The organism is Paenibacillus sp. JMULE4 (assembly GCF_013337105.1).
GTDB lineage: Bacteria > Bacillota > Bacilli > Paenibacillales > NBRC-103111 > Paenibacillus_G > Paenibacillus_G naphthalenovorans.
Map to the genome: position 1 here is coordinate 57,672 of NZ_SGWF01000020.1, position 230,686 is coordinate 288,357.

The following is a 230,686-nucleotide window of genomic DNA, read 5'->3' on the forward strand; positions in this document are numbered from 1 at the left end:
GCCGGCGCAATCGATTATGCAGAATAAATGAATTTTTATTCAATGCGTTCTCACGTTGGCTTTGTTATCTCTTCTTGCAGCGACATGAACAAAGCCTTGATCTCAGTACGAACCGACTTTTAACTACCAGGGAGGTGACGGTCAGCCTGCTGACCACGAGAATGAACGAAGTTATGCGTAATGAAGGCCGCTTTCAGAATCTGTTGGCCACCGAACATGATAGCTGCGGCATCATTTGTATTGTAGAGAAAGATGGGTTTCCTTCCCGCGACAACATCCAAAAAACGATCGATGCCCTTGTTAAAATGGAGCATCGTTCAGGTTTTATTAACGGCGAAGGGGACGGCTGCGGTATTTTGACGGATATCCCCAGGGCACTGTGGGAGAAAAAACTGACGGAGGCCGGACTGGACGGCAAGCTCGCTTACGATGAGCGCTTTTCCATAGCCCATATTTTTGTTCCCCGCAAGCTGGACATTTCGGTTGCCGAGATGCAAAAGGGCATTCGGGAATTGTTTTCCCAGTTCCAGGTCAACATTCTTCTCGAACAAGAAAACGAGGTCGACAGCAGCGTGCTTGGTCCTAACGGCCGCAATGACGAGCCGACCTTCTGGCAAATCGCAGCGCTGTGCGAGAAGCAGGAAGTGAAAGTAGCCGATCACTTGTTCGAGCTTCATGTCGCCATTGAGTCCAAATACAACGTGCATGTGGCTACGCTGAGCAATGTAACCGCAGCTTACAAGGTTATGGGCGCAGCAAGCATTCTGCCTAAATATTTTAACGATACTCGCGACCCTCTGTTTGCGGCACAAGTGACCATTGGTCACAACCGCTACTCCACCAATACACAATCAAGCTTTTTCCGCGTCCAACCGTTCTCATTGCTCGGCCACAACGGCGAGATCAATACAGTCAAGAAATTGCGTCTGGAAGCCGATATGGTCGGCGTACCGCTCGTAGACGGCGGCAGTGACTCTCAGGATATGAACCGGACGATCGAAACGTTCATCCACCGCTTCGGGCTCAGCCTGTTTGAGGCGATGGAAGTCGTATTCCCGCCGATTCTCAACGAAATGAAGCTGTACCGTCCGGAGCTCCAGGATCTCTATGTCTATTACCGCCAAACTTGGGGCCATTACGCGCAAGGCCCGGCCGGGATCGTATCCCGCTACGGCAATGAATGTATTTTCAGCGTAGATGCCCTTGGTCTTCGTCCAGTCTGGATGGTAGAAAGCGAAACATCCCTTTATTTCTCCTCCGAACAAGGCGTGATCACGGTAGGCGAGATGGTAGCCGATCCCAAGCCGATCGCTCCGGGCGAAAAAATCGGGGTCATCCTGACACCGGGAGAGCATGTGCAGGTCATTCCGTATCATCAGGTACAAAATATTGTGCTGAGCCGCGCTCAAGCCCGTATCGGCTTCGAAGGACTGCGCAAGCACCTGCATAATGAATTGCCGCCGGTAGAAGCCGCTCCTTCGGCAGATATTACGCCGACAGACGCGCTCTACAGCTCTTTTGGCTGGGATCGCGACGGTATCCAGATGATCGAATCCACGGCACAGACCGGTGCGGAGCCGATCCGTTCCCTCGGTCATGACAGCCCGCATGCCGCTCTGAACCCGGAACGTGTGAACATTCCGGACTTCATTAAAGAAAGCGTAGCCGTCGTTACGAATCCGGCGATCGACCGCGACCGTGAAATGGAGCACTTCTCCACCCGTGTCGTAGTAGGTCCGCGCCCCAGCCTGTACGGCCAGCCGGATGACCGTCTTCGCATCGAATTGCTTTATCCGGTTGTGCTTGAAGGCAGCAACGGCATTGACTCTTTAACGGAGCTGAACCAGCCAAGCTTCGAACAGCTCGTAGCTCTGTTCGGCGCTCATAACGGTGATGCCGTCGCAACGCTTTCCACAACGTTTGCCCGCGGAACCTCGCTTAAAGAAGCGCTGGAGAAGCTGGCTGCCGACGCGGTCCAAGCGGTCCGTAACGGAGCCATGCTGCTGATTCTGGATGACAGTGAGGCGCATCAGAACGACCGCCTGTGGATGGATCCGCATCTTGCGGTATCCAAGGTCGATATTGCCTTGAGAGCCGAGAAACTCGGACACGGCGATAACCTGCGCCGCCAAACAACGCTCGTTTTGCGCAGCGCTTCGATCCGCAACCTGCACGATATCGCAGTAGCCTGTGGTTTGGGTGCGGATGTGCTGTCTCCTTACCTCTTGTTTGCAACGGCATCGTCCAAAGACGGCGCACTTGCGGCACGCAAAGTGTTCACCGCCTTGATGAAAGGCTTGGAGAAAGTCATCTCCACCATCGGTACGCACGAGCTTCGCGGCTACACCCGCTTCTTCTCGTCCATTGGATTGAAGCCGGAGCTGGCTGAAGTGCTCGATATCGTCAATTACCTGGGCAGCGACAACGCGGGCACCGGTTTTGCCGAGCTTGAAGCGGATGCGGAAGCCCGTTACAACGACTTTACCAATCCAAAGGCCAAAGCGGCGCGGAACTTCCGGTTCTTCCAACGGATGTGGAAAGCCCTCGGCGATGCGGCTTCCGGTGCGGCACCTTATTCGGATTACCGCGACAAGCTGCGCGAAGAGGAAAAGAAAAATCCGATTTCCATCCGTCACGTTGCCGACTTCAACTTTGAGAAAGCTTACGCTGAAGGCCGTAAACCGCTGGACCCGTCACAAGTGAATATCGGTATCGGCGATCACGATCTGCCTATGCTCATTTCTTCCATGTCCTTCGGTTCGCAGAACGAAACGGCATTCCGCGCTTATGCGGAAGCCGGCGAGCGACTGAATATGGTAACCATGAACGGCGAAGGCGGCGAGATCAAAGACATGCTGGGCCGCTATAAGCGGACCCGCGGCGCGCAAGTGGCGTCCGGACGTTTCGGCGTGAACGTAGAACTGGCCAACGCCGTAGCGTTCCTTGAGATCAAAATCGGCCAAGGCGCTAAGCCGGGCGAGGGCGGCCATTTGCCGGGTTCGAAGGTTACGGCTAAAATCGCGGCCGCACGGAATGCTACCGTTGGTTCCGATTTGATTTCGCCATCCAATAACCATGATATTTATTCGATTGAGGACTTGGCGCAAATTATTTCCGAGCTGAAGGAAGCAAGCGGACGCAAAGCGAAAATCATCGTTAAAATTCCGGTTGTGCCGGGTATCGGCACGATTGCTGTCGGCGTTGCCAAAGCAGGCGCGGACGTTATCACGCTTTCCGGCTTTGACGGCGGTACAGGAGCGGCACGGATCCACTCCATCACGCATGTGGGACTTCCGACGGAAATCGGTACGAAGCTTGCTCACCTCGCCTTGATCGACGCCGGTCTGCGTCATAAGGTTGAGCTTTGGTCCGACGGCGGAATGAAATCAGGTGCGGACGTCGTCAAAATGTTTATGCTCGGCGCCAACCGTGTCGGCTTCGGTTCCATCGCTATGCAAGCGATCGGTTGTACGACCTGTCGCGGATGCCACTTGGATACTTGCCACGTAGGTATCGCAACGCAAATCGATTCGATGGAAGAAGCTGAAGAGAAAGGTTTGCGCCGCTTCGTACCTCGCGTATACGATACGGCTGTTGAATCGCTTGTCCGCTTGTTCAGCGGTATCGGTGAAGAGATTCGCGAGATCGTCGCTCAATTGGGCTTCAAGAATGCGCAAGAGCTCGTAGGACGTTCCGACCTGCTGCAGCAAACGAGCCATCTGGAGAGCATCGACCTTTCCGATCTGCTTCGTCCGGCTCCGATTTCCTTCGCTGCGGCCAAAGATGCCGAGCGTGAAGTTGCCGCCGCGGTATCCTCGGATATCCGTATTGCAGCTGGCGCGGAAGGCCAGGAATTCTTCCCGGATGCCGTATCCTTCGCAGCTCCGGTAGAGCGCACGTGGAGCAAAGTAGACGCGGAATCCCGTATCTTGGGCAGCCGCTATGCCAGCCATCGGGTAAGAGACCGTTTCGACGGCAGCTACGACGAGCTTCCTCCGGTCAACATTACGATGACCGACGGTTCCGTACCGGGCAACGGACTCGCTGCCTTTAACGCCCGCGGCGTGGAAATTACGGTTCACGGCGGTGCGGAAGACGGCGTCGGCAAAATGTCGCTCGGCGGTAAGGTCTCTATCCTGAAAGCACCTAGCAAGCACAAGCAATTCATTAACGGCTCCGTAGGTAAATCTTTCGGCTACGGCGCTCAAAAAGGCTTGTTCCTGATCCAAGGCAATGCCGATACTCGCGCATGTATCCGTTTCTCGGGCGCAGATGTCGTGTTCGGCGGCGAGATCACTTCCCCGCTTCGGGATGAGCTGGGCGGTCTGGCAGCCCGTGCGAACCTCAAAGGCTTCGCGTTCGAGTATATGACCAACGGACGCGCCGTCGTTCTAGGCGACCCGGGTCCATGGATCTGCGCCGGGATGACCGGAGGCGTGATCTACCAGCGTCTTGTTCCTGAGATGGGACTGGATCAAGCAGCGATCGAACGCCGCATAGCCAAAGGCGCGAAGGTAAAAATCGAAGCAGTCGGTCCACAAAGCATCAAGGATCTGAATGAACTGCTCGGCGCATACCGCGATGCGCTTGCTTCTTCCGGCCAACCGGAAGCCGCGGCTAAAATTGAAGACCTGCTGAATAATTTGCAGGCAAACTTCGTACGCATCGCACCGGTAGGTCTGCAAGCCGATCAATCGGTAGCAACGGAATAATGTAGTCATCCCCCCAGGGCTGTCAGCTCTGGGGGATTTGTTTTATCGAGGTTCATTTTGGAGCAAGAAAATCGTTAACCTCGCTAAAACCTTATCACATTAAGTAAATAAACTTTTTCAACCGCAGCCTATGTCCTTGTCTGGACCCTCACTTCATGTAAGCTATATCTTAAGCAAAGCAGGCCCTTCTCTTTCATGCCGGAGCATGGAAAGAGAAGGGCCTGCTTTGTTTTTAGCTCAACCTTTGGCCGCGCGGTAAGCTTCGATATACTGTGCCGCTTTTTTAGCCACCAGACTGTAGTCTCCTGTTTTCACGGCATCCGTAGTCAAGTCGGAGCCGATACCGACCGCTACGGCGCCGGCTTTGATCCATTCGCCCAGATTGCCAAGAGACACGCCCCCCGTCGGCATCACGTTTGCCTGCGGCAGCGGTCCTTTGATTGCTTTGATCATCGCAGGCGAATACAGATTGCCCGGGAACAGCTTCACCACGTCAACTCCCAGCTCCAGCGCCCGCTGAATCTCCTGGATCGTCATCACTCCAGGCATGACAGGCACCCGGTAACGGTTGCACAGCGTGACCGTATCCGGATTCAGCGACGGCCCTACGACGAATTCGGAGCCGCTCAGAATAGCCGCTCGCGCGGTTTCCGGGTCTAGCACCGTACCTACGCCGATAATTGCGTATTTACCCGGATCCTGCGCCGTACTGGAATACTTCTTCGCAAGCTTCTCAATCGCTTGTAATGCGAACGGTACGGTCATTGTCACCTCAATGACCTTAATACCGCCTGCAATGGCCTGCTCCGCCATCTCTACCACTTCATCAGGCGTATCTCCGCGAAGCACTGCGACAACGCCTTCATTCACTAACTGCTGCATCAGCTGAATTTTCTTCATCCTGCCCTCTCATCCCTTTCTTTCTACCGCTCCACATGCTTTTCATTATTCAAGAATGCTTCAACCTGCTCCCATGTCGGAGCTCCTTCCCAGTCGCCTTCCACCTGCACGATCATACAGCCGATGAGATTGCCGAGACGTACCGCTTCCGTCAAGCTGTAGTTTTTAAGCAAACCGACGATAAAGCCGGCACAAAAGCCGTCTCCCGCTCCCACCGTGTCAACTACACGCTCGGCTTTGAAATACGGCACCGAACTGACTTGTCCTTGCTCGACGATGAGCGTTTCGTTATTGCCGCCTTTGACGATCGAAACCGCCCTGAGCTTGCTCAGATGAGCGACGATTTCGTCAAAGCTCTCCGTTTCGTAAAGCAGCTTCAGCTCGTCCAATCCCGGCAGGAAATAATCCGCATCCTTCGCGAGCTCCAACAGCACCTCGCGCGCCTCATCAAGCGACCAGAGCTTCAGCCTAAGGTTCGGGTCAAAACATACCTTAACCTCATGCCTGCGGGCAATCCGGATCGCTTCCTTGACGGCTTCGCGGCAGCTTGAGCTGAGTGCCGCCGTAATCCCCGTAACATGTAAATACTTCGCCTGCTTGATGTATTCCTCGTCCAGGTGCTCCGGCCCCAAAGTACTGGCCGCCGAGCCTTTGCGGTAATAGTACACCGACGGCTTTCCTGATACGTCTTCACGCAGCATCAATCCGGTTGGCGCTTCCGGAGTCAGCTCCACACGAGAGACGTCTACGCCTTCACCGCGGATTCTCTTCAGGATCATTCGTCCGAACGGGTCCTTCCCCAGACGGCTGAACCACCCGGCACGGTGACCTAACCGGGAGATGCCGATCGCCAGATTTCCCTCCGCCCCGCCAAACATCCCCTGAAAATGCTGGGCATATTCGATTCCTTTGGGGTTCTCCGGAATCATCAGCGCCATCGACTCTCCAAAAGTGATGACTTCAGGTTGAAACATCTGCCAAGCTCCTGTTTGTCTGTTCGTCGCCATTATCTCGTCATCCACCCTCCGTCTACGCATAACACATGACCACTCATATAATCGGAAGCCTGCGAGGCCAAGAAAACCACAGGGCCTTGCAGGTCTTCCGGCGTACCCCAGCGCGCCGCCGGAATACGTCCCAAAATTTGCGCGTTGCGCTCCTCATCCGCACGAAGCGGAGCCGTATTGTCCGTAGACATATACCCCGGAGCGATAGCGTTTACTTGAATGCCATATTTTGCCCACTCATTGGCAAGCGCTTTCGTAATGCCTGCGACGGCATGCTTGGAAGCCGTATATCCCGGAACATGAATCCCGCCTTGAAAAGAAAGCATGGAAGCGATATTGATGATTTTACCCGATCCCTGCTTAATCATTTCGAGGCCAACAAGCTGCGACAGGAAAAAGACCGCATTCAAATTCAAATTCAACACATCATGCCAGTCTTGAGCGGAATGATCTGCGGCCGGCGTACGGCGAATAATGCCCGAGTTGTTGACCAAAATGTCGATTTTACCGAAAACGGACAGTGTCTCGTCCACAACGCTTTTGAGCACGCTTTCATCCATCAGATTGGCTACAATCGTATGCGCTTCCCGCCCCATAGCCTGGATTTGCTGCTCAACCTTGCGCGAGCGGTCGTTGCTGGTGACGATCACGACATCGGCTCCCGCATGGGCCAGCCCTAAGGAAATACCTCCGCCCAAACCGACCGCACCACCGGTAACAATAGCCACTTTTCCGGTTAAATCAAACAGATTCATCTTTACACCCCATTCAAACGTTTTAAGCGCTTTCGGTTTTAACGATCAGCGGGTTGACCTGACCTATTTATTATAAGGCAATCATCGGCAAATCGCTATACTGTGGTACAAAAAGAAGCCTTCCCGACGCTGGATTATTCGGCGCCGAAAAGGCCGTAAAGCAGATGGTATGTCGCACGAATCCCTCCGTTGTTCACTGCAAACCGTTCCGTATACTTTTTCTCCATTTCCGCAAAAAGACGCCGTCCCGCACGTTGTGTCTCCCTGGAATCCGAATTGGCGTTGCCTGCGCCTACCCGCTTCACACTGTACAAGAAGCTCCTGACATCCGCGAACGTCTGCACATCCATATCCTCCAGGCCGGTAAAAGCAAAACTTTGCTTCAGCCCGCCGGAACTCTGGACCAATAATCGCTCCCACTCCGCCAGACTTAAAAAGTCTTGTCCATGAGACATCTTCGAAAGCCCCAGCTCGCGCTCCGCGGCTCTAAAAGCTTCATGCAGCTCTACAAAGGTTTGCGGCCCGAACGTGGCAAACGCGAGCAGACCGTCCGGCTTGAGCCGCCCAAGCCAAGCCTTCATGGTTCGTCCCGGCTCGTCAAACCATTGAAACGTTGCGCTCGATATGATCACATCGGCTTGTCCGTACTCCGTCAGCGCCCATTTCTCGTCATCGTTTCCCGGCGGCTCCGCATCACCGACAAACGTCTCCAGACGTCCGGCGGCCATATCCCCATAGCGCTGCCGCGTGCGCTCTGCCATTTGCGGGGATAAATCGATGGCCAACACACTCGCTTCCGGATAAGCCTCAAGCAGCTTGCCGGTAAGCAGTCCCGTACCGCAGCCGATTTCGATAATGCGGCTTACATTCTTCGGCGCTTTCCGCTTCAAAACCAGCTGCAGCAGACGATCCGCCATCGTCCGCTGCACAACCGCGTATTGATCATAGCTTCCGGCGTGCCGGTCAAAATGCCGCCGTACCTTGCTCTTATCGATCCTTGTCGTCATCAAGAAAACCCCTCAGATGTTCGTAAAAAGCAGCCTGTCTCGTCAAGAACGGAACATGCCCCGTATCCTCGAGAACCACGCTCCGCACCCCTTCCGTTTCATCCGGCATCGCCCCAACCGGGCAGATCGCATCACCGCTCCCATGAATCCACAGAATCCGGCCTCCTGCCGAAGTGAAGACGGGAACCAGGGTCTTGGACCAGGCTTCGGTCACATCGGTTTCGATTAAATACTGCAGCCCGGCCTTCAGGCCTTCCAAAGAGAAATCCGGTTCACAGGCTGCCACGATCTTCCCTTCGGCCCGCTCATTCGCAGATACCATCGAATCCGCAAACTGCTGCAGCACATGCTCCCGATCCGTTTCCAGCTTGCCGAGCATTCGCTCTACAATCCGCCTCGGCCAGCCCTGCTTCCGGTCGGCACTGACAAAACAGAGCGTCGAACCAATCACAACAAGCCGCTTGATCCCTAACGACCCGAATGCCGTTCCCATCTCGCCGGCCAATTGCGCCAGCCTGTCTACAGCCAGCATACCGCCCATAGACCAGCCGACGACCGTTTCGGGCTTTACTTCCCGAAGCACCCGGTCGAAGGCTTCATAGAACGCTTCGATCGAATGGCAGTCCGCATATGAAAAAAAATGATGCCCGATCCCTTGGCCTGTCCATTGCTCGCGAACGGACGACTCCCATATCCATGGTGACATTCCCCAGCCGTGAATCCATAAGATGCGTCTTGTTACGTCTACCATCTCTCTCACCGACTTCCATACCAAAAATAGGCTCGAGCCTAAGCTAATTCGCGTCCTGCCCTGTCAATTTGCTCGACCGCCCATTGCAAATCCTCGTCCCGGTGGGTAGCCATCAGCGTAAAACGTATTCTAGCCGTTCCCTCCGGCACGGTCGGGGGACGAATCGCTACAGCGGCGATTCCTGCCTGCTGCAGCTTCTCGCTAAATCGCACCGTCCGCTCATTGCTTCCCAACAGCAGCGGCACAATATGGCTCTCGCTTTCGCCCGTATCGAATCCGCGCTGCCGCAGCGCCTCGCGGAACCAGACGGCCTTTCGCGAAAGCTCCTTGCGCCGCCACTCCTCTTTCCGGGCCTGAAGCCAGTTAAGCCTCACGGACTCGATGACAGCAGGCGGCAGCGCCGTCGTATAAATGAAGCTGCGCGCCTTGTTGACAAGATACTGCTTAAGTACCTCATCCCCCGCAATATAGGCACCATATCCGCCGTAGGCTTTGCTGAACGTGCCCATTTGGATTTCGACCCGTTCGGTTAACCCAAGCTCATGTACCAGTCCTTGCCCCTGCTCTCCATACAGCCCGCCGCTGTGCGCTTCGTCGACCATCAGCATCGCTCCATAGCGGTCCTTGAGCTCCACCAGTTCACGTAAAGGGGCTATGCTTCCGTCCATACTGAAGATCGAATCAGTAACGATCAATTTTTTGCTGCCGGTATCCGCTTTGCGGAGCAGTGTTTCCAAATGATCCAAATCCCGATGGCGGTACCGGACATGCTCCGCGCGGCTAAGCACAATGCCGTCGACAATGCTTGCGTGATTCAGCCGATCGCTGAACACGACGTCGTGGCGTCCCATTAAAGACGGGATGACGCCGACATTGGCCATGTATCCGCTGCTGAACAGCAGGCAGCTTTCCGTGCCTTTAAACCGGGCAAATTCCTCTTCAAACCGTCGATACACCGGGTTATTGCCGACAATCAACCGCGAAGCGGCAGCTCCCATCCATGCATCAGCGATTCCGCTCCGCTGCTGCAGCCCCAAATAATCGTTCGAGGCCAGATTGAGCATCCTCCGTCCGTCCCGCAGCAGCCAGCCTTGTCCCTGCGGCTCCGAGTCCACTAAAGAACGGAACTGGGCCCGCTCCTTCAGCGATTCCAGTTCCGTATGCATCCACTGCCAAGCCGATTTCCTCATTTCCAAACGCCACCTTACAGAGCGCACAGCTCGATCTCGAACCCAAGGTCCTCAATCATCTTGTGGTCAGCCGTCGCCTCTTGGCCTTCCGTAGTCAAATAATCGCCGACAAACACGGAATTCGCCGCATATAGTCCCAGCGCCTGCAGCGACCTCAGATTCACTTCGCGCCCTCCTGCTATCCGAATCTCTTTGGTCGGGCAAATGAACCTCATCAAAGCAAGGACCTTCAAGCATTTGCGCGGATTCAGCTCACGGTTGTTTTCCAGCGGCGTTCCCGGGATCGAATTCAGGAAATTGACCGGGATCGAATCCGCATCCAACTCCCGTAAAGCATAGGCCATCTCTACAATTTCCTCATTCGTCTCACCCATGCCGATAATACAGCCCGAACAAGGAGACATACCTGCCGCTTTTGCTTTTTCCACCGTATCTACCCGGTCGTCATATGTATGAGTAGTTGTTATGTTGGAGAAATTTTGCTTGCTCGTATTCAAATTATGATTATACCTGTCTACCCCGGCTTCTTTCAGCTTAACGGCCTGTGCCTCGCTCAAAATCCCAAGGCAAGCGCAAATTTTCATCGGCATCGTCGACTTAATTTCTTTCACGGCCTCTACAACCTGATCCAGCTCTTTATTCGTCGGACCGCGGCCGCTGGCCACGATACAGTACGTCCCAACCTTGAGCTCCATCGCTTTGCGGGCGCCGTCTACCAGCGTTTCCTTCTCCAACAGCGGATATTTTTGAATCGCCGCCTTCGATACGATCGATTGCGAGCAGTAGCCGCAGTCCTCCGGGCAAAGCCCGCTTTTGGCGTTGATGATCAGATTCAGCTTCACTTTTTTCCCGTAATAATGCTTTCTCACTTTAAACGCCGCCTGCATAAGGGCAAGGACTTCGTCATCATCGGCTTCAAGCACCGACAACCCTTCCTCCAAAGTAAGCAATTCGCCGCGAATGGATTTATCCGCCAGCTCGTTCCAATTGGTCTGCAATGTCAACATCCGAATTGTCCTCCCGCATGAATGAACTATTTTTGTCCGCTAAAAGTATTCCATAACCGCTTGCATGTCGATCCGGTGCTCTACAGTCTCCACCCAAAGCTCACGCCAAGCTGACCACCCTGCATCGGTTTGCGGACTTTCTCCGTTCCAAGGCAGCATGCCCCATACCCGAACCTGACCGAATGTTTCAATCATGCGCCGGTTTTCTGCCAGGCCTGGGTCGTGTTCATCCTCATAGCCGTTCATAATGACGCCGGCCACCTGCAGCCCTCTCTGCCTTGCATACTCTACGGTCAGCAGCGTATGGTTCACTGTTCCCAGCTTAGGGCGGGCTATGATCAGCACCGGCAGGCCCAAAGCTGCGGCCAAATCAGCAACCAAATGCCGTTCGGTCAAAGGCACGATCAGTCCGCCGGCTCCTTCGATCAGAAGCGGACCGTCGGCTTGCAGCCTTCGGTGTCCTTCCTGAACCAGAGCTTTCCAGTCAATCGTCTTCCCTTCCCGCTTCGCCGCCATCCACGGAGCCAGCGGCGCTTCAAGCGTTATCGTCACCGTGTCCGACTCCTGCTGTCCAACGCCGCTGCCCTGTACAAGCCGATAACTATCCGCTTGGGCTTCACCCATTCGAACTCCGGACTGCACAGGTTTCCAAAGACGCAGCGTTTGTTGTTTTACGCCTCGCAATCTGCGGTTGATCGCAGCAGCAAGCGCACTTGTCACCCAAGTTTTCCCCACATCCGTATCCGTACCGGTAACGAACAATCCTTTACTCATAGGTCATCCCTCTATACTTAAACCGTTTTATTGTTAACCTCATTTTATATATTAGGTTAACAATTCAACTAGAACGTATTTTACTACACACCCGTGCAGCAGACAAGTTATTTCTATTATTCAACTCGGCTGAGCGATCTAACCCCTTTACGAAATAGGGCTATCCCCAAGTTCCGACTTATGGGATAGCCCTGCATAATCGAGTAGGAGGGGGCGGCTAACCCCCGTCCTCTCACCTATGAAAACATGCAAGTCCCTTGTTCAAAAAATATGTATTATGAGGGAATGCTCATCTGAAAATTCCTCTAAATTTTCAATCATGCTGAATAGCTCATCCATGGAAGCATCGTACTCTGCGGCTTGCTTTTGCATCTTCTTAAGCTTTCTCTCCAGGAAGTCCTTCCGCAGATCCCTATATTCCTCTTGCCTAACCAACACAGCCCATATGATGTGCAGTAACTTGCGAGCCGTTGCTACAATCGCAATCTTATGCCCTTTCTTCTCCTTCAACCCTAAGTAAAAAGCACGTAATTTCCCCTTGCTCTGAATGGCTCGCTGCACGCATTGTACCAGAATCCATCGCAGTGTTGCTCGTCCCTCTTTCGTTATATTCCCCGTATAACGCGTTTTTCCGGATTGATGAACGGATGGCACAAGTCCGGCATAGCATGCTAGCTTCTTTGGAGAAAGAAATCTTGTCACATCCCCAATTTCTGCAAGGATGGTTAAAGCACTCAACACCGATATGCCCGGTATACCCATAAGTAAGGGTACATTAGGTTTTTTCTTGGCCCTTGCAAACCAATCTGCTTCTAATGCGTTCATTTCTTGTTGGACAAAATCCAATAACTTCAGTGATGAACATAAAACGATTTGTTCCATTGCCGGCAGCGTAACCTTCTCTAAATACTTCCGTCAGGTATTCTTCTTTATTAGGCACCCAACTCTCTGGAATAAAGTCAGCCGCGAGCAACTGAGCTAGAATTTGAGCATCAAGGGCATCTGTCTTTACACGCGCTTCCGCAATGGCGCGGGTTTTCAGAGGATTAGCAACAACAACTTGTTTTCGCGTATTCCGCAGGCCTCCCCAGATAAGAACGTCATCTGTCTGCCCGCGACCACTGGAGTCTACAGGGTTAGCCCTCGGCGGCTTTGGATTTCATTGTGTTTGGGCAACTCATCCGACTGGACTCTCACCCTAAAGATGACGCCCATGCTGGGCGTACCAAAAAAAACTACGGCGGCATGAATAACTAACAGGATCTTCCTAACGGTTTGTCGAAGTAATTACGGTCAAAATTTCCAAAGGAGTTGACCCGCATTGCTTTCCAAAAACCGTCTGCGTCCACAACGGAGAATATACTTTAGACCTGAACATAAGAATTGTCCTCACTGCCAACAGAAATTACGTCGTTCACATACAGCATGGAATAAGAAAATCGCCACATTGAAAGAAGTCGTTCACGTTTGGAGCATGGCCTACCATTGCGAAAATCCAGATTGCCCGAAGCCAGGTGTATACTACAAATCGGCGGAAGCAGAAGCAATAAGCATGAAGCATTCTCCTTACGGCTTCGACGTTGTTTGCCTAGTTGGTGAACTTCGCTTCAAACGGCATATGACCCGCAAGGAGATTGCGGATGAATTGAACGCGAGAGGTGTTCAGACATCCGAACGGAGCGCACAAAATCTGTATGAACGGTATCAAACATTGCTTGCTGCTAGTCTTACTGAACATACGAAGAAAGTGCTGGCTGAAGTCACAGAACAAAACGGCGGTATTATCTTGTCTATGGATGGCGTCCAGCCAGAGAAAGGCAATGAGACACTTTATGTAATTCGTGAAGTATTCAGCGGTACTGTCTTAATAGCAAAAAACATGAAAAGTGGTTCATCTGCCGAGTTACAAACGCTCATCCAACCGATCATCGAGCAAGGCTATCCGATCGTCGGTATTGTTAGTGATGGACAGCAATCCATTCGTCTAGCGATGGAGACGCTTTTGCCCGATGTGCCTTATCAATATTGCCAGTACCATTATTTAAAAGACATCGCGAAACCGGTTGTTGATGTCGATCGAAAGTTAAAGACCGAGCTCAAGAAAAGCATGCGCGGCATTCGTGAAGTCGAGCGGAAAATCGAACAGTCGGATTCACAAGAAGCAAGCATCGCGAAGGGTTACGTTGCTGCCGTACGTGCATTGCTCTTGGAAGACGGAAATCCTCCATTAGATTTACCCGGTATGCGTATCTATGAACAGGCCCAAGCCATTCAAGCGTCCCTTCAAAAATGCTTGGATAAAAAAGGGGGCCACCCTACTTCAAAACGTTTTCAGAATATTTAGTAAAGTCGATTCCCTTCAGCAACAATACGAGAAAGTCGCTCGCTGGATGAAGCCAATCCGTCACATTGCAGAAATCCTTGAACCCAGCATGGATAAGACAAGCAAGACAGTTGAATGGGAAATGACAAAGCTGTTGGATTGGGTTCGGCTTTCCTATACCGAAGAGAATGATCTGGAAATGGTTAACAATCTCCTTAGTTACAGCAAGGGATTCTGGAAGGGACTCTTCACTTGCTACGATCATTATCATGTGCCAAGAACGAACAACGATCTGGAACGCTTCTTCCGAGCTACGAAGACACGACACCGTCGGATGACCGGGCTACGCAACTGGAACGAATACATCTTACGGAATGGTGAGATGGTTGTGCTCGTTGATGATGGACTTAAACAGGAAAACCTAATCGCCCGTTTAAGGATGGTCGACTACACAAGCTACAAGAAACAGAAAGAAAAATGGAATAACCGGTTGAGCGATAGTGTTATGCGCAAACGGTTTAAACGCGATCCACAAAATTATCTTAAAAATTTAGAAAACCAATGGCTCAAATAACATGTATGTTATTCATGCCGCCGTAGAAAAAAAACAACCCCTCGCATTTGCGAGAGGCTGTTTTACGTCCCAGGAGGGATTCGAACCCCCGACCGACGGCTTAGAAGGCCGTTGCTCTATCCAGCTGAGCTACTGGAACATGATATGGAGCGGGTGATGGGAATCGAACCCACGCTACCAGCTTGGAAGGCTGGAGTTCTACCATTGAACTACACCCGCATTAAATTTAAAGTGGTCGGGACGACACGATTCGAACATGCGACCCCCTGGTCCCAAACCAGGTGCTCTACCAAGCTGAGCTACGTCCCGTTATTCAATGCCGGTAGAGGGACTTGAACCCCCACGGTTTCCCTCACGATTTTGAGTCGCGCGCGTCTGCCAATTCCGCCATACCGGCATGATGAGTTAAATTCACTCATGATGGAGCGGAAGACGGGATTCGAACCCGCGACCCTCGCCTTGGCAAGGCGATGCTCTACCCCTGAGCCACTTCCGCTTACTAAATATCAAACCAGACTCCATTAACTATATTCGACCGAGACCAGTCAGGTTCCTCTTCACCATATTCCTATGCGCTAGGAGATGGGATACTCTCCGTTACGCTCCAAGACTGTGAAGCGGTCCTAACGAAGCTTACGCTTCGGCAAACCCTTTGAGTTCTCGCTCTGATTCATGAATGGAGCGGAAGACGGGATTCGAACCCGCGACCCTCGCCTTGGCAAGGCGATGCTCTACCCCTGAGCCACTTCCGCGTTTCCGTTAGAAACAATGGTGAGCCATGTAGGACTCGAACCTACGACACCCTGATTAAAAGTCAGGTGCTCTACCAACTGAGCTAATGGCTCCCTTTATCGTAATCTGAAAAAACTGGGGATCTAGGATTCGAACCTAGGCATGACGGAGTCAAAGTCCGTTGCCTTACCGCTTGGCTAATCCCCAATGCTGATAAGATAATGGGGCGATCGAAGGGAATTGAACCCTCGAATGTCGGAGCCACAATCCGATGCGTTAGCCACTTCGCCACGACCGCCGTAATCATTGAACCAGGCGAATGGGTAATGGTGCCGTCGAGAGGAGTCGAACCTCCGACCTACGCATTACGAGTGCGTTGCTCTGCCTCTGAGCTACGACGGCATAGTCTTTAAATTAAAAACGTCGGACAATCGGATAATCATCTCCGTATTATTCCGATGTTTAAATTGTGCTTCATTTAGTTGAAAATCATGGCGGAGCCGACGGGATTCGAACCCGCGGTCTCCTGCGTGACAGGCAGGCATGTTAGGCCTCTACACCACGGCTCCACATATTTTTTCGAATGCTTTGCTTCGAAATTGGTTGCGGGGGCAGGATTTGAACCTGCGGCCTTCGGGTTATGAGCCCGACGAGCTACCGGGCTGCTCCACCCCGCGTCAGTATAAGTAATCTATGGTGGAGGCTGACGGGATCGAACCGCCGACCCTCTGCTTGTAAGGCAGATGCTCTCCCAGCTGAGCTAAGCCTCCATGGGATGACCCGTAGGGGATTCGAACCCCTGTTACCTCCGTGAAAGGGAGGTGTCTTAACCCCTTGACCAACGGGCCTTGCTATAATGTACTACGGAGAGAGAGGGATTCGAACCCTCGAGACGCTTGTGACGCCTACACGATTTCCAATCGTGCTCCTTCGGCCAACTCGGACACCTCTCCAAAATGGCTCCCCGAACAGGACTCGAACCTGTGACAACTCGATTAACAGTCGAGTGCTCTACCAACTGAGCTATCGGGGAATGTTAATGGTTGTGGAGTATTAAAGTGTCAAACAATACCCGCTTGGCGACGTTCTACTCTCCCGGGACCCTGCGGTCCAAGTACCATCGACGCTGGAAGGCTTAACGGTCGTGTTCGGTATGGGTACGCGTGGTTCCCTTCCGCCATCATCACCAAACGTATTGATGTTTCTGCCAGGAAACATCGCATTTTCACTTTCAAGGCGGCTTGCGCCCTGAAAACTGGATCGAAACCAAGCCGCTGATCATCTTCATGTGCTTTTTGGATAAGCCCTCGACCGATTAGTATTCGTCAGCTCCACACGTTGCCGTGCTTCCACCCCGAACCTATCTACCTCGTCGTCTACAAGGGGTCTTACGTACTGGGAAATCTCATCTTGAGGGGGGCTTCACGCTTAGATGCTTTCAGCGCTTATCCCTTCCGTACTTGGCTATCCAGCCGTGCCTCTGGCGAGACAACTGGTACACCAGCGGTACGTCCATCCCGGTCCTCTCGTACTAAGGACAGCTCCTCTCAAATTTCCTACGCCCGCGACAGATAGGGACCGAACTGTCTCACGACGTTCTGAACCCAGCTCGCGTACCGCTTTAATGGGCGAACAGCCCAACCCTTGGGACCTACTTCAGCCCCAGGATGCGATGAGCCGACATCGAGGTGCCAAACCTCCCCGTCGATGTGGACTCTTGGGGGAGATAAGCCTGTTATCCCCAGGGTAGCTTTTATCCGTTGAGCGATGGCCCTTCCATTCGGTACCACCGGATCACTAAGCCCGACTTTCGTCCCTGCTCGACCTGTTTGTCTCGCAGTCAAGCTCCCTTTTGCCTTTGCACTCTGCGAATGATTTCCAACCATTCTGAGGGAACCTTGGGGCGCCTCCGTTACGCTTTAGGAGGCGACCGCCCCAGTCAAACTGCCCACCTGACACTGTCCCCATACCCGCTTAGGGCACCAGGTTAGAACTCCGATACGATCAGGGTGGTATCCCAACGTCGCCTCCACACAAGCTGGCGCTCATGCTTCTCAGGCTCCCACCTATCCTGTACAGATCGTACCAAAGTCCAATATCAAGCTGCAGTAAAGCTCCATGGGGTCTTTCCGTCTTGTCGCGGGTAACCTGCATCTTCACAGGTATTAAAATTTCACCGGATCTCTCGTCGAGACAGCGCCCAAGTCGTTACGCCATTCGTGCGGGTCAGAATTTACCTGACAAGGAATTTCGCTACCTTAGGACCGTTATAGTTACGGCCGCCGTTTACTGGGGCTTCGGTTCACAGCTTCGGGTTACCCCTAACCGCTCCCCTTAACCTTCCAGCACCGGGCAGGCGTCAGCCCGTATACTTCGCCTTGCGGCTTCGCACAGACCTGTGTTTTTGCTAAACAGTCGCTTGGGCCTTTTCACTGCGGCCCCCTCGGGCTATTCACCCTACCGGGGCACCCCTTCTCCCGAAGTTACGGGGTCATTTTGCCGAGTTCCTTAACGAGAGTTCTTCCGCGCGCCTTAGCATTCTCTGCTCGCCTACCTGTGTCGGTTTGCGGTACGGGCACCTTCTCCCTGGCTAGAGGCTTTTCTTGGCAGCCTGAACTCATGACCTTCGGTACTCCAATTTTCCCTCCCCATCACAGCCCAGCCTTTCGATGTGCGGATTTGCCTGCACACCAGCCTCACTGCTTGGACGAGCATCCATCAGCTCGCGTCACTATCCTTCTGCGTCACCCCATTGCTCATAACGGTTCACGGTGGTACAGGAATTTCAACCTGTTGTCCTTCGACTACGCCTTTCGGCCTCGCCTTAGGTCCCGACTTACCCTGAGCGGACGAACCTTCCTCAGGAACCCTTAGGCTTTCGGCGGATCAGATTCTCACTGATCTTTTCGTTACTCATACCGGCATTCTCACTTGTAACCGCTCCAGCTGTCCTCACGATCAACCTTCAACGCTGTTACAACGCTCCCCTACCCCAGATATTTTCATATCTAGCCATAGCTTCGGTGGTGTGTTTAGCCCCGTTACATTTTCGGCGCAGAGTCACTCGACCAGTGAGCTATTACGCACTCTTTGAATGGTGGCTGCTTCTAAGCCAACATCCTGGTTGTCTGCGCAACTCCACATCCTTTCCCACTTAACACACACTTGGGGACCTTAGCTGATGATCTGGGCTGTTTCCCTCTTGACAATGGATCTTAGCACTCACTGTCTGACTCCCGGGTTAACGTCTGTGGCATTCAGAGTTTGACTGGACTTGGTAACCCTTGGCGGGCCCCGCACCCAATCAGTGCTTTACCTCCACGACGCATCTCCCGAGGCTAGCCCTAAAGCTATTTCGGGGAGAACCAGCTATCTCCGAGTTCGATTGGAATTTCTCCGCTACCCCCACCTCATCCCCGAATTTTTCAACATTCGTGGGTTCGGGCCTCCAGTGCGTGTTACCGCACCTTCACCCTGGACAGGGGTAGATCACACGGTTTCGGGTCTACGCCTGCAAACTCATTCGCCCTGTTCAGACTCGCTTTCGCTGCGGCTTCGGCTTCTCACCTTAACCTGCTTGCAAACGTAACTCGCCGGTTCATTCTACAAAAGGCACGCCATCACTCATTAACGAGCTCTGACTTCTTGTAAGCACACGGTTTCAGGTTCTCTTTCACTCCGCTCCCGCGGTTCTTTTCACCTTTCCCTCACGGTACTGCTTCACTATCGGTCGCCAGGGAGTATTTAGCCTTGGCAGATGGTCCTGCCGGATTCCCACGAGGTTTCACGTGTCTCGCGGTACTCGGGATCCGTCTAGGGCTTTCGCAGAATTTCGGCTACAGGGCTGTTACCTTCTCCGGCCGGCCTTTCCAGACCGCTTCACCTACTCTGCTCAACCCACGTTGACGTCCCACAACCCCAGGGGGCAAGCCCCCTGGTTTGGGCTAATCCGCTTTCGCTCGCCGCTACTGACGGAATCACTTTTGTTTTCTTTTCCTGAGGGTACTTAGATGTTTCAGTTCCCCTCGTCTGCCTCCAATGCAGCTATGTATTCACTGCATGGTACGTATCTATTACGATACGCAGGTTTCCCCATTCGGACATCCCCGGATCAAAGCCTGCTTACGGCTCCCCGAGGCATTTCGTCGTTCGCCACGTCCTTCATCGGCTCCTGGCGCCTAGGCATCCTCCGTGTGCTCTTATTAGCTTAACCAATTTGGTTATTCGGTACCGACACTTACGTATCGGCTGCTGACGATTTTCTTGCGAAAATCGCAGTTGGATGATTCAGCATTTTGCTTTGTTTCGATATCCAGTTTTCAAGGAACAAACGGTATTGAAAGGCATTGCACCTTTCAAAACTGAACACGAGTGAGTGCCGTTGCAACTTGCGTTGCAGATTTGTCCGCTGACCTACCGTCAGCATGGACTCCATAGAAAGGAGGTGATCCAGCCGCACCTTCCGATACGGCTACCTTGTTACGACTTCACCCCAATCATCTACCCCACCTTCGGCGGCTGGCTCCTTGCGGTTACCCCACCGACTTCGGGTGTTGTAAACTCTCGTGGTGTGACGGGCGGTGTGTACAAGACCCGGGAACGTATTCACCGCGGCATGCTGATCCGCGATTACTAGCAATTCCGACTTCATGCAGGCGAGTTGCAGCCTGCAATCCGAACTGAGACCGGCTTATAAGGATTCGCTCCGGATCGCTCCTTCGCTTCCCGTTGTACCGGCCATTGTAGTACGTGTGTAGCCCAGGTCATAAGGGGCATGATGATTTGACGTCATCCCCACCTTCCTCCGGTTTGTCACCGGCAGTCAACTTAGAGTGCCCAACTTAATGCTGGCAACTAAGCTCAAGGGTTGCGCTCGTTGCGGGACTTAACCCAACATCTCACGACACGAGCTGACGACAACCATGCACCACCTGTCTCCTCTGTCCCGAAGGAAAGGTACATCTCTGTACCGGTCAGAGGGATGTCAAGACCTGGTAAGGTTCTTCGCGTTGCTTCGAATTAAACCACATACTCCACTGCTTGTGCGGGTCCCCGTCAATTCCTTTGAGTTTCACTCTTGCGAGCGTACTCCCCAGGCGGAGTGCTTATTGTGTTGACTTCGGCACCAAGGGTATCGAAACCCCTAACACCTAGCACTCATCGTTTACGGCGTGGACTACCAGGGTATCTAATCCTGTTTGCTCCCCACGCTTTCGCGCCTCAGCGTCAGTTACAGTCCAGAAAGCCGCCTTCGCCACTGGTGTTCCTCCACATCTCTACGCATTTCACCGCTACACGTGGAATTCCGCTTTCCTCTCCTGCACTCAAGCCACCCAGTTTTCGGTGCGATCCGGGGTTGAGCCCCGGGCTTATACACCAAACTTAAACGGCCGCCTGCGCGCGCTTTACGCCCAATAATTCCGGACAACGCTTGCCCCCTACGTATTACCGCGGCTGCTGGCACGTAGTTAGCCGGGGCTTTCTTCTCAAGTACCGTCACCCTCAGGGCAGTGACTCCCCAAGGCGTTCTTCCTTGGCAACAGAGCTTTACGATCCGAAAACCTTCTTCACTCACGCGGCGTTGCTCCGTCAGACTTGCGTCCATTGCGGAAGATTCCCTACTGCTGCCTCCCGTAGGAGTCTGGGCCGTGTCTCAGTCCCAGTGTGGCCGATCACCCTCTCAGGTCGGCTACGCATCGTCGCCTTGGTGAGCCGTTACCCCACCAACTAGCTAATGCGCCGCAGGCCCATCTGTAAGCCACAGCTTGCACCGTGTTTCTTGATCCCTCCATGCGGAGAAACCACCTATCCGGTCTTAGCTACCGTTTCCGGTAGTTATCCCGGTCTTACAGGCAGGTTGCCTACGTGTTACTCACCCGTCCGCCGCTCCAGGGGGCTCCCGTAAGGGAGCACCCCTAGCGCTCGACTTGCATGTATTAGGCACGCCGCCAGCGTTCGTCCTGAGCCAGGATCAAACTCTCCATGAAAGAAAGCTGATTAGCTCATACATCTACTACTGGCGAGAATCTCTCGATTCTCTATCTTTACACTCACTCGTTGTTCAGTTTTCAAAGGACAATTTTATGCGTCGTTTTTCGACTTTATTTTTTCAACCTCGTCGAAAGCGACTCTAATAATATACCACATTCACTTACTTCAATGCAAGAACTTTTTTTTTACCATAACGCTTTAGCTTGTCCTCTGCATTGCCCGTCCTTATCGGCCGGAAAAATAATATAGCATGGATCGAAACCAAAATCAAGCCCTGAAAATAAAAAGCACAAACCCAAAGGTTTGCGCTAAAAACAACAACCTATAAGCCCGCGTTTTTAAAAACCGGTTGCGTTTGCCGCTCCAAGCTCCCGTACCATTTCATCATGGATATGTCCGTTGCTCGCGAGCACATGGCGAACGTTCAAGCTGTAGGGATTGCCCAGCGTATCCGTTACCCTGCCGCCGGATTCCGTAATGAGAATAGCCCCCGCAGCCATATCCCACGAGTTCAGTCCAATTTCCCAAAAACCGCTTAAGCGCCCCGCGGCAACATAAGCCATGTGCAAGGCGGCCGAACCGGCTACGCGAAGATTCCGCACCTTGGGACCCATTGCTTGAATCCCCCGCATATTTACAGGCATCGCATGTGAACGATCGGCCGATAAACCGGTCGCAATAAGGCTGTGATCCAGCGTCAGCTCGGACGATACCCGCATCCGTTTTCCTTTCAGATAGGCCCCTTTGCCCTTTTCCGCAACATATAGTTCATTATGAACAGGATTGTATACCACGCCTACGATGACCTCACCTTTATGCGCAAGAGCGATGGATACCGAAAAAAAGGGAAAGCCGTGAACGAAATTGGTTGTACCGTCCAACGGGTCCACAATCCATAAATATTCGGCATGGCTGACTTGCTCCAGCGCTTTCCGGGATGCGTCCGGTCCGGGCTCTACGCCCTCTTCACCGAGAATTTCATGATGCGGAAAATGGGTTTGAATCAAATTGCGGATCATCTTTTCCGCGCCTTTATCGACTTCCGTTACCAGATCATGCATGGAGGATTTGAGCTGCAGATTATTGAAATCTCCAAGCTTACTCACAATCCATTCCCCGGCTTTCGATGCGGTATTAATGGCAACCGCGGTAAAACTCTTGCTTCCGACAGCAGAGGATATGGGATTTTGATTTGGCATCCATAATCATTCCTTTTCTATACCGATAAATAAAAAATCTGATAATATTGTTTGTAATCGGATTGATTATTTCCAGTATAGATAATATACGAAAAATTTGCTACGAAATTCACAAAAACGTTGCTGAATGTAACAAAAGAGTGATTGGAGGCAGATTAAACCTCTATCTTCAAAAACCACTTCCGCCCTTTGGTCATCAGAAGGCGATACAGCAAGAAATCCGCGCCAATAAATAAAACCAGAAGAGCAAGTGCGGTAGAGAGCAAGCTGAGCTCCAGCTTAAAAACAACGAAAAAGATAAGGCCGGCTGCCAGAATGCCGATCAGCATATTATATATGCCGTTTAAATTTTGCTTCACCGCTTTTTGTTCATTGTCCCAATGCAGCTTCGGCATCAGAAGATCGATCAGAACGCCGGTCGAACAGCAAAACAGCGTGGCCGGAATACTCACCAGAAGCAGCAAAAGCACAAGCAGCAGCGGCAGTTGAAGCAGAAGATAGGCTAAAGCCGTAAGCAGAAATGCGCTTGAAAGCGTCAGGAGCCATCCGGCGAGCATTTTCGCCGAAATCATTTTCCCATACGCGACCGGCAAATATTTATTTACAAAGAACCCGGTGCCTTCTCTGGAGATCGAAGTGGAGGCCGTAGGGTTCGTTCCGGAGACAAAGAGAAATATACCGGCACCGCCCGCAAGAATAAGAGCCGCCATACCGTCATGATTAACTATGCTTTCCGCTGTCCTTAAGCTTTCCATCAAATTCGGCTGTGTCAGAACCGGAATAAGAAAAAACACCGGCCACAAAAAAGACATCAGTACACAGTTCAGGAAGTAGGGCGGGGTTCGAAACAGAATACGAAGTTCTTTGATCAAGTAAGCTTTTAGTACAGACTGCTGCACAGTCAACTTGTCATACCGGGATGCGCTAAGCCGTTTCCGCCGCGCCGACGATTCCGAAATGCCTAACACGCCTTTAAAATACAGGCGCTGTCCAAGAAAGACAAATCCGATAAAGAACAGACAAGAAAGGCTTAGGAAAAGCGTCAGACTCGCCAACCCTGCCAATGACGTCTCCTTCAACAGCGCATCAGCCGCCAGCTTGGCGCTTGGAAATGCCCGGGCCGCCAAATCGATGAAGGCGTTATGGCCGTTCTGCAGCATGTCTTGCAGCTGTTCGGGATTCATCGATTTGTTCATCGTACGTTGAAATAAAATATTGCCCCCGACAGAAAGAATAACCGCCGCAATTCCCGCCAACATCCTAAAACGGTCTTTGTTGCGGGCGATACCGGAAAAGCTCATGGTGATCATGGCTACAAGGGAAGACAACACCAGCGGAATGATAGGGAGCGCCAGGAAGATAAGCCCCGAATAGATATAGTAGACGATTCCGCTGCCATTCTTGATCCCAAAGGTCAGCAGCACGGGCAAAAGCAGAAGCAGCTGCGTCAAATACTCATAAAGCAGCGTTACGATAAATTTGGCCGTCAAGATCTGGGCAGGCTTCAATGGAAGCGGCAGCAAGTGCTCGACGTCCTGAGAGAAGTAAAAGACGTTGATGACATAAAAAACGCCGAACATGAAGATGACTACACATGTGACTGCCAGGCCAAGACCCGGGATCATCCCTTCGAGTCCAATAGACGTAAGTCCTTCGTACATAAAAGAGACCAACGAAACCAAAGAGAACATCAAAGGCAAAAAGGCGGCCAATAGAAGCACCGGCAAAAGAAACCGTACGGAAAGCCTGCGTTTTTTCCTGCCTGCCCCCGTTAGCTGTCCTCCGCCGTTCTTGAGCAGGATGCGTGTTAGCAGAAGCGTTTTATTCATGATTCGTCAGCTCCAAAAACAGGCTTTCCAAGGACTGATCCGATTGGAAGCGCTCCTGCATGTCCTTAAATGTTCCGCAGAACAAGATCACGCCCTTATTGATGATCGCCACCCGGTCACACAGCTTTTCAGCCACCTCAAGCACATGGGTGGAGAAAAGTACCGTTTTGCCGCTGTCCGCATGCTCCCGCATCATTTCCTTCAGCGTGTACGATGATTTGGGGTCAAGACCGGTCAGGGGCTCGTCGAGAATCCATACGGCCGGGTCATGCACAAGGACACCCATAATAACGATTTTTTGCCGCATGCCGTGAGAATAGCTTTGGATCGGGTCAGATAACGCATGCAGCATATCGAAACGCCGGGCGAGCGCCTCTATACGTTCCTTTCTCAGCTCTCGCGGCACATCGTACATGTCGGCCATAAAATTCAAATATTCCAACCCCTTGAGCCGTAAAAACAAATCCGGACTATCCGGAACGTAGCCAAACTGCTTCTTCGCTTCAAGCGGCGATTGGGATATGTCCTTCCCGTTGATCCGGATCGTGCCTTTGTCCGGCTGAATAATGCCGGTGATCATTTTGATCGTTGTCGTTTTCCCGGCGCCGTTCGGTCCGAGAAAACCGAAGATTTCGCCGCCCCGGACAGTCAGCGTCAGGTTATCCACTGCTTTTACCGTACCGTTATAGCTTTTGGTCACGTCCATGAGCTCGATCATAACCATTCTCCTTCCCGATATGCCTTTATGTTCGTTAACTTAGTATCGTATTATATATGCCGGGTTTAACCGTCGCGAACAGAATCATGGTTCGCTTTTGGCGGGCCGCTTGTCCCGATCCGCACTCCCAATATCATCAGCCGGGATACGGCATAAGCCAGGACTGTCCCGGCCGAAAGCATCAGCGGTACACCCAGCCACAACCTTTCAGGCCATGCAGTGCAAGCGAGAGCAACGCTCATGGCTAAGGTTGCCGGGAGCAGCAGCGTAAATACCGCACGGCTCATGCCGTCGGACAAATCCGCGGCCTCCCACCGGAACAACCGGAGATAACGGGAATCCAGCAGCTCCTGCCCGCTAATCCTAAGCCATGAAGCCAGCAGAAAAGCTAAAACGCCCCAAAGCAGCCACTTTAACCATGAGGGCACGATCGCCACTGCATACATCACAAGCACCACAAACTGCACATAAAGCTTCATTCGCGGCCCGCTTCTGACAAACGCCTTCAAGGCCGCTTCCGCCACCCCTGTCCCCGGTGTCCGCCGGTGAAACAATCTGCCGGACCTGCGGAATAACAAGGGCCGGGAACGAGGGGTGCTCGGCGGTTTCTCTATCCCTTGGCTCAGCACAAGCGAAGCAATCTTCATCTTCTCTTTATGTTCGCGTTCGATGTCGCCGAAGAAAGCCCCCTTTACACGGATTCGGCGGTGAATGAATAACGATAATGTCCCCGCTGACAAGAAGCTGAGAAGCACCGGCACTACGCCGGGATCAGGCAATAAGCAAGTTTTTCCGGATACTATATACGACACAGCCCCCGTAATGAACAATAATCCGGCTAGCAGCCAGCGCCTCCACCCCGCAAACCGGATGGTCAGCAGGTGAAAAACAAAGGATATGTTCGCCTTAAACAGAAAGGTAAACATTCCCCATGCCATATTATAGTATAAATTTTATACACTTTCCCCAAGAATACCATATACCATAAAGCACAAAAAAACCACCTGTCAATAAAACAACAGGTGGTCCACTATTTGGAAATCTCGTATTACACACCAACGATGTGATACCCGCTATCTACATAAATTACTTCGCCGGTGATGCCCCGGGACAAGTTACTCATCAGGAACATAGCCGTATCGCCAACTTCGGCGGTTTCCGTCGTCCGGCGAAGAGGCGCTTTTTCCTCTACGGTTTTCAGGATGGAGTTAAAATCCTTAATCCCTTTCGCGGCAAGCGTCCGGATCGGACCGGCGGAGATGGCGTTCACGCGAATGTTGAATTGGCCCAGATCGTTCGCCAAATAACGCACGCTGGCTTCCAGAGCAGCCTTGGCAACCCCCATGACATTGTAGTTTTTCATGGCGCGTTCAGCCCCGAGGTAGGTCATCGTCATAATGCTTCCGCCCTCGGTCATGAGCGGATACAGCTTTTGTGCAACAGCAACCAGCGAATACGCGCTGATGTCGTGCGCCAGAGCGAATCCGTCCCGGCTCGTATTCACGAACAAGCCTTCAAGCTCTTCGGTCCGGGCAAAAGCAATGCTGTGCACGATACCGTGAAGCGCGCCGAAATGCTCCTTTAAGGAACCCGCCAGCTTCTCGATATCTTCATCAACGGTCACATTGCAGGGCAGCATGACCGCATCCGGAATCGTATTCACCAGCTTGCGCACGCGTTCCTCCACCCGTTCGTTCTCATACGTAAACACCAATTTGGCGCCTTGGCTCGCCAAAGACTGCGCAATCGCCCATGCGATACTCCGGTCATTAGCCACACCCATAACCACAATATTTTTACCCTCTAGCAAACTCATCCGTACGTTCCCCTCTCCATTGTCAAATAGGGCTTGGACACTTTCTTCCCTACTCAAAGTATATCATTTTACCGAATATTTCAAGCGCGCTTTTCGCCCCTGAACAGGACCGTTCACAGTTCAAAAGAAGCTTGGAACAGCACGGTTAAACCGGATTCTCCCCTCACAGATTCCATCAGCTGCGCATCATCTTTCCTCCCGGCCTCCGGCATCATATCGTGTATTCCGCCCGTCCTAAATTCGAACTTAAAAACAAAGCACCCATACCATTAAGGAATGAGTGCTCCAAACTCCGGTTTGTAGGATCTACTTTCCAGCTCCAAAAAACAATTCGTCGGCTAATGCGGTTTGTATGCGCGCTTCTTCATCCGTGAGCTTGCGGACCAGCTCCATTTCGACCTCCGTCACTTCTTCCCCCTGGAAATTGATTTCGGCGATGGAGGCGAGAATTTTCACGATGGCAATCGCCTGATTGTCCGGGGTGTAAGCAATCACCTTCTGTCCTGCGGGATAAACGCGAAAGCCTTTCTTTACCATTTTGCCGCGGCCGTATTCCAGCAGCTCGAACAGCTCCTGCTCGGACTTAAATTTGCAAACGGAATTAAATTCGGTTTGAAAACCCATAGAATTTCTCCTCCCGGCTTGTTCATTAGCCTTAGCATAATGGAAGCGGCAAGGCAAAAGCAAGCCTGGACACGTGGCACATTCCCCGCATCCGATACCGAACCCCCGGAAAATTCCGACACCGCCCGCGAATCATAAATATAGAAAAACAACGCCTCGAAGGTGCATGGACACGGTAAAATTAGCAAAACCTAATCTAAGGCACGTCTCATATGCATTTAAAAAGAATCCGAAATATGTAAAAGCCGGTAACGCGTACGTTCAGTCCACGCCGGCGAATCCGTGTAGCTCCAATAACGGTGCTTGCTGCTGACCGTATTGGCGTTAACCAGCGGCATCCCGTTGGAATCTTTGGCGGTAACCACTGTCGTGTGCTGGAATCGGCCGTCGCCGTCCCAGTCATAGCTGATGACATCGCCCGGCTCAAGCTCGGCCGCGCTGGAAACCTCCTGAGCGCGAAGACCTGATCGGCTGGTCAGCAAATAAAACTGCAGGCTTTCGGCAACAGCCCAACTGAAGCTCCACAGCTCCCGCCCGCCTACACGGCCTTTGTACCACCATCCCGTATCTCTCTGGCCCGTATGCTTCATCGGAGCGCCTCCGGCAAACAGACATTGGGACACATAGTTACTGCAGTTCACTTCGAATGTCAGGTAAGCCGGGTTCCCTTTATCCCACCAGAGATCCGCGTAACGGGCGGCCTCCATTCGATTGTATATCGCCCGCGCCGCGGAATGCTGCAGCTCCGGCACAAGCTGCCGGTTCAGGAAAGGCACGGACGGCGCCCGCATCAAACCGACCGCTGCGAATTCGTCCTCCGCCTCCATAATGCCGCCGGCAACAGCCGGCTTCAAACGAAGCGCCGCTTCCGTTTGGAGCGCTTCAATCTTAGCAATGATCCAGCCGTCGGCTCCGGGTACCAGCGTCACGCGCTCCTGCTCCAGCCGTTGTTCTTCATAAGAAGAGTGGCCAATCTGGCCTACGGAGGTTCTCCGCAGCAATACATCGGCCATAACCCGGTCTTCCCGCTCTGCAGCGCGTAATATCGTAAGACGGGTTTCGCTTTTGACCGGTATGAAATGTCTATCCTTGTCCGTCGCCGCTCTGCGGGAAAGTCGGGCGGTCTGGTCGTGGAGGTATGCTTCGTCCTCTACAATCGGCAGCATGGGATCTACGGAATAATCGATGTCCATTTGATTGCGATGATGTACATAGTCGTACAGGATCGTTTTCCAAGTCATGGCATCTGGCCCCTTTCCTTAAAAAACCTGTCGGGAGTTATTCGGCGTTTCAAACATTCATTCCATTCGTATGCATAAAACCGTACAAAAATGATTCAAATCAACCTTTACGAAAAGGGGCCGCAGCATGTATACTGTAATTAGAGCTAATTTTGAAATCTAGTTTTACTAGGTGAAACAAAATAAAAGGCTGAATAATTGTTTTAAAGGAGGAATTAGCGACGATGTCTATCAAAGACCAATTTTCAGTCCGCAAGCAGCTGAACGTAGGCAATAAATCCTATAGCTACTACAGCCTGCCGGCGTTCGAGGAGCAAGGAAACGGAACGATTTCCAATCTCCCTTTTTCCATTAAAGTTCTTCTTGAAGCAGCCGTTCGTCAATTCGACGGAAAGGCCATTACACAAGAGCATGTCAAACAAATCGCTAACTGGGCCTCCGAACGCGACGCCAACAAAGAAATTCCTTTCATTCCTGCACGTATCGTGCTGCAGGACTTCACTGGCGTACCGGTTGTCGTTGACCTCGCAGCCATGAGAGATACCATGAAGCGTGCCGGAGGAGACCCGAAACGCATCAATCCGCTCGTGCCCGTTGATCTTGTTATCGACCACTCCGTCATGGTTGACGCATTCGGCTCCAAGGAAGCGCGTGAATATAACGAGAGAGTGGAGTTTGAACGCAACGAGGAACGCTACCGCTTCCTGCGCTGGGCGCAAACCGCTTTTGACAACTTCCGCGCCGTTCCGCCGGATACGGGGATCGTCCACCAAGTCAACCTGGAGTATCTGGCATCGGTAGCCGCTACGAAAACCGTTGACGGCGAAACGTTCGTATACCCGGATTCCCTTGTAGGCACCGACTCCCACACGACGATGATCAACGGTCTCGGTATCGTGGGCTGGGGCGTCGGCGGTATCGAGGCGGAAGCCGGAATGCTTGGCCAACCGCTCTATTTTGTTACACCTGAGGTTATCGGCTTCAAGCTGACAGGTACACTGGCAGAAGGCGCTACGGCGACAGACCTTGCTTTGACCGTTACGCAAATGCTGCGCAAGAAAGGCGTTGTCGGCAAATTCGTCGAGTTCTACGGTCCCGGTCTGAGCAACATCAGCTTGGCAGACCGTGCAACGGTAGCCAACATGGCACCGGAATACGGCGCAACGATCGGCTTCTTCCCGGTGGACGCAGAGTCCTTGAACTACCTGAGAGGTACAGGCCGTTCCGAAGAACAAATCGCGCTCGTTGAAGCTTACTATAAAGCGCAAGGCATGTTCCGTACCGATGATACGCCGGATCCGGTATTCAGCGACACCATCGAGCTTGATCTTGGTTCCGTCGTTCCAAGCTTGGCCGGTCCGAAGCGTCCGCAGGACCGCGTAGAGCTGACGAACATGAAAGAATCGTTCAACAGCATCATTCGCACCCCGATTGAAAAAGGCGGCTACGGTCTCTCCGAAGAAAAAATCGCCGAAGTGGTGGAAGTGAAGCATCCTAACGGGGAAACAAGCAAAATGGGCACCGGTGCAGTGGTCATTGCTGCGATTACTTCCTGTACGAATACGTCCAACCCAAGCGTTATGCTGGGCGCCGGCCTTGTTGCGAAGAAAGCTGTAGCACGCGGTCTGCGCAAACCGGGTTATGTCAAGAGCTCTTTGACACCAGGTTCCCTGGTTGTAACCGACTACCTGAAAAAAGCGGGGCTTCTCGAACCGCTCGAATCGCTTGGCTTCCACGTGGCAGGCTACGGCTGCGCTACTTGTATCGGTAACTCCGGACCGCTTCCGGACGAAGTAAGCGCGGCGATTGCCGACAACGATATGACGGTTGCTGCCGTGCTTTCCGGTAACCGGAACTTTGAAGGCCGCGTTCATGCGCAAGTCAAAGCAAACTACCTGGCTTCTCCACCGCTTGTCGTAGCTTACGCTTTGGCGGGCACGGTGAATATTGACCTGGCCAACGATCCGATCGGTTACGATCAGAAGAACGAACCGGTATACCTGAAAGACATCTGGCCAACGGCTCAAGAGATTCAAGAAGCGATCCAGTCCGCAATGAGCCCTGAATTGTACCGTGCAAAATATGCCGATGTATTCCGTTCCAACCCTCGCTTCAATGCGATCCAGGTTCCGGAAGGCGATCTGTATGAGTGGGATGAAAAATCCACCTACATTGCCAATCCGCCGTTCTTTACCAATGTTGGCGATCAGCTCTCCGACATTACGGATATCCGCGGCGCCAAAACGCTGGCCTTGCTGGGCGACTCCGTAACAACGGACCACATCTCGCCTGCAGGCAACATCAAAGCCGACAGCCCGGCGGGTAAATACCTGATCGAGCATGGCGTGAAGAAGGAAGACTTTAACTCGTACGGCTCCCGCCGTGGTAACCACGAAGTGATGATGCGCGGCACATTCGCCAACATCCGGATCCGCAACCAAGTGGCTCCGGGCACTGAGGGCGGCGTAACCACTTACCTGCCGACAGGCGAGGTCATGTCCATCTATGACGCTTCCATGAAGTATCAAGAGCAAGGCACGAACCTTGTTGTCATTGCGGGTAAAGAATACGGTACGGGAAGCTCCCGCGACTGGGCGGCCAAAGGTACGTTCCTGCTCGGCGTGAAAGCCGTTATCGCCGAAAGCTTCGAGCGGATCCACCGTTCCAACCTGGTTGGCATGGGCGTATTGCCGCTGCAATTCATCGATGGCCAAAGCTGGAAATCCCTTGGCCTCACCGGTACCGAAACGTTCGATATTGTCGGCCTGAACAACGATGTACAGCCGGGTCAAAAATTAACCGTAAATGTAACCCGCGAAGACGGCTCCACCTTCAGCTTTGAAGTGATCGCCCGTCTGGACAGCTACGTTGACGTAGAATACTACCGCAACGGCGGTATTCTGCAGACAGTTCTGCGTCAAATCATGGCTTAATTGAAAATCCTTCAATATACAAAAACCTCCGAAGCCTCTATTTTTCCAGAGGCCCGGAGGTTTTTTTCATGGTTCTTCATGCGAACAGGCGTCGAAAAGAAGCGCTGCTTCATTTACTTCAGCATTTTGCCCATGCGCCGGGCGGCTTCCATAAGAATCGGCGCATGCTCTTTCATCATCTCCAGCGTCAGCCGGTTGGAGGGACCCGAAACCGCGAGCGCAGCAACCAGCCGCTGTGCCCGGCCGAAGATCGGAGCCGCCACAGCCGCAGCGCCGGGCTCGCGCTCCTCCACGCTGGTGGCATAGCCCAGCGTCCTTACTTCCTCCAGCTGCTCCATATAAGCAGCCGTACTCACCGTTTTTGGCCAGGCAGGATCGTGCAGCAAAGCCTGCTGCTCCGCAGGGTCCGCGAAGGCGACAAGGATTTTGCTCGACGCGCCGACGTACAGCGGCAGTCTTGCTCCGATCGGCGCCACACGGCGAATGGCTTGATTGCTCTGCACCGCCTGAACGCGGACACGCTCCATCCCGTCGCGCACATACAGACTGACCGTCTCTCCCACTTGGTCGCGCAGACGCTCCAGCTCCGGCAGCAGAATCAACGCGGGGTCGTCGCTGTGCGTCAGGTTCGCCGATAGCTCCCATATGCGAAAACCGAGCCGGTAGCGCTCCGATCCGGGATTGCGGATGATGAAGCCCTTGCCTTCCAGAGAAGCGAGCAGCCGATGAACCGTACTTTTGTGCAGCCCTACCCGTCCTGCAATTTCGGTTAAGCTCAAATCCTCGGCTTCCGTAAAACAAAGAAGGATATCCAAAGCACGCTCAACGGCGCGCACGGTTAATTTTCCGTCTTCCATCAGCTTCCCACCTCCCGAAAATCCGTTTCACCAGTTGAAATATATTATAGCTTATTTCGATGTATTTTCATATCTTTAAACTGAAAATCATCGTCATTCCCATTTTTCACTTCCATTAAGCATCTTCATTATTACAGGAAGATTACAGGTAGTTTACATTTTTCGACTTTCATTGACTCTATGCGGCAGTTGCCTATAATATTAAATTAATAAAATGATCCAAGCTTCATAATAATGTATGGTTCTTTATTCCCTCTTTGGAAATCAAATTTCCCTTTTGGAATAGTATAATTACAGAAACCTCAGTTTACGTTGGGAGGGATCCATCATGGAAACGAACTCTTACTCATCCGTCCCTTTAAATCCGGCAACCGTTGAAACCGCTATCAAACGAACCTCGTTTGCCCGACGCCACAAAGGATGGCTTATCGCACTGATGTCCGTGCTGCTCTTGCTGTTCAGTTTGACTATGGCCTTTCACGCTTACGTTGCCTGGACTCTTGCACGGCCGCACATCGACCCGCTGCGCTCCAATCCCGCTCTTGCCTTCGGAGCTCCTTACGAGGACGTGCGCTTTCCGAGCCTAAACGAATCATCGGAGCTGTCAGGCTGGTACATTCCAGCTTCCGGGGCCGCGCCATCCAAGCAAACGGTCGTTTTCTCCCACGGCTACGGGGGCAACCGTGAAGAAATTTGGGTGCCGATCTATGATCTGGCCAAAGCCGTATACCATCAGGGATATAATGTATTGATGTTTGATTATGGATATGTTCAACCCAATTGGAACGTGACCGGAGGGCTGCGCGAATCGCAGGAGCTGCTCGGTGCAGTCAAGTACGCCAAAGACCGCGGGGCCGAACGCGTCTATGTATGGGGCTTCTCTATGGGCGCGGGTACCGCTCTGCAGGCGGCGCTTCAAACCAGGGACATCGACGGCATGATTCTCGACAGCACATTTGTACTGGAGCCCGATACGCTGTATCACAACATGAAGCAAGAAGCCAATTTGCCTAAGGTCTCCCAGTCTTTGGTTCATATGTTTTTTCCATTGATCAATGGTGTCAGCATGAACCAAATGCCGTACTCGAAAGTCAAGGAAACACAGTATGATATCCCGATCTTCTTTATTCACGGCAAGAAGGATCTGAAAGCCCCTTACGAAACAGCCCAAGAGATTTACCAACGGCAAAAAGCGGATTCCGGCTCCCAGCTGTGGCTGCTCGAAAATGATGGGCATGAGCTCATTTACCGGGCGCATAAAGAAGATTATCTTCAAATAACGACAGGCTTCCTGCGAACGCTGTCCAGCGTTCCTCCGGCTCCAGTTAAATTTAGCCATTCAAGGTAGCATAGGCAATGGCCTCCCCGAATACAATGATCTCGTACAACCGGCACAGAGTTGGAAGGACAGAACGACGGGGAGGTTTTTGTCATGCTGTATGTGTACGGAGCTTTGATGCCTTTAAGGGTGTTGGAGGAAATCCGTTTTTGGAAAATGCAGGAGAAGGAGCATACGGTCGTTATCCGCGAGCTTGTTCCGACGTTGGAACCGCAATTCGTTTTGCTGATGCAGCAATGGGAGGGCGTATTTGCCCAAACGGAGGCCGTTAGCGGACAGCTCATCGAAGCCGTGGTCCGTTCCCATCCGCCGATCAGCCCCTATTTGTCCGCACAAATCCAACAGCTGCTCTACATCTCCATCCGCCAATCGCGCGAATTCGTCAACCAGTTGTTTAACCTCATGAAACAAAGCCAGCCTGTCCGGTCAAACCCAGTCATCCAGACGGTGGTTATGCATATTATTCGCGAATCGGAGTACTTTATTGGCGTGCTTCATGCCGCCAGCCCGGGACCATTCATGGACGAATATGTCTGGCCTCGGGAATTCGCAGTTAAAGAGGGAACGCCGGCACCATCGCCGGATACGGAGGAAAAAGCCCACATCCACAGATTAAGCAGCGATGAAGAGTTAACCGCTACACAGGAAGGAACCTGGTCGTCGGGTATTAGACCTACGACACCGGCCCTGAAACCGGTGCCGATCGGTGGTCATGTGCTGCCGGCGCTCCCCTACGCTTATGATGCGTTGGAGCCGTATATCGATACGGAAACGATGAAGCTTCATCATGATAAACATCATAAGAGCTATGTGGATGGTTTAAATTATGCGGAAACGATGCTGGCCAAAGCGAGGGAAAGCAATGATTTTGCGCTGGTGAAGCATTGGGAACGCGAACTCGCGTTTAACGGTGCGGGGCATTACCTTCATACGATATTCTGGAATATCATGAAGCCCGGCGGCGGCGGACCGGCTACCGGACCGATTGCTGCCGAGATCAGGAAATCGTTCGGCAGCTTTGAAGCGTTCAAAAAGCAGTTTAGCGCAGCAGCGGATAAAGTGGAGGGTGGAGGCTGGGCTATTCTCGTATGGAGTCCGCGCAGCCATCGGCTGGAGATTTTACAGGCGGAAAAGCATCAAAATTTATCCCAATGGGATGTGATCCCTCTGCTTGTGCTGGATGTCTGGGAACACGCCTACTACCTCAAGTACAAGAATGAGCGGTCGAAGTATATCGAATCCTGGTGGCATACCATCAACTGGGATCATGTCAATGAGCGGTTCTCCGCCGCCCGGATGCTGAGGTGGCTTCCTTATTGACCGGTATATGTGAAATTATCCTTACGGCATGAACAAAAGCACCAGCGCGCTCATCCCATGCGCCCAGTGCTTTTGTTCAACTGCGTTATCCGGTTTGGACAAACCATCGCAAACGGCCTATGTCATTACTCCTTTACCAGAGCAAGGAACTCAGCCCGCGCAGCCGCGTCATTGCGGAACAAGCCCCGAACGGCAGAGGTCACGGTCTTGCTGCCCGGCTTCTTCACACCGCGGGCGCACATGCACAGGTGCTCCCCTTCCACGACGACCATACAACCGTGCGGCTCCAGCACCTCTTCTATAATATCCGCAATCTCCGAAGTGATTCTCTCTTGTACCTGCAATCGGCGGGTCACCGCTTCCACGAGCCGGGCAAATTTGCTGAGTCCGGCAATCTTGCCGCTCGGAATATACCCGATATGAATCTTGCCGAAAAAAGGCGCCATATGATGCTCGCACTGGCTGTAGTACACGATATCCTTGACGATGACAAGCTCCTCGTGCTTTTCATCGAAAGCCACGCCCAAAATCTCCCTGAAGTCGGCCTCATAGCCCGCAAAAATTTCTTCATACATGCGCGTTACCCTCGCAGGGGTATCCAGCAGCCCTTCCCTGTCCACATCCTCGCCAATTAAACGCAAAATTTGGCGAATATGCTCTTCGATTTGTTCGCGGTTTTCGGCAACCAGACGGTTCTTATATTCCTTCGCCGGCATCGTCATTCCCCCTTCTTTTCAAATTTTCGATGGTGCAAAGAAGAAAGCCTGCGCCTTGAAGGCTTCAGGCTCACGGACGAAACTTTTGATTTTTCATCATCTGCTGCATTTTCTGCATTTGCTGTTTGTTCAAGTTATAGCCCATCTGCTTGGCCATACGCTGCAGCATTTCCGGGTTGCTCTGCATTTTTTCGAGCTGCTTGCGCAAATAGTAGACGCCGATAAAGAATCCGCCTACCCCTCCAACCAATAGCGCAATAACTCCTGTAATGATATATCCCCACATGTCGAACCTTCACCTCAAACGATGGATGTCATTTAATCATCATAGCATGTCAAGACTGCCGTTACAAATGGTTTTGCAAAGCTTTTTCATTAGGTCAGCACACCATCAATAAATATGGTCGTATGCTTAGCCAAATCGATTTCCTTGATCTCAAGATCATCCGCGCTGCCCTTGACGACACGTACGATAGGACGGCCCGGCAGTCCGCGGTGCTGTCCTACGACTACCCCCGTTTCCCGGGTCGATAACCTGACGGAAGAGCCGGTAGGGTAAACCGACACGATGCGCAGAAATTGAATGACGATCTCCCGGTCCAGCTTGTCCCCCGCCAGCACCATCATGCGTTCACAAGCTTCATGCGGCAGCATTCTCCGTCCTTCCGACAAATCGGACAGCAGGTTGTCATATGTATTGGCTACGGCGGTGATTTTCGCATACAAATGGATTTCATCGCCTGTCAAACGCCGCGGCAGACCTTGTCCGTCCATCGTTTCATGATGCTGAAATGCCACATGGGCGATCAACAGGTTCAGCTCTCTCTTCGATTTCAGCACCTCGAAGCCCCGCCACGTATGATGCCTTTTCCTATCGGGGCTTTCGTCATCTGTGATCTTGTCCAGCTTGCCTATATCGTGCATCAGCGCTCCAATGGCCAGCTCTCTCAATTGCGGCATGGAGAGTCCCAGATTGATCCCGATCAAGGTGGACATCATACAAACGTTAATGGCATGCACGTACATCTCGTTATCTTCCGTACGGATATCGGATAATTGCACCAGCACTTCCTTGTTTTGCATGATCTCTTCCAGGAGATTATCGATACTTCCAATGACGTGCTTGGTGTTAAAATCTTTACCGGACCGGATCGAATGGAACGTTTCTCCCATTTGCTTCATCACAATCTGTTTCGTTTCCTCCGATACAAGCTCGGGAATCTCGATGTCTTCAAACTGCAAATCCTTAATATAGATCATGGTGACACCGATCCGCTTGAGCGTCGTAATCATGTAAACGGTCAACTGTACGCCTTCCGATAACAGGACCGATCCGTTCGCCGAGAAAATCGTACGTCCTAAATATTGCCCTGGCTCTACATTATCAATATGCACATACCTCATGGCCGATCTCCTTTCATCGAAAAGCCTTCGTGCTGAAGCAAAAAGGTTTTTTTGTCAAGCCCGCCGCCATAGCCGACCAAGGTTCCGTTTGCGCCGATCACTCGATGGCAGGGAACGATAATCGGCACCGGGTTGCCATTATTGGCACCTCCTACCGCCCGAACCGCTTTAGGCGAGCCGATCCGTTCGGCGATATCCTTGTACGAACGAGTGCTCCCGAACGGAATCTCCGTAAGCGCCTCCCAGACTTTCACTTGAAAGGGGGTTCCCTTCAGATCCAAAGGCAAATGAAAGGAGTGCAGCGCTCCGGCAAAATACTCCCGAAGCTGTCCCGCTGCTTCGGCCAGCGACTTCGGAGCCCGCTCCCATTCTTCCGTTCCATAGCGGAGCCGGGACCACGCTCTGAGCTTAGTCTCCGTCTCCTTAAACGTTCCGAATTCAATGGAACACAAGCCTTTATCGCTCCATCCCAACGTCAACGGCCCGATGGGCGATTCCATTTCATCATATTTAATTCGACTTGTCATATCATTCCACCTGCTGCCCCTCCGCATATTGGCTTATCGCTTTGGCGAGCTCGCGCCGCACCGCTTCGTCCTGTTCCTTCCCGGCTGCCGCTCCCAGCGCCTCACGGGCTTCCGCTCCGCCGATTCGGCCCAACGCCCACACAGCCGCACCGCGAATTTCAGGACGCTCGTCAGTCCGCAGCAGACGGATCAATTCCGGGACCGCCGTCTTATCGCGGAAATTTCCGAGCGCCAGAATCGCGTTGCGCTGGATCGGCTTACGTCCTCGCCATGCAGCCGCGCTTGAGCCGAAACGCTCTTTGAATTCGCGGTTCGACAGGAACAGCAGCGGCTTAAGCAGCGGCTTCACCAGTTCCGGGTCAGGCTCAAGCTCCGGATGATGATCCGCATGCATTCCTTTGTTCTTCGGACAGACGATTTGGCAAGTATCACAGCCATACAGCCGGTTTCCGATCTTGCGCTTCAACTCATCATCTTCGATGTGCCCCTTGGTCTGCGTAAGATACGAAACGCAGCGCTGCGCGTTGAGCTGACCCGGCCCGACAAGAGCTCCCGTCGGACAGGCATCGATGCATAGCGTGCAGTCCCCGCAGCTCTCCGTTACAGGCGTATCCGGCGGGAACGGCACATTCGTGATCAGCTCGCCCAGATACACCCAAGAGCCCCATTCCGGCGTGATGACCGAACAGTTTTTACCCAACCAGCCAACGCCGGCCCGTTTGGCCACCGCACGGTCCACCAGCGCCCCGGTATCGACCATGCTGACCGTCCGGGCTCCCGGCACCCGTTCCCGGATCCACTGCTCAAGCCGTTCAAGCCGGTTTCGCAGCACATGATGATAATCCGTTCCCCAGGCGGAACGTGACAATATGCCGCGGTAGGCGCCCGGTTCCGACCTGGGCGGATTCTTCAGCTTCGACGGATAGGCCACCGCGATGGAGATTATCGATCTCGGCGCTTTCAACGTTAAAGCCGGATCCACCCGTTTATCGATATCGGGCTCCTCGAACCCCGATTCATATCCTTTTTCACGATGCTTTAAGAGAATATCCTTCAACTCAACGAACGGATCTGCTGAGGCAAAACCGATTTTATCAATTCCAAGCCGGGGAGCATCCGCCCGCAGTTCTTCCTTCAGCCGGGCCCAATCCACAGCTTCATTTTTAACCATTACAGGCTCCTCCATTGTTTTGGCGGCCATACGATCATCTCTGCCCGCCCCTCCACTTCCGATAGCGGGACCGCTCCGAAGCTTCGGCTGTCGTTGCTGGCATACCGATGCCGGTTGTCCCCCATGACGAACAGATGGCCTTCCATGATGATATACGGTTCGAACCGCCCGTCTTCTATTAAACTATCCGTATAAGACTCGTGCAACCCTTGGGGAGTTGAGGCTTTCCTCCGGTTGAGGTTCTGTTTCATCGGGAGAACACAGCGGTATCCTATCCCTCCGCTCCGTGTTCTCTCCATCGCTCATAGTAAAACTTGATGTGCTCATCATGAAAAGGCGGTTCGGCCCCCTGCACCCGCGCCAGCAGCGCCTTCAATCCCTGCTTCACTTTGCCGTCGACAACAGAGGAATAATGATACAGCTGCTTGTGCTGCTCGTATTCCTCCTGATCGACAACGTACACCTCCCCGCCCGGCATCCGTATGACATCCAAATCATAATCAATATAGGTGATCACCCTGCCGTTGACATAAGGCGGAGAGGCGACATTGCAGTAATAACGAATACCGTTGTCTTCCAGCAAAGCCACAACATTAAACCACTGCTTCGGAATAAAAAACGACACGCCTGGAATTCGGCTTACCCATTCCTTTCCGTCCGCCTCGACAATTTTGGTTTGACTGTTGATGAGCACCAGCATCGCTTCTCTGCGATGATCTTCATGAAGCAGGCCTTCAGGCACAAGCCAATTTTTCAGCCACATCCGGTGCAGGTGCCCGTCGTGCTTAAAGCTTTTGATTACATACGATGAGAAAGTGTTCATCCGGTCCTGACCCTTCTGCATTTTCGGCACCCGGCCGGCATGCGCTTTGCTTGTTTGTCCCCTTGATCTTTGATCTTAGCATAAACTTATGCAGAACAGCTTTCAAGAGTCTGATCCCGATCGGGAATACAAAAAAAGCATAACTGCGAAAGCCGCAATAGCTCCCCGTTATGCCCCATGTATTAATAAAAGCCTGATTCTGCTTGTTATTTACCCGTTAACAATGCTTAACCGGTGGGCCGTCCGGGAAAAATCGGTCGATTGATATCCGGCCTTCTCATAAACCGGAAGCACTACTTCGTTATGCACATCAACCGTTACCATAATACGGCGCACCTTGCGTCCCAGGAATCTTTGCCGGAGCGACTCGATCAGCGCTTGACCGATTCCACGCCGCTGATGCTGCTGCTCTACCGCGATCCGGTAGTAATAGCCATTGTCATTGTCGATCGTTCCTACGATCACTCCGACAATCTTGCCCTCTTCCTCGGCCACCAGGACGAGTTCGCTATCCCACGACAACTGCCGGGCGAAAGCTTCCATCGTCTCCTGATAACAGGGTTCGGACAATACATTCTTGAAAAGCTCGGTGACCGAAACGTAATCAGACAAATAAAAAGTACGAACCTGATAGGAATTTACAAGCATATTAAACTCCCCCACCTTGTGTGCTATTTATACAGAATACCACAAATATCGCAAAATTCCTTCTAAAATTGTATAAAAAGGGTTCAAAACCGAAATCAGTGCTTGACGAATTGATCGAAGGCTAAATATGGAAAAACATCTGCTAATCCTGTATTGTTGTAAGTCCTACCCAACAACAAAGAGGAATAAACAGATGCAAACTCAGTATATCAATGAAATGCTCGACTTACCAGAGCTGAAAATTAAACAAATTCTGTCCATCGATGCCGATGAACTTCACATAGAAGCTCTACCCGTGGACGCCAAGCAATGCTGTCCATGCTGTAAGTCCATTGAACATGTCGTCCGCAAGGGAAGAAATGAACCGCGGATCGTCCGGCATCTTTCCGTATTCGAAAAGCAAACCTACCTGCACGTGCCGTCGATTCGGATGTATTGTACGCGCTGTGAAGCCGGATTTGTGTGGGCGTACGAATTTGTCGGTCCCAAGCAGCGCTACAGCCGACTCTTTCGCTCCCAGACGGTCGAACAAGCGCTGGGGTCCACGGCCGCGCATAGCGCCCGGATGCAGCAAACACCGGCCAGTACCGTACAGCGCATGCATAACGAGGCGGTGCCAGTGGAGTGCGAGCGGATCTACGAACGTGTCTGGGAAGAAGCGCAAGAAACGTCCGGATTGGTTCTGGGGATCGACGACTTTGCCATCAAGAAAGGCCATACGTATAACACCGGCATTCACAACCTCAAAGGCGAGACGATGCTGGACTTGCTGCCCGGTCGAAAGCTGGAGGAACTGCGGGCGTATTCGCAAGAGCATCCTGGCTTCCTGCTGTTGAACCCGAAGGCGGTGGTCATGGATTTAGCTCAGGCGTATCACACGTGGATTCGCGAGTGTTTTCCAAAAGCGATTCGCATTGCCGATCGTTTTCATGTTCACGGTTACGTCATCGAAAGCGTGCAGGCGGTTCGGAAAACCGTGCAGAACACCCTGTCGCCACGGGCGAAGGCTTATCTGAAAGCGAACCATCGGTTGCTCAATCCGCCAGCGGAGTCGCTTGATGAAAAAAGCCGCGAACGTTTGGAAACGCTGCTCCATTACTCCCCTCTACTGCGCGGCGTGTGGGAATGGAAAGAAGCATTTACGACGTGGTACAACTGCTCGCCGAATCTTGCCATTGCCCAATTGGGATTTGAGCGTTGGTGTGAGCAGGGCGATCGGATTGATCACCCCGCCGTCCAAAGCACCCTGAAGACCATGCGCAACTGGAAAGAGGAGATCGTTAACTACCATCAATGCCGCTGGACAAATGCGACTGTAGAAGGCCGCCACAATCGCATCAAAGCCTTTCAGCGCCGCCACTACTTTACACGAAATCGCAGTCGCTATAAGGCTGGCATTCTGATCGAATGCAACCGACATCGGATGTTCGGCTAATTGTCAAGCACTGATTTTGAGATTGAGCCATAAAAAGACACATTTATTTTCATTTTCTCGGTAAAGCGCTTTATATTAAGCGGTTTCAAGGAAATAAACAAGAAGATTAACATATTTTTACTTTCATTTCTTACTACGATAGATATGCCGTTCATAGGATTCGTATTCAAAAGAATAACAAGCCTTTCCGGCTCATTATTCCTCTTTTTCCGATCCCTTCCATGAGATTAAGGAGATTTATAGGCATGACGAAATGAAAAAACAAAACCGTCCTCTGCCTATGCAAAGAACGGTCATTGACATTTCTTATCTTACCCCAAACAAAATTTCGCAAGTGAGCTGGTCCAGCCTCTCATACGGTATGCCTTCCGCGCCAATGGCTGTACGGTCTACCTGATAGCTCTGGAGAGCTTTGAGGCTTTCCGGCGAGAATTTGAAGTCGAAGTCCGGAAGCTCCAGCTTCTTGCCGTTCATTTCTGCGATGAGCGCTTGAATCTCCTGGTCCGCATTAAATTGCGCCACTTTTTCCTTGAGGATCAAGTAGGTTCTCATGCAGCCCTTGGCGAACTCAATGACGCCTTGACGGTCTTCTGTACGCAGTGCATGGGCGTCAAAATGCTTCATTCCGGTGTATTGATAATCCTCCAGCAGTTTCACGAGAAAGAATGCTTCCTTAATACCGTCGGATCCGAAGCGCAGGTCTTGGTCGAAGCGGCTCATCTTCTGATCGTTCAAGTCAATGTGGAACAGCTTGCCGGCCTCCAACGCCTGGGCTACCGCATGATAGAAGTTAAGTCCGGCCATGCGCTCGTGCGCCACCTCCGGATTAACGCCAACCATGTCCGGATAATCAAGCGTGGCAATCATGCCGAGCATAGCCCCCGTCGTCGGCAGATAAATGTCGGCGCGCGGCTCGTTCGGCTTGGCTTCAAGCGCAAACTTATATCCGTACTTTTGCGACAGGTTGTATTCACACAGGTAGTTCAACGCTTCACGGTAACGCTTCATGGCCTCGACGGCATTCTTGCCTGCATCGACCTCGGAGCCCTCACGCCCGCCCCACAGTACGAACACTTCCGCTCCAAGCTCGGCGCCCAAATCCATGGACTCTATCGTCTTTTGGAGCGCATAAGCGCGGACGCGCGGATCGTTCGAGGTGAAAGCACCGTCTTTAAAGATCGGATCGGTAAACAGGCTGACCGTAACCATCGGGACCTTCAAACCGGTTTGTTCCAAAGCACGTCTGAATCCGCTTACAATCCGCTGTTTTTCAACAGGCGTCGCATCGATCGGAACAAGATCGTTATCGTGGAAGTTTACGCCGTAAGCTCCAAGCTCCGCAAGCATATGTACGGCTTCCACAGGAGAAAACCCATCGCGTACGGGCAGGCCGAACGGGTCGCGCCCCGGATTGCCGACAGTCCATAAACCAAATGTAAAGCGGTCTTCTTTGACGGGGATGAATTTACTCATAAAGCGCACCTCCGGATATACTTTGTTTATTTAATAAACAATCTTTCGGATTTAGTGTACCATCGAACATAAGAAAAGAAAAGAGAAAAATTTGCGGAATTCGAGCTGATGATTCATGTATAAAAGCTGACGCAAGGTGAAACGATAATCCGGAAAACGCTGAGTATCCGAAAGGAGGAGACCGATGACGGAGCGGCTGACCGGCGGACCAGTACGCCGGATTCATGAATTGAATGACAGGAAGACGTCCGAGTGGACCTCTGAAGAACTGCATTACCATCAGAGGGCCATGAGCGACTTATCCCCATGGCTGAACGCGCAAGGTACGGCCATGCTCGGACAAATCATTACGGAAATCGAACGTCGGGGCGGCGTGCAGTCTCAAGGGCCGTAACGAGACTGTAATCAATACTTAATATACATAAATGTTGATTTTATATAAAAAATAGGCGTATAATAAAACTTGGAAATTTATATATCCTAGGAGGTAGATTTGAAGATGGCACACCAATTACCGGCACTTCCTTATCCAAACAACGCGCTCGAGCCTTACATTGACGAACTGACCATGACGATTCACCACGATCGTCACCACAACACATACGTAACGAACTTGAACGCGGCATTGGAAGGGCATGCTGACCTTCAGTCCAAAAGCGTTGAAGAGCTCATTGCCGACCTGAACAGCGTACCTGAAGCTATTCGTACTGCAGTTCGCAACAATGGCGGCGGCCACGCTAACCACTCCCTGTTCTGGGAAACGATCGGCCCTAACGGCGGCGGCGCTCCAAGCGGCAAGCTGGCTGACGCAATCAACAACGAGCTCGGCGGTTTCGATAAATTCAAAGAAGACTTTACCAAAGCGGCCACTACCCGTTTTGGCTCCGGTTGGGCTTTCCTTGCCGTATCCAAAGACGGCAAGCTGAAAGTATACAGCCTGCCAAACCAAGACAGCCCGATCATGGAAGGCGACACGCCGATCCTCGGACTGGACGTATGGGAGCACGCTTACTACCTGAAGTACCAAAACAAACGCCCTGACTACATTGCAGCGTTCTGGAACGTTGTCAACTGGGCTGAAGTAGGCAAACGTTACGAAGCTGCTGTAAAGTAACGTTCTTTCATAGTAAAGACCGCTCGGTATTTTCTCCGAGCGGTCTTTTTGCGCTGTCCTCATTTTTGGGCAAACATCAATCGCAAACCAATCACCGCATACAAAAGGGCCTTGGCCCTGTTGATCCATCGGATGGTTCCGGTTCGGGCACGCAGCTTGCTGCCGACAAAACCTGCGCCCAAGGACACCAGACTGAAAACAACGATGGCCTGGACCATAAAAATAACTCCCAAAACCATCATCTGCAGAGCCGGATGGCTCCCGTCGGGCGTCACAAATTGAGGCAGCAGCGCCAGAAAAAAGAGCGACACCTTTGGATTGAGCACATTCATCAGAATGCCTCTGCGATACAGTGCTCCCGCACTTTGACGCGGCACCCGTTCAAGCGACAATTCGCCTGCTCCTTCCTTAAGAGCCTGCCAAGCCAAATATAAAAGATAGGCAGCTCCCGCATATTTGACAAGCTGGAAAAGCAGCGCAGAGTTATAAAGCAAGGCAGAAATGCCCGCTGCTGCGGCAAAGGTATGGGCAAGCACACCGGTACATAAACCCAATGCCGTGGCAATCCCTGCCTTACGGCCGTTAGATACGCTCTGTGCGGCAACAAACAGAATGTCCGGCCCCGGCGCCAGCGTCAGAAGTATGGATGCCGCCGTAAAATACAGTACGATGTGAATATCCATAAGGTATGAGTCCTCCCTTAATCAGAAATCGTTTTATTCCGATATATACATCATGATGCTTCAGGGCAGCATGGACGAGTTGGCGCACAAGGCTAATCGTGCTATCATTTAGGCCGGCAATTCCGCCTATGGTGGAGAAATCAGGAAAACCGTATGAGAAAAGAGTGAGATAATGAATAGATTGATCTCTCTTCTGCAGAATGTGCCGTTGTTTCAGGATTTATCTGCAGCTGAGCTGGAGGAGATCTCTCCGTTATTTGCCGAACGCACATTTAAAAAAAATACTGTTCTGTTTGTTGAAGGCGATCCCGGCGAAGAATTTTTTCTCGTACAAACCGGGGCTGTCAAGGTTTACCGGATCGATAATGCCAAGGAAATTATCCTCTCCCTGTTCCGGGAAGGTGATTTCTTTGGAGAGATGGCGCTGATCCAGCAAGGGATGAGACGCTCCGCCAGCGTCGAAACGCTGGAGGATTGTTCCATGTATACGCTGACGCGATCCGATTTTCAACAATTCATGGAACGAAGTCCCAAACTGTGCCTGCGTCTGCTTGAAGTTACGATGGAACGACTTCGTAAAGCCAATGAGCAAATTTACGATCTGACCTTTCTCGATGTTCGTTCGCGCACCGTCAAAATGATTTGCCGGCTGTCAGAACAATACGGTACGCCGAAGCCGGGCGGCACGCTCATCAATATGAAGCTGACGCATCAGCAGCTCGCCAATATGGTAGGTACCGTACGCGAGTCGGTCACCAAGGTCCTTCAGGATTTGCAGGAGGACGGAATCATCGCCATCGACAAGAAGTATATTCTGGTCAAAGAGCCCGAATCACTGAAGAAGCAGATTTATTAAAGAACAGATTGTCTTGAATGGAGGCTGCGCCGCTCTTTTTCTTTCAACTGGAACGTACCTTTAAAATAGGTGTTCAAAATACGAAGGAATACATTCGGAAACGCATACTGCTCCATCTCCTCGCGGGTGATCCAACGATAATGTGACGGCAGCAGCTCAGGCAGCTCCGAAAGCAGCCGCGAAGGCTCGGGCCGACATACGTATACCTGCATATCCCAGCGGATATGGCTGAATACGTGCTCCGCCTGCATAAGCAGGTGAAGCGAGTCGATGCCCAGTCCGTCGGCGGCCAGATGCGAGGCCAACGCCTCATGCGCAGCGGCCGGATCTCCGGCAGCGCCAGTGGCAAGCGTATGCGGCAGCTCCCACATCCGGGCGAGCAGCCCTTCCGCCGGACGCTGGCGGATCAGTACCTTGCCGGTATGCTCACCGGTACCCTCGACCAGCGCTGTGTATCTGCTCTCCGGACGCGGGGGCTTCGCCTTCTTTTTGATCGGGAGGGAGTCCTCCATTCCGGCGGCTCTTCCCGCGCAGTGCGCCATCACCGGACAGGTCAGGCAGTGCGGTGATTTGGGCGTGCAAACCAGCGCGCCGAGTTCCATGAGCGCTTGGTTGAAATCCCCGGCCTCCCCTTCCGGAATCAGTTCCTTTGCCAGCTTTTCCATAAGCACGCGGGTACTGCCTTTCATGATGTCCTCTTCAATGAGAAAATAGCGCGACAGCACACGCATAACATTGCCGTCTACCGCGGGCTCCGGTTTATTGTAGGCGATGCTGAGAATCGCTCCGGCCGTATAAGGTCCAACGCCCTTCAGCGAGAATACGTCCTCCTTCGTATCCGGCACGGTACCCCCGTAGCGCTCCTGTACTTCCCGTACAGCGGTTTGGAGATTGCGGGCACGCGAATAATATCCGAGTCCTTCCCACGCCTTGAGCACCTCTTCTTCCGGCGCTTCCGCCAACGCCTCTATCGTCGGGAACTTGTCCATGAAGCGTTCAAAATAAGGAATGACCGTGTCAACGCGAGTCTGCTGCAGCATAATTTCCGATACCCAGATATGATATGGATTACGGCTGCGCCGCCAAGGAAGATCGCGTTTATGCCGCTTATACCAGGACATCAGCTCTGCGCTGAAATATTGTTTTTGTTCTAAACTGTACATGATGTCTCCTTCTCTTTGCACACGTTTTCGAGATATAATAAATTTAAAAACATGAAAGGACCGATGCCGATGCTCACCCCCGGAGAGTTGGCCTCTCGCTTGAATAAGCTGGTGATATCCATTCTTATTGTCGGCCATAGAAAGTGCGAGACGGACTGGTACCAAAAAGCGCAGCCGATCAAACATCATTCCGTCTGGCTCATCATCAAGGGGAAGGGCACCTTCACCATCAATGGAACCCATTATCCGGCGGAGCCCGGCAAGCTCTTTTGGTTTGCCCCCGGTATGGTCGTGGAGCGCACCACCGATCCGGAGCATCCCCTGGAATACTATTTCATACGTTTTCATTATACGGAATGTTATGAGGATAAGGAACAGTGGGTTTACAACAACGCCTCGGAAACGCGTTTTCCCTTGGAGGGTATGTATACGGTAACCAACACCCCCCAGCTGATCTATCTGTTTGAGCAGCTGGATGTGCTGTGGAAGCGGCGGGGGCACATGACGGCGATGCGCCGCAAAATCTTGCTTCAGGAACTGCTGCTGACGCTCGTGACCGATTTTCGCGCGCAAAAAATTGCGGGCGATACCACCGCCGCCATTGAGTTAACCCAGGATTATATGATAGGCCACTATCAGGAGCCGCTCACGCTGGAAGGATTGGCCCAAATGGCGGGGCTGAGCGTCAGCCACTATTCCCGGTTGTTCAAAAAATATATCGGCTACAGCCCCATCGATTACTTGACGCACCTGCGTGTTGACCGGGCCAAGGAGCTTCTCGTGCTTTCGGATTATCGTCTGAAATCGATCGCAAGCAGCGTGGGCTATACGGACGAGTTTTATTTCAGCCGCATTTTCAAAAAAGTGACCGGCGTCTCCCCTCGGGAATACGCAAAAAATCATCGGATGACTTCGGGGAACTGAGCCCTCGGAGAAACTGGCTCGTCAGGGTATACCGGCACGTTTGACTTCACTACCGAAAAAAGTGTACTCTCACTTTAGAAAGCGCGAACTTACCATGTTGAGCGATTGTTTAGCTGCCCTTATGACTTGTTGATCATGAGATGGTACTTCGTACGTGCGGCCGCCGGTTTTTCAGGCGGCTAAAAAGGTTAAATCGGCTGCGGCCAAAGAGGTGCAACGATGAGTATTAATCAAGTGGAAGCAGCCTATCAAAAGGCTGCGCCATATACCGCTTTTCTGTATATCTGGGGCCTGCAATGGGCGCTGTCGGCCGGGTTGCGGTTTTTTGCGCAATGGCGGGATCTCGATCCGCTGCAGCCGGTCGTGATGTGGACGGCTCTTGCGGCATCCGCGGTCCTGCTGTTTAGGACATTTCGCCACTATGGCGGGACAAGCCTTGCCTTAAGCGGAGCCGGTATAACCCTGTGCGCCGCAGTAGTGCTGGTTGTGTCGGGGCTCTATGCGCTGGCGCGCTGGAAAGGCATCGACCCGTTGGTTTGGCCGCTGCTTAAGGGCATACTGCTGACATTGGCTTACGCTTGGTTTAGCCGCTGGTTAGGACGCCCGCTGCTGTATCTAAGCTTATGGATGCTGGCTTTAACCGTAACCGTGGCTTGGTCATATTTAGGCTTTGCGCAGATAGCTCTCGGAGTCTTCGGCGGACTCAGTATGATGGCTCTCGCATGGATGATCGGAATGTGGAACAGGGGGACGAGGTAAGAATGAAACGTATGAATACTTGGGTCGCTTTTTCAATGGCGTTAATGATGGCAGCCGTTCTCGGAGCATGCACGCCCCAAAATAGCCCTGCGCCGTTTGGCGGCGGTAAATCCTCCGGCGGCATGACGGAGGAGCAGGCGATGGCCGGAGCGAGCGATACGGTGCAATCGCTCTATAAGCAGAACTGTATGTCATGCCATGCCTCCAACCTGGAAGGAAAAGTAGGGCCAAATACAAACCTGCAGCAAGCAGGCGCACGACTGACCAAGGAGCAAATCGTCGAGCAGATCAATCGGGGCGGCAACGGCATGCCCGGCTATCAAGGCAAGCTCAAAACCGAGGAGATTGATGCGCTCGCCGACTGGCTGGCAAACAAAAAATAATCCGATGCCGGCCGCCGTTAGACGGTTTTTCAGCGTAACAGCGACCTGAACGCTGTCAAACAAGCAGCCCCTCTTAAGAAGGGACTGCTTGTTTGCTTTTACGCTGCCGTTTTCATCCGGCCGCGCCCTCTCTGCGCTCCACAATCGCGTAAGCCATCGCGGTCGTCTCCGTATGAGTGACGCTCAGGTGAATCCAAATGGAGCCGCTTGTCCCCGCGCCCGGGAGTAATCCGGCCGCAGTCATCCGCTCCATCGCTGTCTCCGATAACCGGCAAACCGGTTTGCCCTTCGGATCAGGCAGGATCTCTACATCCTGAAATGAGAGCTCTTTGCCGATGCCGCAGCCGATCGCCTTCGATACCGCTTCTTTGGCTGCAAAGCGGCCTGCCGTAAATTCAGCCAAGCGCCCCTGTTTGCCCGCAGCCAGCTCGCGCTCGCGGGGTGTGAGAACCCGCTCCAAAAACCTTCCGCCCGCGGGCTGCTCCAAAATTTTGCGCACGCGCGCGATATCCAGTAAATCGGTGCCGATGCCGATAATCATAGCGCTTGTTCCTTTCCGGTTTCGCGTTTTGCTTCTCTTGGTGGTACAATGTGGTGTGGATTAATGGATTAATCGTATCCGATCCGACCATGAAGTTCAAGGAGGACGCAGTGGATGAAAGCAAATGAAAAACAGTTGCTTTTGCAAATGGACCGTCAGCATGTATGGCACCCTTTTACCCAGATGAAGGATTACGCTGATACGGATCCCGTCCTGATCGAGAAAGCGGAAGGCGTCTACTTATACGATGCCGACGGGAATCGTTACTACGATACCAACTCTTCCTGGTGGGTTAACGTGCACGGCCATGCGCATCCGCGTATCCGGGAGGCCATAAACCGGCAGCTTGCCCAAATGGATCACGTGATGTTCGCCGGCCTTACGCATCGGCCCGGTATTGAATTGGCTCATCAATTGGTTGAGCTTACTCCGCCCGGGCTGGACCGAGTGTTTTACTCCGACAACGGCTCCACTTCCGTGGAAGTGGCGTTGAAGATGTCGTTTCAATATTGGCAGCAAACCGGACGGACCGGCAAAACCAAATTCGCCTTCGTGGAGAACAGCTATCACGGCGATACGATCGGAGCGGTCAGCGTCGGCGGCGTAGATCATTACTTCTCCGTATTCCGGCCCCTGCTGTTCGCGGCCAGCGCGGTACCGTCGCCGGACGTGCGCAAGGGGCCCAGCGCCGAGGCTTGTGTGGCGGAGGCGCTGGAGGGCGCACGCAAGCTCTTTGAATCATCGGCGGACGAGCTGGCTGCGCTGATCGTCGAGCCGATGATTCAGGCCGCGGGAGGAATGATCATATACCCCGCCGCGTATTTGCAAGGATTGCGTGAGCTGTGCACGCAATATGAAGTACACCTGATCGCCGACGAAGTGGCGGTCGGGTTCGGCCGGACAGGCCGGATGTTCGCTTGCGATCACGCAGGGATCTCGCCGGACTTCATGTGCCTGTCCAAAGGGCTTACGGCGGGCGTGCTGCCTCTGTCCGCTACAATCACGACGAATGCGATCTACGACGCATTCTATGACGACTACGTGAAGCTGAAGACCTTCACGCACGGTCACAGCTTCACCGGCAATCCGCTCGCTGCGGCTGTAGCGCTGGAATCGCTTCGCATCTTTGAGGAAGAACGCGTCTTGGACCACGTCCAGGATGCGGCGGCTCACCTTAAAGAACAGCTGAAGCGATTCGAGGCATTTTCCGGCGTAGCGAACGTGCGCAGCCTCGGCATGGTCGGCGCCTTCGAGCTGTATAAGGACCGCGCCGCCGGAGTCCGCTTCGATTTTGCCGAGCGCATCGGCTTCCGCGTATATCTGGAAGGGCTGAAGGAAGGCCTGTTCCTGCGCCCGCTTGGGGATACGATCTATTATTGGCTGCCGCTGTGCACCACCAAAGAGCAGATCGACGATATCGTCGCCCGGACGGAAACCGTGCTGAAGCGGATGGGCTTCCGAGATTTCTAAGTCTCGTCCCTGCATAAATCTCTCCTTTGTTTCATACAGCTTAATGGAGCCTTGCGCTTTAAATGCGGTTTGGGATAAGGAGGGGTTTTTTCTGTTTACACGCATCAATCAACTGTTGATCGAGCTGCCGCAGTCCCCGTATGCGGATGCGAATGCGGCGCACGGACGCACAAAATGCGCGTCTACGAGATGACCGATCATCCGGTTGCCCGTGAAATGATCGGTTACCTGCTCGTTCGAGGCGGCGTACATATCCTGGCGTATGCCAAAGCCCTGGAGGTGGCCACCGGGACGACGAAGGTGCCCCGCAAGGGGCTCCGATCCCCGAACATGCGGAGCTTCCCGAAGAATTCGCCCCCGGCGTCTCCCAAGAGGATGTTCTGGAAATCACAAAAAGGCTGCAAAATGCCGCCGGAATAAAGTCAGGCAGGCACATAGACAAACCACCTTGCAGCCGAAAGGGGTATGCTCGTACTCATACATGCCTTTTCGGTTACAAGGTGGCTATAAAGTCAACGGCCCGCCCTTAAATCCCGGGGATCGGGGCCCGCTTATGCTCGGTCTTTAAATACTGCTGTTCCAGCTTGGCCTGCGCTTGCGGCGAAATGGTCTTGCCTTCCAAATAATCGCTGTTGTCGTCATAGGTGATCCCCAGCTCGTTCTCGTCGGTCTGACCTTCCCACAGCCCCGCCGTCGGCGCCTTATCCAGAACGCTTTGCGGCACGCCCAGCTTACGCGCCAGCTCGCGTACCTGACGTTTGTTCAAGGTGCTGAGAGGGGTAATATCGACTGCGCCGTCGCCGTACTTCGTAAAGAATCCCGTAATGGCTTCCGAAGCATGGTCCGTTCCGACAACAAGCAGGTTCAGCTCAAATGCAAGGGCATATTGGATGACCATACGCGTTCTGGCCTTCACATTTCCTTTGCCCGCGCGGCTCAAATGCCGGTGAACCCCGATCGATTTCAAACCGTATTCGGCCTCGAGCGCGATTTCGTTCACCGCCTCTTCGATATTCGTCTCCACCCGGTACTTCAGGTTAAATGCTTCCGCTACGGCATAGCTGTCGTCGATATCCTCCTGCTTGCCATAGGGTTGGAATACGCCCACCGTTTTGTACTCCCGGCCTTTCTCCGCCGTAAGCTCATCGGTCGCCTGCTTGCATAAGCCAGTCGCCACTGCGCTGTCGATACCGCCGCTGATCGCGATAAGCAGTCCGTCCACCCCGGACTTGAGCACATACTCCTTCAAAAAATCCACTCTCTTGCGAATTTCCGCATCGGCATCAATCTTCGGCTTCACTCCGAGCTTAGCGATAATATCCTCCTGCAGGCTCACGCATCAACACTCTCCCACTTGTTTTTTTATCAGTATACCATCAGCCCCGGTTCACGTAAAAACTCCCACCAAATGTCATCTAGACACTGGCAGGAGTTCAGAGCTAAAACCGTTATTTCTTATTTACAGTATTCTTCAAAGGCATTGATCAAATCGTTGGCGATCATCTCAGCCGAACGGTCTTCAATCTGGTGACGTTGGATAAAATGTACCAGTTGGCCATCCTTCATCAAAGCAATGGATGGAGAAGACGGCGGATACGGTGCAAAATACTCACGCGCCTTAGCTGTCGCTTCCTTATCCTGGCCTGCAAATACCGTGAACAGGCGATCCGGTTTCACTTCATGCTGAAGTGCTTTGGCTACGCCTGGACGGCATTGGCCTGCTGCACAGCCGCATACAGAATTGACGACGATCAATGTCGTCCCTTTCATATCATCAAGCGCCGCCGATACTTCCTCAGGTGTGCGGAGCTCCTGCACACCGATCCGGGTCAGTTCGTCTCTCATCGGCTGAACCATATCCTTCATATAATTCTCAAACGACAGGGACATGTCACGCTTCCACTCCTTTTACCCCACATAAATGGTTATTGTACTTCATACAACCATTATACATCGGCATCGGAGGAAAGCAAAGCACACGATCGCTATCGTGATCGAATTCCGCTATTCCGCTTGGTCGTCCTTTTCCTCCGCCCCGCTTTGGAACGCCGGGTATGCTGCGTCCTTATCAGGATGCATGAAAGGAGCGCCTTGCGGTATATTGCCTTTTTCAAAAAGCTCTTTATTTTCCGTCGTATGAAAGCCTATATCCTTGTAAGGATGGACCCAGCCATCTCCCGACATGATGGCAGGATCGGTGTTCTCAGTCCACTGCTCCAGCGGCGAGTGTTCCGACTGATACTCATGATCTCCGATAAGCACCCCGTGCTCATTCACGAACGGTTCTCTTGGTCCCCGGTTTCGATCCAATCCCTTACGAAAATTGATTTCAAACGGATCAAGCTCCGAATCATTTTTCCGGTTATACGAAATATCGGTTTTCACGTGATCATACGTGGCGTCTTTCGTATCTTCAGGCTTGTCGCTCATGTATGCCATCCTCCCTCAGGTCCGCATTAGACGGACGGACGGTTCGGTCCGCTCAGCTTTTTGTCCGTGATGCCGCCGGCAGGATCGGTATGATCCGTCCCCTTATTCCGAACGGCCTGTATGCTCTGTTCTTTCGATGCGTTGGCGATGTTTTTTTGCTTAGCCACATGAATCATCTCCCTTCCTTAGGCTTTAGTATGCTTTAGCTGAATAAAAATCAGTCAGCCCCCGGGACGACGAATCAGGGAATTGAAGGAAACCAGGTGCCTCACGCGAATCAAATCATGAAAAAAGACTCCATCGGTGATTAGCCTGAACGGAGTCCCTTTTCTAAACTTTACTGCCGCCTTACCCCAAACGATATGGTAAATCCTTGCATGAAATCTGGTGATGCTGTGCAACCAAGACAATGAAAGCCCTACCTCTCTTTCATCCTTGCGGCTCCGATGACCGCGCCAGTGTGAATCAGTATTACAACAATGTCCAATCATGGGCTCCTGACGATCACGATTTGCGGGAAAAAACGTTCTTTTCGAGGAAAATCCGATGTTAGGGGTTATGCGGGGTGAATTACTCAAATTGAGTATCATAAAATTATACTATGATATATAAAAAAAGGCAAGAACCATCGCCCTGCTTCGCTTGCTGCCGCGGCTATAACGGCCAGTCCTGTGTTACCCGGCGCGGCCGCCCCGAAAGATGTATTGCCTTTTTTTAACGGCTGCCCAAAAAACGGTTATGGATAACCTTCCAACTTCCTGTTCAAAATTCATGAATATTCCAACTAATCCCACCCTGATTTACACAAAAAACGGCGAAATTGAAGCATACAGATTGAAATCAGCCATTAATGCTTACAAATATAGCCCCTGCACAGCGTGCATACCCCTGAATACCCCGGCCGATGTTTGAGCGGTTACTTTCGTATCGTTTATAATACATATTATAAATTATTAATAGTTTTGACAATTTTGAACGTCTGGAGGAGGTGTACCTATCTGCCCTCACGCAGGGGATAGGGATTGATTGAGTAGTGACCCGTTACCTTTATTATTTAACGCGGTTTTGATTATTGTGTTGGTGCTGCTGAACGGTTTCTTTGTTGCTGCCGAATTTGCTATGGTCAAGGTTAGAAACAGCCGTCTCGAAACGCTCGCCCAAGGAGGCAATATCCGAGCCCGTTTTGCACAGAAGATTACGGGAAACCTGAACGCGTATTTATCGGCCTGCCAGCTTGGGATTACACTTACATCCTTAGGTCTGGGCTGGCTCGGAGAACCGGCCATCGCTGCTTTTATCGGACCGGTATTGAAGGATTGGTTTCAACTCAATGACGTTGTCATTCATACGATTTCCTTTCTGATCGCTTTTTCTCTTATTACGATATTGCACATTACGCTCGGCGAGCAGTTCCCCAAAACGTACGCGATTCGCCAATCGGAGAACGTTACCCTGTGGTCCGCGGCGCCGATTATCTTATTTTATAAGCTGATGTTTCCTTTCATATGGCTGCTGAACGGAATATCCAACTGGATGCTCAAACGTGCGGGAATCGAACCGACGACCGAGCACGAATCCGCTCATACCGATGAGGAAATACGCATACTGATGAAAGAAAGTCACAAAAGCGGATTCATTGACAACACGGAATTGACGCTTTTTGATAATATATTTGAATTTACGGAAACGAATGCGCGCGAAATCATGATTCCAAGGACAGAGATGGGATGCTTGTACGCTAACCTCACGTTCGAGGAAAATATGGATATTGCGCTGAATGAAATGCGTACCCGCTACCCGGTGTGCGATCCGGACAAGGACAATATCATCGGCTTCGTGCATATTAAGGATTTGATGAAAGCCAGCAAGGACTTGACCGATATTCGCCTGCTTGCCCGTCCTATTACCAAAGTGCCGGAGTCGATGCCGATCAGCCAACTGCTGAAGCTTATGCAGAAGAAAAAAGTACAGATCGCTCTGCTCATCGATGAATATGGAGGGACTTCGGGCATGGTAACGCTCGAGGATATTCTCGAGGAAATTGTAGGTGAAATCCAGGATGAATTCGATCCGGATGAACGTCCAAGCATAGAGAAAAAGGACGAGACCACCTATTCCATCGACGGGCGTCTTCTAATTAATGAGTTGAACGATTATTTCGGTTTGGACATCGGAACCGAAAACTACGATACGGTTGGCGGCTGGATTTATTCCCAGGTGGAAATCCCCCCGACAAAAGGGCAGACGGTGCTTTACGATGATCAATATGAGTTTATGATCGAAGAGACAGACGATCTGCGCATTGCCCGAATTACCGTTCGTAAACTGCAATCCCAGATCCAATCGGCATAATTAATTTCTTCACGAGGCCTAAGGCCTCTTTTTTTTCGGCGGTTAGAACAACTCAGTGAACATCCTGGCCCCGTACAGATATTTTTATTTTACCAGCTGGAGGGTATAATGAAACCACAAGTTTTCATTGGAGGGGCCGCAAATTGTATGATGTCATTGTGATTGGTGGAGGTTCGTCAGGACTCATGGCAAGCATTGCCGCAAGTGAACATGGCGCGAAAGTCCTGCTGATTGATAAAGGAGATAAACTTGGCCGCAAGCTTGGGATCTCTGGTGGCGGACGATGCAATGTCACTAATGCCAAGGAGATTGACGAGTTGATTAAGCACATACCGGGGAACGGCCGTTTTCTTCATAGCGCTTTGGCTAATTTCAGCAATCGTGATATTATCTCTTTCTTTGAGGGGCTGGGGATTCGCTTAAAAGAGGAAGATAACGGACGCATGTTCCCCGTTTCAGATAAAGCCAAGACGGTTGTTGATGCTCTTGTCAATAAGGTAAGAGAGCAAGGGGTTCATATTAAGGTGAATAGTCCTGTAAAGGAAGTTCTTTACCATCATGGGCAAACTATAGGTGTTCGTCTGCGGTCCGGTGAAGAAATCAGGAGCAGCGCTGTCATCGTAGCGGCAGGAGGTAAATCCGTACCGCATACAGGCTCGGAGGGTGATGGATACGAGTGGGCGGAGAAGGCGGGTCACTCGATTACCGAACTTTACCCTACCGAGGTTCCGCTGACGTCTAATGAATCATTTATCCGTACCAAGGCATTACAAGGACTTTCATTAAGAAACATCAGTCTTACGGTCTGGAACCCGAAGGGTAAAAAGATCATTACCCATGAAGGCGACATGATATTCACTCATTTTGGGATTTCGGGTCCAACAGCATTGCGCTGCAGCCAGTTCGTTGTTAAAGCTTTGAAGCAATTCGAAATCAAGACGGTAAATGTAACGTTAGACCTGTTCCCTTCTAAGACAATTGATGAAATCTATAACGAAACATTGGAGCTTGCCAAGCAGGAATCGAAAAAAGCTGTAAAAAACGCTTTGAAGGGCTACTTGCCTGAGCGCATGATTCCAATTCTACTTGAGAAAGCCGGTTTACGTGAGGATGTTACCTATGACCATATCCCAAAACAACAATGGATGGATTTGTCCAAGCTAATCAAAGCTTTTCCTATCGCTATAAATGGAACCCTCTCGATCGAGGAAGCTTTTGTTACTGGCGGGGGTGTAAACCTTAAGGAAATTGACCCTAAGACGATGGAATCCAAGCTGATGAAGGGATTGTATTTCTGCGGCGAAATTTTAGATATTCATGGCTATACGGGAGGCTACAATATCACTGCTGCATTTTCAACTGGTTACACCGCAGGCAAAAGTGCTGCAATTGCTCAGCTGCTGTAAATGAAAAGAGCCTAAAGATTTTGAAGTCCACAGGCTCTTTTCCTTGTTCAACTCGTAGAGCAAAATCTACAGCACCTTCAGTCCGGCTATCCTTTCTTCGGCAACCTTTTTATTCATCGGCGGCAGTACGACAACGGTTAAGAAGCCTTCCGGATTTTCCATAAGCCCTGCATCCCGGATAGACGGGAATCCTTCATTAGCTAATTGCCGAAGACGCTCTTCAGGGCCTTGCAGCACGACTTTCTTTTGTCCGTTGTTCAGCCAGGCTTGAAACACCTCATAATACCTGCTGTCATTTAACAAATAGTGCAGCGTCATTGTAGCAGCCGCGTGGGCTACCTGCACAGCCAATTTCCCGGGATTCGCAACGAGCTGTTCATTGACGGCATAGTATTGCACAATATCCTGATCAGTTTGTTTCATGGCACTAAAGCTCCTTCCTCAGATTAGTGAAGCCTCAAGCTTTTTATCTCCCTATATCTATGAATCTTCCAATTCAAAATATGCTTAGAAAATAATCCATGGTTGAGAAACTTATCTTGAGCCGCATACGTTAATATATATGCAGGTTGCACATACAACTGGATACATCAGATGAAACGGGGGAATTTCCCATGCCGGGATCGCGTTTACACTTCTTCCCCTCCTCCCGGGATGCTTGGTCTACGGCCCGGACATCCTGCAGAATCCGCCGCGCTGCGGTTGGAAGCTGCGGTTCGGTCTCTTACTGCGCAGGCGACAGCAGCGGCAACGGCGGGGGCGGTGGAAGCGACGGAGAAGGGTTCTCCTGCGGCTCGGGATGCTCTTCGGATCCCGCCTCTCACACTGGCCACTGCGCTGAAAATCAACCTTACAGGGGGCATTTTACTTCCTCGCTCGCTGCTACCCTGATTTTCAGCTTTACAGCAGCCTCTATAGTGACTCCATAAAAATTTCAAATAACCTCAATCGATCGAGGCCATTCATGGATGAACGGCCGCAATTCAGAGGCGGGTAATCTTGCATAACAAAAGCCATAAGGCTGCCTTCCGGGCAGTCTTATGGCTTTTGTTCGGAAAAAGGTTCAATATGCACGTGGACGTTCCCGATCTGGTGCTCGTCCAACATTCTTTTCTCGATCTCGTCGCTGATTTCATGGCTTTGTCCAACCGAGAGCTCGGAGCTGACCTCCACGACGACATCCAGCAGAACGCTGCTGCCGTGAACCCTGGCGCGGATATCCTTGATCCTCTTCACGCCCGGAGTCTCTTTGACCGTTTTGCGGAATACCCGCAGTCTCTCATCGTCAAAGCCGTCGGTTAAAGCATGCGTAGCATCGGAGAATACGCTCCACGCCGTTTTACAAATCATAAGGCCTACAACGAACGCCGCAGCCGCATCGAGAATCGGAAAGCCGAGTCGGGAGCCGATGATGCCAACAGCGGCCCCAATGCTCACGAGCGCATCCGAACGGTTATCGTAGGCCGCGGCCATTAGCGCTTGATTGCGGATGCGTTTTGCAAGCCTGCTGTTATATACGTAGACCCCCCACATAATGATCGCGCAGCTCAAGGCAATCCATGCCGCAAGCATATCAGGCGCCGTCCGTTCGTCCGCCAGGAAGCTTTTGCCCGCTTGAATCACGACCTGCAGTCCCGCAACCGCCATAATGAAGGAAGCGACCATTGAAGCGATGGTTTCTGCCCGCATATGTCCGTACGGGTGATCCCGGTCCGGGGGTTTTCTCGAAATTCGCAAGCCGATCAGCACGGCCAGCGAAACGATAATATCCGTTGTATTGTTTATTCCGTCTGCCGTAAGCGCTTCGGAACCGGTCACAAACCCCATGCTGATTTTAAAAGCGGCTAGCAGGATATATGCGACGATGCTGACCCATGCGCCCTTCTCGCCCTCTTTTAAATGTTCATAGGTTTCCACAAGCCGCTTCCCTCCATCATCCTCAATCCATCCGCATCTCTTACCTATCTTCTTTTTAAACCTCACTTATCATAACAAACAAAAACCGTTTGGGTCTAGAGAAACAGTGTTTTCCCCGCTTATAAAATTAGGGGTGAGGCAAATTTGTTAGTCCGGTCAAAAGTTATAGCCCTTGTCCAACAACAAAAACAGCGGCTCCCCTGCCTCGCAGGGATCCGCTGACTGGTGGACACAGGGGCTGTCGGCTCCTGCGGATGATGAGGAAGGAACGGCCTTTAGCTACATATGGATACCGGCGTCAAACCCGTTCACATCATCTCCGGACGGATCGAACTGCTCTCTTTCATCATCGTATGCTCCGCTAGAACGGTTGTCGTATGCCGAAGCGGATACGTCGGGCTCGCTATCGATTAAATCTTCGTTCACTAAATGAGCAGGAATCGGCCCTTCCATGTCGTAGGCCATGGCAAAGCCTTCCGTTTCATCCGGAGAATTCCCCGCCTGAACCATTCTGCCGCCATGCGCCTGTGCGATTTCAAGCGCCGACGCTAAATCATGGCGATCCACGATAACATGAAGTACAGGCTTGTCCGAGTGCGAATGACCGCTGATCCGGTAACCGATCTCCTCCAAGGTATCCCGGGCAAGAACGGCCTCTTTTTGAGAATTAAATTGAAAACATAACGGAGTGCTGCTCATAAACACATTCCTTTCCAGTCTCAGTAAATGGGATGATATACCGCATAGCATGCCCAGACGCAGGACGCTTATTCCGCCTTTCACACCTTTTGCCCCAAGTTGCCGGCCATAAGATCACACCTCGCGGCTTGGCTTACAACACAACCTCTTCCAACGGGCGGACCTCACAGTTCAGCAGCTTGCCCTCTTGAAAGGTACACCGATATTCCGCACAATCCCTGCTTTCCAACATGGGAGGCAAAAAATGTTTGATATGTCCCGCTACACCGTGATTGTCCGGATGGATGACCCATTCCAGCGCCTTCCAGGCCAAAATACCGTCTTCCGTTTCGACGGGAGCCTCAGCTAATGCTTCAGGAGGCGCTTCACCGATAAACACATACATGCCCCCCGCCTCCCGTCCGTCCACTTCCCATGTGACAATGCCCGAGAAGCGAAGCGCCTCCTCGGCCAGCCGCAGCCCCGTTTCCTCCCTGATTTCGCGAACAACGCTGGCATAAGGTGTTTCCCCCGGTTCAAGCTTGCCCCCCACTCCGTTCCACAGCCCAAGCAGAGGCGCTTTGCTCCGGTTTAACATCAATATCCGATCTCCCTTGCAAATAAACGCAATATTATATTTCAGCATCCGCTTCACTTCCCCCATAGCTTCATTCATATCCGCCTAATTAACGCTTAAGCTACTTTTCCACACCGCCACCGAAAATCCTGCTTCCCCCTATTCTTTCCATCCCGCATGAAATTGTCATACTTTTCGTAATTTGTTATCATTGACAAAAAGACAATCGGTATGTATTATTATTAATTATTGAAGATACTTTACCACTGAAAAGCTTAAAAGCCACAAAGTACAAAAGGCCCCATTTGGGAGAGGAGCAAATGAACATGACCAGGGAAAAACACAGCATTGTAGACTGTACGATCCGCGACGGCGGATTGGTAAACAATTGGGACTTCAGCGTCCAATTCGTAAAGGACATGTACTATGGACTGAGCGAAGCCGGCGTCGAATATATGGAGATCGGCTATAAAAACTCCGCCAAGCTCTTAAAAGGCGCCGATGCGGGACCATGGCGTTTTTTGAACGAGGATTTCCTGAAGGAAGTCATTTCGCAGAAAACCGATACGAAGCTTTCCGCTCTTGTCGATATCGGACGTGTGGACGAGAACGATATCCTTCCCCGGGAGCAAAGTCAGCTCGACTTGATCCGTGTAGCTACTTATATCAAAGACGTAGACAAAGCGCTCGATCTGGTGCAAAAGTTCAATGGTTACGGCTACGAAACAAGCATCAACATTATGGCGCTGACCCATGTGATGGAGAACGACTTGAACGAAGCGTTCGAAGAAATCGCCAAAAGCCCGGTAGATGTCGTGTATATCGTTGACTCTTACGGCAGCATGGATTACAAGGATATCGATTACCTCGTTACCAAATTCCAGCGTCTTCTGCCTGACAAAAAGCTGGGCCTGCACATGCACAATAACATGCAGCTCGCTTTCTCCAACACGATCATGGGCGCAAGCAAGGGCGTTGAATTTCTGGATGCTTCCGTATACGGCATGGGTCGCGCTGCGGGCAACTGTCCTACCGAGCTGCTCGTCAGCCATCTGAAGCATCCGAAATACGATGTTCGCCCGGTGCTCGGCATCATTGAGAAGCATATGATCGCCATGCGTGAGAAGTGGGAATGGGGATATGTCATTCCTTACATGATCGCAGGGATATTGAACGAGCACCCTCGTGCAGCCATGGCGCTTCGCTCAAGCGAGGACAAAGACAAATTCACCGAGTTTTACGACAAGCTGACATCGCCGGAAGTTATGCCTGCGGGTGCGGCCGAATAATACCGCCAGTACGGTCGAGAGCCCGGTTTCCTTGGATGTGACAAGGAACCGGGCTTCTTCGTACCCTTTTCAAGCAAGCCGAAAGAAAGGAGGAGATCCGTCCATGCATCCCCGGATGTCCCTAACTGCTCCGAGGAAGCTGCTGAATCCGGCCAGTGGTTATTTGGCCGGTTACAGCCATACGCTGAATCCGTATGTGGGCTGTACCTTCGCCTGCTCTTATTGCTATGTGCGAGAGATGCCCGTAGCCAAATTCCGCAAGGAACCTTGGGGCCGCTTTGTGGACGTGAAATCGACTGCGGCCAAGCTGCTCTCCGGCGAGCTTACAAGAGCCAAACGAAAGGGGCCTGTCACGATCTTCATGTCGTCCAGTACGGACCCTTATCAACCGGTCGAATTCCAAACCGGATTAACCCGGTCTCTGCTGGAAATTATGGCTGGCGCCGATTCCAATGCAGCGATTGACTTCCTTCTTGTCCAAACCCGCAGTCCGCTTGTCACACGTGATATCGACCTTCTTCTGAAGCTTGGGCAGCGCGTTCGCGTGAGCCTGACGATTGAGACGGATCTTGAAGAGATCCGCAAGACCTTCTCTCCCTCCGCTCCTCCTATTGCTGCCCGGCTTCAGGCGCTGCGCCGGCTTGTTCAAGCCGGCATCCCCGCCCAAGTCGCGATATCACCCATGCTGCCTTGCAGCGACCGTTTGGCCGGCCTGCTTGCAGAAACCGGCGTCAAGCGGCTTGTCCTGGACGACTTCTTCATGGGCGACGGCAGTCAGGGCAAACGAACGGAACGGCTCGGCATCCGCCGCATCTATGAAGCATGCGGGCTCGAAGCATGGTACGACCGTTCCGCCTATCTCAAGGTGCTGGAGCAGCTTAAAAAGACATTTGCCGCGCACCAAATTTACATCAGCCAGGCCGGTTTTTTACCTTAATGCTCCTTTGCATCGCCTATGCAAATAGCCGCTCCTTTCGTAAATCAATTTCACGAAAGGAGCGGCTTATTATGCCGGAACTTTTTGGCTTATCTTATCTGAAATCCCGTGGAATCCGGCGGGCCTCGCCCGTCAGGATAGCGGCTTCGATGATGGCATGACGGACCTTCGAAACGACATGCTCATTAAAGATACTTGGAATAATATAATGCTCATTCAGTTCGGCTTCACTGACAACCGAGGCGATAGCGCGTGAAGCGGCAAGCTTCATCGGTTCATTGATCCGCCGAGCCCGGCAATCCAAGGCCCCGCGGAAAATGCCGGGGAATACCAGGACGTTGTTAATTTGGTTCGGATAATCGCTCCGGCCTGTAGCGAAGACGCGCACGTGCGGCAGCGCTTCTTCCGGGTCAATCTCCGGATTCGGGTTAGCCATGGCGAAGACGATCCTGTCCGGCGCCATCGTTTGTACATCCTCGGCCGTCATAATGCCGCCTCTGGACACGCCGATAAACACATCCGCATCGCGAAGCACATCCTTCAGGCCGCCCGGCTCCGCCTCGACCTGCGGCTGCTCTGCAAGCCACTGCCACATCGGGTGTGAATAGGTCCCGCCACGAACGATCGCACCTTCCCGATCCACAGGCACAAGCCGCGTGACTCCTGCAGCCAGCAGCATTTTGCAGATGGAGACGCCCGCGGCGCCAATACCGTTAACGACTACACGTACTTGATCGATCCGCTTGCCTACTACTTTCAATGCATTCAAAAGCCCTGCAATGACGACGACAGCCGTACCGTGCTGGTCATCATGGAATATCGGAATATCCAATTCCTCCGCCAGCCTTGCTTCGATCTCAAAGCAGCGCGGAGAGCTGATGTCCTCCAGATTGATTCCGCCGAAAATCGGGCTGATCGCTTTAATCGTACGAATGATTTCTTCGGTATCCTTCGTATCCAAGCAAATCGGAAAAGCATCCACGCCTGCCAGTTGTTTGAACAGCATTGCTTTCCCTTCCATGACCGGAGCCGCTGCATGCGGTCCGATGTCGCCAAGGCCGAGTACCGCGGTTCCGTCGGTCACAACAGCTACCGTGTTCCGTTTGATCGTCAATGAGTAAGCTTTCTTGGGATTTTCATGGATGGCTGTACATACGCGCGCCACACCGGGAGTGTATACTCGGGACAAATCGTCGCGATTTTTGATCGGCAGCGTGGGCTGCGTCGTTATTTTTCCGCCCAAGTGCACCAGGAACGTCCGGTCAGACACGTTAATCAGCTTGATGCCGTTATGCTGCTTCAGTGCCTCCACCACTTGACTTTCCGCAGATTCCGCCACATCCACCGTAATGTCGCGCACCGAAGACTCCTTGCCCGGACGTATCACGTCAATCGATGTGATATCTCCCCCGGCTTTACTGATAGCCGCAGCTACGTCACCAAACGTGACTTGATCATGATTCAATTCCACACGCAAAATAATACTCGTCTGTGCCATGCTGTTACCATCCTTTTAAATAAAATAATATAATAAATAAAGTAATATGACCTTTTAATAATTTCATGTTACACGATGAATCTCGCATGCGCAAATGAAAAACACTAAGTGCCCTTATATATTTCTTTATCACATTCCATGATCTGCTTTCTTCTTCGCTTCCTTCAGCATTTGCATATTCATCGGTCCGGGATGCTTGTGCCGGATCACTCCGTCTCTATCAATCACAAAAGTAGCCGGATAAGAGTTTACACGATACCTGTTGATGACCTCGCCCTGTTCATCCAGCACTACGGGGAATGTGATTCCCCACTCCTTCAGCCAAGAGTCTACCACAGGCACGCTAATCTCCGTAGAGGTCGCATTGACTCCAAGGATCACCACTCCATCCTTTTCGTATTCCGAATAAAACTGCTGCATATGCGGCATTTCCTCCCGGCAAGGAGGACACCATGTCGCCCAAAAATTAAGCATGACGGTTTTTCCCCGATAGTCCGATAGTTTGACCGTTTGGCCATTCAGCATCTTCAACTCAAACTCCGGCGCTTGCTGTCCAATCTTCAGGCCGACGGACGCATCACCCGCCTGGGCTCTCCCCGCCCCATATTTGTCCCAAATATTTACAGATAAAGTCCAGATCAACGCATAGCCGATTATAAATATTGTGAACTTCTGCAGCATCGGCCGCAAATGGTTCGCTGGCTTCTTCAACATCCATGCCGCCATAAAGCCTCCCGCAAAAAGTGCGGTCATCCCCCATGTTATCCGATTGACTTCCCCCGCCGTAAACATGACGGCTCCGTATACTGCGTACCCCCCCATAATCGAGACAAGCATCGAATCTATATATAGGGCTCTATCCATACGTTCTTTTAGAACGGTGTACCATACATACAAACCGGAAAGCAGCACGGCTAGCCAGATTCCTTGAATGCCGCCGTTATAATAGAGCAGCGACAAGGGATTCTTCAGTACACTGCGCGGTTCGAAGAGCAGCAAGCTTAGCTTCCAGCTAATGATCCAAATGACAACGGCATTCAAGCCGATCGTGCTGAATGCTGTCCCCATTGCCGTTCCCTTTAAACGCAGTCTACCTATTCCGAACCCCGCCGCTACTGCAGCTATGACAAACAACATGCTTTTTTGTATGATGAATGGTCCCCATACCCAAGTGTCCATCTGATGCTCACCGTTCTCCCATTTGAAATTCTTCATTCTATTGTGAATTGAAGGGAACATGTTGTCAAATGGTGTCCCGAACACAGGTGCGGCTTCAATGATGAAACTGTCCGCCCTTGTGTCTTGACATAAATACAACCAGAATCTGCAGGAGGGATTATCATTTTGAAAAAGCCATTTACAGCCATTCTTCTCGCCACTACAGTCACTCTGGGTTTAGGAGCATTACCGGCCAAACCAGCCCAGGCAGCAACCGATGCCGTTATTGTCAGCAGTGTCAACTTTCGGAGCCAGCCGGATGTGAACTCTAAAAGTTATGGATTACTGAAAAAAGGTGAAAACGTCGATATCCTCAGCAAAGTGAACAACTGGTGGTACAAGGTTCGGGACGACAGCGGAAGGATTGGATATGTTTCCACCAACAGCAAATATATCCGCACCACGGACTCAAGCTCCGGAGGAAGCTCCTCCAAGCCTAGCAGTACCAGCACTTCCAATGGTTCAAGCAGCACCAGCTCTACCGTGAACAAGGTGATTGCAGCCGGCAAAAAATACTTGGGTACCCCTTATGAATTTGGTTCGAGCCGTTCGAACACACGAACGTTCGATTGCTCCGACTTTGTCAGACAAGCCTTTAAAGAAGGAGCAGGCATTACTTTACCAAGCGATTCACGCGGACAAGCCTCATATGTAAAATCCAAGGGCGGAACAACGACCAACTGGCGCAACCTGAAACCGGGTGATCTGATGTTCTTCATGGAATACCGCGGTACCAGCGCTTCTTCTTATCCCAGCAACAAGGCAAATCAACGGGTGACCCATGTCGGAATCTATTTGGGAGACGGCAAAATCCTTCATACTTACTCTAAAGAATCCGGCGGCGTGCGCATCGATTCCTTTGCCGGCAAGCATTGGGAACACCGCTTTATCTTCGGCGGAAGCGCACTGTAACGATATCGCTATCAACTATTGGTGCTTTCGGCTTCGCTCACATATATAGACTTTCTCATTAAAAAAGCTTCGGCTGCTCACGTAAGAGCGGCTGAAGCTTTTTATTTCCCGTAGTCCGAAATTTATAAGCCAAAAATGGCATCGATCATCGGCTTCGTCTCTCCACCGGGATACAATAGATACAACAGAACGTAAACCGCGACGCCGGTAGGCGCCGTAAGCAGCCATATGACGGCTGTCCAGCGTCCAATTTTTCTATGCTTGGCGAATTTTTGTTTAAACGCCAACGTTAAGGTTACTATACCGAATACCGCAGCCGTTGTTGCCAAAGTAATATGAAAAAATAAAAACAAGTGATAGGCCAGCTTCAATTCCTCTGGTCCGCCAAAAGATGTATTTCCGACGAAAACGGTGCGGCTCGCATAGACCAGAAAGAAGGCCAGAGCAAAGCCGGCGCCCCACAGCATCACCTTTTGGTGCTTTTCCCGGTTTCCTTTGATAATGTGATACCACCCGATCGCAACTAGTATGGCGCTAATGACAATGAAACTGGTACTGATAGTCGGCAATATCGCCACTTTCACATCCCACCCGTTCGTTTCAGTAAAATATGATTTTGTATGAAACGCTTAAGCCCGATTCGCATGTTCCGAAGAGAAATAAGCGCTATTTGTCAAATCATCTTCTTCCTTGTTGCGTTCTTTTCGGTACCATCGGAAGAAGACATACGCAAGAGCTATACCGTAGACGATTTCTTGAACGATTTTCATAATAACCCCGCCGAGCTGTTGATCATCGATCATCGGCAGTGCCCAAAAGTGTATAGATACGGAGGCATACATATCATATAACGGTTCTTTGGCGAAGATGATCAAGGCACAAGCCGGGGTCAGCAGAATGCCGTTCAGGAAAATGTACGCCATCTTCTTCAATTCGGACATCGTATTGTACTCCGGCACCGGGCAGAAGATCGGGAACCACGCCTGAAATGCAGCGAACAGGAAAATGGCCTTATATACGGTAAGAATATAAGGGTTAGCCATCAGCCAGTCCATCACCATCGGAATATGATACATAGAGAAGATAAAATTGAAGAAGAACAGGGAAAACAACGGGGTGCTCATCCAACGTAACATACGTTGGGCGCCCTTGCCTTTGAGCCCCGCCTTAAGCAGCCAGCCCGGTGTACCCAGAAGGAACATCGGCGGCATAATCAAATACAAGATCGACTGTTGAAACATATGCACACTGAACAAATAATGGTGCCCATAATAAGAGATCGGACTTCCGTCTGCAGCATACCAAAGGGCCAGTCCGCTCCAAAACCACAGCTTCTGCTTTAGCGTTACAGGCTCACTGTCGGCAAAATCCTTGCGCCAGCGTCCTACGCATAGTGTATATAAAACACCGAGCACAATGATAAAGAGCAAAAATCCGGGACTCCACAACTGTATGAACGTAGGGACATTCCCATGGCCTGCATGGGAGACGGTAGGATCCATATCGGATAACGACTCCTTTCTGTTTCACTCTATACCGGAAGTTGTGTCGAATTCGTGAAAAATTTCCCATAGTTATACAAAAGAGAGGGGCTTTCTAAGAATAAGCCGCCTCTCTAAACCTTTTACCACCACATCCAAAATACTGCTGCTGCCACTACGGTCAGTGCAACAATAGTACCGAACGCGAGTCCGATGATTGGGAACATATGCCCGCGATCTTTCATATGCATCCAATAAGCCAACTGGAATAAAATCTGAACGATCCCTAAACCGACAATGAAGATGATAATAAATGTACGATCCAATCCGCCGTAAAGGACAACCGCAAAAGCAAGCATCGTAAGCAGGATGGAAACGATGTAGGACAGGTAATGATTTTTAGGACCTTCTAAACGGTGACGTTCACCTGCAGATGTCTGGTGTTGGTTGCTCATGTTAAGGACCCACCTTCCCCATCAGATACACTACCGTAAAGATGAATACCCATACGACGTCGATAAAGTGCCAGTATAAGCCGGCCACATAATATTTTGGCGCAGTAACTGTAGTAAGACCTTTTTTGAAGCCCATAATGATCAACAGTGAGATCCACAGTACCCCGAACGCTACGTGCGCTCCGTGAAAACCGACCAAGGTATAGAACGATGTAGCGAAGGCGCTCTTGGAGAACGTGTGTCCTTCATGTACGTAATGTATAAACTCGTAAACTTCAATACCCAAAAACGCAAGGCCAAGCAAAACGGTTACCGCCATCCAGGCTTGCAGCTTCTGGAATTGTCCGCGATGCAGCGCCATGGTGCCGAATACGCTTGTCAAGGAGCTCGTAAGCAGGATAAACGTCGAGAGCGCGATGAGATCCAACTGGAATAGCTGCTGAGCTGTCGGTCCATCCGGCACCTGATTGCGGAGCGCGATGAAGGAGGCGAAGAGCGTACCGAAAAGCACGCATTCGCCGCCAAGGAACAGCCAAAAGCCAAGAACTTTATTTTTACCTTCCAATGTTGCTGTTTCTGCGTGAGGTGGCAGGGCACCGCCTACTTCATGATGTGCTGCACTCATGCCTTAACCCCCTTATCATTTAACTCTTCTGGTTCGATATGGAATCCGTGATCGTCAATGACGGATCGGAAGAACATAGCGATCAGAGTGATACCCAGACCGATAATGGCCACCGCATAATGATGGTACATAAATCCGTAACCGGCAACAAACAATCCTACGGACATAATAAACGGCAGAATGGAAGGATTCGGCATGTGAATCGGGCCGATCGGTTCGGCCGGCGTCATCTCTTTGTTGCCTGCCATTTTTTCTTTCCAGAATGCATCATAACCGCGAACGAGCGGAGTTTGCTTAAAGTTATATTCCGGCGGAGGAGAAGGAATCGTCCACTCCAGTGTCCGGCCGTCCCAAGGATCGGCAAGCGCGTCAACCGGTTTTCTGGCTGTGACAATAATGTTGATTACGAATACGATCGTTCCGATACCCATTAAGAACGCCCCGATCGTACTGATCAAGTTCCCTTGTTCAAGGCCTACGCCAGGCTGATACGTAAATACCCGTCTCGGCATCCCCATAAGACCAAGGAAGTGCTGAGGGAAGAACGTCATATGGAAACCGATGAAGAAGGTCCAGAAATGAATCTTGCCCAAAGTTTCATTCAGCATGCGTCCGAACATCTTCGGCCACCAGTAATAGGAAGCGGCGAACAGAGCAAGAACCAGACCGCCGACGATAACATAGTGAAAGTGCGCCACGACAAAGTACGTATCGTGGTATTGAAGGTCAGCCGCCGGTACCGCAAGCATAACCCCGGTTACGCCACCCATAACGAACGTCGGAATAAAGGACGTTGCAAAAATGTTAGCTGTTGTAAAGCGAATTTGTCCGCCCCACAGCGTGAACAACCAGTTGAAAATCTTAACCCCCGTCGGAACGGCAATAGCCATCGTTGCGACCCCAAAGATCGCGTTACCGACAGGACCAATCCCTACAGCAAACATATGATGGGCCCAAACCATGAAGCCCAGGAATCCGATCAACGCTGTTGCGAATACCATGGAGCTGTAACCGAACAAACGTTTTTTCGAGAAAGTGGCTACAACATCGGAAATGATGCCGAATGCCGGCAAAATCAAGATATATACTTCAGGGTGACCAAAAATCCAGAAAATATGCTCCCAAAGGATCGGATTACCGCCCTTGGTTATATCGAAGAACGCGCCTCCGAAAAGCCGGTCAAACATCAATTCCACAAGACCTACCGTAATGGCAGGGAAAGCAAAAAGTATAAGTAAGGATGTAATAAAAGACGCCCAAGTAAACATTGGCATTCTCATGTAAGTCATTCCCGGCGCACGCATGTTGATGATCGTTACAAGGAAGTTAATCCCCGCGATCAGCGTACCCAAACCGGAAATCTGAATTCCGAGCACGTAGAAGTCTACACCTTTAAACGTTCCGGTGGGATCTATAATTCCGGAAAGCGGCGGATATGCCGTCCATCCGGCAGCCGGCGCACCCCCCAGAAACCAGGATGTGTTCAGAAGTACGCCTCCAAAGAAAAACAACCAGAAGCCTAATGCATTAAGGAATGGAAACGCTACGTCGCGAGCCCCGATTTGAAGCGGGACGATAGCATTCATAAAAGCAAAGATAACCGGCATGACCGCAAAGAAAATCATGGTCGTACCATGCATTGTAGTCAATTCGTTAAACGTGTCGCCAATAAATATGTTCTGGTCGGGGTAAGCCAATTGAATCCGAATGAGAATCGCTTCAAGACCACCGACTAAGAAAAAGAGACCGCCTGCGATCAAATATAAAATTCCGATCTTTTTATGGTCCACCGTGGTAAGCCAATCCATCAGACCAGTGTACCGTTTTGCCGAGTGTGCGTGAGCCACCGTTTTAACCTCCTTTTTCCCTGATGCTCGTTACTTCAACGAATTCAAGTATTTGATGATATCGTCGATCTCCTGATCCTTGAGAGGAGTCATTGGATTCGGTGCGTTTTCACTAAAGGCCGGCATCTTGTTGCCCGGTTTCACGGACTGCGGATCCGAAATCCATTTTTTCAAGCTCTCGTCTGAATGAGGGAGAATCCCGGCAACGAGCTCACGGGAAGCAAAACCGTTCAAGTTCGGACCGGCGCCGAGCCCTTGTGCGTTAACAGCATGACAGGCCAAGCAGTTGTTTTTGAAGAGTTCTTCGCCGCGTTTTGCTTCTGCAGGAACAGCAGCCGGCGCTTTCATCTTAGCCACCCATTGGTCGAAATCGGCTTGCTCCATAGAAACCACTTTAAAGTCCATTAAAGCATGGGATGCGCCGCAAAGCTCCGCACACTTTCCTTTAAATACATCGACATCGGATGCTTCCAAGTAGTAAACGTTCGTCGAACCCGGGTTTGTGTCCATTTTACCGCCGAGCGACGGTACCCAGAAGGAGTGTTTGACATCGGAAGCGGTTAATTCAAAAGCAATTTTTTTATTCGTAGGAATAACAAGATCCTGAGCTGTAGCGATGCCCAAGGTCGGGTATTCAAACTGCCACCAGAACGCATGCGCCGTAACCTTGACGTGAAGCGCGTCCTCGTTTTCTCTGTGATCCTCCAGCACTTTGAAGGTATACTGCACTGTCGGAACCGCCAAAATCAGAAGCAGGATGATCGGGATAACCGTCCATATGATCTCCAGCGTATGACTGCCTTCAACTTGTTTTGGAATGATATCTTTGTCGCCTTTTTTCTTTCTAAAGCGGACCAAGACATACAAATAAAGAACAAATACGACCACAACAACCAGCAGCATTATACCGAAGCTGAGTTTCATCAAGAACAGCTGGTCTTCGGCTACCGGACCTCTTGGCTTCAAGGCGGAAATTGTTTCGTCTCCACACCCTGTTAACAGTGCCATCAACCCGAAGAGAGGGATGAAACGCCACAGATTTTGCCATCGAATCATCTTATTAATCCCACCTTATAAAGCAAATATTTTTCGATCAAAAAAAAGGTCATTTCTTGTCAATGAACCTAATCACCATATTAACTATAAATTCGGACCTGTTTTTTGTCAATGAATCTCAGGAAGTTCACAAATTGTTCGGAAGTCAAGGTTTTTCAGAGGTTTTCCCATACAATCCCTATTAGGTTATTTCCATTTTGCGGTGTCTTTATGCATGTTTTTGGCTTGCCGCAAGGACGCATAAATCCTTCTATATAATCAATCCTAAGATGAAGAAGGGATACCATGATTCGAGCGCTAACCGGGTCCCGAATTCGTCGTTGAATATGAGGAGGAATCTTGATGCGTACATTTCGTTTATTCACAGGTGTACTTGCACTCGGCATCGTCACGGCGCTGACGGGCTGTTTTTCATGGTACGATTACAACAGTGCCAACAACTACGGCAGCAAAAGGGATATGCCCCGGCAGGATACGTCGCGCGCTTACCAGACTCAACAGCAGTATGCCCCCGTTTCCCATAAAATAACCAAGCTGGAAATGAACCAGTTTCTTTCGGATCAGGTGGCCGCCATGTACGGCGTCAGCAGTGCGATCGTAATGATGGGCGATAATGTCGCCTATACGGCCATTACCATCGATAGTACGGCGAGCGGAACGCGCGGCGGGGAGGTGCGAGGCACGGAAACGAACAATTACGGACTGGTTAGAGGATTATACAATACGTATACGCCGCAAAGCGATTACGCCGACCCAAGTCAGCTCATCAGCGGAGCAAACGGAGCGGAAACCGAAATGCACCACCAGCATTTAACCCATCTGTTCAAACAAAAGATCGGAGAAAAAATCCGGTCTCTGCAGCCAACGGTTACGGATGTGTACATTACGGCGAACCGCAATATCGTGAATGAATTTACCCGTTTGGCTCAACAAAGCTGGCAGGGACGTTCACTTGAACCGTACAAGGGTCATTTTACGGAATTAATGGAAGCGACCTTTGGAACAGCGCCAACCATTCCAAACCAATCGGAATCCAACGGACGGGAATACTGAGGTTCTTTGCATAAAGCCATGATCATATATGTTCAAGCCTTTACCCGGCTGCCTGTGCCGGGTTTTCTTTGGTTTATGCAAAAAATCTCAAGCACTCACTCAAGCCTTGGTTTCTTTTTGGTGTTACTTCCTGTAGAATGCAATATTAATAAGTAGAATAATTCAAGCATTGAGGAGATATTATAATGAAGAATAATGAGTTTGCTCTGCTCGGCGTCAGTACAGAATTGGCTGAGTCGCTTCAGAAGCACGGGCTTACGGAACCTACCCCTATTCAGCGGGAAGCGATTCCCACAGCACTAACCGGCAAGGACATTATTGCCCAGGCGCAGACGGGTACGGGGAAGACCCTTTCTTTTGTACTTCCGATTCTGGAAACCATTGACCCCGGACGGCCGCATGTTCAGGCTTTGATCGTCACACCTACCCGGGAGCTGGCCATACAAATTACGGAAGAAGTTAAACGGTGGTCCCCGCTCAAAGGGGTTCGCGTGCTATCGGCTTACGGCGGGCAGGACGTCGAACGGCAGATTCGGAAGCTTGAAGGAAGCATACATATAATTGTAGCAACACCCGGACGCCTGTTGGATCATCTGCGGCGGGGTACGGTTCAACTGCACAAGCTTTCGATACTGGTTCTCGATGAAGCTGATCAAATGCTGCATATGGGATTTTTCCCGGAAGTCGAGGAGATCATCTCAGCCACTCCCTCCCGTCGGCAGACGCTGCTTTTTTCGGCCACCATGCCTCAGCGCATCCGGGAGCTGGCCAAAGCGTATATGCGCCAGCCAGTGGAAATCGAAGTGAAAGCCAAGCGCATCACGTTAGATGAAATCGAACAAGTGGTGATCCAAACGACGGACCGCGGCAAATTTGAAGCGTTATGTAAACTCATAGAGGAAGAAAACCCTTATTTGGCGATGATTTTCTGCCGGACGAAGCTGCGGGCAAGCAAGCTGAACCATGAACTCCTTGAACGCGGCTATGCATCCGACGAACTGCATGGGGATCTTACTCAGGCCAAACGGGAGCAAGTCATGAAACGGTTCCGCGAAGCCAAGATCCAGTTATTGGTAGCTACCGATGTGGCTGCAAGAGGGCTGGATGTCGAGGGCATCACCCATGTGTTCAATTACGACATTCCGCATGAAGCGGAAAGCTATATCCACCGAATCGGTCGAACGGGCCGGGCAGGTCAAAGAGGAAAAGCGATTACGTTCGCCGCCCCTAGAGATACCACTTATCTTGAACTGATCGAAAAAGGCATTAAGAGCAGGCTGCCGAAACAATCGGGCAAAGCGCGGGACAATGAGCCCGGCGAGTTCGGCACTCCCACTCACGGGCGCAGCACGTCTGCTGCCGAAGGCCGCGGACGCAACACAGCGGCGGGCGAACGCTCTGCCCGGAAACGTGGTCGCGGTTCAGCTTCCGAGCGCTCGACGCAAGGACGCGAACGAAGCCCTGCATCGGGTGACCGTCGCCAGTCCCGCGGCCGTACGGCTGCAACGGGCGAACGGTCGGCCCAAGGGCGCGGACGCGGCGAGCGCGGTCAGGCACAGCAGCCGAAACCGCGAAACGGCGGCAGACGGCGGGGACGCTAAAAAACGGCTGACGGCTTGGAACTTTACCTTGCATCCTGGAACATGTAGAATATGAAGTAGGCATGTTAGTATTAATTACTTTCACCTGAAGGAGGGTTTCCATGTACGAGTTGAAGGATAAGGAACTTATTTTTGTTTTTACCGGCCCTAACGGTGCCGGAAGAAGAACCGTAGCCCAAATGTCCGGCAGCACGCTGGGGATGAAGCAAGTTCTCTCGTACACGACCCGCCCTCCGCGCTCTTCTGAAGTTGACGGACAAGATTATCATTTTGTGTCGCGTGAGCAGTTCGCGGCGGCCGAGGCCAACAATGAGTTCATTGAGGTTGTGGAAATTGACGGCAACCGATATGGGATCAAAGAAAAGGATGTCGCCCAAATGCTGCAAAAACACGGGGCCATTTACCTTATTCTGAACCGGTACGGTGCGGAAATGTTAAAGAAAATTTATGGAGACCGCGTTATCCGTATTTTTATCTACGCCGACAGGGATACCGTCATGCGCAGAGAGCAGGAACGCGGGGATTCGCCGGAGCTGATCAACCGGTACATGTCGCATTATGATGAAGAAATGGCATATAAAGACTCCTGTGAGCATGCGTTCGAGAACCTGGACCTGGCGCACACCGTTTTCGATTTGACGAAGACGCTTGACGACAATTACCTTCACCGTAATTTGCTTGATCTTGACTAAGAACGCCGGAAAGAAACGGAATAACAACAAAAGGACCGATTTGTCCCCGAGGGCTGACGGTCCTTTTTGCTAGTCCAAACGAGAATAGACAGGAGGAAGCGTCCATGAACATTATATCCATCGAACCTACACCCAGTCCGAACACGATGAAAATTAACGTAACAGAAAAGCTCCCCGACGGGGTGCGCCAGACGTTTACCCGGGATAAAGCGGCAGAAGCCCAGGCTCCGAAGCTGCGGCAGCTGCTTGCCATAGAAGGAGTGAAGTCATTATACCGGGCAGCGGATTTTATCGCTTTGGACCGGACTCCCAAAGGGGATTGGCCGAGCATATTGGCTGAGGCACGGGCGATCTTGGGCGAGGCCGGTTCCGGTATATCCCCCGTAAGCGCACCGTCGGGCGCAAACCAGCCTGGCGAACGTATCCCTGCTAATGATGCGGAGGAGGCCGCTTTCGGCGAAGTGAAGGTGCGGCTGCAGCACTTTCGCGGCATCCCGCTTCAAGTGAGGGTGACCAACGGCCTGGAAGAACGACGCGATGCTCTTCCGCAGCGTTTCAGTGACGCTGCCATTCGTGCCGCGGCGGCCTCGCCCAACCTGATTAAGGAACGGTCGCTCGACGACTGGGATACCCGCTACGGCGAGCTACAGGAGGTATTGAACGATGTCGTTCAGGAACTGGATGCCGCTTACAGCGACGAGCAGCTGGAACAGTTAATCGCTCAAGCGCAGGAAGGACCGGCCCAAGGTGAAGCACGAGAGCTGGCCAAAACCGGCCGGAAAACACTGAGCTATGAAGAAACGGAGCGGCAGTTGAATGCACCCGATTGGAAACAGCGTTACGCTGCCTTGCAGCAGATCAAACCTTCTGACTCCACGCTTCCGCTGCTGCTGAAGGCGCTGGAGGATGAGCAAGCCAATGTCCGACGCTTGGCCGCGGTCTATCTGGGCGATCTGAAAGATCCAAAGGTACTTCCTTATCTGTATCGCGCTTTACGCGACGTCTCCTCATCCGTACGCCGAACAGCAGGCGATACCCTGTCCGACTTGGGAGACCCCGCTGCTCAAGAAGCGATGATTGAGGCACTGCAGGATCCCAACAAACTGGTCCGTTGGCGCGCCGCCCGCTTCCTGTACGAGGTTGGCGACGAACAAGCCCTTCCAGCGCTGCGCGAGGCCCAGGATGATCCGGAGTTTGAAGTCCGGATGCAGGTACGCATGGCGCTGGAGCGCATCGAAGGCGGACAGGCGGCGGAAGGGTCCGTATGGCAGCAAATGGCTCGCCGAAATCATTCATAACTGCGGGGGATCATGCCGGAACGTCTCTTTCTTTCCTGATGCAAGCATGATAAGGCGTTCCGGCGAAAGCTAGCCCCCGTCTCCCAACTCTGCCTGCAGCCGTTCAATGACTCGCGAGGCGGGTCATCCGATTTTGCGGAAGGCGCCGATCCTCTACGCTGTGGTGGGCGGCGCCAGTCCGCCGGATTGTAGCTGATACATACGATAATAACGACCCTCCAGCTGCATTAACTGCTCATGCGTGCCGCGCTCGACGATTTCACCGCGTTGCAGTACCAGAATTTGATCCGCATCGCGAATCGTAGAGAGCCGGTGCGCGATAATAAAGGTGGTCCGGCCCGCGCTGACGATTCTCAGCGCCTCCTGGATCAAGCCTTCCGTTTCGCTGTCGATGTTTGCCGTCGCTTCATCCAGGATAAGAATCGCCGGATCGAATGCCAATGCCCGTGCAAAAGAAATCAACTGCCGCTGCCCGGAAGACAACGTGCTCCCCCGCTCCACTACCGGCTCGTCGTACCCTCCTGGCAGCTGCTCTACAAAACCCGACGCGCCGACGTCGGCCAGCGCCTTGCGTACCTGTTCAGGGCCAATGGCCTCATTATACAAACTTACATTAAATTTGATATCACCCTCGAACAGGAAAGGGTCCTGCAGCACAATCCCCATATGCTTGCGCAGTGCCTGCTTGGACATGGATCGGATGTTGATGCCGTCGATACGAATTTCCCCCGAGGTTGGCTCGTAAAAGCCGAGCAGCAAATTCATGATCGAACTTTTGCCGGAGCCGGTATGTCCAACCAATGCTACGGTCTCCCCTTTTTTCGCTTCAAAGGAGATTCCCCGCAGGACGGGCTCTCCCTCCTGATAAGCAAAAGAAACACGGTCAAACGCCACATGCCCTTGCGGTCTGGGAACCTTCTCTGTCTCCTCCACCTCCGTCCCTTCCAAATCCATCAATGCGAATACCTTTTCTGCCGACACGACGGCTCTCTGCGCATTCAGCAGCTGATCGAAAATTCCGATAATCGGCTGGAAGAAACGGCCCGTATAGTCAATAAAGGCATAAAACACACCGAAGGAAATCGAAGAGTGAAGCGACTGCCCGCCGAAATACCAAAGCACCCCTGCGGTAAATAACGCGCCGACAAGCCCGGTGAAATTCCGTGAGGACAGGGAAAATACGCGGTTTTGCCTGATGTTGCTGCGATACCGGTCTTCATTGAGCGCATCGAATTCATCAAGGCGCCTTGCTTCCTGCCGAAAGGCCTGCAGAATCGGCATAACGGCGATCGATTCACTGATCATCGCATTCATGTCACTGAGTCTGGCCCTCATAATGGAGATGTACTTTTTGGAATATTTTAGATGAATCAGCATCACGATTGTAAATAACGGAATAAACAAAAGCGTAACCAGGGCCAACCTTATATCAAGTAAAAATAAAGCAATATAAATCCCGATAATGTTGATCATGCTGACCACAAACGTAGCCATAAAGCTCATAAACAAATCGCGGATCGCTTCCGTATCGTTAGCTATCCGGGATACGACCTGACCGATGGGCGTGTTGTCGAAATAGCGGATCGGAATCCGTTGAATATGCCGCATCAGATCCATTCGCATCCGTTGAATGATCCGTAGTGCAGTGGCTTGCAAAGTGTACCCCTGGATGTAATGCAGCACGCTTCCCAGGGCGAGAAGGCAGACAAACAACAGCAGCCAGCGAATCACCGGAACGATGTCATGCTGATAAAAGCTGCCGGCCTCCGCAGCGGTGAGCTTGCGCGCGGGAAACCGCTCGGATTCGCCGCCGGCCCCGGTCCATCTGACCTGCGCTCCCGCCGGACCGTCGCCATCCGTCTCCAGCGTCCAGGTTCCTTCGCCGCCCGGCACGTTACGAACCAGATATAGCCCGCGTTCAAGCTGTAGAATTCTTGCTTCCCTCCACATCCCGTGTTCCAGATGTTCACTTTTCACCCAGTCTTCGCGAACATAGATGCGGCCGTCCAACTCGACCTGCGCCATCGTGCTCCCGAGCGGAGCTTCCGAAACCTTCTCATACCAAGGAAGCTGGATGCTGCCAATATGACGGTCGATGATGGTTTTCACTATGAAAGGTCCGGCAAGCTCCGCGCCTACTGCGCAGCAAAGTACGAGCAGAGCCGCGGCAATGCGGTATTTGAACAGCATCGCATAACCGAACAGCCTGCGAAACACGGGTGTTTGTTCCCTCTCATCCATATAAGCCCGCGCACTTCCTTCCTGTTCGCCTGTCAGACGCTAATTTGATGAATCGAGCAGCTTGGCCTCCAGCTGCTGCCGTTCAAATTGATTCCTGTACCATCCGCCCTGTTTCATCAACTGTTCATGCGTTCCTTCTTCGGCAATGCGTCCGTCCTCCAGCACAATGATCCGATCCGCATGCATGACCGTAGAAAGGCGATGCGCAGCAATCCATGTCGTTTTTCCGGTACGCTCCCTCCGAATCGCTTGAAGAATGGCGCTTTCCGTCCGAGCATCCACAGCCGACAACGCATCGTCCAAGATCAGGATATCCGGATCGGCAAGAAGCGCCCTTGCGATGCTAACACGCTGCTTCTGGCCTCCGGATAGCATAACCCCGTTTTCTCCCACGATGGTCTGAAGCCCGTGCGGCAGCAGCTCCGCATCCTTCGTGAATGAAGCCAGTTCAATCACCCGACGAATATCCCCCTCAGAAGCATAGGGGCGTCCCAGAGCAATATTATCCCTGACGGATTTGGAAAGCAGGAGATGCTCCTGCGGTACGTAGCCGATCCATTCGCGCACGCGCTCCATGGCCAGTTCCTCCAAGGGGATCCCGGAAATCCGAATACTGCCCGGAGGCGCCGGGTAAAAGCGGAGCAGCTGCTTCAAAAGCGTGCTTTTGCCGCTGCCGGTCCGACCGACAATACCCAGCGTCTGCCCGCGGTCCACCCTTAAAGATACAGCGGTGAGGCTGTCATACGCAGCGCCGGGATAACGAAACGTAAGCCGGCAAAACTCAATGGACTCCGGACTCTCCAGCGGCTTGGGATGAACTGGATTCCGAACATCCGGCTGCTGTTCAAAGGTCCGGCTCAACCGGTCAACCGATGCGGTACCGCGCTGCAGAACATTAATGAATTCGCCAAACGCAATCATCGGCCAGATAAGCATCCCCAGGTATATATTGAAGGACACCAGCTGTCCCAAGGTAATTTCATTATGGAACACCAAATAAGCCCCATACCCGATGCCAATGACATAGCTCATGCCGACAATCAGCGTGACGGTCGGATGGAACATCGCGTGAATTACCGCAACACGCATATTTTTCTCCATCACGTCGCTGGTGATCCGGTCAAACGCACGCAAATCATACTGCTCCTGCACATAGGAACGTATGACGCGCATGCCTGAGATCGATTCGAGCGCCTGGTCGTTCATGCGTCCGAAAGCGGTCAGCGCGCTGGCAAAGCGCCTGCGCGTCTGCCTGCCAAGGATACTGATGACTAGCGTCAGCAGCGGCAGCGGAATGAGCGCCGCCAGCATGAGCTTCCAACTGATGAACGAAACCATGGTTACAATCACTACGGTCGTGCCGGCAATCGTGTTGACCAGTGTCATGACACCGTACCCCGCCGTCTGACCGATTGCCGGGATATCATTGGTGGCCAGCGCCATCAGTTCGCCCGTGCTGTTTCTATGGAAAAAGGAGGGCGACATCCGCGTTAAATGCTGAATCAACCGGGTGCGCAGCCGTTTCTCAAGGAGTATCGAATTGCCGAACAGGGTTGTAATCCACAAGTAAATCATGAGATAAATTAGCAAAGCCAGGCCGACCAGCAGGAGCACGCCTTGCCGCAGCTCCGCACCCGTCAGGGTCCCCGTCCGAATTTGGTCGATAATACCGCCAATCATGCGGGGCGGAATCATGTTCAGCACATTTACCACAGTCATGATCATGATAGCCAGAGCATACCTGCTCCAGCGTTCGCGGAAAAACCAAGAAAGTCTGCTGACAAAGGACAATGCGCCCACCTCCCGCAAAATGAAATCCGGTCGCTGTTCATCATGAAGCATACTTCTTTACCATACCATATTTTGGTTAAACGACAATGGAAAATTTTCATGATAACGGGATTCTGCGGGCATACTAAGGTGCGAAACGAACACAAGGGAGGATTTTGGCAAACATGGCAGAAGACAAGAGGATGAATCCGGTATCTAGCGAGGAAGTCGAAACCGACGGGATTTACGAAAATGAATGGGGACGCGAAGAGACGCTTAAACGCGGGGACGAATTTCCGTATGATCCGGCCATGGGGCAAACGGAATGGGAACTGGTGAGCCTGCCGCTCGAAAGCCAGGAGGAAGAAGTGTACAAGGATACGACGTATAAAAGAAAACCGCGCTTGCACATTGATCGGCAAGATAAATAGCACGAAAACAAGAGCGCCCATTCCTTTTGCAGGAGCAGGCGCTCTTGGCGGTTTCAGGTACTTATTTTCTCCCGTAATCGGCTTTGATCTCGCCCCACGCCTTCGTGTTCCACTTTACGATTTTATTCGGGTAGCTGTTGTGCTTCAGCCATGCTTCCGCACGATCGACCAGCGTCCAGATTTCCTTGGTGGATGCGTCCCGCACCAATGTAGAGGCGACGGCTTTCTTCCGCACCCAGCTGATGGCGGTCATCGAATCGCTGTAGATGGTCATGGCGCTTCCTTGTTTCTTGAGGTAAGCCAGTCCGTGCACGATCGCAAGGAATTCCCCCATGTTATTCGTCCCCTTAGAGATCGGCGGATGCTGGAACAGCACTTCGCCTGTCCGCGTATAAACGCCTTTGTATTCGACAATACCGGGATTGCCGCTGCAGCCAACGTCCACGGAAAGGCTGTCCAGTTCGATCTCGGTCGGCAGCTCTCCCGCCGCCGCTTGTCCATCGGCGCTCTTGGCCGCCCCGTTCGCTTGAGCCCGGGCTGCGGCGCCAAACGCTTTTTTCCATCCGGCCTCAAACGCCTTTTTTGCATCCGACTCGCTTTCATAAGCTTTAAACTTTGCCTGCGGATATCCGTTCGTTTGTGCCTGGCATTCGGCCCACGTCTTGTATATGCCGGGCCGGCGCCCTTCCCAAACCACATAAAACTTCGATTTCGCCACGCTGCTGCGCCTCCTTTCTCCCGTACAAAATCATCCCATCTACCTTCTCACTGCGGCTGCTCCTGCCGCCGCTTGAAAAATTCGATAAAATAAGCTCCGTATTTGAAAAATTTCGCTTCCCCGACACCCTTGATCTTCAGCATCGCCGCCGGGTTGGTAGGCTTCACCCCGCACATTTCGCGCAGCGTGCTGTCCGGGAACACAATATAAGGCGGAATCCCTTCCCGCTTTGCAATCTCCATACGCAGCTGCCGCAATTCATCGAACAGCTCCGTCTCCACGTCCTTGACCGCCGGCGCCGCAGATTTTTTCCTCACCCGCTGCACAACCCGGTCCGCCCCCGCAAGTACGCCAGACGCTTTCGCCGTCAGCTTCAGCACCGGATACTTGCCCTCGGTCAGCTGCAGGTAGCCTTCTGCGATCAGCAGCTGGATCAGATCAATGATATCCTTCTCCGTCCGGCTTTTCATCAAGCCATACGTGCTCAGGCTATCGAATCCAAGCTCCAGCACCTTCTTGTTCCTCGATCCCTTCAGCACCGACGCGACCAGCGTCATGCCGAACCGTTCACGCATGCGCCGCACACAGGAAAAAATTTGTTGCGCCTCCAGTGTAATATCGGTCAGCTCCAGATCCGGGCTGACGCAGTTGCTGCATTGCCCGCAATCCTCCGCCGTCTCGCCGCCGAAATAGCGGACGATGTACCGCTGCAAACATTGCGGGGTATGGCAGTAGTCCGCCATCTGCTGAAGTTTGCGATATTCCTGGGACTGCCGCTCGGGATCGCCGACAGATTGCTCGATCAAAAACTTCTGGATATGAATATCCTGAGGGCTGAACAGCAGCAGACAATCACTCGGCTCGCCGTCACGGCCCGCCCGACCGGCTTCCTGATAATAAGCCTCCATGTTTTTCGGCATGTTGAAGTGGATGACGTAGCGAACATTCGATTTGTCTATACCCATACCGAATGCGTTGCTTGCCACCATCACACGCACCTCGTCGTAAAGGAACTGCTCCTGGGCTTCCGCCCGCTCCTTGTCCGTCATACCGGCATGATATCTGCCTGCCGCCACGCCCTGACGGCGCAAAAATTCACACAGCTGGTCAACCTCCTTGCGCGTAGCTGCGTAGACAATGCCCGCTTCCTCGGCGTGTTCGCGGATATATCTCATCAGCACATCCCGCTTGTTCTCGCCCTTTACGACAGAGAACGACAAGTTTTCCCGCGCAAACCCGGTGACGAACACTTGCGGCTCCCGCAGCTTCAAGTGCCGGACGATATCCTCGCGAACCTGGTCGGTCGCCGTCGCCGTGAAAGCCCCAAGCAGCGGCCTCTCGGGCAAGTGCGCCACAAGCTGGTTAATCCGCATGTAGCTCGGCCGGAAATCGTGTCCCCACTGCGATACGCAGTGCGCTTCATCGACAGCCACCATCGGCACCACCAAGTTCGACAGCAGCTCAAGAAACCGTTCCGACTCCAGGCGCTCCGGCGCTACGTAGAGCAGCTTGTATTCCCCCCGCTCGGCTTTACGTATGCGAAGCTCCACCTGCGCATAAGAAAGCGAGCTGTTGATGTACGCCGCCGGTACGCCAATGCTGTCCAGACCGTCCACCTGATCCTTCATCAAAGAGATCAGCGGCGATATAACGATCGTCGTTCCGCTCATGAGCATCGCCGGTATCTGATAGCAGATTGATTTTCCGCCACCTGTCGGCATGATGCCCAGCGTATCGTTTCCATTCAGGATGCTGGCAATCACTTTTTTCTGACCCTCGCGAAAATCGGGATACCCATAGTACTTGCGCAGCAGTTCCCGCGCTTCCTCCATTGTGGCGGAAAACACAGGCTCCTGTCTGTCATTCATCCCCAGCATAAGTAGTTATGCCTCCTTTTGCCTGCCGGCCCGCCTGGACACGATCGGCTTCCCGTCCCACAGTATTTCCGTAGCTGCCTTTCGCGCCTTCATCTCCGGCTCCTCCAACAGCAGAAAAAAGTTTTTGGTCGGCAGTTCTCCCAGTCCGTGCTTGGCCGACAGCTTGTCCAAAAACGGGCGCATATCCTCCAAATCCCCTGACATATTGCTGGCGCCGCTTTGTGCAAAAGCATACAACGCGCTGGCCACCGGCACCCTTTTGACCCGATAATGCTCCGCCGTCCGCAAATAAAAATCCCAATCCCAATAATGATACATCTCCGGATCGAATAAGCCCAAACGGTCCTGCAGCGTTTTCCGATAGAGACAGCCGGACGAAAAGAAGGTCGAAAACCGGCGCATCCCGGCGGCATCATACTCATAGGCGAATACAAACCGGTTCGTCGGCCAGCGCACACCCGCTTCGTCCACCACGTAATCGAAAATTTCAACATCGGAATAAACCAAGTCGCTGTCTTCAAGCTCCTGGAGCATCCGTTCCACATGGCCCGGCAGCAGCAGGTCGTCGTCGTCACACAGCATAATATACTCGCCGCGTACGAATTCGAGCCCTTTGTTGCGCGCATGCACATGCTTTTGATTGCTTTCCAAATGGACAACCGTAATATCCAGCTCCGGATACAGGTCTTTTACAAAATCAACGGATTCTCCGCAGTCATTGACAATAATAATCTGCAGCTGCCGGTATGTCTGCCGCCACAGCGACTCCATGAGCTCGCACAAAAAGTCCGGCCGGTTATAGGTCGGTATAATCACGGATATCAGCGGCTGCCGATCCATTTCCTGCTCGCCTCGCTCTCCCATTTCTTCCTACAGACACTATACCGAAAATTGAAGTCAAGGGAAACTCCAATATCAAAACATTGTTAAATATGCTTATCAAAATGTTAAGTATACATTACAATATGTAATGTGAAATTAACAATGATATGAGGGATGACTCGAAAGGAAGAATGCTATGCTGCGAACCAGAGTCAAAGAGCTGCGGGCACGTTTCGATTGGTCCCAGGAGGATCTGGGGCGCAAGGTCGGGGCAACCCGTCAAACGATCGGTATGATCGAAAAGGGGGATTACGCCCCGTCTGTCGTGCTGGCGCTGAAAATTGCCGCCGCCTTTGGAATGCCCGTGGAAGAAGTGTTTTATTTGGAGGATAACGTGGTTAACGAACAGAAAGGGAGGGAGCATCAATGAATGACACCGATGCTTTATTGGCGGGAGCTGCGCAAATGGCACAGAAACAATGAGTAAACCGCATTAGAAAGGATGATTAACTAAGGATGGATATGATGCAAAACGATTGGGGAGCGGCGTGGCAATATGTCGTCGTGTTTCTGATGGCCGCCGCACCATGGCTTGATGTATTTGTAGTCGTGCCGCTTGGGGTGGCCTGGGGCTTGAATCCGTTCGGAGTATCGATTGTCGCGTTTGTCGGCAACTGGATTCCGCTTTTGCTGCTGGCCTTGTTTTTCCGTGAGTTTACGGCATGGAGAGCGCGCGTCAAAGCCCGTAAAGCATTAAAGCGGCAAATGGCCGCAGAAGCTTCGGGCGGCGGAAGCACTGCAATTGAAGAAGGCTCGGGCGAAGCCGCCTCGTCGGATCTGGCCGGCAGTCCGAAAAAGTACCGCCGCGCCAGACAAATATGGGAAAAATACGGGGTTCCCGGCCTCGCCTTGCTGGCCCCGGCTCTTGTCGGCACCGACATCGCCACCTTACTGGCGCTTTCTTTTGGCTCCTCGCGCCGCTGGGTGATGTCATGGATGACGGTCAGTCTGCTGGTGTGGACGGTACTCATGGCTGTCGGTTCCGTTTATGGTCTCGGCTTTATCGGTTGGTTTGATCAGTCTCGCGTATCTTAGGCTATATAATAGATTACTCCTGCCCTATGTTTATACGTCATACCTGTGTTACAATATAGAAATGCACCGCCTATTCTGAGTTGATCAAGGAGGTATTTGAAATGCCGCCACAAGAAAAGCAGCTCGAAGGCATGGTTACGACGGAAACGCCAGTGATGATGCAGGAAATACCCGCTTCAGACCGGAAGGGACTCTCCCCGATTAAGCGATCCCGCCGCAAAACGGCTGCTCCAGAAACGGAAGCGCCCAAGGCGGGCGAGACCAAGCCCGCCTTGGAGGTGAAAGAATCCGTCGCTAAGCTGCGCAAGCGCGCCAAATCGGCTGTTGCTAACGACGGCGAAGCGGAGCAAGAGCTAGGAATCGCCTCACCAGTCGTTATTACGGAGGACATTCCCGCTGCAAAACCGGCGGAATCGCCAATGGGGACCCGCAGCGCATTGCTTCAGGTGCTGGAAGGCACACTGAAGAAAAAGGAACGTAACGAAACCCACGAACAGTACCGCGTCTATATCCGCAAGGATCTGAAAAAACGATTGGACGCGCTCGCGGAGCATCGGAACAAGGGCTTCAAAACACTGCTTCTTAACTACGGTCTGGAAAAAACATTGGATGAACTGGAACTGGCCTTAAAGAACGATGAAGAATAATCTGCCTCATATGAAATAGCGGACTCGCCTCTGAGTCCGCTATTTCACGTTTAATCTTATTTAAATCGGCAGCAGCCGAATCGTCTCACGCTGTTTCAGCCGCTGCACCATCTCGTACCAGGCATCCGGCTTTTGAGGCAGGACGGCATAATATTTCTCCAGAAAACTGGATACCAGAGATGCCGGTACAGCCTCTATCTTTTCATCCGCGATCGGCATAAAACAAAGGTCGAGTCCGTGAACGGCTTCACCGTCATTGTGCCAGGAAGGGTGTATGTAGTCAAAATCCAGCTTCCGGTAACCGAGATGGGCAAGCACTTCGCGGCGCACGAACGGATTCATGGCTTTGACTCCTCCGAATTCCAGCTGGTCGGACAAATAAGGATTGTAAATTTCGGCGAACATCCCCAGAAGGGTTCCTCCGGATTCCGAAACCACTGCACGCAAATCCTCCATACGGCGGTTGGCCAAGAAAGGTCCGACGCCAAGCCCTTCCTTGCCGATGATGGTGAAATCCGTCATGGCCACTTGAAGATCCTTGTAATAGCGGTACTCCGTAGCGCCCACAACCTCTCCATCCTGAATGGCGACAAATACCCGGATACCGGGGTCGCGGAGCGGTTCGGCCCAAAGCTCATATTCGAGAACCTCTTCCGGCGGAAACACATTTTGCATCAGTTGATGCATTTGGCGGAAATAAGGATCTTCAATATCGGTTATTCGATAATATTGCATAGTGTCTACCTCCTGTTAGGAACGATCGCTTGCATATGCGAGTTTTTTTAATTATAGCAAACCGGGCCGCTTCTCACCAATGGACATGAACGCTTTACGGCTTTTCCTTCATGAGCTTATTATCCATGCGCTTCGGAAAACGGCCAATGCCTCTTATCCCCAATCTCTCTTGACCCTGATCTTTGTTTCTAACAGGAACAGGGAGGATCATGAACGGCCGATCATTCCCTTGCCTAAAGAAACTTTGGAGGACCGGGATGTGATTGCCGCCGCGCAAGCGGAAATACAGCGGAGAGTGGATGATGCTTACGAGGAATTCGTCCGCAGCGGAGGTCTTGAGCGTTTGCCGGGAATAGGCAAGCCGCTTGAGGTCCCTACGGGAGATATTCTGTCGTCGACGATCTTGCGGCAAGCTAACGTTCAGCCTCCTTGGCTTGTGCTGCTCAAGGAAATTCGCGCTAATATGGAAGCCGCAATGGAGCTGATGAAGAAAAGCCCCGGCGATCCTGAGATTGATGCTCTGCTTGCTGACACGAACAAACAGATTGCAGAGCTGAACCATCAAGCTCCCAGCTTGACCCTGCACCGTAAGAAGGTCACTCGCGCCAACCTTAGGGAACAGTATGAACGCTGGTACGGTCCATAAAAAGAATAAGCCCCGCCTCCGCGGCAGCTTGCCTGGAAGGCGGGAGCCTTAAGTAGATGGAACGGATTGCTTAGAAGCTTTCCCGGATAACCAAACTATCGAGCGGCAGTCGCTCTGTAGGACGCGCCGGGCTGGCGGCTTTACCGATCGGAATCATCATCACGGGCACATAACGCTCCGGAATGTTAAACTCCTGAATCAGAGCCGCCTGGTTGTACCCACCCATGGGTACACTGTCATAACCTTTGGCTTTGGCGGCCAGCATCAGCTGCATGGCAGCCAGTGAAGCGTTGCGGATCGCTTCATCCCGTGCGACAACCGGATTATTGGCATAAGCCCCTTCAATTTGCTTCACCATCATCTCACGAATGTCCTGAGAAGCCTTTTCATATACGACAGGAGCAGCCAGATTAGCCTGGAGATCCCCAAGCACTATGACGACAACAGAAGCGTCCGAAACTTGCTGCTGCCCGAAGGCGATCGGAAGCAATCGGTCTTTATTCGCTTGCTCGCTAATCACAAGAAAACGCCAATGCTGCAAATTCCAAGAGGACGGAGCGCTCGCTGCCGCCTGAAAAATTTCATTCAGCTCAGCCTCCGGAAGCCTCTTTCATATTTACGAACGGAATGACGGGAAAACATCACTTGCAGCGCATCCTGTTTTTGTTCCAGTTGACTCATGATTCTCCACTCCTGCTATTTTTTTATATTGTATATATTACAGCGGCTTACTTACTTTTGTAAAGCATATGCATTGAAGCCCTGCCCGTCCGAGTTTATTTTTTCCGCTCAAGATGCGGAGCATTCGGTTCTGAAATAAATGTTAAAAAAAGGCTCAATCTCAAAATCAGTGCTTGACAATTAGCCGAACATCCGATGTCGGTTGCATTCGATCAGAATGCCAGCCTTATAGCGACTGCGATTTCGTGTAAAGTAGTGGCGGCGCTGAAAGGCTTTGATGCGATTGTGGCGGCCTTCTACAGTCGCATTTGTCCAGCGGCATTGATGGTAGTTAACGATCTCCTCTTTCCAGTTGCGCATGGTCTTCAGGGTGCTTTGGACGGCGGGGTGATCAATCCGATCGCCCTGCTCACACCAACGCTCAAATCCCAATTGGGCAATGGCAAGATTCGGCGAGCAGTTGTACCACGTCGTAAATGCTTCTTTCCATTCCCACACGCCGCGCAGTAGAGGGGAGTAATGGAGCAGCGTTTCCAAACGTTCGCGGCTTTTTTCATCAAGCGACTCCGCTGGCGGATTGAGCAACCGATGGTTCGCTTTCAGATAAGCCTTCGCCCGTGGCGACAGGGTGTTCTGCACGGTTTTCCGAACCGCCTGCACGCTTTCGATGACGTAACCGTGAACATGAAAACGATCGGCAATGCGAATCGCTTTTGGAAAACACTCGCGAATCCACGTGTGATACGCCTGAGCTAAATCCATGACCACCGCCTTCGGGTTCAACAGCAGGAAGCCAGGATGCTCTTGCGAATACGCCCGCAGTTCCTCCAGCTTTCGACCGGGCAGCAAGTCCAGCATCGTCTCGCCTTTGAGGTTGTGAATGCCGGTGTTATACGTATGGCCTTTCTTGATGGCAAAGTCGTCGATCCCCAGAACCAATCCGGACGTTTCTTGCGCTTCTTCCCAGACACGTTCGTAGATCCGCTCGCACTCCACTGGCACCGCCTCGTTATGCATGCGCTGTACGGTACTGGCCGGTGTTTGCTGCATCCGGGCGCTATGCGCGGCCGTGGACCCCAGCGCTTGTTCGACCGTCTGGGAGCGAAAGAGTCGGCTGTAGCGCTGCTTGGGACCGACAAATTCGTACGCCCACACAAATCCGGCTTCACAGCGCGTACAATACATCCGAATCGACGGCACGTGCAGGTAGGTTTGCTTTTCGAATACGGAAAGATGCCGGACGATCCGCGGTTCATTTCTTCCCTTGCGGACGACATGTTCAATGGACTTACAGCATGGACAGCATTGCTTGGCGTCCACGGGTAGAGCTTCTATGTGAAGTTCATCGGCATCGATGGACAGAATTTGTTTAATTTTCAGCTCTGGTAAGTCGAGCATTTCATTGATATACTGAGTTTGCATCTGTTTATTCCTCTTTGTTGTTGGGTAGGACTTACAACAATACAGGATTAGCAGATGTTTTTCCATATTTAGCCTTCGATCAATTCGTCAAGCACTGATTTCGGTTTTGAACCTAAAAAAATGCCTCGAAACGGCCGCCGCGGATTTCAAATTCGATGCCCTTTTGCCCGGTTATTTAATGAAGTTGATGATGAAGAATTTGTGAACGCGAAAAAAGCGCTTACAATTCAAGTTCTTTTGCAGTATAGTAGAGGTATCATGAACGAAGGGAATGATTCGCATGCTGATGCGTTCAACCGAGTTTTATGAAAGTTTGCCTTTGAAATGCTGCGATACTTGCGGAGAGGCGCTGGAAGAAATGGCCGACTGTTACAGCTGTATATGCCCTTCATGCAAGGGTGTTACATTCTACCCGCTTAGCCCCGTCACAGGAACGACAAATGAATAATCCACACGCATTAAACATAGTTTAACGCCCCTGAAACAGGGGCGTTGTTTGTGTTATGTGCCGGCTTGCGCCTCCCTGACGGCAAGCGTCTGCCGAGCTTCTCTGTTCAGCTGATCTGCGGGCTGGAGCTTCATGATCGCGTCCCATGCCTGTTCCGCCGGCCGGTTGCTTCGAAACTGCCTGGCCTTGGCTCTCATGGCCGATAAAGCTGCGCGGTTTTCCACCAGCTCCAGAAGCTGATCCCGGAGCTTCCGTTCCTTTGAAGCGATAACGGCGATCCCCGCCTTCTCCAGAACGGACGCATTGTCCTCCTCTTGTCCGGGAATGGGCTTGTACAACAGCATCGGCAATCCCGCGGTAGCCGCTTCCGATGTCGTTAAGCCCCCCGGCTTAGTTACCAGCAAGTCGGCCGCTGCCATCCACTCATGAATATTATCGACAAAACCGGTAATCCGGATGTTCGGCGTCGGGTTCTTGTCCAGCTCCTTTTCCAGCCGAAAACGGGCCGCATCATTACTGCCGCAGATAAGGGTAAGCTGCACGTGCCGCCGCAAAACGGACGAACGAATCAATGCTCTGGTCTCCTCACTGAGCAAGCCGCAGCCGCCGCCCATAACCATGACCAGCGGAAGCTCCGGGTTTAACCCTAATTTCCGCTTCAAAGCCTCCCGGTCTGATTCTGAAGCCTCGGAAAAACACGAACGCACCGGAATGCCGGTCACACACAAGCTGGTTGCCGGGATGCCCCGCTGCCGCAAGGCTGCGGATACCGACTCTGAACCGACCAAATACAGGTCCGTGTGCGGATTCAGCCACAGGCTGTGATCGGTATGGTCCGTGATCACCGTAACCAGCGGCGTCCGTAGTCCGGTTCTCGACTTCAACAGCGATACGGCCGCTGCAGCCAAGGGAAAAGTACATATAATGACATCCGGCTGCTTTTCGTTCACCAATGCGGCCAGCCGCTGCAGCCCCATCCCCAGAAAGCATCGAAAAGGCAGCGACAGGCTTTGGCTCGCTCTCGTTTTCTTATATAAATATCCGTATACGCCCGGCGCCTTCTCCACTCCTTTGAGAAAGCCGTATCTTACAAACGGATGAAGGTTGGGATGAATCTGCCGCAAAAAATCGACCGTTTCCGCCTCCACCCAAGGTACAGTTCCCGCACTGCATGCTTCCGCCAAAGCACGTGCGGCTTGACGATGGCCGTCCCCCAGATCTCCTGAAAGCACCAAAGCCCGGGCTCCCGTATTCCATTTGTTATTTACCGCCATGGTAAAGCCCCCCATATGAGGATTGGTTTTTTTCTCTGTCTATTTAGATCTAATAATAAACAAAAGTGATTGGAAATCCCTTATGTTGAGCTTAAAACTTTCTTAAAAATGGCAAGCGGCGGCCGCCCTCTATGGGGCTATAGCTTTAACCGCGTTTTGCATATCGTCATTTATTCGAGTCAGGTCAGGAAACGGGGCCTGTTCATCGCTCAGCCGGTACTTTTCCTTCAAGCGGAGAATACGGGCGACGCTTTGGTCAATCTGTTCCATTGTCAGTATACCATCACGAACCGCCTGCTGTACGGCATCATATACATGCTTGGCCTCGTCAAAGCCGTGGCCTACGAGCAGCACGTCGCTTCCTGCGTCAACAGACCGTACGGCCGCCTGGCCGATATTGTAATGTTTAATAATCGCGCCCATCGTAAGATCATCGGTGATCACTACTCCTGTGAATCCGAGCTCCTTGCGCAGCAAATCCGTAACCACTGGCCTGGACAAGGAAGCCGGTGCCTCTTTGTCCAGCTTTGGCAGTAACATATGCGCTACCATGACTGCCTCGGCACCGCTGTGAACCGCCTCGGCAAAAGGCTTCAGCTCGAGCGCTCTCAGCCGGTCCATGTCATGATTCACCACCGGCAAGCCGATATGTGAATCTACCGTTGTATCCCCGTGGCCCGGAAAATGCTTTACAACCGGGATCACCTGACTTTTCTGCAAACCCTTCATCACCTGAATCCCTATCGCAGCGACACGTTCGGGCCTGGAGTCATAAGACCTGTCCCCGATCACCGGGTTGTTCGGGTTGCTGTTTACGTCGAGCACCGGAGCGAAATTCATATTCATTCCGAGCGCGGTCAACCCCTTACCGAGCGTTTGTCCAATGTTTTGTGCTAGCTCCGGGTTGTCTGCTTTCCCGATCTTTTCCGCCGCGGGCACTTTCACAAGCTCCGGCGGCATCCTGGTTACACGACCGCCCTCCTCATCTACACTGAGCCAGAGCGGCGGTGCACCCGTTGCCGCATTGGCTGCTTTTAACGAATTAGTCAGCTCTATCAGTTGCCTGCTGTCCTTTATATTGTCCTTATAAAAAATAAATCCGCCCACATGGTACGTACCGATCATCGCTTTGGCTGTCTCGCTTATCTCGGAGCCGTCCAGTCCGACAATCATCATCTGTCCGATCTTCTCATCCTGCGTCATCCGTTCGATTCGTTCTTGAACCGGATCCTTGGTCGGTCGCTCCGTCTCACGCTCCTTCTCGGCAGACGGCTCGCTCTGCTGGTTGGAGGATATACAGCCTGTTATCGTCAAGAGCAGCATGACGCACCATACCGCAAGGACGAACACCCTGAAGCGGTTAGTTGCTGAATAGCGCACAGTCCTTCATCGCCTCTCTTTGCCCAGATGAAACCCATAACGTTATCATTACCCGAAAATAGAGGGAGGTAAACCATGTTCGGGATGTTCCATGGGTTTGCTATTTATTGACAGACTGCGGGACCGCGGCGCGAGAACCGACGTCCCAGGCAACAAAAAAGGCCGCATCCTTCTGGGTGCGCTCCTTTTTTCATTGCCCGTACAACCTCTTCGCAACCAGAAAGAATCAGACGGCATAAATCCCTGTTCGGCAACCGATACGTGCGGTAATGCATTCCGTATCGTCTATTGACGACACCATCGATATCTCCTCCGTGGGATCCCGGAAGGACGCCGCTTGCTGCAAATAGAAAAAATTCGGGTATGTCGCCTCATCCAGCAAGTAGGCCGACACTGTGCTTCCCGGCTTCCGATACCGATTCAATCTGGAGATGATTCCCTCCGCATTCATAATACCGATTCCGTGGCCAAAATAGAGGTCGCCGTTTAGCTTAACGGCGTTCTCCCCCTGCCAATGGATCATTTCCGGATCCACATCAGGGTTTTTGAAATACACGATATCCCCCGGAAATGCCAGCCGTTTTCCATACACCGTAATCAGCCGGAGATCACTGTCATGATGCCAAGAGTACAAATATAAATTGGCAAACAGCCGATCGAAAGCAGCGGTACCGATCGTTTCAAGCACTGCTTTATATAAAACGATGATTACCGCCGTTGCGCACTCAAAACCGTACAAATGACCGTTTACATAAATATCCCTTATCGCATCAGCAGGCCTCACAAACGGTCTTTGCTGAAATGCTCCGTTCTCGGTACGAATCCAATACGCTTCATTGCAAAATGATTTTTTGAACGATCTGAAAACGGCACCGCTCCTCTGCATAGCGACGGAAGAATCAACGATGGCCTCTCTCAGCTTAAGCTCGAAGCGCAGCGATTCCATGGATTCGTAATGGAACGGCGTCCCGCTCCTAATCTTTTGCTCCGCGATCTCCCGCTCCAGCGGAGTCATTCCATACAAGTCGACGGGGACGCTCCCCCCTGCTATGATAATCATGCCCGTTCCCCCCTTTGGCCCAGTCTCGCGATTAGATCGCTCGATCCATTATATGCCTTGGAGGCCCTACGGCAGACCGACGAATCAGTCCATCTCGTATATCGAACCGGATTTGCTGGCGAACAGCTCGGCATACACCTTCTCGGCGTAAGCATCCGTCATCCCGGAGATGTAGTCGGCCACAAAACGCGGCCAAGACCACTGAGCCTTATGCTGCTCGTAACTGGCCACCCAATCGGCCGGGATGATGAGCCGACCGTGATCGGGTACCTTAAAGCTGTCCCACAGGCGCCGGATCATGATCTCGCTGCGCTTCTGCAGCCGCTGTACGCGAAAATCCTTAATCAATGTAACCCAGGCCAGCTTCTTCAAGATCTCCATCGTCCGCAGCAGCTCCAGATCCTGCTGTCCGTCCCGTACGAACGTGACCCGCTTCCAGCCCTTCTTAGGATCATCAATAATGCCGACGCGGCCCGCAAACGTGCTGACCCAGCGGGCTTTTATCTCTCTGCGGGTTCTGGAAGCTTCCTTACCGCATTCCGCATAAATCTTTTCCCACTGCTCCAGATAAGTATCCAGCACACGTCTGACCATCGCACCGATATCCACCTGCTCCCAACCGACCTCCAGATTGCCTTGGTCGTTGACGATCTCCTGAATGAGATGCTCCACAAGTCTGTCATCTTCAAAGAAGGTCCGATTCATCTGGATCTTCCCCGCACGAATGCCATCCTCAATGTCATGGGTGGAATACGCAATATCGTCGGACAAGTCCATAAGCTGGGCCTCTAAAGTCGGGCAGCCCTCGGGCATTTTCCACCGGTCCCGAAGTTCGGCGATTCTCCCGTCCCATTCCATCGAATATACGCCCTTATGCCGACCGGGGTCTTCCAAACGAAAAGGATATTTATTAATGGCCAGCAGTACGGCGGCGGTTAAATCGAGTCCGCTGTCGCTGCCCGCCCGCTTTTCAAGAAACATGAGGATACGGAAATTTTGCGCATTTCCTTCATATTCCAGACCGTATTCTTCATTAAGCAGCTGATTCAGCACTTCTTCGCCCTTGTGGCCGAACGGCGGATGCCCCAGATCATGCGCAAGCGAGGCGCATTCCACTACCGCCGGGTCCAGCATCAGCCCCGGATGTTCTTTACGGGCCAGAAAAGGGTACTGCTTGCCCATTCGGCGAGCTGTCTCACGGGCAATTTGCGATACTTCCAGAGAATGCGTGAGCCGCGTCCGATAGTAATCGCCCGAGCCCGCTCCGAACACCTGCGATTTGCCCTGCAATCGGCGAAAGGCCGGAGATTGTATTAACCTGGCATAATCCCGTTCATACTCGTCCCGTTCCTCGCTGAAAGTGCCGTGCACCGGTTCGTCCAATCGAAGCTTTCGCAGATCCATATCCCTTCCTCCTCCTGATGTAATTTACTATGATCCGTTTCAACATCAGAAATGTGTCATCTTCAGGAAATTGTAGCATATTTGTTTTTCCAAAGAAAAGGTACAGGTGATCGCATAAAACACGCATCTCCGAGGTTCCCGGCCTCATAAGCGGCCGCAAAGAAACGCCGCTCATTGAGCGGCGTCGACTTCCTCTTCACTTGCAATATTCACATGGTCAAAGCCGTCAGGCTGTTCATCGCTGCGGGTAAACCCATTGGAATCCAAGTACTTGGCAAGATACTGCGCGCCGAACATTTCGTCATACTGCAGCTCGCGGTACTTCTCTACATCGCTTGCTACGGAAGACGGAGGCGAATTGTATAAAACTTGACCGGAATCGACCACCAAGCCGCGCAGCAGCCCCGGCACCTTCCGGGAAAGCTCGAAATTGTAAGCCCAGGCCGCCGGCTTCTCCATCTGCAGCCGGTCAAGGACATAAGCGTTCAAGAACGAATTGCTCAGAATCGGCACATGCTCCTTAGGCAAGTCCATATTGGACCACATCACAAACGGCACACTGTGAATCCGTTTCTGTTCTTCAAGCGACCACTGGTCGGACCTTCCCGTAGACACAAATCCGCTTTGAACATACACATCATAATCATAACCCAGCATCGGCAGATGGTCCCCGTAGAAGACGATGACCGTCGGCTCATCCGACTTCTCGAAATGATCGATCAGCATCTTCAGGCTGTGGTCCGCATTGTACACTCCCTGCGCGTACGTTTGAAGCGTGTTTCGCGCTTCTTCGGTCAGATTCCCTTCTACTTTAATGTCGGTCTCTCCGTAACGGTTATCATTGTAGGGCCCGTGATTCTCCATCGTTACGGCGTATATAAACGTCGGATTGTCGTTTGCTTCCACCTCGTCGATTATACTGCGTGACACTTCATCGTCGGAGATGAAGGCACCCCGATATTCCGGATTGTCAAAATCTTCTTTGCTTTTGAAATCATCGAAGCCCATATACTGATATACTTCTTCCCTATTCCAAAACCAGCCATCATAGGAATGAATCGCCACGCTCCGGTAGCCCTGGTTTTTGAAATAGCTGGCCAGGCTCGGAATCGGTTTTCTGATATACTGCTGGTATGGTATGGACCCCGCAGGCAGGTTGCTCATCGATTGCCCGGTCAGCACCTCAAACTCCACGTTGCTGGTGCCTCCTCCGAATTGGGGAGACAAGAGGTACCCCGACGTCGTTTTCTCCTGCAGACGGTGAACCGTCGGGAGGGGGTCTTTATTGAATTTAACTCCCGGAAGCAGCGTCGGATCCCAAAACGCTTCATTCATAATGAAGATCACGTTCGGCTTTTTGTCATTCGATACGGAGGCCTTCGACGCGCCGACCAACTCATTTAAGCCTTCCGCCATATTGGCAATGGAGAGCTCGCTGTAGCCGGACGGTTTGGGAACGATCGAATTTTTCACATTCATGGTAAAAGCCAACGAAATCCCGTTTTCCCCGTAATTCTGCTGCTGGTTCCAAACGATTTCATTAACGCCCGCCTGAGCCATGACCTTCTCCGCCCAAGGCGCCCTCACACCGAAGGAATACAGCGCGAGAACAGCCATCAGGCCCAGTGTCATGCGAACCCACAGCTTCATCGGCCATCGCGGCAGCCAGATCCTGAGCAGGAAAATACCGGCCGAAATCCCGAAGACGAGGACCAAGCGAACCAATGCCTCTTTACTGGTGACCAGGGGAATAATATTCATGCTCTCTTTTTTCAGGAAAATGTCCCACGGAAAAAATGGTTCCCCGATCAGCTTCTGCTTAAAAAAACTGATGAGTGACATCAGCATCAGCAGCAGGGTGCTGAATCCCATGGCAAAAAAGAGCGATCCGATCAAACAATAGATTAGTAAAAACACGAAAAAGGCAAGCAAAGCATTCACAGCAAAAAGCTTCGGATTGGCGGTGAGCCAATCCCAGGTTTCCTGCACATTACCCCTCTGTATCAGTTCCATCCCAAACACAAGCAGAAATGGAACAATAAGCAATGACACTAGGATCACTTTGTTTTGGATCGCGCGGGCTTGCGCTAATCGTGATGACTTTGGCTGTCCTCTGGATGCCAAGGGACGCATCGTTTCTCACTCTCCTATCAGCCCGCTTCTTTATACAGCGGAAATCAATATTAAGATATTGTAAAGAACAAACATTAAATTAACATGAAAAAAACATGAAAGTCTTAAAATAGCGCTTTAGTCGCAGAAAAAACCTTAAAAACGACAAAAAAAGACTTAGGAGATCGCCAACATTTCTCCTTACTCCGAGTTACGGGCGAAACCTTCCGGATTCTTCTTCGTAGTACCCACCAAACCAAGGGAGGGATCCGGTATGTTCAAAAATTTGCTGAGAAAAATGGTTTATTCGTTTCGCAAGCCTAAACACGGCGGCTACCGCTATGGGAACAGCTCGGACAAATACCGTCATTCGCGCAAGTATTCCTCTTCGCCGTCCCGATCCGGCTACGGTCATTCCCCATACGGGCATAAATACTACAAAAATAAAAACCGCTCCAGTTCATAACGTCCGGAGCGCTTGCTTCAAGTCCCGTATAAGCGATGACGCATCTTCATACGGCGGTTCGATTTGCAGCAGCCGCCGTACTATTTTTCTGGTATGTGACGTAAGGGAGAGCTCCTCCTGCCAGTCTTTCTCTAACTGGCCGGGCCGCTCTTCATAAGACAAATACAGCATAAAAAGCAGGAAATGGCCGACGGCGTACAAGTCGCTCTTTACCTCCGGCGTTCTCCGTATTCCCGATTGTTCATTCATGTCCGTGTCCGATCCGTCCACATCCCCAACGCGTCTCGCCAAACCAAAATCGATCAAAACGGGCTCGCCGTTTCTGATCATCACATTCGGTATCCGGATATCCAGATGAACATAGCCTTGAGCATGGACAAACCGGACAATACTCATCAAACGAACGATCCACTCCAGACTTTCCCTTTCGGAAAATCCGCGATTCTGTTCAAAGAGAAGGTCCTCCACCGTATGACCCTCCACCCAATCGACAGCCATACATAAGTGCTTGTTGTGCCAAAACGACCCGCGGCACCCCGGAATGTTCGGATGACGGAGCCGTTCCAGTATGGCCATCTCCCGTTCGAGCAGATGCCTGCTCCGCTTTCCTTTACTAGGCTTGGCCTGCTTTACGACAACCTTGTCGCCCCTGACCGTATCCTGGCACAAATAAGTCAAGCCATAGCTTCCTTCTCCGAGAAATTCAATGATTTCGTACCTGTCCGCCAACAGCAGGCCTTCCTTCCACGGATAATCGATCCAAGCCTGGTATACCTGCTTGATGTAGCCCAGTCCCAGCATGGTGCGCTCCTTTCACGATTCCGGATGGGAATGTTCGGAATTCACGTCTTCTTCAGCCGCGGCTTTGCAGACGTAACAGTTGGAGCTAATTATAGCAGAATCTTCGAAGATTGGCTTGGAGGGGGTCTTTCGCCGCTCTATACATCCGGCTGGCCGTCCATGTACAATGGATGGGAGATATCATGGAAACAAGGAGGAGCCATGGCCTCTAGAGAGACTCTGTACATAGGTTTGTTTCTTATAGGTTGGGCGTTTCTCGCGGCGGTCTTCGCTTTTGCCGATCTTGAGATTTCCCGGTCGCTTGCCGATCCGCGATCAGGCTGGGCTTATTTTTTCGAGGCGTTCGGCGAACACCCGGCACTGCTCATTCTATTTGCAGGGACGAATTTTTTATGCCGTACAGCGCGAACGTATTCTCCCGCGGTCCGGTTCACAGTGACCGCCATCAGCGGGGCGGCCGCCATCCTGACAGGCTGTGTAATCGCTTATTTAACGGCTCATCGGTGGATGAACATAGAGCTTACCTTTCTCTCATCCTTGATGATCCTGCTCATTGCCGGCCTGGCGATGGCCGCCGTTCAACTGCTGCTCCATCGCATCCCGCAGCAAAAGCTGCTGGAGCATCGGAAAGCCGTCTGGATCACCCTTGCGCTCATCATCGGCGAGCTGCTGCTTGTCCATACGCTTAAGCTGTCTTGGGGAAGAATCCGGTTCCGGGATTTACTGCCCGATTATTCGAACTTCATGGCATGGTATGCTCCGCAAGGCGCCGAGGGACACCGGTCGTTTCCATCGGGGCATGCGGCTAATGGATGGGTGCCGTTATCCCTCATGTTCTTCGTCCCGCTGCACCGGAAGTTTTGGCGAACCGCGGCTCTGACCGTCGCTCTTGGATGGGGTTTCCTAACCGCCTACAGCCGGATCGTGATCGGGGCTCATTACGCTTCCGACGTTCTCTTTGGAAGCTGCTTAACCCTCAGCTTGTTTTATATTTTGTACCGGCGATCGTTCTCCCCGCTAAAGCACGACAAGCCGGCATAAGGCTCCCTGTGCCCGGACATGCTATGCATCGCATACGGCGATGACAAGTGAACGGCTCCGCTGACCGTTTGCAGCTTTACACCGCGGCTTGCCGATGACGCCCACCAGGGACGGCAATCTTGTCTTGATATGTCGATGGGATTATAATCGTAACGAGCATGGCCTCCTCGTCAGTAGGATTCGGTGGCCCGTGCTTCAGTGATGGACAACATCTGGAAGAACATTGCTTGGAGGGGTTTCTGTGTCCTTTGGCGCTCGAGTATTAAAAACGGGTATCGCCGTTACCCTGTCTTTATTTCTTAGCGGTTTATTTGACATTACGCCACCGGTGATTGCTGCGGTAGCGGCTATTTTTGCCATGCAGCCCTCCATCTACCGGTCATGGCGTCATTTATTGGAGCAGCTTCAAACCAATACGCTCGGGGCGGCGCTCGCCCTGCTGGCAGGCATGTTCTTCTCCAGCGAACCGATTGCCATCGGACTTGTCTGCATCGCGGTCATCATGATTTGCTTAAAAATGAAAATGGAAGAAAGCATCGGGCTGACCCTGGTTACCGTCGTTGCGGTCATGGAGGCTTCGGGACATTGGGACTTCGCGCTCAACCGGTTCCTGCTCATTTTAATTGGGATCGGCTCGGCGTCTCTGATCAATATCATCTTTTTCCCTCCCAAGCCCAGAGAGCAGTTCCTGAATCAAATGCAATCCGTATTTTCGAAAATGTCGCTTCTTTTAAGAACCGCGATCTCCGATGAAATCAAGGAGAATGTGTTCCGCGATGAGAAACAAGAGCTGGAAAAAGCCATGAAATCGCTGTCGGACAAGTACCAGCTTTTTGAGGAAGAACTGAAGAAGCTGCGGCGCGCAAAATACAGCCAAACACGCAATCTGGTCATTTACAAGCAGATGCTGTATACTCTGCATAAAGGGATGGAAGTTTTGGATGCGGTGGAAGAGCACTATTTCCCCGCTGCCCGGACGCCGGAGACCGATCAAGCCTTCGACCAGCACCTGGAACGTTTGATTAAATATCATGAGCACGTACTGCTGAAATTCGACGATAAATTGAAGCCCGAGAGTCTTGACGGCTCCCGGTTCGAAGAGGAAAACGACCGGTTCATGAACACGCTGTTGGAATGCGGCTCAGAGTATCGGGAAGGCAAGCTCCGATTGTCCGTTGTAGCGGGAGCCATGTACGATTACGGTTATCAGACGGGCAGGCTGGATAAGCTGCTGGAACAGTATAACCGGAGCAGCGACGATAAAGAACCGCTGGAGACGCTGACCTCCTGGATCAAGAAGTAGCTCTTTAGGCTTTTTGCTTCAGCGTTTACAATAAGACACGCCGGTCCGGCTTTCTTTCATTTTTCGCATATAAAATGACTTTATATCTCATATTATAAATAAAGGCAACGGGGGACCGGGGACTATCCAGTAACTTCACATATGAAATCTCTGCACCGAACTCCCTCATTAAGAACTGTCCTGCAGGGCAGTTCTTTTCTGTTCAACTCTATGACGCTAAGGAGGAACCATCATGTATTTTTCCAAACGGGACATTGAGCCTCTGCAACAGGAGGAAACTGCGGTTTGGGCGTGCAGCAAAGAAGAGTGCGGTTGTTGGATGAGAGACGATTTCTCCTTTGAGGAGGAGCCTTCCTGCCCGATTTGCTCTTCCTTTATGATTCGCGGCACCAGGATGCTTCCGGTCCTCGTCAACATCTATAAAAGGTAAGAAAAAAGAACAGCTTTCCGGGACAATCGGAAGCTGTTCTTTTTGGTCCGCGCCATTTTCCTACCCTTTTTCCAGCCGTTTCATGAAATCTTCTGCGGCGCTGTAGCCCTGCTGGCGAAGATACCAGTTATTGGCCGCCGCCTCCACCAGTCCCGCGACATCTCTTCCCGGCTGAAGCTGAATTTCGATATGCGGAATTCGAATGTCCATATACTCGGTGTACTTCGGCTCCAGCTCCAGTTCATTATTCAACGCATGCTCTTGCCACTTCGTCAATTCGATATCAAGTACAATGCGTGTCTCATCCTGGAACGCTTTTCTTCCGTAAAGACGGGAAACATTGATCAACCCGATACTGCGAAGGGCCAGAAGCTCCCGCGTTTTGCCGTCATGAGTGCCAAGGATCGTCTCCGGGCCAATTTTTTTCAAAACGACGATATCATCGGCTACCAGCCGGTGCCCGCGCCGAATCAGCGTATGAGCGGTTTCGCTTTTACCGACGCCGGATTTGCCGCGAAGCAATATACCGATTCCGGACACATTGACACAAACGCCATGGACGGCAATTTGCGGCGCCAGCGCTTTCGCCAGGTACGCATCCACCAGTTCAAGAAACCGGAATGTAGGCTCGTGCGTGCGAAGCAGCGGAATCCCCTCTTCTTCGCAATATTTCAGCAAATACTTCAGCCCTTCCTGATTTCGGGTCACTACAAAACAAGGCGGGTGATACTTCACGATGTTCCCGATGCGATGATTTCGTTCCTCTTCACTCAGCGTATGTAAATAATTGATTTCTTTTCTGCCCAACACTTGTACATGAGCATGAGAAAAGAAATCAAAATATCCGACAAATTCAAGCCCCGGGCGATATGCCCTCGGTTTGGGTATCGTTCGATGCATATGCGATTCCCCGACCAGCACTTCTAATGAGAAGCGGTCCACTAAATCTTTTACTGTGACAGACTTCATTTTTTAAATCTTCCTCTCGCACCTTCTTCAATCTTCTACAGGTCAACAGATGAACTCTTTTTTGTGTATGACCATGCCATATTAATTCTACACAACGCCCTGTTTCCCTTTTGCAGATACCGATATAGAAGTGACGAATCGGGTAAAAATGACTTCGATTAAATGACAGGAAATGGGTTACGGAACGCACCTTACAAGGTTTTGAAATGAATCTCTTATTGTATTCATTATTATCCATTTAAACATTTATGATCCTAAAAGATCTAGCCGCAAAAAAAGCAGTCATCACAAAGGCGTCTTCCGTCTTCTGCGATTACCGCTTTCCATGATTGAATGTATAATTAAGCACCCTTACAAGAGGATATCTTAACCAGTGTTCTGCCTTGGGCCTGGCCTTTGAGAATACTTTGAACGACGCCGGGAATTTGCTCCAAAGCGATTTCTGTGTACATGCTGTTCAACATAGCGGGCTTCAATTCCGAAGTCAACCGGTTCCAGATGCGGACCCGTTTTTCCATAGAAGCCATGACGGAATCGATTCCTATCAGCCGTATTCCGCGGAGAATAAAGGGAAATACGGTCGTTGCCAGCTCTGCGCCTCCCGTTAAACCGCTAATGGCTACCGTCCCGCCATATCGCGTGCTGCTTAAATATACGACAGCGATTTCCCGCCGACACAATCGACGGCGCCGGCCCAGAGCTGTTTGTCCAACGCCCGGACTTTTTCAGGAACCAGTTCGTCCCGCGAGATGACCCGCGCGGCACCCAATTTCATCAAATGCTCCTTCTGTTCGGCTTTCCCTGTGCTCGCCACGACTTCGTACCCCAGTTTGGCAAGCATAGCTACAGCCATACTCCCTACACCGCCTGTGGCTCCTGTCACCAGAATCGGACCTTGGTCAGCGTTCACGCCGCCATCTTGTAATTCCTGCACCGATAAAGCGGCCGTGAAGCCCGCGGTGCCGAATATCATCGCTTCTTTCATGGAAAGTCCCTCCGGCAATTTAACCGCCCATTGGGACGATACCCTGGCATATTCGCTAAAACCGCCATAATGGCTCACACCCAGCTCATATCCCGTAATCAGCACTTCGTCTCCCTCTTGAAACCGACCATCTGTGCTTGACTTCACGATCCCTGCAAGATCGATACCGGGAATAAATGGATACGTTTTGACAACGTTTCCATTTGCGATGCAGGCCAATGCGTCCTTATAGTTGACACTGGAGTAGACGACTTGGATCAGCAGCTCGCCTGACGGCAAATCTTCTATCGTCATCTCCCGGATGCCGCTTGTTACATCATTTCCCGATTGCTCCACAACCAATGCTTTGAACGCTTTGATAAGAATCACTCCTTAGACGACGAATGTTCCTTTATTATAAATCCTACGGCCCGCAAAGAAAAACTAAACTTTCAACCCGGCGAGGATGGCTAATGGCGTTTAAGACAGAACCCATCCGGAAAAGAGCCCATGTCCCTTTCTTCGCCGTGGCTTTCATTAGGCGGATATGCAAAAAGCCGGCCTGACGGGGCCGGCTAATCCATTTATTTGGCCTGAGCCAAATCCTGTATTCCCGTGTTCGCTTTGACTAATATCTCGTCATACTTCACATCATCCCGCTTCGAGGACAGGAAGGTTCCGAGGAAAGCCCCCAGGAAGCCGAGCGGAATGGAAATGATCCCCGGGTTCGTAAGGGAGATGAGCGGGGTACCGACGAAAATCGCTTTCCCTGCTACCGGATCCCAAACGTTAGGACTGATCGCTACAAGAATGAGCGCGCTGAGAACGCCGACAATCATACCTGTAATTGCTCCTGCCGTATTAAACCTTTTCCAGAATACGGTGAACAAAAGAACAGGCAGGTTCGCGCTGGCGGCTACGGCAAAAGCCAGGGCTACAAGAAACGCAACATTCAGCTTCTGCGCAAACAGAGCAAGGATGATCGAGATGATCGCCACACCGACGGAAGCCAGTTTCGCCGCTTTAATCTGCTCTTTTTCATGAGCCTTCCCTCGCCGAATAATATGGGTATAGAAATCGTGGGCGAAGGCGGAAGCGGCGGAAAGCACAAGACCCGCAACAACAGCCAGAATGGTGGCAAAGGCTACAGCCGATACAAAGGCGAACAGGAATTCTCCGCCAAGGACTCTGGCAAGGAGAGGCGCAGCCATATTGCCGGCGGCGTTAGCGCTTACAATGGCATCATGGCCTACGAATGCCGCTGCACCGAAGCCGAGGAACACCGTCATGACGTAGAACAAGCCGATGATCCAAGTGGCTACAACGACCGATTTACGTGCCGTGGGGGCGTCTTTTACCGTGAAGAATCGGATCAGAATATGCGGTAATCCGGCTGTGCCAAGAACAAGAGCAAGGTTAAGGGAAATCGTATCGAGTCCGCTCGAAAATTTGTTGCCAGGATTCAAGAACGCTTCCTTCAGCGGAGTTACAGACCGCATCTGCTCAAACATATGCCCGACGCTGAAATCGAATTTGGCAAAAACAATGAGCGAAATAATAAACGTACCGGCGATCAGCAGCACACATTTAATAATTTGCACCCAACTTGTCGCCGTCATGCCGCCGAAAACAACATACACGGTCATGAGAACGCCGACGATGAGCACGGAGGTCGTGTAATCAAGACTTGGGATAAGAAGGGCAATGAGTCCCCCGGCGCCAACCAGTTGGGCGATCATGTAGAAGATCGAAATCACGATCGAATTGATTGCCGCCACGCCGCGAATCTTCTTATGATCAAAACGGGCGGCGATCATATCCGCCATAGTATATTTGCCTAAATTTCGAAGCGGTTCCGCTACGAGATACAATACGACAAGATAGGCGACAAGGAACCCGATGCTGTAGAAAAATCCGTCAAAGCCGAACAATGCGACCATTCCTGCGATACCCAAAAACGATGCCGCCGACATATAGTCGCCCGCAATGGCCAGCCCGTTCTGCCAACCGGTCAATCCTCCGCCGGCGGTATAAAATTCGCTGGTCGTTTTTGTTTTTTTGGAAGCGTAATAGGTAATGACAAGGGTACCGAGCACGATCACAAGAAAAAGAAGGAAGGCCGTATTCATGGATTATCCCGCCTTTCTTTGTTCAGCATGCATTTGATCTTTGATTTCTTCGCAAATCGCGTCGAATGTTACGGATTTCTTGGAATACAGGGAACACAGAACCCACGTCATAATAAATTGAGCGAAAGCAAAGACCCACGCCCAAGTAATCGAGCCGACGGCAGGTGTATTCAACACATTGGAGAAAGCAGTAAGAAACGGAAGGGTAAAATAAAATGCACAAAAGAAGAGCGTCATCGGAATAATAAATCGTTTTTTCTTATCCATCAGCTTGCGGAAAAGCTCAGAATGGGCAATATCGCTGTAAGTCAACTGGTTCTTTTTCATACGCGAATCCCTCCATAATATGGGCTTCACCTGATGCATACAGGCACAGCCGGCTTAAAATGTAAGCGCTTTTATAATTATTATAGCGTCTCTTATTTATTGCAGTTCGGTTTCGGTATGAAACGTCGAAATTCGTTCCTTAATTGCAGAAAAACAGTCCTCAACGGACTGTTCATTAGGATGATGCTTATTGCCCCTGCAAAAGCCGAATCAAATCTTTTGCCGCAATCCGGGAAACCGGCAGCTTCGTCCGTTTGGCATCCTTGAGAATGGCATTGTACGCACCGTTAAACCAAGGCTCGATCTCTTGAATATAATCCAGATTCACCAGATAGCTCCGGTGAGGCCGGAAGAACGTGGCGCCAAGCCTTTCCTCAAGCTCCTGCAGCGTCTGCTTCGTTGCATAGGAACGACCGTCGGCCATATGGATATGAGTTACCTTCTCCTCCTTGACCGCGTAGAGAAAAAGCTCCGCCTCGAGCACAACCATCCGGTCACCGTCATCGATCAAAAGCTTGTTTCTTTTGAAAGCGGGGGCTGTCGGCGCTTCCGTCTGCTTATGGGCTTCCGAACCGCCTCCGGCTTCCGTCTTTCTCGCGCGGATGCGATCCAACGTCCGCCTAAACCGCTCTTCATCATAGGGCTTGAGCAGATAATCCACCGCCTCGAGTTGAAACGCTTCCAACGCATACTGATCATAAGCCGTCGTGAAGACAATAAACGGCCGGGGATCCAGCTCATGCAGACGATAAGCCGCCTGAATGCCATTCATCTCAGGCATCTCGATGTCCAGAAAGACGGCGTCCGGTTTATGCTTTTGCGCAATCTCCAGGGCCTCAGCACCGCTTGCGGCCGATGGGAGCACTACGATGTCCGGCTCCTTCGACAGCAAATAGACGAGCTCTTCTCTTGCCAGCCGTTCATCTTCGGCGACCATGACACGAAGTTTCATTTGGGTGTCTCCCTTCATTCCCCATTCGGATAAGGTATGGCTAACGTTACTCGCGCCCCGCCCTCCGCCCGGTTCTCGAACGAAAGCGCAGAGTCGGGACCGAGCAAGCTGATTAAACGCTGATTTACATTGTGCACGCCAAGACCGGTGCTCCCGCTCCCGCTCATCGGAGTCGTGCCCAGCTTATCCAGAAAATCCTCCCGAATCCCCGATCCGTTGTCCTCGACAACAATCCGTACGTTCTTGTCTTTGCGTTCCATGGCGATTCGCACCCAGCCGCCGTTCGTTCTCTTCTTCAGCCCGTGCTGGATGCTGTTTTCCACGAGCGGCTGCAGCGTCGACGGCGGAATCGGCACCATTTCCAGCCCCCGTTCCACTTTCCACTCCACTTTGAGCTGATCGGCGAACCGAACCCGAATGATCTCCAAATAAGCATTCACATGCTCCACTTCCTGATAAAGGGGAATGAGCAGCGATTGGGTGATCTTCAGGCTCATGCGCATGAACTGGCCCAACTGCACCGTCACATGGCGCGCCTGATCCGGATCGATCCGGATCAACGTCACGATGGAATTCAACGTGTTGAACAGAAAATGCGGATTGATCTGCGCCTGCAAAGCTTTGAGCTCGGCATCCTTCATCAGCGCTTCCAGCTTCTCCGCCAACGCGATCGTCAGTTGACTGGAGATCAGCTTGCTGAAGCCGTACGCAAACTCCACCTCCACTTTCCGAATCTGTTTCGGGCTGCGGAAATAAATCTTGGTCAATCCCGCCGTCCGGCCCGATTGGTTGAACGGTACGATCAGAGCCGCGCCCAAAGCTTCATGATGAGGCTGAATTTGATCGCGGTGCATGGCGATTTGAATTTTGCCGGTTCGGATCGCCTGTTTGGACAATTCCGTTAACAAGGGTTCCCCGGGAACGTGCCGGGAGGTGCCGACACCCACATGAGCAAGGATCCGCTGCGTATCCGTCACGGCAACCGCATCGGCTTGCAATTCACGCATCAGTATGGATGCGGTAGCCTCTGCTGTCGTGTAGGTCAATCCTTCCTTCAGATGGGGAAGCACCATTTCCGCAATCGTTAATGCCCGCTGCGTCTCATGCGCGGCCGCACGTTCTTCCTCTTTGAACGCAACCTGAATCATCGCGACGAAAATGGCGATCCCGATACTATTGGCGATCACCATCGGAACGCCGACACGATTGACCAGCTCAATGGCCGTTTCCGAGGAGGTCGTATACACCAACAGAATGCCCATTTGCAAAATAGGGGCGAATACCCCGATAAACATGGCCTTGATGGGAGCGATGATCCTCTCTTCATAAAAAAAACGGGCAATAAGCCCCGCCAGAAGCCCGATCAAAGGAGTGGAAACCGCATGCGAAGGACCTGCAAGACCCCCGAGCAGCAAGGAGTGCAGACCGGTCAAAAATCCCGCGCCCGCGCCCACGTAAGCGCCACCAAGCAATCCTGCCAGCACTACCCCGATGAGCGCGGAATGGGCCATGATCTCATCCGGGCCGAGAGCGGACACCCAGAACGTCGAATCGATTCCCTCCGGGCTCACTATGGCACCCGAATACGTCCCTGCAATCCCGATCAAACCAAACAGCAGGGCAAATACCGTTCCCGTCCGGGCATCAACCTCCCGATCCAATATATTTCGAAACAGGGGGATACGTGTCAATGTAAACATCAGGATCAGAAGCATTCCCATTCGTTCGAACAATACCAGTAAGAGCTCTTTCAAAAGCATTCCTCCCGCCGTTCAGGCAGAAAGCCCCATAATTATAAATTGTTAACTATCGGTCTCTCACCTATTCAGAATAATCAATTGTTTTCATTCACGCAATCGGTTTTCCAATTTCAAGACATGCAGAACGGCCCGCAGAATATATCGGCTAAGCGTGAAATATGCCCTCTCATGGTCTTGAGCATATTTTCTATTCTCCAAATATAGTATATTATACAATGAATATCATCTACATATAGTGTGGGGTGGACCATATGAAATCAATCTGTGTTTTTGCCGGATCCAATGCGGGAGAGCATCGCGACTATCCAATGAAAGCGGCCGAGCTTGGACAGGTTATGGCTCAAAAAAGATTCGATTAATTTACGGCGGATCCAGGATCGGCTTAATGGGTGAAATCGCCAACGCCGTTCTGAAGGGCGGAGGCGAAGTGATCGGGATCATGCCCAGAGGATTGTTTAACGGGGAAATGGTACACCGGGAGCTTACCCGGTTCATAGAAGTTGAAAATATGCATGAGCGCAAAGCTCAAATGGCGGAGCTTGCGGATGGATTTATTGCTCTGCCCGGCGGGTTCGGAACATATGAAGAGCTTTTCGAGGCCTTGTGCTGGTCACAAATCGGCATCCATCGAAAACCCGTCGGCATTCTCAATATCAGAAACTATTTTGATCCCTTCATGAATCTGATTCATCACAGCATCAGCGAAGGTTTCTCCAATACATCGCATCTCCGGCTGATTCTGAACTCCAGTGAACCTGCGGAGCTGATCCATCTCATGGAAAGCTATGTTCCTCCTCTGCTTGAGCGAAAGTGGAAGCAGTTGGATTAGTTCCGAAAGGCTCTTTGATATAAATAAAAAGCATACGGCTGATCCCGGTTTCAGACCGGCCGCATGCTTTTTCCCAAACCCAATCTATTTCGTCAAACGCTTGATTTCCTGATGGTAACGCACGAATCCCCAAACATACATTCCTATAGACCAAGCCTGCAGGAAGCAGCCGTTGAGAGGCTCCGGCTTATTGGCGCGGTACAGCTCCGCCGCCATTCCCATCTCATCCAAAATCCGGGAAGCGATCATGCGCAAGAAGGCGACGCCTTGTTCCGCACGCCCGGCTTTGAATTCGGCCATGGCTGTCCAGCCCGTGGTCAAATTCCAGACCGCCCCTTCCTGATAGCTGGACGGATCGTACCCCTTCCCTTCATCCTTGCTGCTGCGGGTGCGAAGGCCAAAAGGCGTGGTCATCTCCTCGGATTCCAATCGTTCCAGGGAAGACTTCACCCTCTCAGAATTGGCCAGCGTAGAGAACATGAGATTGACAGCATAATTGGGACGCAGCGTCGGGTCCGGCGTTCCGTCTTCCAGCAGCCGGTCGTAATAATAACCGCCGTCCTCAAACCAAAACTCCTCCTCATATTTACGCTCTACGATGTCCGCCTTCCTGCTCCATTCGCGGGCAAACTCCGGCTCCCCGACCAGCCCGGCTACATCGGCCGCCGCACGCAGCGCGTGCCAATACAATCCCTGCACATCGTTGCTGCTCTTTCTGCGGTCGATATGATCCATCCACTGCGTATCCGGAATGGTGAAGGCCTGCGACGTGGAGACATCGCCGACAATACCGTGCTCCAGGAAGCCGTCTCCGTCACGGTCACACCGCTGCGCCCAAGCCATCGATTTTTGAATACTGGAAAAATGGGCTTTGGCGAATTCCGTATCCTGAGCGGCATAAACATACTCGCGGAATAATATCGTCTGGAGCAGCACCCCTTCTGCGGACCCTCCCCAGGAAGTCTGATGCATAAAGCCCGGTCCGCTGATGACCGTCGGCATATCCCCGGCGAATGCTCCCGGACGATCCTCTTCCAACTGTAGAGAAATGAAGTTCAGAAGCACTTCCTTGACGAATTCCATATCCCCGATCGCAAGATAGGCGAATGCCGTCCAAGCCGAATCCCTGCTCCAATAATTGGGAAACCGGGGGAAGCCGGCGCAAATGCCTGCACCGATCTCGGGGTGATTGAATTTAAGATTTTTCAGCGCCAGCTTGGCAAAGTCAAACGCCTGGTCCAGCTCCGCATCCCCTGTTCTAACGGCGATAGTGTTCTCCAGGTATTCACGATGAGAGGAAACCGCTTGAGCGAATTGTTCTTCGGCGTTTTGCAGCGACCGGGAAGCGATATGCACAGCCCGTTCTTTGCTTTCCGGATCCCCGGACAGCACAACCGTAACGGTCACGGAAGCATGAGGCTCGACTTTTACCGGAATCCGGAAATGAAAGCCGGGATCCGCGCCTTCATAGGAGGTGCCGAAAGAAGCTGTCATATCCGCGTCACAGGCGATGACACCGACATAAGGCAGTTGCGGGTTCTCCATCACAATGCTTCTTGGCGTTGCCCTGAACTTGAATTGCTTGGCTTTCACTCCAAGCAGGCCATACGGTACCAGCATCGCTTCCGTATTTCCGATCAGTTCAACCTCTCCCGCTTCGTCCCCGTCGTTAGATAAGATAAACCGGGTGAACACCGCAGCGTCATCCACCGACATAAATACTTTCCGTTGAACCGTCAATGGGCCGAAACGGCTGTATGCTTCCAGCCTTCCCGGCAGATGGTCCGCTCTATCCGTATAACGGACGAGAGGATACGACCCGGCTGCTCCCCTCTCCGCAAGTTCCCATTTCAGATGCCGGATGTATCTTGCCGGCGGACTGTACAAGCCTCCGTTATCGGTGACCAGGCCCCACCAGTTCCAATCGGCGGACAAATCTCCGGCCCAGTTGATCACGGCGAACGATGCATCATTGGATAAGGCGAGCGGACGATGGAAGGGGCCGGTCGACGTCAAGCACGGCTCCTGGATATCCGATACCTCGTCTTGAATCGTGAATCGGGAATAAATTTTGCCGAAGGCATACTGCTCCGTCACAATGACGATCGAATGCTCGCCCGGGGCCAAGCCTCCCGGCAGCAGAACGGTCCACTCCGTCGGAGCGCCGACTTCAAACGTATACGGTCTTGTCTCGGAGATGGTTCCCGCGTTCCGTCCCTGATATCCCTGCCGGATCCAAACCAGAGAAGGATCGACCTCGCTGCCGTCCAGCAGCAGTTTAAAGTCGATCGCCACACCGCCGAGCGCCAACGGCGGGTTGTCCAGATTAAAGCGAAAGCCGATCCGCTCCCCGCCTGAATAAGCATTGCGCAGGCTGCCCTTCACATAAGTCATTAAGTAGAAAATATCGCCCAATTGTTTGGCTTGAATTGTATTCAATGGTTTCTCCCCGCTTTTCATTGAACTTACCCCTTCACGGCCCCCGCCATAAGCCCTTTCACAAACTGCTTCTGCACGCTCAGGAACAAGATCAGCACCGGAATCAGCGAAAGCACATTCGCCGCCAGAATCCTTGACCACGGAATGGCGATATTCTCCTGAGCCAAGAGCGCGAGCCGGAGCGGAATCGTGAACTTGTCTTCGCTTTGCAGCAGGACAAGCGGCATCGTAAAGGAATTCCAGTTATGCACAAACTCGATAATGGTTAACGTCGTGATCGCCGGTTTAATGAGCGGAAGGACGATCTGGAAAAACAGGCGGAATTCCCCGCTGCCGTCGATCCTTGCCGCTTCGAGCATTTCCGTCGGAACATCGTCGATATACTGCTTGGTGAAGAAAATACCGAACACGGTGACCCCGAACGGCAGGATCAAGCTGGCCAGACTATCGTATAACCCTATTTTGGTGATGATAAAGTAAATCGGCAGCAGCAGCACGGTCGGCGGCACGGTCATCGTGGCGATCAGAAGAATAAACAGAGCGTTTTTGCCCATGAATTGCTTCTTGGAGAAGGCATAGCCGGCCATGCTGGAAAAAACCACTACCAAGGCGGTGCAGCTCACCGATACAATAATCGAATTTGTAAATGTAGTACTAAACTTTAGCGCTTCCCAAATTTTCGGGTAGTTGCTCCATTCCAGCGTATGCGGCCAAAAGGTTGGAGGAAACCGGGTGATTTCCAAATCGCTTTTCAAGCTGGAAGCAAAAAGCCAGTACAGCGGCAGGAAAAAGACCAAGCCTATGGCCCAAAGGACAATCGTTGGAATCCATTTTTTGTTCATCGTTTCCTCCCCCTATCCTAACCGTTTATCCACTAGTTTTTTCTGAATGATGGTAATAATGACGACTAAGAAGAATAAAATGTACGACATCGCAGCCGATGTTCCGATACGGTAATATTTGAACGCCTCATTAAAGATAAGGAACGGTACCGTCGTAGTGGAATCGGCAGGACCTCCGCCGGTCATAATATAAATTTCCTGGAATACGTTCAATGAATCAATGAGCAAGAGTATAAATACGACAAGCGAAATCCGGCCGAGCAGCGGCCATGTGATCAGCCTCAGCTTCTGAAAGGGAGTAACCCCATCCACATCGGCGGCTTCATACAAATCCTTGGGAATGTTCTGCAAACCCGCAAGATAAATGAGCATGAAATAGCCGACTTTCTTCCAAACAGTCATGATGGCAATGACCGGCATGGCCCACACGGAGCTCGCAAGCCAGTTGGGACCGGTAACACCAAACAAATTCAGGAGCGCATTGATCAAACCGCGATCGCCGTTGAACAAAAACATAAAGATCAAGCTTGCGCTTACAACGGATAAAATATAAGGAACAAAAAAGATCGTACGAACCAGGTTCACCCCTTTAAGCTTTTGATTCAGCAGAAGCGCAAGGCCTGCGGAAGCAAACATCGTAATGGGGATGAAAATGACGCCGAAATAAATCGTATTGAAGATGGCTTTCAGAAATAGTTCGTTTTGCAGCACTCTGGCGTATTGCTCCAGTCCGACGAATGCGCCCGGGATTTCGAATAAACCCGAATTTCTTAGCGCTATGGGCTTGATATCCTTAAAGCTGGCGACAAACGACCAGACGACCGGATAAACCAAGAAAAGTCCGAGTATGATGACCGAGGGCAAAATGAACACATAGCTGGTCCAATCACCGATCACGCTGCGGATTTTTTCTTCATAATTTGCCTCCCAACAAGCAGAGCACCTGGGTTAGGTGCTCTGTTTTTTACCCGGATATTAGTTTTGCTTCAAAATGGCATTCCCTTTTTCTTCAAGTATTTTCAAGCCTTGCTCCGCAGACATGGAACCGGAAACCACTTGGTTCAGAACGCTTTGATAGACTTCGGCTTCCACTTGAGACCACTGCGGTACAGGAGTGGAGATACTTGGATACTCTAACCCTTTGATAAAGACGAGGAATTCCGGATGCTCCTTGAAGTATGGCATGTCTGCAAGGTCTTTACGAATAGGCACGCGGTACGGATAGAAGTTGCCGTCATCGGATTTTTCACCCTTCATGACCAATTCTTGTCCTTCCTTGGAGCCCAGGAATTTGATCAGCCTGATCGCAGCATTCAATTTGTCGCCTTCAACGCCGGATGGAATGCACAGCATGTTCGGTCCGATATCCGCCGCTTTGCCTGCAGGTCCGGCCGGCACTTCAGCCGCTGCCACTTCGAACTTGTTGGTCGCCTTCCAGGCATCCGACACTCCCCATGGCCCCTGGAACTGCATGGCTACCACTTGGTTGCGGAAATCCGCCATCACCGCGCCGCCGTCTTTGTTTACCGTATCCGGAGGCGTCACCTCTTTAACAAGCTTGGTGTAGAACTCCAGCGCCTGCTTGCCTTCCGGAGAGTTCAATCCAACCTGATAACCGCCTTTGCCGTCTTCTTTTACAATCTTGGCTCCAGCCTGGTTCATAAACATGTTGACCATCCAGGTGATATCGTACACTTGCTTGCCCACGAGACCAAGGCCGAATTGATCCGGCTTGCCGTCTCCATTGGTATCGATCGTCAATTTCTTGGCCGTTTCATACAGCTCTTCCCATGTGGTCGGCGGATGCTGGATGCCGGCCTTATCAAAGAGCGTTTTGTTATATACCAGCTGTACGGAATGTCCAAGCCATGGGTAGCCGTATAGCTTGCCATCCCATGTACCTAATTCCCAGAGCTGCTCATAGTAATTGTCTTTTTCACTATTGAATTCTTCGGACAGGTCGACATAAGCTCCCTGCGGCGCCAGTCCGCGCACATCACGGTAAGGAATTTGCATCACTTCCGGCGCATCCCCGCTGAGGATTTGCGTCAGCAGCTTCTGGCCGTTCTGGGCGCTTCCCAGCAATTCTACTTTGACATCCGGATTTTTCTTTTCGAATTCGTCCACAATCTCACGGATCGCTTTCCCCCGCGGGGAATCGCTCGCCCATGTGATTTGCATCCGGATGGAAGTCGTCTTGCCCGGCTCCGATGCCTTTTCCCCGGCGGACCCGTTATTTTCCTGCGCAGCTCCACAAGCGGTAAGAGATACCGCCATCATACCCGCGAACAATGCTCTTGGCCACTTTTTCATGTTAGGTAAGAACCTCCCTCAATCATTTCTTGATATAAAAATCCTACGTATGCATAATTGCTAACGTTGGCATTTTTAGCGAAAAAAATTAGATCGACTGCCTTTCACAAATCGTCGGCGAAATGAGTACCCGAGTTCCGGCTCTGGCACCCGTGTCCAATTGCTTGGTCAGCACCTGCAGCGCGGATTGGGCCATAGATGGAATCGACTGGTCAATCGTCGTAATCGGCGGGTGGTAATACTCGCCCATGTCGAGCTTATCAATACCCAATACCGCTACATCCTCCGGTATCCGAAGTCCACGCTCGTAAATCGCACGGTATACCCCGATTGCTCTTTCATCCCCTGAAATAAAAATAGCATCCGGCCGCTGAGGCGACCCAAGAGCCTCCTTGGTACGGAGATAAGCCGATCCAATGTCGGATACGTCGTATAGAATGCTCCACCGGTCTGCGGACACATGACGGTCTGCGAAAAAGCGGCGGATCCCCTCCGATCGATCCTTGTTGACAATGTAGTTTGGATTGCCAAGCAGAAACAGCATGCGGCTGCGCTGCTTGGAATACAAGTACTGCGCCGCCAGGTACCCTGCGGCCACATTATCAAGATCCACATACGAGGTATCATAATGATCAAGGTCTTTACCCAGAATAACAAACGGAATCTGCTTTTCCCGTAAATATTCAACGCGCCGGTCATTTTCGATCATATCGAACATCACCGCGCCGTCGGCCATTCCGTGCTTCAGCAAATAAAATCCGTCGTTCTCATTGTCCTCGTAGCTGTCGGCAGAAGAAGAGGAAATCACCATCCGATATCCCAGTCGATGCGCTTCCTTCATCATTTCATGCAAAATTTTGTTATGAAATGCACCCCAAAAGCGGCCCCGGTGCTGATCTACAAAAGCAATCAAGGTGTTCGTTTTTTTCTCTCTAAGGCTTTTGGCCAGCAGATTTGCTTTAAACCCCGTCTCAGCCACCACTTTGAGAATCCTCTCTCGAGTCTCGGCTTTTACATTCGGATCATCGTTGATCACCCGGGAAACGGTTCGGATCGAAACTCCGGCCAACCTAGCTACATCTTTGATTGTTTGCGTTTTCATGTGCATTCCCTATTCCTTCAGACCGTTTCATTATTGCCATCGTTGGCATAATTATTGTATCCGTTTTCCGACAGGGTGTCAATACCAGGAGGTTGGATCGCGTTTAAAATAATGATGCCAGCATTTTTTTCAGAGCCTCGTAGGACAAATGTTCCTTTCCCAGTTCGAAGTTGTGCTCCATACAAGCGCTGCGGAACTCCCCATCCAGCAAATATCTAATGACTTCCTGACCAGCCTTTGCCATGAGTTCTCCGTCAATATGAACCAATCCCTCCGCGTCGACCCGATGCTCATTTCCAAGAGAAACGATATGGAAGCCGTAAGGTTTAATATCCGTGCCAAATACCGGGTATTCATATACGGCCATCGGTTTTTTGGCGTACAATCCTTCCAAAAACTGATTTCCCCAGCCTTCCAGCACACTCGGATAAGTGACGAAATCCGCATGGACATAGGCATCCCATAAGGAATATATTTTTTTGCCGTCTTTGGTGACACGAGTCGCTTCGATCCATTCATTGACGTAAAGCAGCTTGACGTTCTGCGCCGCAGCCCGCCGGTTCAACCCCTCGATGTATTTGGGGGAAGCCTCTTGAAGCCCCGCCAGCACCAGCACAATTTCACCGTCCTCACCCATGATTCGGCCGTCATATAACGGCCGCTCCTTGAGCCGCTTCAGGTTCTCAGGCTTACCGATTTCCGCCGCCAGATCAATGGCCAGCTCGATCGCCTTTCGTTCGGCAATACGCGTAGCCTGCAGCAAAAGAATGTCGTTCTCCTTCACGCCGATAACTTGGCGGAAATCGCCGTTATAATCGTCAATCGTCCAAGCCGGAGCCGAGAAGTCGAACACGTTCGGAACGACGGTTGATTGCTGCCCCGTCCGCCGAAGCAGCTCCTGCTGGGCAATTTTATTAATCACCACCTGCTTGACATTCGCGAGCTTCGGAGGGAAGTACTCCGTCAACCAGCCACTGACATAGCGGTTTGTAGGACGGCTGTATTTGATGCGTTCCCAATGAAAATCGTGATTGTGCGCTACACAAGCGATGTTTTTTTTGCGTGCAACTTCCGCGAACGCGAGTCCCGCGGGCAACCCCCATCCCAACGACCAAATGTTATTGGGAACGATCACATCGAGCTCGTATTCATCGATGATCCTGCAAAGCGCTTCTTCAATCCTGGCAGCGAAGGCCAGTACATCATCCCGGAAAGCTTCGGCATCGGGATAATCCGTAAGCTGTTCGTAAGCGTTAGCCACGAATCGGTTATTCACCGGATGCTGATAGTGCAGTTCTTCGATCACGATCCCTTCTTCTTCCCCTAAACTACCTGCCAATAAATAGACACGATGTCCCAATTCCTCAAGGACCTTCTTCCATTTCTCCATTTCTAAGGAGACGCCATCGGTTTCTCCTGCGCGAAAATGGCATAATGCGATATTCATGCTGCTTCCTCCTAAACCCATTGAGTGGATACGCTACAAAATATTTTTGCCAACGTTGGCAAAAGCAAAGACATTATGATTCTAAAATAATTTCTTTTAAATTACAACTGATTTTTCAAGAGCTTCCGCTGCATCAGTTAAACGCCTTCACGTTCTTGAAAAAATCTTAATCTCTGGGCCAACTCCCGCATATAATGTTAAAGAATACGGTCGGGCAGGGGAGGGGGGCATTGTCTACGGTTATTAATATTTTCTCCATGAAAATCAACAGCATCTCCAACAATGGTTCCGTCAACATTGGAGAGTCGTTTCACAACAGCCATACCGCCAATTCCAAAACAACAGGCGAAAATTCCTCATACGGCGATCATGCACCGCCCACTGCAACCATGAAAAATATTTACGTGGATCCCGACGTCAATGATCAGAATGAAGTCGGGAACGTAGATAAGGTGAATGCCAAACAAATCTAGGAGGACTTGTGCATGCCTTTTCTCATAAATATCGCTAATATGAAAACAAACGGTGTAACGCAGAACGGCAATATTGATATTGGTGCAACTGTGCATAACAGCCATACTGCAAACACCAAAATGATCGGAGCCAACTTTGCTCTGGGCGATATCTCCCTGACGGTCTCGAACATGTTTAACGCTGTTATAGATCCGGATATCAGCGATCAGGATCAAATCGCTAACCCTTCGGCTCCGGTGACCAATCAGTTTTAAGTCCTTCCTTCGGGAGTGAGCGGAATGAATATGAAGAAAGTAAAAGAATGGATGGAATTGGCGAATCAATGCGCCACCGGTGACTTTTGGGGGACCATCATGGATTCCAATGATCAAGACGACCCCCTGTCCACAACCCCCGAGAGCTGGAGCCCACCGGTGGACATCTTCAGTACGAGCGACGAAACCTTCATTCTTGTGGAGCTGCCCGGAATCCGTAAGGAAGAATTGGATCTAACGATGATTGGCGATTCGCTAATTATCAAAGGAATGAAAAATAACAGAATACCCATCGAGGATTCCATCCTGTCGGAGCGATATACGGGTACCTTCGAGCGCAGCATCCGCCTTCCTTACCCGGTACAATGGAATACGGTATCCGCCAAATTGGCAGAGGGGATGCTCGTCCTCAGATTCCCTCTCCCCTTGTACAGGGAAGCCAAAATATCGGTTGAATAAGCCCTCCGCCAAAACCATATCGCTCATCTCCAAAAAGAAGCTTTCCTTAGATGGGCTTTTGGCATAGTATAGTGCGATAACACGATCAAATGGTAAAGGAAGGTAACTCATGCTGAATTATGTTGTTCAACGAGGCGATACCCTTTATCTGATTGCCGGACGGTTTGGAGTCGCCATAGAGGCGCTCATGAAAGCAAACCGCCTGACTGCACCCGGTTTGTACGTCGGACAAACGTTAACCATTCCGGTATCCGTGCCGTTTGAATATGTCGTGCAGCCCGGCGATTCGCTTTACTCGATTGCACTGAGATTTAATACGACGATAGAAGCGATCATGATGCTTAACAGGCTGACATCGGCCGCGCTCCGGCCGGGTCAGCGGCTGCGCATTCCCATCTATACGGAGGCCGTCGTCGATGCGGATACCGCCAATGTACGCGGCAGCGCGGGGACGGCTTTTCCGGTCATCGCCCGAATGGATCGCGGCGCCCGCCTTCCGCTGACCGGCATCGCCGGGGATTGGGTTCAGGTTCGCCTGTACAATGGACGGACGGGCTGGATTTTCCGCGATATCGTCAATCTGGTCCCTCACGACGGAGAACGGCCGATCCAGGAAATATTCGGTTATTATACGGAGGAAGAAGGTCCGACATTACCCAGCTCTTACAAGGTCTTCTCGGAAAATACAGACAGGCTGTCCAATATCGGCATGTTCCATTTCCGTATAGACAGGGAAAACCCGGAGCAAATCGAGAAGTTTCCTTTATTTGAAGATGCTTATATGCGGGAGGTCGTGGGGCTAGGCCACCGCCACAATATTAAAATGCTCGCTACCATCCATAATCTGCTGTATGAACGGGGAAAACAGGAGGTCAATAAAGAAGTGATCCGGCGGATGCTGACCAATCCCGACACCCGCAAAGCGTTTATTCAAAATATCATCGCGCTCCTGCAAAACTATAACTTTGACGGTGTAAATATCGATTTCGAAGATGTCCACTATGAAGACCGCGAGCTGCTTAACTCTTTCTACAGAGAATTAGGACGGGAATTAAAAAGCAGGGGGTATTATTATTCCGTCGCCACCCCGTCACGAACCTCGGACGCTCCTACAAATCCTTTTTCCGCTCCCTTCAATTATGCGGTCATCGGGGCGGCTGTCGACGAATTTGTCGTCATGCTGTACAACGAGCACGGTTGGCCCGGCAGCGGCCCCGGACCGGTAGTTTCCATCGGATGGATGGAGAACGTCGTCAAATATGCGTTAACCAAAATGCCGGGCAGAAAAATTACGGCGGCCGTTTCCGTATTCGGTTTTGATTTCAATTTAACGACCAACCGGAACACGTATGTGACTTACGACATGGCGATGGAACGTGCCAAAAAATATAATAAACCGGTCGTTTTCGATCAGAAAACGCAGACGCCCATGTTTGCATATACAGACGAAGCCGGAAATCAGCATGAGGTATGGTTTGAGAATGCTGCAAGCATTCGCGCCAAGCTGCAGCTGGCCCACCGTTTGGGTATCCGAGGGATTGCCCTTTGGCGTTTAGGGATGGAGGATCCCGAAATATGGACAATGCTCGCCGATGAATTTGTCATTGCCAAAAGTGTTACTTAACATCCGCTATTCCATGCTCAAGACTCCGCTATATGGACACCTTGCCCTATATACCGGAGTCTTTTGACGACTAGCGGATCTTTATGCGGAGTCCGTCATGGCTTGGCGGGAGACGAATCCCCATCCTCGACGATCTGCGCATCCACATCGATGATATCCGGATGTTGATCGGCATCTTCGCCAAAGAAATCCTTTAATTTATTTTTCGCCTTCAGCTTCACAGCTTCATCAATATTCATAGCGACGGTTCCAACAGCCAACATCAGCGCCCCTAAATCATCTACGTACCCAAGTACAGGGAGCAGATCGGGCACAATATCCAAAGGGAGTATGAAATAGCCCAACGCTCCATAGATTTGCACCTTGGTCTTTAAAGGGATGTTGGGACTCCCCAGCGCATAAAAAAGCAGCAAGCCGCAGTACACCACTTTCATTCCCGCATCCTTGGCATACCTGCCCAGCTTTGACCACAGTCCCGTCTCCGAGTAATGCTTTTCGTACTTGGAATTGCCCATATCTGAATCCCTCCTCTCCGTAACATATACAAATTTCGATAGATGATGTATATTTCCTTTAACCCCCACACAAAAAAAGCCGGCCAAGCGGCCAGCTCGTCATACGCCTGTGAAGGCACTTTCTTTTCTTATCCTGTTTGCAGCATTTTGTGGAGCATGGTCCCGGTCTGCGCGAAATTCGTATGCCAGGAAAATGCCTTTTCCAGGACATGAGGGGTTTGCCCTCCCCTTGTCAGGGCTTCATTATAATATTCCTTCAGCTGCTCGCGGTACATCGGATGCGCACACCGTTCAATAATAAGCTCCGCACGCTCTCTCGGCGCCAATCCGCGCAAATCGGCATAGCCTTGCTCGGTGACCACCACATCCACATCGTGCTCCGTATGATCCACATGAGAAACAAACGGCACGATACTCGATATATTTCCGTCTTTGGCGGTGGATTTCGTTACAAAAATCGCCAGACGGGCGTTTCGGGCAAAATCCCCCGAGCCTCCAATACCATTCATCATGTTCGTTCCCATCACATGTGTCGAGTTCACGTTGCCGTAAATATCGAACTCTAACGCCGTGTTGATCGCGATGATTCCCATACGGCGAATCACTTCAGGGTGATTGGAGAGCTCCTGCGGCCTTAAAATGAGCCGATCGCGGTATTTATCCAAGTTAGGGAACACACGTTCCATGGCGGGGGCGGACAGCGTTATCGAGCAACAGGAAGCAAAGCTGACTTTACCCGCATCCATTAAATCGAAGACGGCATCCTGCAATACTTCGGAGTAAACTTCCAGATCCGTAAATTCCGATTTCAGAAAACCATGAAGGACCGCATTGGAGACCGACCCGATCCCGGACTGTAAAGGGGCAAGCCGCTTCGTTAAGCGACCCGCCTCAACTTCCTTACGCAGAAAGGAAATCAGGTGCTGAGCGATCGTATCCGTCTCCTTGTCCGGCACAGAGATGGTGGATGGAGAATCGGACTGGTTCGTGAAGACGATCCCCCGGATTTTACCCATGTCCACCGGTATTCCCACGGACCCGATCCGGTCATCCGGCTTCGTGATAGGGATAGGCAAACGTTCCCCTTGCCTGCCCGGCTCATATAAATCATGGAGCCCTTCCAGCGCCTGCGGCTGCGCCATGTTGATTTCAACGATAATGGACTTCGCATGCTGTGCGAAGACCATCGAATTGCCTACGGAAGTCGACGGAATAATCATCCCGTCCTCCGTGATTGCAATCGCTTCCACAATAGCGAAATCAATCGGCTCCAGTACTTGGCCGCGAACCATTTCAGACGTTTTCGATAAATGCTGATCTATAAAGTAAAATTCTCCCTGATTAATCTTTTTTCGCATCGTAGGGTCCGCTTGGAAAGGAAGACGTTTATGCAGCAAGCCGACTTCAGCGAATAATTTATCAATATCCGATCCCAGCGATGCGCCGGTGTACACATTCACTTTCAATCTTTCGGTTTTGGCGCGTTCCGCCAACGCCATGGGAACCGCTTTCGCATCTCCTGCACGTGTAAAGCCGCTCAGCCCCAGTGTCATACCGTCTTTAATCCAGGAAGCAGCTTCTTCCGCAGAAACAACTTTGTATTGCAGGTGTTGGTTTCTGATTCGATGATAAACGCTTTCCAAAAGGCTCTCCCCCAATCGACTAGTCTTTGCATTTATTTTAAACGATGGCCGTCAAGGGAGAGGATTTTTCGGATGAAATGGATTAAAATCGGGATAGAGCACAAAGATCGGCTGATGAAACAGAGATTTTTTTCAGAACGCGAGCAATTTCCTGAAATAACTGGTGTACGATTGACTGACCGTGATTTTGGTTTGGTTTTTCATGATGAGCACAAGGGTCGAATGAGTATCAGGATAAATTTCCTTGATGTGGTTTACATTTACGATATAGGAGCGATGGCATCGCACAAAGTAATCCTTCGGCAAAAAGAAATCAAATTCGTTCAGCGTATATTTATGCGTACCGGACAGCTTCTCGGTCACCACATAGGTTTTGCGGTCGCTGGCCTCCAGATACATTACTTCCGGAAAAGGGATCGGAACCCATCCGTCGTGATATTTTACGGTCACTACCGATTTTCCGGTCGTCAAGGTTGGGAATATCGCAGAAACACACCCCGTTAAAACGCCTTCTTGAATGATAGGCACCGCCATGCCGTAATAAGGTACGCCAAATATATCCCGGTCAATAAACTCGGAGATTTTTTGCCGGGCGGTTAACGCTTTATGCGTAATGGTCCCCTCTTTAATCGGGTCGCCGGGCTTGATTTTAAGATTGATCCTTTTGCTTGGCCGGTAATACACATATTCCTCAGTGTTTGAAACGACAATAGAGGTTTCGTCCGAGAACAGCTCCCCTATCGCCTCAAAGATTGAATCCATTGTAAAATGTTCCATGTCACGCACCTTCTTCAACACGATCATACGATATCGAGAGGAACTTTTCTGGAAGGGCTGGGAAATGCTTCGTCCAGTTTTTTTATATCTACTTCCGTTAATTCGATGCGTCCTGCCGCGGCATTGGCTGTAACATGTTCTTCTGTCGATGCCTTAGGTATGGCGATGACGTCACCGCTTCTTATGCACCATGCCAAAAGAAGCTGAAAAGGTGTAATCCCATGCCGTTCGGCAATCTCCCTGACGACCGGGTTTTCTACCAGCCCTCTTCTTAAAGAGCCTGCCTGCGCTATAGGACAGTAGGCCATAATCGGCATGCGGCGTTCTCTTTGCCAGGGAAGCAGGTCATACTCTATACCGCGGGACCCCAAATGATAAAGCACCTGATTGGTCACACAATGCGTTCCTTTATCCAGACGGACCAGCTCTTTCATATCGTCCGTATCCAGATTCGAAACGCCCCATCGCAAAATTTTCCCCGCTTTAACCAAGCGCTCCATGCCTTCGATCATTTCGCTTAAAGGAACGCTCCCTCTCCAATGCAGCAGATAAAGGTCGAGCCTGTCCGTCTTCAACCGCCTCAGGCTGTCCTCACAGCTTCGGGCTATACGGTTCAGTCCCGAGTTATGCGGGTACACCTTGGATACCAGAAAAACTTCATCTCTTATCCCTTCCAGCGCTTCCCCGACCAGAGACTCCGATCTTCCCTCGCCGTACATTTCAGCCGTGTCGATAAGAGACATTCCGAGCTCCACGCCGAGTCTCAAGGTTCGGATCTCCTCTTTTCTCTTCGCCGGGTCATCCCCGATATGCCAGGTTCCCTGACCCAGTCTAGGTACGAAAGTTCCGTCTGAAAGCCGGACTTTACGTTGATCATTAACCGCTTTGATCTGTTGAATTTGATCCTGGTTAAGTGCAGCCATATTCTCCCCCTCCTTCGATTTTTATCGGATGGTATTATTCCCTGATGAACCGGATTATAACATGATATGATCTTCATCGACAGCAGCGAAAAAGCTCTGCGAATCCTTTGGTTCAATAGACATCCCGTCCGGTAAACGCTGCAAAAGAAATCACCAGCGCCGCGGCGCCCCAGACCGAAAGCACCAGCAGCGAGGAGCCCAGCGACATGCCGGCGATCGGCGGAGCCGCATCTTCCAGGTAATCGATAAGCTGCAGATTGACCATAAACAGATATTTGGCCGATTCCCAGGAAGCGACCATCGCATTCAGAATCGTCCCGGCAATAAGACAAGCCAGCATGATCCCCATAACGGCGGCGGTGCTCCGGACCAGGACCGAGAGCATAAACGTAATCGTAGCAACCACCACCGAGACAAACCACGCCAGACCGAGTGCCATCAGGATAAACTGCCACTGGGGTACCATTCGCACACCCGAGGAATCCAGCTGCCCCCCGCTGACTGAGAATCCGGTAAGGACCGGCGCTGTCCAGCCCTGAAAGCCGAACACCAGCCCGGATATGACGGTCGACAGCAAGCCAAACAGCGTAATAATGAACGATACCGATAACAGCAGCGCCAAATATTTGCTGAGCAAAATTCGCCATCTTCTTACAGGTCGCGTCAACAGGACCTTCATCGTTCCGGAGCTATGCTCCGAGGATACCAGATCCGCAGCGACCACCATCACCATTAAGGGCAGAAGGAGATGGATGCTGTTCTCCACAAAGCCCCTTGCGAACGTCGGAGCTCCCGGCTCGGACGGATTAATGTCATGGTCCAAATAATACCGCTGCTGCGCGATACGAATCTCCAGACTTTGGCGCGATTCCTCCGTCGTCCGGGGGTTGGTTAACCGGTTCTCCCAATTGGCGATGCGCTGTTCCAAAGCCGTACGCCAATCGATATCGCCGAATCGTTTGCGGTTTTCTTCCGCCTGCCGATACTGTGCATATGTAAACAGGGAGATCAGAATCCCGATAATCAGCGTAACGACCAGAAGTCTTCTTTTTCCGGTCAGCTTCACCATTTCATTGTAAATCAGGTTAATCAATGCTTTGCCCTCCCGTCAGTTCTATGAATAGATCCTCAAGAGAGGGAAGCTTGCGGCTCATCTCCGTCACGGTTACTCCCGCTTCCACCAGCGCTTGATTCCACCTGCCGACTTCCTGTTCGATATAGGGGGTAATCACAGCATCCCCCTCCATCTGTACCGAACCCGCCAGCCCCTGCAAAACCCGGATCCCCTTCGATATAGGAGCTAGCCGCCAGATGACCCGTTCCTGCCGAGCCAGAAGGCTGTGTACCGTGCCTACTTGAACGACCCGTCCTTTAGAAATAATCGCAACGCGGTCGCACATCATTTGAATTTCACTTAACAAATGACTGGACACCAGCACGCTTAAGCCTTCTTTTTCCGCCAGATAGCGTATGAACTCCCTCATCTCCCGAATGCCGGAGGGGTCGAGCCCATTGGTCGGTTCATCCAAAATCAGCACTTTCGGTCTCCCCAGCAAAGCCTGAGCGATGCCAAGCCTTTGGCGCATACCCAGCGAGTAAGTCTTCACCTTATCGTGGATTCTTGCGCCGAGCCCGACCAACTGAACCACTTCCGAAATCCTTGTTTCGTCAATCCCATCCATCATTCGGGCAAAATACTGCAGATTACTCCATCCGCTCAAGTAGGAGTACAGCTCCGGATTTTCAACAATACAGCCCAGATTCTTCATCGCCTCGGGGAACTGCTTATCGATATCATAGCCGCATATGCGAATGAAACCCGCCGTAGGCTTAATCAGCCCTACCAGCATTCGAATGGTTGTCGTTTTCCCGGCGCCGTTCGGCCCCAAAAAACCAAACACCTCGCCGCGCTTTAACTCCAAGTCGAGGCCTTGAATGATTTCCCGCTTCCCAATGACCTTTCTCAGGCCCTGCACCGACAATGTAATATCGCTCATGCGCCCACCTCCTACCAAGTAATTAACGAAGCGACCCTTTCCCCGATTAAGCGGTACCCGTCTGCATTAGGGTGGAACAAGTCCCTCGCCAAATAATCCTGCACCTTCAATTGAAACAAGTCGAAGGTCGGAACCAGGACGGTTTGCGGATACCGGGACGCGACCTCGGCGGCTTTATAGTTCCAGTCTCTTACGATCCTGCTTGTGATTTCCGTTTCCTGCAGTTCAATGAACGGATTGTACAACCCGATCAGAAAAATGCGTGCGGCGGCGTTTTCCTCGCGAAGCTGCTTCAGAATTCCATCCAGTTCGCGCAAATAGGCAGACTCGATTTCCTGAATCTTCACCGGATCCAGGTGCCCCAGTGTTTCCCCGCCCCGGAACAAGTCATTCCCGCCTATACTGATGACAATGACGTCAGCGGCTTTCACTTGAGCCTGCAGTTCTCTTTCCCGAAGGAGCGAAGCCAATTGGCCGGAGGTTTGTCCGTTTACCCCGTAATTCTCCACCACAATCTCTTGCTCCGACTTCTCCTTGAGGCGATCCAGCATATAGCCGACATAGCCTTTTCCTTCCGGGTCTCCCGTCCCTCTGGTCAAAGAATCGCCAAGCGCAAGCACCCGGAAGCTCCCGTCCTCCACCACGGGTGTATACGGCTCGTCCTGGGCTGCAGGAGCCCTCTCTATAGGAGCGGGCGCTGCATCGCTGAAATAATGCTGCAGTGTCCACGCCAATCCTCCCATCCAGACCAGAAAAGATACGGCCGACACGGCCATAAGCCATTGAATCGATCTCTCTTTCATCTCGCTCCCTTCCCCCATCTCACTTTCCCTTTTTTTCCGAGCATAGCACACAAAGCTGAAAAGAAGCTGAAATAAGCTATGCGGTCTGCAACCGCTACGGCATCGTATACGGTTCGAACAAGTTCGCGTCTCCCTTTGCCAAAACCAAACCCCGAACCTATGCGTTCGGGGTAACCTATACGTTGGGGTTTATCATATATCCATCCCTGTGCGTTTCATCATGCTCCTCAGCCGATCGATATCCACTTCAATTCCCTGTGCCGCTCGGCTTACTTCTCTAACCTTGTTATATTCAAACAAGCTTTTCGACGGCTGCATTTTATTCCCGATGAAATAATAATAATCAAGTCCGGCGTGATGACCGCGCCTCTCGGTCCCCATAGCCTGCCGCCGGGGATAACGGCCACAAATGCGCTGTGATGAAGACGCTGGTGATATTCCCGGGGAGTGAACGCTTCATCCAGCCCTTTAGGTGTACTAAATTGACTGTCATGTTCAGAAAAAAAATCCAGCTTGTTTCCTTCCGTCGGGTTGCCATTCGATTGACACGCCGAGAACCATTCCTCTACGGTCCGATAATAGCCTGCCGGAGGAAGAAGCCTCCCATCTGGTCTGGTCAATGGATTTCCCTCCGTTTCTTATTCTTTCCATAACGACTTTTGTTCATTTGCCGGGCCGTCTCGTATGCCTCTGCCGTCCGATCAATCATGATTTGCGGATGCCAATATTTGCGTGCCCATTGTTTACCCATTTCTGCCAATCGAACCCGCAGAGACGGATCGTTCATCAGTTTTACTATCGCTTCATACAGCTCTTCCGGATTGCGCGGTTCAACCAGCAGCCCCGTATGGTCCGGAATAATTAATTCCGCATTTCCTCCCACACGCGTTGTGATCACGGGAAGACCTACAATCTGAGCCTCCATCACGGCCAATGAATGGTTCTCGATCAGGGTTGGCAGGACAAAGATATCCGCCTGTTTATACAAGTGAATCATATCCTGCTGGTTGCCTAAAAATTGCACGTGTTTTGTTAAACGGAATTGATCCGCCATAGGAACCAGCTCTTCCATTGCAGGACCGTCACCGGCAAATTGACAGATGAAATCATCCCTTTCGTGCAAAAGCTTGCCAAGCGCTTCGATTAAATATGACTGTCCCTTATAAGAAACTAATCTCGCCGGGCAAATGATTACCATTTTACCGTTCATCCGGTTTTCACGCGGATTCCCGTTCGCTTGGGCGACAATGGAAGCGGTATCCAGCCCATAAGGAATGACGGCAAGATGATTGCTTGAAACAAAAAACCGGTTCGTATATTCTCTCCGGAGCCATTCGCTGGAAAATATCGTGATATCTGCGGAGGATGCTCCCATATGTTCCTCAATAAAGCTGTATTGCCAGCTCGAAGACCCGGTATCCGCGATTTCCTTGGTCAAAAAAACTACGGCGGCATGAATAACTAACAGGATCTTCCTAACGGTTTGTCGAAGTAATTACGGTCAAAATTTCCAAAGGAGTTGACCCGCATTGCTTTCCAAAAACCGTCTGCGTCCACAACGGAGAATATACTTTAGACCTGAACATAAGAATTGTCCTCACTGCCAACAGAAATTACGTCGTTCACATACAGCATGGAATAAGAAAATCGCCACATTGAAAGAAGTCGTTCACGTTTGGAGCATGGCCTACCATTGCGAAAATCCAGATTGCCCGAAGCCAGGTGTATACTACAAATCGGCGGAAGCAGAAGCAATAAGCATGAAGCATTCTCCTTACGGCTTCGACGTTGTTTGCCTAGTTGGTGAACTTCGCTTCAAACGGCATATGACCCGCAAGGAGATTGCGGATGAATTGAACGCGAGAGGTGTTCAGACATCCGAACGGAGCGCACAAAATCTGTATGAACGGTATCAAACATTGCTTGCTGCTAGTCTTACTGAACATACGAAGAAAGTGCTGGCTGAAGTCACAGAACAAAACGGCGGTATTATCTTGTCTATGGATGGCGTCCAGCCAGAGAAAGGCAATGAGACACTTTATGTAATTCGTGAAGTATTCAGCGGTACTGTCTTAATAGCAAAAAACATGAAAAGTGGTTCATCTGCCGAGTTACAAACGCTCATCCAACCGATCATCGAGCAAGGCTATCCGATCGTCGGTATTGTTAGTGATGGACAGCAATCCATTCGTCTAGCGATGGAGACGCTTTTGCCCGATGTGCCTTATCAATATTGCCAGTACCATTATTTAAAAGACATCGCGAAACCGGTTGTTGATGTCGATCGAAAGTTAAAGACCGAGCTCAAGAAAAGCATGCGCGGCATTCGTGAAGTCGAGCGGAAAATCGAACAGTCGGATTCACAAGAAGCAAGCATCGCGAAGGGTTACGTTGCTGCCGTACGTGCATTGCTCTTGGAAGACGGAAATCCTCCATTAGATTTACCCGGTATGCGTATCTATGAACAGGCCCAAGCCATTCAAGCGTCCCTTCAAAAATGCTTGGATAAAAAAGGGGGCCACCCTACTTCAAAACGTTTTCAGAATATTTAGTAAAGTCGATTCCCTTCAGCAACAATACGAGAAAGTCGCTCGCTGGATGAAGCCAATCCGTCACATTGCAGAAATCCTTGAACCCAGCATGGATAAGACAAGCAAGACAGTTGAATGGGAAATGACAAAGCTGTTGGATTGGGTTCGGCTTTCCTATACCGAAGAGAATGATCTGGAAATGGTTAACAATCTCCTTAGTTACAGCAAGGGATTCTGGAAGGGACTCTTCACTTGCTACGATCATTATCATGTGCCAAGAACGAACAACGATCTGGAACGCTTCTTCCGAGCTACGAAGACACGACACCGTCGGATGACCGGGCTACGCAACTGGAACGAATACATCTTACGGAATGGTGAGATGGTTGTGCTCGTTGATGATGGACTTAAACAGGAAAACCTAATCGCCCGTTTAAGGATGGTCGACTACACAAGCTACAAGAAACAGAAAGAAAAATGGAATAACCGGTTGAGCGATAGTGTTATGCGCAAACGGTTTAAACGCGATCCACAAAATTATCTTAAAAATTTAGAAAACCAATGGCTCAAATAACATGTATGTTATTCATGCCGCCGTAGAAAAAAAACTCTTCATTCAGCAGCCCGTGAATGGTGGCGACATGGGCAGCTTGTACAGGTTTAACCCGGGAAATCGCTCTGGTGGAAATGACGTCATGCGTATGAATCAAATCATATTGATCCAGGCCGATCAAGGCCGATGCCATTTCAAACACATATCGCTCAATCTCCCGAAAGCGGGCCCAAGGCTCCAATTCCGGAAGCTCCTGGTCAAAATAGTCCATCATGATGTCGTGCACAGGAAATAAAATGGGATTTTTTTCTATCGTGAGCTGATCACTCAATCGATAAATTTTATTCATATCCGGATGATGGGCCAGTATGTCCACCTGATGTCCGAGTTTTTCCAAGCCTTGTTTCAGCACGTTTAAGTACGTATTGACTCCACCTATATGAGGAACAAACCAGTAGGTGACAAGCAAGATTTTCATAAATGAAACCTCCTTATCGGTACCCCAGCTGTCAAGAGCCTGTTTGTTTGAATGCGGCAGCATGGGAATATGGATTACCTTAGAAAAGCCATCCATATGAACCCTAATGATCTGATCACCATATCGACTGGATTGGCCTACCACTTGGTATGCTCCGGCCGGCAGCCCCTTACACTGATAGTACCCCTTCTTATTAATCCCTATTTTCCTGACCAGGATTTGGTCTTTGTTGAATATCTGAACCGTCCCCTCCGTTAAAAACCGTCCCGTAAATTTGTCATACACCATACCGCTTATAGAGGATAGGCTGTCAGACCTCTTGTCCCACCACAAACTGTTCTTAAATGGATGCAGCATTTCTTTATCGGGAATTTTATACGTATCGGCAAAAATGAAGGATAACCGGTCCCATAGGGGTTCGTCTGTGCAGTTAAAAATGTTTCTTGGCTTGAAATCGAGCAGATCATGATACGGTTCCATCGCATCAGGCAGTTCGGGAATGACGATATCATCAAGCAAAAAGGAGAGTTTCCTTGTATCTTCGCTGATCCCTTTTTCCTTCGGTACAAAAACAGAGCTGGAGATAATCAGCAGCTTTCCCTGCATTACGGGTTTCATTTTCGTTTGCATGGTGAAATGGCCTTCTTGGATCTCTGCCTGATCCATCAGTTCACCATTGATATAAACGGAGATCGTGAGTTGTTCAGGCCATGGGTGTCGGCGTCCGGAAATGATTAAAGCTGTTGTTCTCCTGATAGGAGGCAATGGAATGACAAAATACTTGGAAACCCATCCATCAGGATAACGGTCCGTAAATATAGCGCTCATCAACATCCCTCCGTTTTTTTGATTTTGTTGCCGCCACCCTTTGATGGACGAACCGATCGTGGTCAAACCCGGAAGGTGCGTAAGCTCCCCGGACTTTATATTAAAATATGTGATAGAAAATATATTGAAACGGCAATAGACTACGTCTTTCATTTTTAAGATCGCCGGGGTCCGGGCGGCTCTATCTACTCGAATCTGTATGCATAGAAAAAAGACAGCCCGAATGAAAATATCATTCGGACTGCCCTTGTTAACCATCGGGTGGATCGGTCATCTCTCAAGCATGCTTCTTTCCACCCAGATACGCGTCTTTCACCCTATCATTGTGAAGTAAATCCTGCGCCTCGCCGCTCAGAACGATTTGTCCGGATTCGAGAACATAACCGTAATCGGCTATCTTGAGCACCTGCCGAACGTTCTGCTCCACGATCAGCACCGTCGTTCCTTCTTGATTGATCTGCCGGATGACCTTAAAGATATCGGAAACAATGATCGGAGCCAATCCCATAGAAGGCTCATCGAGCAGCAGCAGCTTCGGACGGGACATCAGCGCACGCGCGATGGCAAGCATTTGCTGCTGTCCGCCGGACATCGTTCCGGCAAGCTGGTCCACCCGCTCTTTCAGAATCGGAAACCAGGCGAACATCTTCTCGATATCCTGTTGAATACCTTGGCGATCGTTGCGCTGGTAAGCGCCAAGCTCCAGGTTCTCGAGTACGGTCATCGGAGCCAGCACCTGACGGCCTTCCGGAACCAAAGCCAGCCCTTCCTTGACCAATTGGTGAGGCTTCATTCCCTGCACCTGCTTACCGTTAAGGGTGATGGAACCGCTCCGCGGCGTAAGCACACCAGCTACCGTCTTCATCAGCGTCGTCTTCCCGGCCCCGTTAGCGCCGATCAGAGAAACGATTTTCCCTTCGGGCACTTCAAGCGAAATGCCCTTTAATGCGCGAATATTGCCATAGTACGTTTCGAGATTTTGGATCGCAAGCATCAGTCATCCTCCTTCCCGAGGTAAGCCTCGATGACATCAGGATGGTTTTGGATTTCCTCAGGTGAGCCTTCGGCAATTTTCACGCCGAAATTGATGCACACCACTCTATCGCACAGGGTCATGACCAGCGGCATATCATGCTCGACGAGCAGGACCGTCGTACCGTTGTCCCGGATTTTACGGATCAGGTTCATGAGCTCATGCGTCTCGCTTTCGATCATTCCCGCCGCCGGTTCATCAAGCAAAAGCAGCTTCGGATTCGTCGCCAGCGCGCGGGCGATTTCGAGTCTGCGCTGCTGTCCATACGCCAGCGTATCGGATCGGATGTCTGCGACGTCCTTCAGGCCGACGAATTCAAGCAGTTTCATCGAACGCTCCTGTACATGGGCTTCTTCTTTCTTTTGGCCAGGCAGATGCAGCAGAGAAGCCCAGTAACCGGATTTGGTTACCGTATGCATCCCGACCTTAATGTTTTCCAAAGCGCTCATATGGCCGAACAAACGGATGTTTTGAAAGGTACGGGCGATGCCAAGCTCCGTAATTTTGTGCGGAGGCAGCTTCAACAGATTCGTTCCGTCAAAGACGATGCTTCCTATCGTCGGCGGAAAAATGCCCGTGATCATGTTGAAAATCGTCGTTTTTCCAGCCCCGTTCGGTCCGATCAAACCAAGGATCTGGCCTCTGTCCAGACTGAAATTCACATCCGACAGCGCCTTAATCCCGCCGAATGTTTTACCGATTTGCTTCAATTCGAGCAGCATGCTACAGCCCCCCTTTGCCGGAAGTTTTGCTTTTGCGTTGTTTCCATTTGGCAAATGTGCTGGCCGTGATCAAGCCATGCGGACGGAACGCCATAACGAGGATCAGCAAGGTGCCGTAGAAGATCATTTTGTATTCGGCCAGAACGCGCAAATACTCCGGCAATCCCGTTAACAACGCCGCCCCGAAGAGCGGACCGATAATGACTTCCGAACCGCCGACAACGGCAAACGATAATATTTCCACAGCCCGGTGATAATTGAAATCGTCCGGCGTGATGCTCGTCGTAATGTGGGCATAGAGGCCGCCGCCCAGCCCCGCGAGCATGGAACCGATCAAATAAGCCAGCATCTTGTAATACGTAATATTGATGCCCATGGCGCGGGCCGCTGTTTCATCCGCACGGATGGCGCTGAACGCCCGGCCGACCCGGGAACGGTCCAGACGAATTTGGCATAATAAAATAACGATAAATAAAAGCATCATCGCAATTAAGGTCGATAAGGCTTTCATTTGAGATACGGAAATCCCCAAAACGGATGCATCCAGTCCAATTAACTTCTCCAGCTCGTATAACCGCGTTCCGATCGATTGCAATCCGGTCAGACCCAGCGCACCGTTGGTGATTTCCAGGTTCAGCATAATGACCCGGACAACCTCGCCGAAACCAAGGGTAGCAATAGCCAGATACAGTCCATGAAGTCTTAATGTGGGATAACCGATAATTAAAGCCACAATTCCGGTAATGGTCACTGCGAGAATCAACGCCACAATTAACGGCAAATCCGCCGATTTGGTAGCAATGGATGCGGTATACGCTCCAATACTCATAAACCCTGCATGTCCAAGCGAAAGCTGTCCCGTAGACAACGTAATATAAATACTGATAGCCAAAATCAAATTCAGGAACAAAAAGGTGAAAACCTGCAGCGTATAAGGATTTAAAAAGTCCATTTTCTTCTCATGTTCCCCCTTTACGCCTTTTTCCCAAACAGACCTTGCGGCCGGATGAGAAGGATGACAATAATCATACCGAAGGCCACGGCATCCCTGTAGGAAGAATCACCATAAGCAACGGCCAATACTTCCGACATGCCGATCAGCACGCCGCACACCATGGCCCCGGGAATGCTGCCGACTCCGCCAAGGATAAGGGCAGCCAAGCCTTTGAAGCCCAGTGTAAGACCCATCGAGGGGATTAATGCCGAATAAGCAATACCGATCAGCATGCCGGCGATGCCGCCCAGAGCCGAAGCAATCACCACGGTCATAATAATGACGGCGTTCGTATTGATGCCAAGAATCCCTGCGGTTTCCGTATTTTCCGCAGTTGCTCTGAGCGCCTTACCCATTTTGGTCTTTTGAATCCAATAATTCAGAATGACCATTAAACACAGTGAGATGCCGATGATGATCAGATCCGCCGCGCGCATCTGCACGGGTCCTATATGGAAAACGGCCGCTCCGACACTCGGCACCGACCGGGAATCCGCTCCAAAGAATACATGAGTCAATTCTTCGATCAGGATTGCGAAACCAATCGTGCTGATTAGAGGCGCCAGATGCGGTACGTTCTTTTTTCTTAGCGGCCGCAGCGCGGTGAATTCAAGCACAAGCCCCAAGATTCCCGATACGATGACCGCAACGGGAAATGCGACCATAAACGGCAATCCGGTATTAACCGTAAGACTCAATCCCACAAGCGACCCGAAAATAAAGATCTGACCATGTGCCATGTTGATAATGCGCAGCACACCGAAAATAAGCGTATAGCCGATAGCGATCAATGAATAGGTACTTCCTACGGTCAATCCGTTGAAGAGCTGCTGCCAAATCACGCTGTCTCCTCCTTTTTTTCAAAATGGGCTTACGAAACAAGCAACCCGGGCAGCACCCGGGTAACTTGTTTGTTTCCCTAACTATTCAAACCTTCATTAACTTACACAAAGGGGGCCTAAAGATGGAGTGGATTATTCGAACGTTACAAACTTGCCGGCTTTCACCGTAACGACGACAGGCACACCGATCGGATTACGTTTTTCATCAAAGGAGAGCTTGCCCGATACGCCATTGAAGTCCTTCAGCTGGGCCAATTCGTCACGCAATGCGTTACGGTCACCGCCTTTATTCGTTTTCAAAAGGGACTGGGCCATGATATACATCCCGTCATACGCCTGAGCCGCGAATTGATCCGGTTTCTTGCCGTATTTCTCTTCATATTTTTTCACGAAATTTTGTACATTTTCGTCTTTTTTGTCAGGGCTGAACGGCGTGGCTACGATAAGACCTTCCGCCGCGTGGCCGGCAATTTCCAACACTTGCGGATTGTTAAAGCCGTTGCCGCCGATAATCGGTACATTCAGACCGATTTCGCGTGCTTTTTTCACAACAAGAGAACCTTCCTTATATAATGCCGAAACGAACAATGCATCCGGATTGGCTGCTTTGATTTTGGTCAGCTGTGCGGCGAAGTCTACATCCCCATTCGAGAACGTTTCTTCACCCAGGTTGGTTAGTCCCATCTTTTCCGCCGTGGCCTTCATGGTTTTAAACCCGGATACGGAGAAATCGTCGTTCTTCGCATAAATGAAAGCCGCTGTCTTGATCCCGTGCTTCTTCACAGCCACATCCATAGCGGCAGGAATCGCTACGGACTCAGGCAGGGAATTGCGGAATACATATTCGCCGATGTCGTTAATGCCCTCGGCAGTATTGGAGATTCCGAGAATCGGAGTTTCCGCTTCACTGGCTACCGGTCCAATCGCAAACATTTCGCCGGACAAGGTCGGACCGATGATCCCGACGACTTTATCCTGGTTAATCAATTTATTGGCCGCATTGATAGCGCTTTCTTTCTTTCCTCCCGAATCTTCGGTGATGAGCTCGATTTTTAATTTTCCTTTGTTCGCTTCATTTAACTCGGTTAAAGCAAGCTCTAAACCTTGTTTTTGGGCTTCGCCATAGGCCGCCCCGCTTCCGGAAAGGAATCCGATGTAACCGATTTTAGCCACCTGTTCGCCATTTCCGGCTTCCGCCCCGGACCCGCCGTTGGTTGCCGCAGGTTGCGCACCGCAGCCTGCCAATAAGGCCAAGCTCAATACAGCGGAAAGAACTGTACCCATGCCTTTTCTCTGTCTCATGTCGCATCTCCCTTTGAATAAGTATTAATAACAAAAAATGTAACAAATTTATTAACAAAGTGTCAATAACAAATCTCTTACTATTTCGACACTTTTCCCGCACGTTTCCAATTAATAAATAAGCAAAAAGCACCGACCCGGCGGTCCGTGCTTTTTAGATCACATTGACTTGTCAATGATTACCTTTAGTATCCGTTTTTCATCCGCTTCCCCCGCCTTAAAGACCACGCCGTTCCATTCCAGGACCGGTTTTTCGCCCAATTCGGGTATTCGGCCCAATTGGCCTATCAAAAACCCGCTTAACGTATCGTAGTCATCGGTCGGCAGTTCCATATCCAGCAATTTTTCCACATCGTCCAAACTGGTGTAGCCTTGTACCATAAATGTATTTTCACCGATGGCGATGACTTCCTTCTCTTCCTCATCATGCTCGTCGAAAATATTGCTGACGATTTCCTCAAGCAAATCCTCGATCGTCACAATACCCGCTGTTCCCCCATATTCATCAATGGCAACCGCCATATGGACCTTGTTCTTCTGCAGGTCCTTGAACAGTTCGTCGATCCGCTTGGCCGCCGGAACAAGATACGGTGCTCGTATGACATCCTTGATATCAAGAACATGCTCATGACGGCTTTCCAGACACAATATGATGTCCTTTACATGTAGAATTCCTACAATATTATCAATTCCCTTCTCAAAAACCGGGAATCTCGTATATTTCTCCATATGAATCAATTGCACGACTTCTTCGAGCGTCGCCGTGATCGGAATAGCCACGATATTCGTCCGGTGAGTCATAATATCGGAGACGACTTTATTGTCAAACTCAAAATATTGTCGATCATCATTTTCTCGGTTTCCTGAATGGTTCCCCGCTCCTTGCCGACATCCACCATCATCCGGATTTCCTCTTCCGTCACCTGCTCGTCATTGGCATGGGGATCCACGCCGAATAGACGAACGATCACATTGGTGGAGGCTGTCAGCAGCTTAACAAACGGAGACGCGATCACCGACAGCGCGGTCAAAGGCCGCACCACGATCATGGATATGGCTTCCGCTTTTTTCATGGCCACCGCTTGGGCACCAATTCACCGAATACTAACGTGAAGTAGGACAGCACCAGCGTAATAAAGATCACGGATATCTTTTCCAATAGATTCTGCGAGATCGGCACTCCCATTTCATAAATGAAACGGGCCAAGCTCCCGGCAAAGCTATCTGCCGCAAAGGCACTCGCCAGAAATCCGGCCAGCGTGATTCCGATTTGTATCGTAGCCAGAAACCGATAATCTCCGCGCTTGTTCATCCTCCGTTAATGGTACTTGTCCATCATATAAAAGCAAAGGCATCCTTCAAATTCACAACGGAGGGATCAATTGCCTTGATTCGCGTCTATTTCAATGGCCTGCTCCTGCTGCCCGAAACGATGAACATGATCTCCGGAAAAGTCGGCCATGGACTTCCCATCCCCAATTTATATTTACTAATAAATAACTTACATATCAAGTTTTTCGGACCATCCCTTAACAGAATTTCCCAAACCCTAAACGTTCATCCCGTTTTTTTTTGAGAATATGATTGCCGCTGCGAGCCCAATCGATTTCTTTACCGCCGCAAGTCAACAAAGACCCGACTGCAATCGAGCATTGCCATCAGGTCATTGATGATTCGTTTACTTCAGCCATTCATGAGCCGGATCAAAATACGGCACTAACGTCCTGCCATCGTCTCCGGCCATCACCCACAAATAATAGATGGGATACCCTCCCGCCGCGCTAAGCGGATGATATCCTCTATCCACTGCGAAGCTGTCTCCATGTCTTACTACGTAGGCTTGATCGATGCTTTGATCCTCCGTGTAATGCATTTGGATGCCATACCCCTGCTCAGGATTGAATTGATAATAAAAAAACGCTTCCAGATGCCGCTCATTTGAAGAAAATTTATGAGGGGGATAGCTTGACCAATGCCCGGGCTGGAGATAGGTCTCTCCCAGGATCATACGGTGGACGCGGCCTTCGCCATTGTCGCCGATAATATCATTGACTTCCCGCCGCCACGTTTCCTTGCCCCGGGGGTGGGCAACGACTTCGTTCGGCCTGACAACGAAAGGCGCATACTTGCTTTCCGCTTTAACCTTGCATACGGCGATTTGGACATCATTCGACTGCGCGGTCACTTGATAACCGGATTGGCATGGGATGTACACCGCAGTTGCTTTCCCTTTAAATACATTGTTCCTTTCTCCCAGGTCCGTCCACTTCTCATTCTCGCAAGCAACCGTCACCTTACCCGTCAAAAGGACTAAAGCCGTTTCATAACCGCCCGTCTGGCTGGAATAGTCTTCACCTTCAGCAGTTAAGGATATTTTTCCGAACGCAACATATTTTAAATCGTGGTCTTCGGTGATGATATCCTGATATCCTGCCGCTTCCTTTGCTTTGAATAAATAAGCCAATGCTGCCACTCCTTTTTTATTTGGAAATCATTGTATACATTGTGTATTTTATAATGTTATGTGATAAGCGCTTACATAGCAATAGTTTTTTGCTTAGGAAAATAAAGAAGAAGCCCCTCCAAGTAAACGGTTGTGCTCTTCTTGCACACTTGTCTGCTTAAAGGGGATTCTTCGGATTGGAGAATCGCCAGGGCTTTTTATACGGATTCTCTTTTCATTAATCCTGAACCAGAGCGTATTTCTTGTCAATTTTGGCTACCAAAGAATAATAAGTGTCTACCATGTTGCCGACATGGAGCTTGCCGATTTGGGTTAGCGCCTGATAGGCCTCCCATTGATCCCAGCCGAGCTCTACCATCCAGTCAATTAATTCCGCGTAAGCGATGCGTGCCGCATCCTCCATCGGACGCGCGCTCCCTACGACCATAAGCTCCGTGGGACTTTCAATTCTGGGCCATTTAATGGCTTTCCCTTTGATTAATTCAAATTTCAGCGTGACCTTCGCCGTAATCTCCAAAGCCACACCGCATAATTCACCGTCGCCTTGACCTGCATGACAATCTCCTGTAAAGAAGTACGCTCCCGGCACCCGTACAGGCAAATAAACGGTGTTGCCCGGCTTCGTATCGGGTACGTCCATATTTCCCCCATGGTCTGCCGGAGTCAATGCGGATATCGCTTCAAGCTCCGGAGCCGTACCGATCGTACCTAAAAACGGACGCCAGGGAAATTTCAATCGCTTGTTGTAAGTTAACTCGTTATCCTCCAGTTTATAAATAAACACCTTCTCCGGAAGCGGTTCGTTCAAGGTGCGTGTGGTGTTCGTGGCCGTTAACCCGCCGAAGTTAGGCAGATGCGCGCTAACCGCCCAATCCCTGGTCGGCTCTATGTCCATAATGTGTACTGCCAGCGTATCGCCGGGCTCCGCCCCTTCGACAAAGATAGGCCCTGTTTGGGGATTTAAATAGTTGCCCAATATTTTTGACGGAATATCGGTATCCTTCGTAACCCGATCTTCAAAGGCGTCCCTCGTATAGATGGCTACGGTTTCCCCCGGATTCACTGTGGCTATAGGCTCCAGATAACGGCTGAATACGTAACTATGTGCTCCGGGTTGTCTGATTTCTTTCATTAGGTTCGACTCTCCTCATCCCATAAGATTTGATTTCATAACCGACGTTTTTCGGCTACACGGCCAAATAGCGTTTGATCTGATCGTAATCGGCCATCACTTCGGCCGTGAGTTCGCCTACAATACTCCCTTTATCCATCGCGTAGCAGCGGTCGGACATCTGTTGAATCAGTCCGATATGCTGCTCCACAAACAGGACGGTCAAGCCCCAGTCCCGATTAATCCGTTTGATGATATCGCTGATTTGCAAAATAATACTGGGCTGAATGCCTTCCGAAGGCTCATCCAATAAAAGCAGCTCCGGTTTGCCGACCAAAGCTCTGCTGATGGAGAGCATCGCCTGCTCGCCGCCGCTCAGCGTGCCCGCCTTCTGGGTTCGCCGCTCCCTTAATCTCGGAAAATAGTCATATAATATGCCGAAGTCGATATTGGCCTCCTTTTTATTAATTTGGCTACCCATTTTCAAATTTTCTTCCACCGTCAATTTCGGAAAAATCCCGTGTCCCTGGGGAACATAACCGATGCCAATCCGAGCTCTTTCATGCGATGCGCTGGATGAAATGTCCTGTCCTTTGAAATAAATCTTTCCTTCTTTGGCATGATTCAGGCCAATCAGCGTTTTCATAAAGGTGCTTTTACCTACACCGTTACGTCCGATGATCGACACGATTTCCCCTTGCCTTACGTGAATATTCACATCGCGAATGATCATGATCTTGCCGTATCCCGATACCAGCTTCTCTACCTTAATCATCCGGTTTCCCCCTTAAGCTCACAGTCTGCCCGAGCCGTCTGATGTCTTTAGCCGCAATGTTAAACCTTGCCCAAATAGATTCTGACGACTTCCTCATTCGCTTCAATTTCGCTCAACGTCCCTTCCGCAAAAGGCTTTCCGTAATGCAGTACCGTCACATTCTCGGCTATCCGCCGGACAAATTCCATATCGTGGTCAATAAACAAAATCGTGATGCCGGATTCATTCATCTTTTTCACCAATTGTGCGGTAAATTCCGTTTCCTCAGGCCCCATTCCGGCGGCCGGTTCGTCCAGCAGCAGGATGTCCGGTTTTGAAGCAAGCGCCATAGCGATTTCCAGCCATTGCTGCTGCCCATGAGACAAATTGCTGACCTGAGGGTTGCCTAATTGTTCAATGCCTACGAAAGAAAGCAGACGGTCAATCTCAGCTTCGACATCGCCCGGCTCGACGAAATTTTGAGTGGCGATCCGCATGTTATCCCGCAATGAAAGTTCTCCATATACACCGGGAACCTGCATTTTAATGCTGATTCCCATACGCGCCCTCTTCCAAGTATCGTATTTCGTAATGTCGTTTCCTTTGAACAGTATATGTCCCTGGGTTGGAGGATAGATCCCCATAATCAACTTAAACACGGTACTCTTGCCTGCACCGTTAGGACCAATCAGGCAGCGCAGCTCACCGCGCCTGACCGACATGTTGACGCCATCCACCGCCTTTAACCCGCCAAACTGCTTGACAACGTTCCGGAGTTCCAGCAGCGTTTCCTTCCGGGGGGGCTCCAAAACCGGCGAAATTTCAGATCGTAGATTTCCCATGGATACCCTCCTTCATCACTTGCATAGGATTCACGTCCTTTTTCCGGTTAAAAAATAGGCGGTCCAGTCCTTTGAAAAGCTCGACAATAATTCCTTCCGGAACGAACCTGACGACAAGCAGGAGCGAAACGCCGAGAATGACTAAGGCAAACTGATTTCCGCTTGAGGAAAGATATTGGGAAAACCAGGAATAAATCAGGGTGAAAACCATAGCCGCCGTTAAGTTCTTCCGTCCTCCGGCTGCCACAAGGACGACGGGCAGCGTCGCTGCAGCCAGACCCATGGTGGAGGGTGTCATATAGTTGCCCCATGCCGCATATAAAATGCCGCCTAATGAAGCTATCATGCCGCTTAACGTGAATACCATCGTCTGAATTTTGGGAACATTATACCCGAACATATGACTGCGTTCTCTGTTTTCCCGAATCGCGAGAAGCGCGTATCCCCACCTCGAAACGACCAGATAACGAAGCAGAAGGTATATGGCTATGAGCAAAAAGAGAACTAAATAGTAAAAGCTATTGCCGTTGAAAGTGAACAAGGCTTCCCCGAACCCGATGGAAACGGTAGGAATGCCGTTGATCCCGTTATAGCCTCCCAACAGCACGTCGCCGATTTTCCATTCAGAGCCCGCCGTCTGCGCCATGAAGGTTTCCAGAACGAGCGTAACGCACAACGTAATCAGCCCGACGAAAACGTCGTTCACTCCTCCGTAGAACATAAAATAACCGAGAATCCAGGCCACGACGCCTGCCGCCAATACGCCTGCGACAAGAGCAACGGGAGTAAAGGAAGGTTCGCCCACATTTAAATAAAGAATGCCGTAAACATAACCGCCGATACCGAAAAAGATCGTTTGACCGAAGCTGAAAATCCCGGTATAGCCCCAAATCAAAGCCAGACTTAATGACAGAAACACCGAAATCATGAAGTTAGCCACATTCAACACTTTATATGCGGATGCAAACAACGGGATCAAGATAAAGGCGGCAAAAAGCAAGACCGCTATGACATTCTCCGCATTCAACCGAAATTTCATTGCCCGTTACCTCCCCCGCATTAATTTTTTCTCGATCAGTCCTGAAAAACCAAGCGGGAATATTCGAATGAAAAGAATCGCTACGACCAAAAGACCCAATTTGCCGATCAGCGTGCCATAAAGCATGGACAGCACACTGTTCACTGCCGACAAGGCGCCTCCGGATAATAAAGTGCCCACCAGCGGATTCGCGCCGCCGACAATCACCGTAACAAAGCTCGGCATAATGAAGCTGGACCCGAACGTCGGCGAAATCGACATCGTCGGAGCATACAGGCCGCCTGTCAGCCCGGCGAATGCCGACCCCAGCATAAAGGTAATGGTATACATCCTGGAAGTATTGGTTCCCAAACTTTGCGCAACCGCGCGATTTTGCATCGTCGCTCTGGACCTTAGTCCAAACTCTGTATGCATAAACAACCAGTACATGAAAAACAGCAGAGCCAAAGCACAAACAAATAAAACCACCCTGTAGTAGGAATAGGATCCATCGCCTAAAGTAAAGGAACCGAGCGGAGTCGAGATGCCCTGTAAAGAAGGACCCATAAGAATAAGCATGCCCTGGCCCAAAATAAGACTGATCCCCCAGGTCGCTACTACCGAATCCAACGGACGGCCATACAGGTAACGAATAATTAAACGGTCAACAATGTAACCGAAGATCGCTACGAAAACTGTCGCCGCGACGACCGCCAACGGCAATGGAACACGGGAGTGCGCCAGCAATGTCGTAATATACGCTCCGAGCATGATAAACTCTCCATGAGCGAGATTGACGATGCCCATCATACCGAATATAATCGCCAAGCCTATCGCCGATATGATCAGGAAAGCAAAGCTGTCCATGAGCTGATAAGATACGTTGAAGATACTAAAGAGAAAATTCACCGGGCCGCCTCCTTTCCGAACTTCTACCCGATGCTTGCGAGGGCTGCCCTAAGCGATATCCGCACACCGGTATCCGCCAGGCCAAACCCAAAGCCGCATGTTGTATTTCTATTTATCCAAAGGTGTATATTGTTTGTTGTCCGCTTTCGTTGTCAAATCGACGCCCTTCTCTTTGGACAACCAGTCCGGCACCACATTCTCGAAGGTTTCGGGGAAGGTGATCTTATGATTCTCGTCCGCGTGCGCCAAATACACATTCTTAATCGCATGGTGCGTTTTTGGATCAATGGTTGTTTTTCCCGACGGGGAATCCACGCTAATCCCGCTTTCAAGCGCCTTGATTACCGCTTCCTTCTCTACGGTTCCCGCTTTTTTGACGGCCTCCGCCCATAAATAAACGCCTGTGTACTGGGCTTCCGCTTCCATCCCGATATACGGCTCATCCGGGAATTTCTCGCGCCATTTTTTCACAAAAGCCTTCGCCTCCGGCGTCTCCAACTCTTCCATAAAGGTTGCCGTGACATACATATTCGCCAAGGCCGGCGGTTTGAACCGCTTGTGCTCGTAGGCTTGAGCCATATTGACCGTCGTGGCCATCGGCAGACCCTTGATACCGGATTTGGACCACTGCTCATAGAAAGATGACTGGGGAACGCCTACCAGCAATGTCACCAGGACATCCGGTTTGGCCTGCTGAATCTTGCTGATGGTGCTGCTGAACTGAGATACGCTTAACGGGATGAATTCCTCGCCAATGATTTTGCCGCCGTTTTCTTCCGCCGTTTTCTTCACCCATTGAGCCGTAATTTGGCCGAAGTTGTAATCAGCCGCAATCGTGTAAATATTCGGTCCGTACTTCTTGATCATGGATTTGATCAGTGTCACGACTTGATGCTCCGGCACGGCGCCGGTAGCAAACGTATATTTGCTGGCAACGCCGCCTTCGTATTGATTGTTATAGAAGTAAAGCATTTTGTTTTGTTCCATAATCGGACGGATCGCCTCGCGGGATGCACTGGTATATCCGCCCATCACCACATCGACTTTGTCCTCGAGAATCAATTTGCGGGCCATTTCCTGATAACGCTGGTTGTCTGACTGCGTATCGGGAGCCACGATTTCAATTTGCCTGCCCAATAGCCCTCCGCTTTTATTGATTTCATCGACAGCCAGCTCGGCCGCATGATATTTTTGCATACCTACCAGAGCAAAATCGCCTGAGCGATCCTCTAATACTCCGAGCTTAATGGGAGAATTGCTTGCATCCGATCCGAAATCGGATGAGGACGGAGAAGAAGAACCGCAAGCGGCCAACATGGACATACACAAGACTAGAGCAGCGCTAATGAAGGTCTTAGGTTTTAACAATTTGCGATATGAATGGGTCATAAGATGTATGTACCTCCTGATCATTTTTTTAATTTCCGGCCTTACTTCATTCCTGATTGACCATCCCATTCTCTATGCCGAAATACGTGTCCCCCCCGTGTGATCATCTGAAGAAACTTGGTCAGACCAGAAGTGTGTAAAAAATTTTGTTATATTATATAACATGAAACTTGGTCTGACCAACTTCTTATGGGCTATTATAGCACTATACATTGTTTTTGAATAGTATTTATGTAATATTTATTTACACTAAATAAAAAAATAAAGGCCTTTAAATTTTATAGTTAACATAATAAGTAATATATTTGCTCTCGTTACCTTAAAAAATGGATACAAAAAAAGGCCTGCAGCAGGCCTTGGGTAGCTGAGCATGATATGTTCTTCATCCATCGTTGGGCGTAGGATCGAGGGACTTGATCAACTGAATGGTGTAATCGATATGCTTTTCCATTTCTTCAGCGGCACGACGACCGTCCTTGTCGATAATGGCCTGCAGTATGGCTTGGTGCTGACGGGTAAATTCAGCGTTGGCTCCGCTGATCATCTGCGTTTGAACACGAACGGTATACAAGTTCGGCGTGACCAGATCCGAAACCAAAATCAATATATCCGATAGCGTATTATTATAAGCGGCTTTCGCAAGAAACAAATGAAAATCGATGTCCGCCTGGATCATGTTTTCCAGATCAGCAGCTGCAACCATCCGCTCCATGACGCCTTGCATTAAACGGATGTCGGCGTCTTTTCTGCGTTTTGCCGCCAGTTTAGCAATACCGCCCTCAAGCACCTTCCGGGATTCCAATAATTCAACGGATGTTTCCGTAGGAATCGTGAAAAACGGGAGCATATTGGTCAATATTTTGGGAATATGAGGAGTTTTAAGAACGGTGCCTTCACCCGGTTTAGAGTGAATCACGTCGAACATCTCCAATATTCGCAGCGCTTCTCTTACCGAAGACCTGCTCACCTGTAAAAATGAGGCCAACTCGCGTTCGGTCATTAATTTATCACCGGCAACCAAATTGCAGGAAGTAATATACTCACGAATTTGATGCAATACTTGTTCAAACATCCGATGATTTTTTTGGACTGTCGTCATTCCAATCACTTCCCGTCCTTGCGGTTATTATTGGCTTTTTGCAGGGGTTCTCCAAATCCGCACTCATCGTCTTCCATTCTCAAGAAGCGGTCACGGCATAATGCCGAACAAAATGTATGATCTCTTTCAGGAAATCCCGCAACATGAATGACCGGCTCCCCGACGATGAGTTTGGAACAAATCTCACATTGATCTTTAGTCATCTTATCACCACCTGTCCACTTAATCCAGACCTTCCTCTACCCGTCAGGCGCTTTTCCTCTATAGTAGGAAGGAGGTATCCAATGGGTCTCCCGGTCATACGGAAACTCGGTAAAATAATAAAAGCCTCTCGTGGCTGCAGTCAAAATAATATGCAGTACAGCGCCGACGATCATGGATAAAAAGGATGCATAATATATCGGATATAGCCCCAGCATGCCGAAAACCCCGACAGATACGCCAAATCCCAAAGAAATCAATCCTGTCGGATTCCACCGGTATAAGAAAGGCCTGCGGTATTCGATAAAATCGGTCGGCCCCAGTCTAAGCAGCTTACGGCATACATAATGATCGGCGAGCATGATAAAGATCCATGTATTCGTCAAAATCCCGGTAATCGCCAGCCAGTTTTCGAGGTACTGCACAATATTAAAAGAATAAAACACGCATCCCAATACATAAACTATGATCATCCAAAACTGGCGCCCGGGCTTAAATCGGAAGGCCAGCGAAAACGTATTGGAAAGAGCCAATGAACCGGAATACAAATTCATGACATTCACCCGAAACTGGGTAACCAGAACAAACAGCACTCCCCAGATTCCTATCACCTTCGGGAAAACATAGCCGGAATCCGCAGCCAGCATCTTAGCATCGCCACCTGTAATCGTGGGCATTAACGTGTAAGCAAACAACGGCCCGATGAGGATTGTAACAAACATCGGGACAAGCATGCCGATCATGGCCAGGAATCCTCCCCGATATCCCGAATTTTCTTTTGCAAAACGCCCGTAATCGGCAGCCATAAGACCTTGAAACACCATTTGCCCATTCGCCATCATGAATGCAATCCACATCGAGTGTTCCGGAAGCCACGGCAGCACCCACCGATCCGGTCCCGCAACCTGATAATGATGGGTCAATTGATATAAACAAAGTCCGAGCAATAAGGCGTATATCACGACTCCCCAGGTTTGGAAAATTTGCAGTGCCTTCATTCCATACCATACAAACAACAGCTTGACCAAACCTAATGCCCCAAATATCAAGGTCCCTTCTACCGCATCAAACTCCACATGAAAATATAAGGAAATAGCATGCGTTACAATCGTACCTTCAAATAAAAAATAAAATACATAGTTCATTCCGTAAATGAAAGAGGTAACGGCAGAACCCATATAACCGAAGCCCATGCCGCGCGTCATCAAATCTATGGTCAGCCCTTCTTTGCTGGCTAAACGGATCATCATCATACCGATGATCGTCGAGCCGATAAAAAAATAGCTAAGCGGCCACAGCATATCAGGCCACCCTACGACATAACTCAACTGCGCCCCGAAGGTGAAAAAAAACATGGCCGTTGAGTTGCCGAGCAGAACGGCAATGATGGCCGGAATCGGCCAACGATAATACGAAGGAATCTTACGGATCGCATAATCTTCAATGTGTTCGGATCGAGTGGTTTGTGTCGGACCTTGGAACCATTTCATAGAAATACTCCCTCATAAACTTTCCAGCTTTCCAGCATATATTGAATTCCGGGTTTGTCGTGTGGTTTGGAGCAAAATAGGGAGCACCCTACGAAATAACTTCATGTAATATAATATAACATAAAATGGCTCTTCGCTCTACTGGGTGGGTAGAGGCGCAAATATTAGTTTTATAACCCTTCCGCCTCTAAGAGAATTTCAGAGATTGAAACAGCCCTCAAGAAGAGCACTTGACCGCTGTTTCAATCTCTGAAGCGTGGTATTAAGGCGGTAAGGGTTATTGTGCTCGGCGTGCTCCGAGCGTTGGAAGTCGGAGCTTATTCGCGGTCATGTAGACCATGGCGATCAGATTTTCTACGTTGCGGTAACCTCTGGCTCGCCGTTTGGCTGCTTGCACCAGACCATTAATACCTTCGAGCAAACCGTTCGTCATCTTGCTGTGGAACCAGCGTAATATGCCTTCCTCATGTTGCTTGATCGTCTTGGCTAAGCTAATCATGGGCGAGAGCTTTGATCGAGTGGCCCAGCCGATCCATTCCCGCAAATACATATCCGCCAAAATATGCGGGGTAGTCCAGAGATCCTGTAAGGCCAGCTTAAGACGGTAAGCCCGCCCAGTCTGCAGGTTGCTGTCCTTTAGGCGCAGTAAGGTTTCTTTCTGCTCCGCTTTGAGGTTTGCTTCGTTCTTCAACCAGATGTATTTCGTTCGCTTCAGTTCTGGCATTTGCTTCTGCTCTTGAATTCGAACCTCATCCAGGGCTTCGCCCACCAGCTTCATCACATGAAATTTGTCAAAGGTGATCTCGGCATCAGGAAAATATTCCTCAATGCCTCGGATAAAGGCGGGTGACATATCGCAGCATACTTCTTCAATCTGCTGCGCGGCAGCACCTTTTGTTGTCAGATACGACTTAAAGCGCTCCAACGTATCCATTCCTTTGCCTTCAGTTGCAAACAGCACGGTTTTGCGATCAACATCAACAAACAGGGTAATGTAGCGGTGCCCTCGCCTAGATGACGTCTCGTCAATCGCAATCCGTTTCACCTTGGATATATCAAGCTCTGCCATCGCTTTATCGACGTAGTGATGGAAGATGCGCCACATCCGTGTGTCATGTTCTCTCAGCTCACGGGCTGCCGCATTGACGGGCATTTCCGCCATTAATCGCATCGCCCATGCTTCAAAGAGCAAAGTGAAATGAGAAAGCGGTCTGGCCCACTTCACCGATACTTGCGTTATCTTGTTACACGCCTTGCATTTTACTCGTGGCATTCTGGCGTGCATATATGTTTTCCAATTCCAGAAGTCCAAGTGTCGCCAGGTCTTCTTCTCGGAGTCATATGCTTTACAAGCGATCCCGCATAAGGGACAAGCGAAGGTTGCTCCTCGTGCAAAGTCGATAAACAGGTGCCAAGCTTGATCCATATCGTCAAACTCAACATGCGTCAATTTCCATGGTTCTTCCAACTGTAACGCCACTTTGAACATCTCTGAAATCATATTGTCACTACTGCTTAATGTAGTCCACACTAGTCATCCCGCCCTATTAATCATCTTACAGAGCAGTATTGACTAAATTTCTATTAAGCAGACATTAGCCATGAACTATAGCGAGGAAGCCATAAAATAAATGAATTGTAGCTTCCTTTATGAATATGATCTAAACGGTGTTAGAGGGTATCGCTTCTTTCATAACTAATATTTTCCTGAGTTTTTGGTAAAAAATTGGAGATCGAGGTGGTAAAAATTTTTTAATAAAAAAATGACACAAAATCATGCAAAATGTACAAAATAGGTGTACAATAAGAAAAGTGGCTCGGATGCGTGCAATTCTGTGATCCATTCAATGTGAAGATTTTCACAACGGAAAATATAGTAAATTATGTTTATTATATATAACATCCATATTTGCAGCGACGAGCAAGATACTATTTACACGAAATAAGGAGGAACGTAGCAAATGTTAGAAACAACCATTCAGAAATCGGAACAAGAAACTCCCGCGGTACAAGGGAAGCCGGATGTGCTGGATCAATTGTTAAAGCCTGAAGTGCAAGAATCCTTGACTGTGTTGGTGGATCAGCTTCCGAAGCTCACCGAAATGATGACGCTTCTAACGAAAACATATGATCTGGTGCAAAAAGTAGCTACAGACCGCGTGCTTATTCAAGATATGGTAGGCGGTATCCAGGAAGTGGTCAAACCGCTCGAGGAAAAGGCAAAAGCCATAGCGTCGGCCGCAATCGAAGCCAATGATCGTGCCGAGCAAAGCGATGCCACCATCGGCCTGTTCGGCATGCTGAAATTGCTTAAAGATCCGGAGCTGCAAAGAATGCTGCGTTTTGCGCAAGCGTATCTGGATATTATGAACGAAAGAAAACAAAAAGCCTAATTGATGGAACTGAACGGGGGACTGAACGTGAAAAAGCAAATTTTAATTTTGGGTGGCGGCTACGGCGGCTTGTTAAGCGCCCTTTCCGCTCGTGCAAATTTATCGATAGAAGAAGCTTCGATTACTGTAATCAATCGCTTTGGGACGCATCAAATCATTACGGAGCTGCACCGTCTTGCTGCAGGTAACGTGGCGGAAAAAGCGGTTGCGCTGCCATTGGAAAAATTGTTTAAAGGCAAAGACATCCAATTAAAGGTCGGAACAATTGAACATATCGATTTGGAAGCGCGTAAAGTCTTAGTGGCCGACGGCACAACCTACAACTACGACGCATTGGTTCTAGCTCTTGGCAGCGAAACCAACTTCTTCGGCATTCCAGGTCTTCAAGAAAACAGCTTTACACTGAAATCCGTAAACGATGCTAACCGCATTTACAAGCATGTGGAAGAACGGATTCGCGAATACAGCAAAACGAAAAATAAAGCGGACGCTACTTTCGTTATCGGCGGCGGCGGCCTCACAGGCGTCGAGCTGGTTGGAGAACTTGCGGACGAGCTGCCGGGCATTTGCCGCAAAAACGGCGTGAATTTTGAAGATGTATCGCTCTACCTGGTCGAAGCTATGCTAACCATTCTGCCGATTTTCTCTGCGGATTTGATCGAACGTGCGACAGCGAGCCTGGAAAAACGCGGTGTGCAGTTCTTGACAGGTTTGGCAATTACCGAAGTGAACGGCAACACCGTCAGCTTGAAAGACGGCAGAACCATCGAAACCAACACACTGGTTTGGACCGGCGGCGTACAAGGCAACTCGCTGGTAGCCAACTGCGGTATTGAAGTGAATCGCGGCCGCGCAACGGTGAATGAATTCCTGCAATCGGTATCCCACCCTGAAGTATTCCTCGCCGGCGACTGCGCGGTCGTCTTCGGTCCTGAAGGACGCCCGTACCCGCCAACAGCACAATTGGCATGGCAGATGGGTGAGCTTGTGGGCGCAAACATCGCGGCTTCCTTCAAGGGCGGCAAAATGGACGCGTTTGCTCCGGTCTTCTCCGGAACACTCGCCAGCCTGGGACGTAAAGACGCTATCGGTTCCATCGGCCAAAACGGCATCGAATTGAAAGGCGCACCGGCTTCCATCATGAAAAAAGCGAGCAACGCCCGCTACCTTTCCCACATCAACGGCTTGTTCGCACTTGCTTATTAAAAAAATAGTTTTCCTAAATAGGGCTTGCTGAACAAGATTCGTTCCATTTACACCCAACGTAAGTCTCTAAACCCAAGCAGTCTGAAAAAATGCAAAAAGAGAACACGCAGTCGCCGCTCCAGATTCATGACCAGAAACTGAAGGGCGATGACGGTCAAACTGGTTTCGGCGCCACGCGCCCGAATGCGACCTAGGCCCAATTTGCGCTTGCCTTCTCCAAATTTTCCTTCGATCGCATTACGCTGTACAGCGTCCTGGCGCTCTTGCCGACGATCGGCGACTTCACTTTGCTCTTTCGAGGGTCTGCCGAGCTTCGGGCCACTAAGGCGAATCCCTAGCGTTTTGCAATAGTTCAGGTTGTCTCGATTGCGGTAGATTTTATCGGCTAGAATGACGGCGGGATAATACCCGAATCGCTGTTTGTACGCTTCCACCGATGCTTGCAGCGTGGTTGCCTCGTTGAAGCTGTCCCATTGTGCCGTTTCGATCCAAGCGTAACCGTCCACCAGACTGGCGGCGATTTTGGCGCCGAACTCCACGTTCGCTCCAGCTTTGCCTCGAACCATCGGACGTACATGCGGCTGTTCGATACTCACGATGCGATCGGCGACGATATGTGTCTTCTTCTCCATCATTTCGCGCTGCTGACGGTAGAGCTCCGAGATGATCAGAAGCTGGCGATAGTGTCTTTTGCTCAGTTCCGTGAGAGGCGTATACTTCACGAGGGCTTCAATAATCCGCAGATTCCGTCCCACGTAGCCAAGTTGCTTTTTGATCGCTTTGCGGATCACCTTGCCCGATGCCTTGCGTTGCTTGGAAACACTCAGGTACGATTTTCTGGCTTTCTCGCGGTACGTGCGCGGCTTCTCCATCGCTCCGACATGGGGACGGTGCAGTACGTCGATGATGTCTTCCAGGATTTCACGGGCGTGATTCAGCAGCCCCAAGTCAGTCGGATACTTGATGTCCGCAGGCGCGCATGTCGCATCCAGCATGAGGGTGCCCTTGTTCATGACTTCCGCTGTCGGTGCGGCTGTAGATGGCAGGACGTGTAGCTTTTTCGCCATGTTGCGGGGTTTCTTCGCCACAACAGGGGGCTCCTCGGGAATAGAGAAAGCGTCCCCTACCTCCATGGTGAGCTGCGAGCCGCCCGCGTCGTTGTCGTCGTCATCGCGATCTCGCTTGGACGATTTCGGTTTCGCCTCGACCTCTCGCTCTGCTTGCAGCGCGGCTTGGGCGATCCAGTCGTTGACTTCAGCTAGGATTTCCAAGCCGAGCCGTTCCCGAAAATGCGTGAGCAGGGAGTGATGAAACGGCACTTCATCGACATACGCAGTGTAGCCCAAGAAGAACTGCAAATATGGATTTTCCTGGATTTGTAAGGTGGTCTCGCGGTCACTTAAACCAAGGCGCTCCTTGATGATGAGCGAGCCGAGGGCGATACGTGCCGAGTACGCCTTTTGGCCGATGGCTGGGGACTTGAAAGAGCTCACATATTTCTCTTCTACTTTGTCCCAAGGGATGATCGCCGCAAGCTGCACCCACCGATTGGTTGGATTTAATTTTCCGCCAAAGGGCAAATAGAAGTTTTCCAACAAGTCTGCCATATCTCGATTCAGCACGAACACTTTCGCTCACTCCATCTGCAAGGTTTTTTACCGATTTTCCGTGTTTTCTTTGCAGATGAATTCGACAAAAGTGCCTCTAAACCCTTGTGAGATAAGGATTTTTTGATTTTTCAGCAAGCCCTAAATAACAAGCCTTCGGGATTCCCCGAAGGCTTGTTTGTACATATCTATGTCTGAACCTCCAAACCGATAGGAATGGCCGCTGAAGTCCCCTTCCCTAAGCCCTTTTTACTTGGCAGTACCCTGGCAAAGGTTAGACTACGCCCTGTTTTGATTTCGTGCATCTCAGTTTGTAGGTTCGCCCGTACCCTTTGGCATAGCGAATGATCCGGCGAATCATGCTCCTGTCTTTCAGTTTGGTAAACGGACAAGGATCGGGGTGCGTATTCACTTCGATAATCCACGGCTTAAGACGCCGGTCAAGGGCGATGTCCGCACCGATTTCCCGCATGCCCGGATAGGCGGCGCTTAGCTGCCTGGCGGCCTTAACCCCGATCTTCTTCATTTTTGACATCAAGGCCTTACGCTTCTCTTTGCCGGTGTAAACTTTCAATAATACCTCAACCGGATAAATGGTTCCCCCCTGGCTCCCGTTTGTCACCACCTTGTGCGGATGCGCCACGCGGCCCACAATCCCTGTAGCCTTCCAGCGGCCCTTGGGATTTCGCTGCACCATGACACGGACATCGAACGGCCGGCCGGCGTGAACCAAAAGCCGGACCCCCTTTTGCACCAAATAGGGCCTTCCCCGGGTCTCTTTTAAGATGGCGCGGTAAGCCTTGCCATAATTGGTAAATTGATGCACTCGAATACCCGTCTGATAGCGGTATTTTATCCTCTTCTTCCGGTCTATGACGTCTATGCTGTCTTGGCTGTCATTGCCGCCGCTTTCGGGTATTCGTTCCACACGAATCACACCCTTCCCCTGAGAACCATTGCAAGGCTTGATGTACACTATGGTATACTTTTGCAGCATCGCATACAGCGCATCCCGGTCCATCCTTCTTGTTGCAAGAATGCGTCTTCGCAGCGACTTGTTTCCCCTCAGCACCCTCGTTTTCGTCAGCTTGTTGGAGACACGCCTTATTGCCCGTTTCATTCCGCTCTCCCCCCCCCATAATTCCACTAAATTACATTACGGGAAAGGTGGGACATTTGTTCGGGCATCCGCCCAATGGCAGAACCAAAGGGGAATTTTTACATATGATTTACTATAGGGGTTTGTTTCAGAGCTACAGATTGCAGCGAACGGGGAGACAACCATGATACCGTTGGAGAAATTGCAGGATAAAGTGCGAAAAACAACCAGGATATTTCCCTGGTACAAAGAGCTGATTGGCGGCGATGGCGATATAGCGAGCGGAATCAACCGTTTACAGGAATTGCCTCTCATGACGGCGGACATTTTCGAAACTTATTATTATCACCGCCCGCACGATCCTTCCCTGGCCGTATACCGGACGTCGGGAACCGGCTCGGGCCGTCGAAAAGCCATCCTCTACTCTGAGGAAGACGATACGAACTACATTCAGATCAAGACGAAGCTGTTCGGCGAACTTACCGCAGGAAGCGGCTGCATCAAGGCTTTGGCGGATATGGGTACCGGCCATGCGGCGAATACGGCCCTGGACATATTTGAAAGGCTGGGAATGGAAGGGCGCTCCATTGCCTTCGAACTGCCGATCGAGCGGCACATTGAAGAGCTGCAGACGTTTCAACCCGACCTGCTGTACACGATGCCTTCCATTCTGGACCATATCGTATATGCTACCGAGAACCCGCGTGCGTTCGGGATCCGCAAAATCATGCTGGTCGGGGAAATCGCTCCGCCGGAGTGGCAGCGGAATATGGCCCGCCTGTTCGGTCTTGATCCAAGCGACATCATCGACACCTACGGCTCGATTGAAATCGGCACGATCGCTTATTATTCCCACGATCTGGGCAGATATATTCTTGTCGACGGCCTATTTGCGGAAGGAATCGGGGCGCAGGAATTGGATGAGGGACTCGAGCCGCTTGGAGATAACGAGAAGATCCTGGTGCTCACTTCATTCGTCCGAACCATGCTGCCGGCCATCCGCTTTGTAACCTACGACGTCGTCAGGGACTTCAGGCCCGTGATGGTCGACGGCGTAATGAAGCAGAGCTTTCAGTCCATTGTCAAACGGGTGGGGCGAGAACTAAAGCATGGGGAAAAAATCAGCCTGTACGATATCGAGCAGGCCGTATACCGGCATGTCGAAGATGCGATCATCCGGGTCAAGGTGCGAAACAATGTGTTGGCCGTGCAAATTAAAAGCAAATCGGAAATGGACTCCGTCCTTCCGGCCATCCGGGAGGAAATCAGGGCGTGCATTCCGGAAATCGGCATGATGATTCGGAACCGTTTGCTTGATGACATCGAAGTCATTGCGGTGGGGGAAGACCAACCGCTGGAGAACGGGAGGGTCAAAAACAAAAAGATCTATTACTAGATCAGCAAAGGTTGGGTTGTCATGGACATCAATGGCGGTATTTTGTCGGTCATCGGAAATACGCTTCTGGTTAAGCTGAGCAGCCTGTTCCGGGACCGCGATCTTGAAGTCTATGCGAAATTGGAGCTGATGAACCCCGGCGGAAGCGCGAAAGACCGCCCCGCCCTGCGGATGATCCGGGAAGCCTGGAAGGAAGGGAAGATTGGCCCGGGGACGGTTGTCGTCGAATCCAGTTCAGGTAATATGGCGATCAGCCTGGCAATGATTTGCAAATACCTGGGGATGCGCTTCATCAGCGTGATCGACCCGAAGACGACGGAGAATAACATCCGAATCCTGAAGGCTTCGGGCGCGGAAATCGACTATGTCGCCGATCCCGATCCGGAATCCGGAGAGTTTCTTCCTGCAAGGCTGAAACGCGTGCAGCGGCTTCTGGCGGAAATCCCGGGCAGTTTCTGGCCGAACCAATATGCGAATACGAACAATTACTTGGCTCACTACCATACGACCATGAAAGAAATCGTGGATCAACTCGGCCGGGTGGATTATTTGTTTTGCGGCGTCAGCACGTGTGGAACGCTTCGGGGCTGCGCGGAATATGTAAAGGATCACGGGTTGGCAACCCATATCGTGGCCGTAGACGTAGAGGGCAGCGCCATTTTTAGTGCGAATAAGAGCAGACGGCGGTTCCCCGGGCTGGGCGCCGGCATCGTGCCGCCCTTCTGCAAAACGGATATCATCGACCGGATCGTGCATGTCTCGGACTGGGATATCGTCACCGGCTGCCGGGCATTGGCGCAAAAGGAATCGATCATGGCCGGGGCGTCCTCCGGGGGTGTCATCGCCGCCGTCAGGCATATGGAGCAAGAGCTTGTCCCGGGAGCGAAATGTGCGGTCATCCTGCATGACCGGGGCGAACGCTATCTCGATACCGTATATTCGGACGCATGGATCGAGAGCGAGTTCGGCCGGGGGCTTCCGGCAGGAGATGATTGATTGACGCTACCGATTACGAAGGGAGGAAGCGGCATGCTATATATCTACGACCGGAAAATCCGCGCGATCGGCATGGACTGGCAGGCTCTGGCCGAAATGGCGGATTCCACGGTACACATTGTCGATTCCGGGGATTTCGCGCAGCCGGTCAAGCCGTATTTGCGGTACAACAATCTCAAAAACCGGATCATTGCGATGCCCGCTTATGTCGGGGGAGACGTGAATGCCGCGGGAATCAAGTGGATTTCCAGCTTTCCGGATAATATCCGGATTGGCCTTCCCCGAGCGCATAGCGTCATCGTATTGAATGACCCCGACACGGGCCGCCCTTCCGCCATCCTGAACTCGCCGCTTCCCAGCATCGTGAGGACTGCGTCCGTCAGCGGGCTGATGATCCGGCATTTTCTGCAGGCGCGTTCACTCGAGCGGTTTCATCTCGGCATTATCGGTTGGGGGCCGGTAGGACAGTATCATGCCCAAATGGCCGAATCCTTATATGGGGACAAGATCGAACGCATCCGGGTGTATGATATCAGGGGAGTGGATTTGTCCGGAATCGCTTCTCCTTACCGGGACCGGATCACGGTCGAAAAGACGTGGGAGGACGTTTACCGGCCGTCCGATATTCTCATTACGTGTACCGTATCGGAGAACCGGTATATTGATAGTCCCCCTGGAAAAGGCAGCCTTTTGCTGAATGTTTCCCTGCGCGATTACAAGCCGGAAGCGTTAGCCTCGGTGAAAACCGTCATCGTCGACGATTGGGATGAAGTGTGCCGCGAGAACACCGATATCGAACGGCTCCATCTGGAACGGGGGCTGGCCCGCAGAGATGTCCAAACGCTTGCCGATGTCGTCTGCCGCGACAGCCTGGCGGAAATTGCCGACGACGAACCCGTCTTCTTCTGCCCGATGGGCATGTCCGTCTTCGATATCGCGACGGCAGTGTATTATATGAAGCTGGCGGAAGAAAGAGGGCTTGGGGTAGAATTGGACTGAGGCGGTGGGGGGGCGGATATAACCGATCCCGGACGCCGCTGAACGCCGAAGACTTTTGAACGGGTAAGCTCAGATAAACATCCGCTGTAAAAACGAGCGTAGCTCATCCTTTTCCACCCTGCTCCCGGCCGTTCCTTTTCCCCAGTGGCAACCGATTTTCCCGAATGCTTCAAGCCGGTAAAAGATCCTTTTCTAAGGAACCATTTCTTTGACGTTCAAAGTCCCGGCCCGTTCTTTTTGGAAGCCAAATAATCGTAAAGCTTCTGTTGTCCCGATACGATGCTGTCAAGGAAGGGAGCGGTGCCGTACGCTTTGCGCTCAAACGAGGAGAGCCACATCAAATGTTCAATGTCGGTATGCTCCGTTAAGATGTCGGCGGCATCGTGAATATTAGTCATCGTCCATTCCCCGTGACGCTGAATCATCTGCAATGCCGACTTGTAAATTTCCTCTCTTTGGGCATAACGGTCCGAGGCTGCAATGTAAATATCCCGAGTGCCTATTTTTCCGGTCGCATCGACAACAATACGTATCCCCTGAGGCTCCAATTGACTAATCAGGGGCTCCGAAATCACCCAAGCGTCAGCCTTGTGGCTGGAATAGGCATCCAGCAGCTCCTGGCCAAGCTCCGAGTTCGGTTTTATATCCTTCATGGACAACCCGGCCTCTTCCAACACCTGCAGCAATAATAAATGTTCATTCGTTTTAGGAGCGAACGCTACCTTCTTCCCTTTTAAGTCGCCGGCTTGGAAAATCGTTGAATCCAGCGGAACAATGACCGCATAAGCCGCCGGATTGCTTGGCTCCGCAGCCAGATAAACGATGGGTGTATCCGGGTCGTGAAGAAAAGCGGGAACCGCTTCTCCCACGGACCCGAGGTCCACTTGTCCTGCCTCAATGGCCTGAAACAAAGAAACATCGTCCTCATACAAAACCCATTCTAATCCGACATGATGTTTCTCCGTCAGTCTCGACTCCAAATCCCCTTTCTTCATGACAGCCAACAACATGCTGTTGGGGGTATAACCGATCCGAAACACATTTGGATCAACGGGAGGACGGGAAGAACCGCGAGGCGAGGAATTCTGAAAACAACCGGCCAGGAGCATTGCCATCATCAATAAAAGAAAAAAGGCCGGCCCATGTTTGCCGGCCTTGCGTACTGCATTACGCATTGACAGAGAGTCCTTTCTTCCATCTGGTGAAACGGGCCTCAATCACAGCGAGGATATAATTCAGTAATAATCCCAGAAATGCCAAAACAATAATGCCGGCATACATATCGGGAATTTGGAAAATTTCCTGCGAATTTAAAATGTAAAATCCAAGGCCTGCGGATGATCCGATCATCTCGGCAGCCACCAGCGCTGTAATACAATAGGCTCCGCCCAGGCGAATGCCGGTAAAGATGCTCGGCGCCGCAGCGGGAAGAATGACCCGGAAAAAGAGGAAGCTTTGCGAGCCACCCATGGATTTCGCAGAGTCAATCAATAGTTTGTCGACATATTTCACACCGCTTACGGTATTTAACAGGATCGGCCAGAAAGAAGCCCATAGAATGATCGCAGTTTTGGAAGTTTCCCCGATTCCGAGAAATAAAATAAATACGGGGAACAAGGCAAAAGCCGATATTTGACGAAACAATTGAAGCAATGGATCGACAATCGCTTCGAATCGCTTAAACCAACCCAAGAATAATCCAAGCAGCGTGCCTGCTACGATGGCCAACAGCAGCCCCGACAACGAGCGTTGAAGACTGGCGAACACGTGAACCCATAAATTACCGGTCGAAAACAGCTTCGTAATGGAAACGACAACGCTGGACGGCGGGCTTAAGAAGGCTTTATTCACAATGCCGAGTGTCGGCAGCAATTCCCAAACCAGTAAGAAAAGAATGATGCCTAAACTTCGGTCGGCAGATGACCTGATGATCCTGATGAAACGTCCCATTTCATTCCCCCCTCAACTTTACTTTACGGTCACGGCGCTGGCGCTGGACGCTGCTTTCTCGGCAAACGGATTAAATTCGTTCGTGTAGACGTCTTTTACGCTTATCTTTCCTTTCGGAATCATGCCCTCGTTCTCAAGAATGTCGATATAATATTGAATCGGGGGCTCAGTAATGACGAGATCTTCCACATAAGCGAACCGATCAATGAATTCGACATCCATATCCAAACGCTTGGCGATAATTTTCCTGGCTTCTTCCGGATTTTCGTTAACCCAGTTCGCTGTTTTCGCAATGGTTGTTACGAAATCCTTCACCGCTTCGGGATGCTCTCTCATAAACTTCCCGTTGACGCTGTACGGAGCCATACCGCCGAGCCCCTTGTCAAGATCATAGTCGCTCCAAAGCTTCACAAGATCCTCGTTTTTCTCCGCTTTCCCCGACAGCGGAGCGTGCAGGATGGCCAAATCGATTCCGCCTTGAAGCAGCGTTTGTTCCATCTTTGTTTCCGGTACGACGAGGAAGTTGATCTTGCTTACATCCACGCCTTGTTCTCTAAACCATTTCTTCGACACGAATTCGGCGCAAGCTCCAAAGCTGTTAAATCCGATGGTCTTCCCTTCCAAATCCTTCGCTGTCGTAATCCCGCTGTCCTTCCGAACGAAATACTTCATATGAGGCGCTTCTTCCAGCGTTTTTCCTCCCGCGGAGATGACTTTAATATCCGCACCGCTGGAAATCGCGGAGATGACAAGAGGCACCATTCTTGTTCCAAAATCGATATCTCCTGTGCCCACCAGCGGGATAATTTGCGGAGAGGCAACGGCGCCGACATACTTCGGTCTCGTGCTGGTTCCTTCAAAATAACCGAGTTCATCCGCAAGATAGACCAAATCGAATCCCGGATTATCCGGATATTTAAACTCAACGATGGACTTTCCCGAAGAATCGACCGCCTGATTCGAACTGCCGCAGCCGGCCAGTACCCCCATCATGCCTATGATGACAGTAATAAACAACAGCTTTGCTTTCTTCATTTCACCTCTACCTCTTTTCGTCTACTGGCCCAGAAATTCAGCAGCACCGGCTTTCCCCGATAGTCCGATAGCCGAACCCACTCCCCCTCCAAAGACTCCAGAAAAAAATCTTCCGCAGCCGGTCGGTCCAGGGTTTCTTTCGTATCTGCCCGAACATGGTTAACTATCGCAACGATCACAAGGATGATGATCACAAGAAGGGCGAACCGGTTTCGAGTCCGGTCCCCCCGCTCCGCTTCATAATGCTTGTCTCTCAATGGCCATCGCGCTCCTTACGATCGAGTTTACAGCTTGGATGCTCTGCGGCGGGAAACGACTGCGATCGAAACGATGGCTAACACAAGCGCTAACCATGAGATTAACGCGGCAGAAGATTGCACCCAGTTGGATTGGGCTTGATGAGAAACGGCATGGTGGTCGCCTGCGTTATGCCCGCCGCCCGGGGCTACTTTGGTCACCGAAGCCGGTTGATCCGAACCCGCATCGCCGGTCCATTCCACAACGGAACCGTCGGAATAGGTCTGATAAGCCTTCCAGACGGGCAGATGTATACACAATTAAATAAAGGTGAAGAGACAAACGTTCTTTCAAGATATTATGAAAACCCAAGGTGTATTGGGCGGGGTGCAGCATGAGCATTAAACAATTTATATTTCGTAATCTGAAAAAAAATCTAAAAAATTACTATCTTTATGTCTTTGCCTTAATTTTTACCGTTGCCCTTTATTTTGCCTTTGTCACATTGCAATATGACCCGTCAATGGAGGCAACAAAAGGCTCGATTAAAGGTGCCGCTGCCATTCGAACAGCATCCGTATTACTTGTTGCCATTGTGACCATCTTTCTCTTATATGCCAATAACATCTTCATTAAACGGCGCAGCAAAGAAATTGGCTTATTTCAATTATTCGGCATGACAAAAGGCAAAATATTCTCCATTCTTACTGCCGAAAACTTTATCCTTTATTTCGGTTCAAAACCGAAATCAGTGCTTGACGAATTGATCGAAGGCTAAATATGGAAAAACATCTGCTAATCCTGTATTGTTGTAAGTCCTACCCAACAACAAAGAGGAATAAACAGATGCAAACTCAGTATATCAATGAAATGCTCGACTTACCAGAGCTGAAAATTAAACAAATTCTGTCCATCGATGCCGATGAACTTCACATAGAAGCTCTACCCGTGGACGCCAAGCAATGCTGTCCATGCTGTAAGTCCATTGAACATGTCGTCCGCAAGGGAAGAAATGAACCGCGGATCGTCCGGCATCTTTCCGTATTCGAAAAGCAAACCTACCTGCACGTGCCGTCGATTCGGATGTATTGTACGCGCTGTGAAGCCGGATTTGTGTGGGCGTACGAATTTGTCGGTCCCAAGCAGCGCTACAGCCGACTCTTTCGCTCCCAGACGGTCGAACAAGCGCTGGGGTCCACGGCCGCGCATAGCGCCCGGATGCAGCAAACACCGGCCAGTACCGTACAGCGCATGCATAACGAGGCGGTGCCAGTGGAGTGCGAGCGGATCTACGAACGTGTCTGGGAAGAAGCGCAAGAAACGTCCGGATTGGTTCTGGGGATCGACGACTTTGCCATCAAGAAAGGCCATACGTATAACACCGGCATTCACAACCTCAAAGGCGAGACGATGCTGGACTTGCTGCCCGGTCGAAAGCTGGAGGAACTGCGGGCGTATTCGCAAGAGCATCCTGGCTTCCTGCTGTTGAACCCGAAGGCGGTGGTCATGGATTTAGCTCAGGCGTATCACACGTGGATTCGCGAGTGTTTTCCAAAAGCGATTCGCATTGCCGATCGTTTTCATGTTCACGGTTACGTCATCGAAAGCGTGCAGGCGGTTCGGAAAACCGTGCAGAACACCCTGTCGCCACGGGCGAAGGCTTATCTGAAAGCGAACCATCGGTTGCTCAATCCGCCAGCGGAGTCGCTTGATGAAAAAAGCCGCGAACGTTTGGAAACGCTGCTCCATTACTCCCCTCTACTGCGCGGCGTGTGGGAATGGAAAGAAGCATTTACGACGTGGTACAACTGCTCGCCGAATCTTGCCATTGCCCAATTGGGATTTGAGCGTTGGTGTGAGCAGGGCGATCGGATTGATCACCCCGCCGTCCAAAGCACCCTGAAGACCATGCGCAACTGGAAAGAGGAGATCGTTAACTACCATCAATGCCGCTGGACAAATGCGACTGTAGAAGGCCGCCACAATCGCATCAAAGCCTTTCAGCGCCGCCACTACTTTACACGAAATCGCAGTCGCTATAAGGCTGGCATTCTGATCGAATGCAACCGACATCGGATGTTCGGCTAATTGTCAAGCACTGATTTTGAGATTGAGCCTTTATTTCTGTTCCTTATTCATTGGAATTTTTATCGGATTTGCCAGCTCCAAATTATTGACCATGGTTTTGTTTAAAATTACGGCTGTGGATACCATTGCAGCACTTACCTTTTCATCACAAGCCTTTATACAAACAGTGATTGTTTTTATTGTGATCTATATCTGTATCATGCTCATGAATTATGTATTTATTAAAAAGCAGAACATTTTATCTTTATTTAGAGTTACTTCAACAACAGAAGTGAAAAAAATATCCCTGCTTGAAATGATGATCGGGATTTTCGGTATTCTATTCATCATTTCAGGCTATTATCTTTCGTCTAAATTAGGGCTTGCTGAATAAACCAAAAATTCTTAATCAACAAGGATTTCTCACCATTACTGTCGAATTTATCTGCAAGGGAAATATGGAAAATCGGTAAAAAACCTTGCAGATGGAGTGAGCGAAATTGTACACGCTTAATCGGAATATGGCGGATTTGTTGGAAAAGTTCTATTTGCCCTTTGGAGGAAAATTAAATCCTTCAAATCGCTGGGTTCTGTTAGCTTCGTTCATTCCTTGGGATAAAGTGGAAGAGAAATATTCAAAATCCTTTCAGTCTCCTGTCATCGGCCAAAAGGCATATTCCGTTCGTGTCGCACTTGGCTCCCTTATCATCAAGGAACGCTTGAATATAAGTGATCGCGAGACAACACAGCAGATTCGGGAGAATCCCTATTTGCAGTTCTTCATTGGCCACACGGAATATGTGGATGAAGAACCGTTTCATCATTCACTCATGACGCATTTTAGGGAACGACTGGGCATCGAGATCATTGCCGAGGTTAACGATTGGATTGCCCAAGCGGCATTGAAAGCGGAACAAGAAAAGGCTGCCAAATCCAAGAAATCATCGAGACGAGACAATGATGACGACGATACTGGCGGTTCTCAGTTGACCATGGTGGAGGCGGGAGAAGCTCTCACCGCACCCGAAGAAGTTCCAGTCACGGCTAAGAAAACCCGGAACACAGCGAAGCGGTTCCATGTCTTGCCGCCAGCGTCCGAACAGACTGCGAACGTCACGAATAAGGGAAGCCTCATGCTGGATGCCACATGCGCGCCAGCGGATATCAAATATCCGACGGATCTGGGGCTTTTGAACCATGCCCGTGAAATTCTGGAAGACATCATTGATGTGTTGCACCATCCGCTTATCGGGCAGATGGAGAAGCCGCGAACCTACCGCGAGCAAGCCCGAAAAGAGTTCCTGAGCGTATCCAAGCAACGAAAAGCGTCAGCCAAAGTGATTCGAAAAGCCGTCAAGAAGCAACTCGGCTACGTGGGCAGAGATTTGCGGATCATTGAAGGACTCATGGTACACACACCTCTTACCGTACTGAGCAAAAGACAATATCGCCAGCTTCTCGTGATCTCGGAGTTATACCGTCAGCAGCGCGAGATGATGAAGAACAAGGCACATACCATACCGGATCGCATTGTGAGCATCGAACAACCGCATGTTCGTCCGATCGTCCGCGGCAAAGCCGGCGCTAACGTGGAATTCGGCGCTAAAATCGCCACCAGCCTGGTGAATGGCTACACCTGGATCGAAACGGTACAATGGGACAACTTCAACGAGGCGACCACGCTGCAGGCTTCGGTTGAAGCATACAAACAGCGGTTTGGGTATTACCCCGCCGTCATTCTGGCCGATAAAATCTATCGCAATCGTGAAAACCTGAACTACTGCAAGGAACGCGGAATTCGTCTAAGCGGACCAAAACTTGGCAGGCCTTCCAAAGAGCAACGTGACGCCGATGATCGAAAACAAGAGAAGCAAGACGCGGCAAAGCGCAATGCGATAGAAGGAAAGTTCGGCGAAGGCAAACGCAAGTTGGGTCTGGGCCGAATTTGCACCCGCAATGCTCACACGAGCTTAACAGTTATCGCCATCCAGTTTCTGGTAATGAACCTGGAACGGCGACTACGGGTTCTTTTTTTCTCTTTTTTCAGATTTATCCCATTCCGACAGCCTTTTCGCTTGAAAATCCACCGGAAAATCACGGTCTAGGCATGTTCGGTACGGGAAGGTACAAATTGATGTTGTTCAGCAAGCCCTAAATTATTTGATGGCGACTTTACATCTACGAAAGAGCTTTTCCTTGCCATGATCTTTATCCTAGGGTCTGTCATTATCGGCACATACTTATTTTATAAAGGGACGGTTAGTTTTATTTTTTATCTCATTAGAAAAAAGAAGGATGGTTATTTAAATATTCATGAGGTATTATCTTTGTCATCCATTATGTTTCGTATGAAGTCCAATGCCTTGTTATTAACCATCATTACAACCATATCTGCCCTGGCCATTGGTTTGTTATCTTTAAGTTATATTTCATACTATTCGGCTGAAAAATTTGCTGAACATAATGTCGCTGCCGATTTTTCGTTGACGAATACAGAAGATGCAGAGCAATTTAAAGAAGAATTAGATGCAAATCACATTCAATACAGCGAAAAAGTGATAGATGTCATCCAAATAAATGCCAATGTAGGGCAAATATTGGATGCAAATGTAGATGGATTAAACGTTGATCCAAATGTAATGACACTTCCGGTAATCAGTGATCAAGACGTTGAAACCATCGATCTGTCTCCAGATGAAACTCTTTTTACCGGTTATTATGATTTGCTGCAAAAATTTATGCCACTGAAAAGTTCCGGTCAAATCGAATTCAAAGGACAGCATGAAGTCATACCGCAGAAATATTTAGGTTTAAAGAAGGAATACCTCATTTCATATTATTTCACAAGTGGCGGCCTGCCTGTTGCCATTGTGGACGAATCCATATTTCAGCGATTATTGAAGGATCTCGACCCGGCGATTCAAAAAAATCATCCATTTATATTGGCATTAATATTCAAGATGAAACAAAGATTGAAGAAGCGAATGAGATTTATCAAAAAATGACTTTTAATGGTAATCATGATTCACAGCTTGCCATGAGCAATCATCAGAAACAAACAATGGGGATTATCATGTTTACCGTTGGCTTTTTAGGCTTAACTTTCCTCATTACATCCGGTTGTATCCTTTATTTTAAACAAATGGATGAGAGCGAAAACGAAAAATCCAATTATACCATACTAAGAAAGCTTGGCTTCACACAGGGGGACTTGATCAAAGGAATTCAAGTAAAGCAAATCTTTAATTTCGGAATTCCTTTAGTCATGGGGCTGCTTCATAGCTATTTTGCAGTCCAATCGGGATGGTTTTATTTGGCACAGAGGTTTGGACACCGATGATTATGGTTATGGTACTATATACCGCATTATATTCAATTTTTGGAGTACTGTCCGTCCTCTATTACAAAAAGGTCATTAAACAAGCACTTTAGTATAGTAGATAATAAGCTCCGGGCCAAAAGGCACTGGAGCTTTTTCTTCACCAAATCAGAATTAGTAATGGCTTTCTTCAGCAGCCATGGCCACTGCTTTGGTTTCATGAACTGTTCCAAAAGGATGCTGAGGCGGCGCGTAGATCGAGTAAAGCTTAAGCGGCCTGTTACCTATGTTCGTTACATTGTGCCATGTTCCAGCGGGAATCATGATCGCATAGCCATCGTAGACTCTTTCTTGAAAGTTCAATTCTTCTTTGCTTTTGCCCATCTGGACAAGACCCTGGCCTTCTTCAATTCGCAGAAATTGATCGACTGTCGGATGAATTTCTAAACCGATATCTTCCCCGACATTGAGACTCATCAAGGTAACTTGCAAATGCTTTCCTGTCCATAAAGCCGTACGGAAGGTGGTGTTTTGCTTAGCAGCCTCTTCAATATTAACGACAAACGGCTTAGTTCCATAATCTTTTAATTTAACGTTTCTATAGTACGGATTCCTGTGATTATTCCAATGATTATTGCTCGAATTGTAGTAAGGATATCCGTTATAACTCCAGTAATACACTGGATTATACCATTGACCGTATGAATTGTGATACACGCTCATTCTCCTCTCATAATCCATTACTCTTTTTATCCTATGCTGTTGCCCATTTATAGGTAACTCATGTGCAAAAAGTGGGCTCAAGATCCTGTATCCGCACGAAGATTAGACCGAAAGCCATTTTGGGGCTAAATTTCGCCGTTAATTGGCCCAATAAAAAATCGGCGAACAATGACGATTAAGATTCGTCACCATCGCCGAAATGAGGGCTCTGCTCATGAAATAGCTATATATAGGGTCTTGCCCTTAATTATTTTTTCAATACCGGTATCCATATTTCGCTTTTAAAAGTAGGTGAAGTGATATCCTTACTCTCATTCCACAAAATTTCCGGTCCCTTTGCCAGCTCATAGCTTGCAGAAGGAAACCATTCGGAATAGATGCGTCCCCAGACATTCTGTAATGTATCGGGAAACGGTCCGACAGCTTCGAATACAGCCCAAGTTGAGGCGGGAACCTCCAGCTGAGCCAGGTGATCCGGACACTCCTTGGTTGTAGCCACGCCAATATAATGGTCAAGCTCCCCTTTTTCCTCCATCCGGCCCTCGGAAAAATTCGTGGATGCTTGTAACAGCCCCAAAGGCTCAACATTCGAAAGCTTCTTAAGCTGATCGATGGCTTCCTCATTTAAACTTTTAAACATCGATGTAATCTCCGGATTCACTCCGTTAAATATGATGGGAACCCTTTTCATGATGCCTACTATACGAAATGGTTCTTTCTCTACGATACGATAGTTCATGGCACTTCCTCCTTGAATGGATAATTGAAAGGTCATGCGCGGATAGGCTTTTAATAATGAGCCCTGATGTTTGGCCGCGGAAGGCGGAATACCATGCAAGCCCTGAAAGGCCCGGGTAAAAGCATCTGCCGAGTTGTACCCGTATTTTACCGCCGCATCAATCACTTTGATGTCACTGGTTTGAAGCTCGAATGCTGCAAGCGTAAGGCGTCTTCGGCGGATGTATTCCGACAGCGTTATGCCCGCAAGAAATGAAAACATTCTTGAAAAGTGGTATTCCGAGCAATAAGCCAGCCCTGCCGCTTCCTTTAGGTCTATTTCGCCAGTAAGGTTTTCTTCGATGTAGTTTAAGGCTCTATTCAAGTTTGCAAGCAAATCCATTCATATGACCTCCCACTATAAAGTAATTTTTTCTCCTGTTTTCCCGCCCATTCTTAGTTTTTCAACTTTGACGCCTTGAGGATGTTGATAGACATTGGTGAACAATTGAATAGATTACATTTTTTTCTGTAAGGGCCGGTGGCGGGAATAGAGCTTGAACTCGATTTTATCCAAACTATGGATATATTGGTATGATCGCACAGTGGATCTCCACATTCACCCTTGGGGTTTACCCTCCCATGTCACGCTGGGTCTATGCCCTTACATTCCTTCGTTCTACCTCTCAAGGGGTGGAGGCCGATTCTTGCTCCCTTACTGGGTCGTTGCCCTTATGGTGTATTGTTCTTCGGCTTCTCCGGTGCTTCCGTTGTCAAAGTTGTACACATATGAATACGTGAGAATTCAGGATGACATTGATTAATTTTAAGCTGCACTCCGTTGTAGCTGGGCTTGTCGAACGGGTCCTAATACATCGATTGCATCATACTCTTTTTGCTTTGTCCCCAAGGTGTATAAGATTCGAATGAGTTTTCCACATAGGGCGATGATCGACTGTTTTTTCTTCAGCGGATTCTGACTCCGCGTGGTGTAGTGCTTGTGTAGAGCCTTGAACACTTCGTTCTTGGCCACCATCGGCATCATACAACGGAACAAAAGCGCTCGGAGGCGAGATCGCCCTCGCTTGGTGATGCCGGTCTTCCCTTTACGTTTACCAGAGCTGTTCTCTTTCAGGTTGAGACCCGCCAGGCGGATGATCTGCTGGCCATGGTCGTACTTGTTCAGGTCTCCTACCTCAGCCAGAAATCCAGCTACGGTGACTTCTCCAACCCCTGGGATACTTAGCATGTGTGCAGCTCCCGGAATTTTCTCCAGGATTTCCATCACCTTCTGCATCGTGGACTCCAGTTGCTTGATAAACAGATCGAACTGCTCTAATAGGGCGGATAATTCCAACCTTGCTGCCATGGTTCCTTCCGTTAATCCAATGGAGGACGTTGCAGCAGCGTAGAGTTGCTCTGCTCGCTTGATGCCTACGCCTCGCTTTACTTCCGTCTTCCAGTGTGTGAGAATGCCTCTGGCGCCTGTAGAGACAACCTCCTCTGGCGTTGGAAACCGTCGCATGGTCATAAGCGAGGTCTTGCCGTCCCATTCCTTAAATACGCTGGAATACTCTGGGAAGAAGCGATCGAACCAGTTCCCGATTCGTGCCTTCACTTGCTTGAGATTGATGGATACCTTCTCTCGAAAATTCATCAGAATACGCAAATCCGCATATTCCTTCGTCGGAAGACTGGGCTCAGAGTACTTGCCATTTCGGATTAAATCCGCAATGACTTTAGCATCCTTGTAGTCGCTTTTGGTCGGTGAATTGTCTTCCAGCTCTTTAGTTTTGTTTACATGATGCGGATTCACCACTACAACTTTGATGCCTTGCCCTTCTAAGAATGCAGCCAACGGGAACCAGTAGTGTCCAGTAGGCTCAACGCCAAATACAATTTCCGTTTTGGCATTAGCTTGCTGAAGTTCCTTCATCCACAAGGCTAGTTTCATTAGCCCTTCTTGATCGTTGTAAAAAGTGCATTCCTTGCCTAGTTCAAGGCCACGGAAGTCCACAGCACGAGCTACATGAATCTTCTTGGCAATGTCCGCACCGATGACAAGCGTTCTTTCGGAAATTCTTGTAATTCGTTGATTTTGCTTCTGTTTCAGCTTATACTTCATGGTAGAGCGTCCTCCTTTTAATTAGGGCAGTGAATGTGTCCCATTCCAAGACCCAGCATACAGGAGACGCTTTTTTCATTCAAACCTCAATTTACTTCATTACAGGAATGGCTCCCTTTATGAACAGCATAACAGAAGCCGGATGCACCTATCCGATAATTCATGCACGGTTATGCAGGGTTTTCTCTTCAAAATGCTGTCAATAAACGATATATTTATCTAGCCGATGGGCTAAAAGAAACCCTCGTGCTCGGGTATTATCTGTAATTATCTTAGACCCAATTCTTCTTGTGCAAGCTAACGAAGGTAAAATGGGAGTACCCTGGCTTCCTCAGTCGGTTTCTCCGTTGTTTTAATGACTCCAGATGACGCAGGACCGAAGGAGGGTTAATTAAAAAAATCCGTATCAATTATGATACGGATCCGTAACGATTATAATAAGTTTTTTTCTTAACTGTCCTAATAGGAAGGAATCATCCATGGGAACACGTAGGCTTGCAGCATGACCAAAATCCCCATTAATGCGGCCAAAGCGATACTATGGAAAAAGACCGCCCGGAAAATAGGTCCTACAGCATTTGCCCCTTCCGTTCGATTTTCATAGCAAGCTGCAGTTGCCACGACAATGCTTTGGGCATCAATCATTTTCCCCATAACTCCGCCCGTTGAGTTAGATGCAGCAATAAGAACAGGATCAAGCCCTAGTTGTTTCGCGGTTATGGTCTGCATACTTCCAAATAATGCATTGGAAGAAGTATCGCTCCCCGTCAGAAATACTCCGAGCCATCCGATCATGGCTGCAAAGAATGGGTAAAAAACACCTGTTTTGGTAAAGGCTAACCCAAGAATCGCATCTAAACCTGAATATCGCGTCGTATAACCTAAACCTAATACCAATGCGATTGTAATTAAAGGCGTTTTCATCCGTTGCGCCGTCCTTACGACCGATTGTTTCCATTGGTCTTTGCCCAAGCGGAGGAAGAGGCCGCTGAGTACTGCCGCAAAGAACACCCCTGTTCCTGCTGCAGAAAGCCAGTTAAAGTTATAAATGGCGGCTTCAGGAACGGTTTCCGTTACAAGCGGCGGGCCGCGGAATACCAGTTTATCCAAAAAGGGCACCGGGATGGCATATAAGGATTTAATTCCAAAAAGATGAATTGAGTTTAATAAATTTTTCCATTGCGGAAGTCCCCACAAGAACACGAAAAGCGTAAGAATCGCCCAAGGAGCCCAAGCCTTTGCTACTTGTCCGGATGTATACAAAGATGTTTGCTTTTCTAACGATTGGATTTCTTCCTCTTCTCCAGGAAGATAAAATTTGTTTTTCGGCTGCCATACTTTAAGAAGCAGCACTAAGGCGATCAATGAGATAATCCCAGCAATGATATCGACCAGCATGGGACCGACATAGTTTGAAACGGCAAATTGGGTGATGGCGAAGCTGGCACCCGTTACCACAATGGCCGGCCAAATCTCCCAAACCTGTTTCCACTTCCCCTTATGCATGAAAACCATGGTAGCAATCAGCCAAAACGGGACAAGAATCGAGAAAAATGGAAGCTGGCGCCCAGCCATCGCAGATAAGGCCATTTCAGGCAGCCCGGTGACATTGGCCAGAGTAATGATGGGGGTACCCAAAGCTCCATAAGCGACGGGTGCCGTGTTAGCGATTAGACACAGGACAGCTGCCACCAAAGGGCGAAATCCAAGCCCGGCCATCAGGGCCCCTGCAATGGCTACGGGAGTGCCGAACCCTGCCGCTCCTTCAATAAATGCCCCGAAGGAGAATGCAATGAGGAGTGTTTGAATACGTCTGTCCGAAGAAAGTTGAACTACAGAAGATTTGACAATGTCGAATTGGCCGCCCACTAATGTAATCGTATACAAAAACATTGCCGCGACAACAATCCAGCCAATTGGCATCAATCCAAAGAACGATCCATAGCCAAAAGCGGCTATAGCGGATGACACCGGCATATCTACCAGCCAAATCGCCATGAAAACGGTTACAATTGCTGCTATCAAAGCTGCCTTGGGTGCTGAAATTCCATAATGCTTTTTGCCCAATTTATCTTTATGGGGATGCAGGGCCAACAGATACAATAAAGTTAAAATGGGTACGGCTGCTAGCAGAGTAGATAAAAAGGCATTACCTATCGGATCATAGTGCTGATGAAATTCCAAGAAATATCCCCTCCTAATTATTATAGTTTACATATATGAGACATCTTTTTTGTTTAGCACATGCAAAACCGTCAGAATATTAATTCTATTCATAGGGTCTCAAGTTACCCTTTGCTTTTAAATGAACATTAAAATAAGCCGTCCAATGACGGCTTAAGATTGGCTATGTTCCTTTGTTGTCTTCTTCTTGCACGTTTTTTTGCAGGAGGATTATATCTAGTCATTCTAATGGTTTTACCGCAAAACATCTGATCCATTTACTTTGGGTCACTGCTCTGACTCTTGCGGGTGATCCAGTTGTTTCATTGCCGGAATGAACAGACAAAGCACCGCAAGCCCGATCATCATGATACCTGTTAGCATAAACCACCGATTCACACCGATCTGATCTGCAAAAACACCCGAAATGACCAAGCCAAGGGGCATGGCCAGAGCCATCACGCTCCCAAACAATCCAAACACTCTCCCCAAATACTCCGGCTTAATCTTTTCCTGGAATAATGCGATCTGCACACCATTATAAAATGGCCCGGAAAAACCCATCATGGCGCAGCATGCCATAAAAGCGATGAACCCGCTGGTGGGCAATAATCCTGCAATGGATAAGGCAGCCCCCATAACAAATATGGAGGTGATGATCGTAAGAACCCGCTTTTTGAAGCCTCCCCATGCGCCAAGCAGCAAACCGCCTACCAGCATGCCTACAGCAAAAATAATTTCCGCGGCGGATGCATGTTTGATCGTTCCCCCGAAATAATCCATTGTCATTAGAGGAAATAACGCATTGATAGGCATAAAAGCAAAAATGTATATCCCGCCAACCCAAAGAAGAGCCACCAAGCCTTTATGATGCTTCAACGCATCATATCCTGCTTTCAGTTCTTCCGCAAATCCGCTTTGTGCAGCGGACTCCTTGGCTTCCGGCTTCGGAATTGTAATCATCGCGACCGCAATTGCTGCTTCAATGATACACAAAGTCCTTCACAATGTAAAGCTGTTTTAATCACAACTGTGGAGGTAGACCATGAGAAGTCTGAAAACCGAAACTTTAAACGTCTTTTTTGATGAAAGTGGAAAACGAAAAGATAAACCTAACTTGATGGGGGCTTTATCCATTCCGAATAACCTGTATGCATCACCAGTGTTCGAATTATTGTCACAAAAAATGCGTGATGGCCTTCTCAGGCTTCATTGGACAGAATATACAGGATACGAAAAGTTGAAGCAAGATATTTCCGAAGTTGTACGGATCCTTTCATCCTACCACCAGATGATTAAATTTTTTGTTATTTAATTATGACTATTCTGTCATTAGTGGTAAAACCGGATTCGAAAGATACATCATTGATGAGATGATTTATACTAAGTCTCCGGAAAGAATCATTTATGGGTTATTACGCAGGTATGGACAAAACGTCTTCATCGAAGTGTTTTTCGCAAGAGAAAAATGCTAATTTCGGCAGCGAAAAATGCCGACAGACACTTGCCAGTAGAATCATCAACCCGGAATTCGTTCCATCGCCTGTTTCAGACGGAAACTATCTCCGGTAAACGAGAGAATGTGAGCGTGGTGTACAAGCCGGTCCACCAGCGCTGACGTCAATTTCGTGTCCCCAAAAATACTCGTCCATTGTCCAAATTCCAGATTAGACGTCACAATCACGCTTTGCCGTTCGTAACAATCCGCAATCACGTTAAACAGTAGTTCTGAGCCCGTTTGGCTGAACGGGACGTATCCCACCTCATCGAGAATCAGCAAATCCATCTTCCTCAGCTTCTCCCGAAACTTACTGAGTGTTCCGGAAGCAAATTTCTCTTGTAGAACAGCCACCAGATCACTGGAACGGTAAAACTGCACCGCTTTGCCCCGTCGGCACGCTTCCACGCCCAAAGCAATTGCCATATGCGTCTTCCCCGTACCCACAGCTCCCATCAGCAGCAGGTTTTCCTTGCGTTCCAGCCATTCCAGCTGCCGCAAGGTATCCAGACTTCCTCCCTGCGGGAAGACAATGTGATCCGTTACGTATCCCTCGAAGGTTTTCAGATGCGGAAATCCCGCCTGCTGGACCAGTTTGCCCAATTTGGCCCGCCGTCTGCCGTCCAGTTCGGCAACCAGCAGTTCCTGTACCAACTGCAGCAACTGCTCGCTTTGCTGGGCAGAGACGTATTCGGCAATGTGCGCCAAACGCAGCTGTCGGCGCAGATTCGTCAGTTCCACCGCCATCTCACATCACCCCCATCAACCGGTCATACCGATCTAATCTGGGCTCTGTTCGTGTTCCCGGCGGGGACAACGTCTCGGACCAAGACGCCGGCACATTCCGGCTGCCGTGTTTCATGCCAAGAAAGGCCGTGATGCCAGAAATGTCTTCTGCAAGCCCAGTCATGTTAAGAGCATTAGTAATCTGCTCCAGCGTGTACACACTGCTTAAGTAGTGCAACCCCTGTAGCCGTTCTTTGCGTATATCCACATCGGGAACCGTCACATAAGTTTTCAGCACTTCAGGCAGCATCCGTAAAAACTGGGAGTGGGTCACGCTGCGCGGTTTTCGCAGCCAGCCCGCAAACACCTGCGACCAAGGAATGTCCGCTGTCTTTCCGGTGTACGGCCTTGGCACCGTCCGCATCGGTTCATGCTGGTGGTCGAGCACCACAATACGATCCCAAAACAGCTGCGCCATCACTTCTGTACCGGGAGAAGCTTGTCCCAGCAATGGAATGACCGCATCATCCACCTGGATTTCGCCGTATTTGTTCACCACCGCGGTTTGCAGCCGGAATGCTTCGAACGGTTCCTCCGGCAACTGCAGCAGATGCCGTCTTTCTTCTTCCTGCCATAATTCCTCGATCTGTCTCTCTTTGACATAATGGTGGCGTTTGCGATCCTGCTCGGCCTGATCCGTGAAGTGAGCGGTAAGCTGCTCTTGGCTTGTGAACAGCGGAATCGGCACCGCCCAGTTTCGCTTCGAGTATCCGCACTTGGTTTCCACATGTCCTTTTTCATGGCCGCTGTACGGGTTGCAAAACACCGCTTCAAATCGGTAATGGGCGCAGAATCTGCGGAACATGTCTGTCAGCTGCCGTTCACCTTGTTTTTCGATGTGCACGACGGCAGCAGAAAGATTGTCGAACCAGATGCGCTGCGGAACCCCGCCGATCTGGTCGAAGACCTGTTTCATTGCTTCGAGGAAGCATTCCTGGTTTTCGGACGGCACCGGGTACACAAAGGCCGCATTGCTATACGGGAACGAGAGGACGAACAATTTATAGGAAACCAGCTTCTGGTTTTGGCACACTTCCATGGTCGTGAAGTCTGCTTGTGCTTCACCCGGCGGATGCTCGAGCCGTTCGTACGTTTTGGCCCGTTCCAGTTCCATCTCGGTCCTGCGCCGTTTCACATAGGTGGAAACGGTGCGTTCGCTACCGGGAAACTGGTACTCGTCGCGCAACCGTTGGAAGATACGAGCAGCGGTATGCCGCTGTTTCCGGGGAAGCAATCGATCTTCTTCTAACCAGGCATCAACGATTTCCATATAGGGTCCCATGACAGGGGAACGGCTTTTTCTATTGGTCATCCGGAGGTTCCAGTTGTCCTGATCCGCATATTTTTTAGCGGTTCGCCAGTGGACACCAACCCGATCGGCGATCTCTTGAATGGAGCAACCTTCTGCTTCTCGCAAAAATCTGATATATTGTTGTTGAGGCATTTTCAGCATCCTTTCGAGTCTCTCCTTCGTCAGTCTTAAGCAAACTTAACGATAGGAGGATTTTGGAGTGCTGACAAGTGCCTTTTTTATTGCCGATCAAGTCGGCAATTTTCTCGGCATTTTTACGCTGCAATTCTCGGCACTTTTATTTTGCGATAAACAATCGAAGCCAGTATCTTTGTTGAGGATTCAACCGAATACCAAAGTTTCAAGCTCCACGAACGACTAAAAGAACAATTAAATATTCAATCTTTGTATCGTGGAGAAAGATTGATTGTTACAAACAGTTCCTTAAAACCCAAGGGACAAGAGATTGGAGGGTCTGTCAATAATTTTGTGTAAACTCATGTATAAAGGAATCTGCCCTAGGGGAGATTGGCCCCTTACGGCAAGTGCTGCCCGATTCGATCCGGAAAGAAAACGGATAGCTGCAGCAGCATCTGTCCCCAATTTTGGACACGCCCCGTCCATTTACGGGTGACATCCATGGTTACAAGATAAAGCATCTTCAGAAGAGCCTCGTCGCTGGGGAAAATGCTCTTTCCCTTCGTTACCTTGCGAAGCTGACGATGATAGCTCTCAATCATATTGGTGGTGTAGATGAGCTTGCGCAGTTCGGGAGGGTACTTGAAGAAGGTAGCCAGCTCGTCCCAATTGCTGCGCCACGAACGGATGATGAGCGGATATTTAGCGCCCCATGTTTCCTCGAAACGATCCAGCTCCATAAGCGCCATCTCCTCCGTCGCCGCTTTGTAGATCGGCTTCAGATCAGCTGTTACCTTCTTCAGATCCTTATAGGACACGTAGCGAGTCGAGTTGCGGATTTGGTGAATGATACACTTTTGAATCTCCGTCTTCGGATAGCAGGCGGTAATGGCCTGAGAGAAACCGGTAAGATTATCGACACAGGTGATGAGAATATCCTGTACGCCGCGATTCTTTAGGTCGTTTAGGACGCTGAGCCAGAACTTGGCCGATTCGTTCTCGCCGATCCACATGCCCAGCACATCCTTGTTACCATCCAGATCGATGCCGATGACCATGTAGGCGGCCTTGTTCACAATAGCGCCGTCTTGCTTGACCTTAAAGTGAATGGCGTCAAGGAAGACGACGGCATACACGTTTTGCAGCGGACGGTTCTGCCACTCCTTGATGAGCGGAACGATTTTGTTCGTGACGTTCGAGATCATCGTCGGCGAAACGTCGATACCGTACAGATTCTGCAGGTGATCTTGGATTTCCCGCGTGCTCACGCCTTTGGCGTATAAGGCCATAATCTGATCTTCGATGCCGGTGACGTTGGATTGGTGCTTCTTTACCACGAGCGGCTCGAACTCGCCCAGACGATCCCTGGGCACGGCAATCTCCTGATCGCCGTATTCGCTGGTGATCTTCTTCTTGCTCTTTCCGTTGCGGCTGTTGGTCGTCTGTTTGTTCTTCACGTCATGCTTCTCATAGCCCAGATGCGTTTCCATCTCGGCCTCCAGCATCTCTTGCAGCGTCTCGGCAAATAAGTCTTTCAAAGCATTCTGCGCGTCCTGTGCGGTCACCAGCTTGTTCTCCTTAATGAAGGCCCTAAGCTGCTCTTTACTCCATAATCCCATGTGTGCTCCCCAACCTTTCTATTACTTTCATTTTATCAGGTTTGAGAGTTTACACAAAATATTTTACAGTCCCATTACTTGCAATTGTTTTTGGCAAATCATCATCAGAAATATATGACTGATTAAAACTAAACTGCGACCGCTAACCAAACAACCTAAATATGAACTTCTCACATAATTTTATCATCTGTTTGATCTATTAGCTACTGAAGAACAGCATCAAGTTTGATGTCACCTACGATGAATGCGTCACCCAAATTCTAGGGGGTAATTTTAAATTAATTCAATTTCATACTACAATTTTGACTTGGAAACACTGCGGGCATGATGATTAGCGATGCGACGGTTCCATAAAACGGTATCCGTTGTCAACTTATCATGCCCGCTCCTGCAAACGGTTTATTCAGTCCAAAGATACGGACTCTCCATTCTTAATAAAGACTGTTTATGATATCTCCAAAGCAGTTCATATTCATACTTTAAATTTTGGTATGCTCTCTGGAGTGCATTAAACTCTTCCAAACTTACAGTGTTCATGGAACTGGTACTAGACTGATTTACCATTAACCCTGCGGAAGAAGAATCCGACCATTGATTTCTAAGCTTCCTTAAAGTGGTCGGGCTCATTCTATGGCGTCGAGCAATCTCTTTGTCAGAAATGCCTTGTCCCTTAAGTTCGATATACTGACTTTCACTTAGAGACTTTGAACTGCTCTTTTTTAAAGTCATTTTTATATCCTCCGTTTTTTTATGTTCTAAATCGAAGTAAACGTCCGCTTTAATACCGAGAGAAGCTACAATTTGATCAATTTGGTTTCGATCTCTACCAATTAATTGAGGTAATTCTTCTTTTGAATAATCATTAAGTAGGTAGAAAAGTACTTCCTTTTCTTTAGAGTCTAGAAGACTATTAAATTCTTGAATGAAGTAATCCTCATATGCATTCGCAGACTCACTCAAAACCTCAAGTAAGGTATATCTGCTCTCACCTCTCTTCTTACTAAATATCAAATCGTCAATAGAAACCGATTTATCGTTTTTTAAATACTCAACTGCTTTTTTAACCTTACGTACGTCGATACCCAATTTAGAATGTAATTGTTTGTCATGAACGGCATGCTCCAATGTCTTAATTTTGGCTGCAAGCGTTTTTATTCGAAGCGGGGCAGATATTGAACCAGTACTACGGCTCAGTTCATCCTTCAATCTACCTTCAATTCTTCTTACTGCGTAACTCCACAAAGAATCTTTTGATGAGCCCGCTTTGCTTTTATCAAAAGCTTGAATTGATTGAAATAATGCTATTCGAGCTTCTTGCAATAAATCATCGAAATGCCGTCTACGAAACTCATCTGAAATAGCGTACTTAGAATAGATTATCTTTTTTATTTTTGTCTCATACCTGCTCCATACTTCATCAAAATTTTCCGTAGTTTAATCACTCCCCAAAGTGACTTTTGACCGAATGCTCTATCCTAAAAAATTCTTCACCTCCTCTCAATTCAAGATAACTCAATTATTAAATAATGGCTCAATCTCAAAATCAGTGCTTGACAATTAGCCGAACATCCGATGTCGGTTGCATTCGATCAGAATGCCAGCCTTATAGCGACTGCGATTTCGTGTAAAGTAGTGGCGGCGCTGAAAGGCTTTGATGCGATTGTGGCGGCCTTCTACAGTCGCATTTGTCCAGCGGCATTGATGGTAGTTAACGATCTCCTCTTTCCAGTTGCGCATGGTCTTCAGGGTGCTTTGGACGGCGGGGTGATCAATCCGATCGCCCTGCTCACACCAACGCTCAAATCCCAATTGGGCAATGGCAAGATTCGGCGAGCAGTTGTACCACGTCGTAAATGCTTCTTTCCATTCCCACACGCCGCGCAGTAGAGGGGAGTAATGGAGCAGCGTTTCCAAACGTTCGCGGCTTTTTTCATCAAGCGACTCCGCTGGCGGATTGAGCAACCGATGGTTCGCTTTCAGATAAGCCTTCGCCCGTGGCGACAGGGTGTTCTGCACGGTTTTCCGAACCGCCTGCACGCTTTCGATGACGTAACCGTGAACATGAAAACGATCGGCAATGCGAATCGCTTTTGGAAAACACTCGCGAATCCACGTGTGATACGCCTGAGCTAAATCCATGACCACCGCCTTCGGGTTCAACAGCAGGAAGCCAGGATGCTCTTGCGAATACGCCCGCAGTTCCTCCAGCTTTCGACCGGGCAGCAAGTCCAGCATCGTCTCGCCTTTGAGGTTGTGAATGCCGGTGTTATACGTATGGCCTTTCTTGATGGCAAAGTCGTCGATCCCCAGAACCAATCCGGACGTTTCTTGCGCTTCTTCCCAGACACGTTCGTAGATCCGCTCGCACTCCACTGGCACCGCCTCGTTATGCATGCGCTGTACGGTACTGGCCGGTGTTTGCTGCATCCGGGCGCTATGCGCGGCCGTGGACCCCAGCGCTTGTTCGACCGTCTGGGAGCGAAAGAGTCGGCTGTAGCGCTGCTTGGGACCGACAAATTCGTACGCCCACACAAATCCGGCTTCACAGCGCGTACAATACATCCGAATCGACGGCACGTGCAGGTAGGTTTGCTTTTCGAATACGGAAAGATGCCGGACGATCCGCGGTTCATTTCTTCCCTTGCGGACGACATGTTCAATGGACTTACAGCATGGACAGCATTGCTTGGCGTCCACGGGTAGAGCTTCTATGTGAAGTTCATCGGCATCGATGGACAGAATTTGTTTAATTTTCAGCTCTGGTAAGTCGAGCATTTCATTGATATACTGAGTTTGCATCTGTTTATTCCTCTTTGTTGTTGGGTAGGACTTACAACAATACAGGATTAGCAGATGTTTTTCCATATTTAGCCTTCGATCAATTCGTCAAGCACTGATTTCGGTTTTGAACCTAAATAATACTTGGTTATGTATAAAATAAAAATCCGATTCACAAAGTCCGACATGGACACATGGATTTTTACAAGAGCTAGAAAAGCAAAAAGACACCCCTCGAGGTGTCCTTTCACATAGTATTGGTGGAGGCGAGGGGAGTCGGAACCCGGGACTGTAAAATATTTTGTGTAAACTCTCAAACCTAAATCTATTACAATGGAGATTAACGAAAGGTTGAGGGAGAACACATCATGAAATTACTACCAAAAGATCAACTGCGCCAATTCATCAAAGACAATAACTTGAAAACCGTCGAAGACGTACAGAAAACGTTGAAGGAACTCTTTGCGGAGACACTTCAGGAAATGTTGGAAGCCGAACTGGAAACGGAACTCGGCTACGCCAAGCATGATATAAAGAATAAGGAGACTCGCAATAGCCGCAACGGACATAGCAAGAAAACAGTAACGTCGGAGTATGGTGAGGTCGAAATTGAAGTCCCACGTGATCGACTCGGCGAATTTGAACCGATGGTTGTCAAGAAGCATCAGACACAGGTCACCGGCATCGAGGATCAGATCATATCCATGTACTCCAAAGGAATGAGCACAAGAGATATCCAGGATCATCTAAACCAGTTGTACGGCATCGACGTCTCCCCAACACTCATTTCCAATGTAACGGCTAAAATTATGCCGCTTATCAAAGAATGGCAGAATCGCCCTTTACAAAATGTCTATTCCGTCGTCTTCATGGACGCCATTCACTTCAAAGTGAAGCAGGACGGGCAAATTATCAACAAAGCCGCTTACATGGTCGTAGGCATTGATTTAGAGGGTTACAAGGATGTACTAGGCATTTGGATTGGCGAGAACGAGTCCGCGAAGTTCTGGCTGAGTGTTCTAACCGATCTGAGGAATCGCGGCGTCCAAGACATTCTCATCATCTGCGTCGATAATCTGAAAGGATTTAGCGATGCCATTGCCGCATGCTACCCGCAGACAGAGATTCAGAAGTGTATCATCCATCAAATCCGCAATTCAATCAAATACGTATCCTACAAAGATTTGAAGAAGGTTACTGCCGCGCTACGCCCGATTTATACCGCTCCAACGGAGGAAGCTGCTTTGCAGGAATTGGAACAATTTGAGGCGGTTTGGGGCAAGCAATATCCACTGATCATACGTTCATGGCGAAACAATTGGGATGAACTCGCAACGTTTTTTAAATACTCGCCAGAACTGCGTAAATTAATCTACACGACGAATATGATTGAAAGCTACCACCGCCAGCTTCGTAAAGTCACAAAGGGAAAAAGTATTTTTCCGAACGATGAATCGCTGCTCAAGATGCTGTATCTTGCGACAATGGACGTTCTTCGCAAGTGGACAGGTCGTGTTCAAAACTGGGGACAAATCTTGCTGCAACTCACGGTGCACTTCCCTGACCGCGTACATGTCCGCTAAAGGACTTTACATGGAGAGGCGGGCATGATAGGCTGGTTAGCCACGCGATACCGACTTTCCAGTATCGCCCAATCGCGAAAAGTCATGCCCGCTGGAGGCTCCATGTCAAGTCCGGCACCAAACTTTGGCATAACCGAGTTTACACAAAATTCTTGACAGACTCTCGAACCCCCTGTCCGAAAATAACGCCACACAGGCTTCTACGGGTGTAGTCACGGTTTTGATGTCACCTTAGAGGCCCCCCGTAACTTTAAACACCTTGTTGGAGGCCTAGAGCAACCCGTCGTTGCTTTCTGAACTCCAAAAATTCTTGCCACGTCATCTCATGGTTTTCAATCATGTGATTTATTACCGTAGCTATGTATCCTTGAAGTTCTAGCATAAGTTTCTTTATTTTAGTTTCGTTGTTGTCTAATACATCTTCTAGATAGTGGCCCATATGAACAATTCTTGTTCTATAACCGATGTACTCCTTGGTAACTGGATCCCTTTTTCCAGTTAGTTCGTAGAATCTTTCCTTCAAAGTTTCGTACTCTTGAATACTGCGTGCTTTATGAATACTTATTTGCTTTTTCACTTCATCAAACTTTTCGTATCTATCTGGATATGCAAGGAATTCAAGGATAGTCATTGCCTTTACAAACTTTGAGGTAGGGTTTGCTGACTCTAAAAACTCGCTATTCATCGACAATGCCAATCGTGCAATTGAGCTTACTTCACTTCTACTCTCAATAAACTTTCTATGATTCTCATCAAAATCACACACTTCATCAAGACCTACACCTTTTATTACACAATGTGTCTCAACTGCCCCAGCAATTATGTAACTTTCATGATCCTCTAGGGTGTAAATTAATGCGGTCGAAAAGCCGTTGGAATCTCTCCAAGCACCAACTCTACCTGGTAAAGTATCAATCAAATCAGCTCGACAACAATGAAACTTTATGATGTCCATCACTCGTTCAACATCACGCGATAACTTAGTAATAAGTTTCAAGTCATAATTGTGATCTGCTGATAAGAATTCTTCCCAGTCAATGTCTGCCATAAACGCTACAAGAGTATTGGTTTGGAATGTATCGATTGTCACTCCCGTAGCTGTTGTAGCTACCTCTCTCAAACTAAGCCCTTGCGTTATAACATCCGAATGTATTGGCCTTAGGGAAATAATATCAACTGCTCCACCTGGAAAAAACCGATATTTACTTACTGTGAATTCTTCTTTAATATCGAATCTTGAAATGGGTAATACTACTAACTTCTTTCCCGATTTCAGTTCTTCTGTAAACTCATCAATTAGGTTAATTTGCATTCTTACTCCTCCAATAACTGCCGCGATCCATCCTAAACCTCTAACAACGCCAGCCATGAATTAAAATACTTCGACCGAGTGCCTTCTCTTGCATGGACGACACCGCTCATTTTCCCATTGAAATCATCAAGCGGTACCGCCGCAAAACAATCGTCTTCATGATTGTATCCGACGATAACATCGACTTCGTTTCGGTTTTACCCTTTCTTCTCACCGTTCAATGGTGTATTTGTCAACTGAAAATCCGGCCACATAATCATTTAATTTCCGGCCACGCGGCATAAAAATAAAAGCTACGCCAACTGCTGTTTTTGCAACCACTCCTTTGTTTCTTTCATGCGATATGAATTTCCGTTCATGTTGACGATGTAAGACTGATGCGTCAGCCGGTCAATCATCGCAGCGGTCATCACCGGATCTTGAAAAATCTCACCCCATCGTTCAAAGGACAGATTGGTCGTAATGATCGTCGATTTACGTCCAGCCCGAAGTGACAGATGGGTAAACAATAATTCAGACCCTTCTTTATCAAACGAGATGTAACCCATCTCATCAGCTATGACCAGATCATACTTCTCGAAACGGTTCTGGAATGCACGTAGAGTCTGTTCCGACCGGCATTCCCTGATCCGGTTCACGAGCAGGGGGACGGTTGTAAACCATACTTTGTAACCCTCCAGGCAAGCTTTCAGACCTAACCCGATGCTAATGTGCGTTTTTCCAGTCCCTGGGTTTCCGGACAGAATTACGTTGCGCCCTTCTCGGATAAAATCTAGCGTTTTCAACAGTTTTAACTTCTTCTGTGCATCTTCCGGCAAGTCCCCGACAACCAAATCTTCGAGATATTTTTTGTGCGTAAATTCCGCCAACCGTATTCGGTTGTACCGGGACGCTTCCCGACGGGCATCGCATTCCTTTTCGAGAAGTTGCGTCAGAAATTCTTCGTAACTGGCGTCCCGTTGAGTCGCTTCCTGAATTTGCTCTTCCAAATGCTTACGAATCATCGGGAGCCGCAATTCTTTGCTGTATTCCAGAATCATTTCCTTCAACGCCTTGCGCGGCGAGTGGCTCATGCAGCGCCCTCCTTCGTTTCTGTCGGCCTAGTATCAAACAATTCATCGTACATGCGCAAATGCTCAACTGATCGCTCCGCAATCTCTTGGCCGGTTTCCGAATGTGTCGTCCGAACCACCGGCGCCAGATCTCGGTTTTTGGCACATAGCACTTTAATTTTATCCGTGGTTACATGGGCTGGGTGGATCCACTCCAATTCCTGAATAGCTTGCTCGATCTCCGCGAAACTGGCATCATCTCGAATATATTGCAATAGTTGTACAAATTCCTTGTTGCGTCTGGTATAATACCTTTCGTAGATTGTTTTTATCTTTTTGGGAGCCTGTTGCCACGCCGCGCTACCGGCGAATGCACCAGGTTTTTTCTTTAGCGTATCTAAATAATGGTTCAAGTCCAGCCGCCACTCATGGCTGCCGGTACACCGTACATGCTCCGCTACTTTCGTTTCTTGGTGAAAACAAAGCACTCGGGTCGAGTACACCTTGATCATGATCGATTCTCCAACCAGATGATCTGGTACGGAGTAACGATTTTGGTCCACCATAATCGTCGCGTATTTATCCGCCCGCCCGTAAAGTACACGGGCTGCGTCAAACGGGGGCGGGGAAGGCAAAAGGGTGGGGCGTTCTTCTTCCAGTCGTTCCTTCGCCGTCTGGCCGTTATTCTCGGTTTGCGGCTTTTGGTTGCGCTGAGTGCACACCTCCTGTAAATATTGGTTCGCTTCTTCAAGCGATTCAAATTCGTGCCGGAAGGCGAAGGCTTTCCGACGCACGACTTCTACGCTGCGTTCCACATGTCCTTTCTCATTGCCGCTGCGAATATTGCAAAACCGGAATTGAAAGCCGTAATAAAGCGACAGTTGGAGTAATCCTTGTGTCGGCTCCTTATCCGTTCCGACGAACCGTTTCACCGCGACTTTCATGTTGTCATACACCATGGTTCGATACACACCGCCGATATGCTGAAAGAACAGGGCATGTGCTTCTTGGAAGCATTCCGTCGTTTGCTTGGTGAACAGGTATGCAAAACGGTAATTCCCATATGCGGATGTGAAGACTGCCATCTGAAAAGTTTGAAACTTTCCATTAATTTTGAGCTTCACTTCACCCCAATCGAATTCGCAAATGTCCCCAAGCTCATACAGTGCCTTTATGTATGCTTCCTTTGGTTTTCGTTCCAAACTACGAACCGTCCGAAGAACAGTACTATAGCTGATTTGGATACCTTCGGCTTCTAGTGCCTCGAAGATATCTACCGCCTTCTTTTGCTGTTTGCGTTGCCCTTGGCTTCGCTTTACTTCGTTCTCATCCAGATGAGCCTGAATCTTAGCTGTCATTTCGTCGGTCAGTTTTCGTTTGGGTCGAATTCCGACTGTATACTTGGGCGCGGTAGTGAGGGCATCAATCAGTGCTTGGATATCCACCGAGTTGTTCCCCTCAGCTAGTAGCTGTTGTCTCCTTTCCTCATATTGCCTGATGTACTTCCCAACCGTCTCCCGATGGATCCCTGTCAATCTTGCAATCTCCCGGCGCGACCTCCCCTCATGAATATGCATCATTAATATTTGTTGCATCGTGTTCATCGCGATCATTCTCTCCCAGCCCCTACTTGTTGATTTTCTCTCCAAGTAGGTTTATCGGTTGTGGCCGGTTTTTCAATGATTTTGCTGGCCTGTTTTTAAGTTACCATAGACACAATGGGTTGAGTGAGTACGCTTCAAGGACATACACTTGGTAACGGCAACGGCGAATTCTTATACGCAGAATCCTGTTTCAAACTCTTGACCTGAATCTTGATAAACCGTCCGTCCTTCTCCGCCACAAGATCATACCTGCTTGCCCCCGACAACGGACGGCTGACAGTATAGCCTGCAACATCAATTTACCTGCAATGACGACTTCGCGGGCATCAGCTAGATTTTGTTGCCCCGGATCACTCAAGCGTCCGAATTCCTCCCGCATATGCTTTTGCATTGCATATTTGATACTCCGTCAAAATAATAAATAAGGGAACCATTAAATTTAGCTCCCTTATTCTCTACTCTTCCTAATCCCCAGCAATACAAAGATCACTGTTTAAGCAAATCATCTCGAATAGAATTTAACTTAGCTATATCCAAATCAATCATTTTGACTGCACATTCAACACAATAATGCTCATCAGTTCTGTTGACAGAAAGTTTTAGTCTCTTATCTCCCTGCTTAATTTCATGTGTACTCATATGTTGACATTTATGTCCTCTTCGTGCAATATCAACGGAAAGCTTCTTCAAAAATGATTTGGGCCGAGGCATTATAATACCTCCGCAGTAGCTTCGTTAACAATCTGCTGGAGGTTAGCTTTAATAGCCTGTAGCTCAGACAAGCTATATTCGCTTCTTGAGCCGGGCTCCTTACCAACAAATTGATTTATTTTTCGATCGATAGCTGATTTCAACAATACAAAATTAGTTTTTCCGAGGTGTTTCTTATCAAGTTCGCGTCCATGCGGATTAATTCCGCGTTGTTTCAAAATAAACCCGGTTTCATTCCTCACAAGTTCGTCTAATGCTTGTCTCGATGCTTGCCTTTGCCGTTGCTTTGTTGTTGGTACGGGTTTATGCTCATATGCGGTACGAAGGTCTTCAAGGGTCACACCTTTATCTTGCAAAAGTTGAATCGCTCTTTGAACTTCGGCATCTTCAAGAATTAATGGGATTTCTTCAATGATAAGACCTGCTTGCCCCTTTATTTCAACTTGGTTTGGTTTCCTCCCTCTTGTTCTAGGTTCAATTTCTATTTCTGTTGCATCTCCGAAATCCAAGCTCTCCATCGGGAGTAATTGATCGAAGAACTCTCTGTCTGCTTGACTATACTCCTGAAAGTCGCTCCACAATCTAGCGATATTGGAGCCTGCATGGAAAACAACTGTTCCTTGATTATTAATACTTTCAGAATCATTCTGATCGATGGCCCTCATGATTCTTCCGACAAACTGAACGAAAGGTGAAAGCTCCCTGAAAACACTAAACACTGCGGCTACACTTAGATGCGGGTGATCGAATCCTTCTCCCAGTTTCCGAACTTGAACAATGGCATCCAGTTGATGATTTTTAAGCCGGTCTAGCACACGCTCGTTTTCAGCACCGTCCTGCAAGCTATGAACATAGTCAGCCTGTAAACCTCTAGCCCTATATGCTTCAACAACTTGAATGCAATGCTGATAATTGAGAGCCGAAGCAATAATCTTATGGCGAGGGTTCTGAGACTCGCTTCTGATCTTGTTAAGGGCACGTATTGAAGCATCGACAATAGTGAACAACGTTTCTTCCGATGTAACTATACTTCTTCGAAAATCGGCGTCTTCCTCACCAAGTCTGCGAACTTCATCAAGACTAACTTCTACTTCTCTATTATCCTCTCTCCGAACGTATTTTAGTGTCTGTGGATTTAATACAACAGCCTTAAGCTTCTTTACATATCCTTCTTCTATTGCTCGGACAATTGGGAATGAGTATATAATTTCCCCGGACATCAGCTGTCCATCAGACCTTCTTGGAGTTGCACTATAATTTACGATTCTAGCTTCCGGAAACGCTTCTCGCAGTATGTTCCAGCTTTCAGCAACATTATGATGTGCCTCATCGAATAATATTAAGTCAAAGAAATCTGATGGAAGGGCTCTTAGCCAGCGATTGTTGTTCCCTTGAAGCTGTTGAATATTCGTAATAACAACGTCGGCTTCTTCCAAATCACTAACATTTGTCGCCGTGCCCCTAATTTCTGCAGGCTCGGGATATTCTTGTCCGTTTAATACCCGGCATTTAATGTAGAACATATCTTCCTTAGTAGGATCAAAATCTTTATATAACTGACCTGCAATGTTAATACCGGGGGCGATTACTAGAGCCCTTCTAGATTTAACTGCAAATGGGGTCAATGTAATAAGGCCCGATTTTCCGCACCCTACAGGCAAGATGATTGAAGTTTCTCTTACATCAGGTTGACCCTCATAATGTTCAAAGATTTTGGTATATGCTTCTTTCTGCGGAATTCTAAGTTGTGGATTATCAATAATGTTAGGCTCTATCGTTTGAAATGCATTGGCCATCTTATCCATCAACTCCTGAATCATTTATTTTGTTTACAAAAATCTTCTGCCTGCTTGGGGAATTTCCGAACTAACCATTCAAGAACCTTTAATTGCTCCGAGCCGGGAGCACGACGAATTTGTGCCAACAGCTTATTCGCCATGGGTCTTTCTAGTGTAATATTTGCGGCTCCTTCATTGCAGACCGAGCAAATCGCTCTTAAGTTAGAAGGGTCATCTGTCCCGCCAAGGGACTTATCAATAATATGACCGATATGTAACCGGGTTTTTCTTGTTGGGTCGTATGGATGCGGCTCTCCGGCTACTGCCCCGCACATCTGGCACGTAAATCCATTTCGATCAAGCACGAAAGCCCGTGTCTCTTTCGATATGGCCCGTTCAAAAGCCGGTAATGGTTTTGTATCTACCAACACATATTGCCCCGGCTTCAGGTCACTCCTGTCGTTGTGAGTGATTATGTTCATGCCTTCCTCGTTCCGAAGTTCCCTGATACGCCTGGCCCATTCACTTGCACCGTCGGCGACTGTTTTTAGCGTATCAGAATCCAGCACCTCTCCAACATGCTCCAAAAAGTATTTTCTTAATTTTGCTTTTGCACCATTACCTCTAGTACCCCGAGCCATCTCAAGCTATTCCCCTTCTCTTAGACAGTGCCGCATCCAATGCTTTCTTTATTGACTCTCCTACCGCTTTTGCTACTGGCGGCGGAAAAGCATTTCCGACTTGCCTATAAGCCGGTGTCTTTCTCCCTGCAAATTCCCAATCAGGCGGAAAACCTTGCAACAGAGCCGTCATTCTTACAGTAAGCCGCGGCATACCAACAAAGTCTGGTGCTGGCGGTTCATCAGCGATACCACGGCCATCCACATGAAGTTGTGCCCAAGCTTTTTTGGAACGTGTGGGGCCTAAGTCCGGCCCACCATGCTTTTTGGAGCCCCCTACCAAAGTCGGTGCAATTGCATTGGCTTTGTTTCGCCATTCGTATGCACCTTGCCACCCCCTGCTTATCATTTCTTCAAATAAAACATCGCCAACTGTTAGTTTGGTAAATATATCCGGTGCAGGCCATTGAAAAAATCTAGCATACTCTTTCAAGAGAGCTACGAATATCACTCGCGGTCTTAATTGCGGAACTCCATAATCTGAGGCATTTAATAACTGCCAATAACCTTTATATCCCAAGGTGTCCATTTCCTCAGTAAATTCATTTCGGTACTTTTCAAACGCAGGCGATAATAGTCCCGGTACATTCTCAATCATTATCGCTTTTGGATTACATTCTCTTACTAATCGCGGGATTTCGGGAAACAAATCACGTTCATCATCCGCACCTAACTGTTTCCCGCCAGTAGAAAATGGTTGGCAAGGAACGCCACCTGCTAACAAATCGACACCTTTATACGGTGTCGCATCAAAAAGTTTTAAATCACAATTGATAACATTCCAACTAGGGCGGTTTGTAATCAATGTCTGACAAGCTTTCTCATCGATTTCAACTAAAGCTAAGTGCTCAAAACCTGCTTGTTCCAGACCAATTGCTTGTCCTCCGGCTCCAGCACAGATTTCAACTGAGGTATAATTAGACACCTCATACCACCCTCCTCAACACAAACATTTGTTCCTATATTATAACTTTCCGAAACGTCATTTTTCAACAAAAATAACCAAATGCAGGAGACCCCTTGTGAAACTTTGTAATCCGCAGAGTCTCCTGCAATTATATCTTAAAAATGATTATTCATATAGTCCCGCTTACCATTCAGCGACTACCGTTTTCTCATAAACTTCAATGCCGCCGTAGTTGAATCGAATCGTCAAAAACAACTTCTTCGTCTCCCGCTGAATAAACAGCTTCGATATGAACTTCCCGGCAAGTTGGTGCAACATTTGCGGATTAGCTACTTCATCGTCCAGTAAGCTGATAAAAGTCTGGATGTCGTACTTCACGGATGCGATATATTCGTCGGGCAGATCGACTGCCGTAATTCCTTGAGCAAGAGCTTCGTACTCCGCCACCTTCACCTGCAACTCCTGATTCATCTCATCGAGCATTTCTTGATGATATGGCTTCCCCTTGCCCGACTGTATGTCCGCCTGGATAGCCTGAACTTTTTTCTTCAGAAAGCTGATCTCCGCCTCCAGATTGGATTGCTGAGCGATCAGATGCTTATTCTTGTCGTTGTGGTACAGCCGGATTTCTTCCGATAAATTGTTATCCATCGACAACCTTAATAACGCAGTACGCAGTTTGTTTGAAACCAGTTCCTCAACCCGGTCTTTCCGCCATCCGACATAAGAACAGAACTCTTTGCCCTTCCTCAAATAACCGCCGCAGGTGTAATACTGTTGCCCGCCGCTCTTGGTTCGCGTAGAAGCCGAATTTCCGACCATTCGGGTACCGCACTTGTCGCAGACCATCACCCCTCGGAGCCAGAAAGGTGATACCGGCTTCGAATCAAACGGCTTGTGCGTCTCCCCGCCGCCATTATGCCGCTTCTTGGCGTTTTCTTGGCACAACTCAAACAATTCCTTGGAGATCAAAGCAGGATGGGCATTCTCAGTGATAATCCACTCCGAACGGTCTCTCCATTTCTTGCCCTTGGTCTGATAATCCTGCTTGTTCCACACCTTGCGGCCAATATACGATTCATTATAGATGATCGCACGGATCGTACTTGCTGACCATGTACCGCCTTTCTGCGACAGAATCTTTCGCTCATTCAGTTCGGACGCTATCTTGTGGTATCCCTTCCCCTCGTAGGCATACTGATTGAATATCCATCTCACAACATCCACTTCTTCACGCGGCCCCGGAACCCATACTGATTTTGTTTTCTGATTTCCGAGGGCAATATGCTCTGTCCGGTAGCCGTAAGGCGGCGTACCGCCGTTGTTGTAACCTTGTTTGGCGTTCTGTGTCATACCCTTCCGCACTTCAGTAGACAAATTCGCGTTAAAAAACTCCGATATAACTTCCAGCATGCCTTCAAGCAACATGTCCTGCGGTGTCTCCGCCTCTGTCTGCTCGGTTACGGAAATGACTTTAACGCCAAATTGGTTCAACAAAGCTTTGTAGATCACATGGTCGTCTCGTTTCCGGGAAAACCGGTCGAACTTGTGAACAACAACTGCGTCGAAAGGGCGATTCGGACGCTTTGCCAGAGCGATCATCTTTTGAAATTCAGGCCGAACATCGGTCTTGGCTGATTTGCCTTTCTCGATAAATTCGTTAACGATGACCCAACCCTTGTTCTGGCAATACTGCTGGATGGCCTTAATCTGTGCCGGGATAGACAACTCCTTGTCAGCTTGACGTTCCGACGATACACGGGCGTAAATGGCAACTTTCATGAGTGAACATCTCCTTCGTATAAAGGTTTTTGGACATAAAAAAAGCAGGTACACCGATGTGAACCGGCATACCTGCGATAAACCTGCTTATGATCTTAGCTTCCGCGACATCAGTGACGCTTGGGCGGCAAACCACAGTTTTTCATCAATAATGGCGGGGTGTGCGTTTTTCGCAACTATCCATTCGCCCGCAGGGTTCATGGTGCCGTTGACAACTGATTTCTTGTTCCATACTCGATGGCCCAAGTAAACCTGATTGCCAAGTATGGCGAGTATCGTTGATGGTCTCCAGCGATACCCTTCAGGCACTCCTTGCAAATTCAATTCACGGGCAATGCGTTTCCCTCCCATTCCTTCTGCCGCCATCTTGAACATTTGCCGGACTAACCTGACTTCTTCATCCGGGCCAAGCACGTACGTGACCTTACTGCCCCGCTGAACGCGGCGATAGCCAAAGGGCACTCTTCCGCCGCAATGGAACCCCTGTGCCGCGTTTTCCCGCATTCCCTTTAACGTCTCATGCTTCAAATTGACGTTATAGAACTCACTGATGACTTCCAGCATTCCTTCGAGCAGAACGCCGTGGGGCGTGTCCGGTTCGGTTGGCTCGGTTGCCGATAAAACAACAACACCCTGTTTCTTCAACAGGGCTTTGTAGACAACATGATCCGCACGACTGCGACTAAAGCGATCAAACTTGTGGACGAGAATCGCTTCAAAGTTCTTGTCAGGCTGTTGAGCGGCGGCAATCATCCGCTGGAAATACGGCCTGTCTGCGGTTTTAGCGGACTTCGCCTCATCCACATATTCGTCGACGATGTTCCATCCGCGTTCATTCGCATAACGTTGTAACGCTTCCCGTTGAGCGGGGATGGATAGTTCACGCTCGGCTTGCTGTTCTGACGAGACGCGAAGATAAGTGACGACATTCATTGCGTTTCTGCTCCCTTCGGTAATCATTGTTGTTTTGATGATTTGAAGCGACGACACTGACTGCGGATGAGATTGCACTACATATCGCATCACTCCCTTCAAGGCTTCCATCCGCATTTGCATGCTGAAAATAAAAAAGCCCGATCTGCATGAGATCAGGCTAGAATCTATGAATCTATCATACTTGCTCTTTTATATGTCTGTAGGTACGTACCTCATGGACAGGGCTTCTCCCTTAGAGCCACAAGGCTTCTCATGTAGATGCAAGCATTATATTTGTGCAAGTGCAATCTGAACACAACTGCTGTCAGCAAGTGTTGCCTGTTGTTTAGTAAGCACGATCTCCAGTACATCTTCATTGCGAAGTCCTAACTGTTGCAGTATCGGATAATACATCCTCGCCATATTGTCAACGTCCTTGCTCAGAATGTTGCCCAAGAACAATAGGTGCAAACGGTATGGCCCGCCGCCCGCGATCTGCATCCCGTCATTTCTTAGGGCCGCCGCGACATCGTCTTGATAATCATAATTGCCCAACGGCCACCGTACATCTTTTGAATAATTGAGTAACAGCGGATCAGTCTTGGGGACTGCATGAACGTGAACTTTTCTGAACTCAACTACGGGCGATGATGACGGGCCATTGTAGTCAAACAACCTGACGGATAATACATCTGGAGACTTCGTAACAGCACTTCTTCGATTACGGGCCCGCCAATTGTACTTTATCGAACATGAGAATATACAATGGTCATCAGTAACGATCTCTTTATTGATTCCATCCACGACCGACTTCATCAAGAGCAGGAGCGGCATTTCGCTAATGCTTCTGGAAGTGGTAACATCAATTTCAACTCTGAACTGCCCTTTTAATGGATAAGGGATTTTCGCATCTTTGAGGACGGCTCTAAGCAACGATGTGATTTTTGCTTGGAAGTCCATCATCGGAATGTGTTGAAGCATATGGGATTCATTCTGTACGCCCCGCTTACCTTCATGTTCGTACGGCAATCCTATTGGCTCGTCAAAGATTCTTATAAACCGCATTTGATCGTGCTCTACTGTAATTGTCTTATCCAGTAGAGGAACTTGCAATGTTCTGATTGTCATGCTCATGGAAGCATCCTCCCCCACTTCATCATCATCGTTTTGTCATGAACCGGCTTCTTTAACAAGTGCTTTGGCCGAAGTATGATCTTCTCCTGAACCTTAGCATTTTGAGGCGGATTACATTGCCCTGCATCCCCGAAGTAAAAGTCATCAACAAAAAGACATTTTACGGGTATAAACAATCCCTCGTAGATCAATTCAAGAACAGTGTCGGTAATATCATTTACCGAGCCTTTGACGTTATAGCAGAACCCTTCCTCCAACTCTATCGTCTCGTTTTGCTCATCGATAGAGACAATTTGAGGATTAACCCCGCCGAAGTATTCCAGCCAACAGTGCCCATGCAATAATAACATTGTCTTCAACCGCCGGATTGACCATTTTTGGCGTGTAGCAGGTTTGTTGTTTAATATATCATTTTCGACAGCTTCATTAGGAACCATTATATAGCCTGTATTGCTATTCTTTAGTCCTCTTGGACTAAGCTTTATCTCTGCACAACTGTGATAGCTTTTTTTCACCGGATGATAATCAGGAGCCACCAATATTTTAGTCTGATACGGTTGTCTGGGCCCGCTCGTCCTCTCAATGAAATAATTTCTTTCTAACCAATCCAGAGCCTTATCGACTACCTTCGAGTAATTGGAAAGTTTAGTCGCTCCCGGCGGCAAAGGTTTCTTGTATCCGAGATCAATGTTAATGTCTTGTAGTGTCTTAATGCATTTTCTGAACCGCTTATCTACATGCCGACAGAGATATAAATAGGGCTTGCTGAACGATTGTTTACCTGAAAATGATGGTGGGGCGACGGCGAAGCAGAATGGAAAAAATGAAGCAAAAGAGAACGCGCAGCCTGCGTTCCAGATTCATCACCAGCAGTTGCAGCGTGATGACGGACTCGCTCGTCTGTGCAAGGCGCGCTCGAATACGGTCAAGCCCGTACTTTCGCTTGCCTTCTCCGAATTTGCCTTCAATGGCGTTTCGTTCCCCCGCATCTTGTTTAGCCAGGTGCCGCTGCTCGTTTGTCTGACCGTCTTTCGGCGGTCGACCCAAAGCCGGTCCGCTGAGCCGAATGCCATGTTGTTTGCAGAAGTTTCGATTCTCCCGCGTGCGATAGATTTGATCCGCCTGTACAACCGCCGGATAGCATCCCATGCGGCTGCGGTACTTCTTAATCGCCTCGATGAGCGTCGTGCTCTCGTTGAAATTGTCCCAGGAAATACGATCAAGGAACGCATAGCCCTTCGTCATGCTTACGGCGATCTTGGCTCCAAACTCGACTCGCGCTTTGGCTTTCCCGCGCACGATCGGCCTGACATGCGGTTGGTGAATGCTGACGATCCGATCTTCGATCTGATGTGTACGACCGTTGTACATTTGAAGTTGCTGGCGATACAGTTCGTGAATGACCAACAAGTCGCGGCAGGCTTTGCGGCTAAGCAGCGTAAGCGGCTGCTCTTTCGCCTGCTCGGCGATGATGGCCAGATTACGCCCGACGTATCCAAGCTGTCGCCTGATCGCTTTGCGAATCACTTTCGGTCCCGGACGGCGCTGCTTGGAGACCGCCAGATACTGCTTGCGCGCTTTTTCCCTGTAGGTACGCGGCTTTGTCGCTTTACCGACAACCGGTTCATGCAGCGTGTCGATGATCCCTTCGAGCTTCTCCCGTGCCTCATTGAGTAGATTCAAATCGGTTGGATACGCGACATCCGCCGGTGCACAACTGGCATCAACGAGAAGCGTTCCTGCATTGGGAGTGAGCGGTGCTTCCGTAACGAGTTCTTGCCTATCTGTGGAAAGCGGCTCGTTTGCTGACGCCTGCTCATTCGCCCATTCCTGGGCTTGTTCCGCAAGCGCCTGCTCCGTAGTGGCTGGGATCGCCGGCTTCACGGCTTGGGCCTTCGCATCATCAAACATCGTTTGTTGCTCCGCTGTATCTGAAGAGGCGCTCTTCTTGCTTGCTCGTTTTCTTTTACTGCTTATGCCGCCGCCATTCGCGTCGCCCTCGTCATCGTCCTTCCATTCCTTCGCGCCTTCGGTGGCCACGATCTCATTGATTTCGGCGAGCACATCCTTCAGGCGTTTGCGGAAATGCGTCATCATGGAGTGATGAAAGGGGGGCTTCATTTCGAACCCGGCCAAGCCAATGAAGTACTGCATGTACGGATTTTCGCTGATCGACGCAAGCGTCTCCCGATCCGTCAGCTGCATCCGCTCTTGAATAATGAGAGCGCCCAGTCCCATTCGCAAGCTGAGTGTGTGCTGCCCGCGAAACGTGTCCTTGAAGAACTGGCCGTAGTTTTTCTCGGCATGCGCCCATGGTACCAGCTTCGCCAACTGAACCCAACGATTTTCTTTATCCAGTTTCCCGCCGAAGGGCAGAAAGAAATCGTCCGGCAAAATCATTTGGTTTTCTAGATGCACGGTCGGCTTGTACACGCTCGTCACTCTCCGTCTGCAAGGTTTTGGCTGCTATTTCCTGTGTTTTCTTTGCATATGAATTCGACATAATGAGCTCAAACCCCTTGTTGTGACGCCGTTTTTAGCCAATTTTCGAGCGTTCAGCAAGCCCTAAATAAATCCTGAATGCATGGCCTTGTTGGTCTGCAAAATTAGCATATACATCGGACAGTATCTTTCGTTGAAAGATGAAAAACTGATCTGTAATAATGAATTTCTTGCCAGATTTGTTCTGAGCCAATAGTGACTTAAAGTTATTTATCTGCATCTTCATGGTGATTTTCCTCCGTAAAAGCGGTATCGGTTTCATTGTATATAAAACGAAATGTTCGTTAAAGCAAATGTTTGATCGGTTAGAGAGGTGGGTTGTATATTTCTCATCGCATACATGGTAATAGCTCTAATGGTGGTAGAAGCCCAGCAGTGAGCTTAGTCAAGCCCGGCGACAGCCGCCGCAGGGAAGGCTTGACTGAGCGGTGTCCATGTACCCACGCTCTTGTAATTCCCGACAACTTGTTTGGCGGGTTCGCCACGCGGCGAGTGTAATACGGGAGGTGTAGGAGGGCGGTAGCCTTCCTACGGCCCCTCAGGGGCAGTGGGGTGGTTTTTGTTTTGAGTACCGCCTCTCAATCCGGACATTACGAGTTATGGGAGCAGGGCGGCGACGCAAGGAGCCGCCCGATTTCCCATTGTTGGCGTGTCTGAATGTCTTCTTGCAATATCAATCGGCAATCAATTCGAACCACAACTCTGCTCCCGGCCCGCCTAATGTTTGCAATACATCGGGAGGAACAGCGACCAGATATGCGTCATCCTCAACGGTGACGGTAATTTTATAGACATGGAATTGTAATTCAACCGCAGAACGATGTATCCATCGGCGGCGACCCGCAGAGACGATAAGGTTGGTGTCGGTAATTGTGATCCGCATCATCTGCTCCTCCGCACTCAGCACGAATCCGGGCGGGAACAGCAACCCTTTCTCGCTTACTACAAGGACGATATCGGCGTTTTTACTAGACAATAGACTCTTTATACCCTTCGGCCCACTAAACCCGCCCACGGTGGATTTTACGCCCTTATAGACGTTAGCAATCATTCCCGACAGTTTGCCAATTAGTTTTATCACAGAACAGTACTGCATCCGTAACACCGCGTCTGCATTGACCAAAAGAACCTTATTCACACGATCAAGCATCATTCCGGTGGTAGAGGCGGATGATTTGAAGAAATGCATTCGCCATCCGCCACACAACTTTTCAATGAGCCGCTGAAAGGACTTCAACTTTCGTCGCTCGCCGTCACCTGTAATATCATCAGCCAGCAAAGCAATTTCGAATCGTTCCTTGGTAACTTCGGAGACGCATTCTACTATCTGCAACGATTCTTTGGATACCATGCAACGCGAATCTCCAATAATCTGTACGACGATGATAAACTGCGGATGAAGTCCGCCAACACCATCTGCATCTAATTGTTTCACCGCCGCCGGTAAATACTGCTGTTTGCCATTTTTGTTCAAGTCGTTCATCCTCCATGTGTGATTTGATGTTGTTTAATGAGGCAAATGAAGCCCATCGATAAGCCGAGCGAGAATCGCTTTTTGCAGACGTATATGGCAATACCTCTGATTCAGGTCGGCCTGAATTTCTGTCGCCGCTTGAAGCAGTATGTGAGCCTCATGAGCATCTTGCTCGCCGCGATAAACTTCTACCGGCACCCTTTCGATTAACCGCTCGCAAGCTTCGATCCGATGATGCAGTTCATCAGCGGCGACCACTAAACGCTCGTATTCTTCCAACCAATACTCACGCATATCCCGTTGCCTCACTTCCATTGTGAAATGAAAAAGCGGCCCGCCAATAAAAGCGAACCGCTATCATACGAATTTTCATTGTTGTTGCAACAATGCGGGGGTCACATGAGCCCACGTTCCTTCATGCTGACATAGCAGTTGTCACCGAGGATGAGGTGGTCGAGAATGTCTATGGAACAAGTTGATGCGGCGTTCATGATGTTTTTCGTGACCGAGCAATCTTCTGGGCTCGGATCAGGCAAACCCGAGGGGTGTTGATGCCCCAGAATCCCGGCCACGCAATTACGCTTTATCAGGGGTCTTAGAACAAGAAGCGGGGTGACAAGACAACTGTTTGCCGTCCCTGAAGATACGACCTCTGAGAATACGACATTGTTTTTTGTACCCAATCCGATGACTACGAACCTTTCATTTGGCTGATACAGTAAGTGCGGTTTTAGCACTTCATATGCATCATCCGGCTTTCTGATTATTGTCCCTGTTGACTTAGGCGGTGTTGCGAGAAATTTCCCCAATTGCAATGCAGACTTGATCTGCTTCGCTTTTGCAGGTCGTGCCCCGCATTCGATGATTTCCTCATGCGTAAGCTCCAGAAGTTCTTGCACGCTCGAAACGCGGGCGAAGAGTTGTTCAATAACATAGCTATCAGGCTTCTCACGAAGCGTTTCAGACAGCAAAATCTTTAATGAGGACATCCCATATTGATTCATACTTGAATCCTCCGTAAACGCAAAAAGGAGAAGCCTCAATATCGGGCCTCTCCTATTGCTTGATATATGATCTTCGGTTATGATGATGATGACAACAGTTTTTTCTTGATCGCTCCGCTCCTACATGCGGGCGATTTTTTCTTTTTCTAATGCTTCAATCTGCATTTCGATTACAACCAACTTAACAAGCGTTTGAGCATAAACCCTGCCTTCTTCGGTATCAAAGCTCGCGTTTCTATCCATCATCCGCATTACTGCCTTCAACTGATTTCTTTTCCGCATAAGCTCCTGCATCGTCAGCATCTCCCTCACCTCCCTTCAGGGGCTCCGCTCTGATAATCCGCCGCTCATCTATTGACCAACGATGGCTGAACAGTGTACGTAATCAATACAGTGATTTTAGCTTTCTTGAGTGCAACAACAGCGTATTTCCCGGCATCAAGTTTTACAGAGTAGATGTACCCTTTCTGCGGGCAAAGTCCAAGGAATTCCTTCTGGCTGTTTTTTCGGAATGATTCGTAGTTCATCTGCCGCTACTCCTTTCTCCGAATTTGCAATGCGTCATCACCTCGCTTCTGCCGTCTGTTTCCGATGCCGTTGCAACTGTTGAGAAAATTCGCGGCGGAAATAAGCCACGATCCAGCGTGCGGCGGTTTCTTCATCAACTCCGTAAATGCGACGGCAATACGTATGCAGGACTAATCCGGCAATCCTGAATTGTCCGTTGGCTACCAACTGACGTAGTAACTGTTTGAAGTCCTCCGGCAACCCCCGTTTTACTACCATGTGCTCACCCCCTTCCGATGTCCGGCTAATCTCACTTCCGGCGAGTTTCACTGTCAAAATGCAAACACAAATAACCTGCTTTAATGCAAGCAGGCAATAGACGGATTCTGTTGAGCAAATCACTGACTATTATGAATTCAACCGTACTGCAACCCTGAGACGACGATTCATATGCCAACCGTCGCAGTGCAAGTCATGGCCAATCTTCTCATAGTCAATGTATGATGCCAGCGAGGGCGGCACAGGCCCGTAAAACCCCTCTTCAACCATTTGCTCTGCAACATCGGCCAAATCATCCACCCCATAGAATACGCTGTAATCGCCGCCCTCCAGAACGCAGATGACCTCATTGCGGTTATCAAGGTATTCACACAATGCCTCAACCAAAGCATCGTCGTACCGGCTCATGATCTTGACCGCCTCATTAACAGCGAAAACATCATCGTATTCGCCGATCTCAAACGGGGCTTCGTAATCATGGATGGCGTATTCTTCATCGCGGCCCAATACCTTACTAATGCAAAACTCCAACTCTTCACGCTCCAGCGGCAAAGCAACCCACCGGCCAACTAACTTACCCTCGTTGTACTTCGCCAGATTGGCGATATACACGTTGATCTGCATTGCACTTCCTCCGTTTTCATTATTTTAGAGATTCAGCCGATTTCCCGGTTATCAATCGGCATCCATTGCATAGAGCGGCTGAACAGCAACACGTACCTCCGGATGAAAGTGCCAACCTGCATCGGCTAACGCCCGTACCATCTTGTCATAGTCGAGAAACCGCCTAAGGGCGACAGGAACGCGGCCATAGAGCCCTGCCCGTACCATGGCGTCCGCTACGTCATAGAGATTGTCAACGTCATAATACACACGGAACTGTCCGCCATTCAGAATGCGAATGACCTGATCTGCATTATCCGTGCATCCGCAAAGGGCATACACAAGCTGATCATCGTATTGAGCCATGACAGCGGCGGCCTCATTGACAGTGAATACGTCGTCGTCCCTCTCGATAATAAAGGGGGCTTCAAAATCCCGAATCTCCAAGGCTTCATTGCCGTCTGCAATTTCATGCATAGCCATCCTCAGCTCATCCGGGTGCATCGGTAATGACAGCCAGCGGCCAACCGTTTCTCCTTCTCCAGTCACATAAATCTGAATATGCATATCCATTCGCCTCCAGTTCACTTTTCAGACCAAACATTCCATTCACACTTGCACGCTAAAGCCGTTACCTGAGGATGCAATTTCCATCCCCGACAGCCACGCCGACAAACATTACCAACCGAACAAACGCATCCCTCCTCGTTATCGTGGAAGCCTCTCACCTTCCATGTCCTCGCTGTTATGCCTGCCTGCAAAAACAAAAAGGACTGCCGTCCGCTGAATAACAGCAGAAAGCAGTCCATATGTAACCGGGTGGGGCATTAAACGGCTGGCCAGCCCCTTGTTATAAAAGCAGGGTGGTGCCTCCGGAAAATGTATATGATTTTTGCCTAAATAGGGCCGATCTTTCCTCCATTAAATAGCCGTCAACGCTTCCTTCGATCAATAGTGTTCAGGAATTCGCGGGCCACTTTGATCACGAAGTCCACTTCATCTGCATGACGTTGGCTTAGCATAGCGTTTAAGTCCTCAATCTTAGTGCGAATATTGTCACTGCCATAATGCATCGGCAATTCTTCAATATCCTCAAACAGTTGAGCGGGTTTCACACCCAATGCACTGATGATTTTGCCCAACGATTCCAGCGATATATTACGGGTACCTCGTTCAACGTCACTAATATAGCTGAAGCTCAGACCGGATCGCTCTGCCAGCCGCTCTTGCGTCATGCCTTTGAGCTTCCGAATCTTGCGAATTTGATCGCCAACTATATGGATAAACTCTGCCATGCCATCACCTCTACATCAGATTAGTAGAGTGAGAGCAAGACTTTTATCCTATCATAGTGATACTAAACGTATTAACTTATAAGGGTAATTCGTTGTATAATAGGCCTGATTGGCCCATTGCCAAGATTCTACATTTTTCATCAGAGAGAGGGAGGGCGTCACCAATTGATAAAGAGATGATCCTGATTGCATCAAAAGCAACCTATTTCAAAGACTGTCGAAGTTGGAGAAAGAGCCTATGTCAGTGAAGAAAATTACATCTTTACTCGTCGCAGTAATATTAGTGTTCAGCTTGTTCGATTCGGCATCGGCGGCACTGCCTGGGTACGGTGAGGAATTGCAGAACGCACCGTCCAATACGCCGACCGTCACTTTTGCAGACGTGTCCAACACGCATTGGGCAAATAAATACATAAGCGAAATGGCGTCCCGCAAAGTCCTCGAAGGCTACCCGGACGGTAAGTTCAGGCCGGAAAATCAAGTATCCCGAGCCGAATTCGCTACGATCATTGTCAAAGCGTCGGGTCTTCAAGCGAAGAAAGTAAACTATTCATCGTTCAGCGATGTTAAACCGACAGATTGGTACTCGCCTTTCATCGAGGCTGTAAAAGATTACATGACGGGCTACCGCACTGCTGACGGAAGCTACATCTTCAATCCGACTGCTCCTGCATTACGCGAAGATATCACGGTAGCACTTGTGAAGCTCAAGGGATACGACGTTTCTCGCCTAGCTAACCGAAGCATTATTGAGGCCATGTTTAAGGATTATGCGGGTATCTCTGAAGCCGCGAAGGATTACGTTGCAGTCGCTGTTGAAAATGGGCTCGTATCCGGTTATCAGGATGAAACATTCCGTCCGCAGGATTCGATAACCCGTGCAGAGGCCGCTACACTGCTCTGGAGAGCCTATCAATACGGCAACGATAACAAAGGGGTTGGCGGCAGCGAACAATCGACCACAACAACGCCTACGCCGCCGGTAACACAACCGACTTCACCGACAACAAATCCGTCGACGCCGAATCAGTCTCAACCGTCTCAAGCGGCGAAATTTAGTGTGGATACTTTGGTAGGCGGCAATGGAACCGGAGACGTTGATGGGCCAGTGCGTATGGCAAAGTTGAATCAAGTGGACAGCATGGTCGTCGATAAGAACAACAACATTTTCTTCTTGGACAGCCCGAACAAGAAGATTCGCAAATTCAACAGTTCTAACGGAACCGTTGAAACGTACAAAACCATCGACAATGCATTCAATGGAGATTTCAAAAACGGCAGTCAGGTCTCGCACTACGATTACACGAATGTAACGCCAATGAAGCTAGCTTATGATTATGCCAACAGCAAGCTGTACTTGGCATCGAATGTTTATTTGCCGTCGAAATACTGGAACGTCTCGGTCATTTATGATATTTCATCCGGCGTCAGCATGACCACGTATGGGCTACAGGCAGGACGGTACTTTGACTTCATCGCTTTCCCTGATGCTCGCTCTGTAATTTATGGTCTAACAGGTGACCATGAATCGAACATTTTGCAGGGGCAATTTTCTGCTCAAGCTGACTTGCTTGCTAGCAGTTCGGATTACAAAGCAATCGATATATCCGATTTTTATGGCTACGCTCCTGTCGCGGCGGCAATCGCTTCCGACAACAAAGTGTTTGTCTTTGGCCGCAGTAAACTCTACAGCGTCCAGTTGTACCCGCTTAAGGTGGACAAGATCGTGGAATACGAAAACACGCCGTTTGACAGCGTCACCTCGCATGACGGCAAGTTTTACTTGACCAGTGGGGCGACGATCTACGAATTGAGTACGGATGGCAACATGACTACGTTTGTAGACGGCAAAAACCTGACCTACAATGATGGGTTGCCAATCACGAAGATCGATAAAATCAGCTTCGACAATAACGGTAATGTCATTCTCTACGATAAAAACAGCAATGCAATCCGCCGCATCAACTTGTAGATTTCATAATCAATTCATTGGGAGCCGCCGTGCTCCCTTTTTACTGCGAAAACAACATGGCCGAAAGGCGGGATTTGGGTGGATAAATTTCTCGAATTACTTTTAGGTGAAGCCTTTAAGCATGGGTTGAAGAAGCTGTTTGGTGTCAAGGAGGAACGGAATTCAGACACCGCTGGCAGTCTCGGATGCTTGATGATTCTTTTGATGGCTGTGTTGTATCCTATCGGCATTTACTGGTTGAAGCCGCGGTTAGCAACAGGCTCGTTCTGGTGCGAACATATCTACACTTGGCCGTTGTACATCCTTGGTTTATGGATTGCATATTATCTCCTTCGCTTCGTGCTTTATTGTTTAAGGATAGCTCCGTTCCATACCCTGCTGTTAGCAGGCTTTATATGGGTTGTGTGGTATGCCCGATCAAGAGGTTGGATATAGAGGCAAGTGTAAGCTTACTATCAATAATATTACTCCCAGGCCGATTCAAATCGAATTCGGCTTTTTCTATGTAATTGGTACGTTACAATTCATCAAAATCAACAATATATAGAATATTGATTGGCCGACATTAGCCCATCATCTGCTGAAACATCAGCTATGGGTTGAATTCATCGGGATTTTTGCCCATGTTAAGTGGTGCTAAGCCGGAATTTTGTCATTCTACCGATTCTACTCCCAATTCACGTTACATAATCCAGTTAAGATAGATATTATCAAGAAAAACAGGAACAAAGACCTAAATCATGGTAAAATCAAAACATATCGAATGTTCGCAATACATGGGCAATGCAAGCAAAATGAAGGTGATGGATTGAGTACCCGTACATTTTTCACAGCACCCTTCGGAGCGGGAAGTCCGACGTTCCCGAATGCCGACGTAGAAACAGTCAAAACAAGCAAAGACCTGATCTCTAAGTCCGACAGCGACGCCTCTTTCTTTCGGACATTGGAAAAACGCGGAATATATCTGAATGAACCGCAAATCCAAGCAGTACGGCATTACAAGGGCCCTATGCTTACACTTGCCGGGGCCGGTTCGGGGAAAACATCTGTTTTGGTATGCCGGACAGGCTATTTGATTGCTGTTCGCAACATCAATCCGAAAAACATTTTGCTGGTGACGTTCTCCAATAAAGCGGCTGAGGAAATGCGTGACCGCATCGCACAACTGCCCGGACTGAGTGAAAGCATTGCGGCAACCGTGCAAGCCCGAACGTTTCATTCGTTTTTCCTAAAAATCATCAGAAAACATGGTGTAACGCAGGACATCCTGAGCGAAACCCGTTATCAGCATATCCTGCTAAAGCGTATTTTGCGTGAGATGGGCTTGCAGGACGCTTATCAGCCGGAATCGTTGTTGTCCCTTCTATCATCGTACAAGATGCAGATGGTTAATGTGGACAGCCTGCCGGAAACGACCGATGAGGAGAAGGAACTGAAACGGATTTTTGCTGAATATGAGCGGTGGAAATCCGCAAACAACAAAATCGACTTTGATGATGTATTATTGATCGCCTACAATATGCTTCGGCATAAACCGTCGTTGTTGGCCGCGTTGCAGAAACGGTTTCTTTTCGTCATGGTCGATGAGTTTCAGGATACCAACATGGTGCAATATGAATTGATCAAGATGATCGTTCAGCCGCACCGGAACCTGATGATCGTCGGAGACGACGACCAGACCATATTTTCCTTCAATGGTGCAAGGAACGAATTTATTCTGAACTTCAACAAATTGTACCATGATGCCAAGACGGTTACGCTGGATATCAATTACCGTTCGACAAGCAGTATCGTCGGGCTCGGCAATGAAGTGATCCGGCATAACATGCGGCGGAAAAAGAAAACGTTGAAAGCAACCCGGCAAAGCAAGGCGACGCCGAAATACCTCCGTCCTAAAAATACAGACGATGAGGCAGGGATAATTACAAATCTCATCCTGCATCAAGTCAAGCAAGGAAAACGGAACTTCGGGGATTTTGCAATCCTGTTTCGGACGGCAAGCAATAGCCGTGCAATCATCGAGCAGTTTGTCATGGACGATGTTCCGTTCGTCGATTACGGGAGCGAGGAATCGTTTTACGATCATTGGTTGGTCAAGCCTCTCATCAATCACTTCCGTCTCTCCTTAAATCCGAAAGAGTTCGAAGCGATGGAAGGCATATTGCCGACATTATACATCAATCGCGAGCAAGGCATGCAATTCATCTACGAGCAGGAATCGATGCAAAAGAAAAAGTGGCCGCTAATCCATTTGATATCATCTCCCGACCTTAAGGACTTTCAGAAAGAGAAGCTCAAGGAGCGTCTGAAGCTGATCAAATTGCTAATGCCAATGAAACCGGCTGATGCGATTCAACGAATGCGTCGGGATTTTTACGATCAATATCTGGAGACGAACAAACGGAACAAATTGACGCACCACAAAGAAATACTGCGTGAAACGCTGGACGAGTTGGAATCGTCTGCGAAACGGTTTGCTACCATTGAAGAGTTTGTTTACTTTATCGGTGAAGTTGCAGATAAACGGAAAGCGATGAATCGCCGACGTCACGATAATGAAAACAATGATAATGTGTCGTTGATGACGATTCACAAGTCAAAAGGGCTTGAGTTTCCGGTAGTCTGCCTGATTGGTGCATCCGAAGGCAACATGCCGCATAGTTCCATCTTTGACGCTGATAAAATGAACGACATGTTCACCACGCTTTCAGGCCGCGATAAAGTCACAGCCGCGATAGAAGAAGAACGGCGGTTGGCGTATGTCGCCATCACCCGAGCCAAAGATGAATTGTTGATAAGCTCGCCTGCCTATCTTCGAGGGAAGAAAGCGGCAGTTTCAAGGTTCATATTGGATGCTTTCCCTAAACGGACAACGAGCCCGCCATCCCGTCAACAACATCCGGGGACGGCAAGCAAATCTCCTACTGTCAAAAAGACAACAACGGAAACCGTATTCGCATGGATATGCACAAGCGACAAATGCAATGCATGGCAACGTATAAAAACCTTCGAGGAAGCGGAACTGCCGTCGAAAGATTGTCCAGTGTGCAAGGCCCCGATGGCGAAGGGAAGCAAGGAAATAACCGCGATGGCATGATTTCTTTACTGTGGTCAAAAATCAATTTCTATAACTCTGGAGGATACACAATGGCTCGAAGACGGAAAAAGCAAACGTTAGAAGATATGATAATCGAGTTTACTGTCAAAAGCATGATGGCAATGGTCTTCTTTTTGGTATTTAACTACGTCATCATCGGCAAGTACGGAGGAAAAATGATCGGCGGAGCTTGGTTAAATCCATTACTTATTGTACTTATTGCCCTCATGGCCGCTGGACTAGGGATATACCTCGCAAATATTAAATTGAAGCTAGAGCGGGCCAACATTCATGAGATTGATAAGATGAGCGGAACAACCTTCGAACGATATCTAGCCCAGTTTTTCAAAAAGCAAGGTTTGCAAGTCAAACGCACTGGCGGGCAAGGTGACTACGGTGCCGATCTCATTCTGACATCCGCAAACAAGAAAGTCGTTGTTCAAGCAAAACGATGGCAGAAGAATGTCGGATATGAGGCTATCTAGCAGGCATACACAAGCAAAGACGTGTACAAATGCGATGAGGCATGGGTTGTCACCAACAGCGGCTTTACAGAGCAAGCCATCGACGGTGCAAAACGTTTAGGAGTAAAGCTATGGGATAGAGAGATATTGATCGAACAGATGGCAAAGGTAAACGCGGCGGCCTTAAAATCCGAAACAGTCCCTCCCACTATAAAGTAATTTTTTCTCCTGTTTTCCCGCCCATTCTTAGTTTTTCAACTTTGACGCCTTGAGGATGTTGATAGACATTGGTGAACAATTGAATAGATTACATTTTTTTCTGTAAGGGCCGGTGGCGGGAATAGAGCTTGAACTCGATTTTATCCAAACTATGGATATATTGGTATGATCGCACAGTGGATCTCCACATTCACCCTTGGGGTTTACCCTCCCATGTCACGCTGGGTCTATGCCCTTACATTCCTTCGTTCTACCTCTCAAGGGGTGGAGGCCGATTCTTGCTCCCTTACTGGGTCGTTGCCCTTATGGTGTATTGTTCTTCGGCTTCTCCGGTGCTTCCGTTGTCAAAGTTGTACACATATGAATACGTGAGAATTCAGGATGACATTGACCTGAATCCGTGATAGTTCTTCTGTGAAAAAGAAGAAAAAGAAAGGAAATCGCATCTCCGATGGTGAATTTTAAAGGAACCATGAATGATCCACTTTCACCTGCGAGGTGCTACATATGAGAATCCAATTCACCCAATCTAAGGAAATTCTGTTGACTACGCATGCTGGCCTGGCCACCGTCGGCGCCTTGCTTTCCCATACCCGATTGCCGCAGCGTCTCAATCGCTCCACCGTGAAAGGAATGGAGAACCCGATTCACAGTCATGGCGATGTCATGACCAGCTATCTTGGCTTGCTTTGCCAAGGCAAAAGCGACTTCGACCACATCGAACCTTTCCGAAAAGATCCCGTATTCCAAACCTGCCTCGGTGTCCGCAAGGTGCCGTCAAGCCCGACGCTCCGTCAGCGTCTGGATGCCGCAGCTCAAACGATGAATGCCAACTGGAACGAGATCCTGCTTCAAGAATCCGCCGATCTGATTCGAAACGTAAAAGCACCTGTAACCGGACTGACAGCAGGCGAGCATACGGTGATTCCGCTGGATATCGATGTCTCTCCGTTCGATAACTCCGGTACGAAAAAAGAGGGTGTTTCGTTGACCTACAAAGGCACGTTCGGCTACGCCCCCATTTTCGCCTACCTCGGACAGGAGGGGTATAGCGTGAATGTGCAGCTTCGGGAAGGCAGCACGCACAGTCAGAAGGATGGCGCTGATTTTCTGCGCGAAAGCATCCAGTATGCCCGGCGCATCACGAAAGAGCGCCTTCTCGTGCGGATGGATTCCGCTCACGACAGTCTGGAAAATCTGCAGGTGTGTCATGCTGAGCCAGAGGTCGATTATATCATCAAGGTCAATCTGCGCAATACATCCAAGGAAAGTTGGCTACGGATCGCCGAAGACAAGGGCATGGCCTGTGAGCAGCGCCCCGGCAAGACGGAATACATGGGCGTGATCGCCTTTCCCGAAAAAGGCTTCGATCAAGCCCTTCGTCAAGTGTTTCAAGTGATCGTACGGACGATCGACCGTGAAGGTCAGATGCTCCTGTTCCCGGAAATTGAAGTGAACGTCTATTGGACTTCTCTTACCTGCTCGCCGTGGCGTGTCATCGAGTTGTATCGCGATCACGGCACGAGCGAACAATTTCATAGTGAGCTGAAGACGGATCTGGATTTGGAGCGACTGCCCGCCGGCAAATTCGATACCAACGATCTGGTTTTGCACGCGGGGGTGTTCGCTTACAACCTGCTCCGCATCATGGGGCAGGAAAGCTTGCGCCAAGACGATGCTCCGATTCGGGGAGGCGTACAACGTCGCCGCATCCGCACCGTGATTCAAAACATCGTGTACATCGCGGCTAGAGTCAGCCGACACGCTCGTCAAACGATTTTCAATTTTGGGCGATACAGTCCCTGGTTTCAGACCGTACGACGAGTGTACCAAGCGTTTGCCTGAATCCATTTTTCGCCATCCAGACCAACCCAAACTGCTCTTCCCTGTTCCGGCCTTACCGTAAACAGCAAGGCTTATTGAGCATGCCTTGCTTGATGGATTCTGTCATTTGTAGATTTGTTTTCATCACGAATCTTTAGCTGATGGGGGGATTTCCGATTACTTTTTTCCATATACTGCCCTCTCTGGCGGAGTGGACTTAAGTTTGTCACGGATTCAGGATTGATTAATTTTAAGCTGCACTCCGTTGTAGCTGGGCTTGTCGAACGGGTCCTAATACATCGATTGCATCATACTCTTTTTGCTTTGTCCCCAAGGTGTATAAGATTCGAATGAGTTTTCCACATAGGGCGATGATCGACTGTTTTTTCTTCAGCGGATTCTGACTCCGCGTGGTGTAGTGCTTGTGTAGAGCCTTGAACACTTCGTTCTTGGCCACCATCGGCATCATACAACGGAACAAAAGCGCTCGGAGGCGAGATCGCCCTCGCTTGGTGATGCCGGTCTTCCCTTTACGTTTACCAGAGCTGTTCTCTTTCAGGTTGAGACCCGCCAGGCGGATGATCTGCTGGCCATGGTCGTACTTGTTCAGGTCTCCTACCTCAGCCAGAAATCCAGCTACGGTGACTTCTCCAACCCCTGGGATACTTAGCATGTGTGCAGCTCCCGGAATTTTCTCCAGGATTTCCATCACCTTCTGCATCGTGGACTCCAGTTGCTTGATAAACAGATCGAACTGCTCTAATAGGGCGGATAATTCCAACCTTGCTGCCATGGTTCCTTCCGTTAATCCAATGGAGGACGTTGCAGCAGCGTAGAGTTGCTCTGCTCGCTTGATGCCTACGCCTCGCTTTACTTCCGTCTTCCAGTGTGTGAGAATGCCTCTGGCGCCTGTAGAGACAACCTCCTCTGGCGTTGGAAACCGTCGCATGGTCATAAGCGAGGTCTTGCCGTCCCATTCCTTAAATACGCTGGAATACTCTGGGAAGAAGCGATCGAACCAGTTCCCGATTCGTGCCTTCACTTGCTTGAGATTGATGGATACCTTCTCTCGAAAATTCATCAGAATACGCAAATCCGCATATTCCTTCGTCGGAAGACTGGGCTCAGAGTACTTGCCATTTCGGATTAAATCCGCAATGACTTTAGCATCCTTGTAGTCGCTTTTGGTCGGTGAATTGTCTTCCAGCTCTTTAGTTTTGTTTACATGATGCGGATTCACCACTACAACTTTGATGCCTTGCCCTTCTAAGAATGCAGCCAACGGGAACCAGTAGTGTCCAGTAGGCTCAACGCCAAATACAATTTCCGTTTTGGCATTAGCTTGCTGAAGTTCCTTCATCCACAAGGCTAGTTTCATTAGCCCTTCTTGATCGTTGTAAAAAGTGCATTCCTTGCCTAGTTCAAGGCCACGGAAGTCCACAGCACGAGCTACATGAATCTTCTTGGCAATGTCCGCACCGATGACAAGCGTTCTTTCGGAAATTCTTGTAATTCGTTGATTTTGCTTCTGTTTCAGCTTATACTTCATGGTAGAGCGTCCTCCTTTTAATTAGGGCAGTGAATGTGTCCCATTCCAAGACCCAGCATACAGGAGACGCTTTTTTCATTCAAACCTCAATTTACTTCATTACAGGAATGGCTCCCTCAGTAGAGGAAATTCCATCCGTACCGCAGTCGCCCGCTAATGATGATCTGTATGTATGTGCAACTTGCGGCAAACCGGTTACGAACAAAGTTAAAGAATATTGTTTGTCTCAACCGAAACGATTTAACAACCGTATTTATTGCTATGAACATCAACGCAGGAGTTCATGATGAATTTTCCAGACGGTTTATGCCGTCTGTTTTTTTATAATAAGTATCAGTGAAGAAAATGCTGATTCGGAGAGATTGCTATGGCGGACAGAATTACACCGGAAGCTCGAAGCAAAAATATGAGTGCAATCCGGGGGACACATACAAAGCTGGAGGACAAGGTATCCCATGCACTGTGGAAACAAGGTATCCGCTTTAGAAAAAATAATCACAATCTGTTCGGCAAACCGGACATCGCCATAAAAAAGTACAAAGTGGTAATCTTCATCGATTCCTGCTTCTGGCAGTCTTGTGAACTGCACGGCCATATTCCAAAGTCAAACGTTGATTACTGGAGCAAAAAATTAAGCAGGAATAAACAGCGTGATATTGCAGTTACTTCGTACTACACCGAGCGTAACTGGAACATATTACGGATATGGGAGCACGAGATCAAATCCGATTTTCCCGGAACAATAGCCAGAATCATTGATTTAATTAACCGGTCTAAGCAGAGATAACAGTAGATTGGAGCGGGATAGGGGATCGGCTTTAGCGGGATACACTGTGGGCACCGCATGGGGATGGCTGAAGAAGACAAAAGGATGAACGAAGGGAAGCCGGTTACGGGGAGTCTCTAGGGGGCATCAAAACCGCTACATAGAGCGGTACCGCCCCGTACAGCATCAGAAATATTTCTTATTCAGAATCAGAGTAGCCGGAAACCCAGTAACCACGCGGGTCACCCATCCCCTTCGAGTACGAACAAGCAAAAAAGCGACCGCTTGAGGTCGCTTTTCTGATGGTATTGGTGGAGGCGAGGGGAGTCGAACCCCTGTCCGAAGTTAACGATACACAGGTTTCTAAGATTGTATTTCCAATTTTGATGCTTAAAACAAAAGGAGCTCACCCTATAGTAAATGGTTGAGCTCCTCTTATCGATTGCAGCATGGAGACGAGGGGAGTCGAACCCCTGTCCGAAGATAACGCCACACAGGCTTCTACGGGTGTAGTCACAGTTTTGATGTCACCCTAGAGGCGCCCCGTAACCGGCTCCTCTTCAGGTCAGCCTGATTGTCTTCTTCAGCTAGCCGCAGGCGGAGACTAGACAGCGTATCCCACTAAGGTTGAGCCCCTATCCCGGCACATGGGCGATGCAGAGTAGGAGCACGCTAGCAGGTTATTAAGCTGCTAAAGCGTAAGATTGTTGTTGTTTGCCATTTAATTGGCTTTAGCGTTGATGAAGCGGACGCGTCCCCGCTACCCGCAACCCATGCTCGAACTATCCCCGTCGAATCCAAGAACGTCCCCGCATAGGCAGGCCCTGTAGACGGGCCCGGTAAGGTTATGAAATAAAACTTATCTACCATGACGACATTTCTGCTGGTCTTGCTGATGATGCTGTGCACTTCCCTGGTGCGCTTTTATTATACCACATTCATGAAGCAAAAAGAACCTTCGAACTCATGGAAGCATCGCCATATCCTTGACAGAATAGCGGTGTTTGCCGTATTATCTGGCAATTTTTTGCTTCTCGCGCAGCGCACGCTGGATGTCTCGCTGAGCATCGCGTTTGGCTGCAGTGTCACGTTTATCGTACTGCTTTTTCCCTTTACCGAGTCCGAGCAGCAGTTTGGCAAAACCGTTTCGAACGTAAACCTTCAACGGCACCAGCGTATACCCTTCCTGCTTGGCCAGACCGAACAGCTTGTTGATCTCGGCTTTCTTGAGGAGGAGCTTGCGGGCGCGTGTCGGGTCGCCAGGATTATGACGGTTACCTTGCTCGAACGGACTGATGTGCATGTTATGCACGAATGCTTCGCCGTTGCGGATCGTTGCAAACGCATCGCCGATATTGGCCCGGCCCTGGCGCAGCGATTTGATCTCCGTTCCCGTCAGGACCAAACCGCACTCATAGGTATCTTCAATAAAATAATCATGAGAAGCCTTCTTGTTTTGCGCCAGAACCTTGTTTTCGCTTTTCTTGCTCATATTCTCCGCTGCCGCTCCTTCCTGCATGATTTCCAAACAGAGGGATGGAGTCCATTGTACCAACTCCATCCCGGGAAATCAAGAGGTTACCGCTTAACAGTTTTTTTGCGCTTCTTTTTGGCTGTGCCCGTACCCGAGCCGCTTTTAACCGACTCCAGCGCACGGGTCTTCGCCGCACCCGGGCCTTTGCCCCGCGCGCTGCGGCTGCTGCCGCCAGAGCCTTGTTTACTGCGTCCGGTACGACTGCCGCTGGCGGCCGGCTTTCCGGCTTCCCGGCCCCCGCGGCCCTTCCGCTTGCCGTTCTTGCGGACGTTGTTCAGCACGTCCACCAGACTCACCTTCTGTGGCCGGGGCTTCATATCCACCATTTCAAAGTCGATGGTGTGCTCATCCTTGTTCACCCGCGCCACGCGTACCTTCACTTCATCGCCCAAGCGATAGATTCTCGAGGTCCGCTCTCCGATCAATGCGTGCTGCGCCTCATAATAATGGTAATAATCGTCCGTGAGATCAGACAGACGGATGAGTCCTTCCACCGTATTGTCCAGCTCCACGAACATGCCGAAGCTCGTCACGCTGCTGATGATGCCGTCGAATTCTTCACCGACCTTGTCGAGCATAAATTCGGCTTTCTTCAGCGCCTCGGTCTCCCGCTCCGCATCCACCGCCATTCTCTCCCGCTCCGACGATTGCTTTGCGATATCGTCCATTCGAGAGGCTAGATATTCGTGCCTGGCCGCGCTTAATGTGCCGTTCTCGAGCACTTCGCGAATCACGCGGTGAATGACCAAATCCGGATACCGGCGAATCGGCGAAGTGAAGTGCGTATAGAACTCCGCAGCCAATCCGTAGTGCCCCAAGCTCTGGGAATCATATTTTGCCTGCTTCATGGAACGCAGCATAACGGTACTAATGACCGTTTCTTCCTTAGTCCCTTTAATCTCTTCAAGCAGCGTCTGCAGCGCCCGGGGATGAACCGTATTACCCTTCCCCCGCACCACATATCCGAAGTTCGTAATAAACTCCATAAAATGCTGCAGCTTCTCCCCATCCGGGTCCTCGTGAATCCGGTACAAGAACGGCACCTTCAGCCAGTGAAAATGCTCTGCAACCGTTTCATTTGCCGCCAGCATAAACTCTTCTATGATCATTTCGGCGATGGTCCGGTCCCTTTTGACGATATCCGTCGGCTTTCCGTTCTCATCCACCAAAATTTTAGATTCCTGGAAGTCAAAATCGATGGCGCCCCGCTGCATCCGTTTGGAGCGCAGCTTCATGGCCAGCTCTTCCATTAAGCGGAAATCATCCATCAGATAACCGTATTTCTCCACAAGCTCGGCATCCGGCTCTTCCTCGGTCAACAGCTTGCGTACGTTTGTGTAGGTCATCCGCTCGCTGGTTCTAATCACACTTGTAAAAATATCGTGGCGCACCACATTGGCATTCGCATCAAATTCCATCTCACAGGACATCGTCAGACGATCCACCTGCGGGTTTAGCGAGCATATCCCGTTAGATAAACGGTGCGGCAGCATCGGAATCACCCGATCGACCAAATACACACTGCAGCCGCGGTTGTACGCTTCATGATCCAGTGCGGAGCCTTCTTTTACATAATAGCTGACATCGGCAATGTGAACACCCAATAAATAGTTACCGTTCGGCAGCCGTTCCACATTCACTGCATCGTCCAAATCCTTGGCATCCTCACCGTCGATCGTGACGATCCGTTTGCCTCGCAAATCCCGCCTGCCTTGCCCCTTCAGCTCTTCTTCAGAAATAACAGCCGGAGCTGCTGCAGCCTCCTCCATCACTTCATCGGGAAATGCCTCAGGCAAACCGTGCTTGCGGATAATGGATAAAATATCGACGCCAGGATCATTCTTATGACCCAAAATTTCAATGACTTCGCCTTGTGCAGCCGCGCGGCCTTCAGGGTAAGAGACGATCTTGACGACGACCTTATGGCCGTCCATCGCTCCGCCGAACGCTTCCTTCGGTATAAAGATATCGCGCACGACCCGCTTATCATCGGGAATGACAAAAGCATACTCTTCATGCGCTTGAAAAAGTCCCACGATTTGCGTATTGCCGCGGGTAACGACACGTACGACTTCTCCTTCCATCCTTCCGCCGTGAGAACTTTTGGAGTTGATACGCACGAGTACGATGTCTCCATTCATGGCCGTACCCATATCGTTTGCATGGATATATACATCCGGGTGATCGCGGTCATCCGGAATGAGAAAGCCAAACCCTTTGGCATGCGCTTGAAGTCTGCCCCGCAGCAAGTTCATCCGTTCCGGTACACCATAGCGGTCGTTGCGGGTACGAAGAATCAAGCCCTCATTCTCAAGCTGATTGAGCAGCTTCAGAAATTCTCTGAAATCCTGCGCGCTCTCGAGCGGAAAATGCTGCTCCAACTCGTTATACGTCATCGGTTTATAAGCCGTTTCCTTCATAAAATCAAGTAAATCTTCTTTGGTTATCATGATTCTCACCTGCCTTTTGTGTTCTTAACTTCATCTCTTTGTACAATAAACTATGTCAATTGACAGGTCCCCGTCTGTTTCCTTGTCCCCTCTCCCTCCGGCTTCATTAAAAACAACATCGTAGCCCGTCCGCGCGGCTGAATAGGCCCACTGAGCCGCCTAATCATACCGCCGCTTGACCAATTCAGTTTTGTATATGTACAAGCTGTTTCTATAAATAAGCTTCATAGATTATACTCCTAGTATAGCCAAGTGCACTCCAATTCATAGCCCGCCCAAGGAAATGGCAGAAACACCCGGCAACCCGACGCATACTCCCTGCTTAAGAAACAAAAAACAGCAGGAGTAACTTTCCCCTGCTGCCATATATTTATTAGATTAGGCTCTTACGAAATAAGCCACAATCACAGACAAAACAAAGAACACTACTGCGAGCACCATCGTAAGACGGGATAAAAAAAGCTCCAAGCCGCGTGCCTTTTGCTTACCGAACAGGTGTTCCGCCCCCCCGGAGATGGCACCGGATAAACCCGCACTTTTGCCCGGCTGCAGCAGAACCGCCGCAATTAAGCCAAGCGAAGCAATTACCAGTATAATTTTCAATGCAACTTCCATGAAATTCCACCTCCTGCGGGATCACACCGATCTTGTCCGAAAAATAGACAGCAACCATATTATATCACATAAAAAAACCGCTGACAAATCGAAATGATTCATCAGCGGATTCTTAAGCCGCAGGTCATTCTTCATAACGCGGTTGAAATGCGCGGGTATGATCCCGGCTCTTCCTCGGTTTACGGCCGCCAAAGAATAAGCGGAGCGACCGGGACGCGCACCATAGAGAAAACACGGTAAAGAAAATAGCCCAACCGAGGGCCGGTATGAGGGTAGCCTGAGCCAAGTTCGTTGCATCCCCAGCAGCAGCCGGATCCTGCATGGCATACAGAACCAAAGAGAACGACCCGAATACGGCTTCCTCCAGCATCAGGAATGACAGGAGAAGATAATATCCGTCCCGCAGCAACCGGGGTACAAAAGCAAGCATGACGATATTCAGCAGCACGAAGCCGATCAGCCACATGATTCCATATTCATTGCGGACAAACAGGACCAGCGAAAGAATAGCCACCAATGTAATCGTCTGCAAGCCCAAACGCTCTTTGCCCTTCGCCCTGGCATAAAACATGAACCAGGCGAAAAGCGATGCAAAAGTGTACCCGGCCAATGAAATCGGAATCAGGCTCCAGCCGCTGGATATTTGCGAATAGGTGACTCCGCTATGGTTAGCATACAGCTCAATGAACATCACATGGCCCGAAAGCGCAAGCGTCATGATCGCATGGGCGAATTCGTGAATCATCGTATTTAAGCTGCGGAAAAAATGATTGAAGGGAATCAAATGCGTAAGAAAAGCCGATGCCATCAAGAACAATACGGTCTTTATCAGATTACTCATTGGATCCCCTCCGGGTCTGCGTCAGGCTGAAGCTTTTTCGTTCCCGATGATCCATCGCGGGATAAGCCGGGAACGAAAAAGTTCAAAGCCGGTCTGGCAGCTATAATATGATTTAGAACAGATTACTTAAAGCTTTTCAGGTTGTAAAAGGCCGATTTGCCTGCGTATTGAGCTACATCGGACAGTTGATCCTCGATGCGGAGCAATTGATTATACTTCGCTACGCGGTCCGTACGGGAAGGCGCTCCCGTTTTGATTTGGCCGGCGTTGGTAGCTACCGCGATGTCCGCAATCGTGCTGTCTTCGCTCTCGCCGGAACGGTGAGAGATGACAGCTGTGTAGCCTGCACGCTTCGCCATTTCAATCGCATCGAACGTCTCGGTCAAGGAACCGATTTGGTTGACCTTGATCAGGATCGAGTTGCCGATGTTCTGCTCAATGCCTTGGGAAAGACGGTTCGTGTTTGTCACGAACAGGTCGTCGCCCACCAGCTGTACTTTGCTGCCCAGCTTATCGGTCAGCAGTTTCCAGCCTTCCCAGTCATCTTCGGAGCAGCCGTCTTCGATCGTAATGATCGGGTATTTCTCAACCCAAGAAGCAAGGAAATCTACGAATTCCGCAGAAGTGAACGATTTGCCTTCACCCTCGAGGTGGTATTTGCCGTCTTTGAAGAACTCCGTAGAAGCAACGTCCATGCCCAGGAACACATCCACGCCCGGCTTATAGCCCGCACGCTCAATCGCGGCAATGATCGTTTGAATCGCTTCTTCATTGGAGCCAAGGTTAGGAGCGAAGCCGCCTTCGTCGCCTACGGCAGTGTTCAGGCCCTTGTCCTTCAGGACCGCTTTGAGGCTGTGGAAAATTTCCGCACCCGTACGCAGCGCTTCTTTGAAGGACGGAGCGCCCACCGGCAAGATCATGAACTCCTGTACGTCCACGTTGTTATCCGCATGCGCACCGCCGTTGATGATGTTCATCATCGGAACCGGCAAGGTTTTGGCATTAAAGCCGCCAAGGTATACATACAGCGGAACGTCGAGCGCTTCCGCCGCTGCGCGGGCAACCGCCATGGAAACGGCGAGGATCGCATTCGCGCCGAGCTTGCTTTTATTCGGCGTACCGTCAAGCTCGATCATGCGCTTGTCGATACCCACTTGATCGAGTGCATTCATGCCGATGATTTCCGGTGCGATGATGTCGTTCACATTCTCCACGGCTTTGAGCACGCCTTTACCAAGGTAGCGGGATTTGTCCCCGTCACGAAGCTCTACCGCTTCATAAGCGCCTGTCGATGCACCGGATGGAACGATAGCGCGGCCGCGCGCTCCGGATTCCAGGAATACTTCCACCTCAACGGTCGGATTGCCGCGGGAATCAAGCACTTCACGGGCGTACACATTGGAGATTACAGTCATTGCTAGATACACTCCTTGTCTTTTTTAATCAAATGTCAGTTATGTTTAACACTTGCTGCCAAAAGCGACTTTCCGGTCATTTCCTCCGGCTGGGCTACACCGAGCAGGTCCAGCACCGTCGGGGCGATATCCGCCAGAATGCCATCGTTTCTTAGTGTAACACGACTGTCGGTAATAATGAAAGGTACAGGATTGGTCGTATGCGCGGTATTGCGCGATCCGTCCGGATTGGTCACGATATCTGCATTGCCGTGGTCAGCCGTTATCAAGGCAACGCCGCCTTTAGCCAGAACGGCTTCGACCACTTGACCCAGGCAATCATCGGTGGCTTCGACCGCCTTGATCGTAGGCTCAAGCAGACCGGAATGGCCGACCATATCCGGATTCGCAAAGTTTAAGATAATGACATCTTGTCTTTCGGCTTCGATTTCCGCAACGGCCGCCGCCGCAACCTCATAAGCGCTCATCTCGGGCTTCAAGTCATACGTGGCTACTTTAGGCGAGTTGATCAAAATCCGTGTCTCGCCCGGCAGTTCGACATCCCGGCCGCCGCTGAAGAAGAACGTAACATGCGGATACTTCTCCGTCTCGGCGATGCGAAGCTGCTTCAGACCGTTTTGCACCAGCACTTCACCAAGCGTGTTATCCAAGTTCTTTGGCTTATAAGCCACATAACCGCCAACGGTTTCGCTGAATAAGGTCAAGCAGACATAATATAAATCCTTGGGAGCCTTCTCCCCCCGGTCAAAGCCGCGAAAATCGCTGTTGGTAAAGACCTGGGACAGCTGAATGGCACGGTCAGGCCGGAAATTGAAAAAGATGACCGAATCTTCCGATTCAACCAAACCGACAGGCGTACCGTCGGGCTTTACGATGACCGTCGGCATAACGAACTCATCGAACACCGAACGGTTATAAGAATCCTTGATCGCGGCCATCGGGTCCTCAAAAGTCGGCCCCTCGCCGTACACCATCGCACGGTAAGACTTCTCCGTACGCTCCCATCGCTTGTCGCGGTCCATCGCGTAGTACCGGCCCTGTACCGTAGCGATTCGTCCTACGCCGAGCTCGGCAATTTTGTTTTGCAGCTGTTCCATATACTTCACAGCGCTGTCTGGAGCTACGTCGCGGCCGTCCAGGAACGCATGAATGTATACGTCCTCGAATTTTTCCTTTTTGCATACTTCCAGCAGGGCAAACAGATGCTCGATGTGGCTATGTACCCCGCCGTCGGACAACAGGCCGTACAGATGAAGCTTTTTCCCTTTGTTCCGTGCATGGTTGATCGCGCCAAGGATGGTTTCATTCTCGAAAAATTCGCCTTCCCGAATCGATTTGGAAATCCGGGTTAAATCCTGATACACAATCCGGCCGGCGCCGATGTTCAAATGACCTACTTCGGAGTTGCCCATCTGGCCCTCCGGAAGACCTACGGCTTCCCCGCAAGCGGTAAGCGTCGTATGCGGAAACTGGTTCCAGTACCGGTCATAATTCGGTTTTTTGGCTTGAGCAACGGCATTTCCCTGGACTTCGCCGCGCAGTCCAAAGCCGTCCAGGATAATAAGGGCTACCGGTTTGGGTCTGGCCATCTTACTTAGCCCCCTCAACCAGCGCGATGTAAGATGCCGGCTCCAGGCTCGCACCGCCCACCAAGGCACCGTCGATGTTAGGCTGCTGCATGTATTCGGCAATGTTGTTCGGTTTCACGCTGCCGCCGTACTGAATCCGTACGGCTGCCGCCGTCTCTTGTCCGTATAAGCCGGAGATCAGCTCGCGGATATAACCGATCACGTCTTCCGCGTCGGCAGCGGTGGAAGACTTGCCCGTTCCAATCGCCCAGATCGGCTCATAAGCGACAACCACTTGCGCCGCTTGCTCAGCGCTAAGACCGGCGAAAGCTGCCTCTGTCTGTACTTTGCACACGGATTTGGTTTGACCCGCTTCCCTTTCCTCCAGCTTCTCGCCCACGCAGACGATCGGCGTCAAGCCGTGCTTGAACGCGGCATGCACTTTTTTGTTCACTGTTTCATCCGTCTCCGCAAAATAAGCACGGCGTTCGGAGTGACCGATGATGACGTAATCCACACCGAGATCCTTCAGCATGACGCCGCTGATTTCGCCAGTGTAAGCACCGCTGTCTTCAAAATGCAGGTTCTGGGCGCCCACCTTCAGCGAGGTTCCTTTTACCGCTTCCACCAATGCAGGCAGATTCGTAAAAGGCGCGCAAATGACGCTTTCAACCCCGTCGGCCTCAGCCTTGCCTTTGACATCATTTACAAAAGCTACAGCCTCCCGCACCGTTTTGAACATTTTCCAGTTGCCCGCAATAATCGGTTTACGCATGTTTGACTGCCTCCTTACTTATCGTTCAAGGCGACCACGCCCGGAAGCGCCTTGCCTTCCATAAATTCTAAAGAAGCGCCGCCGCCCGTGGAGATGTGGTCCATCTTATCTCCGAGCTGGAACTTCTCTACCGCAGCCGCAGAGTCGCCGCCGCCAATAACCGTATAACCGGATGTCGCGGCGCAAGCCTCCGCCACGGCTTTGGTTCCGTTCTTGTAAGGCTCCAGTTCGAATACGCCCATCGGTCCGTTCCATACGATCAGCTTGGATTCGGCGATGGTCCGGGCATATAATTCGCGTGTTTTCGGTCCGATGTCGAAGGCTTCCCAATCTGCCGGGATCGCGTCAACCGGAACGACCTTGGTATTCGCATCCGCGCTGAATGCGTCTCCTACCACGACGTCCACAGGCAAAAGGAAGTTGACACCTTTCTCCTTTGCTTTACGCTCAAACTCCAGAACCAGCTCCAGACGGTCGTTATCCACAAGCGATTTGCCGATCTCATAGCCTTTGGCCTTGAAGAACGTATAGGACAAGCCTCCGCCGATGATAATGTTATCCGCGATTTCGATAAGCTTTTCAATAACGGCGATTTTGTCCTTCACCTTCGCTCCGCCCACAATCGCCGTGAAAGGACGATCCGGATGGTTGAGCGCTTTGCCGAGTACTTCCAGCTCTTTTTCCATCAGGAGGCCGGATACCGCCGGCAAATGGTGTGCAATCCCTTCCGTAGACGCATGCGCGCGGTGCGCGGCGCCAAAGGCATCGTTTACGTACAGATCGGCGAGCTCGGCAAAAGCTTTAGCCAGCTCCGGATCGTTCTTCTCTTCCCCGGGATAGAACCGCACGTTCTCCAGCAGGAGCACGTCACCGTCCTTCAGCTTTGCAACCTGCGCCTTCACCGCATCTCCGATCGCTTCATTCGCTTTGGCGACCGGCTTGCCGAGAAGCTCGGACAGACGCTCCGCCGCAGGGGTTAAACGCAGCTCTTCCACGACTTGGCCTTTCGGACGGCCCATGTGGCTGGCGAGGATTACCTTCGCTCCGCGTTCCGTCAAATACCGGATCGTCGGCAGCGTCTCACGGATCCGCGTGTCATCTGTAATTTTACCGTTTTCGAGCGGCACATTGAAATCAACCCGGACAAACACTCTTTTACCGCTTACTTCTACGTCTCGAATGCTTTTTTTACTCATCCTATTCATGCCCTCCAACCGGTTTTATCCTGCCCGCACATAAAAAATGTGGGAATGTCTCCTCATCTGTAAAGAACAGCCCGTCCCGTCATAGTCGGGAGTGCCGCAGAGCGTCAGCCTGCATCTTCGTTTCACGGATTCCTGCTGCCTTGCGGAAACGAATGTTTGGCTAACGCTGCGGGCACACCCTACAGCCCACGATGGCGAGTTTCTTTTAAAAAGATGATCAGAGCATTACCACAATTTTAACATTACAGACCTTTTTTCGCGATAAAGTTTGCCAAATCTACAACACGATTGGAGTAACCCCACTCGTTGTCATACCAGGATACGACTTTGACCATGTTGTCGCCGACCACCATCGTGGACAGAGCGTCGATCGTGGAGGAAGCAGGATCGCCGTTATAGTCGCTGGATACAAGCGGCTCTTCGGAGTAGTTCAGGATCCCTTTCAGCGGACCTTCGGCAGCCTCTCTCAACGCAGCGTTCACTTCGTCGACCGTTACGTTTTTGCTCAATTCAACCACCAGGTCCGTTACGGAAACGTTAGGTGTAGGCACGCGCATAGCCATACCGTTCAGCTTGCCTTTCAACTCCGGCAGAACCAGGGAAACGGCTTTCGCTGCACCCGTCGTGGACGGAATGATGTTCTCGGCAGCGGCACGTGCGCGGCGGAGGTCCTTATGCGGCAGGTCAAGCACTTGCTGGTCGTTTGTGTAGGAGTGAACGGTCGTCATCATCCCTTTTACGATACCGAACTTGTCATTGAGAACTTTCGCAAACGGAGCCAAACAGTTCGTTGTGCAGGATGCGTTGGAGATGATCGTATGGGCGGATGGATCATACTTGTCTTCGTTAACGCCCATAACGATGGTGATGTCTTCGTTGGTAGCCGGCGCAGAGATGATGACTTTCTTGGCGCCGCCTTTCAAGTGAAGCTCCGCTTTTTCTTTCGCGGTGAAGATCCCTGTGGATTCTACGACGATTTCCACGCCGTTAGCTCCCCAAGGCAGGTTCTCAGGATTACGCTCGGCAAACACTTTGATCGATTTGCCGTTGACGATCAATGCGCCTTCCGTAGATTCAACCGTAGCATCCAGTTTACCGTGCGTTGTATCATATTTAAGCAGGTGCGCCAATGTGTGTACGTCTGTCAGATCGTTGATCGCTACGATTTCAACCTCCGGATTGTTAAGAGCCGCACGAAATACGTTACGGCCGATACGTCCAAAACCGTTAATTCCTACTTTTACCATAGTAATTGCCTCCTAAAAATGGTTATGATGTGTCGTCTAACGGCCGCAGGCCGCTGCAACATATGTCAAGACAGGCCGGAGCCTATCAAGATGTCAGTCGTTGTACAATGTATTGCGCCGCCGCTTCATCGGTGATAAGCACATCTTCGTGCCCGTGCTTCAGCACCGAGACAATCGCTTCACCTTTGCTTTTGCCGCCGGCGATCCCGATCACCGTATCCATACGCTGAATATCTTCCATACGGAGCCCGATGGTCGGCATTTTGTGAAGGATGCGTCCTTCCCTGTCAAAATAATACCCGAACGCTTCGGCAAGCGCTCCGTCACGCTGCAGGCTCTCTGTCGTTTCACTATCCACCTTGCGGCGTCTGGCCATGACCATAGCGTCTCCTATGCCGTGCATGACCATCCGCGCCTTGCGGATAAATTGAACAATTTCGGAGATGTGATCATCCTGCATCAGCGATTGATAAGCTTCCTCGCCCAGATGATCCGGCACGTGCAGCAGCCGATAACGGGCTCCGGCCTTCTTGGCCATCGTGGAAGCAATCGTATTCGCCTGAAGCTCCACGCTTTCCCCTAATCCGCCCCGGGCAGGAACGAACCAGCATCCCTTCATTGGATTTGCAGCCGTCAAATGGTACGCGACTTCAGCCAGCGTGGACCCTCCGGTCACGGCAATGACTTCGTCCTCCCTGACCAGCTTGCGGAGTACAGAAGCGCCGGCGCGCCCCAGTTCCTTCTTCGTGTGAGGAGATACGTCCGAATCCCCCGGTACAATAACGACCTGCCTCAAGCCATAATGCGAGCGTATGCGTTCCTCCAAATCGGTAAGTCCGAACAAATCCTTCACCAGCGGTTCGATTTTCTCAAGCAGTTCTCTTCCGGCTGCACTGATGCGCATCCCGGAGGCCTCCACATCGATCAGCCCCTGCTCTTTGAGGAAATCCACTTCCCCGCGAAGCACCCGCTCCGTCATGTTCAATGACAGTGCCAGCGTCCTGCGGCCCACCATTCCGGAAACCAGGATATAGTGAAGTATGGTATACCGCTTCTTCAAGGTATCCACCAAATCAGGGAGAAGCTGCTGTTGAATAGAAAGGATCTCTCTCATGGATTCACTCCGCTCATATATGGACGTTTTTTGTCCCGGTACTGCATTTTTAGTCCCACATCTTCCAAAAAAAGAACTAAGCACTCTCACTTAGCTGAACTTATTATACTTCAATATGTTCCTTGCTTCAAGAGGCTCCCATTCGAATTTTTTCCCATTGGCCTGCAGCCTATTCATTCAAAACTTTTTGATTTATGGAGTTGCATTTATCAGCACGATAGATTATAATAACTTTTGCTGTCACCTTGAGACAACATCCTAATTGTATATGCGCCCGTGGTCCAATGGATATGACGTAGGCCTCCGGAGCCTGAGATCAAGGTTCGATTCCTTGCGGGCGCGTTGCTGTTTTTTGGTTTACAGAATAACGGCTGCCATAATGTTTTGGCATCTTTCGAAATACTCCATCAGGAGTTTTTTTATTTTCTTTGTTTGACCTTTCTTGACCTTTGTTTGATTTTCCGTTATGATGGTTATAGTTTAAATATAAGGAGGCTGCAGCTCATGAGTTTTATTCCTATGGTTGTCGAACCTGACGCAAGAGGGGAACGCGCCTACGATATTTACTCCCGTCTGCTTAAGGACCGCATTATTTTTCTCGGTAGTCCGATCAACGATGTTGTAGCCAATTCGATTATCGCCCAGCTGTTGTTCTTGACAGCAAGCGATCCGGACAAAGATATCCATCTGTATATTAACAGCCCGGGAGGCTCCATCACATCGGGAATGGCGATTTACGACACGATGCAGTTCATCAAGCCGGACGTATCTACGATTTGCGTAGGTTTGGCTGCATCGATGGGAGCATTCCTGCTCGCGGCAGGCGCCAAAGGCAAACGGTTCGCCCTGCCAAACAGCGAAGTCATGATTCACCAGCCGCTTGGCGGCGCCGAAGGGCAAGCCAGCGATATCGAGATCCGTGCAAGACGTATTCTGAAAATGCGCGACAAGCTGAATACCATTTTGGCAGAGCGTACCGGTCAATCCGTCGAGCGTATCGAAAAAGATACGGACCGCGATAACTTCATGTCGGCGGCGGAAGCGGTATCGTATGGCTTGATCGATAAAGTGATCGAGCGCGTGTAACACCGTCGCAATGAAAAAAGTCCTGAACGGCGAATAAGCCGAATCAGGGCTTTTTTATTGGCTTTCAGTCCTTTAAACCAGCTTTTGATTCTCAGCAAAAAAGACCTTTCCCCACCGCTCTCTGAAAGCGGGAGAAAAAGGTCTTGTTGTGAACGATTATTGCGCCCGATCATCGAGCGGGTAGAAGATCAGGTCGAATGGAAGCGCAGACCCGGCCGGAGGGCTGAATTCAATATCCAACGACTCTTCCTTGCCCGTAGTTTTCGCCAAAATCTGCATACCGTCGAATGCGGTCATCACACCGGAGTAAGGAACCATACGGATTTCACCGTTGATTTTGATCGGCCCCTTAAACACCCCTCCTCTAGGAAGAATCATGACCGCCATCTTCCGCGGTTTATCCGCGTGAATTTTGTACACTACCCCATAGTTGCCGTCGTTGCGCACTTCTTGTCCACGCTGCGGATCATATCCGGGCTGGAACGGATCCGTCTTCCCATCCCCGATAACCAATCGTGACGGCGTAGTAAATGAGCTGGCATCAATGTTCCAGATCAGTTCGGAAACCGGGAATGTGCCGCGGACATGACCGTTAAACGCAAGCTTCGGAAGCTGCAATGCATTTTGTGTAATTTCCGGAGCGGTCACGAATGTAAACTGCACCTTTCCGCTTGTTTCCACATCGTAGAACAAATTCACCCCTTGATCGGGATAAAAATCCGGAAATTGCTTATATACAAATGTTTTTTGAGGCGGAATCGTCATCGTCTCGTTAATCGGATCGCCGATCAGGAAATCGACGGTTGCCTCGCTGCCGATCAAATTCGCATAAACGGAAGGCCATACCTCGCCTTTATTCGTCGTTTTGACCGTTACCGGTTTATCAGTCAGGTTGGTTGCCAGAATCGCCAGCGTCATTTTTTCTTTCGTTCCGTTAATATGATCCGCGTACAGACGTCCTTTGCCTTCAACATCATCCTGATACAAAATTCCTTGTTCGGTGAAGGTCTCCGGGCTGTCGCTGACAAGCAGCTTGCGGGAGCGGTCCTCCGTCACCTGCTTCGGCAGTTGGGGAAGTTCCCAGAAATTATTCCACAGTGTGCCCCAATCGGTCTTAATGTAACTGCCCACCGGCTTCGTGTAGATCGGATATTCCACTTTGTTCAGATAGGTTTCATTCGTAATCACAAGGTTGCGGGTATAGGGCTCGCTCTTGTTGCCGTTACGATCCCATACCGTCAGCGTAATCGGATAAGTGCCGGGAGCGAAATAGGCCTCTTCCCTGCCCTGCCACTCGTACTTTGGAAGACCTTCCGCATCCGGGTCGTAACTCAGGTCCACAAATTTGACCGGTTCACCGATCTTGTAGGTCGGCTTGGCAAACGTAAACTTGGCAACGGGGTTTGAATTGCTTGTATCCGGATTGTAAATTCCCCGCGGAGGCTTCGTGTAGAGTACATCGACCCGTTTCAGCTCATCATTGTATGTATATCTCGCCCCCATGTAGTCGGCTAGCCAAGTCAGCTTGATCATCAGCTTACCGTTCACAATCGCAGCCACATCGTCAAAATGCTGCCAGTATCCGTTAATCCACACGGATTTGTTATCAATGTCGAGCATGATATTGTAACCCGGCGTATCCATTTCAATTTGCCGTTTGGATGCAATCCATTCCACTCTCATCCCGAAAGCATCGCCCAAAAACTTGGCGGGAACGAATGTCTTGTCCTTGATGATGGTCGCCGGAGCCTCCAGCGTAACCTGCTCCCCGTTCAGGAAAGCTTCCTTCTTGTTCAGGTAGAGTAATACATAAGTCGTCCCGGAAGATATCGGCGCTTCTTGTTCCGCAGCAGAAGCCATAGGGACCGCTACAAACGACAGCAGCATCGACATGATTAGCAACAAGGCCAATTCTTTCCTTATTCGTTTCATCCTTCTACTCCTCTTTGTGCAGCTCTTTTGGTGCCGTAAGAAAACCACTAACGAACTAGGTCGTCCCTTAATGAGCGACCGTGATTCAAGGGCAGGGTTTCTTGCAATAAAGAAAGTGTTTAACTACGCTGCAAATTTATACTTTCTTTATTATCCTTAAGAAATACTTCTCATCGAAGTCTTTTCTTAAAGCCGGAACGGCAGGGTGGCACAACTCCCCGCTTCACAGGCGAGATGCTGTTTCCGAAACCGCCGGAAAGCCGAGCCCTCATAAGGCTTGTTTATGCGGATGTTTCCAGAAACAACAAAAAACCTTTTCCGGTTATAGCACGTCTATATAGACGCACGGCCCGAAAAAAGGTTGCGCTTTTTTCTGATGAATTTCTGCTTGTCCCCCCAGGTAAAATAAAGAAGCGCGCAAAAGAAAAAGCTTCCTTATCGGAAGCTTGGCAGATCTTATTGGTTCTCCAATTCCTCTTTGCTCACCAATGCGACTAAAGCGTTTACAGCCTGTTCTGCGTCCGAACCTTCCGCACTTATGTGGACTTCGGTCCCCGTACTAATGGCAAGGCTCATAATGCCCATAATGCTCTTGGCATTGACTTTCTTCTCGTCTTTCTCCACAAAAATTTCCGAAGAAAACTTATTCGCTTCCTGCACGAAAAGTGCTGCCGGTCTGGCATGAAGGCCTGTTTTTAATTTGACGACTACTGGGCGTCTCGACATGCAACCAATACCCCCTACAATCTTAATTCCCAAAGGATGAAGGGCTGAACGCCCTAAGAGTAATTAAATTTCACCGTCCTATAAAGAAGGATGGTATCCCAAAACGATTCAGAGCGGAAACCTTGCCAAAACGGTAACCGTTCTGCATTCGTTGAAAAGCGATTTTTCAGTTATTATATCATTTTTCATTAGTTTACACTAGAATTATTGATAATTTACACAAAAAATCTACATTTAGACGAATTTCTCACGATTTCCTGAGCTTTTCCGCCAGTTCATCGATTTTTCTTAAACGGTGATTGACTCCGGATTTGCTGACTTGACCCTTCAGCAGATCCCCGACTTCCTTCAAATTCATATCCGGATGCTTCAAACGGATTTCCGCAACTTCCCGGAGCTTCTCCGGCAGATTATTAAGACCGACTTCTTTTTGCAGAAGGCGAATATTATCGATTTGGCGCACCGCCGCACCGATCGTTTTGTTCAAATTCGCCGTTTCGCAATTGACCAGCCGGTTTACCGAGTTGCGCATGTCCTTCATGATCCGGACGTCTTCAAAACGGAGCAAAGCCTGGTGCGCACCGATTAAACTGAGAAACTCGATGATTTTCTCGCCTTCCTTGATGTAGAGGACAAATCCTTTTTTGCGTTCGATACAGCGGGCATTCAGGTCAAAATCATTGGCCAATTGGCACAAAGCCTGACAGTGCTCTTCGTACATCGAATAAATTTCCAAATGATAAGAAGAGCCCTCCGGGTTGTTGACCGAGCCTCCCGCCAGGAAAGCCCCTCGCAGATATGCCCTTTTGCAGCAGCTTTTCTTAATAATATCCTGCTCTATGCCCGGTGTGAACAGAAATCCCTCGGAAACAATCCGCAGCTCCTTTAAAATCTCCTGCACCTGATTGGGAACACGCACAATATATACGTTGTTCTTCTTCAGCCGCATTTTTTTGCGGACCAGAAGCTCCGTATGCACCTGAAACGTCTTTTTGAGAAGCGTATAAATCCGCCTTGCGATGGCGGCATTCTCCGTCGAGACATCCAGTACAATCTTCTGACTGGAAACCTGAACGGCCCCATTCATACGAAGGAGGGACGATAGCTCCGCTTTCTCGCAGCATTGCTCCGACTCCATCAAGGTAAGTTCTTTTTTCGTTTGGGCGGCGAAGGACATGGTAATCACCTCTTCTTGAACATCCAGCTCTCCACCAGTTGATAAATGTGCTGACTTAGCTTTTCCGCATCGTGACGTAAATAAGTTCGGAACAAGACGAGGCGGTCGGCAATGACCTTGTAGCCTTGCTTCGTCACTTCATCCAAATCCAGTTGAACGACCTTTGCGCCTTTTTCGGCATACCGGTTTTGAACCTTCTCGGGAATCTCTTCATTATTCACAATGACATAATCGAACAAATCGTGCCCGACATGATCTCGAACCGCTTTCAAATGGTCGCTCACTTTATAATCGTCGGTCTCTCCAGGCTGGGTCATTACGTTGCAAATAAACATTTTCAACGCTTGGGACGACACAATCGTCTCCGCGATCTCGGGTACCAGCAAGTTCGGCAAAATGCTGGTGTAAAGACTCCCCGGACCAACCAGTATAGCATCCGCCTGCCGCAAAGCCTCCAACGCTTCCGGCAGAGCACAAGCATCAGCCGGTTCGATCGATACGCGGCGGATGACACCGCCTGCCTGGGGAATCTTGGATTCCCCCTTCACAACGGTGCCGTCCTCCATCTCCGCGATAAGTACAATCGACTGATCCGAAGCCGGAAGCACGCGGCCGCGAACAGCCAGAACACGGCTCAGCTCCCGCACCCCGGTAACGAAATCACCGGTAATATCTCGCATCGCCGCTAACATTAGGTTACCCAAACTGTGTCCAGCCAAACCATTCCCTTTATCAAAACGATATTCGAGCAGTTGGCCCAGCAGCGGCTCCACATCCGACAACGCGGTTAATACGTTGCGGATATCGCCCGGCGGAATAATTTCAAGCTCGGAGCGTAAAATGCCTGAGCTCCCTCCGTCGTCGGCCACCGTGACGATAGCTGTAATATCCATGGGCTTCTGTTTAAGTCCGCGAAGCATGACCGACAGACCCGTTCCCCCTCCGATGACAACAATCCGCGGCCTGATTTTTCCCCTCTCATGGACAAGCGTCATTTCTTCACCTCAACCCGATCGCGTTCCGAATCCCGGTGAGTGACTCTGATCACTTCCGTTTCGCTATTGCCCATCATTTTACCTAGATATTCCGCAATCGCAACCGAGCGGTGCTTACCTCCGGTACAGCCGATACCGATGACGACTTGGCTCTTGCCTTCCTTCTTGTACTGGGGAATGAGGAAATGCAGCATATCGAGGAGCTTCGCCAAAAACTCCTGCGTCTCCGTCCATTTCATGACATAATCGTACACTTCCGTATCCTGCCCGGTGTTCGGACGTAAATGCTCCACATAATGCGGGTTGGGCAAAAAGCGAACGTCAAAAATCAAATCGGCATCAATCGGAATTCCGTATTTAAAGCCAAATGAGATTACATTTATAGATATGCCGCCTACCTCTAGGTTGGTGAAACGGGAAACGATCTTTTCTTTGAGCTGGGTTGGCTTCAAATTGCTGGTATCGATCACCTGAGTAGCCAGACCCTTTAGCTCCTCAAGCAGCTTCCTTTCCTGCTGAATGCCTTCCAGCGGCGCTCCTGTCGGAGCCAGAGGATGCTTGCGCCGGCTTTCCTTATAACGCTGCACCAGAACCGAATCCGTTGCATCGAGGAACAATATTTCATGAGTTAAAGTATAATTCTCGTTAATGAACCGAAGCGACTCCGACAGCGAAGTGAAAAACTCACGGCCGCGGAGATCGATCACAAGTGCTACTTTACCGATTCGACCTTTGGATTGCTCAATAAGCTCGGCAAATTTAGGAATCAAGACCGGAGGGAGGTTATCCACGCAGAAAAAACCCAGGTCCTCCAAGCTTTGCACCGCAATGGTTTTGCCGGCTCCGGACATCCCCGTAATGATCACCAGCTTGCCGAGAGTTTGCATTTCTTCCATGGGGTTCTTCTCCTTCCACTGCCCGGAGAAGCCGCAGG

At 50.1% G+C, this 230,686-nt stretch carries 205 protein-coding genes, 17 tRNA genes, 3 rRNA genes, 1 other RNA gene and 11 pseudogenes; 63 read left to right on the forward strand and 174 right to left on the reverse strand.

Annotation, left to right across the window (positions count from 1 at the left end):
• Positions 1-161: 161 nt before the first annotated feature.
• On the forward strand, positions 162-4,712 hold the full coding sequence (locus tag EXW96_RS23015; RefSeq protein ID WP_254611527.1) for a glutamate synthase-related protein: 4,551 nt from the start codon (positions 162-164) through the stop codon (positions 4,710-4,712).
• A gap of 237 nt (positions 4,713-4,949) precedes the next feature.
• On the opposite strand, the gene EXW96_RS23020 is transcribed toward EXW96_RS23015, so the two are convergent.
• The 9 genes from EXW96_RS23020 to EXW96_RS23060 form a co-directional block, all read right to left on the reverse strand.
• Entirely contained in the window at positions 4,950-5,612 is a 663-nt protein-coding gene (locus EXW96_RS23020; protein WP_074730021.1) for a bifunctional 2-keto-4-hydroxyglutarate aldolase/2-keto-3-deoxy-6-phosphogluconate aldolase, read from the reverse strand.
• Between the two features lie 23 nt (positions 5,613-5,635).
• Positions 5,636-6,619: a sugar kinase gene (locus EXW96_RS23025; protein WP_062409927.1), complete on the reverse strand. Its 984-nt coding sequence runs from the start codon at positions 6,617-6,619 to the stop codon at positions 5,636-5,638.
• Positions 6,619-7,374 (reverse strand): 2-dehydro-3-deoxy-D-gluconate 5-dehydrogenase KduD, encoded by a 756-nt coding sequence (gene kduD / locus EXW96_RS23030; RefSeq protein ID WP_174351522.1) that lies wholly within the window; start codon positions 7,372-7,374, stop codon positions 6,619-6,621. Before kduD ends, EXW96_RS23025 begins: the two co-directional genes overlap by 1 nt.
• 134 nt (positions 7,375-7,508) lie before the next feature.
• Complete coding sequence (locus EXW96_RS23035; protein WP_254611528.1) at positions 7,509-8,381, reverse strand: malonyl-ACP O-methyltransferase; 873 nt, start codon at positions 8,379-8,381, stop codon at positions 7,509-7,511.
• Positions 8,362-9,132: an alpha/beta fold hydrolase gene (locus EXW96_RS23040; protein WP_174351524.1), complete on the reverse strand. Its 771-nt coding sequence runs from the start codon at positions 9,130-9,132 to the stop codon at positions 8,362-8,364. Before EXW96_RS23040 ends, EXW96_RS23035 begins: the two co-directional genes overlap by 20 nt.
• Before the next feature lie 38 nt (positions 9,133-9,170).
• On the reverse strand, positions 9,171-10,322 hold the full coding sequence (gene bioF, locus EXW96_RS23045) for an 8-amino-7-oxononanoate synthase (protein WP_254611529.1): 1,152 nt from the start codon (positions 10,320-10,322) through the stop codon (positions 9,171-9,173).
• Between the two features lie 14 nt (positions 10,323-10,336).
• Entirely contained in the window at positions 10,337-11,329 is a 993-nt protein-coding gene (gene bioB, locus EXW96_RS23050; RefSeq protein WP_074730023.1) for a biotin synthase BioB, read from the reverse strand.
• Between the two features lie 39 nt (positions 11,330-11,368).
• Complete coding sequence (gene bioD / locus EXW96_RS23055; RefSeq protein ID WP_054820092.1) at positions 11,369-12,103, reverse strand: dethiobiotin synthase; 735 nt, start codon at positions 12,101-12,103, stop codon at positions 11,369-11,371.
• A 261-nt stretch (positions 12,104-12,364) separates the two neighbouring features.
• Positions 12,365-12,985, reverse strand: coding sequence for a transposase (locus EXW96_RS23060; protein ID WP_174351525.1), 621 nt, complete (start codon positions 12,983-12,985; stop codon positions 12,365-12,367).
• Between the two features lie 592 nt (positions 12,986-13,577).
• Here EXW96_RS23060 and EXW96_RS23065 point away from each other — a divergent pair.
• Positions 13,578-14,447 carry a transposase gene (locus EXW96_RS23065; RefSeq protein ID WP_254611176.1) on the forward strand — a complete coding sequence of 290 codons (870 nt, stop codon included), beginning with the start codon at positions 13,578-13,580 and terminating at the stop codon, positions 14,445-14,447.
• Between the two features lie 46 nt (positions 14,448-14,493).
• The gene (locus EXW96_RS23070; RefSeq protein WP_054820364.1) at positions 14,494-15,000 is read left to right on the forward strand and encodes a hypothetical protein; all 507 of its coding nucleotides are present in this window, start codon (positions 14,494-14,496) and stop codon (positions 14,998-15,000) included.
• 65 nt (positions 15,001-15,065) lie between these two features.
• Here EXW96_RS23070 and EXW96_RS23075 read toward each other — a convergent pair.
• The 26 genes from EXW96_RS23075 to EXW96_RS23200 all read right to left on the reverse strand — a co-directional run bounded on the left by EXW96_RS23075 (position 15,066) and on the right by EXW96_RS23200 (position 29,150).
• Positions 15,066-15,139, reverse strand: a tRNA-Arg gene (locus tag EXW96_RS23075).
• A 6-nt stretch (positions 15,140-15,145) separates the two neighbouring features.
• Positions 15,146-15,219 (reverse strand) — tRNA-Gly (locus EXW96_RS23080).
• Positions 15,220-15,232: 13 nt separating this feature from the next.
• Positions 15,233-15,309: transfer RNA gene (locus tag EXW96_RS23085), tRNA-Pro, on the reverse strand.
• Positions 15,310-15,317: 8 nt separating this feature from the next.
• A tRNA-Leu gene (locus EXW96_RS23090) sits at positions 15,318-15,397 on the reverse strand.
• Positions 15,398-15,421: 24 nt separating this feature from the next.
• Positions 15,422-15,496, reverse strand: a tRNA-Gly gene (locus tag EXW96_RS23095).
• 181 nt (positions 15,497-15,677) lie between these two features.
• Positions 15,678-15,752, reverse strand: a tRNA-Gly gene (locus tag EXW96_RS23100).
• Between the two features lie 17 nt (positions 15,753-15,769).
• Positions 15,770-15,845, reverse strand: a tRNA-Lys gene (locus EXW96_RS23105).
• 22 nt (positions 15,846-15,867) lie between these two features.
• Positions 15,868-15,939, reverse strand: a tRNA-Gln gene (locus EXW96_RS23110).
• Positions 15,940-15,954: 15 nt separating this feature from the next.
• Positions 15,955-16,030, reverse strand: a tRNA-His gene (locus tag EXW96_RS23115).
• Positions 16,031-16,059: 29 nt separating this feature from the next.
• A tRNA-Thr gene (locus EXW96_RS23120) sits at positions 16,060-16,134 on the reverse strand.
• 90 nt (positions 16,135-16,224) lie between these two features.
• Positions 16,225-16,301, reverse strand: a tRNA-Asp gene (locus EXW96_RS23125).
• Positions 16,302-16,332: 31 nt separating this feature from the next.
• Positions 16,333-16,409: transfer RNA gene (locus EXW96_RS23130), tRNA-Met, on the reverse strand.
• Between the two features lie 17 nt (positions 16,410-16,426).
• Positions 16,427-16,502, reverse strand: a tRNA-Val gene (locus EXW96_RS23135).
• A gap of 6 nt (positions 16,503-16,508) precedes the next feature.
• Positions 16,509-16,580, reverse strand: a tRNA-Glu gene (locus tag EXW96_RS23140).
• Positions 16,581-16,596: 16 nt separating this feature from the next.
• Positions 16,597-16,685: transfer RNA gene (locus tag EXW96_RS23145), tRNA-Ser, on the reverse strand.
• Between the two features lie 4 nt (positions 16,686-16,689).
• Positions 16,690-16,765: transfer RNA gene (locus EXW96_RS23150), tRNA-Asn, on the reverse strand.
• A 41-nt stretch (positions 16,766-16,806) separates the two neighbouring features.
• Positions 16,807-16,923 (reverse strand): 5S ribosomal RNA (gene rrf, locus EXW96_RS23155).
• A 104-nt stretch (positions 16,924-17,027) separates the two neighbouring features.
• Positions 17,028-19,945: ribosomal RNA gene (locus tag EXW96_RS23160) — 23S ribosomal RNA — on the reverse strand.
• A 224-nt stretch (positions 19,946-20,169) separates the two neighbouring features.
• Positions 20,170-21,719 (reverse strand): 16S ribosomal RNA (locus tag EXW96_RS23165).
• The 16S, 23S and 5S rRNA genes sit together here with 16 tRNA genes alongside, the layout of an rRNA operon.
• Before the next feature lie 342 nt (positions 21,720-22,061).
• Positions 22,062-22,922 (reverse strand): inositol monophosphatase family protein, encoded by an 861-nt coding sequence (locus EXW96_RS23170; RefSeq protein ID WP_062409932.1) that lies wholly within the window; start codon positions 22,920-22,922, stop codon positions 22,062-22,064.
• Between the two features lie 155 nt (positions 22,923-23,077).
• The gene (locus EXW96_RS23175) at positions 23,078-24,751 is read right to left on the reverse strand and encodes a putative ABC transporter permease subunit (RefSeq protein WP_174351526.1); all 1,674 of its coding nucleotides are present in this window, start codon (positions 24,749-24,751) and stop codon (positions 23,078-23,080) included.
• Positions 24,744-25,469: an ABC transporter ATP-binding protein gene (locus EXW96_RS23180; protein ID WP_174351527.1), complete on the reverse strand. Its 726-nt coding sequence runs from the start codon at positions 25,467-25,469 to the stop codon at positions 24,744-24,746. Before EXW96_RS23180 ends, EXW96_RS23175 begins: the two co-directional genes overlap by 8 nt.
• Before the next feature lie 65 nt (positions 25,470-25,534).
• On the reverse strand, positions 25,535-26,395 hold the full coding sequence (locus EXW96_RS23185) for an ABC transporter permease (protein WP_174351528.1): 861 nt from the start codon (positions 26,393-26,395) through the stop codon (positions 25,535-25,537).
• 122 nt (positions 26,396-26,517) lie between these two features.
• On the reverse strand, positions 26,518-27,285 hold the full coding sequence (gene fabI / locus EXW96_RS23190; protein ID WP_054819545.1) for an enoyl-ACP reductase FabI: 768 nt from the start codon (positions 27,283-27,285) through the stop codon (positions 26,518-26,520).
• Between the two features lie 306 nt (positions 27,286-27,591).
• On the reverse strand, positions 27,592-27,909 hold the full coding sequence (locus EXW96_RS23195) for a hypothetical protein (protein ID WP_054819544.1): 318 nt from the start codon (positions 27,907-27,909) through the stop codon (positions 27,592-27,594).
• A gap of 218 nt (positions 27,910-28,127) precedes the next feature.
• Complete coding sequence (locus tag EXW96_RS23200) at positions 28,128-29,150, reverse strand: amidase domain-containing protein (RefSeq protein ID WP_174351529.1); 1,023 nt, start codon at positions 29,148-29,150, stop codon at positions 28,128-28,130.
• Positions 29,151-29,374: 224 nt separating this feature from the next.
• On the opposite strand from EXW96_RS23200, the gene acnA reads away from it, so the two are divergent.
• Positions 29,375-32,083: an aconitate hydratase AcnA gene (gene acnA, locus EXW96_RS23205; protein WP_174351530.1), complete on the forward strand. Its 2,709-nt coding sequence runs from the start codon at positions 29,375-29,377 to the stop codon at positions 32,081-32,083.
• A 113-nt stretch (positions 32,084-32,196) separates the two neighbouring features.
• On the opposite strand, the gene EXW96_RS23210 is transcribed toward acnA, so the two are convergent.
• Complete coding sequence (locus EXW96_RS23210; RefSeq protein WP_054819542.1) at positions 32,197-32,940, reverse strand: IclR family transcriptional regulator; 744 nt, start codon at positions 32,938-32,940, stop codon at positions 32,197-32,199.
• A gap of 328 nt (positions 32,941-33,268) precedes the next feature.
• Here EXW96_RS23210 and EXW96_RS23215 point away from each other — a divergent pair, with 328 nt between their 5' ends.
• Together EXW96_RS23215 and EXW96_RS23220 are read left to right on the forward strand one after the other, a co-directional pair.
• Entirely contained in the window at positions 33,269-34,288 is a 1,020-nt protein-coding gene (locus EXW96_RS23215) for an alpha/beta hydrolase (protein WP_174351531.1), read from the forward strand.
• Between the two features lie 84 nt (positions 34,289-34,372).
• On the forward strand, positions 34,373-35,599 hold the full coding sequence (locus EXW96_RS23220) for a Fe-Mn family superoxide dismutase (RefSeq protein ID WP_137670971.1): 1,227 nt from the start codon (positions 34,373-34,375) through the stop codon (positions 35,597-35,599).
• Between the two features lie 125 nt (positions 35,600-35,724).
• Here EXW96_RS23220 and folE read toward each other — a convergent pair whose 3' ends face one another.
• From folE to EXW96_RS23260, 8 genes are all read right to left on the reverse strand, one after another.
• Positions 35,725-36,315 carry a GTP cyclohydrolase I FolE gene (gene folE, locus EXW96_RS23225; protein ID WP_137670970.1) on the reverse strand — a complete coding sequence of 197 codons (591 nt, stop codon included), beginning with the start codon at positions 36,313-36,315 and terminating at the stop codon, positions 35,725-35,727.
• A gap of 70 nt (positions 36,316-36,385) precedes the next feature.
• A complete protein-coding gene (locus EXW96_RS23230; protein ID WP_062409939.1) occupies positions 36,386-36,601 on the reverse strand; it encodes a YneF family protein in 216 nt (71 codons plus the stop codon).
• Positions 36,602-36,690: 89 nt separating this feature from the next.
• Positions 36,691-37,719 carry an HD-GYP domain-containing protein gene (locus tag EXW96_RS23235; RefSeq protein WP_062409940.1) on the reverse strand — a complete coding sequence of 343 codons (1,029 nt, stop codon included), beginning with the start codon at positions 37,717-37,719 and terminating at the stop codon, positions 36,691-36,693.
• Positions 37,716-38,246 (reverse strand): methylated-DNA--[protein]-cysteine S-methyltransferase, encoded by a 531-nt coding sequence (locus tag EXW96_RS23240; RefSeq protein ID WP_254611530.1) that lies wholly within the window; start codon positions 38,244-38,246, stop codon positions 37,716-37,718. The genes EXW96_RS23235 and EXW96_RS23240 overlap by 4 nt, the downstream gene beginning before the upstream one ends.
• Before the next feature lies 1 nt (position 38,247).
• Positions 38,248-39,417, reverse strand: coding sequence for a tRNA epoxyqueuosine(34) reductase QueG (gene queG, locus EXW96_RS23245; protein ID WP_174351532.1), 1,170 nt, complete (start codon positions 39,415-39,417; stop codon positions 38,248-38,250).
• Positions 39,417-39,668, reverse strand: coding sequence for a S26 family signal peptidase (locus EXW96_RS23250; protein ID WP_254611531.1), 252 nt, complete (start codon positions 39,666-39,668; stop codon positions 39,417-39,419). The genes queG and EXW96_RS23250 overlap by 1 nt, the downstream gene beginning before the upstream one ends.
• A gap of 20 nt (positions 39,669-39,688) precedes the next feature.
• On the reverse strand, positions 39,689-40,261 hold the full coding sequence (locus EXW96_RS23255; protein ID WP_375256474.1) for a DUF402 domain-containing protein: 573 nt from the start codon (positions 40,259-40,261) through the stop codon (positions 39,689-39,691).
• Between the two features lie 189 nt (positions 40,262-40,450).
• Positions 40,451-40,888 carry a GNAT family N-acetyltransferase gene (locus EXW96_RS23260; RefSeq protein WP_062409944.1) on the reverse strand — a complete coding sequence of 146 codons (438 nt, stop codon included), beginning with the start codon at positions 40,886-40,888 and terminating at the stop codon, positions 40,451-40,453.
• A gap of 193 nt (positions 40,889-41,081) precedes the next feature.
• Here EXW96_RS23260 and EXW96_RS23265 point away from each other — a divergent pair, with 193 nt between their 5' ends.
• Positions 41,082-42,323, forward strand: coding sequence for an ISL3 family transposase (locus EXW96_RS23265; RefSeq protein WP_174349589.1), 1,242 nt, complete (start codon positions 41,082-41,084; stop codon positions 42,321-42,323).
• A gap of 306 nt (positions 42,324-42,629) precedes the next feature.
• Here the strand turns inward: EXW96_RS23265 and xylA are convergent, their stop codons facing one another.
• Positions 42,630-43,796 carry a xylose isomerase gene (gene xylA / locus EXW96_RS23270; RefSeq protein WP_174351534.1) on the reverse strand — a complete coding sequence of 389 codons (1,167 nt, stop codon included), beginning with the start codon at positions 43,794-43,796 and terminating at the stop codon, positions 42,630-42,632.
• A gap of 184 nt (positions 43,797-43,980) precedes the next feature.
• Here xylA and EXW96_RS23275 point away from each other — a divergent pair, with 184 nt between their 5' ends.
• Both EXW96_RS23275 and EXW96_RS23280 read left to right on the forward strand, forming a co-directional pair.
• Entirely contained in the window at positions 43,981-44,190 is a 210-nt protein-coding gene (locus tag EXW96_RS23275; RefSeq protein WP_062409947.1) for a hypothetical protein, read from the forward strand.
• A gap of 105 nt (positions 44,191-44,295) precedes the next feature.
• The gene (locus EXW96_RS23280) at positions 44,296-44,910 is read left to right on the forward strand and encodes a superoxide dismutase (protein WP_062409949.1); all 615 of its coding nucleotides are present in this window, start codon (positions 44,296-44,298) and stop codon (positions 44,908-44,910) included.
• A 59-nt stretch (positions 44,911-44,969) separates the two neighbouring features.
• Here EXW96_RS23280 and EXW96_RS23285 read toward each other — a convergent pair whose 3' ends face one another.
• Positions 44,970-45,593: a LysE family translocator gene (locus EXW96_RS23285; RefSeq protein WP_174351535.1), complete on the reverse strand. Its 624-nt coding sequence runs from the start codon at positions 45,591-45,593 to the stop codon at positions 44,970-44,972.
• A gap of 172 nt (positions 45,594-45,765) precedes the next feature.
• Between EXW96_RS23285 and EXW96_RS23290 the strand changes: the two genes are divergently transcribed.
• Positions 45,766-46,449 (forward strand): Crp/Fnr family transcriptional regulator, encoded by a 684-nt coding sequence (locus EXW96_RS23290; protein WP_062409951.1) that lies wholly within the window; start codon positions 45,766-45,768, stop codon positions 46,447-46,449.
• Here EXW96_RS23290 and mutY read toward each other — a convergent pair.
• Positions 46,446-47,612, reverse strand: coding sequence for an A/G-specific adenine glycosylase (gene mutY / locus EXW96_RS23295; protein WP_174351536.1), 1,167 nt, complete (start codon positions 47,610-47,612; stop codon positions 46,446-46,448). The two genes, EXW96_RS23290 and mutY, sit on opposite strands and share 4 nt — an antisense overlap.
• A 69-nt stretch (positions 47,613-47,681) precedes the next feature.
• Here mutY and EXW96_RS23300 point away from each other — a divergent pair, with 69 nt between their 5' ends.
• From EXW96_RS23300 to EXW96_RS23310, 3 genes are all read left to right on the forward strand, one after another.
• The gene (locus tag EXW96_RS23300; protein WP_174351650.1) at positions 47,682-48,536 is read left to right on the forward strand and encodes an AraC family transcriptional regulator; all 855 of its coding nucleotides are present in this window, start codon (positions 47,682-47,684) and stop codon (positions 48,534-48,536) included.
• A 219-nt stretch (positions 48,537-48,755) separates the two neighbouring features.
• Entirely contained in the window at positions 48,756-49,295 is a 540-nt protein-coding gene (locus EXW96_RS23305; protein ID WP_174351537.1) for a hypothetical protein, read from the forward strand.
• A 2-nt stretch (positions 49,296-49,297) separates the two neighbouring features.
• Positions 49,298-49,678, forward strand: a complete 381-nt coding sequence (locus tag EXW96_RS23310) for a c-type cytochrome (protein ID WP_174351538.1) — start codon at positions 49,298-49,300, stop codon at positions 49,676-49,678.
• Positions 49,679-49,790: 112 nt separating this feature from the next.
• Here EXW96_RS23310 and acpS read toward each other — a convergent pair whose 3' ends face one another.
• The gene (gene acpS / locus EXW96_RS23315) at positions 49,791-50,219 is read right to left on the reverse strand and encodes a holo-ACP synthase (RefSeq protein WP_137670968.1); all 429 of its coding nucleotides are present in this window, start codon (positions 50,217-50,219) and stop codon (positions 49,791-49,793) included.
• A 114-nt stretch (positions 50,220-50,333) separates the two neighbouring features.
• On the opposite strand from acpS, the gene bioA reads away from it, so the two are divergent.
• Together bioA and EXW96_RS23325 are read left to right on the forward strand one after the other, a co-directional pair.
• On the forward strand, positions 50,334-51,689 hold the full coding sequence (bioA, locus tag EXW96_RS23320; RefSeq protein WP_074727647.1) for an adenosylmethionine--8-amino-7-oxononanoate transaminase: 1,356 nt from the start codon (positions 50,334-50,336) through the stop codon (positions 51,687-51,689).
• A gap of 150 nt (positions 51,690-51,839) precedes the next feature.
• Positions 51,840-52,108, forward strand: a pseudogene (locus EXW96_RS23325) (manganese catalase family protein); the annotation flags it as partial.
• 107 nt (positions 52,109-52,215) lie between these two features.
• Here the strand turns inward: EXW96_RS23325 and nadE are convergent.
• From nadE to EXW96_RS23345, 4 genes are all read right to left on the reverse strand, one after another.
• Positions 52,216-53,025: an ammonia-dependent NAD(+) synthetase gene (nadE, locus tag EXW96_RS23330; protein WP_062409960.1), complete on the reverse strand. Its 810-nt coding sequence runs from the start codon at positions 53,023-53,025 to the stop codon at positions 52,216-52,218.
• 119 nt (positions 53,026-53,144) lie between these two features.
• Complete coding sequence (locus EXW96_RS23335) at positions 53,145-53,579, reverse strand: BrxA/BrxB family bacilliredoxin (RefSeq protein WP_062409961.1); 435 nt, start codon at positions 53,577-53,579, stop codon at positions 53,145-53,147.
• A 114-nt stretch (positions 53,580-53,693) separates the two neighbouring features.
• On the reverse strand, positions 53,694-54,119 hold the full coding sequence (locus EXW96_RS23340) for a DUF3905 domain-containing protein (protein WP_062409962.1): 426 nt from the start codon (positions 54,117-54,119) through the stop codon (positions 53,694-53,696).
• 26 nt (positions 54,120-54,145) lie between these two features.
• The gene (locus EXW96_RS23345) at positions 54,146-54,286 is read right to left on the reverse strand and encodes a hypothetical protein (protein ID WP_171006001.1); all 141 of its coding nucleotides are present in this window, start codon (positions 54,284-54,286) and stop codon (positions 54,146-54,148) included.
• A gap of 859 nt (positions 54,287-55,145) precedes the next feature.
• Here EXW96_RS23345 and EXW96_RS23350 point away from each other — a divergent pair.
• Both EXW96_RS23350 and EXW96_RS23355 read left to right on the forward strand, forming a co-directional pair.
• Positions 55,146-56,471 (forward strand): hemolysin family protein, encoded by a 1,326-nt coding sequence (locus tag EXW96_RS23350; RefSeq protein WP_062409963.1) that lies wholly within the window; start codon positions 55,146-55,148, stop codon positions 56,469-56,471.
• 143 nt (positions 56,472-56,614) lie between these two features.
• Positions 56,615-57,877, forward strand: a complete 1,263-nt coding sequence (locus tag EXW96_RS23355) for a BaiN/RdsA family NAD(P)/FAD-dependent oxidoreductase (RefSeq protein WP_302621144.1) — start codon at positions 56,615-56,617, stop codon at positions 57,875-57,877.
• A gap of 66 nt (positions 57,878-57,943) precedes the next feature.
• Here EXW96_RS23355 and EXW96_RS23360 read toward each other — a convergent pair whose 3' ends face one another.
• Positions 57,944-58,300 carry an aminoacyl-tRNA hydrolase gene (locus EXW96_RS23360; protein ID WP_062409964.1) on the reverse strand — a complete coding sequence of 119 codons (357 nt, stop codon included), beginning with the start codon at positions 58,298-58,300 and terminating at the stop codon, positions 57,944-57,946.
• Between the two features lie 171 nt (positions 58,301-58,471).
• Here EXW96_RS23360 and EXW96_RS23365 point away from each other — a divergent pair, with 171 nt between their 5' ends.
• The gene (locus tag EXW96_RS23365; protein WP_174351539.1) at positions 58,472-58,768 is read left to right on the forward strand and encodes a hypothetical protein; all 297 of its coding nucleotides are present in this window, start codon (positions 58,472-58,474) and stop codon (positions 58,766-58,768) included.
• A 147-nt stretch (positions 58,769-58,915) separates the two neighbouring features.
• Here EXW96_RS23365 and EXW96_RS23370 read toward each other — a convergent pair whose 3' ends face one another.
• The 3 genes from EXW96_RS23370 to EXW96_RS23380 all read right to left on the reverse strand — a co-directional run bounded on the left by EXW96_RS23370 (position 58,916) and on the right by EXW96_RS23380 (position 61,148).
• Positions 58,916-59,794, reverse strand: coding sequence for a cation diffusion facilitator family transporter (locus tag EXW96_RS23370; RefSeq protein ID WP_054820245.1), 879 nt, complete (start codon positions 59,792-59,794; stop codon positions 58,916-58,918).
• Between the two features lie 279 nt (positions 59,795-60,073).
• Complete coding sequence (locus tag EXW96_RS23375) at positions 60,074-60,493, reverse strand: hypothetical protein (protein ID WP_062409966.1); 420 nt, start codon at positions 60,491-60,493, stop codon at positions 60,074-60,076.
• A 133-nt stretch (positions 60,494-60,626) separates the two neighbouring features.
• Positions 60,627-61,148 (reverse strand): NUDIX hydrolase, encoded by a 522-nt coding sequence (locus EXW96_RS23380; protein WP_254611533.1) that lies wholly within the window; start codon positions 61,146-61,148, stop codon positions 60,627-60,629.
• A gap of 227 nt (positions 61,149-61,375) precedes the next feature.
• On the opposite strand from EXW96_RS23380, the gene EXW96_RS23385 reads away from it, so the two are divergent.
• Complete coding sequence (locus EXW96_RS23385) at positions 61,376-62,338, forward strand: aldolase catalytic domain-containing protein (RefSeq protein ID WP_054820242.1); 963 nt, start codon at positions 61,376-61,378, stop codon at positions 62,336-62,338.
• A 103-nt stretch (positions 62,339-62,441) separates the two neighbouring features.
• Positions 62,442-63,275: an SPL family radical SAM protein gene (locus EXW96_RS23390; protein ID WP_062409967.1), complete on the forward strand. Its 834-nt coding sequence runs from the start codon at positions 62,442-62,444 to the stop codon at positions 63,273-63,275.
• 94 nt (positions 63,276-63,369) lie between these two features.
• Here EXW96_RS23390 and EXW96_RS23395 read toward each other — a convergent pair whose 3' ends face one another.
• Both EXW96_RS23395 and EXW96_RS23400 read right to left on the reverse strand, forming a co-directional pair.
• Positions 63,370-64,773: an NAD-dependent malic enzyme gene (locus EXW96_RS23395; protein ID WP_054820239.1), complete on the reverse strand. Its 1,404-nt coding sequence runs from the start codon at positions 64,771-64,773 to the stop codon at positions 63,370-63,372.
• Between the two features lie 129 nt (positions 64,774-64,902).
• Complete coding sequence (locus tag EXW96_RS23400) at positions 64,903-65,952, reverse strand: peroxiredoxin family protein (RefSeq protein ID WP_174351540.1); 1,050 nt, start codon at positions 65,950-65,952, stop codon at positions 64,903-64,905.
• A gap of 165 nt (positions 65,953-66,117) precedes the next feature.
• Between EXW96_RS23400 and EXW96_RS23405 the strand changes: the two genes are divergently transcribed.
• On the forward strand, positions 66,118-66,903 hold the full coding sequence (locus EXW96_RS23405; RefSeq protein WP_174351541.1) for a C40 family peptidase: 786 nt from the start codon (positions 66,118-66,120) through the stop codon (positions 66,901-66,903).
• Positions 66,904-67,025: 122 nt separating this feature from the next.
• Here the strand turns inward: EXW96_RS23405 and EXW96_RS23410 are convergent, their stop codons facing one another.
• The 6 genes from EXW96_RS23410 to coxB form a co-directional block, all read right to left on the reverse strand.
• A complete protein-coding gene (locus EXW96_RS23410) occupies positions 67,026-67,487 on the reverse strand; it encodes a DUF420 domain-containing protein (RefSeq protein WP_174351542.1) in 462 nt (153 codons plus the stop codon).
• 45 nt (positions 67,488-67,532) lie between these two features.
• A complete protein-coding gene (locus tag EXW96_RS23415) occupies positions 67,533-68,405 on the reverse strand; it encodes a cytochrome c oxidase assembly protein (protein WP_174351543.1) in 873 nt (290 codons plus the stop codon).
• 122 nt (positions 68,406-68,527) lie between these two features.
• Positions 68,528-68,839 carry a cytochrome C oxidase subunit IV family protein gene (locus EXW96_RS23420; protein WP_054820231.1) on the reverse strand — a complete coding sequence of 104 codons (312 nt, stop codon included), beginning with the start codon at positions 68,837-68,839 and terminating at the stop codon, positions 68,528-68,530.
• Position 68,840: 1 nt separating this feature from the next.
• Complete coding sequence (locus tag EXW96_RS23425; RefSeq protein WP_074727657.1) at positions 68,841-69,464, reverse strand: cytochrome (ubi)quinol oxidase subunit III; 624 nt, start codon at positions 69,462-69,464, stop codon at positions 68,841-68,843.
• Complete coding sequence (ctaD, locus tag EXW96_RS23430; RefSeq protein ID WP_054820233.1) at positions 69,461-71,272, reverse strand: cytochrome c oxidase subunit I; 1,812 nt, start codon at positions 71,270-71,272, stop codon at positions 69,461-69,463. The genes EXW96_RS23425 and ctaD overlap by 4 nt, the downstream gene beginning before the upstream one ends.
• Positions 71,273-71,341: 69 nt before the next feature.
• A complete protein-coding gene (gene coxB / locus EXW96_RS23435) occupies positions 71,342-72,367 on the reverse strand; it encodes a cytochrome c oxidase subunit II (RefSeq protein ID WP_174351544.1) in 1,026 nt (341 codons plus the stop codon).
• A gap of 342 nt (positions 72,368-72,709) precedes the next feature.
• Here coxB and EXW96_RS23440 point away from each other — a divergent pair, with 342 nt between their 5' ends.
• The 4 genes from EXW96_RS23440 to EXW96_RS23455 all read left to right on the forward strand — a co-directional run bounded on the left by EXW96_RS23440 (position 72,710) and on the right by EXW96_RS23455 (position 77,011).
• Positions 72,710-73,420 (forward strand): hypothetical protein, encoded by a 711-nt coding sequence (locus tag EXW96_RS23440; RefSeq protein ID WP_054820232.1) that lies wholly within the window; start codon positions 72,710-72,712, stop codon positions 73,418-73,420.
• Positions 73,421-73,605: 185 nt separating this feature from the next.
• Entirely contained in the window at positions 73,606-75,021 is a 1,416-nt protein-coding gene (locus EXW96_RS23445) for a DEAD/DEAH box helicase (RefSeq protein ID WP_174351545.1), read from the forward strand.
• Between the two features lie 101 nt (positions 75,022-75,122).
• Entirely contained in the window at positions 75,123-75,713 is a 591-nt protein-coding gene (locus tag EXW96_RS23450; protein WP_062409975.1) for a guanylate kinase, read from the forward strand.
• A gap of 104 nt (positions 75,714-75,817) precedes the next feature.
• Entirely contained in the window at positions 75,818-77,011 is a 1,194-nt protein-coding gene (locus EXW96_RS23455) for a conserved virulence factor C family protein (protein WP_174351546.1), read from the forward strand.
• Positions 77,012-77,164: 153 nt separating this feature from the next.
• Here EXW96_RS23455 and EXW96_RS23460 read toward each other — a convergent pair whose 3' ends face one another.
• Entirely contained in the window at positions 77,165-79,252 is a 2,088-nt protein-coding gene (locus EXW96_RS23460) for an ABC transporter ATP-binding protein (protein ID WP_174351547.1), read from the reverse strand.
• 39 nt (positions 79,253-79,291) lie between these two features.
• Entirely contained in the window at positions 79,292-81,043 is a 1,752-nt protein-coding gene (locus tag EXW96_RS23465) for an ABC transporter ATP-binding protein (protein WP_254611534.1), read from the reverse strand.
• Between the two features lie 164 nt (positions 81,044-81,207).
• On the opposite strand from EXW96_RS23465, the gene EXW96_RS23470 reads away from it, so the two are divergent.
• Positions 81,208-81,453, forward strand: a complete 246-nt coding sequence (locus EXW96_RS23470) for a hypothetical protein (RefSeq protein WP_054820332.1) — start codon at positions 81,208-81,210, stop codon at positions 81,451-81,453.
• A 61-nt stretch (positions 81,454-81,514) separates the two neighbouring features.
• On the opposite strand, the gene rnhA is transcribed toward EXW96_RS23470, so the two are convergent.
• The 3 genes from rnhA to EXW96_RS23485 are packed head-to-tail and all read right to left on the reverse strand — an operon-like array spanning position 81,515 to position 84,912.
• The gene (gene rnhA, locus EXW96_RS23475; protein WP_062409979.1) at positions 81,515-82,171 is read right to left on the reverse strand and encodes a ribonuclease H; all 657 of its coding nucleotides are present in this window, start codon (positions 82,169-82,171) and stop codon (positions 81,515-81,517) included.
• A gap of 47 nt (positions 82,172-82,218) precedes the next feature.
• Positions 82,219-84,039, reverse strand: coding sequence for a DNA helicase RecQ (gene recQ / locus EXW96_RS23480; RefSeq protein ID WP_483874543.1), 1,821 nt, complete (start codon positions 84,037-84,039; stop codon positions 82,219-82,221).
• Positions 84,040-84,054: 15 nt separating this feature from the next.
• Positions 84,055-84,912 (reverse strand): glycosyltransferase family 2 protein, encoded by an 858-nt coding sequence (locus tag EXW96_RS23485; RefSeq protein ID WP_254611536.1) that lies wholly within the window; start codon positions 84,910-84,912, stop codon positions 84,055-84,057.
• A 154-nt stretch (positions 84,913-85,066) separates the two neighbouring features.
• Here EXW96_RS23485 and EXW96_RS23490 point away from each other — a divergent pair, with 154 nt between their 5' ends.
• The 3 genes from EXW96_RS23490 (at position 85,067) to EXW96_RS23500 (ending at position 86,612) form a co-directional block, all read left to right on the forward strand.
• The gene (locus EXW96_RS23490) at positions 85,067-85,300 is read left to right on the forward strand and encodes a helix-turn-helix transcriptional regulator (RefSeq protein ID WP_174351549.1); all 234 of its coding nucleotides are present in this window, start codon (positions 85,067-85,069) and stop codon (positions 85,298-85,300) included.
• An 86-nt stretch (positions 85,301-85,386) separates the two neighbouring features.
• Entirely contained in the window at positions 85,387-85,965 is a 579-nt protein-coding gene (locus tag EXW96_RS23495) for a small multi-drug export protein (protein WP_062409981.1), read from the forward strand.
• A gap of 101 nt (positions 85,966-86,066) precedes the next feature.
• Entirely contained in the window at positions 86,067-86,612 is a 546-nt protein-coding gene (locus EXW96_RS23500) for a hypothetical protein (RefSeq protein WP_174351550.1), read from the forward strand.
• A 60-nt stretch (positions 86,613-86,672) separates the two neighbouring features.
• Here the strand turns inward: EXW96_RS23500 and EXW96_RS23505 are convergent, their stop codons facing one another.
• On the reverse strand, positions 86,673-87,347 hold the full coding sequence (locus EXW96_RS23505) for a hypothetical protein (protein ID WP_054818317.1): 675 nt from the start codon (positions 87,345-87,347) through the stop codon (positions 86,673-86,675).
• Between the two features lie 79 nt (positions 87,348-87,426).
• Here EXW96_RS23505 and EXW96_RS23510 point away from each other — a divergent pair, with 79 nt between their 5' ends.
• Positions 87,427-87,993, forward strand: a complete 567-nt coding sequence (locus EXW96_RS23510; protein ID WP_254611537.1) for a DnaJ family domain-containing protein — start codon at positions 87,427-87,429, stop codon at positions 87,991-87,993.
• A gap of 70 nt (positions 87,994-88,063) precedes the next feature.
• Here EXW96_RS23510 and EXW96_RS23515 read toward each other — a convergent pair.
• Positions 88,064-88,674, reverse strand: a pseudogene (locus EXW96_RS23515) (nitroreductase family protein).
• Positions 88,675-88,854: 180 nt separating this feature from the next.
• The gene (locus tag EXW96_RS23520) at positions 88,855-90,096 is read right to left on the reverse strand and encodes an ISL3 family transposase (RefSeq protein ID WP_174349589.1); all 1,242 of its coding nucleotides are present in this window, start codon (positions 90,094-90,096) and stop codon (positions 88,855-88,857) included.
• Positions 90,097-90,382: 286 nt separating this feature from the next.
• Between EXW96_RS23520 and yhfH the strand changes: the two genes are divergently transcribed.
• On the forward strand, positions 90,383-90,544 hold the full coding sequence (gene yhfH, locus EXW96_RS23525; RefSeq protein WP_254611554.1) for a protein YhfH: 162 nt from the start codon (positions 90,383-90,385) through the stop codon (positions 90,542-90,544).
• Between the two features lie 53 nt (positions 90,545-90,597).
• On the opposite strand, the gene EXW96_RS23530 is transcribed toward yhfH, so the two are convergent.
• From EXW96_RS23530 to EXW96_RS23550, 5 genes are all read right to left on the reverse strand, one after another.
• The gene (locus EXW96_RS23530) at positions 90,598-91,818 is read right to left on the reverse strand and encodes an MGDG synthase family glycosyltransferase (protein ID WP_174351551.1); all 1,221 of its coding nucleotides are present in this window, start codon (positions 91,816-91,818) and stop codon (positions 90,598-90,600) included.
• A gap of 129 nt (positions 91,819-91,947) precedes the next feature.
• Positions 91,948-93,198: a beta-N-acetylhexosaminidase gene (gene nagZ, locus EXW96_RS23535; RefSeq protein ID WP_309225203.1), complete on the reverse strand. Its 1,251-nt coding sequence runs from the start codon at positions 93,196-93,198 to the stop codon at positions 91,948-91,950.
• A gap of 226 nt (positions 93,199-93,424) precedes the next feature.
• Positions 93,425-94,258, reverse strand: coding sequence for a protein-glutamine gamma-glutamyltransferase (locus EXW96_RS23540; RefSeq protein ID WP_174351552.1), 834 nt, complete (start codon positions 94,256-94,258; stop codon positions 93,425-93,427).
• An 84-nt stretch (positions 94,259-94,342) separates the two neighbouring features.
• Complete coding sequence (locus EXW96_RS23545; protein WP_174351553.1) at positions 94,343-95,662, reverse strand: deoxyguanosinetriphosphate triphosphohydrolase family protein; 1,320 nt, start codon at positions 95,660-95,662, stop codon at positions 94,343-94,345.
• A 171-nt stretch (positions 95,663-95,833) separates the two neighbouring features.
• A complete protein-coding gene (locus EXW96_RS23550; protein WP_309225204.1) occupies positions 95,834-97,651 on the reverse strand; it encodes an LTA synthase family protein in 1,818 nt (605 codons plus the stop codon).
• A gap of 397 nt (positions 97,652-98,048) precedes the next feature.
• Here EXW96_RS23550 and EXW96_RS23555 point away from each other — a divergent pair, with 397 nt between their 5' ends.
• Positions 98,049-98,240: a hypothetical protein gene (locus EXW96_RS23555; RefSeq protein ID WP_062409990.1), complete on the forward strand. Its 192-nt coding sequence runs from the start codon at positions 98,049-98,051 to the stop codon at positions 98,238-98,240.
• Here EXW96_RS23555 and EXW96_RS23560 read toward each other — a convergent pair.
• Positions 98,235-99,041 carry a serine/threonine protein kinase gene (locus EXW96_RS23560; protein ID WP_174351555.1) on the reverse strand — a complete coding sequence of 269 codons (807 nt, stop codon included), beginning with the start codon at positions 99,039-99,041 and terminating at the stop codon, positions 98,235-98,237. The two genes, EXW96_RS23555 and EXW96_RS23560, sit on opposite strands and share 6 nt — an antisense overlap.
• Before the next feature lie 201 nt (positions 99,042-99,242).
• Here EXW96_RS23560 and EXW96_RS23565 point away from each other — a divergent pair, with 201 nt between their 5' ends.
• From EXW96_RS23565 to EXW96_RS23575, 3 genes are all read left to right on the forward strand, one after another.
• Positions 99,243-100,082, forward strand: coding sequence for a phosphatase PAP2 family protein (locus EXW96_RS23565; RefSeq protein ID WP_174351556.1), 840 nt, complete (start codon positions 99,243-99,245; stop codon positions 100,080-100,082).
• A gap of 241 nt (positions 100,083-100,323) precedes the next feature.
• Positions 100,324-101,385, forward strand: a complete 1,062-nt coding sequence (locus EXW96_RS23570; protein WP_174351557.1) for an FUSC family protein — start codon at positions 100,324-100,326, stop codon at positions 101,383-101,385.
• Between the two features lie 232 nt (positions 101,386-101,617).
• On the forward strand, positions 101,618-101,815 hold the full coding sequence (locus tag EXW96_RS23575; protein ID WP_174351558.1) for a cold-shock protein: 198 nt from the start codon (positions 101,618-101,620) through the stop codon (positions 101,813-101,815).
• A 60-nt stretch (positions 101,816-101,875) separates the two neighbouring features.
• On the opposite strand, the gene hprK is transcribed toward EXW96_RS23575, so the two are convergent.
• From hprK to EXW96_RS23605, 6 genes and pseudogenes are all read right to left on the reverse strand, one after another.
• Entirely contained in the window at positions 101,876-102,784 is a 909-nt protein-coding gene (gene hprK / locus EXW96_RS23580) for an HPr(Ser) kinase/phosphatase (protein WP_062409994.1), read from the reverse strand.
• Positions 102,785-103,125: 341 nt separating this feature from the next.
• Positions 103,126-104,129, reverse strand: a pseudogene (locus EXW96_RS23585) (acrylyl-CoA reductase family protein).
• 203 nt (positions 104,130-104,332) lie between these two features.
• On the reverse strand, positions 104,333-105,877 hold the full coding sequence (locus EXW96_RS23590) for a solute symporter family protein (RefSeq protein WP_174351559.1): 1,545 nt from the start codon (positions 105,875-105,877) through the stop codon (positions 104,333-104,335).
• 3 nt (positions 105,878-105,880) lie between these two features.
• On the reverse strand, positions 105,881-106,204 hold the full coding sequence (locus tag EXW96_RS23595) for a DUF485 domain-containing protein (protein ID WP_054818324.1): 324 nt from the start codon (positions 106,202-106,204) through the stop codon (positions 105,881-105,883).
• Between the two features lie 187 nt (positions 106,205-106,391).
• Positions 106,392-107,156, reverse strand: a complete 765-nt coding sequence (locus EXW96_RS23600) for a LytR/AlgR family response regulator transcription factor (protein WP_062409996.1) — start codon at positions 107,154-107,156, stop codon at positions 106,392-106,394.
• 14 nt (positions 107,157-107,170) lie between these two features.
• Positions 107,171-108,916, reverse strand: coding sequence for a LytS/YhcK type 5TM receptor domain-containing protein (locus tag EXW96_RS23605; protein ID WP_254611538.1), 1,746 nt, complete (start codon positions 108,914-108,916; stop codon positions 107,171-107,173).
• 251 nt (positions 108,917-109,167) lie between these two features.
• Here EXW96_RS23605 and EXW96_RS23610 point away from each other — a divergent pair.
• Positions 109,168-109,745: pseudogene (locus EXW96_RS23610) on the forward strand (LOG family protein).
• An 84-nt stretch (positions 109,746-109,829) separates the two neighbouring features.
• On the opposite strand, the gene EXW96_RS23615 reads toward EXW96_RS23610, so the two are convergent.
• From EXW96_RS23615 to EXW96_RS23640, 6 genes are all read right to left on the reverse strand, one after another.
• Positions 109,830-112,184, reverse strand: coding sequence for an amylo-alpha-1,6-glucosidase (locus tag EXW96_RS23615; protein WP_174351561.1), 2,355 nt, complete (start codon positions 112,182-112,184; stop codon positions 109,830-109,832).
• Between the two features lie 26 nt (positions 112,185-112,210).
• On the reverse strand, positions 112,211-113,026 hold the full coding sequence (locus EXW96_RS23620) for a carbohydrate ABC transporter permease (RefSeq protein WP_174351562.1): 816 nt from the start codon (positions 113,024-113,026) through the stop codon (positions 112,211-112,213).
• Between the two features lie 12 nt (positions 113,027-113,038).
• Positions 113,039-113,923, reverse strand: a complete 885-nt coding sequence (locus tag EXW96_RS23625; protein WP_174351563.1) for a carbohydrate ABC transporter permease — start codon at positions 113,921-113,923, stop codon at positions 113,039-113,041.
• 78 nt (positions 113,924-114,001) lie between these two features.
• Entirely contained in the window at positions 114,002-115,339 is a 1,338-nt protein-coding gene (locus EXW96_RS23630) for an ABC transporter substrate-binding protein (protein WP_174351564.1), read from the reverse strand.
• 88 nt (positions 115,340-115,427) lie between these two features.
• Positions 115,428-116,441 (reverse strand): LacI family DNA-binding transcriptional regulator, encoded by a 1,014-nt coding sequence (locus tag EXW96_RS23635; protein WP_174351565.1) that lies wholly within the window; start codon positions 116,439-116,441, stop codon positions 115,428-115,430.
• A 103-nt stretch (positions 116,442-116,544) separates the two neighbouring features.
• Complete coding sequence (locus EXW96_RS23640) at positions 116,545-117,888, reverse strand: glycosyltransferase family 4 protein (protein ID WP_174351566.1); 1,344 nt, start codon at positions 117,886-117,888, stop codon at positions 116,545-116,547.
• A 194-nt stretch (positions 117,889-118,082) separates the two neighbouring features.
• Here EXW96_RS23640 and EXW96_RS23645 point away from each other — a divergent pair, with 194 nt between their 5' ends.
• From EXW96_RS23645 to EXW96_RS23660, 4 genes are all read left to right on the forward strand, one after another.
• A complete protein-coding gene (locus EXW96_RS23645; protein WP_054818334.1) occupies positions 118,083-118,361 on the forward strand; it encodes a spore germination protein in 279 nt (92 codons plus the stop codon).
• Between the two features lie 12 nt (positions 118,362-118,373).
• Positions 118,374-118,616, forward strand: a complete 243-nt coding sequence (locus tag EXW96_RS23650) for a spore germination protein (RefSeq protein ID WP_054818335.1) — start codon at positions 118,374-118,376, stop codon at positions 118,614-118,616.
• Positions 118,617-118,640: 24 nt separating this feature from the next.
• Positions 118,641-119,075 (forward strand): Hsp20/alpha crystallin family protein, encoded by a 435-nt coding sequence (locus EXW96_RS23655; RefSeq protein WP_054818336.1) that lies wholly within the window; start codon positions 118,641-118,643, stop codon positions 119,073-119,075.
• A gap of 109 nt (positions 119,076-119,184) precedes the next feature.
• The gene (locus tag EXW96_RS23660) at positions 119,185-120,699 is read left to right on the forward strand and encodes a LysM peptidoglycan-binding domain-containing protein (RefSeq protein ID WP_174351567.1); all 1,515 of its coding nucleotides are present in this window, start codon (positions 119,185-119,187) and stop codon (positions 120,697-120,699) included.
• A gap of 95 nt (positions 120,700-120,794) precedes the next feature.
• Here the strand turns inward: EXW96_RS23660 and EXW96_RS23665 are convergent, their stop codons facing one another.
• The 9 genes from EXW96_RS23665 to EXW96_RS23705 form a co-directional block, all read right to left on the reverse strand.
• Positions 120,795-121,214, reverse strand: coding sequence for a YkvA family protein (locus tag EXW96_RS23665; RefSeq protein WP_174351568.1), 420 nt, complete (start codon positions 121,212-121,214; stop codon positions 120,795-120,797).
• A 128-nt stretch (positions 121,215-121,342) separates the two neighbouring features.
• On the reverse strand, positions 121,343-122,857 hold the full coding sequence (gene scpC, locus EXW96_RS23670; RefSeq protein ID WP_062410005.1) for a succinyl-CoA:acetate CoA-transferase ScpC: 1,515 nt from the start codon (positions 122,855-122,857) through the stop codon (positions 121,343-121,345).
• 132 nt (positions 122,858-122,989) lie between these two features.
• Positions 122,990-123,634, reverse strand: coding sequence for a LytTR family DNA-binding domain-containing protein (locus tag EXW96_RS23675; protein WP_054818338.1), 645 nt, complete (start codon positions 123,632-123,634; stop codon positions 122,990-122,992).
• A 23-nt stretch (positions 123,635-123,657) separates the two neighbouring features.
• Positions 123,658-124,557 (reverse strand): aldo/keto reductase, encoded by a 900-nt coding sequence (locus tag EXW96_RS23680; RefSeq protein WP_174351569.1) that lies wholly within the window; start codon positions 124,555-124,557, stop codon positions 123,658-123,660.
• Positions 124,558-124,669: 112 nt separating this feature from the next.
• Complete coding sequence (locus tag EXW96_RS23685) at positions 124,670-125,650, reverse strand: ABC transporter permease (RefSeq protein WP_174351570.1); 981 nt, start codon at positions 125,648-125,650, stop codon at positions 124,670-124,672.
• Entirely contained in the window at positions 125,643-126,554 is a 912-nt protein-coding gene (locus tag EXW96_RS23690; RefSeq protein WP_137670951.1) for an ABC transporter ATP-binding protein, read from the reverse strand. The genes EXW96_RS23685 and EXW96_RS23690 overlap by 8 nt, the downstream gene beginning before the upstream one ends.
• 11 nt (positions 126,555-126,565) lie before the next feature.
• Positions 126,566-127,357 (reverse strand): GDSL-type esterase/lipase family protein, encoded by a 792-nt coding sequence (locus EXW96_RS23695; protein ID WP_137670950.1) that lies wholly within the window; start codon positions 127,355-127,357, stop codon positions 126,566-126,568.
• A 269-nt stretch (positions 127,358-127,626) separates the two neighbouring features.
• Positions 127,627-127,977, reverse strand: a complete 351-nt coding sequence (locus EXW96_RS23700) for a hypothetical protein (RefSeq protein ID WP_174351571.1) — start codon at positions 127,975-127,977, stop codon at positions 127,627-127,629.
• Entirely contained in the window at positions 127,974-128,732 is a 759-nt protein-coding gene (locus EXW96_RS23705) for a glycosyltransferase family 4 protein (RefSeq protein ID WP_174351572.1), read from the reverse strand. The genes EXW96_RS23700 and EXW96_RS23705 overlap by 4 nt, the downstream gene beginning before the upstream one ends.
• Before the next feature lie 307 nt (positions 128,733-129,039).
• Here EXW96_RS23705 and EXW96_RS23710 point away from each other — a divergent pair, with 307 nt between their 5' ends.
• On the forward strand, positions 129,040-129,909 hold the full coding sequence (locus EXW96_RS23710; RefSeq protein ID WP_254611176.1) for a transposase: 870 nt from the start codon (positions 129,040-129,042) through the stop codon (positions 129,907-129,909).
• Between the two features lie 46 nt (positions 129,910-129,955).
• Entirely contained in the window at positions 129,956-130,462 is a 507-nt protein-coding gene (locus tag EXW96_RS23715; protein ID WP_054820364.1) for a hypothetical protein, read from the forward strand.
• On the opposite strand, the gene EXW96_RS27880 is transcribed toward EXW96_RS23715, so the two are convergent.
• The 19 genes and pseudogenes from EXW96_RS27880 to EXW96_RS23805 all read right to left on the reverse strand — a co-directional run bounded on the left by EXW96_RS27880 (position 130,455) and on the right by EXW96_RS23805 (position 149,448).
• A complete protein-coding gene (locus tag EXW96_RS27880; protein ID WP_254611539.1) occupies positions 130,455-131,747 on the reverse strand; it encodes a glycosyltransferase in 1,293 nt (430 codons plus the stop codon). The two genes, EXW96_RS23715 and EXW96_RS27880, sit on opposite strands and share 8 nt — an antisense overlap.
• Before the next feature lie 277 nt (positions 131,748-132,024).
• Complete coding sequence (locus tag EXW96_RS23725; protein ID WP_054818345.1) at positions 132,025-132,741, reverse strand: ABC transporter ATP-binding protein; 717 nt, start codon at positions 132,739-132,741, stop codon at positions 132,025-132,027.
• The gene (locus tag EXW96_RS23730) at positions 132,741-133,502 is read right to left on the reverse strand and encodes an ABC transporter ATP-binding protein (protein WP_174351573.1); all 762 of its coding nucleotides are present in this window, start codon (positions 133,500-133,502) and stop codon (positions 132,741-132,743) included. Before EXW96_RS23730 ends, EXW96_RS23725 begins: the two co-directional genes overlap by 1 nt.
• A gap of 1 nt (position 133,503) precedes the next feature.
• Positions 133,504-134,454: a branched-chain amino acid ABC transporter permease gene (locus EXW96_RS23735; RefSeq protein ID WP_174351574.1), complete on the reverse strand. Its 951-nt coding sequence runs from the start codon at positions 134,452-134,454 to the stop codon at positions 133,504-133,506.
• 20 nt (positions 134,455-134,474) lie between these two features.
• Complete coding sequence (locus EXW96_RS23740; protein WP_074727688.1) at positions 134,475-135,338, reverse strand: branched-chain amino acid ABC transporter permease; 864 nt, start codon at positions 135,336-135,338, stop codon at positions 134,475-134,477.
• A 132-nt stretch (positions 135,339-135,470) separates the two neighbouring features.
• Positions 135,471-136,640 (reverse strand): ABC transporter substrate-binding protein, encoded by a 1,170-nt coding sequence (locus EXW96_RS23745; protein WP_062410013.1) that lies wholly within the window; start codon positions 136,638-136,640, stop codon positions 135,471-135,473.
• A 159-nt stretch (positions 136,641-136,799) separates the two neighbouring features.
• A complete protein-coding gene (locus tag EXW96_RS27885) occupies positions 136,800-137,420 on the reverse strand; it encodes a hemolysin family protein (RefSeq protein ID WP_309225206.1) in 621 nt (206 codons plus the stop codon).
• 17 nt (positions 137,421-137,437) lie between these two features.
• Positions 137,438-137,952: pseudogene (locus EXW96_RS28695) on the reverse strand (CNNM domain-containing protein).
• A gap of 366 nt (positions 137,953-138,318) precedes the next feature.
• A complete protein-coding gene (iolB, locus tag EXW96_RS23755) occupies positions 138,319-139,104 on the reverse strand; it encodes a 5-deoxy-glucuronate isomerase (protein ID WP_174351575.1) in 786 nt (261 codons plus the stop codon).
• A gap of 217 nt (positions 139,105-139,321) precedes the next feature.
• Positions 139,322-140,236 carry an acetamidase/formamidase family protein gene (locus EXW96_RS23760; RefSeq protein ID WP_074727695.1) on the reverse strand — a complete coding sequence of 305 codons (915 nt, stop codon included), beginning with the start codon at positions 140,234-140,236 and terminating at the stop codon, positions 139,322-139,324.
• Between the two features lie 55 nt (positions 140,237-140,291).
• Complete coding sequence (locus EXW96_RS23765; RefSeq protein WP_062410017.1) at positions 140,292-140,990, reverse strand: ABC transporter ATP-binding protein; 699 nt, start codon at positions 140,988-140,990, stop codon at positions 140,292-140,294.
• 59 nt (positions 140,991-141,049) lie between these two features.
• Positions 141,050-141,811, reverse strand: coding sequence for an ABC transporter ATP-binding protein (locus tag EXW96_RS23770; RefSeq protein WP_054818349.1), 762 nt, complete (start codon positions 141,809-141,811; stop codon positions 141,050-141,052).
• Positions 141,792-142,850, reverse strand: a complete 1,059-nt coding sequence (locus EXW96_RS23775; protein WP_062410018.1) for an ABC transporter permease subunit — start codon at positions 142,848-142,850, stop codon at positions 141,792-141,794. The genes EXW96_RS23770 and EXW96_RS23775 overlap by 20 nt, the downstream gene beginning before the upstream one ends.
• A gap of 6 nt (positions 142,851-142,856) precedes the next feature.
• Positions 142,857-143,738: an ABC transporter permease subunit gene (locus EXW96_RS23780; protein WP_235594176.1), complete on the reverse strand. Its 882-nt coding sequence runs from the start codon at positions 143,736-143,738 to the stop codon at positions 142,857-142,859.
• A 108-nt stretch (positions 143,739-143,846) separates the two neighbouring features.
• A complete protein-coding gene (locus tag EXW96_RS23785; RefSeq protein WP_217437488.1) occupies positions 143,847-145,127 on the reverse strand; it encodes an urea ABC transporter substrate-binding protein in 1,281 nt (426 codons plus the stop codon).
• A 382-nt stretch (positions 145,128-145,509) separates the two neighbouring features.
• Positions 145,510-146,226, reverse strand: coding sequence for a FadR/GntR family transcriptional regulator (locus EXW96_RS23790; RefSeq protein WP_174351576.1), 717 nt, complete (start codon positions 146,224-146,226; stop codon positions 145,510-145,512).
• A gap of 5 nt (positions 146,227-146,231) precedes the next feature.
• A complete protein-coding gene (locus EXW96_RS23795; RefSeq protein WP_054818353.1) occupies positions 146,232-146,429 on the reverse strand; it encodes a hypothetical protein in 198 nt (65 codons plus the stop codon).
• Between the two features lie 36 nt (positions 146,430-146,465).
• On the reverse strand, positions 146,466-147,917 hold the full coding sequence (locus EXW96_RS23800; RefSeq protein ID WP_062410020.1) for a purine-cytosine permease family protein: 1,452 nt from the start codon (positions 147,915-147,917) through the stop codon (positions 146,466-146,468).
• Between the two features lie 277 nt (positions 147,918-148,194).
• Complete coding sequence (locus tag EXW96_RS23805; RefSeq protein WP_309224977.1) at positions 148,195-149,448, reverse strand: ISL3 family transposase; 1,254 nt, start codon at positions 149,446-149,448, stop codon at positions 148,195-148,197.
• A gap of 430 nt (positions 149,449-149,878) precedes the next feature.
• Here EXW96_RS23805 and EXW96_RS23810 point away from each other — a divergent pair, with 430 nt between their 5' ends.
• Together EXW96_RS23810 and EXW96_RS23815 are read left to right on the forward strand one after the other, a co-directional pair.
• Complete coding sequence (locus tag EXW96_RS23810; RefSeq protein ID WP_062410021.1) at positions 149,879-150,310, forward strand: DUF1641 domain-containing protein; 432 nt, start codon at positions 149,879-149,881, stop codon at positions 150,308-150,310.
• A gap of 27 nt (positions 150,311-150,337) precedes the next feature.
• The gene (locus EXW96_RS23815; protein WP_174351577.1) at positions 150,338-151,516 is read left to right on the forward strand and encodes an NAD(P)/FAD-dependent oxidoreductase; all 1,179 of its coding nucleotides are present in this window, start codon (positions 150,338-150,340) and stop codon (positions 151,514-151,516) included.
• Between the two features lie 47 nt (positions 151,517-151,563).
• On the opposite strand, the gene EXW96_RS23820 is transcribed toward EXW96_RS23815, so the two are convergent.
• Together EXW96_RS23820 and EXW96_RS23825 are read right to left on the reverse strand one after the other, a co-directional pair.
• Positions 151,564-153,144 (reverse strand): IS5 family transposase, encoded by a 1,581-nt coding sequence (locus EXW96_RS23820; protein ID WP_375256423.1) that lies wholly within the window; start codon positions 153,142-153,144, stop codon positions 151,564-151,566.
• Positions 153,145-153,397: 253 nt separating this feature from the next.
• A complete protein-coding gene (locus tag EXW96_RS23825) occupies positions 153,398-154,243 on the reverse strand; it encodes a YheC/YheD family protein (protein WP_174351578.1) in 846 nt (281 codons plus the stop codon).
• A 163-nt stretch (positions 154,244-154,406) separates the two neighbouring features.
• On the opposite strand from EXW96_RS23825, the gene EXW96_RS23830 reads away from it, so the two are divergent.
• Genes EXW96_RS23830 through EXW96_RS23840 form a run of 3 tightly spaced genes read left to right on the forward strand, consistent with a single transcriptional unit; the run spans position 154,407 to position 157,613 of the window.
• Positions 154,407-155,618: a phenylacetate--CoA ligase family protein gene (locus tag EXW96_RS23830; protein WP_174351579.1), complete on the forward strand. Its 1,212-nt coding sequence runs from the start codon at positions 154,407-154,409 to the stop codon at positions 155,616-155,618.
• Between the two features lie 21 nt (positions 155,619-155,639).
• Positions 155,640-156,614 carry a 2,3-diaminopropionate biosynthesis protein SbnA gene (sbnA, locus tag EXW96_RS23835; RefSeq protein WP_174351580.1) on the forward strand — a complete coding sequence of 325 codons (975 nt, stop codon included), beginning with the start codon at positions 155,640-155,642 and terminating at the stop codon, positions 156,612-156,614.
• Entirely contained in the window at positions 156,615-157,613 is a 999-nt protein-coding gene (locus EXW96_RS23840; protein WP_254611542.1) for a 2,3-diaminopropionate biosynthesis protein SbnB, read from the forward strand.
• A gap of 215 nt (positions 157,614-157,828) precedes the next feature.
• On the opposite strand, the gene EXW96_RS23845 is transcribed toward EXW96_RS23840, so the two are convergent.
• From EXW96_RS23845 to EXW96_RS23865, 5 genes are read right to left on the reverse strand one after another with little or no spacing between them, the layout of a single operon-like run.
• The gene (locus EXW96_RS23845) at positions 157,829-158,788 is read right to left on the reverse strand and encodes an ABC transporter substrate-binding protein (protein ID WP_174351581.1); all 960 of its coding nucleotides are present in this window, start codon (positions 158,786-158,788) and stop codon (positions 157,829-157,831) included.
• On the reverse strand, positions 158,781-159,563 hold the full coding sequence (locus tag EXW96_RS23850) for an ABC transporter permease (protein WP_062410025.1): 783 nt from the start codon (positions 159,561-159,563) through the stop codon (positions 158,781-158,783). The genes EXW96_RS23845 and EXW96_RS23850 overlap by 8 nt, the downstream gene beginning before the upstream one ends.
• 18 nt (positions 159,564-159,581) lie before the next feature.
• Positions 159,582-160,598, reverse strand: a complete 1,017-nt coding sequence (locus tag EXW96_RS23855) for an ABC transporter substrate-binding protein (protein WP_062410026.1) — start codon at positions 160,596-160,598, stop codon at positions 159,582-159,584.
• Positions 160,595-160,855: a redoxin domain-containing protein gene (locus tag EXW96_RS27900; protein WP_254611543.1), complete on the reverse strand. Its 261-nt coding sequence runs from the start codon at positions 160,853-160,855 to the stop codon at positions 160,595-160,597. Before EXW96_RS27900 ends, EXW96_RS23855 begins: the two co-directional genes overlap by 4 nt.
• A 27-nt stretch (positions 160,856-160,882) precedes the next feature.
• The gene (locus EXW96_RS23865) at positions 160,883-161,098 is read right to left on the reverse strand and encodes a hypothetical protein (protein ID WP_174351493.1); all 216 of its coding nucleotides are present in this window, start codon (positions 161,096-161,098) and stop codon (positions 160,883-160,885) included.
• Positions 161,099-161,119: 21 nt separating this feature from the next.
• On the opposite strand from EXW96_RS23865, the pseudogene EXW96_RS23870 reads away from it, so the two are divergent.
• The 6 genes and pseudogenes from EXW96_RS23870 to EXW96_RS27905 all read left to right on the forward strand — a co-directional run.
• Positions 161,120-161,240, forward strand: a pseudogene (locus EXW96_RS23870) (bacitracin ABC transporter ATP-binding protein); the annotation flags it as partial.
• Positions 161,230-161,574: pseudogene (locus EXW96_RS23875) on the forward strand (FtsX-like permease family protein); the annotation flags it as partial. The pseudogenes EXW96_RS23870 and EXW96_RS23875, both read left to right, overlap by 11 nt.
• 107 nt (positions 161,575-161,681) lie before the next feature.
• Positions 161,682-162,923 (forward strand): ISL3 family transposase, encoded by a 1,242-nt coding sequence (locus tag EXW96_RS23880; RefSeq protein ID WP_174349589.1) that lies wholly within the window; start codon positions 161,682-161,684, stop codon positions 162,921-162,923.
• 22 nt (positions 162,924-162,945) lie between these two features.
• Positions 162,946-163,281: pseudogene (locus EXW96_RS28700) on the forward strand (bacitracin ABC transporter permease); the annotation flags it as partial.
• Between the two features lie 142 nt (positions 163,282-163,423).
• The gene (locus EXW96_RS23885) at positions 163,424-165,007 is read left to right on the forward strand and encodes an IS5 family transposase (RefSeq protein ID WP_174351661.1); all 1,584 of its coding nucleotides are present in this window, start codon (positions 163,424-163,426) and stop codon (positions 165,005-165,007) included.
• A 42-nt stretch (positions 165,008-165,049) separates the two neighbouring features.
• Positions 165,050-166,334 (forward strand): annotated as a pseudogene (locus EXW96_RS27905) (bacitracin ABC transporter permease); the annotation flags it as partial.
• 61 nt (positions 166,335-166,395) lie between these two features.
• Here the strand turns inward: EXW96_RS27905 and EXW96_RS23900 are convergent.
• The 5 genes from EXW96_RS23900 to EXW96_RS23920 form a co-directional block, all read right to left on the reverse strand.
• Positions 166,396-166,944 carry a cupin domain-containing protein gene (locus EXW96_RS23900; protein ID WP_174351584.1) on the reverse strand — a complete coding sequence of 183 codons (549 nt, stop codon included), beginning with the start codon at positions 166,942-166,944 and terminating at the stop codon, positions 166,396-166,398.
• A 247-nt stretch (positions 166,945-167,191) separates the two neighbouring features.
• Positions 167,192-168,064 (reverse strand): AraC family transcriptional regulator, encoded by an 873-nt coding sequence (locus tag EXW96_RS23905; protein ID WP_062410036.1) that lies wholly within the window; start codon positions 168,062-168,064, stop codon positions 167,192-167,194.
• 423 nt (positions 168,065-168,487) lie between these two features.
• The gene (locus EXW96_RS23910; protein WP_375256441.1) at positions 168,488-169,786 is read right to left on the reverse strand and encodes an IS110 family RNA-guided transposase; all 1,299 of its coding nucleotides are present in this window, start codon (positions 169,784-169,786) and stop codon (positions 168,488-168,490) included.
• 459 nt (positions 169,787-170,245) lie between these two features.
• Positions 170,246-171,970: an L-lactate permease gene (locus tag EXW96_RS23915; RefSeq protein ID WP_074727723.1), complete on the reverse strand. Its 1,725-nt coding sequence runs from the start codon at positions 171,968-171,970 to the stop codon at positions 170,246-170,248.
• 267 nt (positions 171,971-172,237) lie between these two features.
• A complete protein-coding gene (locus EXW96_RS23920) occupies positions 172,238-172,945 on the reverse strand; it encodes an MFS transporter (RefSeq protein WP_375256475.1) in 708 nt (235 codons plus the stop codon).
• 49 nt (positions 172,946-172,994) lie between these two features.
• On the opposite strand from EXW96_RS23920, the gene EXW96_RS23925 reads away from it, so the two are divergent.
• Entirely contained in the window at positions 172,995-173,264 is a 270-nt protein-coding gene (locus EXW96_RS23925; protein WP_174351586.1) for a hypothetical protein, read from the forward strand.
• A 204-nt stretch (positions 173,265-173,468) separates the two neighbouring features.
• Here the strand turns inward: EXW96_RS23925 and istB (EXW96_RS23930) are convergent, their stop codons facing one another.
• Together istB (EXW96_RS23930) and istA (EXW96_RS23935) are read right to left on the reverse strand one after the other, a co-directional pair.
• Positions 173,469-174,194, reverse strand: coding sequence for an IS21-like element helper ATPase IstB (istB, locus tag EXW96_RS23930; protein ID WP_174351587.1), 726 nt, complete (start codon positions 174,192-174,194; stop codon positions 173,469-173,471).
• A 1-nt stretch (position 174,195) separates the two neighbouring features.
• Positions 174,196-175,686, reverse strand: a complete 1,491-nt coding sequence (gene istA / locus EXW96_RS23935) for an IS21 family transposase (protein WP_174351588.1) — start codon at positions 175,684-175,686, stop codon at positions 174,196-174,198.
• Positions 175,687-175,744: 58 nt separating this feature from the next.
• Between istA (EXW96_RS23935) and EXW96_RS23940 the strand changes: the two genes are divergently transcribed.
• Complete coding sequence (locus EXW96_RS23940; protein WP_174351589.1) at positions 175,745-175,906, forward strand: hypothetical protein; 162 nt, start codon at positions 175,745-175,747, stop codon at positions 175,904-175,906.
• A 154-nt stretch (positions 175,907-176,060) separates the two neighbouring features.
• Here the strand turns inward: EXW96_RS23940 and EXW96_RS23945 are convergent, their stop codons facing one another.
• The 3 genes from EXW96_RS23945 to EXW96_RS23955 all read right to left on the reverse strand — a co-directional run bounded on the left by EXW96_RS23945 (position 176,061) and on the right by EXW96_RS23955 (position 180,080).
• Complete coding sequence (locus EXW96_RS23945; protein WP_174351590.1) at positions 176,061-177,281, reverse strand: IS256 family transposase; 1,221 nt, start codon at positions 177,279-177,281, stop codon at positions 176,061-176,063.
• 399 nt (positions 177,282-177,680) lie between these two features.
• Positions 177,681-178,670 carry a sigma-70 family RNA polymerase sigma factor gene (locus EXW96_RS23950; protein ID WP_174351662.1) on the reverse strand — a complete coding sequence of 330 codons (990 nt, stop codon included), beginning with the start codon at positions 178,668-178,670 and terminating at the stop codon, positions 177,681-177,683.
• Positions 178,671-178,838: 168 nt separating this feature from the next.
• On the reverse strand, positions 178,839-180,080 hold the full coding sequence (locus EXW96_RS23955) for an ISL3 family transposase (protein ID WP_174349589.1): 1,242 nt from the start codon (positions 180,078-180,080) through the stop codon (positions 178,839-178,841).
• A gap of 347 nt (positions 180,081-180,427) precedes the next feature.
• Here EXW96_RS23955 and EXW96_RS23960 point away from each other — a divergent pair, with 347 nt between their 5' ends.
• Positions 180,428-181,642, forward strand: a complete 1,215-nt coding sequence (locus EXW96_RS23960; RefSeq protein ID WP_127607660.1) for an IS256 family transposase — start codon at positions 180,428-180,430, stop codon at positions 181,640-181,642.
• 250 nt (positions 181,643-181,892) lie between these two features.
• On the opposite strand, the gene EXW96_RS23965 is transcribed toward EXW96_RS23960, so the two are convergent.
• The 22 genes and pseudogenes from EXW96_RS23965 to EXW96_RS24065 all read right to left on the reverse strand — a co-directional run bounded on the left by EXW96_RS23965 (position 181,893) and on the right by EXW96_RS24065 (position 201,181).
• Positions 181,893-183,011, reverse strand: coding sequence for a hypothetical protein (locus tag EXW96_RS23965; protein WP_174351591.1), 1,119 nt, complete (start codon positions 183,009-183,011; stop codon positions 181,893-181,895).
• Positions 182,987-183,136 (reverse strand): annotated as a pseudogene (locus tag EXW96_RS28705) (hypothetical protein); the annotation flags it as partial. The gene EXW96_RS23965 and the pseudogene EXW96_RS28705, both read right to left, overlap by 25 nt.
• A 111-nt stretch (positions 183,137-183,247) precedes the next feature.
• On the reverse strand, positions 183,248-184,027 hold the full coding sequence (istB, locus tag EXW96_RS23970) for an IS21-like element helper ATPase IstB (protein WP_174349575.1): 780 nt from the start codon (positions 184,025-184,027) through the stop codon (positions 183,248-183,250).
• The gene (gene istA / locus EXW96_RS23975; RefSeq protein WP_155615814.1) at positions 184,024-185,619 is read right to left on the reverse strand and encodes an IS21 family transposase; all 1,596 of its coding nucleotides are present in this window, start codon (positions 185,617-185,619) and stop codon (positions 184,024-184,026) included. Before istA (EXW96_RS23975) ends, istB (EXW96_RS23970) begins: the two co-directional genes overlap by 4 nt.
• Before the next feature lie 125 nt (positions 185,620-185,744).
• Positions 185,745-185,909, reverse strand: coding sequence for a group I intron-associated PD-(D/E)XK endonuclease (locus EXW96_RS28710; RefSeq protein WP_375256478.1), 165 nt, complete (start codon positions 185,907-185,909; stop codon positions 185,745-185,747).
• Positions 185,910-186,320: 411 nt separating this feature from the next.
• Positions 186,321-188,117: a DEAD/DEAH box helicase gene (locus EXW96_RS23985; protein ID WP_174351593.1), complete on the reverse strand. Its 1,797-nt coding sequence runs from the start codon at positions 188,115-188,117 to the stop codon at positions 186,321-186,323.
• Between the two features lie 20 nt (positions 188,118-188,137).
• The gene (locus EXW96_RS23990) at positions 188,138-188,740 is read right to left on the reverse strand and encodes an HNH endonuclease (RefSeq protein ID WP_174351594.1); all 603 of its coding nucleotides are present in this window, start codon (positions 188,738-188,740) and stop codon (positions 188,138-188,140) included.
• 1 nt (position 188,741) lies between these two features.
• The gene (locus EXW96_RS23995) at positions 188,742-189,704 is read right to left on the reverse strand and encodes a DNA cytosine methyltransferase (RefSeq protein WP_174351595.1); all 963 of its coding nucleotides are present in this window, start codon (positions 189,702-189,704) and stop codon (positions 188,742-188,744) included.
• 165 nt (positions 189,705-189,869) lie between these two features.
• Positions 189,870-191,468, reverse strand: a complete 1,599-nt coding sequence (locus EXW96_RS24000) for a recombinase family protein (protein ID WP_174351596.1) — start codon at positions 191,466-191,468, stop codon at positions 189,870-189,872.
• Between the two features lie 87 nt (positions 191,469-191,555).
• Entirely contained in the window at positions 191,556-192,512 is a 957-nt protein-coding gene (locus EXW96_RS24005) for a recombinase family protein (protein WP_254611544.1), read from the reverse strand.
• Positions 192,513-192,671: 159 nt separating this feature from the next.
• A complete protein-coding gene (locus tag EXW96_RS24010) occupies positions 192,672-193,517 on the reverse strand; it encodes a hypothetical protein (protein ID WP_174351597.1) in 846 nt (281 codons plus the stop codon).
• A complete protein-coding gene (locus tag EXW96_RS24015) occupies positions 193,514-194,182 on the reverse strand; it encodes a hypothetical protein (protein ID WP_174351598.1) in 669 nt (222 codons plus the stop codon). The genes EXW96_RS24010 and EXW96_RS24015 overlap by 4 nt, the downstream gene beginning before the upstream one ends.
• Before the next feature lie 112 nt (positions 194,183-194,294).
• Positions 194,295-195,950 (reverse strand): IS5 family transposase, encoded by a 1,656-nt coding sequence (locus EXW96_RS24020; protein ID WP_174351011.1) that lies wholly within the window; start codon positions 195,948-195,950, stop codon positions 194,295-194,297.
• A gap of 742 nt (positions 195,951-196,692) precedes the next feature.
• Complete coding sequence (locus tag EXW96_RS24025) at positions 196,693-197,493, reverse strand: hypothetical protein (RefSeq protein ID WP_174351599.1); 801 nt, start codon at positions 197,491-197,493, stop codon at positions 196,693-196,695.
• 33 nt (positions 197,494-197,526) lie between these two features.
• Positions 197,527-197,787 carry a hypothetical protein gene (locus EXW96_RS24030; protein WP_174351600.1) on the reverse strand — a complete coding sequence of 87 codons (261 nt, stop codon included), beginning with the start codon at positions 197,785-197,787 and terminating at the stop codon, positions 197,527-197,529.
• A 101-nt stretch (positions 197,788-197,888) separates the two neighbouring features.
• Positions 197,889-198,497 (reverse strand): JAB domain-containing protein, encoded by a 609-nt coding sequence (locus EXW96_RS24035; RefSeq protein WP_174351601.1) that lies wholly within the window; start codon positions 198,495-198,497, stop codon positions 197,889-197,891.
• Positions 198,498-198,617: 120 nt separating this feature from the next.
• On the reverse strand, positions 198,618-198,800 hold the full coding sequence (locus EXW96_RS24040; protein ID WP_174351602.1) for a hypothetical protein: 183 nt from the start codon (positions 198,798-198,800) through the stop codon (positions 198,618-198,620).
• A gap of 44 nt (positions 198,801-198,844) precedes the next feature.
• Complete coding sequence (locus EXW96_RS24045) at positions 198,845-199,024, reverse strand: hypothetical protein (RefSeq protein WP_174351603.1); 180 nt, start codon at positions 199,022-199,024, stop codon at positions 198,845-198,847.
• 37 nt (positions 199,025-199,061) lie between these two features.
• Positions 199,062-199,283: a hypothetical protein gene (locus EXW96_RS24050; RefSeq protein ID WP_174351604.1), complete on the reverse strand. Its 222-nt coding sequence runs from the start codon at positions 199,281-199,283 to the stop codon at positions 199,062-199,064.
• Between the two features lie 129 nt (positions 199,284-199,412).
• Positions 199,413-199,907, reverse strand: a complete 495-nt coding sequence (locus tag EXW96_RS24055; RefSeq protein WP_174351605.1) for an antirestriction protein ArdA — start codon at positions 199,905-199,907, stop codon at positions 199,413-199,415.
• Positions 199,908-199,958: 51 nt separating this feature from the next.
• Positions 199,959-200,453: an antirestriction protein ArdA gene (locus tag EXW96_RS24060; RefSeq protein ID WP_174351606.1), complete on the reverse strand. Its 495-nt coding sequence runs from the start codon at positions 200,451-200,453 to the stop codon at positions 199,959-199,961.
• A gap of 365 nt (positions 200,454-200,818) precedes the next feature.
• Positions 200,819-201,181, reverse strand: a complete 363-nt coding sequence (locus EXW96_RS24065) for a helix-turn-helix domain-containing protein (protein ID WP_174351607.1) — start codon at positions 201,179-201,181, stop codon at positions 200,819-200,821.
• 238 nt (positions 201,182-201,419) lie between these two features.
• Here EXW96_RS24065 and EXW96_RS24070 point away from each other — a divergent pair, with 238 nt between their 5' ends.
• The 4 genes and pseudogenes from EXW96_RS24070 (at position 201,420) to EXW96_RS24090 (ending at position 208,778) form a co-directional block, all read left to right on the forward strand.
• Positions 201,420-203,153, forward strand: coding sequence for an S-layer homology domain-containing protein (locus EXW96_RS24070; RefSeq protein WP_174351608.1), 1,734 nt, complete (start codon positions 201,420-201,422; stop codon positions 203,151-203,153).
• Between the two features lie 808 nt (positions 203,154-203,961).
• Positions 203,962-206,250: a UvrD-helicase domain-containing protein gene (locus EXW96_RS24075; protein WP_174351609.1), complete on the forward strand. Its 2,289-nt coding sequence runs from the start codon at positions 203,962-203,964 to the stop codon at positions 206,248-206,250.
• Positions 206,251-206,477: 227 nt separating this feature from the next.
• A pseudogene (locus EXW96_RS27910) lies at positions 206,478-206,933 on the forward strand (restriction endonuclease).
• Positions 206,934-207,440: 507 nt separating this feature from the next.
• Positions 207,441-208,778, forward strand: a complete 1,338-nt coding sequence (locus tag EXW96_RS24090; RefSeq protein ID WP_027093557.1) for an IS1380 family transposase — start codon at positions 207,441-207,443, stop codon at positions 208,776-208,778.
• A gap of 229 nt (positions 208,779-209,007) precedes the next feature.
• Here the strand turns inward: EXW96_RS24090 and EXW96_RS24095 are convergent, their stop codons facing one another.
• Positions 209,008-210,306, reverse strand: coding sequence for an IS110 family RNA-guided transposase (locus tag EXW96_RS24095; RefSeq protein WP_375256441.1), 1,299 nt, complete (start codon positions 210,304-210,306; stop codon positions 209,008-209,010).
• 367 nt (positions 210,307-210,673) lie between these two features.
• Here EXW96_RS24095 and EXW96_RS24100 point away from each other — a divergent pair, with 367 nt between their 5' ends.
• A complete protein-coding gene (locus EXW96_RS24100; protein ID WP_174351612.1) occupies positions 210,674-211,093 on the forward strand; it encodes a very short patch repair endonuclease in 420 nt (139 codons plus the stop codon).
• Between the two features lie 426 nt (positions 211,094-211,519).
• On the opposite strand, the gene ssrA is transcribed toward EXW96_RS24100, so the two are convergent.
• The 11 genes from ssrA to EXW96_RS24155 all read right to left on the reverse strand — a co-directional run bounded on the left by ssrA (position 211,520) and on the right by EXW96_RS24155 (position 223,836).
• Positions 211,520-211,883, reverse strand: a transfer-messenger RNA (tmRNA) gene (ssrA, locus tag EXW96_RS24105).
• 201 nt (positions 211,884-212,084) lie between these two features.
• Complete coding sequence (gene smpB, locus EXW96_RS24110) at positions 212,085-212,564, reverse strand: SsrA-binding protein SmpB (protein WP_054819995.1); 480 nt, start codon at positions 212,562-212,564, stop codon at positions 212,085-212,087.
• Between the two features lie 86 nt (positions 212,565-212,650).
• A complete protein-coding gene (rnr, locus tag EXW96_RS24115; protein ID WP_062410054.1) occupies positions 212,651-215,056 on the reverse strand; it encodes a ribonuclease R in 2,406 nt (801 codons plus the stop codon).
• Between the two features lie 378 nt (positions 215,057-215,434).
• Positions 215,435-215,671, reverse strand: a complete 237-nt coding sequence (gene secG / locus EXW96_RS24120) for a preprotein translocase subunit SecG (RefSeq protein ID WP_054819205.1) — start codon at positions 215,669-215,671, stop codon at positions 215,435-215,437.
• Positions 215,672-215,795: 124 nt separating this feature from the next.
• Positions 215,796-216,512, reverse strand: coding sequence for a M50 family metallopeptidase (locus tag EXW96_RS24125; protein ID WP_054819204.1), 717 nt, complete (start codon positions 216,510-216,512; stop codon positions 215,796-215,798).
• 122 nt (positions 216,513-216,634) lie between these two features.
• Complete coding sequence (eno, locus tag EXW96_RS24130) at positions 216,635-217,927, reverse strand: phosphopyruvate hydratase (RefSeq protein ID WP_062410055.1); 1,293 nt, start codon at positions 217,925-217,927, stop codon at positions 216,635-216,637.
• Between the two features lie 35 nt (positions 217,928-217,962).
• Entirely contained in the window at positions 217,963-219,516 is a 1,554-nt protein-coding gene (gpmI, locus tag EXW96_RS24135) for a 2,3-bisphosphoglycerate-independent phosphoglycerate mutase (protein ID WP_062410056.1), read from the reverse strand.
• Position 219,517: 1 nt separating this feature from the next.
• Positions 219,518-220,270 (reverse strand): triose-phosphate isomerase, encoded by a 753-nt coding sequence (tpiA, locus tag EXW96_RS24140; RefSeq protein ID WP_062410057.1) that lies wholly within the window; start codon positions 220,268-220,270, stop codon positions 219,518-219,520.
• A gap of 14 nt (positions 220,271-220,284) precedes the next feature.
• Positions 220,285-221,466, reverse strand: a complete 1,182-nt coding sequence (locus tag EXW96_RS24145) for a phosphoglycerate kinase (RefSeq protein WP_062410058.1) — start codon at positions 221,464-221,466, stop codon at positions 220,285-220,287.
• 251 nt (positions 221,467-221,717) lie between these two features.
• Positions 221,718-222,722 carry a type I glyceraldehyde-3-phosphate dehydrogenase gene (gene gap, locus EXW96_RS24150; protein WP_062410059.1) on the reverse strand — a complete coding sequence of 335 codons (1,005 nt, stop codon included), beginning with the start codon at positions 222,720-222,722 and terminating at the stop codon, positions 221,718-221,720.
• 85 nt (positions 222,723-222,807) lie between these two features.
• On the reverse strand, positions 222,808-223,836 hold the full coding sequence (locus tag EXW96_RS24155; RefSeq protein ID WP_054819206.1) for a sugar-binding transcriptional regulator: 1,029 nt from the start codon (positions 223,834-223,836) through the stop codon (positions 222,808-222,810).
• A gap of 270 nt (positions 223,837-224,106) precedes the next feature.
• Here EXW96_RS24155 and EXW96_RS24160 point away from each other — a divergent pair.
• Together EXW96_RS24160 and clpP are read left to right on the forward strand one after the other, a co-directional pair.
• Positions 224,107-224,178, forward strand: a tRNA-Arg gene (locus EXW96_RS24160).
• Positions 224,179-224,340: 162 nt separating this feature from the next.
• Positions 224,341-224,922, forward strand: coding sequence for an ATP-dependent Clp endopeptidase proteolytic subunit ClpP (clpP, locus tag EXW96_RS24165; RefSeq protein WP_062410060.1), 582 nt, complete (start codon positions 224,341-224,343; stop codon positions 224,920-224,922).
• A gap of 156 nt (positions 224,923-225,078) precedes the next feature.
• On the opposite strand, the gene EXW96_RS24170 is transcribed toward clpP, so the two are convergent.
• The 5 genes from EXW96_RS24170 to rapZ all read right to left on the reverse strand — a co-directional run bounded on the left by EXW96_RS24170 (position 225,079) and on the right by rapZ (position 230,648).
• Positions 225,079-226,854 (reverse strand): stalk domain-containing protein, encoded by a 1,776-nt coding sequence (locus EXW96_RS24170; protein ID WP_137671224.1) that lies wholly within the window; start codon positions 226,852-226,854, stop codon positions 225,079-225,081.
• A 456-nt stretch (positions 226,855-227,310) separates the two neighbouring features.
• Entirely contained in the window at positions 227,311-227,580 is a 270-nt protein-coding gene (locus EXW96_RS24175) for an HPr family phosphocarrier protein (RefSeq protein ID WP_054819201.1), read from the reverse strand.
• Between the two features lie 247 nt (positions 227,581-227,827).
• Positions 227,828-228,757, reverse strand: a complete 930-nt coding sequence (whiA, locus tag EXW96_RS24180; RefSeq protein WP_074729718.1) for a DNA-binding protein WhiA — start codon at positions 228,755-228,757, stop codon at positions 227,828-227,830.
• 5 nt (positions 228,758-228,762) lie between these two features.
• Entirely contained in the window at positions 228,763-229,752 is a 990-nt protein-coding gene (locus tag EXW96_RS24185; protein WP_054819200.1) for a gluconeogenesis factor YvcK family protein, read from the reverse strand.
• On the reverse strand, positions 229,749-230,648 hold the full coding sequence (gene rapZ, locus EXW96_RS24190; RefSeq protein ID WP_054819199.1) for an RNase adapter RapZ: 900 nt from the start codon (positions 230,646-230,648) through the stop codon (positions 229,749-229,751). Before rapZ ends, EXW96_RS24185 begins: the two co-directional genes overlap by 4 nt.
• Positions 230,649-230,686 lie beyond the last annotated feature (38 nt).

Excerpts from the sequence above, each read along its gene's own strand:
- EXW96_RS23015 (WP_254611527.1), top strand. The coding sequence starts at position 162 with ATGAACGAAGTTATGCGTAATGAAGGCCGCTTTCAGAATCTGTTGGCC.
- EXW96_RS23020 (WP_074730021.1), bottom strand. The coding sequence starts at position 5,612 with ATGAAGAAAATTCAGCTGATGCAGCAGTTAGTGAATGAAGGCGTTGTC.
- EXW96_RS23025 (WP_062409927.1), bottom strand. The coding sequence starts at position 6,619 with ATGGCGACGAACAGACAAACAGGAGCTTGGCAGATGTTTCAACCTGAA.
- kduD (WP_174351522.1), bottom strand. The coding sequence starts at position 7,374 with ATGAATCTGTTTGATTTAACCGGAAAAGTGGCTATTGTTACCGGTGGT.
- EXW96_RS23035 (WP_254611528.1), bottom strand. The coding sequence starts at position 8,381 with ATGACGACAAGGATCGATAAGAGCAAGGTACGGCGGCATTTTGACCGG.
- EXW96_RS23040 (WP_174351524.1), bottom strand. The coding sequence starts at position 9,132 with ATGGTAGACGTAACAAGACGCATCTTATGGATTCACGGCTGGGGAATG.
- bioF (WP_254611529.1), bottom strand. The coding sequence starts at position 10,322 with ATGAGGAAATCGGCTTGGCAGTGGATGCATACGGAACTGGAATCGCTG.
- bioB (WP_074730023.1), bottom strand. The coding sequence starts at position 11,329 with ATGTTGACATTGCAGACCAATTGGAACGAGCTGGCGGATAAATCCATT.
- bioD (WP_054820092.1), bottom strand. The coding sequence starts at position 12,103 with ATGAGTAAAGGATTGTTCGTTACCGGTACGGATACGGATGTGGGGAAA.
- EXW96_RS23060 (WP_174351525.1), bottom strand. The coding sequence starts at position 12,985 with ATGGAACAAATCGTTTTATGTTCATCACTGAAGTTATTGGATTTTGTC.
- EXW96_RS23065 (WP_254611176.1), top strand. The coding sequence starts at position 13,578 with ATGGCCTACCATTGCGAAAATCCAGATTGCCCGAAGCCAGGTGTATAC.
- EXW96_RS23070 (WP_054820364.1), top strand. The coding sequence starts at position 14,494 with ATGAAGCCAATCCGTCACATTGCAGAAATCCTTGAACCCAGCATGGAT.
- EXW96_RS23170 (WP_062409932.1), bottom strand. The coding sequence starts at position 22,922 with ATGCCAAATCAAAATCCCATATCCTCTGCTGTCGGAAGCAAGAGTTTT.
- EXW96_RS23175 (WP_174351526.1), bottom strand. The coding sequence starts at position 24,751 with ATGAATAAAACGCTTCTGCTAACACGCATCCTGCTCAAGAACGGCGGA.
- EXW96_RS23180 (WP_174351527.1), bottom strand. The coding sequence starts at position 25,469 with ATGATCGAGCTCATGGACGTGACCAAAAGCTATAACGGTACGGTAAAA.
- EXW96_RS23185 (WP_174351528.1), bottom strand. The coding sequence starts at position 26,395 with ATGTTTACCTTTCTGTTTAAGGCGAACATATCCTTTGTTTTTCACCTG.
- fabI (WP_054819545.1), bottom strand. The coding sequence starts at position 27,285 with ATGAGTTTGCTAGAGGGTAAAAATATTGTGGTTATGGGTGTGGCTAAT.
- EXW96_RS23195 (WP_054819544.1), bottom strand. The coding sequence starts at position 27,909 with ATGGGTTTTCAAACCGAATTTAATTCCGTTTGCAAATTTAAGTCCGAG.
- EXW96_RS23200 (WP_174351529.1), bottom strand. The coding sequence starts at position 29,150 with ATGACTTGGAAAACGATCCTGTACGACTATGTACATCATCGCAATCAA.
- acnA (WP_174351530.1), top strand. The coding sequence starts at position 29,375 with ATGTCTATCAAAGACCAATTTTCAGTCCGCAAGCAGCTGAACGTAGGC.
- EXW96_RS23210 (WP_054819542.1), bottom strand. The coding sequence starts at position 32,940 with ATGGAAGACGGAAAATTAACCGTGCGCGCCGTTGAGCGTGCTTTGGAT.
- EXW96_RS23215 (WP_174351531.1), top strand. The coding sequence starts at position 33,269 with ATGGAAACGAACTCTTACTCATCCGTCCCTTTAAATCCGGCAACCGTT.
- EXW96_RS23220 (WP_137670971.1), top strand. The coding sequence starts at position 34,373 with ATGCTGTATGTGTACGGAGCTTTGATGCCTTTAAGGGTGTTGGAGGAA.
- folE (WP_137670970.1), bottom strand. The coding sequence starts at position 36,315 with ATGCCGGCGAAGGAATATAAGAACCGTCTGGTTGCCGAAAACCGCGAA.
- EXW96_RS23230 (WP_062409939.1), bottom strand. The coding sequence starts at position 36,601 with ATGTGGGGATATATCATTACAGGAGTTATTGCGCTATTGGTTGGAGGG.
- EXW96_RS23235 (WP_062409940.1), bottom strand. The coding sequence starts at position 37,719 with ATGAGGTATGTGCATATTGATAATGTAGAGCCAGGGCAATATTTAGGA.
- EXW96_RS23240 (WP_254611530.1), bottom strand. The coding sequence starts at position 38,246 with ATGACAAGTCGAATTAAATATGATGAAATGGAATCGCCCATCGGGCCG.
- queG (WP_174351532.1), bottom strand. The coding sequence starts at position 39,417 with ATGGTTAAAAATGAAGCTGTGGATTGGGCCCGGCTGAAGGAAGAACTG.
- EXW96_RS23250 (WP_254611531.1), bottom strand. The coding sequence starts at position 39,668 with ATGAAACAGAACCTCAACCGGAGGAAAGCCTCAACTCCCCAAGGGTTG.
- EXW96_RS23255 (WP_375256474.1), bottom strand. The coding sequence starts at position 40,261 with ATGCAGAAGGGTCAGGACCGGATGAACACTTTCTCATCGTATGTAATC.
- EXW96_RS23260 (WP_062409944.1), bottom strand. The coding sequence starts at position 40,888 with ATGCTTGTAAATTCCTATCAGGTTCGTACTTTTTATTTGTCTGATTAC.
- EXW96_RS23265 (WP_174349589.1), top strand. The coding sequence starts at position 41,082 with ATGCAAACTCAGTATATCAATGAAATGCTCGACTTACCAGAGCTGAAA.
- xylA (WP_174351534.1), bottom strand. The coding sequence starts at position 43,796 with ATGAGTAAATTCATCCCCGTCAAAGAAGACCGCTTTACATTTGGTTTA.
- EXW96_RS23275 (WP_062409947.1), top strand. The coding sequence starts at position 43,981 with ATGACGGAGCGGCTGACCGGCGGACCAGTACGCCGGATTCATGAATTG.
- EXW96_RS23280 (WP_062409949.1), top strand. The coding sequence starts at position 44,296 with ATGGCACACCAATTACCGGCACTTCCTTATCCAAACAACGCGCTCGAG.
- EXW96_RS23285 (WP_174351535.1), bottom strand. The coding sequence starts at position 45,593 with ATGGATATTCACATCGTACTGTATTTTACGGCGGCATCCATACTTCTG.
- EXW96_RS23290 (WP_062409951.1), top strand. The coding sequence starts at position 45,766 with ATGAATAGATTGATCTCTCTTCTGCAGAATGTGCCGTTGTTTCAGGAT.
- mutY (WP_174351536.1), bottom strand. The coding sequence starts at position 47,612 with ATGTACAGTTTAGAACAAAAACAATATTTCAGCGCAGAGCTGATGTCC.
- EXW96_RS23300 (WP_174351650.1), top strand. The coding sequence starts at position 47,682 with ATGCTCACCCCCGGAGAGTTGGCCTCTCGCTTGAATAAGCTGGTGATA.
- EXW96_RS23305 (WP_174351537.1), top strand. The coding sequence starts at position 48,756 with ATGAGTATTAATCAAGTGGAAGCAGCCTATCAAAAGGCTGCGCCATAT.
- EXW96_RS23310 (WP_174351538.1), top strand. The coding sequence starts at position 49,298 with ATGAAACGTATGAATACTTGGGTCGCTTTTTCAATGGCGTTAATGATG.
- acpS (WP_137670968.1), bottom strand. The coding sequence starts at position 50,219 with ATGATTATCGGCATCGGCACCGATTTACTGGATATCGCGCGCGTGCGC.
- bioA (WP_074727647.1), top strand. The coding sequence starts at position 50,334 with ATGAAAGCAAATGAAAAACAGTTGCTTTTGCAAATGGACCGTCAGCAT.
- EXW96_RS23335 (WP_062409961.1), bottom strand. The coding sequence starts at position 53,579 with ATGTCCCTGTCGTTTGAGAATTATATGAAGGATATGGTTCAGCCGATG.
- EXW96_RS23340 (WP_062409962.1), bottom strand. The coding sequence starts at position 54,119 with ATGAGCGACAAGCCTGAAGATACGAAAGACGCCACGTATGATCACGTG.
- EXW96_RS23360 (WP_062409964.1), bottom strand. The coding sequence starts at position 58,300 with ATGAAACAAACTGATCAGGATATTGTGCAATACTATGCCGTCAATGAA.
- EXW96_RS23365 (WP_174351539.1), top strand. The coding sequence starts at position 58,472 with ATGAAACGGGGGAATTTCCCATGCCGGGATCGCGTTTACACTTCTTCC.
- EXW96_RS23375 (WP_062409966.1), bottom strand. The coding sequence starts at position 60,493 with ATGAGCAGCACTCCGTTATGTTTTCAATTTAATTCTCAAAAAGAGGCC.
- EXW96_RS23380 (WP_254611533.1), bottom strand. The coding sequence starts at position 61,148 with ATGAATGAAGCTATGGGGGAAGTGAAGCGGATGCTGAAATATAATATT.
- EXW96_RS23385 (WP_054820242.1), top strand. The coding sequence starts at position 61,376 with ATGACCAGGGAAAAACACAGCATTGTAGACTGTACGATCCGCGACGGC.
- EXW96_RS23390 (WP_062409967.1), top strand. The coding sequence starts at position 62,442 with ATGCATCCCCGGATGTCCCTAACTGCTCCGAGGAAGCTGCTGAATCCG.
- EXW96_RS23395 (WP_054820239.1), bottom strand. The coding sequence starts at position 64,773 with ATGGCACAGACGAGTATTATTTTGCGTGTGGAATTGAATCATGATCAA.
- EXW96_RS23400 (WP_174351540.1), bottom strand. The coding sequence starts at position 65,952 with ATGGACACTTGGGTATGGGGACCATTCATCATACAAAAAAGCATGTTG.
- EXW96_RS23415 (WP_174351543.1), bottom strand. The coding sequence starts at position 68,405 with ATGGATCCTACCGTCTCCCATGCAGGCCATGGGAATGTCCCTACGTTC.
- EXW96_RS23420 (WP_054820231.1), bottom strand. The coding sequence starts at position 68,839 with ATGAGCAACCAACACCAGACATCTGCAGGTGAACGTCACCGTTTAGAA.
- EXW96_RS23425 (WP_074727657.1), bottom strand. The coding sequence starts at position 69,464 with ATGAGTGCAGCACATCATGAAGTAGGCGGTGCCCTGCCACCTCACGCA.
- ctaD (WP_054820233.1), bottom strand. The coding sequence starts at position 71,272 with ATGGATTGGCTTACCACGGTGGACCATAAAAAGATCGGAATTTTATAT.
- coxB (WP_174351544.1), bottom strand. The coding sequence starts at position 72,367 with ATGATTCGATGGCAAAATCTGTGGCGTTTCATCCCTCTCTTCGGGTTG.
- EXW96_RS23440 (WP_054820232.1), top strand. The coding sequence starts at position 72,710 with ATGCGTACATTTCGTTTATTCACAGGTGTACTTGCACTCGGCATCGTC.
- EXW96_RS23445 (WP_174351545.1), top strand. The coding sequence starts at position 73,606 with ATGAAGAATAATGAGTTTGCTCTGCTCGGCGTCAGTACAGAATTGGCT.
- EXW96_RS23450 (WP_062409975.1), top strand. The coding sequence starts at position 75,123 with ATGTACGAGTTGAAGGATAAGGAACTTATTTTTGTTTTTACCGGCCCT.
- EXW96_RS23455 (WP_174351546.1), top strand. The coding sequence starts at position 75,818 with ATGAACATTATATCCATCGAACCTACACCCAGTCCGAACACGATGAAA.
- EXW96_RS23460 (WP_174351547.1), bottom strand. The coding sequence starts at position 79,252 with ATGGATGAGAGGGAACAAACACCCGTGTTTCGCAGGCTGTTCGGTTAT.
- EXW96_RS23470 (WP_054820332.1), top strand. The coding sequence starts at position 81,208 with ATGGCAGAAGACAAGAGGATGAATCCGGTATCTAGCGAGGAAGTCGAA.
- recQ (WP_483874543.1), bottom strand. The coding sequence starts at position 84,039 with ATGAATGACAGACAGGAGCCTGTGTTTTCCGCCACAATGGAGGAAGCG.
- EXW96_RS23485 (WP_254611536.1), bottom strand. The coding sequence starts at position 84,912 with ATGGGAGAGCGAGGCGAGCAGGAAATGGATCGGCAGCCGCTGATATCC.
- EXW96_RS23490 (WP_174351549.1), top strand. The coding sequence starts at position 85,067 with ATGCTGCGAACCAGAGTCAAAGAGCTGCGGGCACGTTTCGATTGGTCC.
- EXW96_RS23495 (WP_062409981.1), top strand. The coding sequence starts at position 85,387 with ATGGATATGATGCAAAACGATTGGGGAGCGGCGTGGCAATATGTCGTC.
- EXW96_RS23500 (WP_174351550.1), top strand. The coding sequence starts at position 86,067 with ATGCCGCCACAAGAAAAGCAGCTCGAAGGCATGGTTACGACGGAAACG.
- EXW96_RS23505 (WP_054818317.1), bottom strand. The coding sequence starts at position 87,347 with ATGCAATATTATCGAATAACCGATATTGAAGATCCTTATTTCCGCCAA.
- EXW96_RS23510 (WP_254611537.1), top strand. The coding sequence starts at position 87,427 with ATGGACATGAACGCTTTACGGCTTTTCCTTCATGAGCTTATTATCCAT.
- EXW96_RS23520 (WP_174349589.1), bottom strand. The coding sequence starts at position 90,096 with ATGCAAACTCAGTATATCAATGAAATGCTCGACTTACCAGAGCTGAAA.
- yhfH (WP_254611554.1), top strand. The coding sequence starts at position 90,383 with ATGCGTTCAACCGAGTTTTATGAAAGTTTGCCTTTGAAATGCTGCGAT.
- EXW96_RS23530 (WP_174351551.1), bottom strand. The coding sequence starts at position 91,818 with ATGGCGGTAAATAACAAATGGAATACGGGAGCCCGGGCTTTGGTGCTT.
- EXW96_RS23540 (WP_174351552.1), bottom strand. The coding sequence starts at position 94,258 with ATGATTATCATAGCAGGGGGGAGCGTCCCCGTCGACTTGTATGGAATG.
- EXW96_RS23545 (WP_174351553.1), bottom strand. The coding sequence starts at position 95,662 with ATGGATCTGCGAAAGCTTCGATTGGACGAACCGGTGCACGGCACTTTC.
- EXW96_RS23555 (WP_062409990.1), top strand. The coding sequence starts at position 98,049 with ATGTTCAAAAATTTGCTGAGAAAAATGGTTTATTCGTTTCGCAAGCCT.
- EXW96_RS23560 (WP_174351555.1), bottom strand. The coding sequence starts at position 99,041 with ATGCTGGGACTGGGCTACATCAAGCAGGTATACCAGGCTTGGATCGAT.
- EXW96_RS23565 (WP_174351556.1), top strand. The coding sequence starts at position 99,243 with ATGGCCTCTAGAGAGACTCTGTACATAGGTTTGTTTCTTATAGGTTGG.
- EXW96_RS23575 (WP_174351558.1), top strand. The coding sequence starts at position 101,618 with ATGTATTTTTCCAAACGGGACATTGAGCCTCTGCAACAGGAGGAAACT.
- hprK (WP_062409994.1), bottom strand. The coding sequence starts at position 102,784 with ATGAAGTCTGTCACAGTAAAAGATTTAGTGGACCGCTTCTCATTAGAA.
- EXW96_RS23590 (WP_174351559.1), bottom strand. The coding sequence starts at position 105,877 with ATGAATACGGCCTTCCTTCTTTTTCTTGTGATCGTGCTCGGTACCCTT.
- EXW96_RS23595 (WP_054818324.1), bottom strand. The coding sequence starts at position 106,204 with ATGAAAAAGAACCAGTTGACTTACAGCGATATTGCCCATTCTGAGCTT.
- EXW96_RS23600 (WP_062409996.1), bottom strand. The coding sequence starts at position 107,156 with ATGAAACTTCGTGTCATGGTCGCCGAAGATGAACGGCTGGCAAGAGAA.
- EXW96_RS23605 (WP_254611538.1), bottom strand. The coding sequence starts at position 108,916 with ATGCTTTTGAAAGAGCTCTTACTGGTATTGTTCGAACGAATGGGAATG.
- EXW96_RS23620 (WP_174351562.1), bottom strand. The coding sequence starts at position 113,026 with ATGAACAAAAAATGGATTCCAACGATTGTCCTTTGGGCCATAGGCTTG.
- EXW96_RS23630 (WP_174351564.1), bottom strand. The coding sequence starts at position 115,339 with ATGAAAAAGTGGCCAAGAGCATTGTTCGCGGGTATGATGGCGGTATCT.
- EXW96_RS23635 (WP_174351565.1), bottom strand. The coding sequence starts at position 116,441 with ATGAAAACGCAAACAATCAAAGATGTAGCTAGGTTGGCCGGAGTTTCG.
- EXW96_RS23640 (WP_174351566.1), bottom strand. The coding sequence starts at position 117,888 with ATGAATATCGCATTATGCCATTTTCGCGCAGGAGAAACCGATGGCGTC.
- EXW96_RS23645 (WP_054818334.1), top strand. The coding sequence starts at position 118,083 with ATGTTAAAGAATACGGTCGGGCAGGGGAGGGGGGCATTGTCTACGGTT.
- EXW96_RS23650 (WP_054818335.1), top strand. The coding sequence starts at position 118,374 with ATGCCTTTTCTCATAAATATCGCTAATATGAAAACAAACGGTGTAACG.
- EXW96_RS23655 (WP_054818336.1), top strand. The coding sequence starts at position 118,641 with ATGAATATGAAGAAAGTAAAAGAATGGATGGAATTGGCGAATCAATGC.
- EXW96_RS23660 (WP_174351567.1), top strand. The coding sequence starts at position 119,185 with ATGCTGAATTATGTTGTTCAACGAGGCGATACCCTTTATCTGATTGCC.
- EXW96_RS23665 (WP_174351568.1), bottom strand. The coding sequence starts at position 121,214 with ATGGGCAATTCCAAGTACGAAAAGCATTACTCGGAGACGGGACTGTGG.
- EXW96_RS23675 (WP_054818338.1), bottom strand. The coding sequence starts at position 123,634 with ATGGAACATTTTACAATGGATTCAATCTTTGAGGCGATAGGGGAGCTG.
- EXW96_RS23680 (WP_174351569.1), bottom strand. The coding sequence starts at position 124,557 with ATGGCTGCACTTAACCAGGATCAAATTCAACAGATCAAAGCGGTTAAT.
- EXW96_RS23690 (WP_137670951.1), bottom strand. The coding sequence starts at position 126,554 with ATGAGCGATATTACATTGTCGGTGCAGGGCCTGAGAAAGGTCATTGGG.
- EXW96_RS23695 (WP_137670950.1), bottom strand. The coding sequence starts at position 127,357 with ATGAAAGAGAGATCGATTCAATGGCTTATGGCCGTGTCGGCCGTATCT.
- EXW96_RS23705 (WP_174351572.1), bottom strand. The coding sequence starts at position 128,732 with ATGGGAGCATCCTCCGCAGATATCACGATATTTTCCAGCGAATGGCTC.
- EXW96_RS23710 (WP_254611176.1), top strand. The coding sequence starts at position 129,040 with ATGGCCTACCATTGCGAAAATCCAGATTGCCCGAAGCCAGGTGTATAC.
- EXW96_RS23715 (WP_054820364.1), top strand. The coding sequence starts at position 129,956 with ATGAAGCCAATCCGTCACATTGCAGAAATCCTTGAACCCAGCATGGAT.
- EXW96_RS27880 (WP_254611539.1), bottom strand. The coding sequence starts at position 131,747 with ATGAGCGCTATATTTACGGACCGTTATCCTGATGGATGGGTTTCCAAG.
- EXW96_RS23725 (WP_054818345.1), bottom strand. The coding sequence starts at position 132,741 with ATGCTTGCGATCCAAAATCTCGAAACGTACTATGGCAATATTCGCGCA.
- EXW96_RS23730 (WP_174351573.1), bottom strand. The coding sequence starts at position 133,502 with ATGCTGCTCGAATTGAAGCAAATCGGTAAAACATTCGGCGGGATTAAG.
- EXW96_RS23735 (WP_174351574.1), bottom strand. The coding sequence starts at position 134,454 with ATGGACTTTTTAAATCCTTATACGCTGCAGGTTTTCACCTTTTTGTTC.
- EXW96_RS23745 (WP_062410013.1), bottom strand. The coding sequence starts at position 136,640 with ATGAGACAGAGAAAAGGCATGGGTACAGTTCTTTCCGCTGTATTGAGC.
- EXW96_RS23760 (WP_074727695.1), bottom strand. The coding sequence starts at position 140,236 with ATGAAAGAAATCAGACAACCCGGAGCACATAGTTACGTATTCAGCCGT.
- EXW96_RS23765 (WP_062410017.1), bottom strand. The coding sequence starts at position 140,990 with ATGATTAAGGTAGAGAAGCTGGTATCGGGATACGGCAAGATCATGATC.
- EXW96_RS23770 (WP_054818349.1), bottom strand. The coding sequence starts at position 141,811 with ATGGGAAATCTACGATCTGAAATTTCGCCGGTTTTGGAGCCCCCCCGG.
- EXW96_RS23775 (WP_062410018.1), bottom strand. The coding sequence starts at position 142,850 with ATGAAATTTCGGTTGAATGCGGAGAATGTCATAGCGGTCTTGCTTTTT.
- EXW96_RS23785 (WP_217437488.1), bottom strand. The coding sequence starts at position 145,127 with ATGACCCATTCATATCGCAAATTGTTAAAACCTAAGACCTTCATTAGC.
- EXW96_RS23790 (WP_174351576.1), bottom strand. The coding sequence starts at position 146,226 with ATGACGACAGTCCAAAAAAATCATCGGATGTTTGAACAAGTATTGCAT.
- EXW96_RS23795 (WP_054818353.1), bottom strand. The coding sequence starts at position 146,429 with ATGACTAAAGATCAATGTGAGATTTGTTCCAAACTCATCGTCGGGGAG.
- EXW96_RS23800 (WP_062410020.1), bottom strand. The coding sequence starts at position 147,917 with ATGAAATGGTTCCAAGGTCCGACACAAACCACTCGATCCGAACACATT.
- EXW96_RS23810 (WP_062410021.1), top strand. The coding sequence starts at position 149,879 with ATGTTAGAAACAACCATTCAGAAATCGGAACAAGAAACTCCCGCGGTA.
- EXW96_RS23825 (WP_174351578.1), bottom strand. The coding sequence starts at position 154,243 with ATGAAACGGGCAATAAGGCGTGTCTCCAACAAGCTGACGAAAACGAGG.
- EXW96_RS23830 (WP_174351579.1), top strand. The coding sequence starts at position 154,407 with ATGATACCGTTGGAGAAATTGCAGGATAAAGTGCGAAAAACAACCAGG.
- sbnA (WP_174351580.1), top strand. The coding sequence starts at position 155,640 with ATGGACATCAATGGCGGTATTTTGTCGGTCATCGGAAATACGCTTCTG.
- EXW96_RS23845 (WP_174351581.1), bottom strand. The coding sequence starts at position 158,788 with ATGCGTAATGCAGTACGCAAGGCCGGCAAACATGGGCCGGCCTTTTTT.
- EXW96_RS23850 (WP_062410025.1), bottom strand. The coding sequence starts at position 159,563 with ATGGGACGTTTCATCAGGATCATCAGGTCATCTGCCGACCGAAGTTTA.
- EXW96_RS23855 (WP_062410026.1), bottom strand. The coding sequence starts at position 160,598 with ATGAAGAAAGCAAAGCTGTTGTTTATTACTGTCATCATAGGCATGATG.
- EXW96_RS23880 (WP_174349589.1), top strand. The coding sequence starts at position 161,682 with ATGCAAACTCAGTATATCAATGAAATGCTCGACTTACCAGAGCTGAAA.
- EXW96_RS23885 (WP_174351661.1), top strand. The coding sequence starts at position 163,424 with ATGGCGGATTTGTTGGAAAAGTTCTATTTGCCCTTTGGAGGAAAATTA.
- EXW96_RS23900 (WP_174351584.1), bottom strand. The coding sequence starts at position 166,944 with ATGAGCGTGTATCACAATTCATACGGTCAATGGTATAATCCAGTGTAT.
- EXW96_RS23905 (WP_062410036.1), bottom strand. The coding sequence starts at position 168,064 with ATGGATTTGCTTGCAAACTTGAATAGAGCCTTAAACTACATCGAAGAA.
- EXW96_RS23910 (WP_375256441.1), bottom strand. The coding sequence starts at position 169,786 with ATGAAGTATAAGCTGAAACAGAAGCAAAATCAACGAATTACAAGAATT.
- EXW96_RS23925 (WP_174351586.1), top strand. The coding sequence starts at position 172,995 with ATGAGAAGTCTGAAAACCGAAACTTTAAACGTCTTTTTTGATGAAAGT.
- istB (WP_174351587.1), bottom strand. The coding sequence starts at position 174,194 with ATGGCGGTGGAACTGACGAATCTGCGCCGACAGCTGCGTTTGGCGCAC.
- istA (WP_174351588.1), bottom strand. The coding sequence starts at position 175,686 with ATGCTGAAAATGCCTCAACAACAATATATCAGATTTTTGCGAGAAGCA.
- EXW96_RS23945 (WP_174351590.1), bottom strand. The coding sequence starts at position 177,281 with ATGGGATTATGGAGTAAAGAGCAGCTTAGGGCCTTCATTAAGGAGAAC.
- EXW96_RS23955 (WP_174349589.1), bottom strand. The coding sequence starts at position 180,080 with ATGCAAACTCAGTATATCAATGAAATGCTCGACTTACCAGAGCTGAAA.
- EXW96_RS23960 (WP_127607660.1), top strand. The coding sequence starts at position 180,428 with ATGAAATTACTACCAAAAGATCAACTGCGCCAATTCATCAAAGACAAT.
- EXW96_RS23965 (WP_174351591.1), bottom strand. The coding sequence starts at position 183,011 with ATGGCTGGCGTTGTTAGAGGTTTAGGATGGATCGCGGCAGTTATTGGA.
- istB (WP_174349575.1), bottom strand. The coding sequence starts at position 184,027 with ATGAGCCACTCGCCGCGCAAGGCGTTGAAGGAAATGATTCTGGAATAC.
- istA (WP_155615814.1), bottom strand. The coding sequence starts at position 185,619 with ATGATCGCGATGAACACGATGCAACAAATATTAATGATGCATATTCAT.
- EXW96_RS23985 (WP_174351593.1), bottom strand. The coding sequence starts at position 188,117 with ATGGCCAATGCATTTCAAACGATAGAGCCTAACATTATTGATAATCCA.
- EXW96_RS23990 (WP_174351594.1), bottom strand. The coding sequence starts at position 188,740 with ATGGCTCGGGGTACTAGAGGTAATGGTGCAAAAGCAAAATTAAGAAAA.
- EXW96_RS24000 (WP_174351596.1), bottom strand. The coding sequence starts at position 191,468 with ATGAAAGTTGCCATTTACGCCCGTGTATCGTCGGAACGTCAAGCTGAC.
- EXW96_RS24005 (WP_254611544.1), bottom strand. The coding sequence starts at position 192,512 with ATGGAAGCCTTGAAGGGAGTGATGCGATATGTAGTGCAATCTCATCCG.
- EXW96_RS24010 (WP_174351597.1), bottom strand. The coding sequence starts at position 193,517 with ATGAGCATGACAATCAGAACATTGCAAGTTCCTCTACTGGATAAGACA.
- EXW96_RS24030 (WP_174351600.1), bottom strand. The coding sequence starts at position 197,787 with ATGCGTGAGTATTGGTTGGAAGAATACGAGCGTTTAGTGGTCGCCGCT.
- EXW96_RS24035 (WP_174351601.1), bottom strand. The coding sequence starts at position 198,497 with ATGAATCAATATGGGATGTCCTCATTAAAGATTTTGCTGTCTGAAACG.
- EXW96_RS24040 (WP_174351602.1), bottom strand. The coding sequence starts at position 198,800 with ATGCTGACGATGCAGGAGCTTATGCGGAAAAGAAATCAGTTGAAGGCA.
- EXW96_RS24045 (WP_174351603.1), bottom strand. The coding sequence starts at position 199,024 with ATGAACTACGAATCATTCCGAAAAAACAGCCAGAAGGAATTCCTTGGA.
- EXW96_RS24050 (WP_174351604.1), bottom strand. The coding sequence starts at position 199,283 with ATGGTAGTAAAACGGGGGTTGCCGGAGGACTTCAAACAGTTACTACGT.
- EXW96_RS24055 (WP_174351605.1), bottom strand. The coding sequence starts at position 199,907 with ATGCAGATCAACGTGTATATCGCCAATCTGGCGAAGTACAACGAGGGT.
- EXW96_RS24060 (WP_174351606.1), bottom strand. The coding sequence starts at position 200,453 with ATGCATATTCAGATTTATGTGACTGGAGAAGGAGAAACGGTTGGCCGC.
- EXW96_RS24065 (WP_174351607.1), bottom strand. The coding sequence starts at position 201,181 with ATGGCAGAGTTTATCCATATAGTTGGCGATCAAATTCGCAAGATTCGG.
- EXW96_RS24070 (WP_174351608.1), top strand. The coding sequence starts at position 201,420 with ATGTCAGTGAAGAAAATTACATCTTTACTCGTCGCAGTAATATTAGTG.
- EXW96_RS24090 (WP_027093557.1), top strand. The coding sequence starts at position 207,441 with ATGAGAATCCAATTCACCCAATCTAAGGAAATTCTGTTGACTACGCAT.
- EXW96_RS24095 (WP_375256441.1), bottom strand. The coding sequence starts at position 210,306 with ATGAAGTATAAGCTGAAACAGAAGCAAAATCAACGAATTACAAGAATT.
- EXW96_RS24100 (WP_174351612.1), top strand. The coding sequence starts at position 210,674 with ATGGCGGACAGAATTACACCGGAAGCTCGAAGCAAAAATATGAGTGCA.
- smpB (WP_054819995.1), bottom strand. The coding sequence starts at position 212,564 with ATGAGCAAGAAAAGCGAAAACAAGGTTCTGGCGCAAAACAAGAAGGCT.
- rnr (WP_062410054.1), bottom strand. The coding sequence starts at position 215,056 with ATGATAACCAAAGAAGATTTACTTGATTTTATGAAGGAAACGGCTTAT.
- secG (WP_054819205.1), bottom strand. The coding sequence starts at position 215,671 with ATGGAAGTTGCATTGAAAATTATACTGGTAATTGCTTCGCTTGGCTTA.
- EXW96_RS24125 (WP_054819204.1), bottom strand. The coding sequence starts at position 216,512 with ATGAGTAATCTGATAAAGACCGTATTGTTCTTGATGGCATCGGCTTTT.
- eno (WP_062410055.1), bottom strand. The coding sequence starts at position 217,927 with ATGACTGTAATCTCCAATGTGTACGCCCGTGAAGTGCTTGATTCCCGC.
- gpmI (WP_062410056.1), bottom strand. The coding sequence starts at position 219,516 with ATGGCCAGACCCAAACCGGTAGCCCTTATTATCCTGGACGGCTTTGGA.
- tpiA (WP_062410057.1), bottom strand. The coding sequence starts at position 220,270 with ATGCGTAAACCGATTATTGCGGGCAACTGGAAAATGTTCAAAACGGTG.
- EXW96_RS24145 (WP_062410058.1), bottom strand. The coding sequence starts at position 221,466 with ATGAGTAAAAAAAGCATTCGAGACGTAGAAGTAAGCGGTAAAAGAGTG.
- gap (WP_062410059.1), bottom strand. The coding sequence starts at position 222,722 with ATGGTAAAAGTAGGAATTAACGGTTTTGGACGTATCGGCCGTAACGTA.
- EXW96_RS24155 (WP_054819206.1), bottom strand. The coding sequence starts at position 223,836 with ATGAGAGAGATCCTTTCTATTCAACAGCAGCTTCTCCCTGATTTGGTG.
- clpP (WP_062410060.1), top strand. The coding sequence starts at position 224,341 with ATGAGTTTTATTCCTATGGTTGTCGAACCTGACGCAAGAGGGGAACGC.
- EXW96_RS24170 (WP_137671224.1), bottom strand. The coding sequence starts at position 226,854 with ATGAAACGAATAAGGAAAGAATTGGCCTTGTTGCTAATCATGTCGATG.
- EXW96_RS24175 (WP_054819201.1), bottom strand. The coding sequence starts at position 227,580 with ATGTCGAGACGCCCAGTAGTCGTCAAATTAAAAACAGGCCTTCATGCC.
- whiA (WP_074729718.1), bottom strand. The coding sequence starts at position 228,757 with ATGTCCTTCGCCGCCCAAACGAAAAAAGAACTTACCTTGATGGAGTCG.
- EXW96_RS24185 (WP_054819200.1), bottom strand. The coding sequence starts at position 229,752 with ATGACGCTTGTCCATGAGAGGGGAAAAATCAGGCCGCGGATTGTTGTC.
- rapZ (WP_054819199.1), bottom strand. The coding sequence starts at position 230,648 with ATGGAAGAAATGCAAACTCTCGGCAAGCTGGTGATCATTACGGGGATG.